The organism is Rhizobium sp. R693 (assembly GCF_002211315.1).
Lineage (GTDB): Bacteria > Pseudomonadota > Alphaproteobacteria > Rhizobiales > Rhizobiaceae > Rhizobium.
This window is the reverse complement of record NZ_LOKY01000046.1, coordinates 57,672-288,357: the sequence shown is the minus strand read 5'-3', so window position 1 is coordinate 288,357 and position 230,686 is coordinate 57,672. Positions and strand designations below refer to the sequence as shown.

Annotated in this window: 202 protein-coding genes and 6 pseudogenes (2 of these 208 only partly in view); 90 read left to right on the top strand and 118 right to left on the bottom strand. The window is 59.2% G+C overall.

The window, feature by feature from the left end; genetic code table 11:
- The 3 genes in view from ATY79_RS26005 to ATY79_RS25995 are tightly spaced (each overlapping or abutting the next) and all read left to right on the top strand, a layout consistent with a single transcriptional unit that may run on beyond the window.
- Positions 1-744, top strand: the 3' portion of a protein-coding gene (locus tag ATY79_RS26005; protein WP_088705371.1) for a U32 family peptidase. It extends 186 nt beyond the left edge of the window; only the last 744 of its 930 coding nucleotides appear in the window; the start codon falls outside the window, past its left edge; its stop codon occupies positions 742-744.
- Positions 741-1,160, top strand: coding sequence for a hypothetical protein (locus ATY79_RS26000; RefSeq protein WP_088705370.1), 420 nt, complete (start codon positions 741-743; stop codon positions 1,158-1,160). The genes ATY79_RS26005 and ATY79_RS26000 overlap by 4 nt, the downstream gene beginning before the upstream one ends.
- Positions 1,160-1,354, top strand: a complete 195-nt coding sequence (locus ATY79_RS25995) for a hypothetical protein (RefSeq protein ID WP_088705369.1) — start codon at positions 1,160-1,162, stop codon at positions 1,352-1,354. Before ATY79_RS26000 ends, ATY79_RS25995 begins: the two co-directional genes overlap by 1 nt.
- A 488-nt stretch (positions 1,355-1,842) precedes the next feature.
- Here the strand turns inward: ATY79_RS25995 and ATY79_RS25985 are convergent, their stop codons facing one another.
- Positions 1,843-2,061, bottom strand: coding sequence for a hypothetical protein (locus ATY79_RS25985; RefSeq protein WP_088694053.1), 219 nt, complete (start codon positions 2,059-2,061; stop codon positions 1,843-1,845).
- Positions 2,062-2,189: 128 nt separating this feature from the next.
- Between ATY79_RS25985 and ATY79_RS25980 the strand changes: the two genes are divergently transcribed.
- Positions 2,190-2,747: a threonine transporter RhtB gene (locus tag ATY79_RS25980; RefSeq protein WP_088705423.1), complete on the top strand. Its 558-nt coding sequence runs from the start codon at positions 2,190-2,192 to the stop codon at positions 2,745-2,747.
- Between the two features lie 228 nt (positions 2,748-2,975).
- On the top strand, positions 2,976-3,686 hold the full coding sequence (locus ATY79_RS25975) for a CBS domain-containing protein (RefSeq protein WP_088705367.1): 711 nt from the start codon (positions 2,976-2,978) through the stop codon (positions 3,684-3,686).
- Between the two features lie 250 nt (positions 3,687-3,936).
- On the opposite strand, the gene ATY79_RS25970 is transcribed toward ATY79_RS25975, so the two are convergent.
- The 10 genes from ATY79_RS25970 to ATY79_RS25925 all read right to left on the bottom strand — a co-directional run bounded on the left by ATY79_RS25970 (position 3,937) and on the right by ATY79_RS25925 (position 11,721).
- Positions 3,937-4,323: a gluconokinase gene (locus tag ATY79_RS25970; RefSeq protein WP_245312453.1), complete on the bottom strand. Its 387-nt coding sequence runs from the start codon at positions 4,321-4,323 to the stop codon at positions 3,937-3,939.
- A gap of 1 nt (position 4,324) precedes the next feature.
- Complete coding sequence (locus ATY79_RS25965; RefSeq protein WP_088705365.1) at positions 4,325-5,080, bottom strand: SDR family oxidoreductase; 756 nt, start codon at positions 5,078-5,080, stop codon at positions 4,325-4,327.
- Between the two features lie 10 nt (positions 5,081-5,090).
- Positions 5,091-6,122: an L-idonate 5-dehydrogenase gene (locus ATY79_RS25960; protein WP_088705364.1), complete on the bottom strand. Its 1,032-nt coding sequence runs from the start codon at positions 6,120-6,122 to the stop codon at positions 5,091-5,093.
- An 8-nt stretch (positions 6,123-6,130) separates the two neighbouring features.
- Positions 6,131-7,078, bottom strand: coding sequence for a 2-hydroxyacid dehydrogenase (locus ATY79_RS25955; RefSeq protein ID WP_088705363.1), 948 nt, complete (start codon positions 7,076-7,078; stop codon positions 6,131-6,133).
- A 34-nt stretch (positions 7,079-7,112) separates the two neighbouring features.
- Positions 7,113-7,787 (bottom strand): 4-carboxy-4-hydroxy-2-oxoadipate aldolase/oxaloacetate decarboxylase, encoded by a 675-nt coding sequence (locus ATY79_RS25950; protein WP_088705362.1) that lies wholly within the window; start codon positions 7,785-7,787, stop codon positions 7,113-7,115.
- A 91-nt stretch (positions 7,788-7,878) separates the two neighbouring features.
- Entirely contained in the window at positions 7,879-8,715 is an 837-nt protein-coding gene (locus ATY79_RS25945; RefSeq protein WP_088705361.1) for an ABC transporter substrate-binding protein, read from the bottom strand.
- A gap of 24 nt (positions 8,716-8,739) precedes the next feature.
- Positions 8,740-9,507 (bottom strand): amino acid ABC transporter ATP-binding protein, encoded by a 768-nt coding sequence (locus tag ATY79_RS25940; RefSeq protein WP_088705360.1) that lies wholly within the window; start codon positions 9,505-9,507, stop codon positions 8,740-8,742.
- Positions 9,504-10,262 carry an amino acid ABC transporter permease gene (locus ATY79_RS25935; protein WP_088705359.1) on the bottom strand — a complete coding sequence of 253 codons (759 nt, stop codon included), beginning with the start codon at positions 10,260-10,262 and terminating at the stop codon, positions 9,504-9,506. Before ATY79_RS25935 ends, ATY79_RS25940 begins: the two co-directional genes overlap by 4 nt.
- On the bottom strand, positions 10,259-10,966 hold the full coding sequence (locus tag ATY79_RS25930) for an amino acid ABC transporter permease (protein WP_088705358.1): 708 nt from the start codon (positions 10,964-10,966) through the stop codon (positions 10,259-10,261). The genes ATY79_RS25935 and ATY79_RS25930 overlap by 4 nt, the downstream gene beginning before the upstream one ends.
- Complete coding sequence (locus ATY79_RS25925) at positions 10,963-11,721, bottom strand: SDR family oxidoreductase (RefSeq protein ID WP_088705357.1); 759 nt, start codon at positions 11,719-11,721, stop codon at positions 10,963-10,965. Before ATY79_RS25925 ends, ATY79_RS25930 begins: the two co-directional genes overlap by 4 nt.
- A gap of 149 nt (positions 11,722-11,870) precedes the next feature.
- On the opposite strand from ATY79_RS25925, the gene nac reads away from it, so the two are divergent.
- On the top strand, positions 11,871-12,782 hold the full coding sequence (gene nac, locus ATY79_RS25920; protein ID WP_088694042.1) for a nitrogen assimilation transcriptional regulator NAC: 912 nt from the start codon (positions 11,871-11,873) through the stop codon (positions 12,780-12,782).
- On the opposite strand, the gene ATY79_RS25915 is transcribed toward nac, so the two are convergent.
- The 10 genes from ATY79_RS25915 to ATY79_RS25870 all read right to left on the bottom strand — a co-directional run bounded on the left by ATY79_RS25915 (position 12,779) and on the right by ATY79_RS25870 (position 22,635).
- Positions 12,779-13,981, bottom strand: coding sequence for a pyridoxal phosphate-dependent aminotransferase (locus ATY79_RS25915; RefSeq protein ID WP_088705356.1), 1,203 nt, complete (start codon positions 13,979-13,981; stop codon positions 12,779-12,781). The genes nac and ATY79_RS25915 overlap by 4 nt on opposite strands.
- 44 nt (positions 13,982-14,025) lie before the next feature.
- Positions 14,026-14,793, bottom strand: a complete 768-nt coding sequence (locus ATY79_RS25910; RefSeq protein ID WP_088705355.1) for a 5-oxoprolinase subunit PxpA — start codon at positions 14,791-14,793, stop codon at positions 14,026-14,028.
- Between the two features lie 9 nt (positions 14,794-14,802).
- On the bottom strand, positions 14,803-15,795 hold the full coding sequence (locus ATY79_RS25905) for a biotin-dependent carboxyltransferase family protein (protein ID WP_088705354.1): 993 nt from the start codon (positions 15,793-15,795) through the stop codon (positions 14,803-14,805).
- Positions 15,792-16,502 carry a 5-oxoprolinase subunit PxpB gene (pxpB, locus tag ATY79_RS25900; RefSeq protein WP_088705353.1) on the bottom strand — a complete coding sequence of 237 codons (711 nt, stop codon included), beginning with the start codon at positions 16,500-16,502 and terminating at the stop codon, positions 15,792-15,794. The genes ATY79_RS25905 and pxpB overlap by 4 nt, the downstream gene beginning before the upstream one ends.
- On the bottom strand, positions 16,499-16,966 hold the full coding sequence (locus tag ATY79_RS25895) for an acetyl-CoA carboxylase biotin carboxyl carrier protein subunit (RefSeq protein ID WP_088705352.1): 468 nt from the start codon (positions 16,964-16,966) through the stop codon (positions 16,499-16,501). The genes pxpB and ATY79_RS25895 overlap by 4 nt, the downstream gene beginning before the upstream one ends.
- Positions 16,953-18,353, bottom strand: coding sequence for an acetyl-CoA carboxylase biotin carboxylase subunit (locus ATY79_RS25890; protein WP_088705351.1), 1,401 nt, complete (start codon positions 18,351-18,353; stop codon positions 16,953-16,955). The genes ATY79_RS25895 and ATY79_RS25890 overlap by 14 nt, the downstream gene beginning before the upstream one ends.
- Positions 18,353-18,775 (bottom strand): acetyl-CoA carboxylase biotin carboxyl carrier protein subunit, encoded by a 423-nt coding sequence (locus tag ATY79_RS25885; protein WP_088705350.1) that lies wholly within the window; start codon positions 18,773-18,775, stop codon positions 18,353-18,355. The genes ATY79_RS25890 and ATY79_RS25885 overlap by 1 nt, the downstream gene beginning before the upstream one ends.
- Before the next feature lie 251 nt (positions 18,776-19,026).
- On the bottom strand, positions 19,027-20,103 hold the full coding sequence (locus ATY79_RS25880) for an alpha/beta hydrolase (protein WP_245312457.1): 1,077 nt from the start codon (positions 20,101-20,103) through the stop codon (positions 19,027-19,029).
- A 146-nt stretch (positions 20,104-20,249) separates the two neighbouring features.
- Positions 20,250-21,080 carry an endonuclease/exonuclease/phosphatase family protein gene (locus ATY79_RS25875; RefSeq protein ID WP_088705348.1) on the bottom strand — a complete coding sequence of 277 codons (831 nt, stop codon included), beginning with the start codon at positions 21,078-21,080 and terminating at the stop codon, positions 20,250-20,252.
- Between the two features lie 91 nt (positions 21,081-21,171).
- Complete coding sequence (locus ATY79_RS25870; RefSeq protein ID WP_088705347.1) at positions 21,172-22,635, bottom strand: phosphatidylserine/phosphatidylglycerophosphate/cardiolipin synthase family protein; 1,464 nt, start codon at positions 22,633-22,635, stop codon at positions 21,172-21,174.
- Between the two features lie 246 nt (positions 22,636-22,881).
- On the opposite strand from ATY79_RS25870, the gene ATY79_RS25865 reads away from it, so the two are divergent.
- From ATY79_RS25865 to ATY79_RS25845, 6 genes are all read left to right on the top strand, one after another.
- Complete coding sequence (locus ATY79_RS25865) at positions 22,882-23,142, top strand: DUF2934 domain-containing protein (RefSeq protein WP_088705346.1); 261 nt, start codon at positions 22,882-22,884, stop codon at positions 23,140-23,142.
- A gap of 112 nt (positions 23,143-23,254) precedes the next feature.
- Positions 23,255-23,437 (top strand): hypothetical protein, encoded by a 183-nt coding sequence (locus tag ATY79_RS31165; protein ID WP_088705345.1) that lies wholly within the window; start codon positions 23,255-23,257, stop codon positions 23,435-23,437.
- The gene (locus tag ATY79_RS31040) at positions 23,434-23,601 is read left to right on the top strand and encodes a hypothetical protein (RefSeq protein WP_189638076.1); all 168 of its coding nucleotides are present in this window, start codon (positions 23,434-23,436) and stop codon (positions 23,599-23,601) included. Before ATY79_RS31165 ends, ATY79_RS31040 begins: the two co-directional genes overlap by 4 nt.
- A 123-nt stretch (positions 23,602-23,724) precedes the next feature.
- Positions 23,725-24,039: a plasmid stabilization protein gene (locus ATY79_RS25855; protein ID WP_088705344.1), complete on the top strand. Its 315-nt coding sequence runs from the start codon at positions 23,725-23,727 to the stop codon at positions 24,037-24,039.
- A gap of 41 nt (positions 24,040-24,080) precedes the next feature.
- Positions 24,081-24,812, top strand: coding sequence for a glutathione S-transferase (locus ATY79_RS25850; protein ID WP_088705343.1), 732 nt, complete (start codon positions 24,081-24,083; stop codon positions 24,810-24,812).
- Between the two features lie 95 nt (positions 24,813-24,907).
- Entirely contained in the window at positions 24,908-25,702 is a 795-nt protein-coding gene (locus tag ATY79_RS25845) for an SDR family oxidoreductase (RefSeq protein ID WP_088705342.1), read from the top strand.
- A gap of 66 nt (positions 25,703-25,768) precedes the next feature.
- Here ATY79_RS25845 and pcaF (ATY79_RS25840) read toward each other — a convergent pair whose 3' ends face one another.
- The 5 genes from pcaF (ATY79_RS25840) to ATY79_RS25810 form a co-directional block, all read right to left on the bottom strand.
- Positions 25,769-26,974 (bottom strand): 3-oxoadipyl-CoA thiolase, encoded by a 1,206-nt coding sequence (pcaF, locus tag ATY79_RS25840; RefSeq protein WP_088705341.1) that lies wholly within the window; start codon positions 26,972-26,974, stop codon positions 25,769-25,771.
- Between the two features lie 15 nt (positions 26,975-26,989).
- Entirely contained in the window at positions 26,990-27,694 is a 705-nt protein-coding gene (locus ATY79_RS25835) for a 3-oxoacid CoA-transferase subunit B (RefSeq protein ID WP_088705340.1), read from the bottom strand.
- Positions 27,691-28,398: a 3-oxoacid CoA-transferase subunit A gene (locus ATY79_RS25830; RefSeq protein ID WP_088705339.1), complete on the bottom strand. Its 708-nt coding sequence runs from the start codon at positions 28,396-28,398 to the stop codon at positions 27,691-27,693. Before ATY79_RS25830 ends, ATY79_RS25835 begins: the two co-directional genes overlap by 4 nt.
- 748 nt (positions 28,399-29,146) lie before the next feature.
- On the bottom strand, positions 29,147-29,569 hold the full coding sequence (locus tag ATY79_RS25815; RefSeq protein ID WP_088705336.1) for a helix-turn-helix domain-containing protein: 423 nt from the start codon (positions 29,567-29,569) through the stop codon (positions 29,147-29,149).
- Between the two features lie 243 nt (positions 29,570-29,812).
- On the bottom strand, positions 29,813-30,088 hold the full coding sequence (locus ATY79_RS25810; RefSeq protein WP_141105769.1) for a hypothetical protein: 276 nt from the start codon (positions 30,086-30,088) through the stop codon (positions 29,813-29,815).
- Between the two features lie 508 nt (positions 30,089-30,596).
- On the opposite strand from ATY79_RS25810, the gene ATY79_RS25805 reads away from it, so the two are divergent.
- A complete protein-coding gene (locus ATY79_RS25805) occupies positions 30,597-32,411 on the top strand; it encodes a chloride channel protein (protein ID WP_088705334.1) in 1,815 nt (604 codons plus the stop codon).
- Between the two features lie 318 nt (positions 32,412-32,729).
- On the opposite strand, the gene ATY79_RS30670 is transcribed toward ATY79_RS25805, so the two are convergent.
- The 4 genes and pseudogenes from ATY79_RS30670 to ATY79_RS30665 form a co-directional block, all read right to left on the bottom strand.
- Positions 32,730-33,014: a hypothetical protein gene (locus ATY79_RS30670; RefSeq protein WP_141105768.1), complete on the bottom strand. Its 285-nt coding sequence runs from the start codon at positions 33,012-33,014 to the stop codon at positions 32,730-32,732.
- 315 nt (positions 33,015-33,329) lie between these two features.
- A complete protein-coding gene (locus ATY79_RS25795; protein ID WP_088705332.1) occupies positions 33,330-33,725 on the bottom strand; it encodes a hypothetical protein in 396 nt (131 codons plus the stop codon).
- 201 nt (positions 33,726-33,926) lie between these two features.
- A pseudogene (locus tag ATY79_RS25790) lies at positions 33,927-34,734 on the bottom strand (NYN domain-containing protein).
- A gap of 18 nt (positions 34,735-34,752) precedes the next feature.
- The gene (locus tag ATY79_RS30665) at positions 34,753-35,091 is read right to left on the bottom strand and encodes a hypothetical protein (protein ID WP_141105767.1); all 339 of its coding nucleotides are present in this window, start codon (positions 35,089-35,091) and stop codon (positions 34,753-34,755) included.
- A 175-nt stretch (positions 35,092-35,266) separates the two neighbouring features.
- Here ATY79_RS30665 and ATY79_RS25780 point away from each other — a divergent pair, with 175 nt between their 5' ends.
- The gene (locus ATY79_RS25780) at positions 35,267-35,449 is read left to right on the top strand and encodes a hypothetical protein (RefSeq protein WP_088705330.1); all 183 of its coding nucleotides are present in this window, start codon (positions 35,267-35,269) and stop codon (positions 35,447-35,449) included.
- 54 nt (positions 35,450-35,503) lie between these two features.
- Positions 35,504-36,259 carry an IclR family transcriptional regulator gene (locus tag ATY79_RS25775; protein ID WP_088705329.1) on the top strand — a complete coding sequence of 252 codons (756 nt, stop codon included), beginning with the start codon at positions 35,504-35,506 and terminating at the stop codon, positions 36,257-36,259.
- Here ATY79_RS25775 and ATY79_RS25770 read toward each other — a convergent pair.
- On the bottom strand, positions 36,256-37,143 hold the full coding sequence (locus ATY79_RS25770) for a helix-turn-helix domain-containing protein (RefSeq protein ID WP_088705328.1): 888 nt from the start codon (positions 37,141-37,143) through the stop codon (positions 36,256-36,258). The two genes, ATY79_RS25775 and ATY79_RS25770, sit on opposite strands and share 4 nt — an antisense overlap.
- Before the next feature lie 110 nt (positions 37,144-37,253).
- Here ATY79_RS25770 and pobA point away from each other — a divergent pair, with 110 nt between their 5' ends.
- Positions 37,254-38,426 carry a 4-hydroxybenzoate 3-monooxygenase gene (gene pobA / locus ATY79_RS25765; protein ID WP_088705327.1) on the top strand — a complete coding sequence of 391 codons (1,173 nt, stop codon included), beginning with the start codon at positions 37,254-37,256 and terminating at the stop codon, positions 38,424-38,426.
- Positions 38,427-38,513: 87 nt separating this feature from the next.
- On the opposite strand, the gene ATY79_RS25760 is transcribed toward pobA, so the two are convergent.
- The 3 genes from ATY79_RS25760 to pcaQ form a co-directional block, all read right to left on the bottom strand.
- Positions 38,514-40,106 (bottom strand): adenylate/guanylate cyclase domain-containing protein, encoded by a 1,593-nt coding sequence (locus ATY79_RS25760; protein WP_088705422.1) that lies wholly within the window; start codon positions 40,104-40,106, stop codon positions 38,514-38,516.
- 221 nt (positions 40,107-40,327) lie between these two features.
- Positions 40,328-40,756, bottom strand: a complete 429-nt coding sequence (locus ATY79_RS25755) for a lipocalin-like domain-containing protein (protein ID WP_088705326.1) — start codon at positions 40,754-40,756, stop codon at positions 40,328-40,330.
- A 68-nt stretch (positions 40,757-40,824) separates the two neighbouring features.
- Positions 40,825-41,751: a pca operon transcription factor PcaQ gene (pcaQ, locus tag ATY79_RS25750; RefSeq protein ID WP_088705325.1), complete on the bottom strand. Its 927-nt coding sequence runs from the start codon at positions 41,749-41,751 to the stop codon at positions 40,825-40,827.
- Between the two features lie 150 nt (positions 41,752-41,901).
- Between pcaQ and pcaD the strand changes: the two genes are divergently transcribed.
- The 11 genes from pcaD to ATY79_RS25695 all read left to right on the top strand — a co-directional run bounded on the left by pcaD (position 41,902) and on the right by ATY79_RS25695 (position 51,524).
- Positions 41,902-42,711, top strand: a complete 810-nt coding sequence (gene pcaD / locus ATY79_RS25745; RefSeq protein WP_088705324.1) for a 3-oxoadipate enol-lactonase — start codon at positions 41,902-41,904, stop codon at positions 42,709-42,711.
- Positions 42,708-43,112, top strand: coding sequence for a 4-carboxymuconolactone decarboxylase (pcaC, locus tag ATY79_RS25740; RefSeq protein WP_088705323.1), 405 nt, complete (start codon positions 42,708-42,710; stop codon positions 43,110-43,112). Before pcaD ends, pcaC begins: the two co-directional genes overlap by 4 nt.
- A gap of 10 nt (positions 43,113-43,122) precedes the next feature.
- The gene (gene pcaH, locus ATY79_RS25735; protein WP_088705322.1) at positions 43,123-43,872 is read left to right on the top strand and encodes a protocatechuate 3,4-dioxygenase subunit beta; all 750 of its coding nucleotides are present in this window, start codon (positions 43,123-43,125) and stop codon (positions 43,870-43,872) included.
- The gene (pcaG, locus tag ATY79_RS25730) at positions 43,872-44,486 is read left to right on the top strand and encodes a protocatechuate 3,4-dioxygenase subunit alpha (protein ID WP_088705321.1); all 615 of its coding nucleotides are present in this window, start codon (positions 43,872-43,874) and stop codon (positions 44,484-44,486) included. Before pcaH ends, pcaG begins: the two co-directional genes overlap by 1 nt.
- Before the next feature lie 73 nt (positions 44,487-44,559).
- Positions 44,560-45,612, top strand: a complete 1,053-nt coding sequence (locus ATY79_RS25725) for a 3-carboxy-cis,cis-muconate cycloisomerase (protein ID WP_088705320.1) — start codon at positions 44,560-44,562, stop codon at positions 45,610-45,612.
- Positions 45,613-45,738: 126 nt separating this feature from the next.
- Positions 45,739-46,911 carry an ABC transporter substrate-binding protein gene (locus ATY79_RS25720; protein ID WP_088705319.1) on the top strand — a complete coding sequence of 391 codons (1,173 nt, stop codon included), beginning with the start codon at positions 45,739-45,741 and terminating at the stop codon, positions 46,909-46,911.
- Positions 46,912-47,010: 99 nt separating this feature from the next.
- A complete protein-coding gene (locus ATY79_RS25715) occupies positions 47,011-47,874 on the top strand; it encodes a branched-chain amino acid ABC transporter permease (RefSeq protein ID WP_088705318.1) in 864 nt (287 codons plus the stop codon).
- Between the two features lies 1 nt (position 47,875).
- Positions 47,876-48,886: a branched-chain amino acid ABC transporter permease gene (locus ATY79_RS25710; protein ID WP_088705317.1), complete on the top strand. Its 1,011-nt coding sequence runs from the start codon at positions 47,876-47,878 to the stop codon at positions 48,884-48,886.
- On the top strand, positions 48,883-49,647 hold the full coding sequence (locus tag ATY79_RS25705) for an ABC transporter ATP-binding protein (protein WP_088705316.1): 765 nt from the start codon (positions 48,883-48,885) through the stop codon (positions 49,645-49,647). The genes ATY79_RS25710 and ATY79_RS25705 overlap by 4 nt, the downstream gene beginning before the upstream one ends.
- On the top strand, positions 49,628-50,344 hold the full coding sequence (locus tag ATY79_RS25700) for an ABC transporter ATP-binding protein (RefSeq protein ID WP_088705315.1): 717 nt from the start codon (positions 49,628-49,630) through the stop codon (positions 50,342-50,344). Before ATY79_RS25705 ends, ATY79_RS25700 begins: the two co-directional genes overlap by 20 nt.
- A gap of 349 nt (positions 50,345-50,693) precedes the next feature.
- Positions 50,694-51,524, top strand: coding sequence for an MBL fold metallo-hydrolase (locus ATY79_RS25695; protein WP_088705314.1), 831 nt, complete (start codon positions 50,694-50,696; stop codon positions 51,522-51,524).
- Here the strand turns inward: ATY79_RS25695 and ATY79_RS25690 are convergent.
- Positions 51,521-52,270, bottom strand: coding sequence for a polysaccharide deacetylase family protein (locus ATY79_RS25690; RefSeq protein ID WP_088705313.1), 750 nt, complete (start codon positions 52,268-52,270; stop codon positions 51,521-51,523). The two genes, ATY79_RS25695 and ATY79_RS25690, sit on opposite strands and share 4 nt — an antisense overlap.
- On the bottom strand, positions 52,267-53,352 hold the full coding sequence (locus tag ATY79_RS25685; protein WP_088705312.1) for a glycosyltransferase family 4 protein: 1,086 nt from the start codon (positions 53,350-53,352) through the stop codon (positions 52,267-52,269). The genes ATY79_RS25690 and ATY79_RS25685 overlap by 4 nt, the downstream gene beginning before the upstream one ends.
- 191 nt (positions 53,353-53,543) lie before the next feature.
- Between ATY79_RS25685 and ATY79_RS25680 the strand changes: the two genes are divergently transcribed.
- Positions 53,544-55,265: an adenylate/guanylate cyclase domain-containing protein gene (locus ATY79_RS25680; protein ID WP_088705311.1), complete on the top strand. Its 1,722-nt coding sequence runs from the start codon at positions 53,544-53,546 to the stop codon at positions 55,263-55,265.
- A complete protein-coding gene (locus ATY79_RS25675; protein WP_088705310.1) occupies positions 55,262-56,140 on the top strand; it encodes an FkbM family methyltransferase in 879 nt (292 codons plus the stop codon). The genes ATY79_RS25680 and ATY79_RS25675 overlap by 4 nt, the downstream gene beginning before the upstream one ends.
- On the opposite strand, the gene ATY79_RS25670 is transcribed toward ATY79_RS25675, so the two are convergent.
- On the bottom strand, positions 56,141-56,620 hold the full coding sequence (locus ATY79_RS25670) for a class I SAM-dependent methyltransferase (RefSeq protein WP_088705309.1): 480 nt from the start codon (positions 56,618-56,620) through the stop codon (positions 56,141-56,143).
- Positions 56,621-56,744: 124 nt separating this feature from the next.
- Here ATY79_RS25670 and ATY79_RS25665 point away from each other — a divergent pair, with 124 nt between their 5' ends.
- Entirely contained in the window at positions 56,745-57,920 is a 1,176-nt protein-coding gene (locus tag ATY79_RS25665; protein WP_088705308.1) for a DUF3095 domain-containing protein, read from the top strand.
- Here ATY79_RS25665 and ATY79_RS25660 read toward each other — a convergent pair.
- A complete protein-coding gene (locus tag ATY79_RS25660; protein WP_189638080.1) occupies positions 57,910-59,262 on the bottom strand; it encodes a nucleotide sugar dehydrogenase in 1,353 nt (450 codons plus the stop codon). The genes ATY79_RS25665 and ATY79_RS25660 overlap by 11 nt on opposite strands.
- A gap of 437 nt (positions 59,263-59,699) precedes the next feature.
- Here ATY79_RS25660 and ATY79_RS25655 point away from each other — a divergent pair, with 437 nt between their 5' ends.
- From ATY79_RS25655 to ATY79_RS25610, 10 genes are all read left to right on the top strand, one after another.
- Positions 59,700-61,046, top strand: coding sequence for an adenylate/guanylate cyclase domain-containing protein (locus ATY79_RS25655; protein WP_088705306.1), 1,347 nt, complete (start codon positions 59,700-59,702; stop codon positions 61,044-61,046).
- Positions 61,047-61,195: 149 nt separating this feature from the next.
- A complete protein-coding gene (locus tag ATY79_RS25650; protein WP_088705305.1) occupies positions 61,196-63,088 on the top strand; it encodes an ABC transporter ATP-binding protein in 1,893 nt (630 codons plus the stop codon).
- Complete coding sequence (locus ATY79_RS25645; protein ID WP_088705304.1) at positions 63,082-64,989, top strand: ABC transporter substrate-binding protein; 1,908 nt, start codon at positions 63,082-63,084, stop codon at positions 64,987-64,989. Before ATY79_RS25650 ends, ATY79_RS25645 begins: the two co-directional genes overlap by 7 nt.
- A 3-nt stretch (positions 64,990-64,992) precedes the next feature.
- Entirely contained in the window at positions 64,993-65,991 is a 999-nt protein-coding gene (locus ATY79_RS25640; protein ID WP_088693997.1) for an ABC transporter permease, read from the top strand.
- A complete protein-coding gene (locus ATY79_RS25635) occupies positions 65,992-67,164 on the top strand; it encodes an ABC transporter permease (RefSeq protein ID WP_088705303.1) in 1,173 nt (390 codons plus the stop codon).
- Between the two features lie 91 nt (positions 67,165-67,255).
- The gene (locus tag ATY79_RS25630; RefSeq protein WP_088705302.1) at positions 67,256-68,464 is read left to right on the top strand and encodes a glycosyltransferase family protein; all 1,209 of its coding nucleotides are present in this window, start codon (positions 67,256-67,258) and stop codon (positions 68,462-68,464) included.
- A 12-nt stretch (positions 68,465-68,476) separates the two neighbouring features.
- Positions 68,477-69,724 carry a glycosyltransferase gene (locus ATY79_RS25625; protein WP_088705301.1) on the top strand — a complete coding sequence of 416 codons (1,248 nt, stop codon included), beginning with the start codon at positions 68,477-68,479 and terminating at the stop codon, positions 69,722-69,724.
- Positions 69,706-70,854: a glycosyltransferase gene (locus ATY79_RS25620; RefSeq protein ID WP_088705300.1), complete on the top strand. Its 1,149-nt coding sequence runs from the start codon at positions 69,706-69,708 to the stop codon at positions 70,852-70,854. The genes ATY79_RS25625 and ATY79_RS25620 overlap by 19 nt, the downstream gene beginning before the upstream one ends.
- 195 nt (positions 70,855-71,049) lie before the next feature.
- Positions 71,050-73,764, top strand: a complete 2,715-nt coding sequence (locus ATY79_RS25615) for an ABC transporter ATP-binding protein (protein WP_088705299.1) — start codon at positions 71,050-71,052, stop codon at positions 73,762-73,764.
- 92 nt (positions 73,765-73,856) lie between these two features.
- Positions 73,857-74,327 (top strand): Crp/Fnr family transcriptional regulator, encoded by a 471-nt coding sequence (locus ATY79_RS25610; protein WP_088705298.1) that lies wholly within the window; start codon positions 73,857-73,859, stop codon positions 74,325-74,327.
- A gap of 75 nt (positions 74,328-74,402) precedes the next feature.
- Here the strand turns inward: ATY79_RS25610 and ATY79_RS25605 are convergent, their stop codons facing one another.
- Entirely contained in the window at positions 74,403-75,734 is a 1,332-nt protein-coding gene (locus tag ATY79_RS25605; protein WP_088705297.1) for an MFS transporter, read from the bottom strand.
- 381 nt (positions 75,735-76,115) lie between these two features.
- Here ATY79_RS25605 and cyoA point away from each other — a divergent pair, with 381 nt between their 5' ends.
- From cyoA to ATY79_RS25575, 5 genes are read left to right on the top strand one after another with little or no spacing between them, the layout of a single operon-like run.
- On the top strand, positions 76,116-77,291 hold the full coding sequence (cyoA, locus tag ATY79_RS25595) for a ubiquinol oxidase subunit II (protein ID WP_088705295.1): 1,176 nt from the start codon (positions 76,116-76,118) through the stop codon (positions 77,289-77,291).
- A gap of 46 nt (positions 77,292-77,337) precedes the next feature.
- Positions 77,338-79,341 (top strand): cytochrome o ubiquinol oxidase subunit I, encoded by a 2,004-nt coding sequence (gene cyoB, locus ATY79_RS25590; RefSeq protein WP_088705294.1) that lies wholly within the window; start codon positions 77,338-77,340, stop codon positions 79,339-79,341.
- Positions 79,342-79,345: 4 nt separating this feature from the next.
- Positions 79,346-79,966 (top strand): cytochrome o ubiquinol oxidase subunit III, encoded by a 621-nt coding sequence (cyoC, locus tag ATY79_RS25585; RefSeq protein ID WP_088705293.1) that lies wholly within the window; start codon positions 79,346-79,348, stop codon positions 79,964-79,966.
- Entirely contained in the window at positions 79,963-80,364 is a 402-nt protein-coding gene (gene cyoD, locus ATY79_RS25580; protein WP_088705292.1) for a cytochrome o ubiquinol oxidase subunit IV, read from the top strand. Before cyoC ends, cyoD begins: the two co-directional genes overlap by 4 nt.
- Positions 80,365-80,410: 46 nt before the next feature.
- Positions 80,411-81,166 carry an SURF1 family protein gene (locus tag ATY79_RS25575; protein ID WP_088705421.1) on the top strand — a complete coding sequence of 252 codons (756 nt, stop codon included), beginning with the start codon at positions 80,411-80,413 and terminating at the stop codon, positions 81,164-81,166.
- On the opposite strand, the gene ATY79_RS25570 is transcribed toward ATY79_RS25575, so the two are convergent.
- Positions 81,167-82,573, bottom strand: coding sequence for an FAD/NAD(P)-binding protein (locus tag ATY79_RS25570; RefSeq protein ID WP_088705291.1), 1,407 nt, complete (start codon positions 82,571-82,573; stop codon positions 81,167-81,169).
- A gap of 450 nt (positions 82,574-83,023) precedes the next feature.
- On the opposite strand from ATY79_RS25570, the gene ATY79_RS25565 reads away from it, so the two are divergent.
- The 3 genes from ATY79_RS25565 to ATY79_RS25555 are packed head-to-tail and all read left to right on the top strand — an operon-like array spanning position 83,024 to position 87,824.
- On the top strand, positions 83,024-84,832 hold the full coding sequence (locus tag ATY79_RS25565; RefSeq protein WP_088705420.1) for an ABC transporter ATP-binding protein: 1,809 nt from the start codon (positions 83,024-83,026) through the stop codon (positions 84,830-84,832).
- Between the two features lie 11 nt (positions 84,833-84,843).
- A complete protein-coding gene (locus ATY79_RS25560; protein ID WP_088705290.1) occupies positions 84,844-86,742 on the top strand; it encodes an ABC transporter ATP-binding protein in 1,899 nt (632 codons plus the stop codon).
- 50 nt (positions 86,743-86,792) lie between these two features.
- Entirely contained in the window at positions 86,793-87,824 is a 1,032-nt protein-coding gene (locus ATY79_RS25555; protein ID WP_088705289.1) for an aldo/keto reductase, read from the top strand.
- Between the two features lie 39 nt (positions 87,825-87,863).
- On the opposite strand, the gene ATY79_RS25550 is transcribed toward ATY79_RS25555, so the two are convergent.
- From ATY79_RS25550 to ATY79_RS25515, 8 genes are all read right to left on the bottom strand, one after another.
- The gene (locus ATY79_RS25550; protein WP_088705288.1) at positions 87,864-88,934 is read right to left on the bottom strand and encodes an ABC transporter ATP-binding protein; all 1,071 of its coding nucleotides are present in this window, start codon (positions 88,932-88,934) and stop codon (positions 87,864-87,866) included.
- Positions 88,931-89,758 carry a carbohydrate ABC transporter permease gene (locus tag ATY79_RS25545; RefSeq protein WP_088705287.1) on the bottom strand — a complete coding sequence of 276 codons (828 nt, stop codon included), beginning with the start codon at positions 89,756-89,758 and terminating at the stop codon, positions 88,931-88,933. The genes ATY79_RS25550 and ATY79_RS25545 overlap by 4 nt, the downstream gene beginning before the upstream one ends.
- Entirely contained in the window at positions 89,755-90,657 is a 903-nt protein-coding gene (locus ATY79_RS25540) for a sugar ABC transporter permease (RefSeq protein ID WP_088693981.1), read from the bottom strand. The genes ATY79_RS25545 and ATY79_RS25540 overlap by 4 nt, the downstream gene beginning before the upstream one ends.
- A 110-nt stretch (positions 90,658-90,767) precedes the next feature.
- Positions 90,768-92,000 (bottom strand): sugar ABC transporter substrate-binding protein, encoded by a 1,233-nt coding sequence (locus ATY79_RS25535; RefSeq protein WP_088705286.1) that lies wholly within the window; start codon positions 91,998-92,000, stop codon positions 90,768-90,770.
- Between the two features lie 61 nt (positions 92,001-92,061).
- Positions 92,062-92,967 (bottom strand): sugar phosphate isomerase/epimerase, encoded by a 906-nt coding sequence (locus tag ATY79_RS25530; RefSeq protein WP_088705285.1) that lies wholly within the window; start codon positions 92,965-92,967, stop codon positions 92,062-92,064.
- 11 nt (positions 92,968-92,978) lie between these two features.
- Positions 92,979-94,013, bottom strand: a complete 1,035-nt coding sequence (locus ATY79_RS25525; protein WP_088705419.1) for a Gfo/Idh/MocA family oxidoreductase — start codon at positions 94,011-94,013, stop codon at positions 92,979-92,981.
- A gap of 295 nt (positions 94,014-94,308) precedes the next feature.
- The gene (locus ATY79_RS25520) at positions 94,309-95,346 is read right to left on the bottom strand and encodes a LacI family DNA-binding transcriptional regulator (protein ID WP_088705284.1); all 1,038 of its coding nucleotides are present in this window, start codon (positions 95,344-95,346) and stop codon (positions 94,309-94,311) included.
- Positions 95,347-95,987: 641 nt separating this feature from the next.
- The gene (locus ATY79_RS25515) at positions 95,988-96,359 is read right to left on the bottom strand and encodes a hypothetical protein (protein ID WP_088705283.1); all 372 of its coding nucleotides are present in this window, start codon (positions 96,357-96,359) and stop codon (positions 95,988-95,990) included.
- Between the two features lie 419 nt (positions 96,360-96,778).
- Here ATY79_RS25515 and ATY79_RS25510 point away from each other — a divergent pair, with 419 nt between their 5' ends.
- Complete coding sequence (locus tag ATY79_RS25510; protein WP_245312452.1) at positions 96,779-97,645, top strand: hypothetical protein; 867 nt, start codon at positions 96,779-96,781, stop codon at positions 97,643-97,645.
- A gap of 36 nt (positions 97,646-97,681) precedes the next feature.
- Here ATY79_RS25510 and ATY79_RS25505 read toward each other — a convergent pair whose 3' ends face one another.
- The 9 genes from ATY79_RS25505 to ATY79_RS25460 form a co-directional block, all read right to left on the bottom strand.
- Complete coding sequence (locus ATY79_RS25505; protein ID WP_088705282.1) at positions 97,682-98,974, bottom strand: tetratricopeptide repeat protein; 1,293 nt, start codon at positions 98,972-98,974, stop codon at positions 97,682-97,684.
- Between the two features lie 24 nt (positions 98,975-98,998).
- Positions 98,999-101,872, bottom strand: a complete 2,874-nt coding sequence (locus ATY79_RS25500) for an SEL1-like repeat protein (protein WP_088705281.1) — start codon at positions 101,870-101,872, stop codon at positions 98,999-99,001.
- Positions 101,873-102,146: 274 nt separating this feature from the next.
- Complete coding sequence (locus tag ATY79_RS25490; RefSeq protein ID WP_088705279.1) at positions 102,147-105,092, bottom strand: SEL1-like repeat protein; 2,946 nt, start codon at positions 105,090-105,092, stop codon at positions 102,147-102,149.
- The gene (locus ATY79_RS25485) at positions 105,089-106,258 is read right to left on the bottom strand and encodes an alginate lyase family protein (RefSeq protein ID WP_088705278.1); all 1,170 of its coding nucleotides are present in this window, start codon (positions 106,256-106,258) and stop codon (positions 105,089-105,091) included. The genes ATY79_RS25490 and ATY79_RS25485 overlap by 4 nt, the downstream gene beginning before the upstream one ends.
- The gene (locus ATY79_RS25480; RefSeq protein ID WP_088705277.1) at positions 106,255-109,998 is read right to left on the bottom strand and encodes a NosD domain-containing protein; all 3,744 of its coding nucleotides are present in this window, start codon (positions 109,996-109,998) and stop codon (positions 106,255-106,257) included. The genes ATY79_RS25485 and ATY79_RS25480 overlap by 4 nt, the downstream gene beginning before the upstream one ends.
- A gap of 95 nt (positions 109,999-110,093) precedes the next feature.
- On the bottom strand, positions 110,094-111,224 hold the full coding sequence (locus ATY79_RS25475) for an alginate biosynthesis protein Alg44 (RefSeq protein ID WP_088705276.1): 1,131 nt from the start codon (positions 111,222-111,224) through the stop codon (positions 110,094-110,096).
- Positions 111,221-112,891 carry a glycosyltransferase gene (locus ATY79_RS25470; RefSeq protein WP_088705275.1) on the bottom strand — a complete coding sequence of 557 codons (1,671 nt, stop codon included), beginning with the start codon at positions 112,889-112,891 and terminating at the stop codon, positions 111,221-111,223. The genes ATY79_RS25475 and ATY79_RS25470 overlap by 4 nt, the downstream gene beginning before the upstream one ends.
- A gap of 112 nt (positions 112,892-113,003) precedes the next feature.
- On the bottom strand, positions 113,004-114,395 hold the full coding sequence (locus ATY79_RS25465) for a nucleotide sugar dehydrogenase (RefSeq protein ID WP_088705274.1): 1,392 nt from the start codon (positions 114,393-114,395) through the stop codon (positions 113,004-113,006).
- A 640-nt stretch (positions 114,396-115,035) separates the two neighbouring features.
- On the bottom strand, positions 115,036-115,320 hold the full coding sequence (locus ATY79_RS25460) for a hypothetical protein (RefSeq protein WP_245312451.1): 285 nt from the start codon (positions 115,318-115,320) through the stop codon (positions 115,036-115,038).
- Positions 115,321-115,598: 278 nt separating this feature from the next.
- Here ATY79_RS25460 and ATY79_RS25455 point away from each other — a divergent pair, with 278 nt between their 5' ends.
- From ATY79_RS25455 to ATY79_RS25445, 3 genes are all read left to right on the top strand, one after another.
- Entirely contained in the window at positions 115,599-116,531 is a 933-nt protein-coding gene (locus tag ATY79_RS25455; RefSeq protein WP_088705273.1) for a hypothetical protein, read from the top strand.
- A gap of 183 nt (positions 116,532-116,714) precedes the next feature.
- A complete protein-coding gene (locus tag ATY79_RS25450) occupies positions 116,715-117,050 on the top strand; it encodes a hypothetical protein (RefSeq protein ID WP_141105766.1) in 336 nt (111 codons plus the stop codon).
- A 416-nt stretch (positions 117,051-117,466) separates the two neighbouring features.
- Positions 117,467-118,474 carry a sterol desaturase family protein gene (locus ATY79_RS25445; protein ID WP_245312450.1) on the top strand — a complete coding sequence of 336 codons (1,008 nt, stop codon included), beginning with the start codon at positions 117,467-117,469 and terminating at the stop codon, positions 118,472-118,474.
- Between the two features lie 608 nt (positions 118,475-119,082).
- On the opposite strand, the gene ATY79_RS25435 is transcribed toward ATY79_RS25445, so the two are convergent.
- Positions 119,083-119,859: a response regulator transcription factor gene (locus tag ATY79_RS25435; RefSeq protein WP_088705270.1), complete on the bottom strand. Its 777-nt coding sequence runs from the start codon at positions 119,857-119,859 to the stop codon at positions 119,083-119,085.
- A gap of 653 nt (positions 119,860-120,512) precedes the next feature.
- Between ATY79_RS25435 and ATY79_RS25430 the strand changes: the two genes are divergently transcribed.
- A complete protein-coding gene (locus tag ATY79_RS25430; RefSeq protein ID WP_088705269.1) occupies positions 120,513-121,325 on the top strand; it encodes a TIM barrel protein in 813 nt (270 codons plus the stop codon).
- 12 nt (positions 121,326-121,337) lie between these two features.
- On the opposite strand, the gene cobM is transcribed toward ATY79_RS25430, so the two are convergent.
- Together cobM and cbiE are read right to left on the bottom strand one after the other, a co-directional pair.
- Positions 121,338-122,099, bottom strand: a complete 762-nt coding sequence (gene cobM / locus ATY79_RS25425; RefSeq protein ID WP_088705268.1) for a precorrin-4 C(11)-methyltransferase — start codon at positions 122,097-122,099, stop codon at positions 121,338-121,340.
- A 10-nt stretch (positions 122,100-122,109) separates the two neighbouring features.
- The gene (cbiE, locus tag ATY79_RS25420) at positions 122,110-123,342 is read right to left on the bottom strand and encodes a precorrin-6y C5,15-methyltransferase (decarboxylating) subunit CbiE (protein WP_088705267.1); all 1,233 of its coding nucleotides are present in this window, start codon (positions 123,340-123,342) and stop codon (positions 122,110-122,112) included.
- On the opposite strand from cbiE, the gene ATY79_RS25415 reads away from it, so the two are divergent.
- Entirely contained in the window at positions 123,341-124,111 is a 771-nt protein-coding gene (locus ATY79_RS25415; protein ID WP_088705266.1) for a cobalt-precorrin-6A reductase, read from the top strand. The genes cbiE and ATY79_RS25415 overlap by 2 nt on opposite strands.
- Here the strand turns inward: ATY79_RS25415 and ATY79_RS25410 are convergent.
- The 5 genes from ATY79_RS25410 to cobF form a co-directional block, all read right to left on the bottom strand.
- On the bottom strand, positions 124,075-124,839 hold the full coding sequence (locus ATY79_RS25410; protein ID WP_088705265.1) for a precorrin-3B C(17)-methyltransferase: 765 nt from the start codon (positions 124,837-124,839) through the stop codon (positions 124,075-124,077). The two genes, ATY79_RS25415 and ATY79_RS25410, sit on opposite strands and share 37 nt — an antisense overlap.
- Positions 124,836-125,567, bottom strand: a complete 732-nt coding sequence (locus ATY79_RS25405; RefSeq protein ID WP_088705264.1) for a precorrin-2 C(20)-methyltransferase — start codon at positions 125,565-125,567, stop codon at positions 124,836-124,838. Before ATY79_RS25405 ends, ATY79_RS25410 begins: the two co-directional genes overlap by 4 nt.
- A complete protein-coding gene (locus ATY79_RS25400) occupies positions 125,564-126,196 on the bottom strand; it encodes a precorrin-8X methylmutase (protein WP_088693959.1) in 633 nt (210 codons plus the stop codon). The genes ATY79_RS25405 and ATY79_RS25400 overlap by 4 nt, the downstream gene beginning before the upstream one ends.
- Positions 126,197-126,198: 2 nt before the next feature.
- On the bottom strand, positions 126,199-127,560 hold the full coding sequence (gene cobG, locus ATY79_RS25395; RefSeq protein WP_088705263.1) for a precorrin-3B synthase: 1,362 nt from the start codon (positions 127,558-127,560) through the stop codon (positions 126,199-126,201).
- A gap of 67 nt (positions 127,561-127,627) precedes the next feature.
- Complete coding sequence (cobF, locus tag ATY79_RS25390) at positions 127,628-128,395, bottom strand: precorrin-6A synthase (deacetylating) (RefSeq protein WP_088705417.1); 768 nt, start codon at positions 128,393-128,395, stop codon at positions 127,628-127,630.
- 196 nt (positions 128,396-128,591) lie between these two features.
- Here cobF and repA point away from each other — a divergent pair, with 196 nt between their 5' ends.
- The 3 genes from repA to ATY79_RS25375 all read left to right on the top strand — a co-directional run bounded on the left by repA (position 128,592) and on the right by ATY79_RS25375 (position 132,050).
- Complete coding sequence (repA, locus tag ATY79_RS25385) at positions 128,592-129,788, top strand: plasmid partitioning protein RepA (protein ID WP_088705262.1); 1,197 nt, start codon at positions 128,592-128,594, stop codon at positions 129,786-129,788.
- Positions 129,785-130,768, top strand: a complete 984-nt coding sequence (gene repB, locus ATY79_RS25380; protein WP_088705416.1) for a plasmid partitioning protein RepB — start codon at positions 129,785-129,787, stop codon at positions 130,766-130,768. Before repA ends, repB begins: the two co-directional genes overlap by 4 nt.
- Positions 130,769-130,925: 157 nt before the next feature.
- Positions 130,926-132,050, top strand: a complete 1,125-nt coding sequence (locus ATY79_RS25375; RefSeq protein ID WP_088705261.1) for an RHE_PE00001 family protein — start codon at positions 130,926-130,928, stop codon at positions 132,048-132,050.
- A 135-nt stretch (positions 132,051-132,185) separates the two neighbouring features.
- On the opposite strand, the gene ATY79_RS25370 is transcribed toward ATY79_RS25375, so the two are convergent.
- From ATY79_RS25370 to ATY79_RS25335, 9 genes and pseudogenes are all read right to left on the bottom strand, one after another.
- Entirely contained in the window at positions 132,186-132,902 is a 717-nt protein-coding gene (locus ATY79_RS25370) for a Bax inhibitor-1/YccA family protein (protein WP_088705260.1), read from the bottom strand.
- 23 nt (positions 132,903-132,925) lie between these two features.
- A complete protein-coding gene (locus ATY79_RS25365; RefSeq protein WP_088705259.1) occupies positions 132,926-133,693 on the bottom strand; it encodes an anti-sigma factor in 768 nt (255 codons plus the stop codon).
- Positions 133,680-134,219 (bottom strand): sigma-70 family RNA polymerase sigma factor, encoded by a 540-nt coding sequence (locus ATY79_RS25360; RefSeq protein ID WP_088705258.1) that lies wholly within the window; start codon positions 134,217-134,219, stop codon positions 133,680-133,682. Before ATY79_RS25360 ends, ATY79_RS25365 begins: the two co-directional genes overlap by 14 nt.
- 118 nt (positions 134,220-134,337) lie before the next feature.
- A pseudogene (locus ATY79_RS25355) lies at positions 134,338-134,484 on the bottom strand (Cu(I)-responsive transcriptional regulator); the annotation flags it as partial.
- A pseudogene (locus ATY79_RS31750) lies at positions 134,475-134,631 on the bottom strand (VapC toxin family PIN domain ribonuclease); the annotation flags it as partial. The pseudogenes ATY79_RS25355 and ATY79_RS31750, both read right to left, overlap by 10 nt.
- A complete protein-coding gene (locus ATY79_RS31035; protein ID WP_189638075.1) occupies positions 134,613-134,750 on the bottom strand; it encodes a hypothetical protein in 138 nt (45 codons plus the stop codon). The pseudogene ATY79_RS31750 and the gene ATY79_RS31035, both read right to left, overlap by 19 nt.
- The gene (locus ATY79_RS25345) at positions 134,747-135,154 is read right to left on the bottom strand and encodes a type II toxin-antitoxin system VapC family toxin (RefSeq protein ID WP_088705257.1); all 408 of its coding nucleotides are present in this window, start codon (positions 135,152-135,154) and stop codon (positions 134,747-134,749) included. Before ATY79_RS25345 ends, ATY79_RS31035 begins: the two co-directional genes overlap by 4 nt.
- Entirely contained in the window at positions 135,154-135,408 is a 255-nt protein-coding gene (locus ATY79_RS25340; protein ID WP_088705256.1) for a type II toxin-antitoxin system Phd/YefM family antitoxin, read from the bottom strand. Before ATY79_RS25340 ends, ATY79_RS25345 begins: the two co-directional genes overlap by 1 nt.
- Before the next feature lie 610 nt (positions 135,409-136,018).
- Positions 136,019-137,527, bottom strand: coding sequence for an arylsulfatase (locus ATY79_RS25335; RefSeq protein WP_088705255.1), 1,509 nt, complete (start codon positions 137,525-137,527; stop codon positions 136,019-136,021).
- A gap of 664 nt (positions 137,528-138,191) precedes the next feature.
- Between ATY79_RS25335 and ATY79_RS25330 the strand changes: the two genes are divergently transcribed.
- Genes ATY79_RS25330 through ATY79_RS25315 form a run of 4 tightly spaced genes read left to right on the top strand, consistent with a single transcriptional unit; the run spans position 138,192 to position 141,566 of the window.
- On the top strand, positions 138,192-139,025 hold the full coding sequence (locus ATY79_RS25330; RefSeq protein ID WP_088705254.1) for a glycosyltransferase family 2 protein: 834 nt from the start codon (positions 138,192-138,194) through the stop codon (positions 139,023-139,025).
- A complete protein-coding gene (locus ATY79_RS25325; protein WP_088705253.1) occupies positions 139,022-139,648 on the top strand; it encodes a YdcF family protein in 627 nt (208 codons plus the stop codon). The genes ATY79_RS25330 and ATY79_RS25325 overlap by 4 nt, the downstream gene beginning before the upstream one ends.
- A 27-nt stretch (positions 139,649-139,675) precedes the next feature.
- Positions 139,676-140,974: a hypothetical protein gene (locus ATY79_RS25320; RefSeq protein ID WP_348627577.1), complete on the top strand. Its 1,299-nt coding sequence runs from the start codon at positions 139,676-139,678 to the stop codon at positions 140,972-140,974.
- Positions 140,964-141,566, top strand: a complete 603-nt coding sequence (locus ATY79_RS25315; protein WP_088705252.1) for a putative colanic acid biosynthesis acetyltransferase — start codon at positions 140,964-140,966, stop codon at positions 141,564-141,566. Before ATY79_RS25320 ends, ATY79_RS25315 begins: the two co-directional genes overlap by 11 nt.
- On the opposite strand, the gene ATY79_RS25310 is transcribed toward ATY79_RS25315, so the two are convergent.
- Genes ATY79_RS25310 through ATY79_RS31925 form a run of 3 tightly spaced genes read right to left on the bottom strand, consistent with a single transcriptional unit; the run spans position 141,548 to position 145,210 of the window.
- A complete protein-coding gene (locus ATY79_RS25310; protein WP_088705251.1) occupies positions 141,548-142,705 on the bottom strand; it encodes a glycosyltransferase in 1,158 nt (385 codons plus the stop codon). The two genes, ATY79_RS25315 and ATY79_RS25310, sit on opposite strands and share 19 nt — an antisense overlap.
- Before the next feature lie 49 nt (positions 142,706-142,754).
- Complete coding sequence (locus ATY79_RS25305) at positions 142,755-144,011, bottom strand: glycosyltransferase family 4 protein (protein WP_088705250.1); 1,257 nt, start codon at positions 144,009-144,011, stop codon at positions 142,755-142,757.
- On the bottom strand, positions 144,008-145,210 hold the full coding sequence (locus tag ATY79_RS31925; RefSeq protein ID WP_280950903.1) for a glycosyltransferase family 4 protein: 1,203 nt from the start codon (positions 145,208-145,210) through the stop codon (positions 144,008-144,010). Before ATY79_RS31925 ends, ATY79_RS25305 begins: the two co-directional genes overlap by 4 nt.
- A 369-nt stretch (positions 145,211-145,579) precedes the next feature.
- Between ATY79_RS31925 and gmd the strand changes: the two genes are divergently transcribed.
- The 6 genes from gmd (at position 145,580) to ATY79_RS25270 (ending at position 153,380) form a co-directional block, all read left to right on the top strand.
- The gene (gene gmd, locus ATY79_RS25295; RefSeq protein WP_088693941.1) at positions 145,580-146,650 is read left to right on the top strand and encodes a GDP-mannose 4,6-dehydratase; all 1,071 of its coding nucleotides are present in this window, start codon (positions 145,580-145,582) and stop codon (positions 146,648-146,650) included.
- Positions 146,634-147,614: a GDP-L-fucose synthase gene (locus tag ATY79_RS25290; RefSeq protein WP_088705248.1), complete on the top strand. Its 981-nt coding sequence runs from the start codon at positions 146,634-146,636 to the stop codon at positions 147,612-147,614. Before gmd ends, ATY79_RS25290 begins: the two co-directional genes overlap by 17 nt.
- A gap of 523 nt (positions 147,615-148,137) precedes the next feature.
- Complete coding sequence (locus ATY79_RS25285) at positions 148,138-149,316, top strand: hypothetical protein (protein WP_189638074.1); 1,179 nt, start codon at positions 148,138-148,140, stop codon at positions 149,314-149,316.
- Positions 149,304-150,764: a lipopolysaccharide biosynthesis protein gene (locus tag ATY79_RS25280; protein ID WP_088705247.1), complete on the top strand. Its 1,461-nt coding sequence runs from the start codon at positions 149,304-149,306 to the stop codon at positions 150,762-150,764. The genes ATY79_RS25285 and ATY79_RS25280 overlap by 13 nt, the downstream gene beginning before the upstream one ends.
- Before the next feature lie 128 nt (positions 150,765-150,892).
- Complete coding sequence (locus ATY79_RS25275) at positions 150,893-151,897, top strand: glycosyltransferase family A protein (protein WP_088705246.1); 1,005 nt, start codon at positions 150,893-150,895, stop codon at positions 151,895-151,897.
- A gap of 475 nt (positions 151,898-152,372) precedes the next feature.
- Positions 152,373-153,380 (top strand): glycosyltransferase family 2 protein, encoded by a 1,008-nt coding sequence (locus ATY79_RS25270; protein WP_088705245.1) that lies wholly within the window; start codon positions 152,373-152,375, stop codon positions 153,378-153,380.
- Between the two features lie 473 nt (positions 153,381-153,853).
- On the opposite strand, the gene ATY79_RS25265 is transcribed toward ATY79_RS25270, so the two are convergent.
- From ATY79_RS25265 to ATY79_RS25240, 6 genes are all read right to left on the bottom strand, one after another.
- Entirely contained in the window at positions 153,854-155,119 is a 1,266-nt protein-coding gene (locus tag ATY79_RS25265) for a polysaccharide biosynthesis/export family protein (protein ID WP_245312446.1), read from the bottom strand.
- A gap of 14 nt (positions 155,120-155,133) precedes the next feature.
- Positions 155,134-157,140, bottom strand: coding sequence for a polysaccharide biosynthesis tyrosine autokinase (locus tag ATY79_RS25260; protein ID WP_189638073.1), 2,007 nt, complete (start codon positions 157,138-157,140; stop codon positions 155,134-155,136).
- Positions 157,141-157,361: 221 nt separating this feature from the next.
- Entirely contained in the window at positions 157,362-158,123 is a 762-nt protein-coding gene (locus ATY79_RS25255; RefSeq protein WP_245312445.1) for a response regulator transcription factor, read from the bottom strand.
- A gap of 75 nt (positions 158,124-158,198) precedes the next feature.
- Complete coding sequence (locus ATY79_RS25250) at positions 158,199-158,852, bottom strand: PIG-L deacetylase family protein (protein ID WP_088705243.1); 654 nt, start codon at positions 158,850-158,852, stop codon at positions 158,199-158,201.
- Positions 158,849-159,652: a glucose-1-phosphate cytidylyltransferase gene (locus tag ATY79_RS25245; RefSeq protein ID WP_088705242.1), complete on the bottom strand. Its 804-nt coding sequence runs from the start codon at positions 159,650-159,652 to the stop codon at positions 158,849-158,851. Before ATY79_RS25245 ends, ATY79_RS25250 begins: the two co-directional genes overlap by 4 nt.
- Complete coding sequence (locus tag ATY79_RS25240; protein ID WP_088705241.1) at positions 159,649-160,944, bottom strand: class I SAM-dependent methyltransferase; 1,296 nt, start codon at positions 160,942-160,944, stop codon at positions 159,649-159,651. Before ATY79_RS25240 ends, ATY79_RS25245 begins: the two co-directional genes overlap by 4 nt.
- A 285-nt stretch (positions 160,945-161,229) precedes the next feature.
- On the opposite strand from ATY79_RS25240, the gene rfbC reads away from it, so the two are divergent.
- A complete protein-coding gene (gene rfbC / locus ATY79_RS25235; RefSeq protein WP_088705240.1) occupies positions 161,230-161,772 on the top strand; it encodes a dTDP-4-dehydrorhamnose 3,5-epimerase in 543 nt (180 codons plus the stop codon).
- On the opposite strand, the gene ATY79_RS25230 is transcribed toward rfbC, so the two are convergent.
- The 4 genes and pseudogenes from ATY79_RS25230 to ATY79_RS25215 form a co-directional block, all read right to left on the bottom strand.
- The gene (locus ATY79_RS25230; protein ID WP_088705239.1) at positions 161,769-163,103 is read right to left on the bottom strand and encodes a DUF4910 domain-containing protein; all 1,335 of its coding nucleotides are present in this window, start codon (positions 163,101-163,103) and stop codon (positions 161,769-161,771) included. The genes rfbC and ATY79_RS25230 overlap by 4 nt on opposite strands.
- A gap of 9 nt (positions 163,104-163,112) precedes the next feature.
- Positions 163,113-164,162 carry an NAD-dependent epimerase/dehydratase family protein gene (locus tag ATY79_RS25225; RefSeq protein WP_088705413.1) on the bottom strand — a complete coding sequence of 350 codons (1,050 nt, stop codon included), beginning with the start codon at positions 164,160-164,162 and terminating at the stop codon, positions 163,113-163,115.
- A 144-nt stretch (positions 164,163-164,306) separates the two neighbouring features.
- Positions 164,307-164,675, bottom strand: a pseudogene (locus tag ATY79_RS25220) (glutamate-1-semialdehyde 2,1-aminomutase); the annotation flags it as partial.
- 249 nt (positions 164,676-164,924) lie between these two features.
- Positions 164,925-165,668 carry a response regulator transcription factor gene (locus ATY79_RS25215; protein ID WP_245312444.1) on the bottom strand — a complete coding sequence of 248 codons (744 nt, stop codon included), beginning with the start codon at positions 165,666-165,668 and terminating at the stop codon, positions 164,925-164,927.
- Between the two features lie 460 nt (positions 165,669-166,128).
- Between ATY79_RS25215 and ATY79_RS25210 the strand changes: the two genes are divergently transcribed.
- From ATY79_RS25210 to ATY79_RS25200, 3 genes and pseudogenes are all read left to right on the top strand, one after another.
- The gene (locus ATY79_RS25210; protein ID WP_088705236.1) at positions 166,129-166,578 is read left to right on the top strand and encodes a transposase; all 450 of its coding nucleotides are present in this window, start codon (positions 166,129-166,131) and stop codon (positions 166,576-166,578) included.
- An 11-nt stretch (positions 166,579-166,589) separates the two neighbouring features.
- On the top strand, positions 166,590-166,928 hold the full coding sequence (gene tnpB / locus ATY79_RS25205; RefSeq protein ID WP_080579326.1) for an IS66 family insertion sequence element accessory protein TnpB: 339 nt from the start codon (positions 166,590-166,592) through the stop codon (positions 166,926-166,928).
- Between the two features lie 45 nt (positions 166,929-166,973).
- Positions 166,974-168,651, top strand: a pseudogene (locus ATY79_RS25200) (IS66 family transposase).
- Here ATY79_RS25200 and ATY79_RS25195 read toward each other — a convergent pair.
- Positions 168,632-168,865 (bottom strand): DUF6429 family protein, encoded by a 234-nt coding sequence (locus ATY79_RS25195; RefSeq protein ID WP_014342035.1) that lies wholly within the window; start codon positions 168,863-168,865, stop codon positions 168,632-168,634. The pseudogene ATY79_RS25200 and the gene ATY79_RS25195 overlap by 20 nt on opposite strands.
- 581 nt (positions 168,866-169,446) lie before the next feature.
- On the opposite strand from ATY79_RS25195, the gene ATY79_RS25190 reads away from it, so the two are divergent.
- Positions 169,447-170,646, top strand: coding sequence for a glycosyltransferase family 4 protein (locus ATY79_RS25190; RefSeq protein ID WP_088705235.1), 1,200 nt, complete (start codon positions 169,447-169,449; stop codon positions 170,644-170,646).
- A gap of 106 nt (positions 170,647-170,752) precedes the next feature.
- On the opposite strand, the gene ATY79_RS25185 is transcribed toward ATY79_RS25190, so the two are convergent.
- Entirely contained in the window at positions 170,753-171,238 is a 486-nt protein-coding gene (locus ATY79_RS25185; protein ID WP_245312456.1) for an alpha-hydroxy-acid oxidizing protein, read from the bottom strand.
- 193 nt (positions 171,239-171,431) lie between these two features.
- Between ATY79_RS25185 and ATY79_RS25180 the strand changes: the two genes are divergently transcribed.
- Together ATY79_RS25180 and ATY79_RS25175 are read left to right on the top strand one after the other, a co-directional pair.
- Complete coding sequence (locus ATY79_RS25180; RefSeq protein WP_088705233.1) at positions 171,432-172,565, top strand: MraY family glycosyltransferase; 1,134 nt, start codon at positions 171,432-171,434, stop codon at positions 172,563-172,565.
- 229 nt (positions 172,566-172,794) lie between these two features.
- Positions 172,795-175,266 (top strand): glycosyl hydrolase family 28-related protein, encoded by a 2,472-nt coding sequence (locus ATY79_RS25175; protein WP_088705232.1) that lies wholly within the window; start codon positions 172,795-172,797, stop codon positions 175,264-175,266.
- Between the two features lie 594 nt (positions 175,267-175,860).
- On the opposite strand, the gene pbpC is transcribed toward ATY79_RS25175, so the two are convergent.
- Together pbpC and ATY79_RS25165 are read right to left on the bottom strand one after the other, a co-directional pair.
- Positions 175,861-177,942 (bottom strand): penicillin-binding protein 1C, encoded by a 2,082-nt coding sequence (gene pbpC / locus ATY79_RS25170; protein WP_088705231.1) that lies wholly within the window; start codon positions 177,940-177,942, stop codon positions 175,861-175,863.
- A complete protein-coding gene (locus ATY79_RS25165; RefSeq protein ID WP_088705230.1) occupies positions 177,939-183,416 on the bottom strand; it encodes an alpha-2-macroglobulin family protein in 5,478 nt (1,825 codons plus the stop codon). Before ATY79_RS25165 ends, pbpC begins: the two co-directional genes overlap by 4 nt.
- 549 nt (positions 183,417-183,965) lie before the next feature.
- On the opposite strand from ATY79_RS25165, the gene ATY79_RS25160 reads away from it, so the two are divergent.
- Positions 183,966-184,376 (top strand): response regulator, encoded by a 411-nt coding sequence (locus ATY79_RS25160; RefSeq protein ID WP_088705229.1) that lies wholly within the window; start codon positions 183,966-183,968, stop codon positions 184,374-184,376.
- A gap of 185 nt (positions 184,377-184,561) precedes the next feature.
- Here ATY79_RS25160 and ATY79_RS25155 read toward each other — a convergent pair whose 3' ends face one another.
- The 5 genes from ATY79_RS25155 to ATY79_RS25130 form a co-directional block, all read right to left on the bottom strand.
- Positions 184,562-185,164, bottom strand: coding sequence for a HupE/UreJ family protein (locus ATY79_RS25155; RefSeq protein WP_088705228.1), 603 nt, complete (start codon positions 185,162-185,164; stop codon positions 184,562-184,564).
- A gap of 118 nt (positions 185,165-185,282) precedes the next feature.
- Positions 185,283-186,161 (bottom strand): copper homeostasis membrane protein CopD, encoded by an 879-nt coding sequence (gene copD / locus ATY79_RS25150; protein ID WP_088705227.1) that lies wholly within the window; start codon positions 186,159-186,161, stop codon positions 185,283-185,285.
- Positions 186,158-186,526 carry a copper homeostasis periplasmic binding protein CopC gene (gene copC / locus ATY79_RS25145; RefSeq protein WP_088705226.1) on the bottom strand — a complete coding sequence of 123 codons (369 nt, stop codon included), beginning with the start codon at positions 186,524-186,526 and terminating at the stop codon, positions 186,158-186,160. The genes copD and copC overlap by 4 nt, the downstream gene beginning before the upstream one ends.
- A 67-nt stretch (positions 186,527-186,593) precedes the next feature.
- A complete protein-coding gene (locus ATY79_RS25140) occupies positions 186,594-187,106 on the bottom strand; it encodes a copper chaperone PCu(A)C (protein WP_088705225.1) in 513 nt (170 codons plus the stop codon).
- Positions 187,107-187,770: 664 nt separating this feature from the next.
- Entirely contained in the window at positions 187,771-188,229 is a 459-nt protein-coding gene (locus ATY79_RS25130; protein ID WP_245312442.1) for a winged helix DNA-binding protein, read from the bottom strand.
- A 152-nt stretch (positions 188,230-188,381) separates the two neighbouring features.
- On the opposite strand from ATY79_RS25130, the gene ATY79_RS25125 reads away from it, so the two are divergent.
- The gene (locus ATY79_RS25125) at positions 188,382-192,020 is read left to right on the top strand and encodes a hydantoinase B/oxoprolinase family protein (RefSeq protein WP_088705223.1); all 3,639 of its coding nucleotides are present in this window, start codon (positions 188,382-188,384) and stop codon (positions 192,018-192,020) included.
- A 235-nt stretch (positions 192,021-192,255) separates the two neighbouring features.
- Here ATY79_RS25125 and ATY79_RS25120 read toward each other — a convergent pair whose 3' ends face one another.
- Together ATY79_RS25120 and paaN are read right to left on the bottom strand one after the other, a co-directional pair.
- Positions 192,256-194,313, bottom strand: coding sequence for a 3-hydroxyacyl-CoA dehydrogenase NAD-binding domain-containing protein (locus ATY79_RS25120; protein ID WP_088705222.1), 2,058 nt, complete (start codon positions 194,311-194,313; stop codon positions 192,256-192,258).
- A 64-nt stretch (positions 194,314-194,377) separates the two neighbouring features.
- On the bottom strand, positions 194,378-196,051 hold the full coding sequence (gene paaN, locus ATY79_RS25115) for a phenylacetic acid degradation protein PaaN (protein ID WP_088705221.1): 1,674 nt from the start codon (positions 196,049-196,051) through the stop codon (positions 194,378-194,380).
- 101 nt (positions 196,052-196,152) lie between these two features.
- Between paaN and paaG the strand changes: the two genes are divergently transcribed.
- The 4 genes from paaG (at position 196,153) to ATY79_RS25095 (ending at position 199,442) form a co-directional block, all read left to right on the top strand.
- On the top strand, positions 196,153-196,947 hold the full coding sequence (paaG, locus tag ATY79_RS25110) for a 2-(1,2-epoxy-1,2-dihydrophenyl)acetyl-CoA isomerase PaaG (protein WP_088705220.1): 795 nt from the start codon (positions 196,153-196,155) through the stop codon (positions 196,945-196,947).
- The gene (gene paaI / locus ATY79_RS25105; protein ID WP_088705219.1) at positions 196,944-197,393 is read left to right on the top strand and encodes a hydroxyphenylacetyl-CoA thioesterase PaaI; all 450 of its coding nucleotides are present in this window, start codon (positions 196,944-196,946) and stop codon (positions 197,391-197,393) included. The genes paaG and paaI overlap by 4 nt, the downstream gene beginning before the upstream one ends.
- 33 nt (positions 197,394-197,426) lie before the next feature.
- Complete coding sequence (gene paaK / locus ATY79_RS25100; protein ID WP_088705218.1) at positions 197,427-198,737, top strand: phenylacetate--CoA ligase PaaK; 1,311 nt, start codon at positions 197,427-197,429, stop codon at positions 198,735-198,737.
- A 108-nt stretch (positions 198,738-198,845) separates the two neighbouring features.
- Positions 198,846-199,442 (top strand): TetR/AcrR family transcriptional regulator, encoded by a 597-nt coding sequence (locus ATY79_RS25095; protein ID WP_088705217.1) that lies wholly within the window; start codon positions 198,846-198,848, stop codon positions 199,440-199,442.
- 77 nt (positions 199,443-199,519) lie between these two features.
- Here ATY79_RS25095 and ATY79_RS25090 read toward each other — a convergent pair whose 3' ends face one another.
- Positions 199,520-200,281: a slipin family protein gene (locus tag ATY79_RS25090; RefSeq protein ID WP_088705216.1), complete on the bottom strand. Its 762-nt coding sequence runs from the start codon at positions 200,279-200,281 to the stop codon at positions 199,520-199,522.
- A 28-nt stretch (positions 200,282-200,309) separates the two neighbouring features.
- Entirely contained in the window at positions 200,310-201,722 is a 1,413-nt protein-coding gene (locus ATY79_RS25085) for a nodulation protein NfeD (RefSeq protein ID WP_088705215.1), read from the bottom strand.
- A 445-nt stretch (positions 201,723-202,167) separates the two neighbouring features.
- Here ATY79_RS25085 and ATY79_RS25080 point away from each other — a divergent pair, with 445 nt between their 5' ends.
- The 7 genes and pseudogenes from ATY79_RS25080 to ATY79_RS31730 form a co-directional block, all read left to right on the top strand.
- The gene (locus ATY79_RS25080; protein ID WP_088705214.1) at positions 202,168-203,433 is read left to right on the top strand and encodes an ABC transporter substrate-binding protein; all 1,266 of its coding nucleotides are present in this window, start codon (positions 202,168-202,170) and stop codon (positions 203,431-203,433) included.
- Between the two features lie 113 nt (positions 203,434-203,546).
- The gene (locus tag ATY79_RS25075) at positions 203,547-204,464 is read left to right on the top strand and encodes a sugar ABC transporter permease (protein WP_088705213.1); all 918 of its coding nucleotides are present in this window, start codon (positions 203,547-203,549) and stop codon (positions 204,462-204,464) included.
- 10 nt (positions 204,465-204,474) lie between these two features.
- Entirely contained in the window at positions 204,475-205,332 is an 858-nt protein-coding gene (locus ATY79_RS25070) for a carbohydrate ABC transporter permease (RefSeq protein ID WP_088705212.1), read from the top strand.
- A 3-nt stretch (positions 205,333-205,335) separates the two neighbouring features.
- Positions 205,336-206,397 (top strand): ABC transporter ATP-binding protein, encoded by a 1,062-nt coding sequence (locus ATY79_RS25065; protein WP_088705211.1) that lies wholly within the window; start codon positions 205,336-205,338, stop codon positions 206,395-206,397.
- Between the two features lie 16 nt (positions 206,398-206,413).
- The gene (locus ATY79_RS25060; RefSeq protein WP_088705411.1) at positions 206,414-207,154 is read left to right on the top strand and encodes an SUMF1/EgtB/PvdO family nonheme iron enzyme; all 741 of its coding nucleotides are present in this window, start codon (positions 206,414-206,416) and stop codon (positions 207,152-207,154) included.
- Positions 207,133-208,140 carry a ScyD/ScyE family protein gene (locus ATY79_RS25055; RefSeq protein ID WP_088705210.1) on the top strand — a complete coding sequence of 336 codons (1,008 nt, stop codon included), beginning with the start codon at positions 207,133-207,135 and terminating at the stop codon, positions 208,138-208,140. Before ATY79_RS25060 ends, ATY79_RS25055 begins: the two co-directional genes overlap by 22 nt.
- 63 nt (positions 208,141-208,203) lie before the next feature.
- Positions 208,204-208,388, top strand: a pseudogene (locus tag ATY79_RS31730) (IS110 family transposase); the annotation flags it as partial.
- A 136-nt stretch (positions 208,389-208,524) separates the two neighbouring features.
- Here ATY79_RS31730 and ATY79_RS25045 read toward each other — a convergent pair.
- The 11 genes from ATY79_RS25045 to ATY79_RS24995 form a co-directional block, all read right to left on the bottom strand.
- A complete protein-coding gene (locus ATY79_RS25045; RefSeq protein WP_088705209.1) occupies positions 208,525-209,799 on the bottom strand; it encodes an ATP-binding protein in 1,275 nt (424 codons plus the stop codon).
- 542 nt (positions 209,800-210,341) lie between these two features.
- A complete protein-coding gene (locus ATY79_RS25040; protein ID WP_088705208.1) occupies positions 210,342-210,956 on the bottom strand; it encodes a transferase hexapeptide repeat family protein in 615 nt (204 codons plus the stop codon).
- Between the two features lie 5 nt (positions 210,957-210,961).
- The gene (gene paaZ, locus ATY79_RS25035; RefSeq protein ID WP_088705207.1) at positions 210,962-213,019 is read right to left on the bottom strand and encodes a phenylacetic acid degradation bifunctional protein PaaZ; all 2,058 of its coding nucleotides are present in this window, start codon (positions 213,017-213,019) and stop codon (positions 210,962-210,964) included.
- A gap of 16 nt (positions 213,020-213,035) precedes the next feature.
- Positions 213,036-213,791 carry a Phenylacetic acid catabolic protein gene (locus tag ATY79_RS25030; RefSeq protein WP_088705206.1) on the bottom strand — a complete coding sequence of 252 codons (756 nt, stop codon included), beginning with the start codon at positions 213,789-213,791 and terminating at the stop codon, positions 213,036-213,038.
- A gap of 27 nt (positions 213,792-213,818) precedes the next feature.
- On the bottom strand, positions 213,819-214,895 hold the full coding sequence (gene paaE / locus ATY79_RS25025) for a 1,2-phenylacetyl-CoA epoxidase subunit PaaE (protein WP_088705205.1): 1,077 nt from the start codon (positions 214,893-214,895) through the stop codon (positions 213,819-213,821).
- Positions 214,896-214,921: 26 nt separating this feature from the next.
- Positions 214,922-215,446 carry a 1,2-phenylacetyl-CoA epoxidase subunit PaaD gene (paaD, locus tag ATY79_RS25020; RefSeq protein ID WP_088705204.1) on the bottom strand — a complete coding sequence of 175 codons (525 nt, stop codon included), beginning with the start codon at positions 215,444-215,446 and terminating at the stop codon, positions 214,922-214,924.
- A gap of 15 nt (positions 215,447-215,461) precedes the next feature.
- On the bottom strand, positions 215,462-216,241 hold the full coding sequence (paaC, locus tag ATY79_RS25015) for a 1,2-phenylacetyl-CoA epoxidase subunit PaaC (RefSeq protein WP_088705203.1): 780 nt from the start codon (positions 216,239-216,241) through the stop codon (positions 215,462-215,464).
- The gene (gene paaB / locus ATY79_RS25010) at positions 216,241-216,525 is read right to left on the bottom strand and encodes a 1,2-phenylacetyl-CoA epoxidase subunit PaaB (protein WP_088705202.1); all 285 of its coding nucleotides are present in this window, start codon (positions 216,523-216,525) and stop codon (positions 216,241-216,243) included. The genes paaC and paaB overlap by 1 nt, the downstream gene beginning before the upstream one ends.
- Positions 216,526-216,625: 100 nt before the next feature.
- Positions 216,626-217,630, bottom strand: a complete 1,005-nt coding sequence (paaA, locus tag ATY79_RS25005) for a 1,2-phenylacetyl-CoA epoxidase subunit PaaA (protein WP_088705201.1) — start codon at positions 217,628-217,630, stop codon at positions 216,626-216,628.
- A gap of 25 nt (positions 217,631-217,655) precedes the next feature.
- A complete protein-coding gene (gene pcaF, locus ATY79_RS25000) occupies positions 217,656-218,861 on the bottom strand; it encodes a 3-oxoadipyl-CoA thiolase (RefSeq protein ID WP_088705200.1) in 1,206 nt (401 codons plus the stop codon).
- 189 nt (positions 218,862-219,050) lie between these two features.
- A complete protein-coding gene (locus tag ATY79_RS24995) occupies positions 219,051-219,944 on the bottom strand; it encodes a PaaX family transcriptional regulator C-terminal domain-containing protein (RefSeq protein ID WP_088705199.1) in 894 nt (297 codons plus the stop codon).
- 560 nt (positions 219,945-220,504) lie between these two features.
- On the opposite strand from ATY79_RS24995, the gene ATY79_RS24985 reads away from it, so the two are divergent.
- From ATY79_RS24985 to ATY79_RS24975, 3 genes are all read left to right on the top strand, one after another.
- Positions 220,505-221,521, top strand: a complete 1,017-nt coding sequence (locus tag ATY79_RS24985) for a LacI family DNA-binding transcriptional regulator (protein ID WP_088705197.1) — start codon at positions 220,505-220,507, stop codon at positions 221,519-221,521.
- Positions 221,522-221,846: 325 nt separating this feature from the next.
- Positions 221,847-222,773: an acyltransferase gene (locus tag ATY79_RS24980; protein ID WP_088705196.1), complete on the top strand. Its 927-nt coding sequence runs from the start codon at positions 221,847-221,849 to the stop codon at positions 222,771-222,773.
- A 20-nt stretch (positions 222,774-222,793) separates the two neighbouring features.
- Complete coding sequence (locus ATY79_RS24975; protein WP_141105764.1) at positions 222,794-223,606, top strand: hypothetical protein; 813 nt, start codon at positions 222,794-222,796, stop codon at positions 223,604-223,606.
- Positions 223,607-223,661: 55 nt separating this feature from the next.
- On the opposite strand, the gene ATY79_RS24970 is transcribed toward ATY79_RS24975, so the two are convergent.
- From ATY79_RS24970 to ATY79_RS24940, 7 genes are all read right to left on the bottom strand, one after another.
- On the bottom strand, positions 223,662-224,189 hold the full coding sequence (locus ATY79_RS24970; RefSeq protein ID WP_088705194.1) for a hypothetical protein: 528 nt from the start codon (positions 224,187-224,189) through the stop codon (positions 223,662-223,664).
- A 102-nt stretch (positions 224,190-224,291) separates the two neighbouring features.
- Positions 224,292-225,689, bottom strand: a complete 1,398-nt coding sequence (lpdA, locus tag ATY79_RS24965; RefSeq protein WP_088705193.1) for a dihydrolipoyl dehydrogenase — start codon at positions 225,687-225,689, stop codon at positions 224,292-224,294.
- A 5-nt stretch (positions 225,690-225,694) separates the two neighbouring features.
- Positions 225,695-226,951: a dihydrolipoamide acetyltransferase family protein gene (locus ATY79_RS24960; RefSeq protein ID WP_088705192.1), complete on the bottom strand. Its 1,257-nt coding sequence runs from the start codon at positions 226,949-226,951 to the stop codon at positions 225,695-225,697.
- A gap of 3 nt (positions 226,952-226,954) precedes the next feature.
- A complete protein-coding gene (locus ATY79_RS24955; protein ID WP_088705191.1) occupies positions 226,955-227,968 on the bottom strand; it encodes an alpha-ketoacid dehydrogenase subunit beta in 1,014 nt (337 codons plus the stop codon).
- Between the two features lies 1 nt (position 227,969).
- Entirely contained in the window at positions 227,970-229,202 is a 1,233-nt protein-coding gene (locus ATY79_RS24950; RefSeq protein ID WP_088705190.1) for a 3-methyl-2-oxobutanoate dehydrogenase (2-methylpropanoyl-transferring) subunit alpha, read from the bottom strand.
- A 61-nt stretch (positions 229,203-229,263) separates the two neighbouring features.
- Positions 229,264-230,391, bottom strand: a complete 1,128-nt coding sequence (locus tag ATY79_RS24945; RefSeq protein WP_088705189.1) for an acyl-CoA dehydrogenase family protein — start codon at positions 230,389-230,391, stop codon at positions 229,264-229,266.
- Between the two features lie 22 nt (positions 230,392-230,413).
- Positions 230,414-230,686, bottom strand: partial view of an acetyl-CoA C-acyltransferase gene (locus tag ATY79_RS24940; protein WP_088705188.1) — the 3' end only. Its footprint extends 915 nt past the window's final position; the window shows 273 of its 1,188 coding nt (coding positions 916-1,188); its start codon lies off the right edge, out of view; its stop codon occupies positions 230,414-230,416.

The following is a 230,686-nucleotide window of genomic DNA, read 5'->3' as shown; positions in this document are numbered from 1 at the left end:
GAAGCCGCCGGAAAAGAGGTAAGGCTCTCGACCCTTGCCTTGGTGACCCTTGATCGGGAAGCGAGCTACCAGCGATCGCTTGTGGACGACGATACCCGACTGGTCGAAGCAAACGACCTATCTGCGCTGCAGATGCTGAAGGGCCGGTCCCATGCAATCGGACCTTTCGTCAACGTCTATAATGGTGCGGCCGCGAAGGTCCTGGCGCGAAACGGGGCCAGAGAAATCTGCCTGCCACCGGAATTGCCGGCGGCGTCGGTCGCCGAGATCACGAAATCCTGCCCCGGGATTGGTTTCGAGCTCTTTGCATTCGGCCGGATCCCGCTCGCGATCTCGGCGCGCTGCGCTCATGCCAGATCGAAGGGCCGCACCAAGGACAACTGTCAGTTTGTCTGCCAAGAGGACCCTGACGGGCTGTTGGTAAACACCCTTTCCGGGCAACCCTTCCTTGCTCTCAACGGAGTGCAGACCGTCTCGCACTCCTGTCAGGCACTCCTCGACGAGCCCGGAGAAACGCTCTCCCTCGGCATCCGGTCGCTGAGACTGTCTCCCCAGAATTGCGACATGAGCGCCGTTGCGAGGGTATACCGCGACCTTCTCGATAGCAGCATCGGATCCGAACAAGCAGCCTTCAGGCTGCGAGATATTCATCCCGACCTCCCGCTCTCCAACGGATTCCACCACGGTCGCGCCGGGGCAGAATGGATAGCGCGGCTTAGAAACGCAGAAGGATTGGCTCGATGACCAAAGGACATCAAAAGGCCGGCGCCGGCGCCGCCGATGCGCGCACGCGTTCCGCCCTGCGCCAGATCAAGGCCTTTGCGAAGAGGCCAGACCTCGACTGTGGCTGCTCGTCGGTCGTCGGGGAGGTCTTGCTCAACTTGCGGCCCAAAGAGCGCGCGGCTGTCGTCGCCGAGCTTTTCTTGTCGGCGGTGCGGCAGCGCACGAAGGTCACCACGCTGATGGAACTGCTGATGGAACTGGACCAGTTCGGTCCGGCAACAGATCAGGGCGAAATCGAAGAGGCAGCAATGATTTTCGACGACATGGCCGAGCAGGCGCGTCTCGGTTCGCAGTTATTGAGGGCGTTCTCCTATAACCGATCGGACTTGCGCGATGCCGCGACCAGGCTGCCTCAAGCATCGGCGAGGTCACTGTAATGGATGACAGGAAGAAGAACCGGCGCATCGACATCCTGGAATTCATTGGTTCCGGCGCGTCTACCGCCGGAGAGCCACAGGCGACGTTGGAAGCTTTTCTTTCCCACGCAGACGCCTGGCCCAGCTACGTTTTCAACAGATCTGCCGTGGAGTATCAATCACCACGGCAAGACGGGGGCTTTGCCGATGAGTGAGTTCATCGCAGGGAGTGTGGGCGTCGTCGCATTCGATCCGCTCAGTCGAAAAGGGTCGTTTGTTCTCAGCGTTGAGGACCGAAAATCCTGGCCAGTGACGGTGACGAGAAGAGGGCTTCTAAGCGTCGCATCGCCTCCCCGTGCCACGGCCGAGCGTTTCTTGGAATGCATCCAGATCTTTCGCGACATTGCGCTCGACAAGTGCCCAGACGCAAACCTTGCTCGCCCCCTGGAACTGACTGCAGAAGACGTACGGCGTTGGCGCCGTCGGCATGCTGCGAGCGCATCGGACTGGGGCAACGGCCAGTAGCCGCACGACGTGAGGCTCGATCACAAACCAGGCGCGATCGCTGTCGTGAGGCGCTCGCGGTTGGGCAGCGGATGACTGCTGCCCCCGGGCTCGCGTCACCGCAAAGCCGATGCATAGCTTGGCGGCTTCAGACTTCGTCGAGCCAGTATGGACAACGGAAATTGCATCTCGCGCCCCCTTAGAGTTCTTCCGTCCAGAGCGCCGTCGCCATGTAGCCTATGCCCATCGTGCTGGCAAACAGATAGGTGAAGAAGACTTGAGCAATCAGGGAACCTGACAACGCCATTCCGTGCTCAGAGCCGCAGATATACATGTTCCAGATCCAAAGACCCGTCGCACAGCCGAGTGCAAATCCTGTCATGAAACGGGTGAGGATAAACCAGATCAAGCGAGGCATTGCAGCACCTTCGGTTCGATCGCATGAAGCGAACAAAAGAGGAAAGGTTCCTCGATAAATGATTTAGGTCAATTACAGCTGGCGGAAAGCGTGCAAGAGAGCGCCGAGAATTGTTCAAGGATTTCCGAGTGGATATTTTCGCGTTTGCAGTTAGTGTTTTCGCACTCCTGGTCTTGCCTGGCCCGACGAACGCGATCCTGGCAATGACCTCGCTCGGGCTGACACTGTCGCGTATGGGCGTGCTGGTGGCCGCGGTTCTTCTGTCCTATCTCGTCGTTATCCTACCCATTTCCTCATTCGCAGGTCCTTTCCTTCAACATCACCCGGCCGTATCCCAAGGCGTCAAGCTAGCGTCAGCCACATGGGTGTTTTACCTCGCATTGAAGCTGTGGGGCATACCGGGCAAGGTCGATCCATCCGGGCTGGGTGTTAGGCAGCTTGTGACGACAACACTCCTCAATCCGAAAGCGATCATCATCGCGCTCACGATGCTTCCACCCCGGAGCATCATCGCTTTCGACGTACTGACCGCGTTCCTGATCGCGGCAACTGGAGCCTCGTGCATTTGGCTGTCGATCGGTCGCGCGGTGCTCGGAGACGCCGACGAAATGCCGCTCGTCGCCAGACGTTGTGGGTCTGCGGCCTTGTTTGGGTTTTGCGTGTTGCTGACTGTCGGCGCCTTCTGACCCCATGGCCGTCCAGCTTGGACTTTCGACTAGTTTGCGCTGCGTCAATGAGCGCCTTTCGTGACGGGCTAATAGTCGTTGCATGCGGACAGGAGGAGCGCGATGATCGCAAATGACGGCGAACTGGCGTTTTGCCTTTCAGCCGAGAACGGACCGCCACTCAAAGCATGTGGGCCGAGTTCATGCCAATCTCAGGGCACAGGCGCCAGATCCTCTAAGGATGAGACAATGCGCATAAGCAACATCATGACAGACAACGTCATCGTTATCGATGAAGCAGCAACCGTGATCGACGCCGCCGAACTGATGCTGACCCACCGCATAAGCGCACTCCCCGTTGTTGATCGCAACGGGGCACTGGTCGGCGTGATCAGCGACACCGATCTTTTGCGACGCGCCGAAGTGCAAACCGAGAAGCGCCGCTCCTGGTGGCTCCAGCTTCTCACGAGCCCCGGCAAGGTCGCCGACGAGTACGTGAGTGCAAACGGCAGGAGGGTCCGCGAAGTCATGTCCCGGCCTCTCGTCACGGTGTCGCCGTATGCCACCTTGGCCGAAGCCGCCGAATTGATGGAGCAAACGCGGGTAAAGCGACTGCCCGTTGTTGTGGGAGGTCACCTCGTCGGGATTGTTACGACGAAGGACTTTCTGAAGCCACTCAGGCAGACCCGCGCGGTCTGCGTGTTTCCGATCGACGACCAGACAATCCGATCGAATGTCGAGGCGGAGCTACGAACCCAGCAGTGGGCTCGTAACGGCCTCATCCATGTCGGTGTCGAGGATGGAGTTGTCACCCTGAGCGGGACGATCGTCGACGAGCGCGTCAGAGCAGCCGCACGGGTGGCTGCAGAGAACATTGCCGGCGTCTCTGAAATCAAGGACGAACTCACATGGATCGATCCCAGTTACGGAATACTGCTGCCCTGCGAAACCATCAACTGAACGGACCATCCTTCTGCCATGAGAGCGCAACGTCGCGTCCTTCTTGCGACCGGCCGTCCAGCTTAAGCACTGTCAAAACCTGCGGACGAATTCCATGATGACCCTTGCACTCCTCGTCGTCCTGCTGGCCTTGCTGGGGGCCGGGGGGATCTATTTCTGCTACTTGAAGCTGCCGTTGCTTCGCTGGCGTCTATTCGAACTTCGATAGAGCCAGGCAATGGTTCGGCCAGCCGATCGGGCAAATTGATCGCTACGACGAAAGATCTTCCAGCCTGGCTGCGATGGCGGCAACAACCGCTTCGATCGTATTGTCGATGTCGACGGTAATTGCGTTTTCGTCCGCTTCTGGCGGCTCGAGAGCTGCGAACTGGCTGTCGATGAGGCTCATCGGCATGAAGTGGCCGGCGCGGGCGCCCATGCGGGCGGCGATCAGCTCTTGTCTGCCGGCGAGGTGGACGAAGATGACAGGTGCATCGTCGTCCGTCAGTGGTTCGCCGCGGCTCATCTTGGCGATGTTTTCGGGCGGATGCAGGTCGTCGCCATCAAGGTAGATCGCACTCAGACGAGCGGCAAGCACCGCACCCACGGCGGACTTTCCCGAGCCCGCGACGCCCATCAGCACGATGCGCCGGAACATCTCAGAGTGAGGCCGTGATGCCGCCGTCGACATAGAGCACATGTCCGTTCACGAAGGAGGAAGCGTCAGACGAGAGGAAGATACAGGCGCCGACCAGCTCCTCCACCTTGCCCCAGCGGCCGGCCGGCGTGCGCTTTTCCAGCCAGGCTGAGAAAGTCGGATCGGCGACCAGGGCAGCGTTCAGCGGCGTGTCGAAATAGCCGGGCGCGATTGCATTGCATTGCAGACCATACTTCGCCCAGTCGGTCGCCATTCCCTTGGTCAGGTTGCCGACGGCGCCCTTGGTCGCCGTATAGGGCGCGATGCCGGGGCGGGCAAGCGCGGTCTGGACGCTGGCGATATTGATGATCTTGCCGGCACCGCGTTTGATCATGTGACGCGCAACCGCCTGGCCGACATTGAACACCGTGGAGATGTTGGTCTTCAACAATCGCTCGAAGGCATCGGGGGGGAAATCTTCAAGCGGTGCGCGGTGCTGCATGCCGGCATTGTTGACAAGGATGTCAATGGCACCGACACCCGCCTCGAAGTCATCGATAGCCTTGCGCACGGCCTCATGATCCGTGGCGTCGAAGGCGAGCGTGTGTTTCACGCCGAGGCTTGCGGCCGCCGCCTTCAGCTTCGCCTCGTCGCGGCCGTTGAGGATGATCTCGGCGCCAGTGTCGGCAAGACCCTTTGCCAGCGCATAGCCGATGCCCTGCGAGGAGCCGGTGACGAGGGCCCGCCTGCCCGTCAGGTCGAAGAGTTGAATGCTCATGTGTCCTTCCTCAAGCAAACGCGATCTGTGTCTTCATCGACTGCCCCTTGTCCGAGGCAATCTCGAAGGCCTTCAGGGCATCGGCAAGCGACAGCGTATGGGTGATCAGCGGTTTGACGTCGATCAGGCCGCCCTGCATCAGCCTGACGGCGACCGAGAACTCCTCGTGGAAGCGGAAGGAGCCGCGCAGGTCCAGTTCCTTCGCCGTGATCGCCATCATCGGAAGGCTCATTTCACCGCCGAGGCCGAGTTGGACGATCACGCCGCGTGGGCGCAGAGCATGGATACCGGCGACGAGCGCCGGCGCGGCGCCGGAGCATTCATAGAGGACGTCGAAATAGCCCTTGTCCTGGCTGTAGCCGGCAAGGCCGTCCCGGTCTTCCGACAGGTCGACCGTACGGTCCGCGCCGACCGTGCGGGCAAAGCCGAGCGCCTTTTTTGAAAGATCGGCCGCGACGATTTCGCCGGCGCCCGCCCGGCGGGCAGCAAGGATCGACAAGGTACCGATCGGCCCGCAGCCGGTCACGAGCACGCGCTTGCCGAGCATCTCGCCGGCGCGACGAGTGGCATGCAGCGCCACCGAGAGCGGTTCGGCCATCGCCGCCTCTCCGGCGCCAAGGCCGTCCGCTTTCACGCACTGGCTGGCCCTGGCAACGAGCCGTTCACAAAAGGCACCCTGGATATGCGGGAAAGGCATGGCAGAGCCATAAAAGCGCATATTGAAGCAATGATTGGGCAGGCCCTTGAGGCAATGGTCGCAGGCGCCGCAGGGGCGCGATGGCGAGACGGCGACGAGGTCGCCGACGGCGAGCTTTGAAACGCCATCGCCGAGCGCTGCGACATGGCCGGCAACTTCATGGCCGAGGATCATGGGCTCCTTGAGGCGCACCGTGCCGAAGCCACCGTGATTGTAGTAGTGCAGGTCGGAGCCGCAGATTCCGCCGGCGGCAAGGCGGATCTCCACCTCGCCAGGGCCGGGCTTTTCCGGCTCCCGGTCCTCGATGCGAAGGTCCTTTGCCGCATGGATGACAATTGCTTTCATCGTGGCCCTCACAGAACCGGGGTTGGCAGCGGCCGGCCCTCGAAATGGGCCGACAGGTTGTCGAAGACGAGCCGGCCCATCGCCTTGCGGGTCTCAACCGTGCCGGATGCCATGTGCGGCTGCAAGAGCACGTTGTCGAGCGCAAGGAAGCGCGGGTTCAGATTCGGCTCGCCCTCGAAGACGTCGAGCGCCGCCGAGCCCAGGGTCTTCTTTTCCAGTGCATCGAGCAGAGCCTCTTCGTCGATGTTAGAGGCGCGTGAGATATTGATCAACATCCCATCCTCGCCAAGCGCCTCGATGACCTTGCGGCCGACGATGTGGCGCGTCTCGGCTGAGGCGGCGAGGGTGACGAAGAGGAAATCGGAGCGGGCGGCAAGTTCCACCGGATCGGCGATAAAGGCCCAGTCCCTTGCGTAATCCTTCGGGCCGGTATCGCTGTAGGCGATGTCGATCTCGAAGCCGGCAAGGCGTTTTGCCACCTCAAAGCCGATGTGGCCAAGGCCCAAAATGCCGACACGTTTGCCGTGCACGCGGGTTTTCAGGGGATAAAGGCCCTTCCTCGCCCAGTCGCCGTTCTTGACCCAACGTTCGCCGCCAATCATGCCGCGTGCCTGCGCAAGCAACATGGCGACGCCGAGATCGGCGACGTCCTTGGTGAGCACGTCAGGCGTATTGGTGACGCGGATGCTGCGCTCGCGCGCCGCTCCAAGGTCCACCGCGTCGAAACCGACGCCGTAGACCGAGATGATCTCCAGCTCCGGCAGCGCTTCGATCATGGCGCGGTTGGCCCCAAGCTCGCCGCGTGTGGCGATGCCGCGAATGCCGGCGCCGTGCGATGCAAGGAACGCCGCCTTGTCCGAAGCCTCGAAATAGCGGTGCATGGTGAAGGTCGTATTCAACCGTTCCTCATCCCACGCAGGATAGGGGCCGACTTGCAACAGCTCGATTTTGCTCATGATTTTGTCCTCTGACAGTCCCAAGGTTCGCCGCCTACACCTCGACGATAAGGCCCTTTGCCTTCAGCACCGCTTGCAGCTTGCTGACTTCGATCACCGATTTGCCTGCCTTGTAAGCGGCGATGTATTCGGCCTCGGCCTCTTCACGCGCCTGGGAGAGCCTGGCCACCTCGCGTGCCTCCTCCTGGCGGACGACGACCAGTCCGTCGGCATCACCGACGATGATGTCGCCGGGATGGATCAGCTCTCCACCGACGACGATCGGTTCGTTGGTGGATGTCAGGGTCTCCTTGACGGTCCCCTTGATGCAGACGCTGAGCGAGAAGACCGGAAAGCCGAGCTCGCGCAGTTGCAGCGTGTCGCGCACGCCACTGTCCGTCACCAGTCCGCCGATACCCTTTGCAAGGCAGGCATTGGCGAGCACGTCGCCGAAGGAGCCGGCCTCCTGATATTCACCCGCCGAGACGACGATAATGTCACCGGGTTGGGCATAATTGATTGCGAGTTGAAGCATGATGTTGTCGCGCGGCGCGCAGCGCACGGTGAATGCCGGGCCGCATAGCTTCATACGGTAGTCGACCGGCTTGATGCGGGAGGAGAGCGCCCCGCGGCGCCCCTGCGCCTCGTGAATGGTTGCCGGCGAGAATTTGGCGAGCGCGTCGATTTCGGCGGCGGGCGGGCGGACGGGCATTTTCTTGATATGCGTCATGATTTTTCCCACGGTTGGACGTCGCGGCGGGCACAAAGCCCGCCGTTTGAGGTGTTCACTCCATTTCGGAAAACGGGCAGCTAGCCGTTCGTCAGGGGATCGGGTTGAATTTCAGCTCTGAGAGCGGCGCGACCTTGTCGGTGCGGGTCATCTTGTATTCGGTGTCCGGGCCGAGCCACTTATCCCAGATCTTGTTGATCTCGCCGCTGTCATCGAGCTTGTGAAGCACCTCGTTGACCTTGGCCGTCAATGCCGGCTGATCCTTTGCCATGCCGATGCCGATCGGCTGGAACAACATCGGTTCGGGGATCATGCGCATCTGCTTGCCCTTGGTCTTCGATTCATTGACCAGCTTGGTCGTCGTCATGGTGTTGGCGACCATGCCGCGCGCCTTGCCCTGCTGGGCGGCCAGATAGGCCGAGGCGGTGTCCTGGAAGGTCAGCGGTTCGGACTTGTTGAGCTTGATGGACATTTCCGAGGTCGAGCCCTTGGTGGATGCGATGCGCTGCCCGACATAGTCGGATTTCGATTTGCCTGGGTCATCTGCCGGAACGATCAGCATTTCCTTGGCGAGGTAATAGGGATCGCTGAACTGGATCTGCTCGGCACGGCTCTTGGTATAGGCGAGGTTTGCCACGGTGATGTCGACGCGACCCAGCTTGACTTCCGGAACGCGTGCTTCGACCGAAACCGGCTTGATCTCGGCTTTCACACCGAGTTCACGGGCGATCGCGCCGCACAGGTCGACGTCGAAGCCGACCATTTCGCGGGTCTTCGCATCGGGTGAAGCGAATGGCGGTACGTCCGCGAAGGTCGCGCAACGCAGCGTCTTGTTCGTCATGATGTCGTTGAGCTGGTCGGCCTTGACCGGGCCGGCGAGCGCGACCGCAGCGACTGTCGCCGAGAGGATGAGATGCCTGCACTTCATAACTGTTCTCCTTCGTGGTTGGTATTAGTGACGCAGGTCTGCGAGGAACCGCTGCGCGCGGGGATGCTTCGGGCTTTTGAAAAATTCGTCTGGGGTCGCCGCTTCGATGATCTGGCCGCTGTCGATGAACCAGATGCGGTCGGCGACATCGCGGGCAAAACCCATTTCATGCGTGACGCACATCATGGTCATGCCTTCGGCCGCCAGCGACTTCATCACGTTCAGGACTTCGCCGACCATTTCCGGGTCGAGCGCGCTGGTCGGCTCGTCGAAGAGCATGACGGGCGGCTCCATCGCGAGCGCCCGGGCAATCGCTACGCGCTGCTGCTGGCCGCCGGACAGTTGCGCCGGATAGGAGTCCGCCTTTTCGCGAAGGCCGACGCGATCGAGGAGCTTCAGCGCCTTTTCATGCGCTTCGCGGGGCGCAACGCCCTTCACGCGGATCGGCGACATGGCGATATTGTCCACCGCGGAAAGATGCGGGAAGAGGTTGAAGCTCTGGAAGACAAAACCGATGCGGCTGCGCAGCTGGTTCAACTCCCGGCCACTCATCGGCGCGTGGATGTCCTGCCCCTCGAAGAAGATCGAGCCGCTGTTGATCTCCTCCAGTCGGTTCACGGTGCGGATCAGCGTTGACTTGCCCGAACCGGACGGTCCGCAGATGACGACCACTTCGCCGCGCGAAACCGCGGCGTCGATTCCTTTCAGCACGTCATAGTCGCCGTAGCTCTTGCGGACATCGGCAAGCCGGATCGTCTGATCCTTCCCGGATGTGGATAGTGAAGCGGTCATGGCTGCTCCGTCGCATTGGGTGTCAGGGAAATCGCAAGTTGGCGGCGCTTCGAGGCAAGCCCTGCGCGTCGGCGCGTGATCCGCCGCTCGATGACGTTGGTGAGCGAGGTGAGCGACCAGCAGATCACGTAGTAGGTCAGCGCCAGGATCAGGAAGACCTGGAAGGGCTGCGTGAGGAGCTGGTTGTTGACCTGGCTGGCAGCAAAGGTCAGGTCCGGCACATTGATGACGTAGCCGAGTGTCGTGTCCTTGATCGTTGCGACGAAGGTCGACAGCATGCTCGGGATCATGTTGTAGAGCGCCTGCGGCAGGATGACGTAGCGCATCGCGCCGAAGTAGCTGTGGCCAAGGGCGCGGGCCGCATCCATTTGCCCCTGCCCCAAAGCGACAATGCCGGCGCGGATGATTTCGCTGAGGAACGCGCCCTCGTAGACGACGAGGGTGGCGAGCATGGTGTAAAAGCTCGGCACGTCGGCACCCGTCAGCAGCGGCACGAGAAAATAGCTCCACAGCACCAGCATCAACAAAGGCACGCCACGCGTCACATAGACCAGCACCGTCACCGGCCAACGCAGCATCCGATATGTCGAAAGGCGCGCGAAGGCGAGCAGGATGGCGAACGGAAAGGCGATTGCGATGCTCAAGGCCGAGAGGATCAGTGTATTGGCAAGGCCGCCGAGTGGTCCGTTCGGATATTGTCCGATGAGGAGCAGCAGCCAGTAGTCGTCGATGATGGCGATCAGGTCGTGGATCATCGTCTGGCTCCGTTCGCGGGATCGGCCCGCCACGTGAGGTAGGCGCCGGCGGCCATGATCATCAGGGAGAAGACGAGGTAGAGGAGCGTGCCGATCAGGTAGATCTCGAACGTACGGAAGCTAAGGTTGTCGATCTCCTTGATGGCATGACTGAGTTCCGGGGCCCCGATCACGATGGCAAGGCTGCTGTTCTTGAAGAGTGACACGCTGTGGTTGACGAGGGCTGGCAGCGCGTTGCGCACGCCCTGCGGGATCAGCACGAAGCGCATGGCCGAGACGTAGCCGTGGCCAAGCGCGCGCGCCGCTTCCATCTGGCCCGGATTGACCGAGCGCAGGCCCGAGCGCAGGTCCTCGCTGAAATAGGCCGCCTGGCAGAGGCCGAGTCCGATAATCGCGAAGATCATCTCCGCAAAATGGGCAGAAAGCCAGTCGGACAGTCCTGAAGGCAAGATCGTGTAGATGCCGAAATACCAGAGCATCAATTGCACAAGAGTCGGCACGTTGCGATGATAGGAAACGTAGGCAGCCACGACCGAATTGCCGATGCGGCCTGGCGCAAAACGGATGGCGAGCAGCAGCAGCGCGAGACCCATTGCCAGCAGCCAGGACGAGATGGCGATGACGAAGGTCATCTCGATGCCATGCACGAGCATGGCAACATAGTCCGGATTGGCGAGGATGTCGGCGAGATCGAAGCCCTTCACGGCCGTGGCTCCTTCGCCCCTGGACGCGCCGTCTGCAGGCCGCCCATCACCTGGAGCGTCGGGGTGATTTCCATGTGACCGATATTGACGGCAATCGGCGCTGCAATCGCGAAGGCGATGGCGTCAGCAATGTCGGAGGCCTGCGGCAGCTCGAAACCGTCGATGAAGCGTTCCCGCACCGACGGATCATTGCCGTGCACGTGGCTGAAGATGTCGGTTGCAACACGACCGGGGCAGATCTCCGTCACCCGAACACGCTTGCCGAACGTATCGATCCGCAACTGGTTCGACAGCATGCTGACACCGGCCTTGGTCGCGTGATAGGTGGAGTTGCCGCCGAAATTGTAGAGTCCGGCAATCGAGGAGATGTTGACGACATGGCCGCGGTCGCGCGCAGCCATGCCCGGCACGATCAGCCGGCAGAGATGGAGGACCGCACGCAGATTGACGTCGACCAGGAGGTCGATGTCTCCGTCCTCTGCTTCGAGGAACGTCTTCGGCCGGTCGACGCCGGCATTGTTTACTAGAATGTCGAATTCCATTTCGCCGGCGAGTTTGGCGAGTGCGGCGCGATCGGTGACGTCGATGGCGTGGGGAATGCAGCCGGTACGTTCGGCCAGTTCCTGGAGCGCGCTTGCGCTGCGGGCCACTGCATGCACTTCGAGGTTCTCGCGCCGGAGCCGTTCGACGACCGCAGCTCCGATCCCCGAGGATGCTCCGGTCACGAGTGCCGTTTTGTAATCGGAAAATGACATTGGAGTTCCCCTGTTGTTGGAAAAGAGAGTAACGAAGCTTTCCGGCTCTGGATAAGACCGTTTGAATCTGGATGGATAAGCAAGGCTTATGGGCTTGCCGCCGCCTCTTCGGCCTGTAACATGCGAGGCCAAACAAGGCAGGCTCGCATATGGATACAAGGCGTCTCAAATCCTTCATCGTCATTGTCGACACCGGCAGCATTACGCGGGCCGCCGACGTTTTGCATATCGCCCAGCCCGCGCTCAGCCAGCAGCTGGCTGCGCTCGAGGAGCATTTCGGACAGAAGCTTCTAATCCGCAGTCAGCAGGGCGTCTCCATGACCGAGGCCGGCAAGGCCGTCTACCGCCACGCCCAGATCGTCCTGCGCCAGATGGAGCAGGCGCAGGCCGACGTGAAGGCTGCCGGCTCGACGCTCGTCGGGCGCGTCTCGGTCGGCCTCGTGCCCTTTTCGAGCGCGGCAACGCTGTCCGTCGATCTCCTCACTGAAACCCGCAAACGCCATCCCGGCATTCTGCTGCACCTGACCGAAAGCGTCGGTCAGACCTACAGCCAGATGATCATGAATGGTCGGCTGGAAATGGCGTTGATCCATGGCACGGGTCCGATCAAGGGTGTGCGCTTCGAACCGGTTTTTGTCGAGGAGTTCCGTCTTGTCGCCCACCGCGATTTCCGTATCGAGCCAGGTGCGGCGCCGCTGCCGGTGAGCGCGCTCAACGACCTGCCGCTTCTCCTGCCGCCGCCCTACAATTTCGTGCGCCGCGCCATCGATCTTTCCTTCACGCGAGCCCGCGTCTCCCTCAACGTCGTGGCGGAGGTGGAAGTTGTCCGCACCTTGGCGCGCGCCGTTTCAAGCGGCGTCGGCGCCACCATCATGCCGCGCGCCATCGTCGAGCGGATCATCGCGGAATCCCCCGAGCCGCTTGTCTCGTGCATGATCGCGCCGAAGATTGAGGAAACTCTGTCGCTCTGCGTTTCCGACCAGAGCGAGCTGTCGGAGCCGGCGCTGGCGGTGCGGTCGATCCTCATGGATCTAACCGCGCGCCTCAAGGGGCAAAGTTAGCGCAGGCCGGAGCAGAACTCGGCAATGCGTCCGCAGGCTTCGTCCAGCTGTTGCATGCTCGTGGCGTAGGAAATACGGAAGAAAGGGCTCATCCCATAGGCCGCGCCCTGCACGGTCGTCACGTGATGCTCGTCGAGCAGCGCCAGGACGAAATCGGTGTCGGTCTCAATCTTCCGCCCGCCGCTGCTCGTCCGGCCGATCAGGTCGGCGATGTTTGGGAAGACGTAGAACGCCCCTTCCGGCTTGTGGCAGCGGATGCCCTCGATCTCGCCAAGTCGGGCGACGACGAAGTCGCGCCTCTCCCGGTAGATCGCCGCCCGTTCCCTGAGCAGGTCCTGTGGCCCGTCAAGCACAGCCGCAACGGCGGCCTGGGTGATGGTCGACGTACCGCCACTGTTCTGGCCGTTGACGTTGCTGATCGCCTTGATGAGGTCCTTTGGCCCGCCACAGAAGCCAAGCCGCCATCCGGTCATGGCATAGGCTTTGGAAGCGCCGTTGACCGTCAGTACGCGATCCTTGAGACGTGGTTCGACCTGCGCGATGGTGCAGAATTCGAAACCGTCATAAATTAGGTGCTCGTACATGTCGTCGGTCATGATCCAGACGTGCGGGTGCTTGAGCATAACCTGTGCGATGGCCCTCATCTCCGTCTGCGTGCAGGCAGCGCCCGTCGGGTTGTTTGGGAAATTGAGGAACAGCCATTTGCTGCGCGGCGTGATCGCCGCATCAAGGTCTTCGGCGCGCAGCTTGAACCCGTTTTGCTGTGGGCAGTCGACCGGCACCGGCACGCCGCCGGCGAACGTCACGATATCGGCATAGCTGATCCAGGAGGGCGTTGGGATGACGATCTCATCGCCGGGATTGCAGGTGGCCATCACGGCATTGAAGATGATCTGCTTGCCGCCGCCGGCAACGACGATCTCCGAGGGATCGTAATCGAGATTATTATCCCGCTTGAACTTGCGGGCGATGGCCTGGCGCAGCGCCGGGGTGCCGTCGAGCGGCGGATATTTCGTATCACCGGCAAGGGCTGCCGCATGGGCCGCCTCGATGGCATTGGCCGGTGTTGTGAAATCGGGTTCGCCAGATGAAAGGCTGATGACCTTGATGCCCCTGGCTGCAAGGTCGCGGGCGCGCTGGGTCATGGCGGCGGAGGCGGAGACGGAAACATTCTTCAGGCGGTCGGCAATGGCGGGCATGATCGTTGCTCTCGATGAAAGGGATGAGGGGGCTGCGACGGGGCTCATCGCAGAAGCTTGGATACCGGCGTCACCGCGCCGCCGGCTGCCTCGATCTCGCTGCGCACGATGCGGGCGAGGTCGAGCGAGCCGGGAGTATCGCTGTGCACGAGGATGGAGCGCGCGCGCATGGGGACGACGGCTCCGTCGATAGCGGTGACGGTGCCGTCAAGGAGGAACTGCCGCACGCGGGAGCGCACTGCGGACTCGTCCTTGACGAGGTCACCCTGCTTGCCGCGCGGCACGAGTTTTCCTTCCGCATCATAGGCTCGGTCGGCAAGGAAAAGGGTCAGCGTCTTCAGGCCGGCCTCGATTGCAGCGCGCTCGATGATGCTGTCGGCCGTGCCAAAAACGATGAGATCGGGATCGACCGCACGGATCGCCGCCATCATTGCAGCGGCCAGCGCCGGGTCACGGTTGACCATGTTTCCCATAGCAGCGTGGAAGCTGACATGCGAAACCGTCACACCCTCGGCCTTGGCGATCGCAATCAGCGCGCCGAGCTGGAACAGCATCTGCTGGCGCAGCTCGTCCGGGCCGAAGGGCAGTTCCCGGCGGCCAAAACCTTGCCTGTCCGGCAGGCCCGGATGGGCGCCGACATCCACCCCTTTTTCCCGGGCAAGGCGCACCATACGCGCCATCGTTTCAGGATCGCCGGCGTGGAAGCCGCAGGCAATGTTGGCGGAGGTGACGATATCCATCATCGCCTCGTCGTCGCAGAGCCGGTACGGACCGAAACCCTCGCCCATGTCCGAATTGAGATCCACCTTCATGAAATGCTCCTATGCCACGGTACTGAGCGCCTGACTGACCAGCCGGGCGGTCCGCCTGACGTCGTCGATATAGGCGCCAAGCGCCCGCTCAATGGCCCTCGCTTGCGCATGTGTCGCCGGTACGAAACGCAGCATCGAACCGATACGTGCCTGCCCCAGCCGCCAGAGATCGGCCTCGATGACGCCCGCGATTTTGGGATAGCCGCCCGCCGTATTGGCGTCGCTCATCTGGACGATCGGCTCGCCTGCCGGCGGGACCTGGACGACGCCGGGAACGACGCCGTGCGAGCGCATCTCCACCGTCTCCAGCGGATGGATCGGATCGCCACTTAGCCGATAACCGGTCCGGTCGCTGCGCGCTGAGATCTTCCAGGGCTGGCTCCAGAAACGCTCCGCATCGGCGCCGAAAAGATCATGCTCACCGGCTGGCAGAGCGCGGATCGTGAGCGCGCCACCCTCACCGGCTGGAAAGACGTCCTTCAATGCCACGGCCGGAGGTACGACGCCGAATCCGCCCTTCGGAAGAAAGGTCGACGTTGCCGCGCCCGTTGCCACTGCGTCGCCTGTCGCAAGCACCCTGCCGTTAAGACCGCCGAAACCGCCGCGCAGCGACGTGCTGCGCGAACCCATCACAGGCGTGACATCCGCACCGCCGGCAAGGCTGAGATAGGCTCTTGCGTCCTTGAGTGGAGGCGATAGTTCCAAAAGCTGGCCGGCCTCGGCCTGCGCAACCCACCAGGGCGGCACGCCGATCCCGTCGAGCGTTGCGCGGCAATCCGCGCCGGTGATCGCGAAGGCAGTTCGCGCCGAAAAACGCACGCGGAAAGGAAAGGTTTGCACCTCGATACCCGCAGCCTGAGGCGTATTGCCGACGAGGATATTGCCGATCGAAAGCGCAAGCGTGTCCATCGCACCGCAGGCCGTGACCCCGATATTGCGATAGCCTGGACGCCCAAGGTCCTGGATGGTGTTCAGCGGCCCTGTTGCCTCAATATCGATCACAGTTCGATCCTTTCTGGACGGAAACGCACGGTGTCGCCAGGAGCCATGACGGCCGGAGCAGCAGCCAACGGATCGAACATCTGGAGTTCGGCAAAGCCGATGGAATTCCAGCCGTTCGGTCCCGTCAGCACCGCAACGCCCGTCTGCATGCCGCCGATCGTGACGCAGCCTCGCGCCATGCTGAGCGAGGGCACTGTCTTGCGCGGCATATGGATGCGCGCATCAAGCCCGAAGAGGTAGCCGAAACCCGGCGCACTGCCGAGGGCAAAGACCCGGTAGGTGCCTTCGTGATGGATGCGCACGACCTCCCGGTCGCTGAGGCCGGAAAGATCGCAGAGCGCCGGCAGATCCGTCGCATGTTCGCCGCCATAGGTGACCGCGATGTCGATGTCCCGGCCGGCAAGATCGACGCCGCGTGCCCGCTTCCATTCCTCCTGGAGCTGGTGAACGATGATGTCTGGCGCCTCCGGCGTCTGCTTGAGGATCACCAACAGGTTCGTCATGCCCGGCACGATTTCGGCGATTTCCTCCTGTGCCTCGAGGGCACGTGACAGCGCCCAGATGCGCCGCTGGTTCGGCAGGTCGAAGGCGCCGGGCGCTTCCACGAGGAAGGCGCGTGTGCCGATAAAGGAAATTTTCGCCAGTGCGTCCGTGTTCGGCACGATTGAGGCGGGCGATGCGAGCGGCGTCGATTGCGGGCGGCTCATCGGCAGGGCTCCGTCGCGAAAACAGCATCACCGTAGCCGATGAGGTCTCCTGCATGGGCATGGACTTCGGCGACGACGGACGCTTCGGGCGCGGTGACGGGCAAGAGCACTGGCCCAACCTCGATGAAGCCGATGATGGCGCCTGCTTCGACCGCCCGACCCTTTTCGGCAAGCGGCGAAGCGTCGGCGCTGCCCGGATGGGCGCTGCGGAAGAGACCGGCCATCGGCGCCTTGACGGACCGGCCCTCGGGCAGGGTTGGGCGCACCTTAGGGGCGGTTTCATGCGCATGCGCCGAGCGCGCGCCCGAACCAAGGACGATCTTCAAAGCCTCGCCAGCCTCTGTGAGAATTTCCAGCTCGCGTGCGCCAGAGGCTTCCAGCCAGTCGGTGAGTGTGGAGATAAGAGCGGGATCGGAAAGGTCGCCGATCGTGTTTTTGCCTGCCGAGCGGTCACGCCTGGACACGGGGTTCCTCCCTCAGCCGTTTTTCAAGATGGTGGATATCGACACAGCCCTGAACGAAATCGGGATCGGCGAAGATCCTCTCGTGCAGCGCAAGGTTGGTGGAAATGCCCTCGATGCGCGTTTCCGACAAGGCGACCTGCATGCGCCGGATCGCCGCCGCACGGGTTGGCGCATGCACGATCAGCTTGGCGATCAGGGAATCGTAGTAGGGAGAGACACGGTATCCGGCCGACACATGCGTATCGATGCGAATTCCCGGTCCACTCGGGAAGCGCACCGCTGTCATGCGCCCGGGTGCTGCGACAAAGGTCGCAGGATCCTCGGCATTGATGCGGCATTCGAAGGCATGGCCGAGCGCCTCGCCACAAAGGCGGGACGGACTGAGCATCTGCCCCTGCGCTACGCGCAACTGCTCGTGCACGAGATCGACACCAGCCGTCATCTCCGTGACGGGATGCTCGACCTGCAAGCGCGTGTTCATCTCGATGAAGTAGAATTCCCCGTGCTCATAGAGGAATTCGAACGTGCCGACGCCGCGATAGCCGATCTGCCGGCACGCCTCCACACAGCGCTCACCGATCCTGTGCGCCAGTTCCGGCGCAATGCCGGGCGCAGGCGCCTCCTCAACAACCTTCTGGTGTCGCCGCTGGATGGAGCAGTCACGATGACCGACCCAGACGGCATTGCCGTGATTGTCACAGAGCACCTGGAACTCGACATGGCGCGGATGCTCCAGAAATTTCTCCATATAGAGCTCCGGCTTGCCGAAGGCACGGCGCGCCTCCTCGCGGGTGATGGCGATCGCGTCGTCGACCTGCGCGCTCTCGCGCACGACGCGCATGCCGCGCCCACCCCCGCCGCCGGCCGCCTTGATGATGACCGGATAGCCGATCTCTTCCGCGATGGCGCGCACAGCCTCGCCATCCCCAGGCAACGGCTCACCCGGTCCCGGCACGCAGGGCACGCCGGCTGCCATCATCGCCCGTTTGGCAGCGATCTTGTCGCCCATGGTGCGGATCGCCGAAGCCGGCGGGCCTATGAAGACCAGTCCCGCCTTCTCGACCGCTTCGGCAAACTCGGCATTTTCCGAGAGGAATCCGTAACCCGGATGGACTGCCTCAGCACCCGTGACGCGCGCCGCAAGCAGGATCGCAGCCTGGTTGAGATAGCTGCGTGCCGGCGCCGATGGTCCGATGGAGAGCGGACCGTCCTTTCGGCAAGCCGCATCTGCAGCCCGGTCGACCTCGGACGCGACAAGGATCGGGCGCAGTCCCAGTTCGAGGCAGGCGCGCCGGATGCGAACGGCGATTTCGCCGCGATTGGCGATCAATACGGATCTGAAGGGATGGTCGCTGCCTTGCAGGGCTGCATCGAGAGGGCCGCGCATCAGCCGATCTCCACAAGGGGATCGCCGAGGCTCACTTCTTGCCCGTCTTCGAAGAAGATGCGCCTGACCACACCGCCGAAAGGTGCGGGAACTGTCGTGAAAACCTTCATGGCTTCGACGATGCAGAGCGCTTGCCCGGCCTCGATAACGTCCCCCATTGCAACGAGCGGCGCCGCGCCGGGGCTGTTGGCCTGGTGCACCACGCCCGACAGCGGCGCGTGGACATGGCTCGGATCAGGCTGCTCCTTCGGCACCGCCGGCGCGATCTGCGCATTTTCCCGAGGCGTCATCGGTGGCGTGGGTAGAAACGGCGAAGGCAAATTGCGCACGATGACAGTCGTGCCTGCTTCGCTGACAGTCAGCTCCGAAACACGTGAACGCCCGACGAAGTCGAGCAGCGTTTTGATCTTTTGCAGATCCATGCGGTTCCCCAAGGCATACATGAAACCGGAGCGCCGCCCGAGCGGGCTGGCATCTTTCTGGTTCGAATGGGGAAATCTTACACAGCATCCCGTTTGATGGGGGCAGACAAACTTTGAATATGGCTCCCCTGCAAGCGCAATAGAGCCGCCGCTCAGCCGACAAAAAGAACGCGTGCCGATGACACATCAAACGTCAGATGACAGACGTTTTGCCGTGGACGCAGGCGAAACCGTCGCCGATACGGGACAAATCACGGCTGTGGTTTGTCAGCGAAATGCCTGATCGCATATTCCGCAACGCGCTGGTTCGATTGCCTTGCATCATCGAGCCAGAAGGGGAAGATCTGCCACTCATGGATCATGCCTGGCCAGATCTCGATCTCGACATCAACGCCGGCCGCGCGGGCCTTGTCGGCCAGCCGTCGGCTGTCGTCCAGAAGCGCTTCACCTTCTCCGACCTGTATGAGCAATGGCGGAAATCCGGTCAGGTCGGCATAGAGGGGCGAGACCATCGGATCTGTCGGCGAACGTGTCCCGAGATAGGCCTTGCGGATGAGATCGAGTTGGGCGGCGTTAATCACGGGATCGGTGCCGGCGTTCGCCGTCAATGAAGCGCCGGTTGCTGCCAGATCGCTGATGGGGCTCATGGCAACCACTGCCGCCGGCAGGGGTTCTTTCACCCGCATCTGCCGCAGCGTTGCTTCAATTGCCAGGTTCGCGCCGGCGGATTCGCCGACAAGCACGATATTGTCGGCCTCATAGCCGGAATCGAGCAGCCAGCGATATGCGGCCAACGTATCGTCGATTTGAGCAGGATACGGGTTGTCCGGCGCAAGCCGGTAGTCGATGAGAAGCACATCGGCTGACGCCGCCTTGGCCAGCGCGCCGGCTATTGCTCGGTGCGTGCGCAATGAACCGCTGTAAAAGCCGCCGCCGTGTACATAGAGAATGGCACGCCGGCCGAGCGGATGATGCAATCTCGCCGGCCAGATGAGCTGCGCATCGATGCCACCGGCATCGACGGACCTGATTTGAATGCGCGTCGGCTCGGGGGTCGATTCCATCAGCTCTTCAAAGGCTTGCCGCCGGTCGCGAAGGCTGTCGGCTTTCTGGAAGTATTGTCCCCATGTTTCGACGAGCTTGTGGATCTGTTGCTTCGAGGCTTGAGTCTGGGGTGGAGGATCCCAGGCCCGGGCGGTTACCGGCAAGAGGGCCGTTACGAGGCCAGCCACCAGCCATGCGACCCTGCCTTTTCTAATCGCGGCGGCAATCGCCGCCGATATATGCCCACGCCACATGTCGGCCCTTTGCCGCAAAGCCCTGGCCATAAGCACCATGCAATCTCCTCGTCCAAGGTGTCTGTCGAGATGAGCAGAAACTGCCATGACCGCAGGCAGTGTCAAGGCTTGGTGAGCGCTATCACGACGATGCTGTGCGATGCGGATACGCACTGCGGCGCACAGCTCGAGGAAACCTAGCCCTTCGTGCTCAGTTCCTCGACCCGCTTGAGATTGACCACGGCCTTGACCGGCAGGTGATCGGAGGCGACGCGTGCGAGTGGCGTATCGTGGGCCTCGACTGCGGTCACGACGCCCTTGCGGTTTGCCATTATTCGATCGAGAGCAAGCACGGGAAGCCGTGCCGGAAAGCTTGGAACTGCCATGGGCTGCGGCCCAAATGCGGATTGGAACGTGTGCAGCGACGAACGGTCGCCAAGCCGCCATTCGTTTAGATCGCCGAGCAGGATGGTGGGGATCTCGCTCTTCCTGGCCATCAGCTCGACCAGCATCTTGGCCTGCTGCGCGCGCGAATGGCGAAGCAGGCCGAAATGGGCGGCGATAATGCGCAAGGCCCCGCCGTTTTCCAGATCGAGTTCGGCGACAAGCGCACCGCGCGGTTCCAGCCCAGGAAGGTTTATCTGGTGGACGTCGCGCACCAGACCCTTCTTGAAGAGCACGACATTGCCATGCCAGCCGTGAGCCTTTGCCATGCCGTTGACCGGCACTGGGATCAGTCCGGTCTCCCGTTCCAATCGGCCAAGATCGAGGATGCCCGTACGCTCGCCAAACCGCGTATCGGCTTCCTGCAACGCGATCACGTCGGCGTCGATTTCGTGGATGACGCGGCTGGTGCGCTCGGGATCGAACCGGCGGTCGTTGCCGACGCATTTATGGACGTTGTAGGAAGCGATCAGAGTGCCATCGGAGCGCGGTTTGTTCTCCGAATGTGCCGCATCCAGCCGCTTTTTGCGATTGCGGATCGAGGCAAGGATGTTGGCCGGCAGGCTTTGTTTTCTGGCATGCATCGGAATTTACTGGCGCTGCGTTGATCGACACGTTCTGACCGGATTATAGACCGGGTGGGCGACGTTGCCATGTCCTAACCCGAGAAATCCGCTACAAGTAAGGCGATCCGAGCCACAGGACCTTCTCGAGCAGCCGGACCGGAAAAGGACGCGCCCGTAATCCCTGCAGCGTGACCGGCGAAGCCGACTTGATGGCCTCGTCGATATGCTCGTCGATCTCGTTGGCAAAGCCTTCGTTCAACACTTCCAGGTCGATCTCGAAATTCAATCGCAGCGATCTCGGATCGAGATTGGACGATCCGACATAGGACCAGACGCCGTCGATCGACAAAAGCTTGGAGTGACTGAAGGCGCCGCTGGAGCGCCAGATGCGGCAATAGTTGCTGAGGATCTGATCGAACTGCGCAGTCATGGCCCGGTCGACGAGGACGAGGTTGTTGGCGGAGGGAACGACGATATCGACCTCGACGCCACGCCGTGCCGATGTCGCCAGCGCACTGATGAGCTCGCGATCCGGCAGGAAGTAGGGGGACATGATGCGGATCGATTTGCGCGCAATGGAAAAGGCGCCCATCAGCATCTTGTGGTTCGTCTCGATGCTTCTGTCGGGTCCGGAGGCCACGACGCGCATGAAGACTGGATCGCCTGGCTGCCGCTCCGGCAGCGCGGTTCGCCATGCCTCCCCTTGCAGGATCTCGCCGGTCGTGAAGCGCCAGTCTTCGGCCGCAACGTTGAAGAGATCGGCAACAACCGGCCCGGTGACGCCGAAATGGGTGTCGCGGGCGAAGTTCTCACCTGCCATTTCGCGCGTAAAGCCGGCCCGGATGTTCATGCCGCCCGTCAGCGCGATGCGGCCATCGACGATGATGATCTTGCGGTGGGTGCGCAGGTTCGCATAGGGCAAACGCAACCCCATGATGACGTTTCCGTTGAAAACAGAGACGGTAACGCCGCCATCGGCGAGGTAGCGCAATATGCTCGGGACGGAATAGCGGGCGCCGACGGCATCAATCAGCACACGCACCTCGACGCCCCGTTTTACTGCTGCAATCAGGGAATCGGCGATCCTCAATCCGATGGGGTCGCGGTCAAAGATATAAGTCTCGAGAAGAACGCTCCGCTTCGCGCTGTCGACGGCGGCCTTCATTGCGGCATAACAGTCGTCGCCCGTTTCCAGCATGTCGATGGTATTGCCGGTTGCAAGCGGACTGCGGGCGACACGATCGCCAAGCGTCTGGAGAGCGGCGAAACGACGGCCGAAGCCGCTGATGACGATATCCGTGTCAGCGTCGAAGCTTTCCAGTTCGTCGAGGTCGGCTTCGGGGATCAGGGCATCGCGCCGAAGGCTCAGCGAAGCGCGACGGATACGATTGATGCCGGCGATCGCGTAGAGGACGGCGCCGATGATCGGTGAGAGGATGATCACCCCGACCCAACCCGTCGCGGCGCGAACCTCCTCCTTGGTCATGGCTGCGTGGATCGCTGCCGCAGCGCCCATGGCGAGCGAAACAACGAATAGAATATGCGGCCAATAGGTCGATATGAGATAAAACATTGCATTGAACTATAACGCTAAAGCTGCGGCGTTCAATTGTGCACCCTTGGGCGTGAAGGCCTCGCTTTTTCTGCCTCAGTACCTTCACCCGGAAGCAAAAAAAGCGGGCACAGCGCAAGGGTTGAATGCTGCGGCGCAGAATTTCTTTTTGCAGTGTGTCATAATTTGCTTGAATCGGCGTGGTTCCTCTGGAACTGTAGCCTCGGTATCGCGTTAGACCACGGGCATTATCTGAGGAGATCGGCGATGACAGAAACTCGTGAAGAGTGGATCAGCAAGCGCGCTTATGCGCTTTGGGAAGAGGAAGGGCATCCAACAGGACGAGATTTCGTACATTGGGAACAAGCCCGGGCCGAGCGCCAGGCGCTTGAAGGATCGGCCGCATCTCCGGATGGCCAGGAGGTGAAGACGCGCAAGCGTGTTACTTCCACTCCAAAAGCAAATGGCGCTGCGAAAGCTACAGCTCCAAAGAAGACAGCCAGCCGAAAATCGGCGGGACCGCTTTAATTTTCCGGATGACGAGGGGCGTTCGCATGGCGCCCTCCGTCACATGATTGCATTGCTTCTGGGCTATGGATTTTCAAGGCGCGCGAAGGGCGCGTCGGGGGAAGAACCATAGATGAGTGCGCATAAGTTTGACCTCGCAGAAAAAGTGCTGCGGCGGCAATCGACGATGGAACCAAACTTCCACTCGAATGTTGATAGCGCCAGTGGGACCATCGCCATGAGCATAAGCGACTTCGACGTTTCATTGGCCGCAGTAGGCCGTTACCTTCTCGTTGCGTTGTCGAGGGTGGAATGACTGCTCTGTTCTTCGCCGCAACAGCCTATCTGGTTTTCGCCCTGATCCTTGTCTACGCGATCGACCATCTGGTCGCACTGTTCTTCCCTGGCGCGCGGTCTGCCCTGCATTTTCCCACCCTCGAAAAGATGATGGCGGTTTCGCGCAAATACTCTCGCAAATAGGCCGATCTCGTCCGAAGGCGTTTCTCAAAGTCGCCAGGCGGCCATCCTTGCGCATGCCGACGCGTCGCCGGAACCTTTTGCCAGGCAGTTAGTTGCCCCTTTTTGTCATAGAGGAGGCAAAAGATGCCAAGAGGCGATAAGTCGGCATACACGGACAAGCAAAAGCGCAAGGCCGAACACATCGAGGAAGGCTACGAAGAGCGCGGCGTTTCGACCAAGGAGGCCGAACGGCGGGCCTGGGCGACGGTCAACAAGGAAAGCGGCGGTGGCAACAAATCCGGTTCCGGCCGGGGCAAGAAGGATACCCACGAGGCATCCGAAAAGGGTGGGCGTAAGGGCGGCGCCGCCTCTGCGGCGCGCCCCGCAGCTGAACGTTCTGCCTCCGCGAAGAAGGCGGCTTTGACCCGCAAGCGCAACGAGCAGCACACGCATCACTGATCTGATGCCAGGATCTGATGCCGGCCACCGGGAGGGAACTCATGGCATATGAATTATATTATTGGGACGGTATTCAAGGCCGCGGCGAGTTCGTACGCCTGGCGCTCGAAGAAGCCCGGGCAGACTATGTCGACGTCGCCAGACAGTCCGGACGAGGAATGGGCACCGGCGCCATGCTGGCGCTGATGAGAAGCAAGCACGAGGCCTACATTCCATTTGCCCCCCCGTTTCTCAAGGATGGCGAGTTTGTTGTCTCGCATGTCGCCAACATTCTTTTCTATCTCGGTCCGAAACTTGGTCTTGCGCCGGAAGACGAAAAGCTGCGTTACGTCGCCAACGGCCTGCAACTGACGATAACCGACCTGGTGGGGGAGGTGCACGATACGCATCACCCGATCGCCACTTCGCTCTACTACGAGGATCAGAAGGAAGCGGCGAAAGCTCGCTCCGCCGCCTTTATCAGCGAGCGCATTCCAAAGTTTCTCGGCTACTTCGAACAGGTGCTGCAACAAAATCCCGGGGGATCGAGCCAGATCGTCGGCAACAGGCTGAGCTATGTCGACCTGTCGCTGTTTCAGGTGATCGAGGGTCTGCGATATGCCTTTCCGAAAGCGATGAAAGCCTACCGCGTCGATTATCCGGCGTTGACGGGGGTGCACGATGCCGTTGCCAAGCGCAAGAACATCGCTGCCTATCTACGCTCGGACCGACGGCTCGCCTTCAACGAGGAAGGTATCTTTCGGCATTATCCGGACCTCGATCTCGCCCCATAGCGGATATGGCATTGTCCCCTACCGTTGGCGGCTGATATGCTTTCTGCAACTTGCCCTTGCCCGGTCACATCACATTCCTGGAGGCTATCGCTGCCATGGCACATCTTGCTCAATTGCTTGCATCCATCAAAATTCCGGATCTCGCCGGAAAAGCCGTTCTGATCACCGGTGCTTCGACCGGTATCGGTGCAGCGCTAGCCCGCGCTTTTATCGCACAGGAGATGAAAGTCGGCATTCATTACAATGCGAGCCGCGAGCCGGCCGAAGCGCTTGCTGACGAAATCCGGGCCGCCGGCGGCACCGTGCATCTCGTTCACGGTGACGTGTCGAAGGAGGGCGAGACGGAACGGGTCGTCGAAGAGACGGCCAGAACCTTCGGGCATCTCGACGGGTTGATCAACAATGCTGGCGGCATGCTTGGTCGCAAGCCAACGGCCGAGTATACAGACGAACATTACGTCAAGGTCATGGATCTCAATGCCCGTTCGGTGCTCGCCGCAACGCGCGCGGCTCATCCATGGCTGAAAAAGCAGGGCGGTTTCATCATCAACACGACCTCGATTGCGGCGCGCAATGGCGGCGGTAACGGTGCCGTGCTCTATGCGGCGTCGAAGGGCTTCGTCTCGACCATTACCCGCGGTCACGCCAAGGAATTCGTTCCCGATCGGATCCGGGTGAACGCCGTTGCGCCTGGCGTCATCGCTACACCGTTTCACGAGCGCTACACAAATGACGAGCAGATGGAACTGCAGCGCAAATCCATCCCGATGGGCTTCGTCGGGACGCCTGAGGACTGTGTCGGCGCCTATCTCTTCCTGGCGTCGCCAACGCTTTCCGGCTACGTCACCGGCCAGATCATCGAGGTCAATGGCGGCCAGCTGATGCCGTAGCCTGCCTGCGCGATGAGGAACGGCGCGGAAGATCGTCCACGCCCGATTTTCATGTTGCGATAGGGATCAGACGCGCTCGAGCGCGACGGCAATCCCCTGTCCTACGCCGATGCACATGGTCGAGAGAGAATAGCGCCCGCCGCTCTCGCGCAGTTCCAGGGCGGCCGTGCCGGTGATGCGCGCGCCGGACATTCCGAGCGGATGGCCAAGCGCGATGGCGCCACCATTCCGGTTCACGCGGCCATCAGCGTCGGCTATTCCAAGTTCGCGCAGAACGGCGAGACCCTGAGAGGCGAAGGCTTCGTTGAGTTCGATGACGTCGAACTGGTTTTGCGTCATGCCAAGACGGGCCATCAGCTTGCGGGATGCCGGAACCGGGCCGATACCCATGATGCGCGGCGGCACGCCGGCCGAGGCGCCACCCAGAATGCGGGCGATAGGGGTCAGGCCATATTTCCTTGCAGCTGGTTCGCTGGCGATGATCAGCGCGGCCGCGCCGTCGTTGACGCCGGAGGCATTGCCGGCCGTCACCGTCCCGCCCTCTTTCTTGAAGGGCGTGGAAAGCTTCGCGAGTGCGTCCATCGTGGTCGCGCGCGGGTGCTCGTCCTTTTCGATAACGACAGGTTCGCCCTTGCGCTGTGGGATGGTGATGGAGGTGATCTCCCTGGCCAGTCGGCCATTGGCCTGTGCGGCCGCAGCCTTTGCCTGACTGCGGACCGCGAAAGCGTCCTGATCTTCACGTGACACCTTATAGTCTTCGGCGACGTTCTCGCCGGTCTCCGGCATCGAATCCACGCCGTACTGCTTCTTCATCAGGGGATTGATGAACCGCCACCCGATTGTCGTGTCGTAGATCTCGGCGTGGCGCGAAAAGGCAGCCTCCGCCTTCGGCATGACGAAGGGCGCGCGCGACATGCTTTCGACGCCGCCTGCAATCATGAGCTCGGCCTCGCCTGCCCGGATGGCCCGCGCTGCCGCGATTACAGCATCCATGCCGGAGCCGCAAAGGCGATTGATCGTGGTGCCCGGTACGGAAACGGGCAGTCCTGCAAGCAGCGAGGACATGCGGGCGACGTTGCGATTGTCTTCGCCGGCCTGGTTGGCGCAGCCAAAGATGACATCATCGATGGCTTCCCAGTCCACGCTGCCGTGGCGCTCGACCAGCGCTTTCAGCGGCACCGCGCCGAGGTCATCGGCGCGGACGGCGGAAAGCGAACCGCCGAAGCGGCCGATGGGGGTGCGGACATAGTCGCAGATAAAAGCTTCGGCCATCAGGCTTCTCCTCCTTTAGAGGTCCGGGACGACGAGATCGGCGACCGGGCCGTTGATAAGGAGCGGCGCGCCGGTCATCGCCTGCAATTCCTCGACCGTCATGGCGGCGAGCTTCTCGCGCAGCACGAAACGGCCCTTAACGATGTCGATGACGGCATGGCTCGTATAGACGCGGGTAATGCAGCCGACGCCGGTCAGCGGGAATGTGCATTTGTCGACCAGCTTCGGTTCCCCGTTCTTGGTGACGTGCTCCGTGATGACGCAGACCTGCTTGGCGCCGTGCACGAGGTCCATGGCGCCGCCGACAGCCGGCACGCCCTTGGCACCGACGCGCCAGTTGGCGAGATCGCCGTTTTGCGCCACCTGGTAGGCGCCGAGGATCGCGACATCGAGATGGCCGCCGCGCACCATGGCGAAGCTGTCGGCATGGTTGAAGAAGGCCGAGCCGGGCTTCAGTGTGACCGGCCGCTTGCCGGCATTGATCAGATCCCAGTCCTCTTCGCCAATGGGCGGTGCCTCGCCGAAATCGAGGATGCCGTTTTCCGTATGGAAGATCGCCTGGCGTCCGGGCGGCTGATAGCGTGCCACCATTTCCGGAAAGCCGATGCCGAGGTTCACATAGGCGCCGTCGGCAATGTCCTGGGCGGCGCGCCAGGCGATGCTGGCGTTGGAGAGCTTGATGTCTTCGCGTGTATTGATGGGGCTGATATCGACGCTCATTGATAGGCCACTCCGGCTCGAACGAGCTCTTCTTCCTGGGCGGGATTGGCGACCTCGACGACACGGTCGACGAATATCCCGGGGGTGACGACATGCTCGGGGTCGATGCCGCCGGCGGGAACGATGCTGGAGACCTGGACGATGGTCTTGCCCGCCGCCATGCACATCAGCGGATTGAAGTTGCGCCCGGCCTTGTTATAGGTGAGATTGCCGTGGGTGTCGCCGACATGCGCCTTGACGATGGCGAAATCGGCCTTCAGCCAGCGCTCCTGCACATAATGCCGGCCGTCGAACTCGGCGATGACCTTGCCTTTTGCAAGCTCGGTGCCGTAGCCGGTCGGCGTATAGAAGGCCGGGATGCCGGCGCCGCCGGCGCGGATGCGCTCGGCAAGCGTTCCCTGCGGCACCAGCTCGAGCTCAATCTGACCGGCCAGATATCTTTCCGTGAAGGCGCGCGGGTCCGACGAGCGCGGGAAGGAACAGATCATCTTCCTGACCATACCCGCGTCGATCATCGCGGCAATGCCGATGCGCCCGTTGCCGGCATTGTTGTTGATCACCGTGAGGTTCTTCGGCCCCTTGTCGATCAGCGCGTGGATCAGTTCGATCGGTGCGCCCGAGCCGCCGAAGCCGCCAATCATGACGGTCGCCCCGTCACCGATTTCAAAGACGGCCTCAGCCGTGCTCGCGATAGTCTTGTCCACGCTGGATCACTCCTTGCCCTGCCGGATGCTTCTCCCCGCCTCTCACCCGATGGAATAAAACGAGGCGGCGATACCGGCAACAAATTTGTGCGATAATTGATATTTGTTCGTATATCGCACATTATGTGACGAGTGAGCCTGGGGCGGGGCTTGTGATCTTGGAAGACAGCGGTCGTTGTAGCTGAAATGCTCGTCGGCGTGGTGGTCGTCCCTTCTTCACGTGACACCGCACGAGTTCCCCTGCATCCTCGCCGTCCTCGCCGTCCTCGCCGTCCTCGCCGTCCTCGGCGCCGGCGATGCGGGTCATAGGCGTTCGACGCCCCGCCCAAACGGCGTCTCCTCGCGCATCGCGAGCGCCGTCGGGCGCTTGAAGTTTTGGTGTCGCGCCTCCCGCTGATCGATGCGGTCCTGCCGGCGGACCTCGTGGCATCGTTCGTGGCCGCACCTGAAGGATAGTGCGTAGGCTTGGGTGGCGTAAAAGGCTTTCCGGAAAAACGGCATTGAAGCGCTTATCGCGGTATAGTCCGGTATGACAGGTCTAATCCGGCATATTCCGGCATTACAAGGCTTTCGGGGAAAGAACCTCCAGGCGGGCTAGGGAGACACGAGGCGTCGGAGAAACTGGGATGGCGGCCAAGAAAATTTTCTGTCGTGGTCTTATGCATTGGGAAAGCGTTTGGTCGTCCGCTCTTGCCTTCAGCATAGGTTCACGACGTTCCACGCCGGTTGTGATTTCGCTCGCCCCAAGTCAGGAGGGTCGGAAATGATCAAGTATCTGGATGAGGTGCGGAGCCAATTCGCGTATCTCGTGCAAGTGGGCGGAACTGAGCTTTTGCAATACCTCCTCAGCGAATGGAGTTAGGTGCAAAGTCTGCCGCCTCCGATCGGTACTGTCGGTTTCTCGGGTGAGATAACCTCCGGACACGAGCCTGCCGACGAGTTCTGTGGCCGTATGGGGGGCTATGAGCAATCGCTCTGCCAGCGCGCCTATTGTCAGAACCTCTCCCTCGTTAACCCCCTTGATCGCCAATAGTGCTTGATGCTGCTGCGGCGGTACGCCTTCCCTCTGCGCCGCGGAGGTGCTGAAATCCAGAAACTTTCGAAGCGCATGTCGGAAATCGGCGAGTGCCTTGTAATCGACGGCGGTCAACCGGTCTTCTGCAGGTTTCATAAATCAATGGTCCCGGAGGGCAAAACGCGGATCGTATGTTACTGAAACGTCGTACACGTTGAAAGGGTTTCAGTCGATACCAAGCGAAACGACCGCACATTTGGGAAGGCAACCAAACTGGGCGTGAACGGATTGCCGGACACACGCAAAAACGGAAGATGCCAATTATTCCACTCTTGCAGTCGCAGATGCGGGCCGGCTGCCCTGGGTCTTTGCGTGGAGGGGTGTGGATCGGGATACTCGCTACTGCTTCTTTTTAAAACCCCGATCCACCCGGCCCAGCCAACGACGAAAGTCCTCGGCCAGCAGCGAAATGTCGTACTGCCATTCCAACCACAAGAGCTTGGCGTCTACCCGGTGCATGTCGAGACGCCTACGAAGGCGCTCATGGCGCTCCGATAGCGGGTCGGACAGAGTGGAAGCGCTCCAAGCGGGACGGCCTTGGCGGCGTCCGAAGCTCTCGAGCCGGTTCTGAAACTCATTTAGGTCCACTCTGAGTGTTTCAAGATCTGCTGCCATCTGGGCCTACCATAGAATGGGATCGAGATTAAGATATATATCGTAATGCGATATTGTTCAAGTAGGCAACAAAGCGGAGCGCTAAATACTGGCACTCACACACGTGACGCGGCTTCAGGCGCAAGCACTGCCGCGAAAAGTGCTGGATAAGTGCCGCGCAGAGGAAATCATCATGGAACCGATAACTCCCCACGATCGAACTATTTCTGACGTTGTCGCATGGAGAACGAACGCGCGCGGCTCATCGAGGAGCGTAAGAACCTTTCATCCGTAGACTGGGACATTGCGTCCCATTCTCTCGCTAACCATCTTGACGGGATACTCGGCGAAATCCGGGGTAAGATTGTCAGCCTGTATTGGCCCTTCCTGGGTGAGCCTGACTTACGCGGCTGCACGTTACGGATGCCGCCTAAGGGAGCCGGCCGCTTACGCCAAAATCCGAGTTGATTTATATCGTGCCACGATATATGTCGCCACCAGCTCAGCTTGCGCCCTGGTGGAGAGGAAATTGTCCAAAACGACTTTCGCATCGAAAAACCGACCTCACGACTTCACCGGCGGCTTGGCTCGTAGGGAAGCCGGGGATTTCACCACCGACAGAAGGGTCGTCCTTCTGGTCGCCATGGCCGTCATAGTGGGAACGGGCGGAGCAATTGCCGCCTGGCTGCTGGTCAATCTGATCTCCCTGGTTACCAATATTGTCTGGTTCGGAAATCTCAGCGTGGAACCGACGTCTCTCGCGAACGCTTCACGGTCCGCCTGGATGGTCACGGCTCCTGTCATCGGCGGGCTGGTTATCGGGTTGATGGCGCGCTTTGGCTCGGAAAAAATTCGCGGCCACGGTATTCCCGAGGCGATCGAGGCCATTCTGATCGGCGGCAGCAGGATGTCGCCGAAGGTCGCCCTCCTCAAGCCGCTATCATCGGCCATTTCGATCGGAACCGGGGGACCGTTCGGCGCGGAGGGCCCGATCATCATGACGGGCGGAGCCATCGGATCGCTTTTCGCTCAGTTCTTCCATATGAGTGCGGCGGAGCGCAAAACGCTTCTGGTGGCGGGCGCGGCGGCGGGCATGACCGCGATATTCGGCTCGCCGATCGCTGCGGTGATGTTGGCTGTTGAGCTACTGCTGTTCGAGTGGAAACCCCGCAGTTTCATTCCTGTTGCCGTTGCGGCGGCTGTCTCCATCTGTTGGAGACCTTTTCTCTTCGGCAGCGGTCCGCTCTTTCCGGCGAATTTCCATATCAACTTCCCCTGGTGGGGCGTCCTGCTGTGCGCGCTGATGGGCCTCGTCTCCGGTCTGCAATCTGGGCTGCTCACGACGTTGCTTTACAAGATCGAAGATGCCTTCGAGGAGCTTCCCATCCACTGGATGTGGTGGCCTGCATTGGGCGGTATCTTCATCGGGCTCGGCGGACTGATCGAGCCGCGCGCCCTCGGAGTCGGCTACGATATCATTTCTGATCTCTTGGCAGGCCACATTATGGCGAAAGCCGTCCTGACAATTCTCATTGTGAAGGCTGCCATCTGGTTGATCGCGCTTTCGTCGGGAACCTCGGGCGGTGTTCTTGCGCCTCTCCTCATTCTCGGCGGAGCGCTTGGCTGGCTTGTCGGTCTCGCTTTTCCGGGAGAGCCGGGTTTTTGGGCTCTCCTGGGAATGGCTGCCATGATGGGTGGCACCATGCGAGCGCCTTTGACCGGCACATTTTTCGCCTTTGAGATCACAGGCGACTCAAGCACTCTGGTGCCGCTGCTCGTCGCCACCGTCTCCGCGTATGCCGTTACCGTCCTGCTCCTCAAGCGGTCGATCCTGACGGAAAAAATCGCGCGCCGCGGCCAACACATTACCCGGGAATATGGAGTGGATCCGTTCGAACTGACCAGAGCGCGGGACATCATGATCGCGAAAGTCGATACCCTGTCCGTATCGATGACGGTCGGCGATACATGCTCGTTCTTCTCGCGGGACGAGCATGTCCACCGTGTCTATCCTGTCGTGAACGAGAATGGCGCTATCGCGGGCATCGTAACCCGCGCGGATGTCCTGCGTTGGCAGGACGACAGCGAACTCGCGCTTCAAACGCTCGGCGAGAGCGTGTCGGATGACTCGATCCCTGTTGGCCACCCCGACGATACTGTCGGTTTCATAGCCGACCTCATGCTTTCATCCGACATGGGTCGAGTCCCGATTGTGGACCCTCAATCCGGAGAGCTCGTCGGCCTGATCGCGCGCAAGGACCTTTTGCGACTGAGGAGTTCGTTCAGAACGACCGAACTCGATCGGCGCCCGTTCCTTTTGGCAAATAGCAAACCTGCGAAATAATCCACCATCACTGCTGGATTGGCCGTGCTAACTGGTGACCCGGGCGCTTACCGCCCGGACGGCGTTGTCTCGCGTTCTCCCTCGTGCTTAACGTCTGCCTGCAGAACACCAGAGCTGTTCTTCCTCGGCGATCACGAAATCGGGGCCGAGGACAGCGCGCCATGTCCGGTTACCCAGGCGAAGAGACAAGCCAACGCTCACGATCGCGCCCCTCTTCATGTGGTCTTGCATTGCACCCGGCGTCATTCCAAATTTCGAAACGACCTGTTCGGCCGGCTCGCAAGGAACTCAACGACTGCGTTCCGATTTGCCTCAATCCTAATGGAACGCCTGTCTCTGGTTCCAGGTCTCTACGTCGCTCCCGGAGATTTCGATACGCTCGAACGGGCCAAGCTTGCGCTGCGTCAGCTTCGCAGCGGCAATTTCGCAGATCTGTCCAACGCTTTGCTGAAGTCGGCATTCATCCGCCCTGGGCGGTGTCGCAAGATTCAGCAACGCTTGCCGGTCGACGATGACGGTGCGTTGTTCACCATCGCTTTCCAGCACTACGATACCGCAATCGCCTGAAGACTTCAGAAATGCCGTAATGAATCTGACAGACATTTTCGCACTCCCTGATCGGGGACTGACCCGCCTAACTTGACAAAGGCGGGCCAGGCTCTCTGGCATGCTCGGGAACGGGTCGTAACCGAACCGCCTCACACTAGCGCGCTTATCGCGATCGTCTTTGACCGAAATCAAAGAGCAGCTCAATGCGCGTTGCTGTCGAGGTCGTGAAACAGGGGGAGCAAGTGGTGAGACCGCTGGCTCAGGCGCGTGAAGTCGTGCGCGAGGGGCGGCCTGCGCATTTGGAACGACCCGACCAAATCCAGTTCGGCAGGGGAAGCGAGTGTGATTGCCACGACCCTCAGGGAAGATTCACCCTACCGTCGAAACAGCATGCACCTTCATGTCGTCGCGGACCTCATAGAACTTGTTGCCGTCAATATAGATCGAGTGGCAACTTGGCTTCTCGCCTTTTCCGTTCGAGCATGCTTTGCCGTCCTTGAAGGTAAGTTTGGTCCTCACGTCCATCATTTTGCCGTCCACGTTGGCCCTGCCGGTGATCGTGCCCTTCCTCCAACTCCATACCAGATCAGCGGTCACGGGCTTCTCCAGGTCGAAAATCTCGACCTTCACATGCTTGCCGTCAGCAAAGGCTTTGAACTCTTCCATCGTGACCTTCTTGGCACCTGCTGGAAGGTCCACGGCGTATGCGCTGATGCCTGATAGAAAGAACGCCAATGCACCAAAACTTGAAAGAAATTTTCTCATGGTAATGTCCCCCACCGAAACATTCCGGTTGGCTAAATTATCATCCCATGGGTTGACGCCACAACGCGGGGCACCACCATCATTTTGATGGAGGCGAAGTCTTCATGCCTGCTTGTAAGCCAATGTGCCTTGGCGTGGGACCGGAAGAGACAATTGCCGTCGGCCAACGCTGACTCTGGTGAGCCGATGACCGCAGCGGACCTATCGTTTCTTGAGCCGCACCATGACCACCTTCGGGTGCTCTCCCATGCGCTCGACGGTCAAGTATGCCCGACGCCTTTGCGAGATCGAACAGTCGCGCAAATCCGTAGTTGCGGGCATCGAAGTCAGGGGATTGCTTGGCCAAGTGGTCACCGACACGCGCGAGATTGGCGCGACCGTCTTCATCCGCCGAAGCTTCCACGGCCTTTTGAAGCATGCTTAGTGCAACGCCATCAAGTTTGCCACTTGCCGCGCCGCCCTGCGCAGGTGGAAGCCTGTCCGGCTCGACTTTCGGTGGGGCCAGGACGGATTTGCTGGATGTGTCCGCAACCTTCGTCTGCGCGGACGACTTTTCTTTCGAAGGCTCTGCGGTCGCGCCACCGAGGACGTCCACGTACACGAACTTGTCGCAGGCCGTGATGAAGGGTCGGGGGGTTTTCCGCTCTCCAAAACCATAGACCGTTATTCCCTGTTCGCGGATACGCGCCGCGAGCCGCGCGAAGTCACTGTCGCTGGATACAATGCAGAAGCCGGAAAACCGCCCTGTGTAGAGCAGGTCCATGGCGTCGATAATCATCGCCCCGTCTGTCGCGTTCTTACCCGTCGTGTAGGCGAACTGTTGCACGGGCTGGATGGAATGCTCGAGCAGGCACTCTTTCCAGCCATTGAGGTTCGGCTTCGTCCAATCGCCGTAAATGCGCTTGACGCTCGCGATGCCATAATCGGCGATCTCAGCGAGAAGGCCGGTGATGATCTTGGGAGAAGCGTTATCCCCGTCAATCAGAAGGGCCAGTGTATCGGTCTTCATTATGGATATTTCCTCCGCCTAGCGATCGACAAACCGGATTTCCCCTCGGCAAATTACTGAATGCTCATTCGGATTGTCGACCTGTTCAGCCAAATGTTTAGAATTTTTCGGCGTAGACCGCCCGCGCACGTAGGCGATGAAGGCGCTTATATTAGCTCCTTGATTGAGCCGTTCGGCTTCATTGACGATAGCCGCCGCAAGCCGTTCAAGATCGAGCGACAGGATTGGAGGCGCCTTGCCGCGGGCACCTGGGATCGCGATCGTGCCGCTGTTGCAGATGCGGCAACGGCCGATATCTGCTATTTGGACAGAAAGCCTATCTCGGGAAGAATCAGATGTATCGCTTTCTTGGCGCAATGATCATCGTGTGCTCACCTGTATCCGTTGCGCATGGGGATTCGCCGCGCTTTTGTAGAACAAGCTTTGGTCCCGGCGAGCAGATTGAGACTCATTTCATGGGGCTGGGCGCCCAAAGTTCCTCGATTATCTGAAGGGCGAAGGTTGCGGCCCTGAAACGGAAGTTCATCGGGAGGTGGAAATCTCGATCGGCAAGATGGAAGGAACCAGTTTGAAGGCGTTGGCGCAAGGCGGCGATTCAAACCTGTCTTTGTCTAAGCAGCAGGTAAAGGAATGGGCGACGAGCACAACACGGGAGCTGGGTGGCTGCGAGAATCTTCGAAAACTTCACAATGCGGAACTGAAAGCCTGGCAATAGGCTTGACCAGAGGATGCAAATGCAAGGCAGCCTGGCGGAGCAGATCGGAGAAACATGCGCGAGACTGATTTCGTCAGCGGATTTGCTAGAGGACTGAAGGTCATCGAAGCCTTCGAGGAGACGCGCCAGCGCCTTTCGATCGCGCAAGCTGCAAAGTTGACCGGGCTCGACCGGGCCACAGTACGCCGGTCGCTGCTGACGCTCGCCGAGCTTGGCTATGCAGATTACGACGGCAAGTTCTTCGCCCTGACGCCCAAGATCCTGCGGCTCGGGCATGCCTACCTCTCGGCAACGCCCCTGCCCGTTCTCATTCAGCCGCATCTCGATCAGCTGTCGGAAAAAGCAGGGCAGAGCGCATCTGCCTCGGTGCTCGACAGCACCGAGATCGTCTACATCGCCCGCGCCTCGCAGCGCCGAGTCATGTCGATCAACCTGACACCTGGTAGCCGTCTTCCCGCCTTCTGTGCCTCGATGGGGCGTGTCCTGCTGGCCGCGCTTCCGGAGGCTGACGCCAGAGCGATCCTCGCCCGCACGGACCTCAAGCCGAAAACACCGAACACCAAGACGGATGTCGAGGAACTGGTGGTGGAATTTCGCCGCGTGCGCGAGCAGGGGTACGCGGTGATCGACCAGGAACTGGAGATCGGCCTTTGTTCTATTGCAGTTCCCGTTGTGAATGATCGCGGGCAGACGGTGGCGGCAATCAACATCGGCGCACCGGCTGCACACGCGCCGGCTTCCGAAATGCCGGATCGCTACCTGCCGCTGCTTAAGGAGACGCAAAAGGCGCTGCGTCTGGTGCTGCGCTAGACGCCGAGCTTGGCACGCTCCGCCATGCGCCATGACCGGGGCGTTTGGCCAGCCTGCTTGAGGAAGAAGCGCGAGAAATAGGCGGGATCCGAAAAACCGAGGCGATAGGCAATTTCCTGAACGCTGCCAAAGGTGAAGACCAGCTCGCGCTTTGCCTCATCGAGAAGCTTGCGAGCGATGAGTTCGTGAGCGCCGAAGCCGGTGGTGGCGCGCACGATCCGGTTCAGATGTGTTGGCGAGATGCCGAGCGCGTTGGCATAGAAAGCTGCCTGCTGATGTGACTTGAAATGCCGCTGGATCAAGCCGTGCAGCAGTTCCATGCGGCGCTCGTTTTCATCGACAGCCGCCTGGTCTTCCTGTCTTTCGCAAGAGAGGCGCGCTGTCAGCAGCAAAGCCGAGGTCAGATAAGACTCCAGCAGATCATTGCGTCCCGCCCGCCGTTGTGAAAACTCGTGTCCGAGCCGCTTCAGGCAAGCCGCGACGTAACGTGCGTCCTCGTTTTCCATGTCGAGTTTCGTCAGATGCGGCGATGCCATCCACTCCCCAAGGCGGCTGCGATCGCCGGGAATTGCCTTCAGGTGCGAGCTCAATACCGTAATGACGAAGCCGTCGATGTCCTTGGAGAAACGAAAACCGTGATCGAGGGCCGGAGGAACAGTGATCACCGACTGCGCTTTGATCGCACGCCAGGCATTTGAGAACATCGCCTCGCCGGATCCGCTATCTATGTACAATATCTGAAAGAAACTGTCATGGCGATGCGGCCGGATCTCAAAGTGGTGCAGGCTGCTGCGGGATGGAATCGTTTCGCAATGCAGCCAAAAATCCGGCCTTCTACCGGTATTCTCGCCGTACAGCTCGTATGTCGGAACACTTCTCGTCATTTCCGCCTCTGCCCGTCGTGTGTTCGATTAGTGCAATTTCATGACGGAATTGTCCATTGTTGATTGCTCCCCGCCTCGTCACAATTTGACAAAAGACAAGGGAGGACACCATGCGCACCAAGGTAGCCATCATCGGCTCTGGTCCATCGGGGCTTTTGCTTGGCCAGTTGCTGACAGAGGCCGGTATCGACAACATCATCCTGGACCGTGTTGGAAAGGACTACATTCTTGGCCGCGTTCGCGCCGGTGTGCTGGAGGAAGGCACCGTCGGCCTGATCGACGAAGCAAAGGCGGGCACGCGCATGCATGCCGAAGGCCTGCCCCATGACGGTTTCTCACTTGCCTTCGACGGGCGCGATCACCGCATCGACCTTTTCGGCCTGACCGGCGGCAAGCGCGTCATGGTCTACGGCCAAACGGAAGTCACCCGCGACCTGATGGAGCGACGCAAAATCAGCGGCGCGCTGACGATCTACGAGGCGGCGACCGTCCAGCCGCACGATTTTTATGGAGCGACCCCTTACGTCACCTACGAGAAGGACGGCACAACCCAGCGCATCGATTGCGATTTCATTGCCGGCTGCGATGGTTTTCACGGCACCAGCCGCAAGGCGGTACCGGAAAAAGCGCTGAAAACATTCGAGAAGGTCTACCCTTTCGGGTGGCTTGGAATTCTGGCTGACGTTGCTCCTGTCAATCATGAGCTGATCTATGCCAACCACCCGCGGGGATTTGCGCTCTGTTCCATGCGTTCCGAGCACCGCAGCCGTTACTACATCCAGTGTCCGCTGGACGAAAGGATCGAGGATTGGAGCGACGACCGCTTCTGGGACGAATTGCGCCGACGTCTGCCTGCACACCACGCCGAGGCGCTGATTACCGCGCCATCCTTCGAGAAGTCGATCGCGCCGCTTCGCTCCTTCGTTGCCGAACCGATGCGCTTCGGCCGCATGTTCCTTGTTGGCGACGCCGCCCATATCGTTCCGCCGACCGGTGCCAAAGGTCTCAATCTCGCCGCGAGCGATGTCCATTATCTGTTTTCTGGCCTCATCGAACACTACCAGGATCGTTCGAACGCCGGCATCGACGCCTATTCCCAAAGGGCGCTCGCCCGGGTCTGGAAGGCGGTTCGTTTCTCCTGGTGGATGACCACAATGATGCACCGGTTTCCTGATACCGGTGACTTCGACCAAAAGATCCAGGAAGCCGAACTCGACTATCTCACGCATTCACGCGCAGCTTCGACGTCGCTTGCGGAAAATTACGTCGGCCTTCCCTACTAGGTCTCTTCCGCTATCCACGGAAGGGCACATGGAGAGCGGCGGTGGTTAATGCGTCCCACCGCTTCTCGCCCCATTTTTTGCAAGGTATCAGGAGGTGCGGGGCGGCTGGGCGTCGATCGCGGCCATCGCTTCAGCAAGCGCGGCACGCACGCGTTCACGCTCATCCGGGTCAAGCTGCGCCAGATCGAGGTGCAGGTCGAGGCCAGCAAAGTGCTCGCTCAGCACACGCAGGTTCCGGTCGCCACCCAGCAATCCGTTGACGGCGTAAGGCACCACCTCGCGGTGAATGCCCTTCATGGTGATCGGCGGCAAGGGCGTTGCATCGACGATGTCCTTCACGAGCGCGTAGGTTTCGTAACTGATCACGATCTTTCCGCCTTCGGCGATGGATTGCAGCCGCGCGGCCAGATTGGCTTCTGCGCCGATGATCGTGTAGTCCATGCGATCGTTGCTGCCGAAGTTGCCGACGTTGCAATATCCCGAATTGATCCCCATTCGTACGACGAACGGTTCCTCGGTGCCGTCAAGGCGCCACTTCTCCTTCAGCTCTCCGAGGCGACGCTGCATGTCGACAGCCATCCGCAGACAGGCCTTCGCGTCGTCAACAGCGCCATTCGTTTCCGGATCGCCGAAAAACACCAGCATGGCGTCGCCGATGAACTTATCGACCGTGCCGCCATGCTTCAGCGCAATAGCCGACATCTCGGTCAGATATTCGTTCAGCATTTCCGTCAGCGCCTCCGGTTGCAACCGCTCGGTGGTCGCCGTGAAATCCTTGATATCCGAAAAGAAAATCGTCAGCCGCTTGCGCTCGGTCTGGATAACGACGTCCTTTTGGCCACTGAAGATGCTCTTGTAGACCTGAGGCGACAAATAGCGCGAGATTTTCATGGAAACGCTGGCCAGAAATTCGTTCGCCGATTCCAGCTCGCGGTTGACGCCCTGGATCAAGACCCTCTGGCGCTGCTGGAAGACGATGAAGCCGATGCCAAGTCCCGCCATGCAAAGGAAATACAGCAGCAGGTATTTGAACGCGAAGACGTTGCGCGCGAAGGGTTGCCTGATGATCACTTCCTGAATGCCGCGGACATCGCCTACCTTCCAGTTTGTCTTCGGGCTTTCCGGATGGGTGTTGTGGCAGGTGACGCATGCCGCGCCCATCACGACCGGGGTCACAAGCCGAAACGTGTTCGTAAAGCCGCTACGGCTGATTTCCGTCGGCATCTGCTTGGGATCGGCGCGAAGGGCCGCCAGAGCGCTCGTTTCGAAAGCGTCTAGAGGGTGCGGCGCGCGCCGCTTGAAGGGTAGGTCGGAGAGGAAGCGATAGGTGATGTTTGCCTGCTGCTGCCGGATGACATCGCCGAGTTCGAGCGAAAGCGTCGCTGGGATCGGGATTGCGCCCGGTATGTCCGCATAATCATGCGTTACGACCGTGCCGACGTCGCCGCCGGCGGCATGTGCCGCCAAAACGCGCCCGACCACATTGCTTGCATAGTAGGAACGGATGCTCGTGATCAGCGAACTCATGTCCTGCGCCTGGCGTTTCACGGTGTTTTGCGAGAGTGTGCTGACATCCATCCAGACCGCGATCGGCAAGCCGGCCAGCAAAGCCAGAATCAGGAAACTGATGAAATATCCGGTCTTTTGCGCGGTACGGTCGCGATCAGCCTGGTAGGTCACTGCAAGCCTCGACGAAAATTGAGTTGGCCAGGCGTAAAGCTGCGTTGCGCAAGCCGGGCCGCGATTCGCCTCCACCGCTCGCCACAAAATCTCTCAAGAATCTGGACATGAAGCTCTCTTCGCAGACGACCATGTCGAAAGAAGGAGCATGCGTCGCTTATGCCGTCAACCGCCCGCAGCTAGCCAATTTTGGAGGCATTGGGCGGCGCTCGGCGGACCGCTCAGATCTTGCGGAATTCGAGTTCGTAAACGACTTCCTCACCAGTCGTGGGATCCACGCCCGGCGCGCCGCTGATCAACAGCCTGCTGCCGTCGATGGAGAACGGCCTAATCAGGTCAGTCACGCCCCATGCCGGATTCCAGCTGGCATCGACATGATGGATAACGCGGCCGTTATCGAAGGTGTAGGTACCGGCATAGGCGAGCATGCTATCAAAGAGGGCAACCTTTTCGGAATCTGTTGGCATCTTGCCGTTGGAGACTGGCCGTTCGCTGCTGACGACCAATGCCATCATTCTGCCGTCGGGTTGGTACGACAAGAAACCGACCGGGTCTGGTCCCATCGCGTCTGAAACGGTGCCGGACGCTAAGATCCTGCGTTTCCAAGACACCATTCGCCAGGTTCCGTGTAATGCGGCTGCACTTCCCATAGTGTGGCTCCCACGCGCAGTTGCACGTGCTTGACGATACCACGCAGGCCGTATCGGGAACAGGGTCGCTAGGCTTTCGCGCCAACCTCCGTTGCCGCTTCCCGCAACGTCTGCATGAGGATCGCGAGCGGCAGCGAGGGGATTGCGTCAGTGCGCATCGTCAACCCGACCGGCCCTTTTGTCTCGCTGGTGTCGATCGGCAGGACTTCAAGCAAACCATCTTCAATGTCGGTGGCGACGACGCCCGTGGAGATGATCCAGATGGCGTTGCTCGAACGTACGAAGGCGCGACCGAAGGAATCCGAAACCGTCTCGATCTGGTTTGGCAGGCTCGCCACGCCGTTGGCAATCAAAAAGCTTTCGACGAACGGGCGAATGATCGAGGCGCGTGTGGGCATCAGCACTGTGTATTCGCTGAGGTTCGCAAACAGGGACTGGCGCGACTTCAGGAGCGGATGTCCGGTACGCACGGCAAAGACGACCTGTTCCGAATAGAGATGCTCGAAGGAGAAGCCCGCCATCTTTTCGGCGCCGGCCAGACGCCCGACGACGAGATCGAGATCTCCCACACGCAACTGCTCCAGAAGCACTGCATTCTCGCCTGTTACGATCTTGATGCGGCTCCAGGTGTTCTCCTTCAAGAAAAGCTCCATCGCTCGCGGCATGATCCTCGTCGATACCGTCGGCAATGCGCCGATGCGAATCGGCGGTGCCTCGCCGAAGCGTTCCTGCGAAACCGAATCGAGCCCCTGGCGCAGTGCTGTCAGCGCCGCCCCCGCGTGACGGAGAAAGACGTCGCCATACCGGGTGATCTTGATACCGCGTCCATCGCGCTCGAATACGGCAACACCCAGCACGTCTTCCAGCTCGCGGATCGTCTTCGTCACCGCCGGCTGGCTGACATTGAGCAGTTCGGCTGCTTTCATCACGCTTTTCTGGCGAGCGACCTCGACAAATGTCTGCAGATGACGAAACTTGACGCGATTGTCGATCATGGTTTTCATAACTCCGGAGTTATTGAAATGCCACGAAATATCATTTTACCTAACCAGACGAAACATCCAATTTGAACTTGGGTCTGTGCAGACTCCTTTGTCCAGTCGATTGCGGCTTGGGTGAGGATCGGTGCAGAGAGGAGATCCGCCGTGCAGTTTGCTCGTATCAACGACATCGCGATCCATTATCAGCTGATCGGCGGTCCCGCCGACAAGCCGGTCATTGTCTTTGCCAATTCGCTTGGCACCGATTTCCGCATCTGGCGCGACGTGATTATGCGACTGGCCGGGGATTACGCGATCGTAGTCTACGACAAGCGTGGCCACGGGCTCTCCGATGTCGGTCAGGTTCCCTATTCGATCGAAGATCATGCTTCCGATCTTGCTGGACTGCTCGATCTTCTGGCGGTCAAGCAGGCCATCATCTGCGGGCTTTCGGTGGGCGGGTTGATTGCTCAGGCGCTTTACAAGGCCCGTCCCGACATGGTCCAGGGACTGATCCTTTGCGATACTGCCCACAAGATCGGTACCAATGAAAGCTGGAATACGCGGATTGCAACCGTGGCCGGCAAGGGTATCGGCGGCATTGTCGATGGCGTCATGAAGCTGTGGTTCACGCCGGCTTTCCGGCGACCCGAGAATACGGCTTATCACGGCTACGCCAATATGCTCGTTCGCCAGCCGGTGGAAGGCTATCTCGCCACCTGCGAGGCAATCCGGGATGCCGACTACACGGAGGCCGCCGCCAAGATAAGCGTTCCGACGATCTGCGTCGTTGGCGATCAGGACGGTTCGACGCCGCCTGACCTGGTGAAGTCGACTGCCAAGCTCATTCCCAACGCCCGCTTCGAGATCATTCGCGACGCAGGCCATATCCCTTGCGTGGAGCAGCCCGAAGCGCTGACGGCAATCATCCGCGCATTCATCGATTTTGCATTGCATGGAGAAAAGAGCCCATGAGTGAACTCCACGAGCCATCGGAGCGTTTTGAGCAAGGGATGGCGACACGTCGAGCCGTGCTGGGCGATGCCCATGTCGATCGTGCCGAAGCAAGTTCGACTCCATTCGACCGGCCCTTTCAGGATCTGATCACGGAAGCTGCCTGGGGCCATGTCTGGTCGCGCCCGACGCTGACGCGCCGCGAGCGCTCGATCGTCACCATCGCGCTCCTTGCTGCACTCGGGCAGGATGACGAGGTGGCGATGCATGTGCGCGCCACCGCCAATACCGGCGCCTCACGAGACGACATCTGCGAGGCACTGCTGCACGTGGCAATTTACGCCGGCGTTCCCGCCGCCAACCACGCCATCAAGATCGCCAAGCACGTTTTCGAACAGATGGACGCCGGAAAGGCGGCCTGAAAGGCACATTATGTCCGACCTCACCAACAACAAGCCTGAAATGGGTGCCTTCTTTGCCCGCGACCGCGCGTGGCACGCGCCTGCGCTTACCCCAGGCTACAAGACCTCGGTTTTGCGCTCGCCGCAGCGAGCCTTATTATCACTCGACGGGACGATCTCGGAGATCACAGGGCCGGTCTTCGGCCATTCTGTCATCGGCGAGCTCGACAATGATCTCATTCACAACTTTGCCAAGCCAGGCGAGAGTGCGATCGGCGAACGCATCGTCGTTCATGGTCGCGTGCTCGATGAACGCGGACGTCCGGTACCGGGTGCCCTTGTCGAGTTCTGGCAGGCCAATGCCGGCGGCCGCTACCGCCATAAGAAAGAAACCTATCTCGCCGCCATCGATCCGAATTTCGGCGGCTGCGGGCGCTCAATAACCGACGACGACGGCCGGTATGCGTTTCGTACTGTTCGTCCGGGTGCCTATCCCTGGCCGAATGGCGTCAACGACTGGCGGCCGGCCCATATCCACTTCTCGATCTTCGGCCACGGCTTTGCACAGCGCCTGATTACCCAGATGTATTTCGAGGGGGATCCAATGATCTGGAAATGCCCGATCGTCGGCACGATCCCGGACAAGCGGGCCATCGAGCAATTGATTGCACCACTCGACTGGGGCAACACGATTCCAATGGATGCGCGCGCCTACAAGTTCGACATTGTGCTGCGCGGGCGCCGTTCGACCATGTTCGAAAACCGCAAGGAGGGGAACTGATGGTACAGGAACTCGGCTACCTCAGGGAAACGCCGTCGCAGACGGCGGGCCCCTATGTCCATATCGGATTGACACCGAATTACTGCGATATCGGCGGCGTCTATGAGACCGATCTCGGCTCGGCGATGGTCAACGACAAGACACTCGGCGAGCGCATTACGGTGACGGGCCGCGTTTTTGATGGTGCCGGCGCATTGGTGCGTGATGCGGTCATCGAAATCTGGCAGGCCGACAGCGCCGGCCTTTATAATAGCCCATCTGAAATGCGTGGCACGGCAGATCCGAACTTTGCCGGCTGGGGCCGTTGCCCGACAAGGGCCGAAGACGGCGTTTTCAGCTTCGACACCGTCAAGCCAGGTCGCGTTCCGTTCAAGGACGGCCGCAAGATGGCACCGCACATCACCTTTTGGATCGTCGCTCGCGGCATCAATATCGGCCTGCATACGCGCATGTATTTTCCCGAGGAGGCCGAGGCCAACAAGGCCGACCCGCTGCTCCTGCGGATCGAGCACCGGGAGCGCGTCGACACGCTGATTGCCGTTCGGGAGGGCTCGACCTACACCTTCGACATCAGGCTGCAAGGCGACAGGGAGACCGTGTTCCTGGATATCTGACCGCTGGCAGCGCGGGGACCTTGCAACGCGACGATTCCAGTCGCAGTTATCGGCTCCTGCAAGAAAGACACCGATGACAATCTCAGCCTTCGATCATCCCTTTCTCTCCGGTCTTGTCGGCGACGACGAGACGGCGCCATATTTCTCCGCGCAGGCGGATATTCGCGCCATGCTCGGCTTTGAAGCAGCGCTCGCGAGGGCCGAGGCTGTCCATGGTGTGATTTCGCACGAGGCCGCACGCCATATCGGCACTGTCTGCGCGACGTTCGAGCCGGATCGCGCGCAACTGAGGGCCGCTACGGCTCGCGATGGAGTTGTCGTTGCCGATCTCGTCAAACAACTTCGCAAGGCAGTCGGAAGTCCGCATTCCGATTGCGTTCACCTCGGCGCCACCAGCCAGGATGTCATCGACACCAGTCTGATGGTCCGGCTCAAGGCAATCGCGTTCCTGTTTTCAAATCGGCTCTCGCAGCTTGCCAGCGCGTTCGACAATCTTGACGCGCAGTTTGGAATAAACGTCCTGATGGGACGGACCCGCATGCAGGCGGCGATCGCGATCACCGTGTCCGATCGTCTTCATGCCTGGCAGGCACCACTTGGCGGCTATCGCGACCGGCTCACCGAACAGCGGTTCCCCGTGCAGTTTGGCGGCGCGGCTGGCACGCTCGACAAGCTTCAGGACCAGGCGCCGGCCATTCGTGCTGCCCTTGCCCAGGAGCTCGGCCTTTCCGATACGCGCCAATGGCAAAGCCAACGCGGCATGATCGCAGACTTCGCCAATCTGCTGTCGCTCATCAGTGGCAGCCTCGGCAAAGTCGGTCAGGATATTGCACTTCTGGCGCAGGCCGGCGACGAGATCGAGCTTGCCGGCGGCGGCGGTTCGTCGGCCATGGCGCACAAGCACAATCCGGTCGCGGCTGAAACACTGGTTGCCCTTGCGCGCTTTAACGCAACCCAGCTTTCGGGTTGCCATCAGGCGCTGGTACATGAACAGGAGCGATCGGGCGCCGCCTGGATGCTCGAATGGCTTATCCTCCCGCAAATGGTTATGGCGACCGCCGCTTCGCTTCGTCTGGCGCTTGAACTGGCCGGCAATATCAAGCGCATCGGGCAGCGCAACTCATAACCCCAGATGTATGATATTCGCCTTTTATTTCATTTTACATTACCGTTTTGAATGAGACACTATCGCCGAGATTTTAGCTCTTTGCTAATCCGGCGTAGGAGTGCGCCGTCGTCAATGGGAGGTTTTATGAAACGGTTTGTCCTGGCCGCCGTTGCGGCAATTGTCATGAGCACAGCGGCCTACGCCGATACCATCAAGGTTGGTGTCGTCGGGCCGTTCTCCGGTCCATTCGCCCTGCAAGGTAAGAACTTCAAGGCTGGCATCGACGCCTACATGGCGCTCAACGGCAGCAAAGTCGGCGACAATACCGTGGAGGTGATCTACCGCGATCTTCCAGCGGCCGATCCGGCGAAGTCCAAGGCACTGGCGCAGGAACTGGTCGTCAAGGAAAAGGTCCAGTACCTGGCTGGCTTTTATTTCACGCCCGACGCCATGGCCGTGACACCGATTTTGAAGCAGGCGAATACGCCGCTCGTCATCATGAACGCTGCTACATCGGCGATAGTGACGAAGAGCCCGCTCGTGGTGCGCACCTCGTTTACGACGTGGCAGACCTCGACGCCGATCGCCAAGGTTGCCCACGATGCCGGCGTCAGCAAGGTCATTTCGGTTGTCAGCGATTACGGTCCGGGCGTCGACGCGGAAAATGCCTTCAAGGCAGCCTTCGGGAAGGAAGGCGGCCAGGTCGTCGAGGCGATCCGCATGCCGCTGTCGACAAACGATTTCAGCCCGATCATGCAGCGCATCAAGGATTCCGGGGCGCAGGGCGTTTTTGCTTTCCTGCCGTCCGGTCCGACCACGCTCGGCTTCGTCAAGGCCTACAACGAAAACGGCCTCAAGGCTGCCGGCATCAAGTTCTTCGCGCCGGGCGACCTGACGCAGGAATCCGACCTTCCCGCACTTGGCGATGCAGCGCTCGGCATAAAGACGAGCTTCCATTACGCGGTCTCGCATGACTCTCCTGAAAACAAGGCGTTCGTCGAAGCTGCAGCCAAGGCAATCGGCAACAAGGCGGAGCTGTCTTTCCCGGCCGTCGGCGCCTATGACGGCATGCATGTTATCTACAAGATGATCGAAGCAACCGGCGGCAAGCAGGACGCGGCAAAGGCCGTCGACGCCGTCAAGGGTTTGACGTGGATCAGCCCGCGCGGTCCGGTTTCGATCGATCCGGAAAGCCGCCACATCACGCAGAACATCTATCTGCGTGAAGTGACAAAGGCCGATGATGGCACTTATTACAACAAGGAGGTCCAGACATTCGAGAAGCAGGGCGACCCTGGCCTTGCGGCTGCGAAGTAACGGCCTCTGATATCTGCAGCGGACCAGAAAATGCTTGTAGCGCCGAGCGCGCTGCAAGCACCGCAATGCCGGCCGCTCCAACAGCATCGGGATAGCCTCATGCAAACAGTCTTCAGCATAGCCGTCGATGCGCTTGCCTATGGCATGGTGCTGTTCGTCATCTCGATCGGGCTGTCGGTGACGATGGGATTGATGCGCGTCGTCAATCTCGCGCACGGCGCTTTTGCCATGATCGGCGGCTACATTGCGTCCTATGCGGCACGCGATCTCGGGCTCGGCTACGGCGTTGCAGTGATCGCCGCGGTCATTGGAACGGTCATCATCGCGATTCCGCTCGAACGTTTTCTCTACAGACGCATCTACGGAGCGCCGGAGCTGACGCAGGTGCTGATGACGATTGGCATCACCTTCTGCATTATCGGCATTGCCAATTACGTTTTTGGTCCGACGCTGAAGACAATCCCCCTGCCGCAAGGCCTTCAGGGTTCCGCTGATCTCGGTTTCCGCACGATCCCCGTCCATCGCCTCTTTGCCATCCTGTGTGGTCTTGCCGTTGCCGGCGGCCTTTGGTACGCGATCGAAAGGACGAGCTTCGGGGTCAAGCTGCGCGCCTCAGTCGACAATGCCGCCATGGCGGCAGCGCTCGGCGTACGCACCGAAGTCATCTATGCGCTGAGCTTTGCCGTAGCTGTCGGGCTTGCTGCCTTTGGCGGCGTTGTCGGCGCGGAGATGTTGCCCGTCGAACCCTACTATGCGCTTCGATATATGGTGACCTTCCTCGTCGTTGTTTCGGTGGGCGGCGCAGGGTCCATCCCGGGAGCCCTGGTGGCCTGTCTCCTGCTTGGTGGCATTGACACGACCGGACGCTACCTGATGCCGGAGTTCGGCGAATTCTTCTTCTACCTCGCGGTCATTGCCATCATTTGCATCTTTCCGCGTGGCCTTGCGGGAAGGACGAAATAGAATGGCTGTCGTTATGAATACCGAAGCAGCAGTGTCCACCTCAGCCCGCCCGCGCCGCTCAATGGGGCGCGATGTGGCAGGCGTCGCAGCCATATTAGGCATTGCCACAATCGGTTACCTGTTGTTTCCGGACAACCTTGCGCTGCTCACGCGCATCGTTGCGGTCGCCTTGCTTGTCCTGTCGCTCGATCTCGTCACCGGCTATTGCGGCGTTGCAACACTCGGCCATGCGGCCCTGTTCGGATCGGGTGCCTATGCGGCAGGCATCATCTCGGCCCATTACGGCATCAACGATCCGCTGCTGATGACACTTGCAGGCATCGTCGGCGGGGCAGCAGCTGGATTGGTCAGTGGTGCCGTTATCCTGCGTGGCCATGGGCTGCCGCAGCTCGTCCTGTCGATCGCGCTCATCAATCTCTTCCACGAATTCGCCAACAAGGCGTCCAGCTGGACCGGCGGCAGCGATGGCCTCTCGGGCATCTCGGCCGATCCGATCTTCGGCTACTTCGAATTCGATCTCTATGGCCATACCGCCTATGTCTTCGCGATTATCCTGTTGCTGATCGTCTTCGTCATCCTGCGCCTGCTGGTTCGCTCGCCCTTCGGCATGCTGTGTCGCGGCATCAAGGAGGATCCGGTGCGTATCCGCGCGATGGGTGCCTCGCCAAAGGCTGCGCTGATCAAGATGTACGTGATCTCGGGCGCTGTTGCCGGCGTCGGTGGAGCGCTTAACGCCATCACCACACAGGTCGTTGGCCTCGACAGTCTGTCGTTCACGCTGTCGGCCGAATCGCTGGTCATGCTCGTCCTTGGGGGTACAGGCTCTCTATTTGGCGCGCTCTCGGGCACCGTCATCTTCATGCTGTTTGAGGATTATGTCTCGGCGGCAAACCCGTTCCACTGGCTGACCATGGTCGGCGCGCTGCTGATCGCTGTCGTCCTGTTTGCGCCGAAGGGGCTCTATGGCTCCGCTGCCGCCTTCCTGAACCGCAAGAAGGAGGCGGGACAATGAGCGCCGTCTTCGAAGTCATCAGCCTGAGGAAATCCTTCGGCGGCCTTGCCGTTACAAATGACGTCTCACTGTCGATGGCGCCAGGCGACCGCGTGGCGCTGATCGGGCCGAACGGTGCGGGCAAGACGACATTCGTCAATCTGGTGACCGGCAACTTGCAGCCCGATTTTGGCGAAGTCCGGCTTGCGGGCGAGACTGTCACAAGGGTTGGGGCCAACGGCCGCGTCAAGCGCGGCCTGGTTCGGTCTTTCCAGGTTACCCGGCTCTTCCTCGAGATGACGCCGGCCGAGCATGTGGCCCTTGCCATCCTCCAGCGTCAGGGACGCACGGGTCGCATGTTCGGAAATTTTCTTGCCATGCCCCCCCTCATGGATGAGGTCAGCGATCTGCTGGCTACGCTGGGGATAGCCCACCTCATGCATCGCAGGGTGAACGAGATCGCCTACGGCCAGCAGCGCCTCCTGGAGATCGCCGTTGCCATGGCGCTGCGGCCGAAGGTGCTCCTGCTTGATGAGCCAGCCGCCGGTGTTCCACAGAGCGATACCGGCCGCATCGAGCAGGCGCTTGCCGACCTGCCCGCCGATCTTGCTGTCCTGATGATCGAGCACGATATGGATCTTGTGTTCCGTTTCGCCAAGCGCGTCGTCGTTCTCGCTGCGGGCGCGATCATCTTCGATGGATCGCCCGCCGACGTCACCAAGGATGCCCGCGTTCGCGAGGCCTATCTCGGGAGCTATGTCAATGCCAGCCACGCCGCTTGAGGTCGAAAACCTGTCCGCCGGCTACGGGCCGACACGCGTTCTCGAAGGCATTTCGTTCTCCGTTCCAGCCGGCGCGCGCCTCGCCGTTCTCGGTCGCAACGGCATGGGCAAGACTACGCTGCTTGCGACGCTCGCCGGGCAGACCAAACGCTATGGTGGCGCGATACGCATGGGTGGCGCCGATGTAACGGCAATGCCGAGTGCAGCGCGCGCGCGCAAGGGATTGGGTTATGTGCCGCAGGCGCGATGCGTCTTTCCGACATTGACCGTGGAGGAGAACCTTTTCGTCGGACTGAAGGATCGGCCAAGGAGCGCGCTTGAGGAAGCCTACGGGATGTTTCCGCGGCTGAAGGAGCGACGCCGCAATCTCGGCAACCAGCTCTCTGGCGGCGAACAACAGATGCTGTCGACCGCGCGGTCGATCCTTGGCCGCCCGTCGGTGCTTCTCCTTGACGAACCGCTCGAAGGATTGGCGCCTGTTATCTGCGAGGAACTGATGGCCGCCTTTGCTGAACTTGCAAGGACCGGTGACATGACCATTCTTCTTGTCGAGCAACGCATTCAGAGCGCTCTGGACTTTGCCGACCTCGTCATCGTGCTCGAGCGCGGGCGTCTTGCATGGGCGGGTACGCCGAAGGCGTTGTCAGACGATCACGACGCAGTAGAGCGTCTGCTCGGCGTCGGAGGACTTCACTAGCTCGGGCAATGCGATCGTTGCATTGCCGGCACAACCCAAGCATCCTCATACTATTGGCGAAGGAGCCGACAATTGTATTCGAAGGGCCGAGCAACCATCTAATAGACAGAAAATGCGGAACAGGCCGCTACTGTCCTGCCCAAGCGTTCTGCTCCGTTTACCGAAAACAAACCATAGGCAGTTGCTTTCCGAGGCAAAAATCGATTGCTTAGGAAAATCTACCGGTTGAACTGATAGCCGGTAGAAACGATACCAACGATACGGGGTTGCCCATGGAATTCCACGCTTCGCTTGCTAATCATGATATGATTACGATAGCGTTGTGGGGTTGACCCATTTTGAAGACGCGATGAGTAAAGATCTGTTTCAGGTAAAGTTTTGGGGCGTTCGCGGCAGCATCCCGGTCTCGGGCCCCGAATTCGATCGCTATGGCGGCAACACCTCGTGCATCGAAATCCGCTGCGGTGAACACCGGATGGTCTTCGACGCCGGATCAGGCGTACGCGAAGCCGGGCTTGCCATGCTCAGCGAAGACGTCAGGGATGTCGATCTGTTCTTCAGCCACTGTCACTACGATCACATCATCGGCCTGCCCTTCTTCAAGGCGATCTACTATCCCACCATCGACCTGACGATCTGGTCCGGGCATCTCGACGGAAAGATGAGCACGCGCGAGATGATCGAGCAGTTCATCAGCCCGCCATGGTTCCCCGTCAAAACCGACATATGTCAGGCGACGATGAGTTTCCGCGACTTTCACGCGGGCCAGACGCTGGAGCCGCGGCCCGGGATCAAAATCAAGACCTTCATGCTGAACCATCCAGGCGGCGCGATCGGCTACCGTATTGAATGGAAGGGACGCTCGGTAGCCCTGATCTACGACATAGAACATACCCCCGGCGTCTACGATCCGGTTGCGCTTGAAATGATGAAGGACGTTGATCTCGCCGTCTACGACTGCACCTATAACGAAGACGAGATGCAGCGTTTCAAGGGCTTCGGCCACTCCACCTGGCAGCATGGCGTCGAACTCGCGAAGATGGCCGGCACCAGGCAGTTCGCCTTGTTCCACCATGCGCCGTCGCGAACCGATACACAGCTGGAGCAGATGGAGCAGGAGGCCAAGGCGGCATTCCCAGGAGCGTTTGCCGCAAGGGACAATCAGGTCCTGGAGATCTAGCGCAATAGATCGCGCGCCGACATCCAGACGGCGCCCGGATGATGCCAGGTTTCCTCGAAAAGACGGGTGAGGAATTCCCACTCCGATGCGCCATGCACCAGATGGTGGGTCAGCATGCCGACAGGCTCATCATCCCCACCAAAGCGTGCCTTTAGCTCCGCCACCAATTCTGCGACCAGATCCGCATGCGGGCGGTCCCCACGTTGTCGGCGGGTATTGACGACATCGACATGCGTATTCAGCAGACGGATGGGGCCGCCGGCCTTGGCCCTGCCGAATACCGACAGCACATCGAAACCCTGCGCGCTGAGCTGCGGGACGAGCTCTTCGCTTATCCTGTTCCAAGGCGGCACAATGATCGGGACAAGCGTCGGGCCGTAAAGCTCTTCAAGAGTGACAAGCCCATCGCGCAACTCGGCAAGCACGACTTGTGCCGGCCGATGGCGTCCAAGCTCCTGTTTCTTCTCGTCCGGGCCGGCATGGTTTGCGTGCGACCAGCCATGAACGGCGACAAGAGCGTGATCTTCCCGGGACAGTCGTGTTGCTAACGCCTCGCCGGTTAAGGCCGGGATGACCGCAATGGTCAGCGGGACAGAAGACTGACGTGTGATCCTGAGCAGGCTCTCGAGCGCGTCAGTCGGCTCGATCGCGTCGTCGTCCCGCAACCAAAGTCGGGCCTGTCGATCTGCCAACCGCCAGCGGTCCAGTTCCTGCCGGAGGGGTGCCCAGATTTCATCGTCGGTCATGCTTTTTGTCTCACATGGGTATGCAGGATGGCATCGAGCGCTTTTGCTGCGACCTTGAGCGAACGCTCCTCCAGTACAAAATGACGCGCGCTGGCGCCCATCGTCGAGCGCCTGACGGGATCGTCTAGCAAAGCCGCGATTGCGGCTGCGAACGCCTGTACATCGCCCGACGGTGTCAGGTGGCCGGTCACCCCGTCGATAACGACCTCGGGAACGCCCGCAGTCTTCAGGGCGACCACCGGCAATCCCGCCGCTTGCGCCTCCAGATAGGCAAGCCCGTAGGCTTCCCCGCAACCTGGCCACACATAGATGCCGGAGCGGCCAAGCTCATGGGCGATTTCTCCGGCATTGAGCTCTCCGAGCCATTCGATGCGATGCGCGTCAACGGCGCTGAACAATCGCTCCACGTCGGCCCGCATTGGTCCACCCCCGGCAATTGCGAGCGTCCAGGGACGATCGCCAATGAGCCGGAGCGCCTCCGCGAGCATCGTGTAGCTCTGCATCTTGTCGCCGTTGCGCATCATCGCGACGGTGATTAGCCGTTCCGGCTTCGCCTGCGGCGGGGTCTCGAAAACTGTTGTGTCGATGAAGGGCTTCAGGGTGGCGAATGAACCTGTCGGCAGGGCTTGTGCAAGCCCCGCCCGGTCACGCTCGGTGAAAACGATGTTGACGGCGGCCTCCCCGGCGCCATCGACAACCAGTCTTTGTTGCTCGCCCCATTCCGTCGCATCTCTTTTGGCGGAATAGGATGCCTCGGCCGTGACGTATGGGATTGCGAATTCCCGGCAAAGTGCCGGCCCGAAAATGTCAGGCGATTTGTAGTAGGGATGATAACAGAACCAGAGATCCGGGTGCGGCTTTCTTGTCCAGTCGTCCCGCAGGCGCTTCAGCTCTGCTTCCGCGGCAAAGCGCCGGCCGGCCGCCTCTTTTGGGGTCGCCGCAAAACTGCGAAACTCCGATATTATGTCGACCGAATGTCCGGCAAGCTCGAGAGCCCGCATGAGCAGACGTGCCATCAGCCGGTCGCCCGATGGCACGGGGTGGTTTGGCGATTTCAATGGCGCGTAGAACGCAACCCGCATTAGACCACCTCCGCCGACACACTCTTCACAATCGATGTCTGGGCTTGCCACGAGAAATTCCGCTATCGTTGGCCTTCTTAAGTTCTGTTGATAAACATGTGAAAGGCAATCGCAATCGCAGTGGCGGCAATTCCACCTTAATTCCGTCCTCTCTATTGTATTTGTCTTTTGGTATTCAAGAACGGGAATGAATGGCGACGGTCGCAGCCAGCAGTATTTTTTCAGAGCGCTCGATCAGAAGAGCCAGGCTTGGTTCCGGCCTCGTCATGTTTCTGTTTGTTCTGCTGCATCTCTCCAACCATGCGCTCGGCCTGATTTCGGTCGCGGCAGCCGACGATGGACGAAGGATTTTCCTGGCGATCTGGCGCCACCCTGCGGGAACGGCGGTGTTCTACGGGGCGGTCCTTGTTCACATCACGCTGGTTTTGCGTTCTGTCTACAGGCGCCGGAGCCTGGTGATGCCAGCCGCAGAGATGACCCAGATTGTGCTCGGGATCGCGATTCCGTTTTTGTTGATCGACCATGTCGTCGGCACGCGGATTGCCCACGCGCTCTTCCAGCATCGGGATGACTACGAGACGATCGTTCGCCTGCTCTGGATTACCTCGCCGGGCAATGGATGGCGTCAGGTCATTGCACTCCTTGCCGTCTGGATCCACGGCTGCATCGGCCTGCATTTCTGGCTGCGCTACCGACCCTGGTACGACAGCATCGCCGCAACGCTGCTCGCCGTTGCGATCCTGTTGCCGGTGCTTGGCATACTCGGCTTTATCGAAATGGGTCGGACGATTGCTGAACCTGCTTACGAGGGCATGGTCAATACGCAGCGCTATCAGCAAAATCTCAATATCCGCTATTACTCGGACCCGGAAGCGCAGCGGCAGATCGCGATGATCCGGGCCGGCCTATACGGGTCGTTTTCGGCCGCGCTACTGATTGTCGTCGGTGCAAGGAACTGGCGGCGGTGGAGGGAGCGGGTCAATCAAATCACCGTGCGGTATCCAGGCGGCGAAGCGATCAGCGTGCCGCGCGGTTTCACGGTTCTGGAGGCAAGCAGGCTCGGCGGTTTGCCGCACTATTCCGTCTGCGGCGGTAAGGGGCAATGTTCGACTTGCCGTGTCCAGATCCTTGGTCGCTATGACGATCTGCCGCCAGCCGACAAGCTGGAGCAATCGACGCTCAAAAGGATCAAGGCCGCGCCCGACGTGCGCCTTGCCTGCCAGCTTCGACCGACGCATGACGTGACGGTCGCGCCGCTGCTCGTTGCGGCCCCGGAGACGACATTGCCGCCCAACAGCCAGGAGACGAGCCCCGGACGTGAACGCGAGATCACGGTCCTCTTTTGCGATATCCGTCATTTCACTTCACTGACCGAAACGCGGCTCCCCTTCGACATCGTATTTCTGCTCAACCGCTATTTTGCGCTGGTCGGCAATGCCGTCGAGAAAGCCGGCGGACGCGTAGACAAGTTCATCGGCGACGGCGCCATGGCGCTCTTTGGCATTGGCAGCTCGCCGGAAGTGGCCTGTCGCCAGGCGCTTGCCGCGGCGGCGACAATCGTGCGCGACATCGAGAAGCTTGGAGCCGAGCTTTCGGGCGAACTCTCCATGCCGCTTCACATCGCCATTGGCATTCACGCAGGTCCCGCGGTTGTGGGAACGCTCGGCTATGGCCGTGTACGCAGCGTGACCGCGATCGGCGACACGGTCAACGTTGCAAGCCGATTGGAGACAGCGGCCAAGGAATTCGATGCAGCCATCGTCATTTCCGAAACGGTCGCGAGCCTTTCAGGCGCTGATACGGCGGGCGTGGAAAGCCGTGAAATCAGTGTGCGCGGTCGTGCTTTGCCCTTGAAAGTCTATGTCATTCCGAGTGACAAAGCCGTCGAACTGGTCGAAGGAAAAGACGCATGACGAGCCGCGGTTGGCTCAAGGCCAAATTCTGGCAGAAACGCCTGCGCAAGGCGCGCAATGCGGTCGCAAGCAGGTTCTTCAACACCCGCACCGGCAGGCGGCTTTTGATCGAGAACATCGGGCCACGGGTCGTATCGATGACGGTCGATGCGGGTGATCATCTGATGACCTTTTCGCCGTCCGACTACATCGGTCGCAAGGTCTTTCGAAAGGGGCACTTCGAGCGCGAGCAGGTTGACCGGCTGATCACGGTGCTGCGTGAGCGCGGCCTGATGCGCAAGCATAGCTATCTCCTGGAGATTGGTGGCAACATTGGAACGCAGACCGTCTACTTCGCGCTGAGCGGCGCCTACGCCCGCATTGTCAGCATCGAACCCGATCCGCGCAACTTCCCGCTGCTGCAGAAAAATATTCGCCAGAACAAGCTCGATGGAGTGGTGACGCTGGTCAATTGCGCTGCCGGGGCAACCGCTGGCGAGATCGATTTCTTCATGAACGCCGACAATCACGGAAAAAGCAGCGCGTACCGAAAGAGTGCCAGCGATGAGAAGACGAGCGTTCCGGTCAAGCCGGTGACGCAGCTTCTCGATGAGCTTTCTATCGATCCTGCCGATATAGGCCTCGTCTGGATGGACATCGAAGGCTATGAGCCGGTCGCCTGCCGCTCGATGCTGCCGCTTTTGTCGCGCCGCGTTCCTCTCTACATGGAGTTCACGCCGCTTTTCTACGGTCCTGAACAGACCCGTGAATTCATCAAGACCCTTGGCTCATTCTATGAGAATTGCCTGGTCTTCTTCGAGGGGCAAGAGCAGCAGATGAAGGTGGTCAACCTGCCGGGCAGCATCGAACAGTACGACGTGCTGCTTCTTCCCTGATTATTTCCGCCGATAAAGAAAGTAGCGGCCTTCCTTCACACCTGCAGGAAGCGCCAATGGCTGAAGCTCCGGGCGATCCAGCGGCAGACCGCTGACCGCAATTCCGTCTTTTGCAAGGACGCCGACCATCAGTTGCGGCAGCCATGTCAGTGTGACGACGTCAATCTCGTCATGACCGGTGCCGATATCGGCATGCGCAAGCGCTGCCCCGATACCGACGAAAGATTGGCCGGATTCGCGGATATCGCCTGTTACCATATTTTCCGTCGGCGGCGTTGAGGACGAATACGAGCGGACCTCGCGGTCGAAGGCAATAATGCGACGCTGCGGAAAGAGCTCGCGCAGATGATCGTAGGTGCGGCCGTTGCCAAGGCCAAATTCCAGCACCGGGCCTTCGGTGCCGTTCACAAGCTCGACGATTGCATTGAGGATATCGCGCTGGGCCGCCAAACGGCGGATGAAGCTGTCCAGACGGCTCATCTATGTTCTTGTCCATTCAATCGTTTTTCGACAGCGGTGCTAGCACACGAAACTATATGAAGTCGATTGCCGTAGTTGCAAAATGGCGTTGCAGTCACAGCATGGGTGTGTCTAGGCTCCTCAAATGAACGACGTTTCGAACGAAAGATTCTTTGCTGACGTCCCTGTCTTCACCGACTTCGAGCGGGTGACGGATACGAGCAACTATCACCCGCTCCCAGACGGCTGGTTCCTGGCGCTGGCTGACATCGTCAGTTCGACACAGGCGATCGCTGCCGGCCGTTACAAAGACGTGAACATGGCGGGCGTCAGTGTCATTTCAGCAATCCTGAACGCAGTTGACAAAGGCGATTACCCGTTTGTGTTCGGTGGCGATGGCGCCGTGGTCGCACTGCCCGGGAATCTGGAAAATGCCGCGCGCGGAGCCCTGGCAGCGGCGCAGCGCTGGGTTGAGGAGGAAATGGGCCTGCGGCTGCGTATTGCGGTCGTACCGATCGCCGATATTCGCAAGGAAGGTCTCGACGTTCGCGTCGCGCGTCATGCTGCCAGCCCGTTCGTCAGCTACGCAATGTTTGCCGGGGGAGGAGCGAGTTGGGCCGAGCGCCAGATGAAAAATGGACGCTACAGTGTCGAGCCGGCGTCGCCGGGCACGCGGCCGGATCTGACCGGTCTGTCATGCCGCTGGAGCCCGATCGCGGCACACAACGGCGAAATTGTCTCCATCATCGCGGTACCCGCCGAAGGCGGCCGCCCGACCGCCGAGTTTCGCAAGCTCGTGATGGACGTCGTGGCAATCTCCGCCGAACAGGGGCGTGGCGGCCACCCGATCCCCCCGGATGGCCCCGACTTTGCTTTTTCGATGAAGGGTGTCGACCGCGAAGCGCGAGCGATCGCGCCGGAAAAGCGGTTGAGACAGAAGCTGTTCATCCTCCTTCAGATCGTCCTTGTGGTCGTCCTGCATAAGCTTGGCGCGAAGCTTGGCCGCTTTGACGCCCGGCGTTACACGCAGGACGTTTCCGGCAATTCCGATTTCCGCAAGTTCGACGATGGCCTGAAGATGACGATCGATGTCGACGCGGACCATCTCGGCCGCATTCAGGCGCTCCTTGAAGAGGCGAAAGCGAAGGGCATTGCCCGTTACGGCCTGCATCGGCAGTCCTCAGCGCTAATGACCTGTTTCGTTCCGACGCCGCTTTCGCGCGATCACGTGCACTTCATCGACGGCGCCAGCGGCGGCTATGCCGTCGCGGCCGGCCAGATCACGGGAAAACATCTGTCGGACGTGGAGATCACGCCTTGACGATGTGGTCGGCGAATAGTCCGAGACGGGTAAAGACATTACGGGTGTCGACGATCAGCGGTGCACTGGTTGCGATCAGCGCGTAGTCGAGGCGATCGTGATCAGTCGCCACCAGAACGGCGTCGCAGGCTTCCAACACCTCCTTTGTGAGGTCGACCGATTTGCGGCCTTTCAAGTGCTGGTACTCGCGCGTCGACGGAATCTCGCTGACGTGGGGATCGTGGTAGTCGGCCTTGCCGCCCCGCTCCTCGATGATCTCCATGAGACGCAGCGAAGGGCTCTCGCGAATGTCGGCGACATTCTTCTTGTAGGCCAGGCCAAGAACCAGCACGCGTGAGCGACTGAGGGCCTTGCCGGAGCGCATGTCGAGTGCTTCGGCAAGTTTGCCGACGACGTAGCGCGGCATTGCCGAGTTGATCTCGCCGGCGAGCTCGATGAAGCGCGTCGGCAGCTCGTATTCGCGGGATTTCCAAGTCAGGTAGAAGGGATCGATCGGGATGCAGTGGCCGCCCAGTCCTGGCCCGGGATAGAAAGGCATGTAGCCGAACGGCTTGGTCTTTGCCGCCTCGATCACCTCCCAGACATCAACGCCCATGGCGGCATAGACGGTCTTCAACTCGTTGACGAGCGCGATGTTGACCGACCGGAAGATGTTCTCCGTCAGCTTCACGGCCTCTGCCGTCGCGTTTGACGACACAGGAACCACGGTCTTGACCGCGGCGCCGTAGAAGCCCTTCATGAGCGCCAGTGCCTGCGGGCCGTCGCCAGCGACAACCTTCGGGATTGTCGCCGTGTGGTAATGCTGGTTGCCTGGATCCTCTCGCTCGGGGGAAAAGCCGACGAAGAAATCCGTACCCGACTTGAGGCCGGTTCTTTCCAAGATGACCTTGACGACATCATCCGTGGTGCCCGGATAGGTCGTCGACTCCAGAACCACAAGCTGGCCAGCGCGCAGATGCTCGCCGATCGATCGCGACGTTGCTTCCACAAAGGAGAGATCGGGATCGCGATGTTTGGTGAGCGGTGTCGGAACGCAGATGATGATGACGTCGCAAGCCGAAAGCTCCGCAAAATCCGTAGTGGCAGAAAAGCGTCCACTGTCGATTTCGGCAGCGAGATCATCGCTTGCGACGGCATCGATATAGGAGCGCCGCGCATCCAGGGAGACGATTTTCTTGGGGTCGATGTCGAAGCCGGTGACGGCATAACCGCTGCGGGCAATAGCGATTGCCAAGGGCAAGCCGACATAGCCGAGCCCTATTACGCCGGCGCGGGCGCTTCTTGTTTCGATCTTGCCGGAAAGGATGTCATAGGCGGAGGAACTGGCCAAGGCAGGTCTCATCTCAGTCATGAAAGGTACCTTGATCTAATGGAAGACCGAGCCAATTGAAACCCACGCGCAGGCTACGCAGTACTGACGAGATCGTGAAAACGCGCGCCATCGAATGTGCCTCAATCTTCCCGCGTTCCGCCGGGTGTGACCAAAATGACTCGGATGCGCCAAGAGATTGCATTGCAACGTCAGAAAATGTGCAGAAGCCATTGTTTGGGGTCGGCCCCATGCCTATTTACAACGAATAACGAACCACGAGAAAGGATTGCCTGTTCCGCCCACTATAATAAGGGTTTGACAGGTGCCGCTGCCGGGCTCCCGGCAGATCGTTGACACAATATTACCGCTCGTCCATCCTCCTTCCCCGCCCTGCGCACGGCGTTGCTGCAGGCAGGGGTGCCGACGTTTTTCGGGAATGGACGTGCTTTATGAGGATACTACCGAGAATGGGCACGATCGAATCCACCGTTTCCACCATTTTGCTGGATCGGGTCGCTGAATGGCTGACGAATTCTTCGTTGGCTGGCGATGATCTCGAGAACATCGTTCGCGGATTTTGCGAGCGCATTGCGGCAGCAGGCTTGCCGATCGTGCGCGTGCATCTGACGTTTTCCATGCTCCACCCGCTTTACGACGCGTTGAGCTTTACATGGCGACGGGCAAGCGGCGTCACGATCGAGGGGTTTCGTCATACCGCGGCGGGACAGAAGCCCGACCGCTTCTTGCAGAGCCCCTACTACTACCTGTTGGACAACAATCTGCAACACATTCGCCGCCGGATTCCGGCCGATGGGCCGGCTGAGTTCCCGGTCTTCATCGATCTGCGGCAGGAGCGCATCACCGACTATCTGGCTTTCGTTCAGCCGTTTGGCGATGGTTCCGTGCAGGGCATGATGGGATCGTGGTCGACGGATAGCCATGCCGGTTTTACCGACGACATGATCGATGCCCTGCTGCGCATGCAAAACCACCTTGCCGTTGCGGCCAAGATGGCGGTTCTCGGCAAGCTCGCCAACAACATGCTGACCACCTATCTGGGCGGCGACGCCGGCAAGCGGGTGTTGAACGGGCAGATCCGTCGTGGTGATGGCGAGACAATCCGTGCCGCCCTCGTCATGGGCGACATGCGCCAGTCGACCATGTACGCCGAAAAGGAGGGCCGGCAGGCCTATATCGATACGCTGAACCAGTTCTTCGATGCGATCGCTGCGCCGTTCAACAAAAATGGTGGCGAGATCCTGAGTTTCCTTGGAGACGGCTTCCTGGCGGTCTATCCCTGTGGCCGACACAAGGACCCATCCAAGATTGCCTGTCAGGCCGCTCTTTCCGCCGTCCATCAGGCGCAAGCGCGTGTTGCGGAATTGAACCGGGAACGAATCGATGCGGGATTGAGCAAGGTTTCCTATGGGATCGGCCTGCACGTCGGCAACGTCATGTTCGGCAATGTCGGTCTGAAAGACCGGCTGACCTTTTCGGCGTTCGGCTCGGCTGTCAATGAGGTCCAGCGCCTGCAATCGCTGACGAAGAAATATTCGAGCGAGGTGGTCGCAAGCCAGGCATTTGCCGGCTACTGCGGTGGCGAGTGGCGCACCTTGGGAGAGGAAAAGCTGCGCGGCGTTCGCCAAAAGGTCACGGTTCTGCAGCCACATGTGCCAACACCCGTCCTGCATGTCGAAGAGAAATTCCGCGATGTCGCCCCGACCGGCCTTTCAGAGGCGGAGCAGGTCATCCTGCTTCATCGCGATGCTCGCAAGCAGGCCAGCAAACCTTCGGTCGAGAAGTTCATGCAGTAGCGGCGCGCCCACCTTACAGTGCGAGATTCACCTCGCGCTGCACAAGAAATGCGCCGGTTTTTCCGTGTCCGTCATCAACTGGACACCCCGATTGCGGTACGATAGTGTGCCTTAACGGGAACATAGAAAAACTGGGGAATTTCATTGGTATGGCGTCCGCCTCGGATCTGTTGCGCATCGAGAACCTCGACGTTTCCTTCTCGGTTTTCGGCGATCGCCTGCGCGTCGTAAAGAACGCGAACATCCGTATTTTGCCGGGCAAGGTCACTGCGCTCGTCGGAGAATCCGGCTCAGGTAAATCCGTGATTAGCCAGAGCATCATGGGTATCCTCCCGAATCCGGCCGCGGCAAAGGGGCGTATTCTTTTTACCGACCCCCTGGACGGCAAGACGACGGACATTCTGCATTACTCGCGCGACAGCGAGGAAATGCGTGACCTGCGTGGCCGCCGCATGGCGACGATTTTTCAGGAGCCGATGACCTCGCTGTCGCCGATCCACACGGTCGGCAATCAGATCGCCGAAGCGCTCCTTATCCACACCGACGCCGACAAGAAAAAAGCGCGCGAGAAGACCGAGGAGATGCTGGGTCTCGTCGGCTTTGCCAATCCGAAGCGCACGTTCGATATGTACCCGTTCGAGCTGTCGGGCGGCATGCGCCAGCGCGCGATGATCGCGATGGCACTGATCTGCAATCCGGCGCTCTTGATCGCCGACGAGCCGACAACTGCGCTCGACGTGACAATCCAGGCGCAGATCCTCGAACTGCTGCGCGATCTCCAGCACAAGCTCGGAATGGCGATGCTGTTGATCACACATGATCTCGGCGTCGTCGCCAACATGGCGGACGAGGTCGTGGTGATTTATCACGGCGAGATCATGGAGGCGGGGCCGGTCGAGTCGATCTTCCGCAACCCTCAGCATCCATATCTCAAGGCCCTGATGGCGGCAGTCCCGCACTTCGACATGAAGCCTGGCGAGCGCCTCAAGGCGCTGCGCGACGTGCCTGTCAACCTGGAATCCCTGATTGGTAAGAAGAAGGTGAAGGCGGAGGGGCCGGAGATCCTGCTTTCCGTCAACAACCTGTCGAAGACGTTCAAGACCCGCAACCGCGGACTGTTTGGAACCCGCGAGGCCGCGCTGGTTCACGCCGTCGATGATGTCAGTTTCGATATCCGGCGCGGCGAGTGTCTTGGGCTTGTCGGTGAATCCGGATGTGGCAAGACGACCGTCAGCAAGATATTGATGCGTGCCGTAACCCCGGACGGCGGCTCTGTGATCTTCAACGACGGCAAGGATGTCATCGACGTCTTGTGCGTTTCGGGTGACGATCTGCAGGAATTGCGCACCAAGATACAAATGGTCTTCCAGGATCCGGTTTCCTCGCTGTCACCGCGCATGACGGTGCGCAACATCCTCAGCGAGCCTCTGGAGATTCACGACCGCGGGGACGGCGCGGAGCGTAAACAGCGCGTGGAGGCGCTGATGGGCGCCATTGGTCTCGACCGACGCTATCTGAACCGTTATCCGCACAGTTTTTCGGGTGGCCAACGTCAGCGCATCGGCATCGCGCGGGCTTTGGCACTTGGGCCGAAGCTCATCATTCTCGACGAGCCGGTGTCGGCGCTCGACGTTTCCGTTCAGGCTCAGATTCTCAACCTGCTCAAGGACCTGCAGAAGGATCTAGGGCTCACCTATCTTTTCATTTCGCACAATCTGGCGGTCGTCGACTACATGGCCGACCGCATCGCCGTCATGTGCAAGGGGCGCATCGTCGAGATCGCGCCACGCGAGATCATTCTACGTGATCCCGTGCATCCCTACACGAAATCGCTGTTGGCGGCGGTCCCCTTCCCCGACCTTAACCGGCCCCTCGATTTCGAGGCGCTGAGAAGGAATGGCGCCGCAGACAAGCAGAATTGGGGTATCACCTTTACGGCGGAGCATGATGACGCTTCCGAACTGGCCTATGCAGATCTCGGCAACGGCCACTTCGTGCGGGCCCGCAAGGGTGCGGACGCAAAGGAGCTTCGCTCATGGTAACGCGACGCACGTTTCTCGGTGGTCTTGTTGGCTCGGCGGTGCTGCCTGCTCTCGCCAAGGCGGCGGATCGCGACATCGAGCCCGAATTCCTCAGGGATTGGCTACGCGCGGGGCGTATTCCCGCCATGGTGGATCGCCTGCCGACCCATCCACGGATCGTCAACATGAAGGAGGCGGGGCGGCAGCCCGGCGTCTATGGCGGCACGGTGCGCACGATCATCGGCAGCCAGAAGGACATTCGCTACATGACCGTCTATGGCTATTCGCGCCTGGTCGGTTATGACAAGCACCTGATGTTCCAACCGGATATTCTGCTTGGTTTCGAATCCAAGGACGACACGGTCTTCACCTTCCAACTGCGCGAGGGACACCGCTGGTCCGACGGCGCGCCCTTCACGGTCGACGACTTCCGTTACTGGTGGGAAGATGTGATCCTCAACAAGGAACTGACGCCAGGTGGCGGGGCGCTCGAGCTCAGACCGCATGGCAGTCTGCCGAAATTCGAAGTCGTCGACGCTTTGACGGTTCGCTATACCTGGGAGCGGCCCAATCCGATGTTCATGCCGGCGCTCGCCGGTCCGCTACCGCTTGTGATCTTCGGACCAGGACACTACCTCAAGCAGTTCCACAAGAAATACCAGGACGATTTCCGTCTTTCGGCGCTGATGAAGGAAAACCGCGTCAAGAAGTGGGCGGACTTGCACATCAAGATGTCGCGCGCCTCGCGCCCCGAAAACCCGGATCTGCCGACGCTCGATCCGTGGCGCAACACCACGCCGCTGCCGGCCGAACAATTCGTATTCGTCCGCAACCCGTTTTTCCATCGCGTCGACGAGAACGGGGTGCAGCTCCCCTATATCGACCAGTTCATCCTCAACGTCAGCTCGTCCTCGATCATTGCCGCCAAGGCGGGTGCGGGTGAAAGCGATCTGCAGGCAACTGGCGTTGACTTTAGCGACTACACGTTCCTGAAGGACGCAGAAAAGCGGTTTCCGGTGAAGGTCAACCTGTGGAAGCAGGTACGCGGATCGCGTGTTGCGCTGCTGCCAAACCTCAATTGCGCCGATGAGGTCTGGCGCAACCTCTTTCGCGAGGTCCGGTTCCGTCGCGCGTTGTCGATGGCGATCGATCGGCACGAAATCAACATGGTGGCCTTCTATGGCCTTGGCAAGGCAAGCGCTGATACCGTTTTACCCGATAGTCCCCTCTTCAGGCCCGAATATGCGGAGGCCTTCACTGCCCATGATCCAAATCAGGCAAACAAGCTCCTCGACGAGCTCGGTTTGACGGGCCGGGGCGCCGACGGCATTCGTCTGTTGCCGGACGGTCGGCGTGCCGAAATCACAGTGGAAACCGCCGGCGAGAGCAACCTCGACACCGACGTTTTGGAACTGGTGCGGGATCATTGGCTTGAAGTCGGTCTTGCGCTCTACACCCGCACCTCGCAGCGTGACGTGTTCCGCAGCCGCGCCATGAGTGGCACGATCATGATGTCGATCTGGTACGGCATAGAGAACGGTGTCGCGACCGCCGACATGTCTCCCGGCCAGCTTGCCCCAACCCTCGACGATCAGCTGCAATGGCCGCTTTGGGGGATGTACCACCTGTCGGCCGGGCAGGAAGGCAGCGCGCCCGACCTCAAGGAAGTGCAGCAGCTGGTCGATCTTCTCGAGCAGTGGGGCGATACCACGAGATTCGAGGAGCGCGAGGTCATCTGGCATCAGATGCTTGGGCTCTACACGCAACAGGTCTTTTCGATCGGCCTCATCAACAGCACGCTGCAGCCGATCCTCAGATCCGCCAAATTGCAGAATGTGCCGGAACAGGCTCTCTATGGTTTTGACCCAACATCCTATCTCGGCCTCTACATGCCGGATGCCTTCTGGTTCAAGGAGGCTTGAGGGATGCTGAAATACATCCTTTGGCGCATTGCAGCGATGGTGCCGACCCTGTTCATCATCTCGGCGCTGGTCTTCACCATCATCGAGCTCCCGCCAGGCGATTTCTTCGAGAGCCAGATCGCCGAGCTGCGAGCCCAGGGCGAGAGCGCCAATCTTCAGGAAATCGAGGAGTTGCGAAAGCAATACGGTTTCGACAAGCCTGAGATCGTCCGCTACTTCTTCTGGGTCGGCGGCATGCTTCATGGAGATTTCGGCTATTCGTTCGAATATCAGCTGCCGGTCTCGGAAGTCGTTGGCGATCGCCTCTGGCTGACGATCCTCGTCTCCTTTTCCACGATCCTGCTGACGTGGTTGATCGCGTTTCCGATCGGCATCTATTCCGCCACCCACCAGTACAGCTGGGGCGATTATGGGCTGACTTTTCTCGGGCTGCTCGGCATCGCCATCCCGAACTTCATGCTGGCCTTGATCCTGATGTACTTTGCAAACATCTGGTTCGGCGTCTCCATCGGGCATTTGATGGACCAGAAGTTCCTCAACGAGCCGATGAGCTGGGAAAAGGCCCGGTCGATTCTCTCGCATCTGTGGATTCCGGTCATTATCGTCGGCACGGCGGGAACGGCTGGCATGATCCGGCGACTGCGGGCCAATCTGCTCGACGAGATGCAGAAGCAATATGTCGTGACGGCGCGCGCCAAGGGGCTTCACCCGCTTCGCGCGCTCGTGAAATATCCCTTGCGCATGGCCCTTAACTTTTTTGTCGCCGATATCGGCTCGATCCTGCCTTCGATCATCTCGGGCGCCGAAATCGTCGCGATCGTGCTGTCGCTCGAAACGACGGGTCCGATGCTCATCAAGGCTCTGCAGAGCCAGGACATGTATCTCGCCGGCTCATTCCTGATGTTCCTCGCCTTCCTCAACGTGATCGGGGTGCTCGTCTCCGATATCGCGCTGGGCTTCCTCGACCCGCGTATCCGCCTCCAAGGCAGGAGCACCAAATAAATGTCGCCCTTGCCTCCGCCCGGCGCGCCGATGGCGCACTACGTTTCGACCGCACCCTTCGATCCGATGGCGACGGAAGGGATGACAGCTGCGCAATCGCGTATCCACCTTGCCTCGCAGAAGCAGTTGATGTGGTGGAAGTTCAAGCAGCACCGGCTGGCGCTTGTCTCCGCGGTTTTCCTGCTTGCCCTTTATTTCATGATCATCATCGTCGAATTCGTTGCGCCCTATGGGCTGCATACCAAGAATGTCGACTTCATCCACTCGCCACCACAGCGGGTCCACTTCTTCGACAACGGCAAGTTCATCGGTCCCTTCGTTTATGGACGCAGCATGACGCTTGACCTCGATACGCTGCATCGCATCTACACCGACAGGCCAAACGATGTGCAGCCGATCCGCTTTTTCTGCCGCGGGGATCCCTACAAGTTCTGGGGGCTGGTCAGTTCCGACCTGCACCTCGTCTGCCCAGCAGTCGGCGGACAGATGTTCCTGCTTGGCACCGACCGCCTCGGCCGCGATGTGCTTTCCCGCATTCTCTATGGCGCGCGCATTTCGCTGACGATTGGCCTGATCGGTATCACCATCAGCTTCTGCCTCGGCATCGTTATCGGTGGTCTCGCCGGCTACTGGGGGGGCGTCTTCGACCTGATTGTCCAGCGCCTCATCGAAGTTCTGCAGTCGCTGCCGAGCCTGCCGCTCTGGATGGCGCTGGCGGCGATCATGCCGGTGACGTGGAGTCCGATTGTCATTTATTTCGGAATCACGGTGATCCTCGGGATCATCGATTGGACAGGTCTTGCGCGAGCCGTGCGCTCGAAACTCTTGGCGTTGCGCGAGGAGGATTATGTCCAGGCCGCCCAGCTAATGGGTGCCAGCACGCCGCGCATTATCGGCCGGCATCTTGTGCCCGGCTTCATGTCCCACCTGATCGCTTCGGCCACAATCTCGATCCCCGGCATGATTCTCGGCGAAACGGCACTCAGCTTTCTCGGCCTGGGTCTGCGTCCGCCGATCACCAGTTGGGGCATTTTGCTGACGGAGGCCAAGAGCGTAAGCGTCATCGCGTTCTATCCATGGTTGCTTTTTCCGATTATACCTGTCGTTCTGGTAATTTTGGCGTTCAACTTTCTGGGAGACGGCTTGCGCGATGCGGCAGATCCCTACAAATAGCGGCCAGCCCCGGCGGAGCTTTGCTCTGTCTTCTGGACGGCCAGCGGAAACCGGCGGTGCTAGTGTGAACGACAGCGCAGAAGGAGTGCCCATGGCACGGCGCCTGGAAGATGCCCGCATCCTCATGTACAGCCACGACACGTTCGGCCTCGGTCATCTGCGCCGCTGTCGCGCGATCGCACATGCCTTGGTCGAGGACTATCGCGGGCTTAACATTCTGATCATCTCCGGTGCGACGATCGCCGGCGCGTTCGATTATCGTGCGCGCGTCGACTTCGTGAAAATTCCGAGCGTGATCAAGCTTCGCAACGGCGAATACACGTCGATGGCGAGCCATATCGATCTGCATGAAACGCTGAAGATGCGAGAGGCAAGTATCCGCCACACTGCAGAAACCTTCCAGCCCGACATCTTCATCGTCGACAAGGAGCCGATGGGACTGAAGGGCGAGGTCGAGGACACGCTGGCTTATCTCAAGGCGCGTGGCACCGTCCTCGTGCTTGGCCTACGCGAGATCATGGACGCGCCCCACCTGCTTGATGCCGAATGGAAGCGCAACGGCGTCATGCAGAAGATCGACCAGTACTACGATTCTGTCTGGGTCTATGGCCCGCCGGATTTTTACGATCCGCTGATCGGCCTTGATGTTCCGGCAAGCGTGCGCCGGAAAATGGATTTCGTCGGCTTCCTGCAACGCAGCGTCTCCACGAGCAAGACCTCGATCAACGCGCGATCGGACAACTACATTCTGGTCACGACCGGTGGCGGTGGCGATGGCTCCGATCTCGTGCACGACGTCATGAACGCCTATGAGCATGATGCGACGCTGCAACAAAAGGCACTTGTGGTCCTCGGCCCGTACATGCCCGCAGCCGAACGCGCCAAGCTCGTCGCCAAGGGGGCCCGCATTCCCTACATCGAGGTGATCGAGTTCGACAATCACATGGAAGAGTTGATTGTGGGCGCCACGGGTGTCGTGGCTATGGGTGGTTACAACACTTATTGCGAAATTCTGTCGTTCGACAAACCTGCCCTCATCGTGCCGCGAGTAAAGCCGCGTGAAGAGCAATTGCTGCGTGCCCAGCGGGCGAGCGAGCTTGGCCTCGTTGACATGTTGCTGCCAGATCAGTCCGCAAATCCGACAGTAATGTCCGAAGCCCTGAAGCGACTGCCCGATCGTGCGCCGCCGTCCCAAAGTGGCTGTACCTTGCAACTGCGGGGCCTCGATCATATCTCGCAAACCGTCGGTCATTGGTTGGACGGCCGCAGCCGTCATCTGTCCGTCGTCGGAGCCGAGTGAAGGCCAAGACCCTTGTTGCATCGTCGTAAGATTCTCGTTGTGCTGAAAGGCTATCCGCGCCTTTCGGAAACCTTTATCGCTCAGGAACTGCTTGGCCTGGAGAAGGCCGGCTTCGATCTGACCTTGATCTCGATGCGCCGGCCGACCGACAAGAAACGGCATCCGGTACATGACGAGATCAGGGCCCGTGTCATCTATCTGCCGGAGTACCTGCACGAGGAGCCGATTCGCGTCCTCAAGGGCTTTCTTGCGAGCTTCCGCAAGCCGGGGATCAAGGCGCTGTGGAAACGCTTCCTGAAGGACCTGCCGCGTGACGTCTCCCGTAACCGCTTCAGACGCTTAGGTCAGGCGCTGGTGCTTGGCCGTGAGTGGCCTGATGGGGGTGAATGGTTGCACGCGCACTTTATCCACACGCCTGCATCGGTGACCGAATATGCAAGCATCCTGACGGGCGTCCCCTGGACCTGCTCTGCCCATGCCAAGGATATCTGGACTTCGCCCGATTGGGACCTGCACGAAAAACTCGGCAGTGCACGCTGGACGGTGACCTGCACACGAAGCGGTTATGAACACATGCTTGCACTGACACCGCGCAAGGAAGCGGTGCATCTGAGCTATCATGGCCTCGACCTTGCGCGCTTCGCCCATTTCGGCGGTGAGCGTTCTCACCGTGACGGCAGCGATCCGGCCGACCCCGCGCTCATTCTCAGCGTCGGGCGGGCAGTGGAGAAGAAGGGCTACGAAACGCTTTTGAGGGCACTCGCTCTCCTGCCGCGCGATCTGAACTGGCGGTTTGAACACATCGGCGGCGGCGACAAACTACCGAAGCTGGAGGCCCTTGCCGCAGATCTCGCGCTGACGGATCGCATCAGCTGGAAGGGCCCTCTTGCTCAGGAAGACGTGCTCGACCACTATCGTCGCGCCGATGTTTTCGCGCTTGCGTGTCGGATTGCGTCCAACGGCGATCGCGATGGCCTGCCGAACGTCCTGGTCGAGGCGTCCAGTCAGCGCCTGCCTTGCGTCTCGACCTCGGTATCGGGCGTACCTGAACTCCTTGTCGACGGTGAGAACGGGATGGTGGTGCCACCGCAAGATCCCGTCGCGTTCGCGGGGGCACTTGAGAAAATGATCCGGGATCCCGGCTTGCGGTTGCGGCTCGGCGACGCGGCAGAACGGCGCGTGCGCGAGCATTTCGATCACCAGGCAAGTATCGATCAGCTCGGTCGGCTGTTTGAACAGGAATGGCAGAAAGCCTCATGAGAATGCCGCGCGTTTTCTTCTACGTTCAGCATTTGCTTGGCATCGGGCATATCGCCCGGGCAAGCCGCATCGCTGGCGCGCTCGTCCGCGACGGGTTCGACGTCACCGTTGTGACCGGCGGTCTACCGGTGCCGGGCTTTCCCGCAGACGGCATCAAGACCGTGGCGCTGCCGCCGGTCGTCGCCAGCAATGCAGGTTTCTTGGGACTTGCCGACAGCAATGGCGTTGCCGTGGACGAGGCGTTCTTGAGCCGGCGGCGCGATCTCTTGCTTTCGGCCTTTCGCGATTGTGCGCCCGATGTCGTCGTCATTGAAGCCTTTCCCTTTGGCCGCCGGCAGATGCGATTCGAGCTGCTTCCGCTTCTCGAGGCGGTCGGGAAAGCTTATCCAAGGCCGAAACTTTTCAGCTCCGTGCGCGATATCCTGCAGCAAAACCGCAAGCCCGGACGCGACGAAGAGACGGTCGCACTGGTTCGAAAGCATTTCGATGGCGTTCTCGTCCACGGGGATCCGAACTTCGTTCGCTTGGAAGATACGTTTCCCCTGACATCAGATATCGCATCCAAAATTCGCTATACCGGAATGGTGGCAGCAGCGCGCGCGGCTCAGCCCGAGGAGACCTTCGACATCATAGCCTCTGCAGGCGGCGGCGCCGTCGGCCTCGACCTGCTTAGGGCCGCCAATGCAGCCGCTGCCATGCTGCCGGCGAAGCTGCGGTGGCTGCTTATCAGTGGACCGAACCTTCCGGAGGCTGATTTCATCGGCCTGGCGAACACAAGGCCCGGAAATGTCACGCTCGCCCGCTTCCGGAAAGACTTCCCCTCGCTGCTGCGCGGCGCCCGCGCTTCGATTTCGCAGGCCGGTTACAATACCGTTGGCGACCTGTTGCAGACTGACTGCAGGGCGATCCTCATTCCGTTTGTTGCCGGCGGGGAGACGGAGCAGACGGTTCGTGCGGAGCGGCTGAAGGCCCTCGGGCTTGCAGACATTCTGCCAGAAGCCGGCCTGACGCCGGAAATTGTTGCCGACGCCGTGCGCACCGCACTTGCGAGGCCGCGCGAAGCCCCGGTGTCGCTGGATCTCGCCGGTGCGCAAAAGACAGCGGCAATCATTCGTTCGATGACTGGCTGAAACCCTCGCACTTTGCGAAAGTCATGTGATATAAACAACGTCCCGGCGAGAATCGGCATGACGACGGCAGGCCGATTCGCCTTGTTTTCATTATGAGATCCGGCGGTCCGGTTGCATGGTCCTGTTTTCGGCATTCCTCTTTGTCTTGCCGCAGGTACCCTGCTCCCAGATTTCCCTGGCAACTGACGGTTAGCAATGGAAAAAAGCCTCGCGCGTTACATCTGGTCGAACACGCGGCTGCAGCAGCTCTGGATCCTAACAGTCGTTGCAGTCTCGATGATCCCCTACTTTCTGTCCTTCGACTTGCCAAAGCGGATCGTCAACGGACCGATTCAGGGCTCGGGTTTCGAGGGCGAAGGCGCAACGCAGACCTTCATGCGCCTCGCCTATACGTTCCCCGTTATTGGCGAGGTCGAGTTCTTCAAGGGGCTTCAGCTCGACCGGCTGCAGATGCTGATGGGGCTGAGCCTCGTCTTCCTTGCGCTGGTCGTTCTCAACGGCCTCTTCAAATTTTACATCAACACCTACAAGGGACGGCTTGGCGAGCGGATGCTGCGGCGCATCCGCTTCGAGTTGATCGACCGGGTCCTGCGGTTCCCGCCAGCGCATTTCAAGCGCGTCAAGTCGGCTGAAATCGCGACGATGATCAAGGATGAAGTCGAACCGATGGGCGGCTTTACCGGCGATGCCTTCGTTTCGCCTGCCCTGCTCGGCGGTCAGGCGCTGACGGCACTTGCCTTCATCATCATTCAAAATTTCTGGCTTGGAATGATTGCCGCGGCCATTGTCGGCGTACAGGCGGTGGTGATCCCGCGCATGAGAAAGCGCCTGCTCGAGCTTGGCCGCCAACGACAGCTGACAGCTCGCGAGCTGTCCGGTCGCGTCGGTGAAATCGTCGATGGCATCGGCACGATCCACGGCAACGACACATCGAATTTCGAGCGCGCCGACATTGCAACCCGGCTCGGGCTGATTTTCTCGATCCGTTATGATCTCTATCAGTGGAAGTTCCTGGTCAAGTTCCTCAACAATTTCCTTGCGCAGGTCACACCTTTCCTCTTCTACGCGATCGGCGGCTATCTCGCACTTCAGGGCCGACTGGATATCGGCCAGCTCGTCGCCGTCATCAGCGCCTACAAGGATCTGCCAGGTCCGCTCAAGGAACTGATCGACTGGGACCAGATGCGCCAGGACGTGCAGGTCAAATACCAGCAGGTTTACGAGCAGTTCAATGTCGAGCCGTTGATCGACGGCAAGATCCAGAACCTGTCTCCAGAGGCGATCGGTGCTCTGACAGCTCCGCTGGTGGTTACCAACCTGACGGTGAGCGACGATAGCGGTGCGCGGCTCGTCGATCACGTCTCGGTCGAGATCAAGCCGAACGAAACGGTCGCCGTGGTAGGCCCGAATTCCAGTGGCGCCGAAGCCTTCGCAGAAGCGCTCGGGCGGCTGGTATGGCCCGATTCCGGCCGTGTCACCATCGATGGCAAGGACCTTCTTGATCTGCCTGAATCCATTACCGGCCGGCGCATTTCCTACGCGTCTGCCGACGCCTATTTCTTCCACGGAACGTTGCAGGACAATCTGCTTTACGGCTTGAAACACGCTCCCCTGCGGGAGCCGTTATATGACGGCAAGGAGGCTCAAGAGGCCAAGTGGCACGCCGAGGAGGCACTCAAGGCCGGCAATCCGACGATGGATATCAACAGCGACTGGGTGGATTACCAGGCCGCCGGCGCAACTGGCCCCGAGGATATCCTGACGGCGATCCGTCCGGTTCTCGATGCGGTCCTCATTTCGCAGGATATTCTCGATCTGGCATTGCGATCGACGGTCAACACCAGCGTGCATGTCGCGCTCGCCGACCACATCGTCGATCTGCGCGCGGCGCTGCGCCAGCGCATGCAGGAGTCCGAGCTTGGCAACATCGTCGTTCCGTTCGATTTCGACGCCTACAATCCGCAGGCCACAGTTGGTGAAAACCTGCTCTTCGGTTCGATGAGGCGGCCGATGATGAACAATCGTCGGCTGGCGGCGCATCCATATTTTCAGGCGCTCTTCAGGCAGACCGGCCTCAGCAACGATCTTTACGCCATGGGCCTGGAGATTGCGGAAAACGCGGTCGAACTCTTCCACGATCTGCCGCCAGACCATCCGTTCTTCCAGCAGCTCACCTTCATGACGGCGGATGACATTCCGACCTATCAGGCGCTGCTGCAAAAGCTGCAGAGCCGACGCTTCGATGACGCAGCCCCCGAGGAGCGCTCGGCCATCATCCGCTTGAGCTTTGCCTATATCGAACCTCGGCATCGCTTTGGTCTCTTGACTGACGAGCTGATGGACAAGATTGTCAGCGCCCGCAAGCAGTTCCATGAGAACATACCGGACGATCTCGCAGCAGTGATCGAGCGTTACGATCCGGAGGATTTCATTTCTTCGGCAAGCTTGATGGACAATGTCCTGTTCGGGCGCATTGCCTATCAGCAGGCCGACGCCTCAGACCGTATTCGGGCGATCATGGGGGAACTCTTCGAAGCGCTCGAGCTCATCGACGACGTCTTGTCGATCGGCCTCGAATTCGATGTCGGTTCTGGCGGCAAGCGCCTGACCATGGTGCAGCGGCAGAAGCTGAACCTTGCTCGCGCGCTTCTCAAGCGCTCGGACTATTTCGTTTTCAACAGGCCGCTATCGGCCCTTGACCAGCGTGTGCAGGATCAGATTACCCACAACATCGTCGAAGGACTGCACAAGGAGGGCGAAAGGCCGGCCATCATCTGGGTGTTGTCGAACGCGAAACTGGCCGAAATCTTTGATCGAATCCTGCTCTTCGACAGAGGCGCCTTGGCCGAAGCCGGCAACTTTCCGGAGCTTTCCGAACAAAACGGTATGTTCAAGGAACTGTTATCGTAATACTCTATGGGGGGACAATAAGATGGCGCCCCTTGAGAGGTGCCACGGTCTAGCGCCGCGCACCGTACAGTGCGGCAGGGGGTAGTACGCATATGCTACTGAGAGACGAAGTCGAAATGCTGCGGCGCGTGCCGATCTTTGCGAGGATTGCGCCTGCGAAACTCAAGCTGTTGGCCTTCACTTCCGATCGAATGACATACAATATCGGTCAGGACCTCTTCCATCAGGGCGATCCAGGGGACGCCGCCTATGTCGTCTTGTCCGGTACCGCCGACATTCTTGTCCACTCCTCCGCCGGTGATATCAAGGTGGCCGATGTGGAGCCCAACTCAATTGTCGGTGAGATCGCCATTCTGTGCGATGTCTCCCGTACCGCGACAGTTCGCGCGACATCGCCCCTGGAAGTTCTGCGCATCAGCAAGGAACATTTCCTGAAATTGCTGAGCGATTTCCCTGAAATGGCCGTTGAGATCATGCGTGTGCTTGCAGATCGCCTCAACCACACGACGGCTGAGCTGACGGCAGCGCGTGCGGCCAAGCAGCCGCAGGTAGCGGCAATGTAACCTTCCACCTTTCTCTAAATGCAAAAAAAGGCCCGCCTCGTGATCGTAAGGCGGGCCTTGTTGTCGTTTGCACGATCAGTCTCGCTGCTCGAGTGCCCTGCTGAATGCCAGTGCAGCAAGGGTACACAACGCGCCAGACAGCAGATAGTAGCCGACGAACGGCAGGCCGAAACGGCTGGACAGAGTGAGCGCGACGAGCGGCGCAAAGCCGGCGCCGACGAGCCAGGCAAGGTCGGACGTGAAAGCCGCGCCGGTGTAACGGTAGCCCCTGCCGAAGCGCGACGAAATCGAGCCGGTCGCCTGGCCGAACGACAGGCCAAGTACGCCGAAGCCGATGATGACAAAGGCATCCTGCCCGTCAGAGCCCGAGCCCATCAGGATCGGACCAATGAAGCTGAAGATCGCGATGAGGACCGCGCAGATGGCAAGGTGGGCACGCCGGCCGATGCGATCTGCGATCACTCCGGAGACGACGACGGCGACCAGACCGACCATGGCGCCAATGATCTGCACCACCATGAAGGCGCCGACAGGCTGGGTTCCGTAGAGGTACATCCAGCCAAGCGGGAAGATGGTCACCAGGTGGAACATGGCAAAGGTTGCGAGCGGCACGAACGCGCCAAGCAGGATATCACGTCCATGAACGCGCAATACGCTGCGGATCGGTGCTGCCTCCAGCTCATGTTGTTCCAGTGCTGAGCCGAATTCCGGTGTCATGACGAGACGCAAGCGGGCAAAAAGCGCAACAACGTTGATCGCAAAGGCGACAAAGAACGGATAACGCCAGCCCCAGCTCAGGAAATCCTCATTCGACAGGTTGGCGATGAAATATCCAAACAGCACGCTTGCCAGCGCAAAGCCGATGGGGGCGCCGATCTGCGGGATCATCGCGTACCAGCCGCGGTGGTTTGGCGGCGTGTTGAGTGCAAGCAGCGAGGCCAGGCCATCCCATGCGCCACCGAGCGCAAAGCCCTGGCCGAGCCGGAACAGGGCCAGCAACGCGATCGACCAGGCGCCGATCTCGTCATAGCCGGGCAGGAACGCGATTGACGCCGTGGAGCCGCCGAGCAGGAACAGTGCGATCGTCAGCTTGGCGCCGCGGCCGTAGATGCGGTCGATGGTCATGAACACGACAGATCCGACCGGGCGCGCCAGAAATGCGAGCGAAAAGATCGCAAAGGAATAGAGCGTTGCCGTCAGGCGGTCGGGCGCGAACGGAAAGACAAGCTGAGGGAAAACCAGCACGGATGCCAGGCCGTAGACGAAGAAATCGAAGAATTCGGACATGCGCCCGATAACGACGCCGATCGCGATGCTGCCAGGTGACACCGGCTTGTCGGCATGAATCCGCCTTGCATCCTGTTCCATCGATGTCGACGATGGTCCGTAGTGTGTAGTAGTCGCCATTCAAATGCCTCCCTCGTTGAGGCACTCTGTGGCAAAGCGCCTCACCAGCGATCTTGATCAAACCACTGAGCTTATCAAGTCCGATCGACGTAAATAGTTCATCCTCCGCCACGAAAATTGGATGTGGACGAAAAATCGGAGTTCACGCCGCGAAATCGGGCCGCAAAAGGCTGGCATCATCGGCCTTCGCGGATATATTAGCCCCTCAAAAAGGGTGGCGCGCGAAAATCCTTCGAATTGCTTTCAGGATTTTGACATCCTGCGCCATGTGCCTTATCCCGCAGTGCGGCATTTCTGCTGCGCTGCGACCAAACACCTCATGTTGCTATCCGGTACAGTGCTTTAGTCGCGGTTTGGACGAAACAAGAAGAGCATAGAGACGTGCAAAAACTGCCAAAGTTTTCCCGCCATCTCCTCGTTCTGCCACTGCTTTTGGCGCTGGCAGGATGCAATTTGGTGGTCATGTCGCCTTCGGGCGATATCGCCATGCAGCAACGCGACCTGATTATCGTGTCGACGGTTTTGATGCTGCTGATCATCGTACCGGTGATCTTTCTGACACTGCTGTTTGCCTGGCGTTATCGCCGTTCCAACACGGCCGCCACCTATGATCCGGAATGGCATCATTCAACACGTCTCGAGGTGGTCATCTGGTCAGCGCCGCTGGCGATCATCATCGCGCTCGGGGCGATCACCTGGATCAGCACGCACAAGCTCGACCCCTTTCGTCCTCTCGATCGGATTGACGCTGAGCGTGCCATTCCGGCCGATACCAAATCGCTGACTGTCGAAGTCGTCGCACTCGACTGGAAATGGCTGTTCTTCTATCCCGAACTCGGCATTGCGACCGTCAATGAAATGGCGGCGCCGGTCGACATTCCGATCAGTTTCAGGATTACCTCCTCGTCGGTAATGAACTCGTTCTATATTCCCGCGCTCGCCGGCCAGATCTATGCAATGCCCGGCATGGAGACCAGGCTGCATGCCGTCATCAACGAGGAAGGCGTCTTCGACGGCTTTTCGGCCAACTACAGCGGTGCGGGCTTCTCGCACATGCGCTTCAAGTTCCATGGCGTAGACCAAAAGGGCTTCGATCAGTGGGTGGCGCAGGTAAGGGAAAAGGGCACCGCCTTGAACCGGGACACCTATCTGAAGCTAGAGCGTCCGAGTGAGAGGGAGCCGGTGCGTTACTTCTCGTCGGTCGACAAGGATCTCTTCAATGCAATCCTCAACATGTGCGCGGCGCCCGGCAAGATGTGCATGAACGAGATGATGCACATCGACAAGATGGGCGGCGGCGGCAAGGAAAGCGCCGAAAATCGCGAGAAGCTGCGCTATGACGACCGTCATGCCGATCAAACCAGTGGCGAACATGGGGCTGTTTCAGGCGAAAGCCATGATGCCAACGAAGTCAAGCCGTCAGACGCCACGAGCGGCACTGAGAATACCAACGACATGCAAGACATGCCGGGAATGCAACATGACGGTCACGCGATGCCTGGCATGGACAGCAAAAGCGGCGGCGAGACGACGCCTGCGCAATCCAACAGCAACTAAGACCTGGCGCTTTGCGTCGATACGACATCAATGAACGGGTTAATCCATGTTTTCCAATCCTGACCTCCTGAAGTTCATCTTCGGTCGGTTGACCCTAGAATCGATCCCCTATCACGAGCCGATCCTGGTCGTGACCTTCGCCGTCGTAGCCCTTGGCGGCATCGCGCTTCTGGGTGTTGTTACCTACTTCAAGCTCTGGGGCTATCTCTGGCGTGAATGGCTGACGAGCGTCGATCACAAGAAGATCGGCATCATGTACGTCATCCTGGCGCTGATCATGCTGCTGCGCGGCTTCTCAGATGCCATCATGATGCGCTTGCAGCAGGCGCTTGCCTTCAATGGATCGGCCGGTTACCTGCCGCCGCATCACTACGACCAGGTCTTCACCGCCCATGGCGTCATCATGATCTTCTTCATGGCGATGCCGTTTGTTACCGGCCTGATGAATCTTGTGGTGCCGCTACAGATCGGCGCACGCGACGTTTCCTTCCCGTTCCTGAACAACTTCTCGTTCTGGATGACGACCGCAGGTGCGATCATCGTCATGATCTCGCTTTTTGTCGGCGAATTCGCCCAAACCGGCTGGCTTGCCTATCCGCCGCTGTCGGGATCCGACTATAGTCCGGGCGTCGGCGTCGACTACTACATCTGGGGCTTGCAGGTCGCCGGTGTCGGCACGACCCTGTCAGGGATCAATCTGATTGCGACCATCGTGAAGATGCGTGCACCCGGCATGAGCTTCATGAAGATGCCGGTCTTCACCTGGACGGCGCTCTGCACCAATATCCTGATCGTTGCGACCTTCCCGATTCTGACTGCGACCCTGGCGCTGCTGTCGCTCGACCGCTATGCGGGAACGAACTTCTTCACCAACGACCTCGGCGGCAATCCGATGATGTATGTCAACCTCATCTGGATCTGGGGCCACCCGGAGGTCTACATCCTTGTGCTGCCGGCGTTTGGCATCTTCTCGGAGGTCGTTGCCACCTTCTGCGGCAAGCGCCTCTTCGGTTACGCCTCGATGGTCTACGCCACCTGTGTAATCATGATCCTGTCCTACCTCGTCTGGCTGCACCACTTCTTCACGATGGGTTCGGGCGCCAGCGTCAACTCCTTCTTTGGCATCACCACGATGATCATCTCGATCCCAACGGGAGCAAAGATGTTCAACTGGCTGTTTACGATGTACCGGGGACGCATCCGCTACGAAGTACCGATGCTGTGGACGATCGGCTTCATGGTGACATTCGTGATTGGTGGCATGACCGGCGTCCTGCTGGCTGTTCCGCCCGCAGACTTCGTGCTGCATAACTCGCTCTTCCTGATCGCCCACTTCCACAACGTCATCATCGGCGGCGTCGTGTTCGGCCTGATGGCTGGAGTCACCTACTGGTTTCCGAAGGCATTCGGCTACAAGCTCGATCCTTTCTGGGGCAAGATGTCCTTCTGGTTCTGGTTGATTGGCTTCTACTTCGCCTTCATGCCGCTCTACGTGCTCGGCCTGATGGGCGTGACCCGCCGTGTGTCGCAGTTCGAGGATCCGTCCTTGCAGATCTGGTTCATCATCGCCGCCTTTGGCGCTGTCCTGATCGCGATCGGCATTGCCTCCTTCATCATCCAGCTGGTCGTCAGCTACTTCAAGCGCGAAGAGCTGCGCGACACGACTGGCGATCCGTGGGATGGGCGTACGCTGGAATGGTCGACTTCCTCGCCGCCGCCGGACTACAACTTCGCCTTCACGCCCGTCGTCCACGACCATGATTCCTGGTACGACATGAAAGCGCGCGGCTATGCTCGCCCGCTGGAAGGCTTCAAGCCGATCCACATGCCGAAGAACACCGGGACCGGTGTGATCCTCGGCGCACTCAGCATCGGGCTGGCTTTCGGGCTCATCTGGTACATGTGGTGGCTCGCCTTCCTGTCGTTCTTCGCCATGATTGCGGTCGCGATCGGCCATACCTTCAACTACAAACGCGACTTCTACATCCCAGCCGAGCAAGTCACGGAAACCGAAGGCAAGCGCACGGCGCTGCTTGCCGAGCAGGTGTAAGACCATGAGCGATACTATGATCGACAAGGCCAATAAGCCTGAATTCTACCTGACCGAGGAGCACCATCCGGAAGGCAGCACGATGCTGGGCTTCTGGCTCTACCTGATGAGCGACTGCCTCATCTTCGCAGTGCTCTTTGCCACCTACGCCGTTCTCGGCCGCAACTACGCGGCTGGTCCCTCGCCGGCCGATCTCTTCGATCTGCCGCTGGTGGCGATTAACACGTCGATGCTGCTTCTGTCGTCCATCACCTACGGCTTTGCGATGCTGCAGATGGAGCGGAAGGAGAAGAGTGCGACGCTCTTCTGGCTTGCCATTACCGGCCTCTTCGGTCTGGCCTTCCTTGGGATTGAACTCTATGAGTTCGGGCACATGGTCCACGAGGGCGCGGGTCCGACCCGCAGCGCCTTCCTGTCCGGCTTCTTCACGTTGGTCGGCACGCACGGTCTGCATGTCACCTTCGGCATTGTCTGGCTGATAACCTTGATGGTGCAGGTACAGCTGCGCGGTCTGATCCCGGAAAATCGCCGCCGCCTGATGTGCCTGTCGATGTTCTGGCACTTCCTCGACGTCGTGTGGATCGGCGTCTTCTCCTTCGTCTACCTTATGGGAGTTCTCGGATGACCTCCAACGCACCCGCAACCGAAGACGCTCACGAAGCCCATCACGGCCACAGCCACGGACACGAGGCGGCCCACGGCACCTTCAAGAGTTATATGATCGGCTTCGTGCTGTCGGTTATCCTGACGGCGATCCCGTTCTGGCTGGTCATGGCCGGCGTGTTCGAAAATCCGTCGATAACGGCCGTCTGGGTCATGGGGCTCGCTGCCGTGCAGATCGTCGTTCATATGATCTTCTTCCTTCATATGAACCCGCGCTCGGAAGGCGGCTGGACGATGATGGCGCTGATCTTCACGCTACTGCTCGTCGCCATTGCGCTCGCCGGCTCCCTCTGGGTCATGCATCATCTGAATACCAACATGATGCCGATGAGCCCGGACATGATGAAGGCTATGCCGTAAAGGCAGGAGCGGGCGGCGGTCACGCCGCCCGCCAAGGTACTTGGCAATGGCCGACGTTCCCTCCAAAAATGCGCGAAGACAAAACGGTGCCGCCAGGCTCACCATATTCTGCGGCCTCATGGCGGTGCTGATTGCCGCCCTGGTTTCGCTCGGTGTCTGGCAGGTCGAACGGCTGTCGTGGAAGGAGGATCTGATTGCCCGCGTTGATCAGCGCGTGCATGCCGATCCGGTTCCTGCTCCGGCACGCGCCGAATGGGGGCAGGTCACTCGCGGCGCTGACGAGTATCGTCATGTGACAGCCGAAGGCATCCTGCAAAACGACAAGGAAACGCTGATCTATGCGTCGACGACGCTCGGTGCCGGCTATTGGGTGATCACGCCTCTCAAGCTGGCCGATGGAACCTCAATCCTGATCAACCGCGGTTTCGTGCCGACAGACCGGCGCGATCCGGCGACACGCAGCGAAGGGCAGATTGCAACGCCGGTGAAAATCGCCGGACTGCTGCGGATCACGGAGCCGAAGGGCACCCTGATGAAATCCAACGATCCGGCCAATGATCGCTGGTATTCACGCGATGTGGCCGCGATCGCCGATCGCCGTCATGTCGGCGATGTCGCCCCCTACTTTGTCGACGCTGACGCGACGCCCAATCCGGGCGGCCTTCCGGTCGGCGGGCTGACGCAGATCGCCTTCCCCAACAACCATCTGGTTTACGCGATTACCTGGTTCGCGCTGGCGATCATGGCTGCGGGACTGCTTGCCGTCGTCGTTCACGGAGAAATGCGGGCCCGTCGGGCCTGATCAGATCGCCCTGCTCCGGGGATAAAAACGCTGGGCGATATGATCCCCCACAGCGTAAGCCTGGCTGACGATTTCGGGAACAAGGTCGATGTCAGGCAGGCTGCCAAGGCCGAGCGGGCCGACGGCAAACAGGCCCTCAACCACGGAGCCATCATCCAGGCAAGGCTGGCCGCGCTGATTGACGGCGAGGCCGAGGGATAGTTCATCCGGCAGCGCCAGTCCTGCGCTGAGCAGGCTGGCAAGGAGAGGTGACGTCAATTGTGGCCCGCGGCAGCGGCAATCCAGGATACGCTCGGCGTGCACGATCTCGTCCGACTGCGAGCCGGCTGGTCGGAAAAAAAGACCGCCTAAGCCTTGTCGCCCCGCGATGCCACGGCGAAGAACCGTATTGCCGCCGGTCAATTCGCTCTGAAGGCGCGCATAGATGGCCTCCGGCAGTCGGTTTCGGTGACTGTCGTAGATGGCCCGAAGATGGCGGTTGAACTGGCGTTTTTGACGGGCTGGCAGCGCACGCCACAAAGACCGGGCGTGTTTGCGCAATCCGTTCATGACCGATTGCCAGCTTCGGCCCTCCTCCTCTGCCTGAAAGCAGGCAGTGCGGATGAAGCGCAGGATGTCGGGTAGACTTGACGGCAGAGCGTCCGCTGGAAAAACCGGATCAGCGGCGTTCGGTGTGTGGCTCTGCGGCAGGAAGCCGTGCTTCGAAAGAATGGTGACCTGACCCGCATAGCCGGCATCGCGCAATTGGAAGAGCTGATCGACGACCCTGATGCCGCTGCCGAGGAGCACCGTGTGGGGGCGCGCAATCAGACGCTGGCTTCTGACGGGAGACGGATCCTGCTCTGGCTCCTCTTCTTCCGGCAGGCCATAGCCGGTGGCAAGAATGACCGTGTCGAAGAGGGGATTGGCTGGATTGGTGCTCTCAAGCAAAAACCTGTTGCCGTGGCTTCTTCGGATCGCAGCAACCGGTTCGGCGCAAACCTGGACGGTAATGTCCTTGCGAGAGGACAGGGCCTCGGAAAACCGTTGGTAGACGTAGTCGCTGAAAATCTCCTTGGGCACGAAGATCTGGCGGAACCCCGGGATTGCCGCAGGTACGGCGGCGCGGAATTCCGCGTTGCTACAGAGCCAATCGTTGAAGTCGTCCGTATCGCCAGCGGAAACAGAAAGATCGCGTACGCGCGTGTTCAGGATCGTCGAGGCACGTGCCGACGAGAGCGCCTGCCCACCACTCACCGAAGAATTGGGGTCGAATAACTGCAGATGAAAAGGCCTACGCACCGTCTTCATCAGCGCGATCGCCGTCATCATCCCGGAAAAGCCGCGTCCGACGATGGCAAAACGCGGCGTGGCGGAGATCTGTGCCGCCGCAGCTGACTTCGAGGAAAACAGGCCTTGAACCGTCATCTCAACTCCCCTGCGACCTGTCGCATCGTGTCTCGATTGGTTTCAACGCGGCAAAGATTGGTCGCGCGTCTTGCTGGTTCACGCGGTTTTGAACCGCTGATTAGTCTATCAAACTGGTCGTGTATCAAAGCTCCAAAAGACGATTTAGGCAAGCCTTTTGTTCCAGTCCCTGCAGTCTGTTGAGGATAACCCATGGAAATTGCTTGGATCTTTCGATCGAGAAGGCCGCCGTATCGACGCCGCTTCCTATATTCGCCAGGCTCACGATAAAATAACCAATTGGTGAATTCTTGACTTGAAGGGCCGAAGGGAATCGGCAAAAGTAAGGGCGCTAATCAATCCTTTCATGGATTCGCCGTCTTTCCGGACCAGCGTCCGACCACACTTCTGTCTTGGAACATTACCGTGGGCAGCGATGCTTTAACACGTGCGACGACGCCGTCGGCTTCGATGGCGAAAGTGACCGCGGCAGGCTGGGGCAAAGGCCTCTTTACGCTCGTTCGCATTACGGTCATGGCGTTTCGTCATCCCTGGCAATCCGGTTGCGCCATTGGCGCAACCCTTGTCGCGTCCACGTTCCAGCTGATGATCCCTCGCCTGCTCGGCCGGGCTGTCGATCATACGCAGGTGGCAATGGAAGGCGGACAGGCGGGACAGATCGCGCAGGATGCGCTGCTGACGACGGCGCTGATGCTGCTCGGTGCGAGTGTCCTGCGTGGCATCTTCACGATGATCCAGAACTACTACAGCGAGAGCGTCGGCCACCATATTGGCTATGAGCTGCGCCTTGCCTGCTACGAGAAAATCCAGCGGCTCTCCTTCAGCTTCCATGACAGCGTTCACTCGGGCGATTTGATTACTGTCGGTCTGCTCGATCTAGAGGGCGTGCGCATGTATTTCTCAACGGCGCTGGTGCGCATGGTGTTGTTGACCATGCTGATTGGTATCGGCGCCTATATGCTGCTTTCCACCGACCTTGTCCTTGGTCTGCTTGCCCTGAGCTTCGTGCCCTTCGTTGCCTGGCGTTCCTCGGTCACGCAATTGCGGCTGCGCGCGACCTGGCTCGATCTGCAGGAGCGGCTATCGGTGCTGACACGCATCATGGAGGAAAATCTCGGTGGTATCCGCGTGGTGCGGGCCTTTGCCGCGCAGGCGCACGAGATGACGAAGTTCGAGACGGCCTCGAAGAACGCCCTTTCGCTTGCTCACCAGCGCGTCGGTATCCGCGTCGTCAATACCAGCGCCATGACCTTCTCCTTCTTCGCAGCCATGGGTCTCGTGCTGTGGATCGGCGGCGGCAAGGTGATGTCCGGCCAAATGACCGTTGGCACGCTCGCATCGTTTCTGACCTTCATGACGATCCTGCAGATGCCGGTCCGTCAGCTGGGCCTCATGGTCAATGCCTTTGCACGCGCCTCGACCTGCGGCACGCGCCTGTTCAACCTGCTCGACCTGGAAATTGCCGTGCGTGATGCACCCGACGCCAAGGATCTGGTGCTGACCGACGGCACGCTTCGCTTCGAAAATGTAAGCTTTTCCTATCCGAGCTCGCCGATGCATGAGGTGCTGCGCAATGTCTCCTTCGAGGCCAAATGCGGCGAGACGATCGGCATTGTCGGGCCCCCGGGCAGCGGCAAGTCGACGCTTGCCCATCTGATCCCGCGTTTTTACGACGTCACCAAGGGCAAGATCACCATTGATGGCCAGGATATCCGCAAGACGACGCTGCAGTCGCTTCGCCGGGCGGTGGCCGTTGTCCAGCAGGATTCCTTCCTGTTCACCACCTCGATCGAAAACAACATCGCTTACGGAGACCCTTGGGCAAAGGAAAGCCGCATCGAGCGCGCGAGCGAAAGTGCCCAATTGCACAACTACGTGCTTGGTCTGCCAACCGGCTACGGCACGGTGGTGGGCGAACGCGGCGTGTCGCTGTCTGGAGGGCAGCGCCAGCGTCTGTCGATCGCCCGTGCGCTGATGCTGAAACCCGCCGTCATGGTCTTTGATGATTCGACGGCGGCGATCGATGCGGCGACCGAACAGCGCATCCGCGCGGCGATGCGCAAATATGCGGCCGATCGCGTGACGATCATCGTTGCACACCGCTTGAGCTCGCTGATGCATGCCGACCAGATCCTGTTCGTCGAGAACGGCGAAATCGTCGAACGTGGCACACACGCGCAATTGCTGGCTCAGGGTGCACGCTACAAGGCGCTCTACGATCTGCAGCTGCGGCCGGGCGACGATGCGCTTCGCGCCTAGGGAGGAATGATATGGCCGAGGAACTGGAAACCGAACGCTCCGACGTTCGCGAGGATGGACGCCGGCCACCACGCGCGGTCGTCGGCTCCCACCGCGTCGAGGAGGAGATGTTCGGCAAGGCCTTCGACGGCAATATCATCAAGCGCATCTGGGCGTTCGTGAAGCCCTATCGCCGGCAGGTTCTATTGTCGGTGGCTGCGGTTTTGACGTTCACGGCCATGCAACTGCTGATCCCGCTGATCATCCGTTACGCGATCGATCACGGCATGCAGCCGGGCGGACGTCATTCAGCGCTGACATGGGCGATGATCGCCTTTCTCGTCGCGATCGTGATTAACTACTGCGCCAGCTACTGGCAGGAAACGCTGGTGGGCAACGTCGCGGAGGAGGTCCTTTTCGACATTCGCAGGGCGATGTTTTCGCACCTGCAGCGCGTGTCGCTCTCCTTCATGGACAAGACCGAGGTCGGGCGTCTCATGTCGCGTCTGCAGGGTGACGTCAATTCAATGCAGGAGTTTCTGGAAACCTCGGTCCTGTCGGTTGGTGATATCGCGCTGCTGTTTGGTATCGTCTTCGTCATGCTCTGTCTCGACTTCAAGCTCGGTCTTCTGACGCTCTCGGTCTTGCCGATCCTGTTTGTCGTCCGTCTCTTCTGGCTGCCGCTGGCCCGCAAGTCCTTCATGGCGGCGCACGAGACCAACTCGGTGGCCAACGGCGCATTGGCCGAAGCCATTCATGGTGTGCGCGCCGTCCAGAGCATGGACCGCCAGGGCGTCAACTTCATGCTCTATGACGACAAGGCCAAGGCAAACCTGAAGACGCACCTGACCGCAGCGCGCTACGCCCAGGTGATGGTGCCAATCGTGGACTCCTTGACCGGCGTTGCCATGGCGCTTGTCATTGTCGTGGGTGGTGCACGCGTCCTCAACCAGGCCCTCGACGTCGGCGTGCTCGTCGCCTTCCTGTTTTACATCCAGCGCTTCTTCGATCCAATCCGCTCGCTGACGCTGCAATATTCGGTGATGCAGCGCGCCATGGCCTCCGGTCAGCGGCTGACAGAGGTTCTCGACGTCCCCGTCGAGATCAGGGACGCGCCGAATGCGAAGGAGCTTTCCGCCGATATGGATGGCTCGGTGGAGTTTCGCGATGTGGTCTTCGGCTATCATCCCCAGCACCCGGTTTTGAAGCATGTGAGCTTCAAGGTGAACCCCGGCGAAACGGTCGCCCTTGTCGGGCCGACGGGCTCCGGCAAGTCAAGCTGCATGTCGCTCATCCACCGTTTTTATGATGTGCAGCAGGGACAAGTCCTGGTCGGCGGGCACGATGTGCGCGAGCTGACACAGGATTCGCTCGGCAACCAGATCGCCATGGTCCTTCAGGAGCCTTTCCTGTTCACAGGCACGGTTTTCGAGAACATCCGCTATCATAAGACGGAAGCGACCCGCGAACGGGTCATCGACGCGGCAAGGGCCGTCGGCGCTCATGACTTCATCATGCGCCTGCCACAGGGCTACGACAGCATGCTTGGCGAGCGCGGAGGCAATCTGTCGCTCGGCCAGCGCCAGCTTTTGAGCTTCGCCCGCGCGCTGGTCGCCGACGCGAAGATCCTCGTGCTCGACGAGGCAACCGCCAATATCGACAGCTATACGGAGATGCTGATCCAGAAGGCGCTCGTCAAGTTGCTTGAAAACCGCACCGGGCTGGTCATCGCCCATCGTCTAGCCACCATCAGAGAGGCCGATCGCATCATCGTCCTGCAGAACGGTGAGCTGATCGAGAGCGGCAACCACCAGCAGCTGATGAAGAACCGCAAGCTCTATTCGCGGCTCTATAACCTGAACTACGCGTCCTTCGACGACATTCCGGACGCCGTACTCGAAGAAACGACGGCGAACGGTTCAGCGACTTAAAATCCAGCCTTCCAAGCACCACCGCCACTATTCGAAGAGGAGGATCTTCCATGGATTACCGCAAGCTTGGCCATAGCGGGGCAGTTGTGACCGCTTACTGCCTTGGCACCATGACATTCGGTGCGGAAGCCGACGAAGCTGCATCGCACAAGCTGCTCGACGATTATTTTGCCTGGGGCGGAAACTTCATCGACACCGCCGACGTCTATAGTGCCGGCACGTCCGAAGAGATCATCGGACGCTGGCTCAAGGCGCGCCCGACCGAAGCAAAGCAGGCCGTGATCGCGACCAAGGGAAGGTTCCCGATGGGGCCTGGTCCGAACGACATCGGCCTTTCGCGCCGCCACTTGAATCAGGCGCTCGACGCCTCGCTTGCGCGGCTCGGCGTCGAGCATATCGATCTTTATCAGATGCATGCCTGGGACGCGCTGACACCGATCGAGGAGACGCTGCGCTTTCTCGATGATGCCGTCTCTGCCGGCAAGATCGCCTATTACGGCTTTTCCAACTATGTCGGATGGCAGATCGCCAAGGCTGTCGAGGTCGCCAAGGCGCGCGGCTACAGTCGGCCAGTAACGCTGCAGCCGCAATATAATTTGCTGGTACGCGACATCGAACTGGAGATCGTCGCTGCATGCCAGGATGCCGGCATGGGCCTGTTGCCATGGTCACCGCTGGGTGGCGGTTGGCTGACGGGCAAGTATCAGCGCGACCGCATGCCGGCGGGTGCTACCCGGCTCGGGGAGAACCCGAGCCGCGGTATGGAATCGTATGCGCAACGAAATGCGCAGGAACGGACATGGGCGATCATCGAGACGGTGGAAGCCATCGCCAGGGCCCGTGGCGTCACGATGGCGCAGGTGGCACTTGCCTGGACGGCGGCACGACCTGCCGTGACGTCGGTCATTCTTGGAGCGCGAACGAGCGAGCAGCTCGCGGACAATCTCGCTGCGGCAAGGCTCTCGCTTTCCGAAGACGAGATGGCGACGTTGAACGACGTCAGCCAGCCGCAAGTGGCCGACTACCCTTACGGCGCCGGCGGCACCAACCAGCGGCATCGCAAGATCGAAGGCGGACGATAGGGATCAATAGGGCGGCCGGATTTCCGGCCGCCCTATTGATCAGAGACGCACGCCGCTTGTCTCGTCGAAAAGATGCAGCTGTGACGGATCGATGATCACGCCGATCGCCTCGCCAGCCCGTGCGGTTCCGCGGCCCGTCTCGACGATCGTCAGCTCGGGTGTCGTCTCTGCCGTGACGAAGGTGGATGAGCCGGTCGATTCCACCACTGCCACCGGCACATCGAACGTGCCCTGCCCCGGCGCCGTTACGCCGATATGCTCGGGGCGAATTCCGGCAGTCACCTTGCTGCCCGGTTGAATCTGGTGGTCGATCGCGATCTTGTGCTTCACGCTGCCGAGATTAACCGTCAGGCTCTTGCCGTCTTCGCTGACAACAGCCGGGACGAAGTTCATGGCGGGAGAGCCGATGAAGCCTGCAACGAACTTGTTGGCAGGCTTGTCGTAGAGATCGAGCGGCTTGCCCTGCTGCTCGATCACACCGTCGCGCATGACGACAACATGATCGGCCATCGTCATTGCCTCGATCTGGTCGTGGGTGACATAGACGGACGTAGCACCCAGGCGATCATGAAGCGCGCGGATTTCCTTGCGCATGTGAACACGCAGTGCCGCATCAAGGTTGGAGAGCGGCTCGTCGAACAGGAATGCTTTCGGATGGCGGATGATGGCGCGGCTCATCGCGACACGCTGGCGTTGGCCACCTGAAAGCTCGCGCGGATAACGCTTCAAGAGATGCGACAGGCCTGTGGTCGCCGCAACCTCTTCGGCGGCTTTCCTGGCGTCAGCCTTGGCGACACCGCGAATGCGCAGGCTGTATGTCAGGTTCTCCTCGACAGTCATGTGCGGATAAAGCGCATATGACTGGAAAACCATGGCGACGTCGCGCTTGCGCGGCGGCACGTTGTTCATCAGTTCACCGGCGATCTTCAATTCGCCTTCGGAAATGCTTTCAAGGCCCGCGAGCGAACGAAGCAGGGTGGACTTGCCGCAGCCGGACGGACCGACGAGCGCGACGAACGTGCCTTTTGCGATCGACAGATTGATATTCTTCAGCGCATGGAATGCGCCGTAGTGCTTGTTGACGCCGCTGAGCTCGATCTGATTGGTCATTTGAGGGCTCCAGAGGTGAGGCCGGATACGATGCGGCGCTGCAAGAGAACAAAGATGGCAAGGATCGGCGTCACATACATCGTCGCATAGGCCATGATGTTGTTCCACTCGTTGGTGTTCGGTCCCATGAAGGAGTTGAGACCGACGCTCGCCGGCTGAAGATCGACCGCCTGGATCATCGACTTCGAATAGACGAATTCGCCGAAAGCCTGCATGAAGATCAGGATGGCGCTGATCAGAATGCCGTTGCGGGCAAGTGGCAACACGATGTTGAAGAAGGCACCGACGCGGCTGTTGCCATCGACAAGCGCGGCCTCCTCGAGTTCCATCGGTACCGCCATGAAGGTGGCGCGCACCAGAACGACGAAGAAGGGCATGCTTTTGGCGGCAATCGCAATGATGACGGCAAGGCGCGGATAGTTGAGCATGCCAAATTGCGAGAAGCCAACGAAGATCGGCGTCACCATCAGCGATGCCGGCAGCACCTGCAGCATCAGGATCAGGAAGAGGCCGACATCCACCCAGACGTTGCGGTAGCGCGCCAGAACATAGGCGCAGCCGACGCCGAGGACGGTGATCAACGTGACGGCTCCGACGGCGATGACCAGCGAATTCCAGAGATACCGGCCCATGCCGCGGCTTTCCCAGACATAGCCGAAGGTGCCCCATTGCGGATCGCCCGGCCAGAAGCTCGGCGGCGTCGCAAACATCTCCGATCCGCCCTTAAGGGCCGTGATGTACATCCAGTAGAGCGGGAACAGGTAGATCGCCGCCATGACGATGGCGATCACCAGCATAAGGCGGTTGCGTGTCGTCTCACTCATCCGCGCACCTCATGGCGTGTGGAGCGGACATAAACGACCGATGCGAACATGACGAAGATGATCATGATGACGGAAATGGTCGCGCCCTTGGCGAAATCATACTGGCGGAAGGACAAATCCCAGGCCCAGTATTGCGTGACGTTGGATGAGTTGTTCGGACCGCCCGAGGTGATTGCGGCAAAGAGGTCGAACTGCTGCAGCGTGAAGATCAGGCCAAGCGCGATGATTGCGCCGATCGTGGAACGCATCATCGGCAGCGTGATCGTCCAGAAGCGTTGCCAGGCGTTGGCGCCATCAAGTTCAGCGGCCTCATAGAGGTCGCCGGGGATGCCCGACAGGCCGACCGACAGCAAGATCATGTTGAAGGCAGTCCCCAACCAGACATTGGCGATGATGACAGCATAGAGCGAAAAGTGTGGATCGGAGCGCCAGAAGATGTTGCCGCCGATGATGCCGCTCTCCTTCAGGATGAAGTTGAGGACACCGAAATCGCCCGAGAGGATCCAGTTCCAGATCGCGCCGACGACGAGCCCGGGCATGACCCAGGAAACGAGGAACAGGCCGCGCAGCCACGAGGCGCCGGGGAAATTGACCCAGAAGAACAAGGCGAGACCGAAACCGATCAGAAACTGCCCGGCGATCGAGCCGATGACGAAGATCACGGTATTGCCGAGGATCGGCCAGGTCTCCGGCTGGGCAAAGAGATCGGTATAGTTCTTGAAACCGACGAAGGGACGCGAGAAGGTTCCGAGGCTGAACATGTCAACCTCCTGGAAGCTCATCACCACATTGTAGATGAGCGGCAGTCCCGCCATCAAAAACAGGAACGCCAGTGGAAGGGCGACGAGCGTGATGTCGAAGCCGCGGCCGTCCCTGACGCTTGAGAAAATCCGTTTCATCGATCCTCCGATACTCCGAACGGGGCTGCCTTAAGCTCGCGCTGCAAGACAGCCCCTGCCGGGAGGAAATGGTAGGGATGGCCCGAAAGCCATCCGGTTACGCGCAGTGATTAGCCGAGTACTGCCTTGATCTTGTCGGCAGCCTGATCGAGCGCATCCTTCGGGCTCATCTGACCGGTCAGGGCAGCCTGGATGGCGTCCTGAATCGCCTTTGAGATCTTCGGCCATTGCGGGTTCGGGCCGCGCGGCTTGGCATATTTCAGTTGCTCGATGAAGACCTTGAGCGCCTCATCCTTGAGCTTTTCGCCGGTTTCCGGGATGGTGATGTCGGAACGGGCCGGAAGCTGGCCGTAGTTCTTGAACATCTTGTCGTCCTGGGAGGCGAAGTACTCGAGTGCCTTGAAGGCTTCTGCCGGGTGCTTCGTGCTGGAGAAGATAGCCCAGTTGAAGTCGCCCATGGCCGAAGAGCGTTCGGCCCCTTCCTTCGGAACCGGAAGCAGGGCAACGCCCCAGTCGAACTTCGCTTCCTTCATCATGCGATCGAGTTCCCAGGGACCGGAGATCGCCATGGCGGCATTGCCGGAATTGAAGGTACCGGTCGAATCCCACTGGCCGCGCGTCAGCGTGTCGGGAGAAGCAAGCTTCTCGTCCATGATCGTCTTCCAGGTCTCAAGCGCCTTGACTGCGCCTTCGGCATTGATGTTCTGGTAGCCGCCGCCTCCCATCTGGGCCCAGGGAAGGAACTGGAAGGTGCCCTCCTCGTTTGCCTTGGCGGAGAAGGCCAGACCATAGACATTCTTGGCCGGGTCGGTCAGCTTGCGCGCGTCCTCGACGAGCTCATCCCAGGTCTGCGGCGGCTTGTTCGGGTCGAGGCCCTTCGCCTTGAACATATCCTTGTTGTAGTAGAGCGCGATCGTGTTGGTTGCCTTTGGCACGCCGTAGTATTTGCCGTCCCATTCGACCGACTTCAGCGGACCAGGGAAGTAGCTTTCCGGCTTGATGACCGATGATTTCTTGATCATGTCGGAAATATCGAGGAAGGCGCCGCGCGAGGCGAACATCGCATGCTCGGGATTGTCGACCGCGATGATGTCGGGAGCCTGACCTGTCGCATAGGCGCGCATCGCTTCGGTGACGACGTCATCAAACTGGATCAGACGATACTCGATCTTGATGCCGTTGTTCTGTGCGTTGAATTCCTTGATGAGGTTTGGTGCCGGCTGGATATCCTTGTCCAGCGACCAGAGGGTCAAGGTGACATCTTCGGCCTTGGCGGCAAGGCCGAAGAGAGAAGCGCCTGCAAGCGCCAGGGCGCCGATCATTGCAAACTTGCGGATAGCCATAGTTCTCCTCCTTTGTGGTTATCCTGTCGGAAGCCGGCGATGCCTCCTCGCCGGCCACGATTCATCCGGCCGGATCGACGACGAAATCGCCGCCCCGGGCATGCTTGAGATGGTTGAGCGCATAGACCTGGCCGGTCATTTCCAGCGCGTCGCGATAGACCGGGTCATGCCAGCCTTCGATGTCGATCGAACCGGACCAGCCGGCAAGGCGCAGTTCCGAAATGATGTCGGTCCAGTTGCTGTCGCCAAAGCCCGGGGTGCGCATGAAGACGAACTTCTCCTTGCCGAAAATGCCGTGCTCCTTGATGACGTCCCAGCGGATCGTCGCGTCCTTGCCGTGCACGTGGAAAATCTTCTTGGCCCACTTGCGGATCTGCGGCAGCGGCTCGATCAGATAGACCATCTGGTGGCAGGGCTCCCACTCAAGGCCGATATGATCGTCGGGGGTTTCGTTGAAGATCAGTTCCCAGGCATCGGGGTTGTGCGCGATGTTCCAGTCGCCGGTCGCCCAGTTGCCGTCCATGGCGCAGTTTTCGAAGGCGATCTTGACGCCCTTGTCGGCGGCGCGCTTTGACAGCTCGCTCCAGATTTCCTTGTAGCGTGGCAGGCTTTCTGTCAGCGGCTTGTTGCGAATGCGACCGGTAAAGCCGGCAATGCAGGTCGCGCCAAAATGGTGCGCATTGTCGATGCAGTCCTTCCAGCCCTTGAGCGTCTGCAGGTCGATCTCGGTCGTTTCCAGCGGATTACCGAACATGCCAAGCGTCGAGATCGTGATGTCGCGATCACCGATCGCGTCAACGCAGCGCTTGCCGAGTTCGGCCAGGTTCTGGCCGTTGGTCGTCTGCCAGAAGAAGGGTTCGAAGCTTTCGAAACCCATATCGGCAATCTGGCCGATGCGCTTGTCGGCGTCGCCCTTGGAGGCGCTGACCATGGTACCGATACGAATGGACTTGGCGGGGTTGCTCACGTCATTAATCCTTATGCTGAAATTTCAATGCGCTTGCCGGTCCTGGCGCTTTCGATCGCGCCGAAGACCATGGCGAGGCTTCTGATGTTGTCTGCGCTCGCCGTTTCTGGCCGCTTGCCTGTCATGATCGCCTCGACGAAGCTTGCAATGACGCTTGCATGACCGTGCGTTTCTTCCTCGTGCGCGGGCTCGGGAACGGTTACAGGCGTAAAGCCATGCAGCAGGCCGGGCTGATTGCCGGCAACCGCTGCGTTGAACGTATCGGCTCCATCCCAGGTCAGCATGCCCTTGGAACCGACGAGACGCCACTCGCTTTCCCAGCTCGTGCGCTCGCCTTCCGCGCACCACGAGCCACGATAGGTGAAGATGACGTCATCGGCGAATTCGAAGGTAGCATTGGCGCAGGCGCCATGCTTGTACCAGGAGCCCTTCGGATTGCGCTCGATGCAATAGACCGCAAGCGGCTTCTTGTCGGCGACGTAGCGGGCGGCGTCGAAGGTATGGATTGCCATGTCGAGCAACAGAACATTGTCCATTTCCTCGCGAAAACCGCCGAAATGCGGGCCGAGGAAGAAGTCGCAATGGATGGCGGTCAGCTCGCCAATCGCTCCGCCCTCGACGAAGCGGCGCATCCGGCGCACGCCGGAGATGAAGCGACGGTTCTGGATGATGGCGTGGATCTTGCCGGTCTCGGCAGCGAGATCGATCAGCGCGGCCCCTTCGGCAAGCGAGGTCGCCATCGGCTTTTCGCTGAGAACGTGGCAACCGGCGTTCAACGCAGTGGAGACGACGTTGAAACGGGCCGCTGGGATAACGACGTCGAACACGATGTCGGCCTTGGATCTGGCGATGACGTCGGCGAGATCGGTTCCGATCACCGCGCCCTCAAGGCCAAACTCGGCAGCGAGTGCGCCGGCCGCCGCCGGATTGACATCGACAAGGCCCTTGACCTCGATGGCGGCTGCAAGAGCCGGGGTTTCCTTGATGGCGCGCAACCAGCCTTTGGACATGGCTCCGCACCCGCATAGAACGGCATTCAAAATCACGATTTCCTCCGGTGGATCGTTTCTGGTTTTCCTCCCGAAACGCATCTCGTAAACGTTTACGATACTAAGCGGAAACGTTTCCTGCTGTCAATAGTGGCCGAACTGGAACAAAATGCTGCGAAAAACACCTGCGAATGCCGGGCGTTAGGCATATTCCTATCGCACTGCAGCATGAAAAATCTCCTGCAAAATCCCTGTCGCGATAGCCGAGCACATTCCGGGTAGAGACAGGCGATAGCTGATCGCTCAGCGAGCCTGCATCTCGAGGTAAAAAAAGAACGAAGCGCTCTCCTGGCTAGACGTTCAGCGAAAAAGCATCACTCTCGCCGGGGGCCAGTTCGAGTGGCCAGATCGTATTGCGTGCGCCTTTGGGATAGTGCTCGGCATAGGCCGGCATTGTCGCCAGCAAGGTTTCGGCAAGCTCGACACCGAGATCGCGCAGCGACATGCGAAAACAGGTCAGCGATGGTTGCAGGAACTTGCCGCGTGGCTCCTCGCGAAAGCCGATGACAGCGAGATCCCGGCCAGGAACAATGCCTGCCTCGTTGAGACGGCGATAAAGGCCGATCGCCATGAGCTCATAGATCAGGATGATCGCGGTCGGTTTGCTGTCGAGCCGCAGCATTTCATGACCGGCCTGATAGCCGCCCTGCTCGCTCGATTTGACGCGAATGACGAGCGACGGATCATAAGCAATGCCGTGCCGCTCGAGCGCCCGGCGATAAGCGTCGACAAAGATATAGCCCAGATTGATGTCGTTGGATGGCGCAGCGATCGCGATACGGCGATGCCCCTTCGACACGAGGCGGTCGACAGCACAGGCCGCGACGCCCTCGAAATCAAGGTCGATCCAGGTATGGTTGCCGCCGGACGTGCTGCGCCCGAGCGCGACGAAAGGGATCTTGGCCTTGACCAGAAGGTCGATACGCTTGTCGACCCGTTGGGTGGCCGAAATGATCATCGCATCGACGATCCGCCGCGCAACCATCCGCTTCAAATACTCGTGGGGGTCTTCGTCATTCGGGCATGGCAGCATCAAAAGGTCAAGCTTGTGACGGGAAAGTACACTCTGGAGGCCGCCGGTGACACCAAGGAAGAAGTTATCGCTGTTTTCGACCGTTTCCTTGCTGGATTCGATCATCAGGCCGATGACGTTTGTCGTTCCCTGACGGAGACTGCGTCCGGACTGGTTCGCCACATAGCCCAGTTCTTCGGCCGCGGCCAGAACGCGCTTGCGGGTCTCTTCATTGACGTCCGGCCTGCCGTTCAGCGCGCGTGAAACCGTCCCGATCGAAATGTCGAGATGTTTGGCGAGTTGGCGAATTCCCTTCATCTGCGGCAATCTTCCTCCCGGATTGAACGCCTTGCCTTCCTATCTGCCATACTAAAACGTTTCCGGAAAGCGTCGTTGATGCCGCCTCTTCTTAATTCGCCGCCAAGGCGAAGGTGGACAGCGCGGCAATTGCAGTGAAGGCGCCGGCGGCGGCTATTTCGCCATGGCATCGGCAAGTCACGCGTCGCGCAACGGCGACAACAGCTGCAACAATTGCAAAAGACCAGCCTGGGCCAGCCCATCGGGGCGACGGATGTACGGCGTTAATGAAGTTGACGCCCCACAGCTCGGCAGGTCCCGGGAACGCTTCAAAGTGCGGGTGTCCGCGGGGTCGGTATGACAAGTCTGTCCCGGACTTGGGCGTTCCCGCGCCAAGCGAAGGTGAATGGCCCCGTCGGTGTCATGCCCTTGTAGGTATTTTTTTGAATTTACGATCGGCGGGCTCAGGATCCTGGCCGCATTTTGTAGTACACGCTCAAATGTGCACGTCAAAGTGTTGTTGTATGCGGTCCCAACAGTTCTCGCTTCACAGAAGATCCACTGTTATGTGGACAACTTAATAGACCTCGCCGCAACGCTCGGCGGGGTGTTGCCACAAAAAAATGCGCAAGCCGTGGTGATATCGGTCCTGCCGGTCGCGGCTATCTCGGTACATCGAGCCTGTTTATTGCAAACGTATAGTTGTTGCCCGTCCCTCCGCGGGTGACCACCAGCTTGCGTGTCTTGGTTGTGATGCGCGCGAAATTTCCGTCGGTCGTAATCGAACGCGCAGTCGAAATCGTAGCATAGTTGTTTCCCGGGAATTTTTCCGGGCATGCCTTGCCACCGATGGCATAGATGCGCGCGCCGCCTTTTTCGTAATGCTGTTGAATAGGCCGGCCGCCAGCGTCGGCAAGAACCTTACAGCCGGGCGCATTTGGTACCGGAACAATTCGGTACCAGGGGCTGTCGGCGAAAACGCTGAGCACGGATAATGACAGCAGGGCGGAGGCAACGAGGAATAGTCTCAACATGGTCCAGATCCTTCATCATCGCGAATATAAAGCTATATTAGCTCATGTTGATCGACAAGATTTTTTCTGGTTACAAGAAGAAATCGAGATTGGATTCGGTTCTTCATCAATGATTTGCCACAGTCGCGTGAGAAATTCTTAATATACATTAAGGGAAATGCGCATTTATTTGCCGTGTCATGGAGAAGCACTGATTCCATTGCCAGTTGGATCCTTTGAAGATTGCGAAGAGGTTCACAATGACTCACGGATCCTTGGCGTCTCTTCTTATGGCTCGCTTATCGGTTTTCTGCAGTTGCGCGGCGTTCGCCAGTGCGAGTTTCGCGGCCACAATTGATGTTTCTTCGTCGCCACCGCAAAGTATCCAGGCTGCTCTTAACAGAGCAGAGCCCGGTGACGTCATCCGGCTGAGACCTGGGGTGTACTATCAAGATTTCAAGACGGTCCGAAACGGCAAGCCCGGAAGGCCGATCGTGATCACCGGTCCGCAGTCGGCAATCGTCAAGGGAGCCGGTGCGCCGCGCGTGATCGAAATCAACCACGACTATACGCAACTGCGCGGCTTCACCGTGGACGGCAAGTTCGGCGCTGGCAATACCAAGGGGAGCTACCGCGACAAGCTGATCTACGTGATCGGCAAGACGCGTGGGGATGGCGTAACAGGCCTGCGGATATTGAGCATGTCCGTCAAGAATGCCGGGGGCGAGTGCATCAGGCTTCGCTACCAGACGCGCCGCAACGAGATTGCCTATTCGCAGATCAGCAATTGTGGACGTTATGACTTCGCCTTCGGAGACGGCGGTAAGAATGGCGAGGGCATCTACATCGGTACCGCCCCGGAGCAGCGGGGCACCCACGGGGCTCCGGACCGATCTGTCGATGCCTCGGATGCCAACCATGTTCATCACAATATCATCGACACCAAAGGCAACGAGTGCGTGGATATCAAGGAAGGATCAAGCCGCAATGTCGTCGAGCATAATCAATGCTCCGGTCAGAAGGACAAGAACTCCGGTGGCTTCGATTCTCGCGGTAGCAACAACGTTTTCCGCTACAACACAGTCAGCAACGTGCGCGGGGCGGGGGTGCGCCTCGGCGGGGACAGCGACAAGGATGGCATCAACAACGATGTTTACGGCAATACGTTTCGCAAGGTCGGTGTAGCGGTCGTGCGCGCAGAACGTGGGCCGCAAGGAAAGGTGTGTGGCAACACCTCACAGAGCAATGCCGAAAAAAGGCAAAAGAAGAAGGGCAAGGTTCAACTCGAGCCGCTAGCTGGCTGCTGAGCGTTGCTTTCGGCGGGTAGCCGGGCATATCCGGGCTCAGTTGGACGACAGCTTTTCGAGCGCGGCGCGCGCCAGCGGATATCCACCCGCCGCCGACTTCTCCAACCATTGCCGACCGGTGACCTCATCCTGCGGTTTGTCGGTCGACTGAAGCATCATCATGCCCAATAGGTATTGGGCCTCCGGATCATTCTGTTTGGCTGCGCTTTCGCGATAGGTCTGCGCTGCTTCAAGCGAGGCGGTAACGCCGGTCCCGTAATAGTAGGCATTGCCCAGTACCTTTGATGCGGACACGTATCCGCTGGCTGCAGCCGATTGGAGACTTGCGACGATCAGATCCTTCCTGCTCTTGTCTACATCTGAGCGCGCGAGAGCCTTTGAGAGGTAATCGATGGCATCGGCATTGCCGCGTTCCGCCAGGGTCTGGAATATCGAAATCGCCTCGTTGACGGCCTCCGGCCCATCCCTCTTCCACAAGACCTGCGCCATGATCTTGAGTGCATTTGGGTCGGCTGCACGCCCCTGCGCCCGGATGGCGGCCATTGCTTCGTCTTGTGTGGACTGCGGGTAGTCGAGATTGAGCAATTGTTTCGCGGGCCTGCCTGCGTCCAGCGGATTGAGCGCCATCGACTGCAACAGCAACTCGGAGCTTGCCGCCACATCCTCGGGCGTCTTGCTGAGCACGATGCGCTTGGCTATCTCGGTATAGAGCTTTGCTCGCCGCGCCGGCTCAAGGCGAGCGGCCCATTTCTTCGCCTCGGGGAGGTTCTTGCGGGTACCACGACCTTCGGCGAGAGCAAGCGACGTCGCCTCGATACCCTTGGCGTTTCCGACAACGGCTGCCCATCGGTACCATTTGTAGGCAACCGCGTCATTTTGTGGGACATCCAGCCCGGCGTACTGAATCAATCCGTAGGCCGCCACACAGCTCTTGCACCCTCGCATCGCCTCTGCCGCAAGTGAGCGCAGGACGGCAGGCGTCCTCTCCCCAAAGACATAGTCGTTCATGAGAACGCCTTTGGCGAGAAGCCGTGTGGCGTCTCTTGACGTTGGACCAGCCAGCAGAAGAGCGAAGCCGTAGTTGGGATCGCGCAGCCTTCGGTCGGGTGCGGTCAACGCCGCTGTGGCGATCAACAGGCGCTTGGGCAAGGGCAGCTTGACCGCCGCATCGACCTCGGGCCAGCGCTTTGCGATCCGCAGTTCTTCCCAATTCGCGTATGTTTCGATCACGGGTCGCGGCGTCGGTTTTGCGATCTTCGCCGCCTCAGCGGTCATTATCGTTGCCGTTGTCATCAGAGCGGTCAGCGATATGCGTAGGATGGCCTTCATGACTCCTACTCCCGTATTGACTGTTCAGTTTGCCACCTCAGTCGACTTGCTCAGCCAGCGTCGTGCCTCGGCAGTGTCGGCTTTTGTGCCGAAGCCGATCTGCAACGCGATTGCATATTTCTCGAAGGCGCCGCGGTAGCCGGCATGTGCCGCCTTTGAGAGCCATTCAGTGCTCTTGGTATCGGAGTGTTCGAACCCGTGGGTGCCAGCTGCGTAAAAGTCGGACACCTTGAGCATGGCGGCGCCATTGCCGAGCGTTGCTGCCTTCAGCGTCCAAGTCTTTGCTGCTTGCGCGAACGCAGGGCTGCCTTCGGAGAGCCGCAGATAGAGCCTTGAGAGCAGCGTTGCGACCTGCGGGGAATTCTGCGCCGCCAGATCATGGAGCAGCGTTTCCACCTTCTCGTCGCCGCTTGACGGGTCGTCGAGCCTGGTCTGCTGCGACAGGATTTCTGTCACCAGGCTTTGTAAGGCTCCTTCGTCGCCGAGCCGCGCACTTTTCAAAAGCCACATGTAGCTGTTCTTCGCATCCACCGGCAGACCCTCGCCGGTACTGTATAAGCGGCCGATCTCGCGCATGGCCTCCCGCTTCCCACCCTCGGCGGCCGCCTTCATGAGTTCGATTGCCTTTGCCTTTTCAATCGGTCGTTCGTCCAAAAGGAAACGGGCAACCTGGTATTCCGTGCCTGGATCTTTCATTGGCTCGGCCATCACCTGATCGAAGAGACCGAGATAGTCCTGCCTAAACTGCGGCACGGTTCGTATCGCTAACGCGACCTGTATCTTCTCCTTCTCCTGGCAGAGCGGCCGGCTGAGGGCAGTTTTGAAAATGGCCGCTTGCCGTTCGGCATCGCTTTCGACTTCGGCCTGCTTGAGGAGCGCGCGCAAATCGCCTGTCGCGTTCGCGCGGATGAGCCATCTGTGCCAATCCGCCCCGCCACCGTCAGCGGCGGCAACCTTCATGTCGACCAGCCGCAGCATTGCCGAGATGCTGCCTTTCGACGCTGCCTCGACGAAAAGGGCTGTGGCCTTCCTGGGATCCGGCTCGAGCGTCGGATCCGGATCGATGTAAAGCCTGGCCAACTCGAAGAGCAGGTCCGGATTTCCGGTCTGGGCTGATGCCTCCAGCATCGCTCTCGCCTTCATAGCATCGCGCTCCTCAGGGGTATCAGGCGACAGTACCGCGCGCGCCTGCGTCAGTGTGGCAACGCCAGGGTCAGCGGTCATTGCGCGCTGGTACCATGTGTCGGCCGCAGCAGCATCCTTCGCGGTTCCGCGGCCGTCACGGTAAGACAGGCTGACCCGCATCATGGCTTCGACATCGCCTTGCTCGGCTGCCTGCATCAGAAACTTGAGGGCTGCCGCGCTGCCGTCAGATGTGTGCTTGGCAGTTGCCTCGTCTGCAAGGGTCAAAAGGCTGGCTGCGTTGCCCGCCGCTGCGGCCTTCTCGAGCCAGGCACGCGCCTCGGCACGGTCCCTTACGATGCCCGTTCCACAGAAGTAGAGCGATGACAGTTCGCTCATCGCCACACCGAGGCCATGGTCGGCTGCTGCCTTCAGATATATCAAAGGATCCTTGTCGAGTCGTATCGACGGCCTTTTACCCGACGCAAGATTGTAGAGTTCGAAGGCGGAGCGAGACGAGCCAAGATCGGCAGCCTTCACCAGTGTCTGCTTGGCGAGTTCGAAATTCGGTGCGCCGGCGCTGCCGCGCGCGTAGATGATGCCGAGTTGCTCCAGTGTGCGGAGGCTGACGTCCGGCAGCGCGCCCGCCTTTTGCAGGCTCTGCAACTCGAGACCAGGATCGGCTCCGGCTCCATAGGCTCCGCGATAGTAGGCGGCCTTCAATTCATAGGCGCGCGCGTTGCCGCGCTCCGCTTCCTGAGCCAACAGTTTGAATGCTTCGTTCTTGCCGCTTCCTTGTGGTGGGGTTGAAAGCAGGAGGTCAGCAAGGGTCAAGCGGCTTGCCGAATGCCCAAGCGCCGATGCCTGCCTCAAGAGTGCGATCGCCTGTTGCTGATTGGCGCCAACGCCCCTGTCTTGCAGATACCGGCGTGCGAGCGTTGACATTGCCCTGACATCGCCGAGCTTCACGGCAGCCTGCAACCATTGTGCCGAGGTCTGTTGGTCGTCGAGCCCCAGATCGGGGTCGATCAGTATGTCGGCAAAGCCGGTCAGGACGCTGCAATCGCCGGTGCCCAATCTCTCGGACATCTTCGAGATCGCACGGTTCAGATAGAGGCGGCTGGCGTCGATGGTCTCCGCAAGTTGCGGATTCCGGTAGTAAAGACGTGCAAGCTCGAGTTCGGCGTTCGGATCGCCGGCATTTGCTGCCGCATTGAGATATGCCAGTGATTTCTTGAGGTCGGCCGGCACGACCTCCCCTTGGCGATAAAGCCTGGCGAGAAAGGTTCCCGCCTCGATCGTCCCGCGTTTGATTGCCTCCGTCTCGACCCTGATGATTTCATCGGCGCGCAGAGACGCATTGTCGTCGTCCGCAAGAATGCGGCCGTAGAGATGGAGCGCGCGACCCGCTCCGGCAAAAGGTACCTGGCTCAGGTAAAGGGCAAGGCGTTCAGCGGTCGCCGGGCTTCTCTGATAAGGACTGTAGGGGTTGAAGAGCGTTTGCGCGTCCTGCAGCATGTCGTCAGGCGAGAACGTGCCCTGGCTCTTGCCGTCCCAGCCGCTCCAGTTCCGCGGCGCAGGCACCGGCGGCGGCGTTAGGCAGATGCGCGCATAGTCGAAATCCGGGCTAAGGGGGATCAAGGCCTGAGTGGCGGCGATGGCGTTCGCTGCCAGAACCTGCGCCCAGAAGGCAAGCGTTGCAGCGAGCACGGTTCCTCGGAAACTTCGCAGCCGGCGACCGACTGCCGCGCTCCAAATCTCGTTTCCGTTGGACATTGAAATGCTACCTCATTGCTTCGAACCATCGTCACGCTCGTCTTGCGCCGATCTCATTTTGTCGAGCATGTGCTGGCGCGCCCGCGCGATAATCTCGTCTCTGACGAGGACAACCCAGTTATGGTTCGGCCCGAGTTCACAATCGTTTCGAGCTGGCACGATCAGCGCCGTACATGCGAGGACGCGTGGTTCGCTTTCGCGGTTTCCCCGCAAGTTCAGACCTCCCAGCGGCTGGCGGGGTATTCGCTTGCGAAATGTGACGCTACGCTGGCGCTCACTCTTCCACACCATCATCTTCGACCCCTTGCAGTGATCCGGAAGACATATCCTCCGCACCCATTCTTTTGAGCTTCTTTGCAGCTTGAACATGCTGTAGAGCGCGGGCGCTCTGCAGCCACTTGATCGCTTCGGCCTTGCTCGCGTCGGTATTATCGGCTTCGAGTTCCAAGGCGAGATGGAACATTGCAGTCGTGCTGCCTGCATTCGCGGCACGCAACTCCCATTCGCGTGCCTTCTTCGGATCCTTCTCGACACCGATGCCGTGCTTGTAGACCTCGGCCAGCCTGTACATGGCATCTGGCGCGTCCCAGCCTGTGCTGGCCGATGCCCGTTCCAGCCAGAGGATCCCTGCCTCGGGATCGCGCTGGGTGCCGAAGCCCGACAGCAGCGCGACACCGGCTCCGATCATCGCGGATACATGACCTTCCCTGGCTCCCCGCATATTCAGCCGGAAATTCTGCGACGCATCGACTTCAGGCCCGATCGCTGCACCATACGTCTCCGCAAGGTCGTGCCAGGCAAATGCATAGCCATGCTCGGCTGCGGCGCGCAGCAATTGCACGGCCTTGTCTTCATCCCGTTTGACGCCACTGCCCCACATATAGGCAAGGCCAAGGTCGCGCGTTGCCATGCGGCTCCCCGCATCGGAGGAAATCTTCAGGTGGGTCGCCGCAATAGCGAGATCGCGTTCGACACCGCGCCCTTCACGATATGCGCGGGCCATTCGCACGTTGGCGGCCGGGTCATCGGGATGGAGTGCAATCACCGCGCGGTAGTAACCAATGGCCTTGTCGCCATCGCCTTCCACATACTTGCCGTCCATGTAGAGGTCGCCAAGTTTCAGGAGTGCATCGACGTCCCCTTTTTGGGATGCCTGCTCCAAGAGTTCGAGGCCAGCCGGGACATCTTTGGCATCCCCCTTACCCTCGATGTAGATATTTGAAAGCGCAACGGCAGCGCCGGGAATCTTGGCGCCGGCGAGTTCGCGCAGCATCGACGCTGCTTGAAGGTTCAGGCGAATATCCGATGGCATCAGCATGGCGCTTGCCAGGTGCACCTTCTCGCGCGGAACGTCGCTCACCGTCTTTAGGGCCAGACGCAACCATTCCGTCCCGACATTGGGATTTTGCGCTCGTTCGGACACATATTCGTAAAGCTCAACGGCGGCCTGGCTGTTGTTCTTGCGCGCGGCAATCGTCAATCGCGCGATCGCTTCGTCCAGCTTGCCGTTTGCCTTGAGGAACCGCGCCATTTCAACCGCCGCTTCCCGGTTCCCGGCTGCTATCGCATCGGAAAAAGCCTCGTGCGCGTCGCGAAATGCTGTTTCTCCACCACGCGAGAGGTAGAGGTTGGCCAGGGCGACGAGCGCGTCGGTTGCGCCAAGCGAGATTGCTTGCTTGTACAGCGTGACGGCGCGGTCGAAATCCTGGCCGACGATTTCGCCGTCGGCATAGGCCTTGGCCTCTTTCAGCATTGCACTCTCGCTGCCGGCGCGCGACGCGCGTTCGATATAAGGAAAGGCTTCCTTGCGCTTGCCGATATCGGCCGATGAGAGATAGACATCGGCCAGGCGGTTGAGCACCTCGACCGACTCGGCCGCTGCAAGGGCTCGACGATAGAGGTCAATGGCCTTCGTCTGGTCGATCTCTCCAAGGACGCCCCTGGCGTACATGTCGCCGAGCAACAACTGGCCGGTGACGCTTCCTTTCGCTGCCAGCTCGTTCAGCTTTTCGACTGCAAGCTGAACGTTTTCCCTGCTTCTCAGCGCTGGGGCCTCAATGAGCAGATGGGCAAATCTGGTGAGGGCGGAATTGGATCCGTTCTTGACCCCGAGCCGGAAAATGTTTGCAGCGCGGGTCTGGTCGATCACGACGTTTGCCCCGTCGCGATAGCTTTCGCCAATCCGGATCAGATCTTCATTGGCGACATCGCCGGCCATTGTCGCTTCGTAGAGCTGGTCCGACGACCGCTGGCGCTGCTCGGCCGTTTCGTGCAATGCCTGGGAATAATAAAGGACCGCCGTCGCGTCCTTGGCGTCGATCAGCCTGGTAATCCAGATGTCATAGACGTGTGGTGGGACTTTCAACGGACCGGCGTCGACAAAGTCGCGCACCAGTTCCTGCGCTGCCTCGATCGATCCGGCGTTGGCGGCTGCCTGGTATTGTTCGACAGCGGCGACACGATCGAAGAGTGGCGTTTCAGGTTCGCCGAGCAGACGTGCGACCCAGACAACTGCCGTGATCTGGCCGAGCTGCGCGGACTTTCGATACCAGGCCAGCGCCTCTTTCTGATCCTCAGGCTTGTCCGACAGTCTTCGATAATATCCGCCGAGATCGAAGGCCGCACCTGCATCGCCCTTTGCTGCGCGTTGACGCAGCAGGTCGAGGCCGAAGTCCGTCATCGCCGCGGCCTCAGCCGGTGTGGCGCCGGTCAACTTCGCCAGTTCGAATGCCGCCGCGCCGTCACCGAGGCGAAGAGCAAGATTGAGGTTGTCGCGCGCTTCTTGAACGCGGTTCGGAAAGAGCGCCAGCTTCTGACCGAGGATGAAGGCTGCTTCGGCATTGCCTGTCTTGATAACGTCAGCCAAAAGGGTCAGCGCGCGGTCGCCGTCAACCGGACCTCCCTCGCCCGCCAGCATCATCTTGGCGAGCAGCAGCTTTGCTTCCGCCTGCCTGGCACCGGGAAGGGTCACAGCGCTCTCAAGCGCCTGGCGCGCTTTCGCGAAGTTTGGAACCCTCAGCGAATTGTCGGCCGAGACTGCCACGCCGCCCCGCAGCTGCCTGGCGATTTTCAGAAGACCTTCACCATCGTTCTGCTGGGTCAGCAAATCAACCTGTTCGGCCGGGGTCGGCGTCAGTTCTGCGCGTACCACAATCGGCAGTGAAAGGGCCAGACAGGCGGTCGCAAGCAAAACCGAAAGGTGCTTCTGGAATGTTGTCATCCCGACCTCCAGAAACATGTGGCGTTGCCGCCGGCGAATTCATCGATGAGAGGACGCTCGTTTGCGCCTTCTCTTTCGAGGAGGGCTTCTGCACGCCGCTGCGTGAAGTTTGCCGGCTCATGAACGGCGAGCGCCTCGAGGAACGCCAGATAGTGTCGTCCGTTGCCCCGGTTTTCCAGGAAGCCGAAGTCCGGCCGCATGAAATCCTGTTCCGGTCCGGGAATGTAGTTTTCGGCGGAGTAGGCTTTGACCAGGATTGGGTTGGTCATGCCATTCATCCAGTAGGACAGAACCGTCCACATGGATTTCTTCTTTCCGTCGGCCGTGGCGGTGGCGTCGAACAGATCGTTTTGCCCGCCGGTGGCGATTTCGGCCATGACGGTCATGCTGGTCAGCGATTGGCGCATGTACCAGAGTGCGCGGGCGCCGCGACGGGTTTCGAGAGGCAGGCTGCCGTCGGCCCGCGCATCGTCCAGGATGATGTGGAAGCGGTCGATCCCCTTCCGGTAGAGCTCCTGGTCGCCGGTCAGGCTGCCCCAGGCCATCAGGACACTGTCGGCAAGATAGCGGTGGTTATTATAGTCGACGCTTCCCTCAAAGATCTGATCGGTACGTCGAACCAGCGGATCGATCCAGGCGATTAGTTTCTGCTTCTCTTCATCGCTAAGCCCGTCGCGGATAATCGAGAAGGCCACCACAGTCGGCAGCATCAAGCGCTTCAGGGCATAGTAGGCATCGTGAATTTTCTCGGTTTCGGAGAATGCGCCGGCGTCAGCCCATTTCAGAAGAAAGGTCTTGAGCATTTCCTCGGCGCCTTTATCTCCAGCGAGCGCTCGGCCGGACAGGACCATAACCGCCCATGCGTACTGGTTGCCGGATCGATCCGTGCCGTATCCTTCCGTGGTCGTCAGGCCCTTGATGACCTCGATGCTCAGCCACTTGGCGTCGGCGTCGACCGCAAGGCAGGCCTTTCGCGCATCGGATGATGGATTTTGTGCGAGAAAGGCCTTGCGTGCCTTCACGTCAAACAGGCCTTGATAGCCGCCGTTCGCCGTCTGAGCTGCTGATGCCTGTATCAAGTCCGGCAACATTGTTGCGCTGACAATGACAGCGGCAAGGACGATGCCGTTACGTGCCGTGATGATGGAAGGAGCCGCATTTATCAACTGTTGTCTCCTTTTCCATGGAAACTTTCGAACTGCACGGAGCCGCGAGCGTCCGTGCAGTTGCCGGAGGTTTTGGTGTCAAAGAAGAGTGCGTCGTTTTCCCCGAGGAATCCCGCCTGCCGGAAAACACATTCGTAGTTTGCCGGCCGCTGCGGACGGCAAGTCGATGCGATTGATACGTTCTGATGTTCGTTGAACCGCAGCATGTGTCCCTCGAACGGGCGTGTGTCGCCGTCCAGCAGTCGGCCTTCCTGGTTGCGGAATTCATTCTTTGCCAATGTGAGACCCGAGACTCCGGCAGCTTTTATTCCCTTGCCATTCCCGGAGATCACATTGTCCGACGCCGCAAAGGTCGTCAGCGGCACATAGGGGTCCATGACGAGGTCGCGCTTGTGCTCACCGTCTGCGAGCGACAGGTCGCTGATGTAGCCGCTGATCGCCTCAAGCTTATTGCGCACGATGGCGTTGTCGTAAACGGCGATGTCCCAGCTATTGCGCATGCGCACGCCGGAGCGGCCGTTCTCGATGAAGGCGTTGGCAACGGCGAGATTGCAGCTACTCTCGAAGAATGTCAGGCCATCCTGGTCATTTTCGAAGGAAAGATTGCCATAGACAAGATTGTCCACGCTGTCGCGGTCGAGCATCAGGCCGGAGCCTTTGTTGTGAAACACCACGTTGCCGACCTTCCAACTGGCATCGACGCTGCGAGAAATGATGATGCCGTGCTTCACCATCGTGTCATGCGCGGTGTTGAGCGCGATCAGGAGTCGATGCGAGCGGTCGTGCGGATCGACGCCGTAAAGGACGTTGTCTGCGTATTCGTTGCCAATGAGCGAGATGTCATCGGCTTCGTAGGAATAGAAGCCGTACTCGAAGTTGTGAAAATAGTTCTCGACGACAATGCCCGTTGGATTTCGCAATTGCTCGCGAGCCTTGGCGATCGTCTTCGGGCCGGCCGAGAAGGTCAGTCCGAATGATTTCGATGCTGCGTATCCAAGCGAATCCAGAACCGATCCGCCAATGTACATTTCGGAATTGCTCCAGCCAACAATGAAGGGCCGGAAGACCTCGCGCGTGTCTTTGGTCGAATTGCGCGGCTTCTGCAGCACTTCATCCCAGGACGTTATCGTTGTGTCCTGTATGAAGAGCTTGCCGCCAACCGCGACAAAGGCACCAGCGGTGGCCGACAAGCGATAGACGGATGCCTCCTGGCCGGACAGGATCAGCGCTGCTCCCTCGCCAACGAGCAGCGGCGCGCGAAGCGTGACGATGTCGCCCTCGCGTTCGACCAATGGCTCGCCAGTGGCACTGTCCAGCTGCATCGCAAGACTACCCAGTGTATAGATGCCGCTTTGAATGACGATAAGTCGCGGATAAAGAAGCCCTTGCGCGCGTGCGGCATGGGAAAGACCGGTAGATCCGCCGGCAAGGTCCTCCATGAATTTGCTTTCATAAGGAGTGAGGTTTCCCAATGTTATTGATATCCGCCCCGGTGTCGGCAGCGGTAGCATCGAGCGCGTCGTTGCAGCCGACTTGCTTATGTCGGGATATCCATATTTGCTGAGCGGAGCGCTCAGTATCGCTGTCGTACGAAGCGACATAAGGCCATCGCTGAAGAGGGCCTTTGAGGATTGGGGCAGGTTCTCGTTGGCCGCCTGCAATGAAACCTTGTTCGGCCAGTCTCCGTAGTCTGACGGCTCACCCTTCCCTACCCCCCAACCGAGCCGATCGAGGTGGCGCAACTGCGCCTCTGCGATGGCCCGAAATGTGCGCACTCGCAGCATCGGATCGTGAATATCCCGGGTGGCGAGAATGGCCGTCCTGACATAGTCCGGATCGCTGGCAGCGGCGATCATCACCTCGGCTTTCAGTTGCTCGTCACCGGTGGCCGCCTGGCTGTCGAAATAGGCGATGGCGCTTTTGGCGTCACCCGACAACGCAGCCCGGCTCGCGATCCGGCCTGCTGCTTTCGCTTTCAGCTTCTCGTCGGAAATCTTCGTCACAAGCTTCTTCGCAAGCTCGATCTGGTTGGATTTCGATAAATAGTCGATGATGTCGAAGAACAGGTCATCACGCTGGTCTGGCTTGTTCACTCCCCCTGCATAGGCGATCGCCTGGTCGATGACATCGGCCGCCTTTTGCGCTTCATCTTTCCCAGATATCTCCTTGGCAAGCCGAAGAAGCGCCTCGACACGATATTCCGGTTCCTTGATGGAGCCTGCCAGACCCATTGCATCGTCGATCTTGCCATTGCGCGCCAATAGACGGACAATTTCCGACTGCACACGGCCTTGGTCTTCGTCGTTTGTTATCTCGCCGGCGATCTTCGTTGCGGCATCGATATCCCCGTCTCGCGCCTTGGCGCGGCCTATCCCTGAGAGCGCCTGCTCGCGGTCTTTGAGGGCGGTGATCTTCGAAAGAAGTGCTTCGGCCTTCTTCAAATCGTCGCTGTCTGCCAACGCCTTGGCAAGGTTGCCAAGGGCATTGGATGCGCCCTTCACGTCGGTCAGCTGATCTGCGAAGGCTTGGGCGTCATCGAAGCGTTTGAGGTCAGTTGCTCCGTTGATCGCGGCAATCAGCGCTGCTTCCCTGGCGTCGCCGTCGAGCGTTTTGATAATCTTCAGGCCAAGGTCATATTGCTGGGACGCCATCTTCGCCAGGCCGCGATCGCTGAGTTCGGCGGCAAGGGTAAAGTCGATTTCAGCAAGCGCCGGCCCGGGTTCCATCACGTCGGTCATTGCGGTCGCGTCGATCAGGCGGTCCGCGTCGACACGGTTCTTGACGATGCGCACGATGAGATCTTCCTGATCGCTTCGATCGGCAAGGCTTGTGGCAAAAACCGGAAACAGGTTCACTGCATTTGCCTTGAGCGCTTCGCTCAAGACGTCGTTGATGGCAGCTGCGCGGTGTTCGGAAGACTCCGGATCGATGGCGAGCGCCAAAAGCAAGGCTTGCTCGATCCCGCCAGCTTTGAGTTCGGCTTTTATCGCAGCCGAGATGTCGTCGAACTTGGCGTCCTTGATGTCCTTCTTGCCGAATTTCTTGTCCCCAAGCAGCCTGAGGGCGATATCATAGCGGGCAAATCCACGCATGCGGGCGGGCCACATGCCGCCGACGGCCTTATTGACGATGTTCGACGTCAGCTTCGGTTCGACGTAGGCACCGACCTGGGCGATGTTATTGAGCGCGGCATTCTTCTCTTCAGCCGAGGCGATCTTTGTGCCGACATCGAGCGCCCTTTCCAAAAGGGTCAAAGCGGCGTCATGGTCGCTCGCGATCTGTCGTGCATAGTCGGCCAGCGCCGATACTTTGAGTTCTGGCGCCGACACGGCATCGATGAGGTCATCGATCCTCAGCCTCGCCGTCACCCGAGCGTCTGGATCGGCGCCCTTGTCTGTGAGGCTGAAGAGAGTGGCACTGAGCGTTCCTGTTGTGACGACGTCGACCGTAATTCCGTCTGCTTCAAGGTCGGTAATGCTCGCTTTGGCGGCCTCATCTCCTCCTTTCGCGCTCACAGAAAGTGCGGCGAGCTGGTCGCGGGCGCGATTATATGCCTTCATCCGCTCGGCAGGTGTCCTGGCCTTGTCGACATCCAGGACAGATTGCCGGATTTTCTCGACGATCTGCTGAACGCTATCCGATGCCTGAGCCAATGTACAATACGTCCCGACTGTGCCGAAGAGCGCGGTCGCGGTCAAAGCCGAGACAGTCAGTCCGGCGAGGTATTGTCTTGTGCTCATTCGAGTTAACTCCTTCAACTGCCTCGTCCTTTGCGGGTTGTCGAACGTTTCGGACGCCGTTCGCTCTCAGCCGCCTCACCGACAGGAGCTCTCCCTCATCCGTTCGTTTCGCCAACCGGATGGCTCTCTGTGCCGGTTGTGCCGATGACGGTCTTCAGCATTTTCGAAAGGCTTGCGTTCGCCCATGGCGACTGCACAAATCGCACTGATACAGGCGTTCCCACGATCGAGGAGAGATTGGCCTCACCCACGTCGATGTTGATCGGGATCTTGTTTCCAGACGTCAGATCGGTGCTTGTAAGTTTCGGCAACTCCCGGATGGTCGCATTCGAGATTTTATCGCCATGCGGCAATTCGACCAGAACGCGCGCGCCTTTATAGAGGCGCAGCGCTTGAGAATAATCGACCATGGCCACGATGTGCGGCTTGGCATTTTGCATGCTGAGAGAAAGAAGCCGTTGTCCAGCTCGGACCTGGCTGTCCAATCCGACCTGAACGTCCTGAATGACGCAGTCGCAGCGGGCCAGCACCGTAACGCTGCGGTTGCTGGCGGTCGGCAGGATCGTCGCCAACGGATCACCCGCCTTCACGGCCCCTTGTGTCACGATATTTGTCACGACACCGTCCGACGGCGCGATCATGGCCGCCGAATCGATCGTCACGAGCGATTCGTCGGCGCGGAAGGTCCAGAGCTTTTGATAAAGCGCACCCCACAGGAAAAGCAGGACTGCGAGGCCGAGTACCACCGGCAACGCGATGCGCAACGACCGCTTCGCAGCCACCTTGTACGTCTGGCTAGCAGCTTGATCCTGCGGGCTGTCATCCTTTTTACGACTGCGAGGGTCGATGGACCGGCTCGACAGGTCGAGGACATCGTCGAGCGTGACCACTTCGCCGGTCAGATGAGCATCGCGCACATAGCGCAAAAAGCGGAGTTGTTCCTCCGTCAGGGACATGTACTGGAAGCCGGTGCGTCCCTTCGTGGGGTCACAATAGCGAACCTGCGCATCGACCCTCAGCGTGAAGACAAAGCCATCGAAAGGGAATTCAAGATCGATCGGGAAGGTTTTGAATTCGGGCAGGAGCGTCTTTCCGGTCGCGACGCCTATGCCTCCGACGGACCAGTCGAGGCAGTTGTACCGGTACCCGTCGATGACGCATTTCAACGGGAGTTTGTAGCGTGCGTGTTGGCGTTGTACATCCGCTTCGAATTTTACGACGTTCATATCCACTCCCTCAATTTCTCGGGGTCCAGCCCGTAGGCCATTGCAAGTATGGATGCGTCTGGAATTTCCAATTGCCCCAGGACGAGCGCGACAATGGTTATGAAAAGCGTGATCGCGAGGACATGAACAAGCGCGGACGAAACCTCGCGCACTCGGCTTTCGAAACCTGTCCTGCCATCTGCAAGTGTCGTCTTCTGGCGCGTCCACCTTTGCTTGTTCAGGTGGAAGAAGATGTAGGTTTTGATGATCGATCCGTAGATCTGATTGAAATAGATGAAGAAGGGATAGAAGGCCGAAACGCGGCGGCGCGAATTGAGCAGCATCAGCGTCAACAGGTAACGCGTGGCAAGGACCCAAAGAAGGTAGATCAGAAAGGCAAATGGTGTCTCGAACAGCCCGACGAGAAGCACCATTGCCAGCCCAGCCAGCGAGGTCCACATCGAAACGCGTTGATCGAAGATCGTCCACCATGTAAAGAAGCCGACCTTTGACGAGCCCAACGCAAGCGCCCGTGAATTCGTGCGCAGCATATTGCCGAACCAGCGCACCATCAGTTGCGTCGCCGCCGGCAGGAAGTATTTGGACGGAGGCTCCTCGACGGTCGCAACGACGACGTCAGGAATATAGAGCATCCTGTAACCATTTCGCAGCAACCAGAACCAGCTCGACTTGTCGTCTCCGGTCAGGAACTTCAGGCGGCCGAACCGCCAGTGATCGACGTAATCGGATTCGACCTGCCTGACAAAATCGGGATTGCAGATGATCGATGCCCTAAACATCGACATGCGGCCGGTCAGTGTCAGTACCTTTCGCGACAACCCGTTCGACGACATGAGAATGTGGCGTTGGGCGAAGCGCAGGCTATACCAGATATGGAACTTTGCCTTGCCGTGCACATGTGAGACCTCATCCGTCGTGAGCGCGCCAACATTGTTGTCTGCCCGAAAAAAGCCCACGCATTTTTTGACAAGATCAGGCGGAACGATCGAGTCGCCGTCGATGACAGCCACCACGTCGTCGGCCTTCGGCTCCTGTCGCGAAATCGCGCGGAAGCCATAAGCCAATGCATCGCGTTTTCCGGTGCCGGCGATGCGCGTGATGACGAGGCAAACTTTGGTGTCTTCGCCGCAGATCAGCTTGTAGAGCAACTTGATGAGGCGCTGATCTCCCATCTCGACAATGGAAGCCACCACGGTCGCGCCACCTGGCGCGCGTTTTGCGGCTTCGAATGCAGCGCGGTAAACGGCAGCCGTCGTATCGCTGTCGATGCGAAAGCTGGTGACAAGGAAAAAGACGTGCTGATCGCCAAGCGTGTCGGCGCTCTTGCGCATTGCATCCTCGGCCTTGGCGCGCATCTTCGGAAAGACGACCGAGCGGTAGATGTTGGAGCGCACAAAATGCGTGAGACCCCAACCGTAGCGCCAGACGGCCAGGAGACCGAGGCCGAAGAGGGCGCCGGAATGAGCACTGACAAGACTGTCGAGCGTCGTGATGCAGGCGATGCTTAAGACCAGAGCAATGTAAGCGAGATGTGCTTCGAACGTTTCGCTCCAGGCGACGAATCCCGAAGCGGTTGTGGCATCCCGTGCGTCGGACGGCGACGCCAGCAGACGATCTACTGGTGCGGCAACCGGCCCATAGCCATCGGCATATTGCATTCCTGCCATCGGTTCCTGCCTCGATGTTCCTGCAAACCATGCGGCGAGAAGCGCTCCAACTCCTCTTTTTTGTCTGTTTGAATAGGAGTGCCGGCCGCGCCGGGCGGCCAGCGTCAACACGTCACCAGCACAGGCCGTGGTAGATGACGTTTTTGTTTTCCGGCTCTTCGATGCGCGCCAGATCGATGACTGTCACCGGTTTGCCGGCGGTCTCGATTGCATCCTTGAGACCGGGGTACTTGTTGCCGACCACAATGACTTCGGATCGCGCGATGACATCCTTGATGGTGTCCTGGAGCAGCGGCGCGATGTGTTTGAGAAAGTTGCGGCCCTGGCTTGCTTCCCTGGCAACATTGGGATCGTAGATCGACACGTCCTTGCCTTTGCCAAGAAAGCCTTCGACGAGTTCGAGCAGCGGGCTTTCCCTGAGATCATCCGTATCGGCCTTAAAGGTCACACCGATGAAGCCGATTGCCTCATGCGAGGCGCCATCGATGAGTGAACGGGCGTGATCGATTTGCATGGTATTGGCGAGCCGTGCGGCGTCCAATACCGGTGTCGGCACGTTCATCGAACGGCCAAGTGCCGTCAAAGCCCTGAGATCTTTAGGGAGGCAGGAGCCGCCATAGGCGAAGCCCGGCTTCATATAGGCCCGGGATATGTTGAGACGCGTGTCCGAGCAAAGCACATCCATGACCACATGGCTGTCGATGTTCTTGGCCTTGCAGATATTGCCGATCTCATTCGAGAAGCTGATCTTGACGGCATGCCAGCAGTTGTTCGCATATTTGACGATTTCCGCGCTGCGCATTGGAATGACATGCGGTGTGACCCCGCTGTGGCTGACAAGAACCTTGAGGACCTCAATGGAGCGCGCGTCGTCTCCGTATTGTCCGAAGACGATGGCCCCGGGCTTGTCATGATCGGCGATTGCCGTGCTCTCGCGAAGGAATTCGGGGTAGTAGGCAATGCCGAAATCACGTCCGGCAATCTTCCTCGACGCTTTTTCCAACGTTGGAATGACAAGCTCTTCCATTGTCCCGGGAAGGATCGTCGAGCGCATCACAACGATATGAAACTCGGCTTTATGTCGCAGGGCCTTGCCAATGTCTTCGCAGACCTGACGAACATGATTGGTGTTCAAAGTGCCGTCCGGCAGGCTTGGCGTTCCGACACAGCAGAATGAGATGTCGGTGTCGTTGATGGCGTCGGCTGCGGAGTGGGTTGCACTCAACAGGTCGTTTGCATGGGCGCTCTGCAGCAATTCATTCAAGCCCGGCTCGACGATCGGGGCCTCGCCTCCGGCAAGACGCTCGATTTTGAACCGGTCCGGATCAACAGCGATGACGGCAAAGCCATCCCTGCTGAGGCATGCGCAGGAAACGCAACCGACGTAGCCGGCGCCAAACACGCTTACTCGATATCGACGAGTGTCGGCGTTCGGATAGTAATTGTCTGGAACAGCAGCTTTTTGTTTGCCGGCAAGGTGGACTGAATTCAGTTCAATTTCCATGTGGAACCTCGTCTGCGCACAGTTAATGTCCCCAACGAATTCTTTCGTCGGGACACATGCTTACAGTTAAGGAAACCCCCACCAGACGTAGTTTGTTAAACGTCTTTGTTGTCGCGGTAAAAAGCGATGCTAGGCGCAAATAACCTTGTATGCAATAGATAAAAATTAGCTAACACTAATATAAATCTTTGATGTGTATGTTGTCGCGCAAAATAGGCAAGCTAAATCAACTGATTACGATGTTGTATTGATAGATATTACATGGGGATGCTCAAGCCAAAGTCTATGACGTTGACGGATTAGACATCGGTTGGTTTGCAGTTAAATCGGCAGATATGAAGTTATTTTGCCCTGCGACCTTTTAAGATCGTTGTCATGCCTGCCGATACTATGCAGGCAAAGTATTACGGCAGGTCGTGCTCTGGGCGCCAAGAGCTTGCCGTGGATCATCATCCTTTCACGGCACCGACGGGTCATTGAGCCGGAAATTTTTGGGATACACGACAAGTCCAGCACCGCAGGTGGTGGAGCGCCGGGCATCATGACGGGCGATGCGGTGCCCCACTTTACGCCGCCGCTGGTGGTTCGGCATCGCTACGCCCTCCTGCGTCTGGCAAGCCAATTGAGTTCGAAGAGCACCTTAAGAAACGCGGCGAACAGTAGGATGGCAACAGCCTTGCCACGCGCCTCCTTTGCAAAGCGCTTGGCAAATGGAGATCGACAGCGACGTTGTTGATCCTCCCCCGCCGCTCCTGGTCAGCGCATAGACATTGTCGAACACGCGAAAGCCTTCAATGAAACGGATGAAGAAGGTGATTGCGAGGATGGGCAGCATCAGCGGTGGTTCGATCCGCCAGAGGATCTTGAACCAGGCTGCGCCGTCGAACGCGGCCGCTTGCACATCCGAACTGAGAACGGCGTCCACTGAAGCGTTTCGACGACGACGAGCGTGAGAAAGGCAGACAGTAGAGCGCCGGACCGACGAACTCGTGCAGCACAAGCCGAGACCTCAGGCCAATCATGGCAGGAGAACCATCATGGACCAGGAAATGCGAACGAAGCGTCCGAAAGATGTACGCGAAGCCTCGCCCCTCCTCCCTCTGGTGAAATGTCTCTCTTGCGCCTCGTGGAGTAGATTGGAACATGGGACATCGTTGCGACGGTCGACTGGAGGAAAATTCATCAGGCAAACAGGGGGGTCCGATGTCTGCAGTCTATATCGATGCAAAAATAAGTGATGAGGAACGGCGCCAGCGGCTCTATGAAGGCGATATCTTCATCATATCCGCTTCGGCAAATACCCAAGCGTTGACAGCGCTTGCAAAAGCGATGCTCGACGAAGCCTTTGCGCCCTACGACCCATTGACCGTGCATAAGCACCTTTCACCGGAAGAGGTCGCAGCGATCCTTGGCAAGATGAAACCCGCCTTCATCCATCATCCGGAGTGCAAGCGCCTCATTCCGCTTATCATGCAGGAAAACGGCATCGATCTGGAAAAGCTTTATTTCGACGTGCCGCGCATGCGCTCGGCCTATCCATCGCATTTCCTGTCGTCCGGTATTGCCTATGCCTTCCATCCCCATCGCGATACCTGGTATTCCGCGCCGCTGTGCCAGGTCAACTGGTGGCTGCCGATCTACGCGCTGGATCCGGAAAACGCGATGGGCTTTTATCCGGACTATTGGGACCAGCCGGTGAAGAACAATTCCGAAATCTATAACTATTATGAGTGGAACACCAAGAATCGTGCTTCGGCAGCACAACATGTCCGCTCTGACACGCGCGAGCAGCCGAAGCCGCAGCAGGACCTAAACTCCAAGTCGCTGCGCTATCTGCCGCCGCCCGGCGGCATTATCCTGTTCTCGGGTGCACAGTTGCACGAGACCGTACCCAACACCACAGACGTTGCGCGCTATAGTATCGACTTCCGCACGGTGCATTTCGACGACGTCGTAACGAGACATGGCGCCGCCAACATCGATACCAGAGCAACTGGAACGACAATGCGTGACTATATCAACGCCGCCAACGGACAAATGCTGCCCGAAGACGTCGTCAAGCTCTATGACGATGGCACGGCAACGGTCGACAAGGTCCTTCGGTTCGGCGATCGTCTGGTCACTGCGACAGCTTGAGTCTTTCGTCCTATCGGTCGAGGAGCAGTGTGTCTTTGCTTCGCCGGCCGCCGTGCCTATTTGGCGCTTGAGAACACGACGATTCCATCACCGCCACCGCTTCGAGCCGGCAGCAGCGTATTCATCCTTGGGCGCAGCCTGGGGCGACCTAGGTTGGTCGGTTTGGCCGACGAGAGAGCCAAGTTGACTCTGTTGCAGCTGGTCTTGCACACCTCTTTTGCGATGACCCAGTTTGAAGCCGACATCGGCCGTGTCGGTAAGCTGGATACGCTCATACTGAGTTCGGATGCCGTCACGGGCTCTCAGGACTTCCGCCGACAGATCGATGCCAAACTCATTGGCACGTCTGCGTTGCTCCAGGCGACATTATCCATGCTGATCGAAGGCAAGGGCCAGATCGTGTTTGTCAATTCCAGCCAGGCTCGACGCGAGTCCTCACGGGTGGCAATCACCGAGAACGGTCGAAGCCGTGGACATATGCTGAAGGATGCCGCAGCCGCCAGACCGTGGTGTCGGTGATAACGGTGATCATGATGCTTGGCATGAAGAGGATCTGCAAGGACCGCGTAGTCGGTCACGAGCCACTTCACTATCCGAGTCCTGGATGCAAACAGCAGATAGCCGGACCAAACGAGCGCGATTGCGACGCGCAGGCTTGCGGCGTAGTCACGGGCTGGTCAGTGCATGTGGTTTGCGCGGGCTGTGTCGTGCGAGTGACGCCTGTCAGCAGGCTTGTCTTGCGGCAATCACGAGAAATCGATATCGCAAAGCCGCTGTCGGCGGCCAAGGACGTCCTCCCACTCTTTCGTCCTGCAGCGGCATTGCCTCTGCTTCATGTATGCTGCCTTATGGCAGATTGTCGCTTCGGGCCTTGCCTTGCGGACGCAACTACGGTGTATCATCAGCGGTGTCGGGAAGAGCAAAGGGCGTGCGTAATGAACGAGGGTAAGTCGGCGCTTTACATGGCGACATCGTGGGCGCTATGGCCAACCATCTTCGCGGCCGGGTTGATCGGGGCGGGCTGGGCTTTTCACACAGGCGCGCCACTGCTGTCGTTCAACGTCGTCTATCTGTCGATCGTCGCCGTGATCGCGGGCTTCGAGCGGTTAATGCCCTATGAGCACGAATGGCTGAAGCATGATGGCGAAACTTTCAACGATATCGCGCATACGCTCCTGACCAAGGGTGGTGTACAACTTGCCGCCGCCGTTGGAGCGTCTGCCCCAATGGCGTTCGCGACCGTCGCTCAACCTGTTCTCACATCGCCAATGGCAACGTGGCCGGATCACTGGCCTCTTGTCGTCCAAGTCGGACTGGGTTTGATCATTGCCGAGTTTGGTCTCTATCTTGCGCACCGCGCCGCCCACGAAATCATCTCGCTGTGGCGGTTCCACGCCCTGCACCACAGTGTCGAGCGCCTTTGGGTCGTCAACACCGGTCGCTTCCATGTGGTCGACTCGCTCTTCAAGATCGCGCTCAGTCAGGTCCCCCTCTATCTTCTCGGAGCGCCCCTGGCTGTCTTTCTCTGGATCAGCGCGGTAACGGCCTTCATCGGGCTTCTCACCCACTGCAACATGGATGTCAGGACCGGCCCGCTGGATTTGATCTTCAGCACACCTCGCTTGCATCGATGGCATCACTCAAAGGTGCTTGCGGAAGGAAACACCAATTATGGCGAGAATCTCGTGCTATGGGACCAGTTATTTGGCACTTATTTCAATCCCGCGCGTCGGCCGCCAGCAGAGATCGGCATCAGCGGGCGAATTGCCGAGGGCTTCGTGGCACAGCTTGTGCAGCCCTTTTCGGCCAAAGGGTTCAGGCAGATCCTTGGTCGCAAGCCCGCTTCTGTTACCAAGGCCACGATTAGCGCTAATCTTTACCTGGACCATGCGTCGCGAACCGAACCCGAACTGGACGAAGACCGGTCTTTCACGCGAAGTTAAGAAACAACAATCTGACGGACCGGGCGCAACGCCGCCCCGAGGGCAGCCCGATGGCCTTGATGAAGAACGGATCGAATAGCCTCGCCTGTTGCCACACGCGCGACGAAGAGTGCTCGACTTGCAGGACGCTGCGGGCGTCACGAAAGCGACTGGTCGCCTGCGCTGCGGACAAAATGGACTGCAGACGCCGATCGGGCTTGTTTCAGCAAGCCGACACCAAGGACGGTGGCAGGATATTCGAGGCGGAAATCCACTTAGCGTAAGACCCGGACCTGTTCAGACAAACCGAGCCAACTCTGACTTCCGAGGCAATGCCTCCAAGGAACAGTCGTCTACGATGACAACGTCGATGTCCCCGACAGGGCTGCGCTGGTAGCCTCGCGACCGCAGCCGGAAGACTACCCCTCCTGTTGCAGGTCGGGACCATGACGGACACGGCTGGGTTCATTGGAAATTCGTCGTTTCTGCAGGCAAGCTGTATCGGTATGGCATTCGCCTCTGCCTGCGTGTCTCGCTCCCACAAGAGCACTCTTGCCGCAGGTCCAATAGCCAGCCGCAGCTAATGCCGCGGCTCACTATTGATCGCCAAGCTGCCTCTCGGCCTGCCCTTAATGAAACATTTCATTCAGCTTGTAAGCAACTTCCGTCCGGTTCGTTGCTTTCAGCTTCTTCATAATGTTCCGGATATGGACCTTGACCGTGCTTTCGCGCAGATTGAGTTCATAGGCGATGATTTTGTTCGCCTTTCCCTTGCGAAGCGCCTGTACGACCTCGGCTTGCCTCAGCGTAAAGATGCGCGTGAGCTCCTTCGGTCGTTGCTGCTGCTGGCTGCTCTCGACCGTTGCTGCTGCGGTCGGGGAAAAGCTGTTGCCCGCGAGAATAAAGGTGCCGCCTGCAACTGCCAGGGCAATTGCCTCGACGCACACCTCAATTCCGACAGATGTCGGAATGAAACCACGAGCACCGTATTGGAGCATCTTCAGCGTTTGGCCGAGGTCGTCGCCATCGGCCAGAATAACAACCGGAGCCGGTGCAAGTTCCGAGGTGATCGTCGCGATTTCTTCTGACAGGGCGGCTTCATCGGCCTTCCGGCCGGCGATGTTGAGAAGTACCGCGCCAACGGGGCGGCAAGTATCCCTCTTTCGCTGCCATTCTGCGATCGAGCCGACGGCGTGAGCAGCCATGCCGAGACCATTCGCTTTCAAAGTCGTTGCAAGGCATTCGCGTTCGAGGGTTCTGGCGTCGACAATCAGCACGCAGCGATCATCGTCTTGGACGCCGTCAGAATGCTCGAAGTCCGTTTTTGCCCCCGATGTACCGATCTCACGCCGAAGCGTGCCCAGTGGTATTCGCCCGCTTTCAAATTCCGAAGGTACGTAATTCATACTAGCCTCATACCTCTATGGTTCTGGAGAATAGTCGTGCGTAATGAGCGCAATACCTTGCGACTTCTCTAGAACGATTTGATGATCCCCTTTAGTATGCCTCCAAAGTAGAAGTACTGCATACGTCCAATCAAAAGTCTGCTGAGCGGATGGTTTCTACTTTATTAAGAAACTACATACATGATTGCTAATAAGCAATACAAAAATATTTCAGACAGTTAATGCGAAAGCTTATAGTATATAAAAACATGCTTCGTTTTTGCGAAACTCGGAATGTATTTTCTCTCCACAATAAGTATATCGGTACCTAGCGAGTAAAAATGAGGCAAGTCGGAATAAAATTCCTTACAGATGTTATTGAAATTAGGCTTTTTCGATGAAATCGCGCCTAATGGGCGCATTTCATTTTAGTCAATGCTGTAAGTTGTGCCGCTTTCAGCGTCGACATCTAGGGTGCCGTTACTGTCGCAACGGTTCCGCTTTTTGCGTTCCGTTTCGTCGCAATGAGGTCGTTACATCATCAGGAGATGATTTTCTCTCAAGGATGAAGGTGTGGGCTATATGCAAAGGGTGGATCGCAGCCGGAGGTCGGGTAAAGAAACTAAGGCAAGAGCACCCTTTCGAGATGTTCAAGGCTTAGGAGGATACCTGAAATGCCGTCGCTTCGTTTTGCCCTCAACCATATGGCGGCGCCGGCGCTGCCGATTGAAGACTTCTTTGCGTTGGCCGCCTCGCTTGGCATCGACGCAGTCGAGATACGCAACGATCTCACGAGCAATGCGATCCTTGATGGAACCGCGCCGGAGGCGGTCGCGCGGGCCGCCCGGTATCACGGGTTGACCATTCTCTCGATCAACGCGCTGCAACGCTTCAATGAATGGAACGCCGCCCGTGCCGAGGAGGCGCAGGCGTTGATCAGCTATGCGAAAGCGTGTGGCGCCAAGGCGCTCGTCCTTGTTCCCAAGAACGACGGCACCGGCCGAGCCGATGGTGAGCGCCAGGAGAAGCTACGCCAGTCTTTGGCTCTACTAAAGCCGATGCTCGACGCCGCCGGGATCATAGGGCTTGTCGAGCCGTTGGGCTTCGAGATTTGCTCGCTACGGTCGAAGGCGGAGGCTGTCGAAGCAATCGAGGCTGTGGAGGGCCGATCGACATTCAAGCTGGTCCATGACACCTTCCATCATCATCTTGCCGGCGAAGCCCAACTCTATCCCGACCTCACCGGGCTGGCCCACATTTCGGGTGTCGCAGATCCAGCAGTTTCCGTTGCGGATATGCGCGATCCCCACCGCGTGCTGGTGGCGGCGGATGATCGTCTGGACAATGCCGGGCAGATGCGTGCCCTTATAGAGGCGGGTTATGCCGGACCGTTCTCCTTTGAACCGTTCGCAGCCGAGGTGCACGAGCTCAAGGATCCTGCAAGCGCGCTGCGTGCCAGCATGGACTACCTTTCGGCGCAGGTCTGAACCACCTAGCCCCTATTCCCGGCCACGAAAACGACGCTGGTAGGCCGCATCATAGAGCGAACTATCACGAAAATCGCTGGCCGAAAGCGATGGGCCGACGAAGATGATTGCCGTTCTTTCGATGGGCTCGGCAATCAGCTTTGCCTCGATATCGCCAAGCGTCCCCCGGATGATCCGTTCATCCGGCCAGGACGCCTTAGCGACGATCGCGACGGGGCAGTCGGTGCCATAGAGCGGCGTCAATTCCGCAACAACCTGTTCCAGCGCATGAATGGCGAGATGGATGGCCAGTGTTGAGCCCGTCGCGCCAAATTTTGCCAATTCTTCATCGTTCGGCATCGGTGATGCACGGCCCGAAACGCGTGTGAGAACCAGGCTTTGCGCGACGGCCGGAATGGTCAGTTCCCTGCCAAGGGTCGCCGCCGCTGCCGCAAAAGCAGGTACGCCGGGCGTCATCGTATAGTCAATGTTATGCTTTTTGAGCCGGCGGATTTGCTCGGCAACGGCGCTCCAGATGGAAAGGTCGCCCGAATGCAATCGCGCAACGTCATCGCCGGCTGCGGCGGCACGCAGGTACTCGACCTCGATCTCGTCCAGCGACATTGGTGCCGTATCGACAATGCGCGCATCGGGCGGGCAGTATTGCAAAAGTTCCAGGGACACGATCGAGCCCGCATACAGACACACGGGGCACTTGGCGATGAGATCGCGGCCGCGCACCGTGATCAGATCGGCCGCACCCGGCCCCGCGCCGATGAAATGCACTGTCGTCATCTGCTTTGTCTCACTTCTTTATATAGCACCACTGCGTGACGGGCATGGCCGGACGCCAGCCATTCATGCCGCCAAGGGGGGCTGCGCGTGTGATGTCAATCCGTGTCAACGTGCCGCCATGCTGCCGATACAGAAAAAGCAACATTGCCTCCATCTCAAGCGTGACGGCGTTGGCAACGATGCGCCCTCCCCTCTTCAGGGCCTGGAGCGCTTCATCAAGCACCCCTGCGTCGCTGCCGCCACCGCCGACAAAGATCGCGTCGGGCTCGGGCAGGTTCAAAAGCGCTTCCGGGGCCTGGCCCGCCACGATTGCGAGTCCGGGGACACCGAAGGCAAGCGCATTTCCTGCAATGCGCGCGGCCCGCTCGCTCGATTGCTCGATGGCGATTGCACGCAAAGATGGGTCGGCCAACATCCACTCGATGCCGATCGAGCCGGAGCCCGCGCCGATGTCCCAGAGCAATTCGCCATGGCGCGGGGCCAATGCGGCAAGCGTCACCGCACGGACCTCCTGCTTGGTGATCTGGCCATCATGTTCGAAGAGGGCGTCATCGAGCCCCGGCGTGAAGGCAATCGTTCGCGCCCCCTTTCCTGCCACGACCTCGATCGCGCAGACATTCAGCGGGTCTATCTGTACAAGGTCAAAGCGATCGGCCAAGGCATGACGCTTTCGTTCGCGCTCCCCGCCAAGCGCCTCAAGGACGTGCAATCGGGATTGACCGAAGCCGGCAATGCAAAGGAGCTCCGCGAGCTGGCCCGGTGTCTCGCCGTCCGACGTCAATGCGATGATGCGCCGGCCATGATGCAGGTGCGGCCGGATCAGGTCCAACGGGCGGCCGTGCAGCGACATGCTGATCGCCTCTTGCAGCGGCCAGCAAAGACGCGATGCGGCCAGGCTGAACGAGGATGGGGCAGGGATGACATGCATTTCGGTCGCGTCAATATGCCGGGACAGTGTTGCGCCGACGCCGTAGAGAAACGGATCGCCTGAGGCGAGGACGACGACCGGAGAGCCCCGGTGCGCGACGACCGCTTCGACCGACTTCTCGAAAGGGCTTTCCCAGGCGAGCCTCTTGGCCGTGGTGATCATTGCTGCAAGCTCATGATGCCGCCGGCCGCCGAAGACGACAGTCGCGGCTGCAATTAGCCGTTTCGCCTCGTCACCCAACCCGTCTGGACCGTCTTCGCCGATGCCGATAATAGTCAGCCAGCGTTGGCTGGGAGCAAAGGGCGTATCAGACATGGGCAAAATCCGCATCCTGATACTGGGTGGCACTGGCGAAGCGCGCGCCCTTGCTGAAGCGCTTGCTGACAACGACCGGTACGACGTCTTGTACTCGCTCGCCGGACGAACGGAAATACCGTCCGACCAGCCGGTTCCTGTTCGCATCGGCGGCTTTGGCGGTGCCGAGGGACTGGCCGCGTTTCTGCGTGACGGTCGCTTCGACCTTATGATCGACGCAACACATCCGTTTGCATCTCGCATCTCCAGAAATGCATGCGAGGCCTCGGCGGCGGTCGGCATTCCCACATTCGCGCTGCGCCGGCCAGAATGGCTCGCCGAACCAGGCGATCGGTGGACGCGTGTTACGACCATCACGGAAGCGATCGAGACGCTCGGCCCCTCCCCTCGCCGGGTTTTCCTGGCGATTGGTCGGCAGGAAGCGCATCGCGCTGAAGTCGCTCCCCAGCACTTCTATCTCGTGCGCAGCATCGATCCTGTCGAGCCGCCGCTTGACCTCCCCGAGGTTCACATGGTCCTCGATCGCGGCCCTTACGATGTCGAAAGCGAAGCCTCGCTGTTTCGCGCCTATCGCATCGACGCCCTGGTGACCAAGAACAGCGGCGGCTCGGCGACCTATGCGAAGATCCAAGCGGCACGCCGGCTGGGTATCGAGGTGATCATGGTCGCTCGGGCGCCTGCCGCTGCCATGCAGACGGTCACAACGATCGAAGCGATGCTGGTGGCGATCGATCACCTGTTTCCCCCTGCGATGAACCGGGGCGTGTAGACGAGGTCCGGCTTGCCGTCTCGGGCGATCACTCTTGTCTCGGGCGAGCCAATGATGACGCAGGTTGCCATATCCGCAGTCGCGGCGTCGGCTTTTCCGAGCGATTGGATCTCGATGCGCTCGTCCGGGCGTCCTGCCGCTCTGCCGAATATTACGGGCGTTGTTGCAGGCAGGTCCGAGCGCAGCAATTCGAAGGCTTTACCCAATTGCCAGGGGCGCGCCTTGCTGATCGGGTTGTAGAGCGCGATGACGAAGCCCGCGCGTGCAGCCATGGATAGTCTATTTTCTATGATATTCCAAGGCTTTAGGTTGTCAGAAAGAGAAATGGCGCAGAAGTCGTGGCCAAGTGGCGCGCCGATGCGGGCGGCGACTGCAAGCATGGCCGTAATCCCCGGCAGCACCGCCAGATCAACTTCGCGCCATTCTTGTGGACCGTTATCAATGGCCTCGCAAACGGCTGCTGCCATCGCAAAGACGCCGGGGTCCCCACCCGAAACGACGCACACGGTCGCACCGGTTGCTGCAGCACGCAGAGCAGCCGATGCTCGATCGAGTTCCTCTCGGTTGTCGGAAGCCTGTCGCCGCTGATCAGATCTGAGGTTCAGCCGATCGAGATAGGGTCCATACCCATAAAACTCTGTTGCCAGGGAGACAGCGGCAGCAGCCTCCGGTGTCATCTGTTCCGGTTTGCCCGGTCCCGTCCCGATCACGAACAGCTTCCCGCTCATCGGGCAGCCTCCCAACCAGGCACGAGCACCAGCGAAAAGTATGGTGCCTCACCCTCGGGGCGGTCGGAAAGTTTTGTCGTCACCGCATTGGCCATTGTGCCGCGCTCCACGTAGACGGCCTCGGCGAGGCGCCCGGATGCCTCCAGCGCGCGGCGGATCTTCGGAAGATTGCGCCCCACCTTCATAATCACAGCCGCCTGGGTGTCCGATAGTCGGCGTTGCAGCTCAGCCTCGGCCATCGTACCGGGCAGTACGCTGAGGACATCATCTCCCTGGACGATTGGAATGCCGGCGAGCGACCAACATCCAGACATGGCGCTGATTCCGGGGATGACCTCGGTTGGATAGCGGTTCGCCAGGCGGACATGCAGATGCATGTAGGAGCCGTAAAACAGCGGGTCGCCCTCGCTCAGCACAGCCACGCTACGACCGTTCTCCAACTGTGCGGCCACTGCGGCCGCCGATTGATCGTAGAAGGCGGTAATCTGGCTCCGGTAGGCCTCGTCCGTTTTTTCAATCTCGGTTGTCACCGGATAATATAGTGGCAACAGGGTCTTTTCTGCGTTCAACAGATGCTCGACGATCGCCTTGCCGTTTCCGCCCCTGCCCTGCTTGGCAAAGTAGGCAATGACTTGTGCTGTCTCGATCGCCTTGACGGCCTTGACCGTCAGAAGTTCGGGGTCGCCGGGACCCGTGCCAACGCCAATAAGACGGCCGGAATTCTTCATAGGCCTGGCCTTGCAAGAGCGTTGAGGGCGGCTGCCGTCATGGCGCTGCCGCCGAGGCGGCCGCGCACGATAGCAAACGGCACGCCGTAGGGGTTTTCCGCCAGCGCATCTTTCGATTCCGCTGCGCCTACGAAGCCAACGGGCATGCCGATGATCGCTGCCGGTTTCGCAGCGCCGTCTCGCAGCAGTTCAAGCAGATGGAAGAGGGCTGTCGGAGCATTGCCGATGGCAACGACGCTGCCTGCGATCCGCTCCAGCCAAAGGTGGAGCGCTGCTGCCGAGCGAGTGTTGCCACTCTGCTTTGCAAGCTCGGCCGTGCGCGGATCGTGCAATGTGCAGAGCACGTCGTTGTGCGCCGGCAAGCGCGTGCGCGTGACACCGTGCGCCACCATTTCCGCGTCGCAAAAGATCGGCGCACCATCGCTTAAGGCTGCGCGCGCAGCGCTGACGAAGCCGGGCGAAAACACGAAATGCTCTGCCGCTTCAACAAGCCCGCATGCGTGGATCATACGCACGGCAATATCGGCCTCTTCAACGGAAAACCGTGAAAGGTCGGCTTCGCTGCGGATGATCGCAAAGGATCGCTCGTATATTGCGTCCCCGCTGTGAATATAGTCGTAGTCAGGCATTCCTATTCCTGTCGCATCGCCTTTATGACGTCGTCTTTGCCGAACCGTCTAAGGCAGGCAGCAGTCGATTCGCCAGCTTGTCTCTCGTTTTTGATGAAGCGAGCGAGCTTCTCTATAGCGGAATTGATGCCGCCGCTAGCAAACTGTGCATCGGGAGTGTCCGACGCGACCCCGTCCAGTATGAGATTGTAGCCCTCGTCAGTACCGACAATGGAAAGGGTGCGTCTCGAATGGGCGCAGCCCTTGGCGCAGCCTGACAGGTGAACAACCATCGATCCGTCCAGCAACTCGCCAGCAATGGCGACCAACCTCTCGGCGCGAGCCTTGGTCTGAAATTGACCTGAAGCGCAGGCACCGGCGCCGGCACAGGCAGCGATATGCGCCGCAGCATCATCGATGTCGGCGGACAGACCGTATCCGGCTGCTATGTCCGTAAGGCTCGCGGCTGATTGAGAATGGAGCCCCGCCAGAAAGAAAATACGTCCGGGGCTTGGCCTGACTTGCGTTGCACCGAGCGCTTCGGCTGCGGCCAAAAATGCGATAAGCTCGGCGGCCTGTAGTTGCCCGAAGCGAGGCCTTACGCCAAGAATCGCGGAACCGTTGGCCAGGGCGAGGGTGCCGACCAAGGGACCTTTGCGCTCGGGCGCTGTTGCAAGCACCCCCTCCATCGACGGGAAAACAGCCAGCAGACGCCTGCGTTCGATATCGCGGCAGCGCTTGTGTTGGCCAAGCGAAACAAGCAGATGAAGCAGATCTCCTATTGCGTGAACCGCCGCATCTGCGCTTCCCGTCAGCAAGGGCAAGGCCGTTTGTTCATCGCCGTTAACAGCGACCCGCCAGACGCCACGGGAGACTGCGGTCACACGGATGTCGCCGGTGACAGCAGCAAGGCCGTAGCTGTCGCCGCCATCGATCAGAATTGACAACTTCGGGGCCAGCAGGGGTGAAAGAAGCTCCGCGGCGAACTTTTCGCGCAGCCGCGCTTCAATCTCAAGAGGATTTCCGATCTCGTCAGGTGTGATGCCATGCAGCGGCGAAAGTTCGATGATAGGGCCCGCGGGAACCGAGATGCCGGCAGCGTCGAGATCTGCAGCAAGCGGTTGGACGGTCTCTCCCTGGAGGCCGCGGATCTGCAGGCTGCCGCGCGCCGTGATCTCGAGGGTTCCATTTCCGTGTCTTTGCGCGGCTTCGGCCAGCTGGATGAATTGCCGGATGGAAAAAATACCACCAGTGGGCCGCAGCCGTGCCAAAAGACCGTCGCCTGTTCGCATGGGTTGAACGAGCGTTGGACAGGCGCCACGACGCATAAAGGCTGAGCGTGCCTCCTCCCTTGCGCTGCGCCCCGTCTGCTCACCAAATGCCATCGTTACCGCTTCCCTTTGATCACGTCATTACAGGATCGGCGCGATCAGCGCAAAACCATGATCCAAGTCAAAGATCGTCGAAATCATGCCCTTTGCGCAGGAGATAGATGTCCATGATCCAGCCGTGACGTGCCCGTGCCTCAGCCCGGAGCCTGACAATCTCGTCCGCAACGTCAGCCAGCCGTCCGGCGCGCGTGATCTCGTCCGGGGTTCCGAGGTAAGCACCCCAGAAGATCTCCGCGTCAGGGTCATGGATCTTCGAAAAAGCGGTCTCGCCATCAAGCATCACGATCGTGCTTGTCGCCTGATTGCCTTTCGCGAGGAGGCGTCGACCGGTCGTGATTTCAAGGGGCTTTCCAACGAGGTTGATGGGAATACGGTGGCTTGCGGCAAGCGCTTGAACGCTCGTAATGCCCGGAATGACACTGAACTCGAAGTCAAGTCCGCTAGCTTGTCGGGCGCGCTCGAGAACGCGGATGGTGCTGTCATAGAGGCTGGGATCGCCCCAGACGAGGAAAGCAGCCGCACCGGCATCCGGCAGATCTGCGATGAGATTGGCGTAGGTCCTGGCAATGGCGGCATGCCATTCATCCACGCTCTCCAGATAGGTCCGCTCAGCGGCGGCGCGCTTCGGAACCGCAAACTCGATGATCTTGGTGGTGTTGTTTGCAACGTAGCGGCTGCAGATTTCTCGGCGGACAGCTGCAAGTCCGTCTTTCTCGGTTCCTTTGGTCGGAATGAAAATGGCATCCACGGCGTTCATTGCGTTGATCGCCTGGACAGTCAGTTGCTCGGGATTGCCCGTCCCGATGCCGATGATGTGGATATGACGCACGTCTTTTCCTCTGCTGCTCTGATCGTTTCTGGCGTAGCCGGGCGATCTCTGCAAGGGCCAAGGCAAGATGTTGGCCGCGGCCAACTTTGCCAATGCGAGCATGGCTGTTGTTGTCGCGATTCGCGAATCATGGCATCTTCGATACGCTTTTTAGCGTGAAGTTGACAGAAAAGCGCATTGATGAGGGTCGGGTGTTTTGGACAACATTAGCGTATCGACGACGGACGTGCGCATCGAGCGGCACGCCCACCAACTATCGCGTCAGCTGAAGCTTCTTCGCGAGAAGCTCTTTCCGCCACTGTCACAGAAGACATTGCGGACGTTCACATCCGGGGAAGCCGCGCAGATGATCGGCGTATCCGACGGATACCTGCGCCAGCTGTCGCTCGATGGCAAGGGACCGCAGCCGGAGGTTTCGCTGAATGGCCGGCGTTCCTATACGCTCGGTCAGATCAACGAGTTGCGGCACCATATGGCGCGGATAAAGCCGAAGGATGCACTTTCCTACCTTCCACGGCGCAGGCCAGGCGAAAAACTGCAAACGGTCGCGGTGACGAATTTCAAGGGCGGCTCGGCAAAGACCACGACAACGCTCTACCTCGCTCAGTATCTGGCGCTGAACGGCTACCGTGTCCTGGCAATCGATCTCGATCCGCAGGCCTCGCTGTCGTCGATGCTCGGCGTTCAGCCCGAGTTCGATCTGGGCGACGGGGATACGCTTTACGGGGCGATCCGCTACGATACGAGCCGCCGCTCGCTGAAGGACGTGGTACGCAAGACCTATTTCGACGGACTCGACCTCGTGCCGGGAAATCTCGAACTGATGGAATTCGAACACGAGACGCCGCGCGCACTTTCAGATCGCCAGCGGACGGGGGAGGTGTTCTTCCGGCGCGTTGGGGTTGCCATCTCCGAGGTCGAGGCCAACTACGATATTGTCGTTATCGATTGTCCGCCGCAACTCGGATATCTGACACTCGGCGCCGTTTGTGCGGCGACATCGCTTCTGATTACGATTCACCCGCAGATGGTTGACGTCGCATCAATGTCGCAGTTCCTGCTGATGACTTCCGATTTGCTATCGGTCGTGCGCAAGGCTGGCGGTGACCTGCAGCACGATTTCATCAAGTATGTCGTCACGCGCCACGAACCGTTCGACGCGCCGCAGTCGCAGATCGTTGCCCTCCTGCGCAACCTTTTCAGCGACGACGTCCTGACGGCGACCATCCTCAAGTCCACGGCGATCGCCGATGCCGGCCTGACGAAACAGTCACTCTACGAGATTGAAAGAGGCCAGGTTCGGCGTTCGACCTACGACCGCGCGTTGGAATCGGTCAACGCCGCGAATGGCGAGGTGCTGGCAGGGATTCACAAGGCATGGGGCCGGACATGAGCAGACGGGATCGATTGAAGGGGCTGTTCGACGATACCGCGCAGGAGTTGGCCGCGGCCAACTCGGAAGATGGCGCCCCGGTGCGCGGCCCGGCCGGTCCGGTCCGTTCGATGGCGCTGACGCTCGGGCGCATGGAAGAAGAGAGCAGGGCGATGCAGGAGGCGCTGCTGTCCGGCGAGCGCATTGTTGAACTCGATCCTGATCTCATAGACATGTCCTTCGTCAGGGATCGGCTGGCCGAGTTGCCGCAGGATCTTGCCGACGAGCTGGTGCGGTCAATCGAGGAGAATGGGCAGGAGGTCCCTATTCTCGTTCGGCAGCATCCGATGGACGCCACGCGCTACCAGGTCGTCTATGGGCACCGGCGGCTTCAGGCACTGCGGCTGCTTGGGCGCAAGGTCCAGGCGATCATCCGGAAGCTTGATGATGTCGACGTCGTCATTGCGCAAGGCATCGAGAATTCTGCAAGGCGCAACTTGTCGTATATTGAACGGGCCGTGTTTGCCTTCAATCTCGAGAGCAAGGGTTTCGAGCGAACCGTTATCATGAAGGCGCTTTCGACGGACAAGACTGAATTGTCGAAGCTGATTTCGGTTGCCAGAAGCATACCGATGGACGCGATTACGGCGATCGGTGCGGCGCCTTCCGCTGGACGCCGCAAGTGGATTGCGCTCGCGCAGGACTGGACAAACGCGACTGCGTCCCGCCTGCGGGATCTGCTTGGCTCGGCTGACTTCATCGCCCAGGACAGCGATCGGCGCTTCGAACTCGTTGTCGCCGAACTGGCGAGGAAGCCGGACAGGCAGGCGGCGAGCGAGTATGAATGGGTTCCGAAGGGAGCCGGTAAGGTCAGAGGCCGCATCCGCAACAAAGGCGGCTCTTTCACCATCGCACTAAAAACGGGTGATGCAGCGGAGTTTGGAGACTACATCTCGCGCCGCCTCGACGACCTCTACGACGCGTTCAAGGCTGGGAGATAGTGTCTGCAGCCAACTGAGATTCGCTTTCGACTGACAGGTCTATGGTGCCATTTGATTTTTAGCCACCGGCGTTTGAATGCGCAGACCAATCATGCCATACATGGCGGAAGTTAAGCGTGATTTGAGTTCCGTTGCTGGGAAATCGAAATAGCTAACAATGCGCTATGAAATCGACAGTCCATTGCTGGTCAGCCTGTTGCCGACGATTGTCGAGGCCGAAGATGGCTTGGCAAGGCTGGATGAGCGGGCGGCACGCATAGCGGTCGCGGAAGGCTTTGCCGAGCGCAGGCATTTCTTCGATGCGATCGGAGCCCTCTGGGTCGCCGGTGAGTTGGTCCACGTCGAAGACCTCGTTCTGCATGACGCCCGCATGGATAGCCGCACGCCAAGCCACGAACTGACGATAGCCCATTTAATCCTGCGGGTGCGACGGCGCATCTGGGCGGCGGCGCCGGACTGGGCACTCGCTCCCTCAGGGCTGTCAGCTCTGGCAGGCGGCATGGAAGGGGAGGGGGCAGCCCTCGAGATCAAAAGCGCAAAGATTATGGTCGATGAGGATGCAGACGATGGTCCTCTGTCGGCTGAGCTGGCCGAGATCGATGCGATCCTGGAGAGGTCGCAGCGGCTGTTGGATAGCCATAGCCGTCTCGATGTGCTGGAGTTGCATGAGACGACAGACCCGGTTCGCGAAAAACGGAGCGAGGATCCTCTCGGCCTGTTCGATGACGAGGAATGGGACGAGCCGTCGCGCTTGCGCGCATGGCGCAAGACTGTTGTGATCGCCGACGGCTTGCCCGCCACGCTTGGCGCAGCTCTGATCTTTGATGCCTGGGAGAGGATCGAGCCCCTTCGTCGACAGCATTGGCTCGGAGGTCTCCTCGTTGCCAGCTATCTGCGCGCGCGTGGCAAGGTCACGTCACATCTTTTTGCCTTCTATGCCGGCCTCAAGACAATACGTCATGAGCGGCGGCGTGCGCGCGACCGGCTGACGCGGTTGCAGGCGTTTCTTGAGGCCATGGTCGAAAGCGCGGCCGCCGGACTGAAGGAAATGGACCGTCTTTCGCTGGCGCGCACGCAAATGGAAATCCGCTTCAGGGATCGCCGCTCGAACAGCAGCCTGCCGCAGCTTGCGGACTTTGTTCTGTCGCGGCCGATGGTGTCTTCGGCAATGGTGGCCCGCGAGTTGCGGGTAACGAGCCGCGGCGCGCTCAATCTGCTGAACGACATCGGCATCCGGGAAATCACCGGGCGAGGGCGCTACCGCGCCTGGGGTATCATCTGATGGGGATCTAAACGAAAGCGGCCGGGTGTGGTGACCCAGCCGCTTTCGTTGAGTGGGCACCCGATCTGCGCATCCTGTCACAGAGTGCCGACCGGGCGCCCTCAGCGCTTCCATTGCCCCCAGAAGCGCTTGTTCCTATTCCCGCTCGCCCGTGAAATTGAGCAGAAGCTGGAAGATGTTGACGAAGTTCAGGTAGAGCGACAGCGCGCCGAAGACGGCAAGCTTCTGGTTCGATTCCTGATCGTAATTCTCCGAATATTGTTCCTTGATGTTTTGCGTGTCATAGGCCGTCAGGCCGACGAAGACGAGGATACCGATCACCGAAATCGCGAACTGCAGCGCGCTCGAGCCAAGGAAGATGTTGACGATGCTCGCGATGACGACGCCAATCAGACCCATCATCAGAAACGAGCCGAAGCGCGAGAGATCCTGCTTGGTCACATAGCCGTAGAGGCTGGTCGAGCCGAACATGGTCGCGGCGATGAAGAAGGTGCGTGCAATGCTCGTGCCCGTAAACACCAGGAAGACGGATGCGAGCGACAGGCCCATGACCGCGCAGAAGGCCCAGAAGGTCATCTGTGCAGCGCTAGCCGACATTGTCTGGATCTTGAATGAGAAGAAGAAGACGAAGGCGAGCGGCGCCAGCATCACCACCCACTTCAGCGGGGACTGGAAGATCGGCACGTAGAGCGCCGGCGTGCTACCGACGACAAATGCGACGATGCCCGTGATGACGAGGCCAAGGCCCATGTAGTTATAGACGCGCAGCATATGCTGACGCAGGCCCTCGTCGAAAAGCGCCTGGGCGCCGGCGGCCGAGCCGTAGCCAAAACGCGGATTGGTCGGGTTCATACTGATCTCCTCGGTTGAACGAACTAGTAGAGCGTGCGGGCAAGCCGATCGGCTTGCGTATCCAGATTTATGTCGCGATCGCCGGCCACAAGCGCATAGGCTACATCGCCGATCTGCCAGTAGGCTGCCTCAGCCCTGTCGAGCGCGACATGCTTGACGGACTGCACGGCGAATGCACCCGGGCGTACGGCAAACAGCGAGATTTGCTTGTCCTGCGACGTCTTGATGGCCATCTCGACGCTCGGGCCGAACTCGGACGGGAAAATCTGCACATCGGAAATCTTCCAGTCTTCAGGCAGTTGCGGCATGACAATTGCCGTCGCTGCGCGAATGTCCTCCGCCTTGTAGGTTGCAACTGGCTGGGACGGCACGGACTGGCGCAGCATTGCCGTGTGATAAGCGCGCACCGCATCTTCGACATAGGGCGGCGCCGGCACCGAAGCGGCAACCTCGGTTGCCGTAAATGCGCCGAAGGAAGTATGCGCGACCCAGCCTGCAGCGATAAGAACGCCGACAGCCGCAATCCGCTGCATCGAATGGAAGATGCTTCCGTAGGTGAGACCACGCTCGAGGCGTCGAGCTGCGTCACGCGCCTCCGGGCGACCAAATGCGCTTTCGCTGGCAAGTGCAAGGCGCAACTCACCCCTGATACTGAGGTCGGCCATGACCTTTGCGGCAATCGCTGGGTTCTCTGAAAGGAAGGATTCGACCTCAATGCGGCGCGCCACGTCGAGTTCGCCGTCGACGTAAGCATCGAGATCAGCGTCTATGATAGGATCAATTGCCTTCATTGCCGTTCCCTCCGACTAGCCTCAGCTGCGCAGCGCGCGGTGCCTTCTCTTCGAAGTCGCGAAGCTGGACGCGGGCGCGCGAAATGCGCGACATCAAGGTGCCGATCGGGATCCCGAGAGCCGATGCCGCCTCCTGATAGGAGAGATCCTCGATTGCGACGAGATGCAGCGCCTCGCGCTGTTCCTCCGGGAGACGGAAGAATGCATCTCGCACTTGCTGGAGACGAACGGCGTGTTCCTGGCCAGCCTGCAGCGACTGTTCCGTCTGAACGGCTGCGTCGTCGTGCCGGCGCGCCAAGGATCGGTCGTGGCGGAGGCGATCGATGTGCGTATTGTGCATGATCGATAAAAGCCAGGTGCGCAGGTTGCCGCCACGGCGGAAGCTCTGCTTTTTCTCGTAGGCCCGCAGCAATGCGTCGTGAACGAGGTCTTCCGCATCATCCGCATTGCGCACGAGCGAGCGCGCATAACGCCGGAGCGCTGCGAGCTGGCTGATGACATCGAATGAGCGTTCTTTCCGTTCCATGACTTAGTATACGGATGTGCGCGTGTATTTATTCCAGCCATCTCGAAAAAACCGATCGAACCTCGGTCCCGACAGTCGGCGAAGGCCAAAGGCAAGCCCTGCCGAAATTTGCCGATGCCTATTCGGCCCGACCGTCCGACAGTTCCTCGAGGATCGGACAATCCGGCCTGTTATTGCCGTGGCACGCGCGGACCAGATTTTCCAATGTTCGGCGCAGCCCCGTGAGTTCGCGGATCTTGCGGTCGATCCTTGTCAATTTTGCTTGGCGAGCGCCATGAGGTCGCCCAGCCAGGGCGACAGGCTCTTTGCCCGGAATGACCCGGCTCTCGAAGCGTCGTGGCAAATTATGGGCTAGCCATTCCGCCAAGGCGCCACGTTGACGTCCGGTGTCCATCAAAGCCGCACCGCGGCGGTTGCCTCCGGAAGGGGCAAGGGGAGGGCAGCGCCAACAGGATTCGCGTCGACCGCAGCATCGAGCGGATGGGCGAGATCGCCATTTGGCGGCTCCGGGTCCGTCACAAGACGGCTCATGCCGGCGTCTCCCAAGGATTGATCACGGAGGCGCCCGTGTCCTCAAAATCCCTGACGTTGCGGGTCACGAGGATCAGGTCGTGGACGATCGCGGTGGCCGCGATCAGTCCGTCGATATCGCCGCGTGGCCGAATCGCGGCAAGATGGCCCCATTCGACGGCGATCTGGTCGGTCACCGGCAGGATGCGGTCGCCATGGTCGTGGCGCAGCTTGCGCAGCCACTCGGCGAGGTGGGCCGCGGCCTTCGGATCCGTCTTCTGCTTGAGGGCAATGCCGCGCATGATTTCGCCCAGGGTCAGCGCACTCAGATGGATGCTCAACGGGTCGACCGAGCGCAGCCAGGCGACCGCTTGCGGCGTGCCGCGTCGTGCCTCCGAGACGATGTTGGTGTCGACCAGATACATCAGAACGCAACGCCGCGGCTTGGGCTCTTGGGGCGCACTTCAACCGCATCGGCGAGCTCATCGTCCCAGGCGGGACCGCCGAGCAGATCGTCGACCAGCGTCGGTCGGCCGGCGCGCAAAGCGTCGTAGTCGCGGGCGGACAGCACGACGGCCGCACGCTCGCCGCGCAGCGTGACGATCTGCGGTCCCTCGTGGCGCGCCTTCTGCACCACTTTCGAGAATTGGTTCTTAGCGTCCTGCAGCTGCCATTCCATGCATTTGCTCCAAACTAGCTAGCCTGTCTAGCTTTATAGCGCAGTTTGCCGGCGGATAAAAGCCGCAAATGGCCCGAGGGAGCGATTTTGCCTCAATCAGCGGACCATTTCCTATTAAAGAGCAACACGTTCAATAATCCAACGTTATCGGGCACCATATGCAATCGACAAGCTGTGCGGTTTGTGTCGAATTTGATGCGGCGCGCGTGATGGCGTTTGCCTGGGACCACCGTCGTCAAGAATCCTTTCCAATTAACGGGCGATGCGCAGCGCCGTCGACCACTGCTCGTCCGAAATCGCACGAGCCGGTATGGATGTTCGGTCATGAAGGGGGGTGAGCAAGGAGAGATGTTCAGTGAAATCGTTAGCGGAAGATTGTTTCGAACCCATCGGCTAATCCCAACGAGCAAATGACATTTGCCGGTTTGAAACGACAAACGAAAGTCACACGTGTCATCACGACCAGGATGTTGACCCGAAAGGCCGAGCCCCTTCGCCACAGCGACCGGTATCATTTGCGCGTCAGACAATGGCAGGGAAGCTTGCTCACGCATACCAGGAACGAACGGCCCGCCACACCGCTCGTCTTTGGAATGAACCGCCCAATCACTCAATCTCCGACATTGAACATTTCGGCCGCGTCGGGCAGCACGGCGTCCGAGTGCAAGAGCAATCGCACGGCGTCCTGCAGGATAAGAGGAGGAGACATCTGCGAGGCGAGCTCGATTACCCGCGCTTGCAGTTTCTGCAGCATTTCGGGGTTCTGATCGGCAAGGTTTGTGGTCTCGGACGTATCCTTCGAAAGATCGAAGAGTTCGACTTTCGGCGGCAACGTCGTCTTCCACACAAGCTTCCAATCGCCCTGGCGCACGGCGGCCGTCATTGGTTCGATGTTGTAGACGATCTCGGTTCGTGGCGATGGCTTTCCTTCGCCAAGCATCGGCCACATGTCCATCCCGTCCAGCGGCTTGTTCTTGCCGAGTTCAGCGCCGGCCAGAGCTGCCAAGGTCGGGTACATGTCAACGACATGCATCATTCCGTCGGCCGTGCCAGGCTCGATCTTTCCCGGCCAGTTGACCAGGCCAAGGACGCGCGTGCCTCCTTCATAGGTCGTCCCCTTGCCCTCCCGGTAAGGACCGTTGTCGGCCGGAAGCTTGCCCTTGACGTCGCTTTCCCCGGCAAAAAAAGCATTGACCACGCCGCCGTTGTCGCTGTGAAAGACAATGAGCGTATTCTCGCGCATGCCACGCGTTTCGAGAGCTTCCACGACTCTGCCGATGCCATCGTCCATCACCGAGATCATCGCTGCATAGCTTCGCCGGCCCTCATCGGCGATGTGGCTGTTGCGCTCAAGAAATTCCTTCGGTGCCTGGAACGGCGTATGCGGCGACGTAAAGGCCAGATAGAGGAACAAAGGTTTCGACTCGTCGTGCTCGTTGATCACTCGCACGGCTTCGGTAGCGAAGAGGACATTGTCGAACCCTTCCTCCTCGATGGCGTCGTTGTTCCGGTACCAATCCGCATTGCCGTTTGCAGACTTATGCGTGAAGTGATCGATCTCGCCAAGCAGAGCGCCATAGAATGAATCGAATCCGCGCTGGCGCGGCCAGTATGCCGCCTTTGCGTGACCGAGGTGCCACTTGCCACTCGCGGCGGTGGCATAGCCTGCCTCTTTCAGCATTTCCGGCAAGAGATAGTCATCAAGCGCCAGGCCATAGGTGCCGCCCTGGGGAATGACGGCGGTCTGCATGCCGTAGCGGAACGGGTAGCGGCCCGTCATGAACGCCGCCCGGGTGGGCGTGCACATGGGCTGGGCGTAGTATTGCTCGAGCCGGGCGCCTTTCTCCGCCAGTTCGTCGATGTTTGGCGTCTTTATGTCAGAGCCGTGAAACCCGACATCGTTCCAGCCCAAATCGTCGGCGAGGATGAAAACAATATTGGGCTTGGCCGACTGTGACAACGCGGCCGTTCCGGAAGCAAGCGCGGCGGCCAATCCGCGCACACCAATCCTGCCGGCGAGTTGCGCCGCCGCCAGCGAACCGCCAGTCGTGAGCATTGCCCGGCGCGTAAGCCTTTTTTGGCCGATATGACCGCCCTTGTTATCAGCGTTCTTTTCCATCAGTTCGGTCTCCCCCTTTGTCCGGCATTCCGCCCAGGAACAGTTCGTTGATGATCATCACCATTCAACCTATGGCTGCACCAACACCCAAGCAGAAATTCTGGGCTTTCGAGCATCCAAAGGCCCTCACCCCTCTCCCTGTATCAAATGCCCCCTCTCCTGCCCGGCATATGCGCCCGACCCTCCGCAGGACTGGTATGTTGCGAGCGGCGCCTGAAAAAAGCGAGGGCCGGTAATCTTCCTCATGTACTTGATCTACATCGGAGGCAAACGGGCATCAGCATCTTGGCATTGTCTATCCGATTTGTACAAAAGGCGAGTGGACGAGCTGTCAGGTACCTGGATTTTCGGATAGACGGCGACGGCAGGTGCAAGTGGGGGTCTCCTCTCGCAGTGTCGTGGCGATGATTGCCTCGATCTCTGATGCAGGGCGGTGACAATCCGGTCGCTGCGATATCGGCAAGCAGATTGTAGAATGCCTCCTCCCAAAGGTGGTGGTGGCCATCACAAAATGCGACCAATTCCCCCCATTTAGCGGATGCTTTGCTCCATTTTTCCACGTGTCCAGACGGCTCGCCCGATCTTAACCTATCGTCGGAACTGCGCCCGTCACCAGCGACAACTGGTGAACTGTAACGGCAAGGGTTAGCTGAGGAGTAGGCACGTGATCTCGGTATGCATTCTTACTTTGAACGAGGAGCGCAATCTTCCGGCCTGCCTTGCAGCTCTACGCTGGTGCGACGACATCGTCGTCCTCGACTCTTTCAGTACCGATAGAACAGTCGATATCGCCAAGGAGGCGGGTGCACGCGTCTATCAGCGCGCGTATGATGGAGAAGATCGCCAGCGCATGTTTGCCCTCAAGGAAATTGAGTACAAGCATAAATGGGTTTTTACGCCCGACGCCGACGAGATCACAACAGATGAGTTGCGAGACGAGATGCTGGCAATCGCTGCCGACCCAACACGACCCGAAGCGCTCTTCCGGATCCGCTACAAGAATATGTTCATGGGCCGCTGGATCAAACACAGTAGTCTTTATCCGAGCTGGATACCGAGATTTTACCGCCCAGACCGCATGATCGGCTTCGAGCGCGAGGTGCATCTCCGCCCGGTCGGAGAGGGGCCTGAGGGAAAGCTGAAAAGCCACTTTATCCATTACAGCTTCAACAAGGGACTTGGGGCTTGGTACGAGAAGCACAACCGCTATTCGTCCTCGGAAGCCCGCGAAACAGCAGAAAGTCTTCGCAATGGACGCATTCCCTGGAGCGCGATCTTGAGTTCGCGATCGGAAGTTCGCCGACGCGGCTTGAAGGAATTGTCCATGCACATTCCGTTCCGCGCAACCGCCCGGTTCGTATACATGTACTTCCTTCGCGGCGGATTCCTTGATGGCATTCAGGGCTACCACTACTGCCGGCTGATCGCGGCATATGAATATATGATCGTGATCAAAACGAAGGAACTGCAGCGGCGCGAGCGCGGATTGCCTGTATGACGAGTGTCCGAAAGCTGTCGACCAGTTCAGATTCGTCGCAGATTGCACGTTTCCGTGGCCGACCTCTCAGAAGGCTCTTTTGCCTCACGGCAATCCTGCTTGCCTGTTTCTATGTCCTTGCGGTCGTCGCATCAGATGAGCTTCTTGCTGTTCACGATCCTCTCGCGAGAACCGATATCATCGTTGTACTGGGTGGCGATGGCCCTCCACGCGCCGCCCGTGCCGCCGAGCTTTGGCGCGAGGGGTTCGCGCCCCGTATTCTCGTCAGCGGTGACGGAGACTGCCTATCGATCAGGGACACGATGATCGCTCAAGGTGTCAGCGCAGAGGCGATCAGCGTCGAATGCCAATCCGGCAATACCTGGGAAAACGCAGAATTTTCGGCACCGCTGCTGAAAGCGATGAATGTCCGCCGTGGTGCCCTGGTCACGAGCTGGTTTCATTCCCGAAGGGCGCTCGATTGTTTTGCACTGAACGCAAAAGAGATTGCCTGGGTATCCTGGCCTGCGGAGCGAAGCATGTCCTATCCGAGGCTGATCTTCGATGGGCTGGGGTTTCAGATCGCCAAGGAATATCTGAAACTTCCCTTGTACAAGTCATGGTTTTTCTTCTCGCCGGTTTGATGGGCGGGAGACATATGGGTAAAAGCGATGAACTGGTTGTTGACCTGTGTACTTTTCTTCGTCGTTCTCTGTTTATTGGGCGTTGGTATGGTCCGACGCGTGAACCTCTATCAATTTCCGTTTTTGACCGGCGTTATTACCTTCTCTTTTCTCTTGCCCCAGATTCCGGCGCTCGCCAACGATCGCTTCCTGCCGGAAAATGCATTCGCGAAAGCCATCGGCTTCACCATTCTTTGTCTCCTGATGACTTGGTTGGGCTACATATCCCGCGTCAGGCCCTTCGCCCTGTTCCGTCACGACTTTTCCGAAAAGCGTCTTCTCATTGCTGCCTTCGTCATGTCGCTTCTTGGCGCCTATTTCTACTACGAGCTCAGTCGTATCCCGGCGGACCTTGTTGTGGGTGTGCAGATGTCGGGCGCCTCGGTCATGTATGTCTTTTTCTCGAGACTACTCTGCTACGGACTAGCCATAGCGGCACTCTGCTTTGCAAGACGCATGTCGGCTGCGGCGATGTGTATCATCGCCTTCGACCTCGTCTTTTATCTCGATCGAATTCTGGTGACAGGCAAGCGTGCCGAGGCTGTGGAACTCTGCATGATCTTCCTGCTGGCATTCTGGTTTTACCGGGGCTGGATGATCTCCCGCATATTGGCGATTGCTGCCTTGCTGCTCGGTACGGTTGGCATGGCCAGCATGGGTGACTACCGGAATATCACTCGCGTGAATGCTGCGCCTGTCTGGAGCGATATCGCCAACATCGATGTCGTCGGCAACATCACTGAGCTCTTGAGCGAAGGTGGACCGGAAATGCGCAACGCGGTGATCCGGATAAATAGCACTGATACCACATTGGACCTCGACTTTGGCAAGGTTCACTGGAATCACCTGATCTTTGCCTATGTGCCCGCTCAGTTGCTTGGCAACAATTTCAAGAATGCACTGATGTTGCCAATGCCTATTCCTGGACGGGACTATAATCCGGCGACCGGGAGCACCGAAACAGGGATGGCAGATGCCTTCCAGTCCTTTTGGTATTTTGGCGCGCTGAAGTTTTTTCTGCTGGCCTATTTGATGCATCGACTCTGGGTTTCGGCGAATGCAGGAGAGGCGTCGGCGCAAGTGGTCTACATGCTCTCCATTGTTCCCGCCATGCACGCAGTTTCTCATCAGACGGACTGGGTATTGACGGTTTGGGTGCACATGCTGATGTTTCTGCTGCCGGCCTTGGCTTATGCCCGCGTTGAGCCGCGGGCGACAGCGCGGAGCGATTATGGGAAGTCGAACGTCCCGTTTGTTTCAAAGGAGGCCGCAGATTATGGCTCGTGAACAGATCTCCCTCAATGATCCCGAAGTCATTCTCCCGAGGTTCGGTGGCGCAACATTTTCGTTGAAGTTTCGCGCCATGCGCCTGTTGTGGACCGTCTGCTGGGCTTTGCTGGCCGCATGGACGCCTTCTCTAATGAACAAATGGCGGCTCTGGCTGCTGCGGCGTTTTGGCGCGCGGATTCATTCTACGGCCTGCGTCAACGGAAGGGCAAGAATCTGGTGGCCTGGAAATCTCATCATGGGGGAGTTCGCGTCGATCGGGCCAGACGCAATCTGCTACAACATTGCCAGAGTGACGATCGGTGATCACGCAATCGTTTCGCAACGGGCACATCTGTGCACCGGTACTCACGACATCCAGGACAGCCGATTTCCGCTGGTTAGCAGGCCGATCACGCTTCAGGCCAATTGCTGGATCGCAGCGGAAGCCTTCGTTGGGCCGAATGTCATTGTCGGCGAGGGGGCAGTGCTGGGCGCCAGAGGCGTCACCGCAAAATCGCTGGAAGCCTGGACCGTTTATGTCGGCAATCCGGCCAGGCCGGTCGGCAGGCGCAACCACGAAGCCGCCGCCTGCTACGCATACAAGCGATAGCTGCTTATGGTCTTTCCGGCAATGATCGGCCAGGTGAAATTCTCCATCACCAGTCGGCGCCCGTTTTCGCCCATTTTTCTGGCCAGACGATCATTCTCCAACACTGCTACCAGCGCGTTCGCGATTGCGGCGGGCGCAAGAGGTGTTACAGATCCCGCCTCGGCCGTATCGACTTCGGGGAAATGGCAGGCATCGCTTATCACAACCGGCGCGCCGCAGGCCATTGCTTCGGTAATTGCAAGACTGAAGCCTTCCTGTCTGCTTGGCAGGCAAAAGCAGGCAGCTGCGGAGAGCGCCTGCAGCTTCGATGCGCCATAGAGCGGTCCCGTCAGCCGGACGCGATGCTCGATGCCAAGTTCCCGGACGATCGCCAAAAATTCGTCTTGAGCACCGTCATCCGGTCCTGCAACAACGAGATCAACTTCCGGACATCTGGAAGCCACCGAATGAAAGGCATGGGCAAGCAGATCCAGTCCTTTCTTGAAGTGCAGGCGAGAAAGAAACAGAACAAAGCGGCGCTCGGCGGGCATTCCGATTTGCTCACGGAAGGGCGCTTGCGAGCCGTGCTGCTCGAATTCCTGCGGAAACACGCCGTTGGGAATGACGACCATCGGCACCTTGAGGCCTAGCGGCCGCATCAGTTGCGCCTCATCGCTGTTCAGCGCGTGTATGAACTTCGCATCACACAGCATACGGCGATAGCCGAGTGACAGGGCAAGGCGTTTTTTCCAGGCTTTCTGGCGCAGGCTCCAGACATCAAGCATGCCATGGGGAGTGACGCAATACGGAATCCCCGCAACTCTTGCCTTGGAGGCAGATCGCAGCAGGATCGGTTCCCATATGCCATGAAGATGAACGAAATCGGCAAACCGCAGCACCTTGCTGATCAGTTTCGCTCCCTTTATGCACGTGACGCGCTCGAGGCGATCCGCGTCGGGCAGCAGATGCCATCGGATCTTTTCGAACTCCGGTATGCCCGCAGCCGTTCGGAATGCCTTTTCCTGTACCGTGGCACCGGCATAGCTGATGACGTGCACGTCGTGCCCGAGCATACATTGGGCGGCTGCAATGCGCGCTACCACAGCCTGTGGACCTCCCTTTACCGGATCTAATGTCGAAATGACGTGAACGATCTTCATGCGCGAAGTCTCCGCGTCAAACGGAATACGAGGACCAACATTCTGTAGTTCATAATTTCGGCCTCGGGCGATCCGCTACCTGTTTGGAGGAAAGGGGGGCGATCGCTGCGAGCAGGCGAGTGCCATATTTTTCGACCGTGAAATCCGCCGCCTGGCGAAAGGCGTTTACCGACATCTCGGCTCTTAGCTCTTCGTCCTTCGCCAGTCTTTCGATCGCCTGCGCAATGGCCTGGCTGTCGCGAAGCGGAACGACGAATCCCTCTTTGCCGTCGCGCACCACGCTTCCCGTATTTTCTGTCGTGATAACCGGCAGGCCTGCCGCAAGCGCTTCGTAGATGACGGTCGCCGAGCCTTCGCAAATGGAGGGCAACAGGAAAATGTCCGCCCATCGGTACTGCTCGGCCATAGCCGCGCGTGGAATGATGCCGGCCAGTTCCACGGAGCTGGCGAGCTTGTTTAGCAGCGTCTCGGGAAGATTGCAGGGGCCGACCATGCGGAACGTTGCTGAACCACCGAGGAGCTGGGCGGCCTGAACGACGTAGGGAGAACCCTTTCGCAGACCCACCGCACCCGCGGTCAGAACGCGTAACGGCCCCGGCAAGCGCCGCGGCCGGGTCACTGGCGATCTGACGTCGACCCCATAGGGAACGACGACGCAACGGCTCTCGTCGCCGCCGGAGGCAACGACGTGGCGTCGAACGAATTCGGACGGACATATGATCAGATCCGCGATATTCCATTCCGCCTTTTCACGGTCGGCAAAGATGCGCGCGAAGGCGTTTTTTGGAAGCGGGCCTGTCCAGTCGGGAAAGGATTGAGCTTCCTCCTGCAAGAGCTGCTCGAGCACATCGCGGGGAGCAATCATCTGTTCGAGTGCTGTCCAAAGGCCCTGCTGCTTGGCGGCGCGCATCTGTTCGAGCGCGTCGCCGCTGAAGGCGTAGATTCCATCAGCGCCGTGGAAGCCGCTTTGGGCGACGAGACGCGAAAAATATGCGCCGGCCCACAGCGCATGCGAGGTCTCGTCGACGACGTCCTTCCCGCGCATGCGTCGCAAAGCCGAGCGGATGCCGAAAGCAGGAAAGATCGTAATCAGGTTTGGAGAGACGTTCTTCGGCTGCCGTCCGGCGAAACGCCGCACGGCAGCCGGTGTAAGCGACGCAGGCAGGGCGGTCGCAAAGCGATACCAGCCCTTCGTTGCACAGATATCCGTATAAAAATGTGCAAGGCGGTCCTGAGACGCGAATATGGCCGGCACCGCATAATGCATGCGGGCGCCGAGCTGGCTGACGATGACCTTTCCACTCATGAGAACCGCTTCTGCATCTCGCCATGGGCAGGGGCCGGCGCCCGTTCCCCCAACTGCTCGAATAACGTGCACCAGGTTTCTATTGCGGCAAGGCGGGAGTAAGCGGTTTCGACCAGATGCCGGGCTGCGGTACCCATTTCCAAACGGTGGATTGGAGTTTCCTTCAGCTCGCTGATGGTGAGGGCAAGCTGTTCGGCATCTCCGATCGCAACCGTCTTTCCACATGCTCCCGAAGCCAATATGCGCGCAACTTCACCGTCCCTGTCGCCGATGAAGATTGTCGGCCTGCCCGCTGCCAGGATGCCGTAAACCTTGCTCGGTAGAATGCAGTGCTCGAGGCGCGGCAGCAGCGAAACAAGATGGACATCGGCCGCGCCGAGACTGTCAGCCAGGTGCTCAGCCGGCTGCAATGGCTTGAAGATCACGTTTTTGAGGCTACGCTCTAAGACTGCTTCCTGAACTGCGGCATGCTGATGGCCACTGCCGATCAGAAGGAAGCGGATATCCTTGCGATCCTTGAGGAGTTCAGCGGCTTCAATGATGGTCGTAAATTCGTGCGCTCTACCGAAATTACCCGAATATCCGACCACAAAAACATCGCCGAGGCCCCATTCCTGACGAAGGCGGTTATGTATTGGCTCTACAGGATAGATTTCATCCTCATTGGACCAATGGTATTGAACGGCAATTCTGTCTTGCGGGAGAGCCTGCTCGATCATGTAGTCCGCCATGGTGTTCGTTGGGCAGATGATAAGAGTGGACTTCTTGATCGACCAATCTCGAATGGCTCTTGCGAGCCGGCCGAGGGATCGACGATTTCTCATATATCCGAGCTCGATCGCTGTCTCTGGAAACAGGTCCATGATCCAGTTGATCATTCGAGCCCCTCGCAGCTTCAGCGCAATGGCGCTGCTGACCGAAAGGAATGGCGGATCCGTGCATATGACTGCCACATCATTCTTGGACACGTTTCTGAGGAACCACCAGAGCGCGAGTGCATGAAAGGAGAGATAGTCGATCGATCTGCCGACGACCGATTGCCGGCCGAAACGAGATGTGGTCACGCGGCACACCCTCACGCCTGAGATCGTTTCTTCCGCGGGCAAGAGGGTATCCTGTCTGTTGTGCAGACTTCGACCGGCCAGCGCAGTGACGTCGAAGCCACGCTGCGCAAGGGCGAACGCCATGGAGGATACCATCCGACTGGTGGCGGATTGATCAGGGTAGAAGTAACGATTGGCGAAAACAATCCTCATACCGATTTCCTAAGCATCCGGGCGGGAGAGATGTCCGGCGGGCTGGCCGATAGCCGTGTGCTCATTGTGGCAGGCGGCCCACTGCTCGCAAGTTCGCCAAAGGCGATAGGCGGATGCACCCAAGAGGGCCTTTGCTACCCCTTATGCGGGATGTCTGCGACTTTCGGAGTTCCTTCGGCGATGCACAATCCCACCCCCGCGGGCTAACTACTGGCGAACTACACCTTTTTGGCAAAGTGCCACGCCTGCGGTGACTTTATATTGTCCAAGGGAAGGCTGGACGGATGCGCGGGCCGGAAGAGGGGAATATCGATGTCAGAGAAAGTTGCTTTGATTGTTGGCGTCACCGGCCAGGACGGTGCGTATCTGAGCGAATTGCTTCTTTCCAAGGGCTACCATGTGCATGGCCTGAAAAGACGCTCCTCGTCATTTAATACGGCGCGCGTCGATCATCTCTTTCACGATCGCTACGAACACAGCTCGCGATTCCATCTGCATTTTGGCGACCTGACGGATGGCACCAATCTGTGCCGCGTCATACAGGACGTCCAGCCTGACGAAATATACAATCTTGGCGCCCAGAGCCATGTGAAGGTCAGCTTCGAAACACCCGAATATACAGCCAATGCCGACGCGGTCGGCGTCCTGCGTCTGCTTGAGGCGATGCGGATACTGAAGCTGGAAAGAACCTGCAGGTTCTACCAGGCTTCGACGTCCGAGCTTTTTGGCGGATTGGGCGAGGTACCGCAACATGAGGGAACGCCGTTTTATCCTCGTAGTCCCTATGCGGCTGCAAAGCTCTATGCCTACTGGATCACCGTCAATTATCGCGAGGCTTACGGCATTCATGCCTCAAACGGAATCCTCTTCAACCATGAAAGCCCCCTGCGCGGCGAAACCTTCGTCACGCGCAAGATTACGCGCGGTGTCGCGGCCATCGAGCGCGGATTGCAGAAGAAACTGCGGCTGGGCAACCTCAACGCCAAGCGCGACTGGGGGCATGCGCGCGACTACGTCGATGGTATGTGGCGTATCCTGCAACAGGAGACACCGGATGATTACGTACTCGCGACAGGCGAGACGCATACCGTGCGAGAATTTGTCGAGCGCGCCTTCAAGGCTGTGGACAGAGACATTGCGTGGGAAGGCGACGGCGTTGATGAGGTCGGTTTCGACCGTCGAAGCGGCGATCCTATCATCGAGATCGATCCTGTCTATTTCCGGCCGACAGAGGTCGATATTCTTCTCGGGAATCCGGAAAAGGCCAGGAAAAAATTAAATTGGCAGCACTCGGTTTCGTTCGATGCCCTTGTCTCTGAAATGGTCGAGGCGGATCTCAGAACAATCATGAAGGAGGAGGGCCGCAATGATTTTTACGGCTGAGGCAAACAGGCCTGCTTACAATCTACGGGGTAAGCGAATCTGGGTTGCAGGTCACTCCGGAATGGTTGGCTCCGCACTCGTGAGGCGGTTGCAGCAGGAAGACTGCGCAATCCTGACGGTTTCGCACCGTGAACTCGACCTCACCCGACAAAGCGAGACCGAAAACTGGATGCGGCGTAACTGTCCGGACGCAATTTTTGTCGCTGCCGCGCTTGCCGGCGGCATCAAAGCAAATGCGCAATATCCGGTCGATTTTCTCTATATCAATACGATGATCGCGATGAACGTGATCAAGACGGCGGCCGATATAAAAGTGGAAAAGCTTCTATGGTTGGGTTCGAGCTGCATCTACCCGAAATTCGCCAGCCAGCCGATCACCGAGGATTCGCTGCTGACAGGGAGCCTGGAGCCGACCAACGAGCCTTATGCGATTGCGAAGATCGCCGGGCTGAAGCTGGCCGAGGCATGTGCGAAGCAATATGGCATGAAGGCGATCTCCGCCATGCCGACCAACTTGTATGGACCGAACGATAATTTCGATCTCGAAAGTTCGCACGTCCTGCCCGCTCTTATCAGAAAGATCCATGACGCCAAGGCTGGCGGCGCGAGCACCGTCGAGGTCTGGGGTACTGGAGCGCCTCAACGCGAATTTCTTCATGTCGACGATCTTGCAGATGCCTGTGTTCACCTGATGGTGAGATATGCCGGTCCAAGGATAGTCAATATCGGATCCGGTAGGGAAATAAGCATCGGCGACCTGGCTGTGCTTGTTGCGGACGTTCTTGGTTACGAAGGACGCATCGTATTCAACTCCGCCATGCCTGACGGAACGCCCCGTAAGCTTCTTGACAGTTCCTGTATCCGGTCAATGGGATGGCAACCGAAGATCGAGCTCGAGGCTGGTATCGGCGCTGTTTATGCAGCATGGCGGCAGCAACTGGATAATATCTCACAAGTTGCGTGACTTACAACTCGATAGGCAGCCTGCTGCGCCGCGCAGAATAGATGGCTTCCCGCAAATTGACTTGCGGGAGGCCTTGCCTTCAGTCGCGGCAGAGTTGGCGACCTGATCCGATCCCGAAAGCAGAGCAGAGCGTTTAAGCCTTGATGGAAACGCTAAGCCGTTGGAGCTTTTTGAGTTTATGACCACTCGGCCGGAAAACCGCTCAACACTTTTCATGGGATCCCATCTCAATTGCGTTGCGATCTCGTTTTCGGTTCCGCTCGGTTCGCGATGGCCCGCACCGCGGGAAACAGCTCGACGCGAAAGATTGTCAATGCTCCACCTTGTCATAATGCCCCAACGGCACGCTAGCCCATCGACACGAAAACGCGACTCCCTGCCCGAAGTTTAGTTCGTTCGCTATTTTAACTACCACCAATTTGGCATCGACTGTCCAAAAGGGGCTGTTGTCATTTTCACATACGCGCGTCACCTTTGGTTACATGCGTTTCGTAGATGCGCTTCTAAACGGGGGAAAACGGTAATGTCACTGCGTGCGGGTGACTGGGTAGAGGTTCGTAGCAAAGAAGAAATTCTTTGCTCGCTCGACGCCAATGGCCGACTGAATGGCCTGCCTTTTATGCCGCAAATGTTCAATTATTGCGGCCGTAGATTTCGAGTGTACAAAAGCGCGCACAAGACATGCGACACCGTTAATTGGACCGGTGGACGTAGACTCCCTGACGGGGTTCACCTGGAGAATTTGCGCTGCGACGGCCAGGCCTATGGCGAATGTCATGCCGCCTGCTTGCTGTTCTGGAATGCAGCTTGGCTAAAGCCAGCTTCGGAAAATCCCTCATCTTCCGAAACCGCGGACGCAAGCAACGCAAGGTTGCATCCATCCGAGCTGGCAACTGGATGCTCGGAAGAAGCCGTGTGGGCTGGCAGATTGGCAAAGGATCAAGATGCAGGGAAGGAACCGAAATACGCGTGCCAAGCGACCGATCTCCCGCTCTTTACAACGCTTCTTCCTTGGTGGGACGCCCGTCAATATGTCAAGGACTATACGTCCGGAAACGCCTCGCTTGGCCGCCTGATGCGCGGTGCCGTCTATGCCTGCTGTTATTACTTTATTAAGCCGATGGGAAGAGCAAGCAGAATCCGAGAAACGCTTCGCGTGCTCTACGACCCGATTGTGAGCCTGTGGGGCGGCGTTCCGTTTCCAAGGCGGAGGGGCACGCTCGCCCATGGATGGTCGGCGCCCCTGGTGTCCCTCAATCTGCAACCGGGCGAACTTGTTCGGGTGAAATCCTATAAGGAAATTCTCGATACGATGGGAAGCGACAACAAAAATCGCGGTCTCTATTTCGATGCAGAAATGGTTCCCTTCTGCGGAAAGACGTTCAGGGTGAGATCGCGAGTGTCGCAGTTTATTCGCGAGGATAACGGCAGAATGGCAACACTCAAGACGCCAGCGGTCATTTTAGAGAACGCCTGGTGCCAGGCGTGCTACAGCGACCGGCGCATGCACTGCCCGAGAAGTATTTTTCCCTGGTGGCGGGAGGTTTGGTTGGAAAGAATAGCCGATCCTCAACAGAGCTCAACTGATTACGCCGAGACTAGCGATACCGATGGCACAGCGCATGTTTGCAGTAAGCCGATCCCTCCGGGCCGAAAAGCAGCTTACGTGTCCTCCCCTGAGGATCAGAAATGCGCCAACTAAAAGGAAAAGCCGTACGTAGTGGAGTGGCTAAGTTGCTAGGCCAGCTCGCAACGACGGGCATCCGCCTCCTGTATCTAGCGGTCCTTGCCCGTTTGCTGAACGCGAGTGATTTTGGTTTGGTAGCCATGGTGACGGTCGTTACAGGCTTCCTGGAGCGTTTCACCCATGCTGGGTTGTCATCCGCAACCATCCAGAAAGCCGAAATAAGCGATCAGCAGATATCACAACTGTTCTGGGTCAATCTACTCGTGGGCCTATTCCTCGCAGTAACATGCGTGAGCTTGGCGCCATTCGTCGCGCGGTTCTACGATGACCCTCGCCTCAGATTGATCATGATAGTAATGGCGTCGGGGTTTGTCTTCGCAGCTTTAGGGGTGCAGCACAGCGCATTGTTGGAGCGTGATTTGCGTTACGGCGCTTTAAGCGCCATTGATGCAATCTCACAATTTGCAAGCGCCGTTCTGGGGATTTGTCTAGCCCTTGCAGGATGGAGCTATTGGGCACTCGTCGCGGCGTCGATCTCGAGTCCAGGAATATATACCCTAAGCTGTTGGATCGCCTCTGGATGGATACCGAAAAGACCGCGTTCGGGGGTAGAGGTTCGGCCAATGCTCTCCTTTGGCGGCACCCTCATGCTCAATAGCGTCGTCGTCTACGCCGGCTACAACATGGAAAAGATCGTCCTCGGACGGTTCTGGGGAGCTGACGCCCTTGGAATCTACACAAGGGCGTCCCAACTGGTGAGCATTCCTGTTACCAGCATAAATGCAATGATCGGCGGCGTCTTTTTTTCCGTTCTTTCAAGGCTGCAGGATGACCCTGCACAATTTCGCAGTTGCTTCCTTAAAGGCTACAGCATCATCCTCGCGTTCAGTATCCCCTCGACGCTATTCTGTGCGTTTTTCGCTGATGACATCATATTGCTGGCACTTGGGCCAAATTGGTCGTCAGCCATCCCTGTTTTTCGATTGATGACACCAACCATCCTGGTGCTTGCCATCATCAATCCCACCTATTGGCTCCTAGTGTCCACGGGGCGGCAGAAGCGTAGTCTCTACCTCGGCCTTGTGTTGTCACCGTGGGTGATTTTGGCTACGACCCTGGGCCTTCCCTACGGGCCGAACGGTGTTGCGTTCAGCTACTCGGCTGCGATGGTCCTATGGCTGTTTCCAAGCATCGTCTGGGGCCTACACGGCACACCTATTTCGATTAGAGCCTTAGTTAATGCCAGCTGTGGGCCGTTCATAGCTAGTATTGCGGCGGTGGTCTGTGCGTTCGCCATCACTCATTACCTCGGCCCGGACCTTTCTAGTTTAGCGCGACTCTTGCTGGGAGGAACCGCTATGACAGTGACCTACGGATGGATCTCGCTCTTCCTGATCGAGGAACGATCGCTCTACCGAAGTGTCCTCGCTTCGCTGCGAATGCCTTTCAAACTCAGCGCTTGATATCTATCGCAGCAATAGCGCAACGCGCTTGGTGCTAGCTCGAGGGATAAGTGAAATGCAACATAAATGGATGCCGATCGCAAGCGACCCACGTGCTTGGATCCGGCCTGGGAGCGGAGGAGCGTGAGATGTACGCGCGAAATGGTCCATTGGTCAGCGTATTGACACCTGTATACAACGGCGATGAGTTCTTAAGAGAATGCATTGAGAGCGTTTTGTCTCAGACCTACCAAAACTGGGAATACACGATCGCAAACAATGCTAGCACAGATGGGACCCTCGATATTGCTGAGGAGTATTGCCGACGGGACAGCCGCATTCGCGTCATCAGTAGTGATACGTGGGTGCCGATTGTCGCCAGCCACAACAGAGCTTTTGGCCTTATTTCCAAGGATAGCAAATATTGCAAAGTGGTTTCGGCCGATGATTGGATCTACCCTGAGTGTCTTGAAAAGATGGTCGGCCTTGCCGAACCGAGGCCGTCTGTGGGTATTGTTGGGGCGTATCAACTCACTGGAGGTGGAGATAGATGGTTCGTTCGGAATGTTGGGCTGCCGTATTGGCAAACCGTCGTTTCGGGGCGAGATATTTGTCGCGCTCACCTGCTCGGCACGGTGAAAGTGTTGGGAAATCCGACCTCGGTTCTGTATCGGTCAGATCTAGTGCGGAAAACTGACGAGTTCTTTCCAAATCCAACTCAGGAATCGGATATCAGCGCGTGCTTGAAACACTTGCAATGCTCAGATTTTGGCTTTGTGCACCAGATATTGGCCCACGAACGAATTCATAACCAAAGAGCAACGAGAGTTTCGCTTGCAAAGAATGCGTATGTGTCGGCAGATATCAGTGATCTTCAGGAGTATGGCGAGTGGTATCTGACCGAGCGCGAGCGTGATGCGCGCATTGGTGAACTGTTAGACCGGTACTATGCGTACCTATCCCGCAATGCGTTCAAATTTAGAGGCAGGACGTTCTGGAGTTATCATGCGGGGCGGCTGCGCGATCTTGGATATCGGTTCAATGGGCGGAAGCTATGCATGGGCATCGCCGCGGAAGCACTCGATTTAGTCTTGAATCCGAAGGGAACTGTTGAGACGCTAAGTGACCGACTTCGTTCTTATTATATGTTCTGAGGGGGCGTGCACGACCGCACAGTGAGGATCGCTGACTCTATCGGCATCCGGCAAAGCCTTCGAGCGGAGCGCCCATCGCGCTCAGACGTTCAGCGTGCTTCCACCAGCCGCCGAGAGCAGTCGAGGTCACGTACATTATGATGTGGCCGATGTGAGTATAACGGAACCGATTATGCTTTAAGCCAAAAAGCCAGATTTTCGCCTGCTGTTAAGAAGAGAGATATACGGCTCCGCACATGATCGATTTAGCTATGGCAGAAGAAGTTGCTGGACGCGGCGCGATTACAGACGAGAAGTCCAAATTGACAAACGTGGACGTTGTGAGGAAGCGTGCGGGAAAACTCCGTGATTAGCTTCATTCAATGTCGGCTGCTGCCCATCGGCCGACTTGCGGGCTAGAGAGCGAGCGGTGCCCGATTCCAAGCCGACGCGCCTGGCGCGTTGAGATGGTGCCGCGGACTGGAAAAATGAACGATTGGAGCTCAACAAAATGCCTTCGCCCACTTTTTCGGTCGTGATCCCTGCCTACAACGCTGCGGGCACAATAGCTGAAACAATAGATTCCCTCCTTGGGCAGAATTGTACTTTCCCTGGGGAAATCATTGTCGTGAATGACGGATCGACAGACTCGACCGTTGCGGTAGTCGAGAAATATGGACAAAGGGTAAGCCTGTTGACCAAACCCCACGGAGGCGGGCCTGGGGCAGCCAGAAATACTGGAGTCCTTGCTGCAAATGCCGATCTTATCCTGTTCTTGGATGCGGATGATATAGCGCTTCCCGGCCGGCTGCAAAGGCAAGTTCAATACATGCTTGCTAACAGAAACGGTGTCGACGTGAGCTTTGGAAACTGGATCGTTGAAGGCGAACAAGACAACTATCTAGCGCGTTACGGCTTGCTGTCTAACTCCGACACGTTTGTGGGCATAGATGACGCCTTCGCTCGATTGTTGTTGTGCGGCAGTTTCATTCCAACTTCCACTTCCGCCGTCTGGCGCGCACTCTACATTTCGATTGGTATGCAGCCTGAAGATCGTTTTTACGCGGAAGACTATATGCTTTGGTGCAAGATTGCGGCGGCTGGTGGTCGTTTCGCTTACAGCGGTCAGCCCCTGTCGTGGTATCGGACCCAAAGGGCAGGGCGGCTGACGCTTTCAAAGCACACTTATGCGGGCGATGTGTGGGTTCTCCATGATATGCTTCTTCAGCACGGCGCACTCATCTCATCGGAAGACTATCGTCTCGCATCAGGTCGGTTCGCGAAAGCAGTTGATACCTTGCTTCGCCATGAGTGGGCCAGCGAAGGTAGGAATAAGGTACTCGCGCGGTTGGACAGCCTCGCGGCACTCGTTTCACCCCGTTCGCGCCTGAAATGGGAGATGCTTACGCTGATTCCCAGCACTGTACCAAGAGCAGCGCGCTGGGTGATGCACAGTCTTCCTAGCAATGTCACCAGAACGTCGTTCGGCCGCCGTGAAAATTAGCCTCTGCGCCACGAAGCCGTCGCAGCCGCGACGACTGGTCGATCATGGCGGCGCGGCCGCTTTTGGGGTCGTTTGACCCAGCGGGCGGCGATCCTAGTAGCAGCCTGCACCGTCGTTACGAGCAGCCTGCCCCGCTGTCGCGTAGAAAGGAGTTCACGCAACAGACTTTAGCCTATTTCGTTCGTGCAAGTCGCCGCCGCAACGTTCGTTGGGCAGTTTTGTGCGACATGCGTCAGCCGAAGACACGGCGGGAGGTCGTATCCACATGCTTCGTGTGGTAACCGGCGTCGAACTCTACGCCGATGTCTTCTTCTGAAAGCGCCGCGGCACGATGTATGGCGGATCTCAGCGGGCGGTCTGGCGTCGTTATCCAGATCAATAGAGGAGTAGATGCGTTCCATTGCGTCTTCCTTCGCGAGTGATAACCCATTGGTATCATTCGCAAGTCGCACTTCATCCTTCAACCCACCCACCTAGTTTTCGGTTCCGCTTTGGCTCGCGATGGCCTGCACCGCGGGAACAAGTTCAACGCGAATAATGTCGCCTGCGCCGACTGCTGCGTGTTCATCGATCGGTATTTCCTTGTAACCGCCATCAACCGTGCGAACGACGGAGAACTTCATTCTCACGGTTTCCTCGAGCCTGCTGACACGCTGTGCGGCGGCGCCTATTTCGGCCATCGTCTGAACGATAGCGGTCATCTTCTTTTTCAGGCGAAGCGTATCGACGGTGATTTTTACCAATTCACCCGCGGCGTCATTCTTACGCCTGTCGTCGAGTTCTCGAATCCTGCGCTCGACTTCATTCTTGTTCTGCCGAGCGCGCGCAAGAAACGATCCCGCTTCGAGGACTTGTTGATTCATTGCCAGCAGATCCCGCTTTTTCTCGCGCAAGGCAGCTTCAGGGGCCGCTCCCCTGCTGACCAGGCCTTGTGATGCCTCCACGTCGAGCTGCGTCAGATTGAACTGTTCGTTTCTCAAACCCGAGCTCTTTTCAAGCATCGTGATTTCTTCTTCATAGTTGTGGCCCTGTGCTTCGAGATTTCTCCTGTCGTTTTCCAGAGTGGAAAGTCGCAGCTCAAAAAGGTTGCGTTCGGCAGCGATAACGCTTTGGATCGTAGCGGCATCGCGCACGCCGGTACTGGCCGCATCTGCCGCGTATTCAAACGGTTTACCGTCAATTTCTGCTTCCAGCCTCACGCGCCTGACATCCTGCGACAGTAGTTGAAGCGCAGTATCGTCATAGTCTTGCTGCGCAGCCACCAGTTGAACCCCGGATGCGTCGAGCGCCCGTTCGGACTGACGTAAACCACCGCCAAGGGCGAAAACCTCCAACGCGATCATTCCCGGTCGGAACTCGTACTTGCCGGGGTTCTTAACGTCGCCAAGAATAAAAACCGGCGCGTATTCCTTGACCGACACCGCAACGGAGAGATTGGCAACATGCTCTCGCAGCGATGCATTGATCGCGGCCCCAATCTCCTCCGTCGTTTTGTTCGTAACCTCTATATTGCCGAGAATCGGATATCCGATCGTGCCGTCCGGGCTTACGGGAAAGAGGCCAGTCAATTGCGGGTCGCCATAGGCGACAACAGACAAGACGTCGCCGGAAGTGACCTTGTATTGCTGTGGTTGCGCTATCACCGAGGTGGATGACAGAAGCATTGCCAGCATCGGGATGATGCATATCGCCGACTTGAGCGGCCTGGACTGGATTTGATTTTGAGCTGCAAGAAACACTTTCCGCTCCCGTGTCATACCCTGGCTGCGAGGGGCTTCACTTGATTGCCACTCCGCTTTTGCTTGACGCCGCTGAGATCCTGTTGGTGAGGAGACATCCCTAGTTGCGACACTGTGGCCGCTTTTGAACGGAAGGCACTGTCGAACACGATCCCGGCTATGTTGCGATTTGCTGCCCGCAGTTTCTTGATGCATGCTTCCAGATCCAGGATCTTCGTAAATTTCGGACGAACGACGAGAATGACGTCTTCGCAGAAGGAAGCGACGCGCATCAGGTCGAAGCCATTGGAAGCACAAGGCATATCGATGAGCACCAGGTCGTAGCGTCGCTTCATCTCCTGGATCAACTGAGCAAATCGTTGATTGGCCAGAATCGGCTCTGGCGCCTTGCTTTGCTCGGCCAGGATGAAATCGACCATCGATTTCGGATCGCGTTGGATGGCGTCGCCGAAAGGAAGCTCCTGGGTAACGATTTGATTGAGATGGGCAGCGTTGGACGCCTCAAACTGGTCTGCAAGGGTTGGATTTCGCAGGTTTGCCTCGATGACGATGGTCTTCAATCCTGTCGCGGCGACCAGCCGAGCAAGATTGGCGACGATATGAGACTTTCCCTTACTGCTTGAAACCGGCGTTATCGCGATTGCACGCGTCATCCTTTCCGACGCCGCTTCGGCATCGGCGAACAACCGCAGCTCCGATTGAATCTCGGCCATGGCTTGGCCGAGGGACGAGTTGTGATCGTGAACAAGAGCAGAAGCATCCGCATTGTGCCCCAGCCTGATCCGCGGCACCTTCGCGATAACGGCAAGGCCGGTCTTTGTCTCCACCGACTCCACCGAACGCACCTTCCTGTCCGTAAAATGTCGGACAAAGGCGGCTGCAATGCCCCCGGTGAGACCGAAGGCGACGCCAGCCAACGCCCACAGGAAAGGATTTGGGGCAGTCGGCTTCGGTGATGGCGTCGCTCGTGAAATCATCCGTGCTTCAGCGGTCGCGATGCCATCCTGTTCGATCGTCTGCTTGTACCTGGCCAGATAGCTCTCATATATCGCGCGATTGGCGCTGGCTTCGCGATCAAGCTGATCGGCATGGACGAGACTCTGACTGTTGGTCGTCATTGCGGCGCGCATCTCTTTGATGCTTTCCTGCAGACCTGCCTGCTGCCGTCGGTTGACCTCAATTTCATTGCGCAGACTTTCGATCACCCGCGATATTTCTGTCTTGATTTGTCCCTGCAGGGAAATCAGCTGCGAGTTCAATTGCACAAGCTGAACGTTCTTTATCGCGCCACTTTGATCGATTTCGGTAATTGCGCGTTTGACACGAGCCTCCTCCGTCCTGAGTTGCTGGATCATCGACGAGGAGAGCACTTCAGAAAGTTCGAGATCGCTGCCGTTGCGCAGCCCGTCTACGGCTGTCGACAGTCGTGCCTCTGCGGCTGCTGCCTTGCTGCGGAGTGCCGTCAGCTCGTTGTTCAACCCCGCGATTTGTTGTGATTGAAGCGTCGTGCCGTTAGTGCTGACGATGCCGGCGGTCTCACGAAAATCTGTTGCCAGCCGCTCGGATTCTTCCAGCTTGGTTCTAAGGTCGACGAGCTTCTCGCCGAGCCACTCGCTAACGCGCCGGGTTGCTGATGTCTGGACGTCGATCTGATAATCTATGTACGCTTCGCCATAGGCATTCGCAGCCACCGCTGCAAAATTGGGATCGGGAGCAATGAAGGAGATATAGATCGTGTATGAGCGGCCGTCATTTGCGACGCGAACGTTCGAAATCAGCTCATCGACTAATGCCTCGTTTTCCGGAGATGTGTCGTCGGCTTGTACGGAAGCGCTTGGGCCCTGCCTGGGGCTGTCGTTACTCTTCAACCCGATGCCAGAGGCCTTAAACCGGTTTGCGACACGCTCTGCCATGGTGCGCGAGCCGATGATATCGAGTTCCGTACGAAGGACGGGGCTTTCCTGAGGAAGCGCAGAGACGACGGCCTCGATGGGAAGAGCCTGAAGTTTTCTTCCGTCCAAGGCCAGGATCGCTTCTGACCTATACAGCGGCTTTGTCCTGAAATAGCCGATAGCGCAGATAGCCAGACTGAAGATTACGCAGGCCAGTACGGTTTGTCTTCGATCCCTCAATATCGAAAGGACGCGATACATACTCATTTCGCCGCCATCTGGCGGATCATGGGACAAGATCATGGACGTACACCGATGCGACTAATTGAATTGTGGTTTTCCGCGAGGATTCAAGTCGGTCGGCCGCCATCTGCGACACCACCTATCTTGCAAGCAACCTCTGTCCGGTTGCTCGCTCCCAGCTTCTTCATGATATTTCGGATGTGAACCTTCACAGTACTTTCGGACAGATCGAGTTCCAAAGCGATGTCCTTGTTCGCCATGCCACGCTGGATGGCTTTCGCGACCGCCCATTGACGCTCGGTTAATCTAGAATTGGTGGCGACGGTTGAATTGACGTCCAGCAAAGCGCGCATATGCATGACGCTGCTTGCCGGGACGAATGTTCCGCCCACCATTGCCAGCCCGATTGCCTGTACGCATACGCCGATGCCGACGGAACTGGGGATGTATCCCTGAACTCCGAGTGCGATGGTATTGAGGACATCCGAAAGGTTTTGGTTGTCAGACACAACGACAACCGGCGTAGGTCTCGTTGCTGCCACCAGCTCGCGGATTTCGGTTTCCAGCCAATTGTCTTCCAGCCTGCCATTCCCGACATTGAATAGGATCGCCCGCGGCATTCCCGCGCCGCCTTGGGCCTCCTGCAATGCCGTGAGATCGGCAAATGTCATGACTTTCATCCCCAGGCGATACACATTCAGCGCGTGAGCCAGGCACTCCCGCTCCAGCATGCGTTGATCGATAAGAGCAAGGTAATCTCCGCCGGCAGATGTCGTCCGAGGCAAAGGAACCTTTTCCTCGGCGGAAGTGGAAAGCATCTTCGATGCCCTCCGCTTGTTCTGCCTATAATCAATGATTTCTTCGCCCATCTTGCTCCAAACCCCTCGATTTGCCGTAGTGACCGATGACTCGCTGCTACTGCATTTCGCGCGACCGCGATCCCCTCAGGCCAGGAGAACTTTTCGGATCGTGAATGCCTCCGCAAACCGTGCCGGAGCACGGCATTCCATTCCCCTCAGTCGCGCAAGGCTTCGAAATGTGTCACCGTCGAACCAATCTTTCGATCTTTGCGTGGCGAAGTGCCGGAGAAGCAAAGCGACCTTCCTTTCCATGATGTCTGCGGTGAGCGGAACGTAGGCGTTTCGCTGGATCAGATCGCCATCCCACTTTGGGATCTCGTATTCGAGAATGAAATGATTTCGAAACACGTTGGTCGTCAGCCGGTTGATCTCGCGGTGGTCCTGATGCTCGTCGTCGCGGCTATGTGTAAAAATGACATCCGGAACGACCTTGTCACGGATGGCCAGCAACCAGTTCTTGATTTCGCGGGTCTGGCTGGGAAAGAAGCTGTCCTCGAAGCTGGCCAGTTCTATCGACTGCGACTCTGCCGGCTCAAGGAATGCGCGCGCCGAACTCAGTGCTTCCTCGCCTCGATGTCCCGCGGCACTCAGGACGCACCAATGCACATCCAGCTTGACGCCTTCCGCCAGCAGCCGCAGGATCGTACCGCCCACGCCAATTTCGATATCGTCGGAGTGGGCACCAATGCACAGGACGGATAACCGTTCTCCGGATTTGGCGAATGACAGGTTTTTCATGACAGCTTCGCTATCCTGCTTCGATCGATCGACCTCCCGTGATGTGTCCAGGGCATGTCTCCCCTCTCGACCATTTCCTCGAGGGATTGCCAATCACGAAGCGTGTCCATCGACCGCCAGAAGCCTTCATGCTTGTAGGCTATCAATTGATCGTCCTCGATCAGGCGCGAGAAAGGCTCCACAACCAGTTCTTCGCCTTCGCGCATGTAATCGAAGATCTCGGGGCGCAGCAGGAAATAGCCGCCGTTGATCCAGATCTCGGATCTGTTCGATGAGCGAAATTCGCGGACTCGTCCGCTATCCTCAATGTCCGCAAGATGATAGGTCAGCGGTGGCCGCACGGCCAGGAAGCAAGCGATCTTCCCGCTGGCCTCGAAGCGAGCGATCATGTCGTCGAGATCGACATTGGTCAGGCCGTCGCTGTAGTTTGCCAGGAACATCCGTTCATTTTTAACGTAATCACGCACGGCCCAAAGCCGCTCCCCGATGTTGCGCCAGATGCCGGTATCGATCAGCGAAATGCGCCAACTCTTCTGAATATCGCCGAGCAATTCGACTTCGCCGCCCGACACGACGCAATCGGAATAGTTCTGAGGCTTACTATTGAGGAAGAAATCCTTGATCGTGTTAGCCTTGTAGCCGAGGCAAAGAACGAAGTCGTCATGTCCGTAGTCTGCGTAATATTGCATTACATGGCGCATGATCGGCTGCGAGCCCAGCGGGATAAGAGGCTTCGGCACGCTCTCCGAATACTCGCGGATCCGGGTTCCCATGCCACCGCAAAAAAGGACGACTTTCATTGCTGGCTCTCCGTTGGATCGATGACGGCCACGTGGGGGATTGGAACGATGAACTTCCCGCCCCAGTCGCCGATGTGTCTCATCTGCTTGACGATCTCATCCTTGAGGTTCCACGGCAGGATGAGGACGTAATCTGGCTTGTGCGCGTCGATTTCATTGACTGGTCTGATCGGTATGTGCATGCCAGGCGTGAAACGACCGTGCTTGTAGGGATTGCGGTCGACCGTGAAGTCGAGGAAATCGGTGCCTATTGCGCAATAGTTGAGAAGCGTATTGCCCTTGCCGGGCGCGCCGTAGCCGCAAATGGTTCTGCCCGCGTCCTTCAACTGGATAAGGTAGGAAAGCAGATTGCGTTTCTTCATGCGCACCGCTTCGCCAAAAGACGTATAGGTCTCGACCATGTCCAAACCTGCCTTGAACTCGGACCTTCGCAGCGCATCGACCCGTGCTTCCCGACGCATGTTTTCTTCACTGTGGCATAGGTAAATGCGCAGCGAGCCGCCGTGTGTCGGCAACTCCTCGACATCGAACACCTTGAGCTCGTGACGTCGCGCCATCTTCTCGATTGTAATCAAGGAGAAGTACGAGAAGTGCTCGTGGTAGATCGTATCGAATTGGCTTTCCGCAATTAGCGTCGAAATATGGGGGAATTCGAGAGTGATCACGCCCTGGTGTTTCAGGAGAATTTTCATCCCGGCAACGAAGTCATTGAGATCCGGGACCTGTGCCAGGACATTGTTGCCGACAATGAGATCTGCCATTTTGCCTTCGGCAACCATTTCGCGGGCGAGCGATGTTCCGAAGAAGCGTGCTACCGTGGGTACGCCCTTTTCGATGGCAACCTTAGCGACGTTGATTGCAGGCTCTATTCCGATCACCGGTATCGCTTTGCGCACAAAGTGCTGCAGGAGATAGCCATCATTGCTGGCAAGCTCGACGATAAGGCTTCCCGAGTTGAGACCGAAACGATCGGTTGCCATGTCGCAGTAGCGACGGGCATGGTCTACCCAACTGTCCGAATAGGAGGAAAAATATGCATACTCCTCGAATATGTTTTGCGGGCTGATGTGCTCCTCGAGTTGGACCAGTAGGCACTCGCGGCAGACAAAGGCATGGAGGGGATAGTAGGCTTCCATGTTGCCTATTTCCGCCGCCGGTACGAAACTTTCGCACGGTGGCGACATTCCGAGATCTACGAAAGTATCGTGCAGAGCCGCGCCGCAGAGCCGGCAAAGCCGGGCGCTGCGAATGGCAGCCGTCGTCGATGAACTCTGGCTGGCCTGAAGATTCATGCCTCGTCCCCTATTTGATCCAAGATGAATCGCGGACCTGGAGAGCCCGTCATCGTTGGCAAAGTATCTGCGGGGAATAATTAAAACGATACCGCAATACGGATATCGTCCAAAAGCCGTATGAATTATTATCTTGTTTTTCTCAATTTATACTATTGTTTCTTTAATATAGCCTCAAATAATTGTTCTCATTTGATTGATATTGAAGTACTGTCCGGTTGATATCCTGCAGTGTTGGGATATTGCCAATGATCGGTTGCGTTTCAGCAATTGGCGAAGGATCGGATGCGTTTTAACAAGATGAGAATCGAGGGCCTTTGGATCGTCGAGCCCATTCCATCGACGGACAGTCGTGGTTCGTTTGCGCGAACCTTCTGCAAGCAGGAGTTCGCTCAACACGGGCTCATCGAGGACTTTGTCCAGCACAGCTATTCGCATTCGCGCCAGAAGCATACGATCCGCGGCCTTCATTTCCAGAAGAGGCCGCATGAAGAAGACAAGCTTGTCTCCTGCACGCAGGGCGCAATATGGGATGTCGCAGTGGATCTAAGGCCAGGGTCTCCAACCTACCTCGAGTGGGCAGGTGCAGTGCTTTCCAGCGAAAACCGCGCGCAGTTCTATATTCCGAAGGGTTTTGCCCACGGCTTCCAATCACTCACCGATGATGCCGTTGTGTCTTATCTGATATCGACGCCATATGAGCCCACTGCCGCCAGCGGCATACGCTTCGACGACCCGGCCGTGGGCGTCAGTTGGCCTGCAGATCCCACCGTCATGTCTGACAAGGATAAAAGCTGGCCGCTCCTGCCTATAGGCGATCCGGTCTAATTTTCGGCGGGACCGAGGTCAGCAAGCAACCCCGCATCCCTCAGCCTCACAGCTGCCTCCGAAATCTTCGAAAACGCCATGCTCGCACGCTCGGCGATATGCAACAGCGAATGCTTGCCATCGGCGAGGTTCAGAACCCATAGGTAAGCCATTGTTTGCGCAGTGTTGGTCTTGTGGCCGCCAACCGTCGCAAAGAGCCCGCGCTTGCCAAGCTGTGGTTCGCCTTTGGGGGACAGATTGAGAGGAATCCAATTGCCCTCGAGCGCATCGATTACATCGATCAGCATCTGGAATGATGAGGCAAGATGTTCAGGGCGAATGAAATCAAGATTGTCCGCTGATGTATGGTATTCCGCAAAGGTTCCGAAAGCGCTTCTTTGCAAAAGCCCGACCGGCATATTGAAGCCGGGCGAACAAAACTGTCTCTCATCGTAGCCGTAAGGGCTAAAGTCCTGAACGGTCATCGGCTTTTCAGCACAGGATATCCGTGCCATCAGGCGATCTATGATTGCGTTTCCCCGTCGGCTTTTCTTGTAGATCGGTCCGCCTCCGTCGCCAATGCAGGATACAACCAGGCCATGGTCGATGCTGCCGAGGCGATCTTCGTTCCGGGAAAGCCAGGTGAGCGATCCGATCGTGCCTGGAGCAAAGAGAAAGCGGTAGCTGTAGCGCGTGTTCCTGCCCCGCAGCAGCTGAGCCAAGTGGGTCAATACCGCCAGCCCCGAGCAATTGTCGTTGGCAAGCGATGGATGGCAAACATGGGCGGATAGCAGAACCTCCCTGCCACTCGTTCCTCGATGGAGATACTCCCCATAAGACAGATGCCCATCGGCTTTCGTCGACTCGATGGCGACTTCGTAATCGCCATCAGCCAATTCAAGGAACTGGTTGTGCGACATGCAAAACGCCCAGTCGTCGATATAGTAGGCCGTCTTGTAGGGAACGAGGTCAGGTTGCGCCGGCAGCGTGTAGATATGGTCCTTCAGCTCACCGAGTGGCATAACCTTCCGAACATTCCGGCTGTAGCTCATGACGTGAAGGTTTGAACGAGCGAAATCGACGACTTTTCGGCCGGCTGCATCCTTTATATATGCATCCCTGATGTTCCATTCGGGTGGAACGACCCAGTCAAACACTTGGGTGCCTGTCGCGACCTCGTGGAGTTCGATATCGACATATTCGCGCAGAATGTTGATGGTCTCACGAACACCACTGCCGGTAATGCTGCGGCAGATCGGAAAAAGGCGGCTGGCGAGAGCGTAGATCGCCGGACCTATGCTCTCGTTGCTGTCTGCTGGGTAGTTGGGTCGGGGTGGCAGAGCAGAGTCCATTCCGCAGACCTATTCTGCCGCAGCGGCGGAAACAGATGGGCGCAGATTTTCATCCAATTCGTGATTGGCAAGGAGCTGTTTGAGCTGGGCGATCCGCTGATAACGGGGGCCTTCAAATTCAGCAAGTGTCAGGCCGGCGCTGGTGTAGGCGTTGTAAAGTTGAGCGGCACCGGCAGCCGCATCCCAGGTCGGCTTGAAGGCCGGAAGAAGGCGGTTGATCTTGCTGAAATCGACCCGGTAGGAGCGTGTATCCGGACTGGCGTCGGCGGCGAGCGCCAAATGGCAGTCAGGGACGGTCTTGGCGACGATTTCTGCAATCTCCCGGATCTGGTAATTGTGCGCTGCCTGGCCGACGTTGAAAGCCTGATTGTGAACGACAGCAGTAGGTGCCTCCAGGGCGGCCAGGAAAGCCCGCGAAATGTCCTCGATATGAATGATGGGCCGCCAGGGTGTGCCGTCAGATTTGAGCAAGATCTGGCCTTCGGTTACGGCCCAGGCCACCAGATTGTTCAGTACGATGTCGAAGCGCAGCATCGGCGAAAGGCCATAGGCGGTTGCGGGGCGCATATAGGTCGGACAGAAATCATTGTCGGCGAGATGCGCAATGTCGCGTTCGGCAAAAACCTTCGATGTTCCATAGGCGGAAACGGGTTTGAGTTCCGTGGTTTCGTCGACGAGACCTTCTCCTGCAGCACCGTAGTTGCTGCAGGACGAAGCGAAGAGAAAGCGCTTCACTCCTGCCTGCTTGGCCGCTTTGGCAACGCTCACGCTGCCGCGGTGATTGATTTCATAGGTGATCTCCGGATTGAGGTCGCTCAACGGATCATTCGAAAGGGCGGCAAGATGGATGACGGCGTCGAAGCCCCTCAGATCCGACGCCTTTATGTCCCGCACATCCTTTTTCACACCGGGCACGGCGGGCAGATCGCCGCCGGGTGCATAGTGGCAGCGATGGTACAATTCGCAATCGTAACCATGAACCTCATGGCCTGCCTTGCGCAGGATTGTGACCATGACAGATCCGATGTAGCCTCGATGTCCGGTGACCAATACCTTCATTGTCTTTGCCTTTCTGAGTTCGAGCCCTGTGCCCGGGCACATAGCCGTTTCGTCTTGGTGGCGCTCATCGCGCGGATTGGTATCGACCGCAGTATGAATGGGCTAAATGCGGCGTCACCCAAACCTGCAGCATCAGCCGCTCCGACCGTCCTTTGCAAATTTAATCATGTCCGCGGTTGCGACGGTTTGAAGGGACGCCGTCGCGCATTCGACCTCTATCTTCGACGGGCGTGTGAAATTGCAGCCGAATTCAAGTTCGCGTCGTACCGTGTCCAGCACCGGCGTATAGGCATACCCGAGCCCTACAGCGCGATTGCCCATGCCATATTCGATGTATTCGTTGTCATCGACGTCCCATACATGGCAGCCGCTGCCGCCGGCCATAATGCCAGGGGAGAGGATGGTATATTGATCGTAGCCTTTCGCAGAGGTATGGGCGGCGTCGGGGATAGGCGCTTTGGCGCGTTTGCGAAGATGGTCGGATATTTCGAAATTACGAATGAAGCAGTTCACCTGCGCCCTCGGTCCGCTCAATTGACGTCGGGCTAGTATGGCAAGATTGGCGCATCGGATCATTCCCGCCGTTCGGGGGCTAGCCGAAAGGCTTAGAAAGGCGAAAGCAAATGCCCCGAAAATCGCAGATCGTATCATTTGCGGGGGGCTGAGCTTTGCCCCTCGGCCATCCTTTCACTCACAGAGCACAAGTGTAAGGGCAAGCCCGTCCGGGGCCGCCATGCTAGGCGGACAATCAATCCTCAGCAATCAGTTGAAAAGGTCGCCCAGTTTGAACATGACCTCGGTCCGGTTGCTGGCATTAAGCTTCTTCATAATGTTGCGGACATGAACCTTCACTGTGCTTTCGCGCAGATTGAGTTCATAGGCGATGATCTTATTGGGCCTGCCTCGGCGAAGTGCATCGATCACCTCCTCTTCGCGAGGTGTGAAGAGTTGGGCGCGTTGACGCTCCTTGTGCTCAACGTTCGCAACAAGTTTATGCAGATCCGTCAGACTTTCCGCCGAGATAAAGACCCCTCCCGCCAAAGCTAGTCCGATCGCCTCGACGTAAACGGGCAGCGCGACTGTCGACGGTATATAGCCTTTGACGCCGGCTTCAAGGGCCAGCAGCACCTGTCTCAAATCGTGATTTTTCGAAAGGATGACGACCGGGATATTCGGAAACCGGTCGGCCAGTTGCCGGATCTCGTCGACCATCTTCCGCTCAGATAATTCGCTGTGGCCAATGTTGATCAAGATGCCTGCGAAGTCGTGCTCCGGCAATTTGACCCAGTCATTGATCGAGGCGAAGAGCCTTACATCCAAATCGAGCCCGTGGGCAATCAGACTCTTGGCCAAACATTCGCGGTCCAGGGGGCGATCGTCGATTATCGCGAGCGTATTCGCGTGGGTCTCCGCCGAAAGCGATTCTTTGATTGTGCGCGATATAACATGGTATCGACCCGTTTTGTGAAGTTGCAATGGGTTATTTCCGTTAACCACCACAGACACTAGCGTCTCCTCTACTTTTACGCCGCCACCCTTGATGCGATTGGCAACACACTTCCCATTTTCCCGACACGCAGTTGCAAATGCGATCGGTCAGGCACTAACGGGTTCCGTCGACCCGCATCCGTATGGTTTCATCATGAAGCCGGTTTCGGATCTCCCTTGCGATGCCTACATTATCCGCGTTTTTGGAACTTCTGAGGGTGTATTACAGTGAGATCGTATCCCTATAACACCATTCTGCGTGATTATTTAATATAATATTTAATATACGTGAAATATATTTCGCAAATTCAGTCAAAAATCTGGAAATTTGCCCCATTATATTTGAGTTAAGCTCGTTTGTGCCATGTATTATACTAGTACTGACGCGAATTAAAACGATTGTAAATGAGCGTGAATCGTACGCCTCCGAGGAGGGCCGCCTTGCTGAGAAGTGAGGCGAACTGGATGTTCTGTCTATATGGACGTCAATATAGACAGTGTGAGAATCGTGGATTTAACGATAGAGAAGCGGCCACAAGTCAGCCGTATGGAGATTGTCGATAGCGGTCGGCGTCGCCGTTTCAGCAACGAGGCCAAACTTGCGATCGTAGCGGAGAGCTATTCCGCCCCGCGTCAGGTCGCGGCAACAGCTCGCCGACATGGGATCACACGCTTTCAGTTGAACGGTTGGCGTAAAGCAGCTCGCGAGGGACGGCTCGGCAATGGCCGGGGGAGTGAAGGGTTTGTTCCTGCACTGTTGGTCCCGGGGCCAGGCATGCCGGTCGCTGCAAGGGCGACCAAGCCTTCAATGGCACAAGGTGGGCTTATGGAGGTTGTCAGCGCCAATGGCCGCCGTGTGATCGTGGACTGCGATGTCGACGTTGAAGCGCTGCTCCGGATTGTCCAAGGCCTGGAGACATTGCGGTGAACCCGTTTCCGATGGGAACAGGCGTCAAGGTCTGGCTTTCGACGGGGTATACGGACATGCGCTGTGGCTTTCCCTCCCTGGCGCTTCGGGTGCAGGAGGTTCTGAAACATGATCCCTTGTCAGGGCATCTCTTCGTCTTCAGGGGTCGCAGATCGGATATTTTGAAGATCATCTGGCATGATGGTCTGGGCGCCTGCCTTTTTACCCGGCGGCTGGAGAAGGGCCGGTTTATCTGGCCGAATATGGAGGGCGGCGCGGTAGCGATCTCACCGGCGCAATTGTCTTATTTGTTGTCCGGGATCGACTGGCGCAATCCGCAGGAAACCTGGCGTCCGACGCGGGTCGGATAGCATTATTGCATTGAAAATATTGAGTGAATCTGATCGAATAGCTTCATGACTTCGAAGCCTGTGGATCTTCCTGCGGACCTTGCGAGCGCCTATCTAGCGCTGCTTTCCGAGCGTGAGATGTTACAGGCTGAACGTGATGTCGTTGTCGGCGAGCGGGACGTTGCGGTGGCGCAAGCCGCCAATGCGCAGGCCATGCTGTCGGACAGTGAGGCCTTGATTGCCAGTCTGGAACTGGCGATCGAAAAGCTGAGGCGTGAACTGCGCGGAAAGCGTTCCGAGCGCACGTCGCGCCTGATCGACCAGATGGAATTGCAGCTCGAAGAGCTGGTGATGGCGGCGACGGAGGATGAGCTTGCGGCGCAGGCGGCTGCCGCCAAGACCGCGAACGTGCGTTCGTTCACGCGCAAACGGCCGGTCCGAAAGCCGTGGCCGGAGGATATCGAGCGTGAGCGCGTGGTGATCGATTCGCCAGTCGCCTGCGCATGCTGCGGCGGGTCGCGCCTGTCGAAACTGGGCGAGGACGTCACGGAGACGCTCGAGGAGGTTCCGCGCCGGTTCAAGGTGATCGAGACGGTGCGGGAGAAATTTACCTGCCGTGACTGCGAGGCGATCAGCCAGTCGCCGGCGCCGTTCCATGCCACGCCGCGCGGCTTCATCGGTCCTCATCTGCTGGCGACGATCCTCTTCGACAAGTTCGGCATGCATAGCCCTCTCAACCGCCAGAGCACCCCGGTTCATGTGAGGGCATCGAGCTTTCGACCTCGACGCTGGCCGACCAGGTCGGGTATGGAACGGCCGCGCTCCTGCCGATCTTTGATCTGATCGAGGCGCATGTCTTCGCGGCCGGGCGCCTTTTTGGCGATGACACCACCATTCCCATCCAGGCCAAAGACAAATGCACGACCGGGCGAATATGGACCTACGTGTGCGATGACCGGCCCTACGGCGGCGCGGCAGCGCCGGCGGCCATATACTATGCGTCGAGCGACCGCCGCGGCGAGCACCCGCAGAAGCACCTGGCCGGGTATGGCGGCATTCTGCAGAGTGATTGCTACAATGGCTTCGAGCCGCTCAGTGTCGCCGAAAAGAAAGCGGTACCGATCACCTTCGCCTTTTGTCACGCGCACGCGCGGCGCAAATTCTTTGAGCTTGCCGACATCCAGAAAAATGCCCGCGAGCGCAAACGCAAAGGCAAGCCGATCTCGCCGATCGCCCTGGAGGCCGTCCAGCGGTACGAGGCGAGTTTGAGATCGAACGCGAGATCAATGGATTGAGCGCCGCAGAACGGTTGGCCGCGCGGCAGGAAAAGAGTAAGCCGCTGTTTGATGACATGCACGAGTGGCTGAAACGGGAGCGCGCCACGCTCAGCAAATCGTCCGAGGTGATCGAGCCGATCGATTACATGCTGAAGCGTTGGGATGGGTTTGCCCGTTTCCTCGACGATGGCCGGATTTGTCTCACGAACAATGCGGCGGAGCGCGCGCTGAGAGGAATTGCACTCGGGCGGCGAAACTGGACCTTCGCCGGTTCCCAGCGTGGGGCCGATCGTGCCGCCATCATGCTCTCCGTCATCACGACTTGCCGTCTCAACGACGTCGACCCAAAGGCATGGCTCGCCGATGTGTTCGCCCGCATCGCCGATCTTCCCATCTCTCGCCTGCACGAACTACTGCCTTGGCAATGGAAGGCACACAAAGCGACGGCTATCGCGGCGGCCGCGTAAACAGCTCCCGGAACAATGCTTCCGAACGCTCCAAGCCTTCATCGGTCAGGATCAATGACTTCGACTTGTTGACCGGGTCGCCGATCATGCCCTTCTTGTGAAGCCGATCCGTCGTTGCCCAGTCGAAGCCCTTCCAGGCACAACGCTCGTTATGCAGCGTCAGCCATAACAGCGCCAAAACGGCGTCGTCGATCTTGTCCTCATCGATCTCCATGAACCGACGTTACCACGCGCAGCGCCCAAAATCCCGCGGCCCTGCTCGGATGGATACCGTGAATCCCTCATTTCACAAAGAGCAAAACGCTCAGTATTGATCTGCATTTTGGATAGGTTTTTGCGCAAACTTCGTCGTTCAAGACTGTCAAATCCACTTCCGCAGGTTCTGTGGCGTCCATTCTACGCAGCGCCAGACCATAATCGTTCCGTCATCGCCTCGTTCGCAAAAATGGGGTTCGCTCAAAACTCAGGCAACTCGGGGATAATCAAGTGATCGTAGAGGGCCGGTATAGACTGCTCGTGCAAGACACAGGACATCAATCTTGCCCCGGCAGGCGCAGGACCTAGGCCGGCAGCCCCTCTTCACGACATGGAAATGCGATCGAAGACAAGATGGGGAAGGTCGCCTTTCGTATAGTTGTCTAGCCCGTATGGACGGCATCTGCATTCTGCTTCCCTCAAAGGGGGGAAGCTCTTCGCCGACGATCCAGCTGTCGCCCAAAGATAATGCGGCTATTGTTTCTGACATCGCAATCGATTGCGCGGTGAATGATAGCGCGATTTTCGAAAGAGAATGCAGTGAGGTTTGCATATTTCGCTCTGCCACACATCGGCGGCACATACACTGTCTTCAAGCAACTGAGGCATGGCCTGGCCGGATTTGGCATCGATGTCTGTTGGCTGGCGCAGAGCAACGGGCAACAGACGCTGACGTCTGACTTGCGCGACGAGATGGCGTTTGGGACACTTCTCAATATGCCCGATACGCTTGACGAGCGGACCCGCGCTCGATGCCTTGCTGCGGCGATTGAAAGCCGGGGCTATGACGGCGTTTTCATTAATGTACTCGGCGATCGCATGGAGATGAATATCGCGCGCTATCTTCGCGAGGACATTCTGCGCGTCATGATCGTACACAACATTACCCCCGGCACCTATGCCGCTGCCACTTCCATCCGCAATTATGTCCACGCGACCGTCGGCGTGTCGGAGCGTTGTCGCAGTGATCTCATTGCCCGCCACGGCTTTTCGCCCAAGTCCACGTTCACAATTCCGAACGCGCTCGACAGGTCGAAGTTTGCCCGCGTCAAGAGCAAGCTGTCAGCGCAATCTCCTTTGCGCTTGCTCTTCCTCGGCAGGATCGAAGACGCTTCCAAAGGAGTGCTGTGGCTCCCATCCATCCTCCAGGGCTTGCCCAATACTGTTACGCTGACCATAGCTGGCGACGGGCCGGACCTTGCAAAATTGAAGGCGAGATTCAGCACCGCACACAATGCGCGCGTCTTCTATGAGGGGGCCGTCAGCCCACACAAGGTTCCCGAACTGGCCGCGCACCACGACGTGCTCATTATGCCCTCGCGTTTCGAGGGGTTTGGGATGACCATTATCGAAGCGATGGCCGCGGGATGCGTCCCGGTCGTATCGAATATTCGTGGCGTTACGGATACGATCGTCGATGACGGTCAGGATGGCCTGCTTTTCCCGGTCGGCAGTTATGGGCAGGCGATTCGGCTCATTGCCGCTCTCGAGCGCGATCGCAGCGTGCTGGCTCGGATGTCGGCCGCGGCGAGCCGAAAAGTTGCCGAGAGGTTTTCATCTGATGAGATGGCACGTCGATATTACGAGGTCATCGGATCGATCAGGGCCGATAACCTCAGCCTTTCACCCCCCCTTGATCTTGATGGCTGGTCTTTGCCACCAGGTATGCGCCCTGGACTGAGGACCTATATTCCGGGTCCATTGAAGAATTGGCTGCGCGTCATGCGGGAGAGGCTGTAGACCGTCTTGCTGCGGTCCTGTTCGGCAAGATGCGCTCATCGAAACCGGTGACATCCAACTGCGTTATCGCGGCTTATCTGCTCGCCGAGTATCGATGCGACTTTTATCACAGCCGCATGCCACCGATTGTCGCAGAATAGCGAAAAGTGCGACCGACGAAGACGAACTCGGCTCCGAGTGCAAGTGCTTTCAAGACGTAAATTCCGCGGCGGATTCTACCGTCGACCATAACAGTCATCCTGCCGCCGACCGGCTCGGCAATCCTTTGGCAGCACGCGCAGGGGCGATATCGTACCATCCGGCTGCCGGCTCCCATATTCGGAATCGATGATGCTATCGCCGCCGGCAAGCGCCGCCGGTGCAGCATCGTCACCACGCACGATGCTTTTGCCAGTAAGCGGGTCCCTTCCAGCGGCTTGATCTGCTTAAGATGCTCCCAGTTGTGTTGGTCACGCTTCTCTGAGATCGCGCGTGACGGCGCTTGAGAACAATTGGCACACGTGTCGCGTGTGGGTGCCCGCGTTTTAGGATTGTTTGCCCCAATGTTCCGATCGACCGTGGGATGGCTGATGCCCTGCCATGCAAGGCGCATATTCGGGCGGGCAGCTCCCTTCTCCTTATGCATGAGCCAGCTAAGCCCAAACCTAACTCCTCACCCATAAGGTGAAGGCTGGAGACCGATTTTGCGAATATGCCGGTGCAGGGTCCCTCTTATATCGTCGTCAAAACATTGTGCACCGTCCAAGTGCCTTGGGCGTGTGTTCGGCGTGGTTGAGGGATCTGATATGGAAGTAGTGATAAGCAATATCTCAATCTTCGTATTATGCGTTTCCCTTATCGTCGTCTTGCGTAGAGCTTCAGTCGTCTTCGCTCTGGTGGATCTTCCCGATGCCCGCAAACGGCACATCGGTGCGGTTCCGTTGTGCGGCGGTATCGCGGTCTTTACGACGTTTGCTTTGGTCAACTTTCTAGGCGGTCATCTGCATGCATTCGGTCTGAATTTCTGGGTCGGACTGTTTGTCGTCGTCGTGGTTGGTGCTCTTGACGATCGTCACCCGCTACCGGCCTCGCTGCGCCTCATTATGCAGTTTGTCGTCGCGGCGATTTTGATCGGAGGACTGAATATCGGGCAGATTTCGTCTGCCGAATTTGCACCGGGCGTGGCAGCCTCGGCCGGGGTTCTCATCGTTGTCGTCGGGCTTTGCTTCATCGCCGGTCTCATGAATTCGTGGAATATGATAGACGGCGTCGATGGACTGGCGGGCGGAGCGGCGGTTGTCGCATTGATATGGCTCATGCTGGTCGCTGAAGTGAAGGATATGGGCGAGCTGATACTGCCATTCGAGCTCTTGCTAACTGGCCTTTGTGGTTTTCTGATCTTCAATATGCGCAGCCCGTGGCGCGCGCGCGCGAGCATCTTTCTCGGTGACGCTGGCAGCATGGCACTTGGGGCGACAATCGCTTACGGTATTCTCTTGCTCGCATCCGACAAATCTCCGGCTCCTTTTATGGCGCTCTTGTGGATCGTTATCGTTCCGGTGACAGATACGCTAAGCTTGATGATCCGGCGTGTCCTGGCAGGTCGCAGCCCAATGTCAGCCGATCGCTGGCACCTGCACCATCTCCTTCTCGATGCCGGCTATACGCCGATGGCGACCACCAATATCATACTGGTGGCATCTGCTGTTTGCGGAGGCATCGGCTATCTCGGCGTTCGCACCGATGTGCCGGAAATCGTCATGATGGCCGGTCTTGTGATCCCGGTTGGAGTTCATGTGCTTTTCGTTGCGGTCACCAGTCGCTCGATTGCCAGACCGCGAATTGCCCTGTCGAAAAGCCATGGTTCAGTCGGAGATGCTGCCGCGAGCGACAAGCCACAAGCCGTCATTATGCCACGCAAGACGAATGTGAAGGTTTGAGCTTGCGGGTGTTCGATGGATTGGTTCGTCGCATTGGCGCGAGAGGGTTACGCTGTCGGTGTACCCATTGCCGAGCTGCCGCTCTTCAATGATGCTTTGAAGATATAAGCGCTTCAGCCTTTTGGGGTGCGCATTGGCTAGGTAGCGCCTCACGCTTGTGAACCGAACGCAAGCGACTTTGCGCCTCTCCCGCACAGGGAAAATGTGCCAGCTCGCCGGAGGGATGATAATGAAAGCGTTGACGCCTGTTGTGCTTGCGGCGCTTGTCGCCGCTTCGACGCTGATCGGGGTGGCAGTTGCCCAACGTGGAACCGGCGATACGATCGCTTTGCACGACGCGGCGTTACGCGGCGCCTCCTCGGCGGAAGAAGCCGAGGGGCCGGGTGACTTCGGCATGCCTGTTCCAACTCCTGAACCACCCTTGCCCGAGGGAGCAGATCCTTTCAATCCTCCATTGTTTCGCCTCAGCAGACCGTCGCCCGCGATTGCAGAGTTCTCGAGGACCGCAGACCGCAATGAGATCGTTTCGATGACCGGCGTGGAGTTGGATCGTTCGTCGAATTTTGAGATCTTCTCCCAGGCGCCGTCCGAGGTTAAAGGGGAAATCACCGCCGTCAGCTCGCTGCGCGCCGATGAGACTGCCGCGACAGTTCTTTTGCCCGTCTCTCTGCCAGAATGGTCGATGTATCTCATCTGGCCCAACAGGAATGGGTACCGCGGCCAGCCTATTGCCATCAATCGCACTGAGGCGTGGTGGCTTGGGCCGAACAAGGGAACGCCTGGGACTCTCATTTCCGTCTATGGGCGCAACCTTACCCGCGGCAACGGAACGTCGCTATCCTATCTATATATCAAGCCGCCGGGTGGCAGCGGCAGCTATGTCAAGCCGGTCGCGGTCAACCCCTTTAAGGTCGACTTCCCGATTCCGAACATGCCGCCCGGCTCCTATGAGATTTGGATACACAATAGCCATGGCGGTCGCTTCGGCTGGAGCGGTCCACTGAAGCTTGATATTCTCACGCGATCGCCGTGGGCGGACCAGAAAAGCAATTTGCTCAACGTGAAAAATTTCGGCGCTGCCGGCGACGGGACCACTGACGATACGGCGGCATTGCAGCGCGCTCTGGAGGCGGCAAAGACTGCTGCGCCCGCGACCGTTTATTTTCCCGCAGGAACCTACGTTGTAACCTCTTTCCTGACGGTACCCGGTAATGTTGGATGGGCTGGCAATGGCATGAACATGACGGAGATCCGTCTTGATCATAGCATTGACCACAGCATGATTGAGATCGCCGGCGAAAACGTACAATTCGACGGGCTAACACTTAACGCAAATCGCAAGACCGGTAACCACGTCTTGATGCAGGTATATTCGGCCAAGGATCTTCGGATCGCCTCCGTCAGGCTCAATGCGTGGGGTGTGGCGGCGCTGGAGGCCAACGGCGCCTCAGGTCTTTACATAAGCGACTCCGAGTTGGTGGAAAATGGCTCGTTCTACGGAAGCAGCAGGCAGGTCTTCTTGTCCGGCAATAAGTTCCGGATGACGGGCTATGGTGAATCCGTGGCGGCTTTGTGGGGAGGGCGCGATTTTTCCATGGTTGGCAACGAGCTTTCAAATGCCGATGAGAGCCAGGACGACGGCCACGGGATTGGCCGCTTTTTTGTCGGCCAAGCGCATTTTGGAAGTATGCGCAATCTCTACTGGGGCAACAACACGTCGCGAAACGCCGCGCCGCATGATTGCGACAAGGTCGATTGCAACAAGGGTGAACAGATCTGCTTTGAAATGGTCGGCAGCAAGATCAAAAGCGATTTTGTGACGGCAACAGCAGATACCGTATTCTTCAGATCGCTCTCGGATTTGGGTGAGGTAATGCCAGGCGGCCAGGACCTCGTCGTGGTCGGGGGCAGGGGCGCCGGTCAGCATCGGCATATCGTTGCCTCCGCCGATTCAACCGTAACGCTCGATGCTCCGTGGAATGTCATTCCTGATGGGACAAGCCGCTTTGCACTGGCGGCAACCGCGTCAAGGGTCGCAATCTACGACAACAATTTTGACGGGCGCTCGACCTACAACGAACATGATTCCGATTCCACGAGCGTTCTGCTTTATGGGAACGTTTATGACGCAATCGTCGATAACAATCGCATTTCCAGGATGCGGCATGGGATGATGACGATCGCACTCGACTCGATGCGCGGTCTTGCCCCGTATTTCCTGCAATATTCAAACAATACTGTCAGCGACAGCAACAGCGGTCTCTATGTGGGGACGACGTTCGCGGAAACAGGTCAGTCAGGTATTTGGGGTGGCCTTGGCAATGTCTATCGCAACAACCGATTTGAAAACCTCACCCATATCGGCGTCGAGTACGAGACCTGGGCGCACGACGGTTCTGACTACAACGGCACCGTATTCGAACGAAACAGCTTCAAGAGCGTCCCTTATGGCTTCGTGGACGCCTACCAGCTGATATGGACCTATGATGGTCGGTTCAAATCTGCACCGGGCAGTCATTCAATGAAGGTGAACACCATTCTCCATGGGAACGATTTTGATCGAGGCTCTGCCGCTGTTGACGGGAGTATCGGCTTTGTCACCCTCCACCCTTCGAATAGTTGGCTGAATATCGGCTCGACATGGAAGGATTTCGCGTCAGGCAATGACGGACCAATAGTTACCAAGTCTCTTCCCAATTGATCGTGTGGAAGCTTTGCCGGACCCTCAGCCTCCGGCATGTCGTGGACCTGCTGCACTGAGGTCTCATTCCAAACCGTCTCGGAGCGGGCCGCCAAGTTTGGTCGCAAATATGCCGGTCAAATTCGGTGACGATGGCGAGTCAGCTTTGCCGACAATTGGCATCTCGACTGGATGGTCGGTTCCATCTAAGGCAAGAAATACTGGCGAGCCGTGGACGCCCAGGGCCATGTTCGAGATGCCCTCTACAAAGGCGCCGAAATAAGAAGGCGGCGGTTCTTCAGCTGATCCGTAAGCTGTTGAAAGCTCAAACTGTCACGCCGTGCCGCTGCCATAACAATCTGGCGCGACATCACCCTATCGGCTGCCGATTAACGATCGCTGCCCGTCCACACCGTACCATGTTCAGATTAAGGCGACACCACCATCGCAACCGATAAACGATCCGCGCACGAAATCTGTTCCCGGTAGCTGGTTGACATGTTCGGGATTGAGCCTGACTTAGTTCCTTTGAGCGGCTCGGAGCAGCCTGAGCGGCCACGGGTCTCGACCAGGCGACAAGCGGCGACCTTTGTGCTTAGTTTTCCTTGTACGTGGTCACTCGACAAAAATGCCGACACTTGTGGCCCGGCCTATGGCGTCAATCACGGTGAGTTTCGAGTAGCCGCCGCCATCCGGCATCCACTGGTTGGTGCGACGCCGAGATATGTCGGGCAATGGCTTGCCATTGGCAAGCCAGCGGAAGGGGGCGCGTCCGCCCTGCAGTTTCAGCGTCAACGGCGAAAGATCGCCGCTCTTGGCGCCAAGATCGACATGCGCGCCCTCGGGGGGATAGACGATCTGCGGCGCCGGTTCGCGGCCGGAGGTCGCCAAAAGGCCACTTGAATTGACGGCAAAACGACGTTGACTGATTGGTAGCGCGGCCTGGGCGATCCGTATTGCTCCCGATGGCGGAGGGGGTAGCGGCGTCGTCGCGATCCCTGATTTTGCAAACCCTTCAAAAAGGATAGGTGCCGCGGTGCCATAACCCGTCAGTCCCGGCACAGCGCCGTTGTCGGGACGCCCTACCCAGACGCCGAGCACATGGCGCCCATCGTAGCCGACGGACCAGGCATCACGATAGCCGTAGCTCGTGCCGGTCTTGTAGGCGATCCCTTGCCTGGGAGCGCCGGCGGGTGGCATGACGCCCGAGAGGATATCGGCGACATTCCAGACAGCCACTGGATCAAGCATGCCCTCGCCATCGATCTTGCCAGGCTGGTCGTTGACGCCATCACCGATGCGCACCGGCTGGCCCCGATTGGCGAGCGCTGTGTAGAGTTGCACCAGATCCCTCAGCGTAACGCCGAGGCCACCCAAGCCGATTGCCAGCCCCGGTGTTTCGTTCGGGGGCAAAAGTGGACGCACTTGCGCACGGCGAAAGCGGATGAGCAGCTTGGCCGGATTGACGGCATCGAGCAGCTTGACGGCCGGCACGTTCAGGGACAGTTGCAGAGCTTCCCGCACGGTAACGTCGCCCTGATAGCTCATGTCGAAATTTCGTGGCCGGTATCCGAAGAAATCGGCCGGACGATCTTCGATGATCGTCTCCTGGCTCACCAGGCCTTCCTCAAATGCAAGGCCATAAATGAACGGCTTCAGCGTCGAGCCAGGCGAACGCCTGGCACGCGTCATGTCGATCCAGCCTGAACGGCTGGCGTCGAAGTAGTCGGCCGAGCCAACTTCGCCGACGATCTCACCGGTCTGTGCATCGGCCATGACCATGGCGATCGACAGCTTCGGGCCGAGTTTCAGGGCGGAGGCGCGGGCAACGGCTTCCAACCCTTCCTGCACCTGCTTCTTTAAGGTCGTCTGGGATTGCAGCGCTTTTAAATCCTTGCGTCGCGCCGCTTCGGCCACGTGCGCGGCGAGCGCCGGAAGCTGCATGCGCCGAGACGGCACCGGCACGATTTCGGCACGTGCCGCCTCACCCTCACCGACAGTCTCGGCGACGGCTGCGCGTTCCAGCACACGTTTGCGCGCTGCCTCGGCCGTCGCGAGATTGCGGTCCGGGCGCCGCTTTTCCGGTAGCTGCGGTAGCGCCACAAGGAGAGCGGCCTCAGCGACAGTCAACCGCCGCGGCTCTTTTCCGAAATAGGCAAGGCTTGCAGCCCGCACACCTTCGAGATTGCCGCCATAGGGCGCGTGCGTCAGGTATAGATCAAGGATTTGCTCCTTGGAGAGCCGTCGTTCAATCTGGAGGGCGCGCGCCATCTGCAGGAGCTTGGCCGACAGCGAGCGGCCCTGGCGCGGTTCGATCAGCCGCGCGACCTGCATCGACAGCGTCGATGCGCCAGAAACGATGTGGCCGTTGGTGACGAGTTGGATGGCGGCACGGCCTATCGCCTGCAGATCGACGCCGGCATGGGTGTAGAACCGCCGGTCCTCGTAAGCGACAAGCATCCTGAGGAATTGTGGATCGACATCGGCCGCTGTGGTCTTCAGACGCCAGAGACCCTCAGGCGTTGCAAAGGCGCGCAGCAACTGGCCGTCCGTGTCGCGCACCTCCGCAGAGACGGTGTCCGCCCTGTCGAGTGGCGGCGGATAGGCCCGGTCGGCAGCGTCGACCAAGACAAGCCCGACGCCGGCAATGAGGATGCCGGCGAGGCCTGCGATCGCGAGCGTCTTCTTGGCTGTCATTTCGGCGCTGCGGTGACCTCCATCTTGCCGGTCGCCGTGCGCGCAGAAAGCTGCGGTCGATACATGTCCTCGACGACGGCTGCCGGATGATCATAGGTGCCCGGTGTGACGGCGCGTACGACATAGGCGACGTTGATTTCGCGATTGTCGTCCGCCGAGCGGTTGAATGCGGCCACGAAGCGGTCATTGCGAAATTCGGTGTGGGCGGCGGTCACCTCGCCGATCCAATCGAAGTTGGTCAGCTGCGCGCTGTCGACCAGACTTGGATTGTCGATCTGGAAGCCGGCCGGCAGCAGATCCGTCACAACGATGCGCGATGGCCAGTTGTTGCTTTCGGTGATGTGCAGGACGACGACATAGCGTTCGTTCTGCATGGCCTCGGTCACATTCGCCTCTTCGCCATCCAGGGTGTAGTAGGTGCGCTCGATGGCAAAGCCGTCCCCACCGGCGGGCAGTGGCACGACGGGGGCGGCAACCGTCGTGACGACTGCCGAGACGGGCTCGCTCGTCTGGTTGGTGAGCGTCAGCGCATTGCCCATCAAGGCATCCCCGGTCATCTTGGCCATATAAGCACCGTTGTGCAGCGCGCCGTTGATGTCGATCTTGATCGAATCGTCGCCGCCCTGGATGGCTCGCGCAGCAAGCAGCATCCAGGCCTGTTCCTGCGTACTCGTGTATTTGCTGTGGTTCCATTCCTTGGCGACAGCTTTTGCGAGTTCAGAAACCACGGGCGGGACGGGGCGGCTTTCTGCGGCAAGAGCAAGGATTGCGGCACCGTCGCGCAGGATCGAGCCGTAGTCCGTTCTCGAAAGATTGACGCGCGTCACCATCGACTGTTCCGACATCTGCAAGGCATCGACGAAGATGTTCTTCGACCGCGTCGCATCGCCGTAAAGCGCCAGTGCCGCCGCGATATGGGCCTTGGCAAGCGGCGTCGGGAAGTCGTTGATCATCGTATCGGCATAGTAGCGAAGGTCGCTGATCGCCGCTTTCTTGTTGCGGGCGAGAACGTAGAGCGCATAGGCGATCTGGTCGCCCTGATCCTTGACATTGACGTCGTAGCTCAGCGCATTTTGAAGGTTTTCCAACGCCTGCGCAAAAGCGCGATCCGGTACGTCATATTTCTGTTCGCGGGCACGCGTCAGGAAATCGGTGACATAGGAATCGAGCCAGAGATCTCCGCTATCAGGCCCCCAGAGGCCAAAACTTCCCGCCGAGGCCTGATAGGAGAGCACCCGGTAGATTGCGTCCTGAATGCGTTTCTTGACGTCGGCGTCATCTTCCAGGCCAGCCTGCCTGGCAAGCTCGCTCAGATAGAGCAGAGGCAGGGCACGGCTCGTCGTCTGCTCGGCGCAGCCAAACGGGTAGCGATCAAGTGACATCAGCAGAGCTGGAATGTCGAAGGCGGCCGAACGCGTGACGCTGACGCTGACGGAGGCGCCTGGCAGTATGCTGTCTGCCAGCAATGCCTTGTCGACAGTAAGCTTGGTTGCTGGATTGAGAGCCAGCACGCGGCGTTCGGTCATCGGCAAAACCGCCGGTCGGACAGGGACGTCGACCGTCTGATCGAGCGACAGGCCAGCCGCATCAGAAAGCTTGATCGAAACGCTGCCATTGCCCGGCTGCTTGCCGGTGACGGCGAGCCTCAGGGCAGTTTTCGCGCCGGCCTCAAGACGGATCGTCTGCGACGTGTGGTTGACCCCCACCGCCTCGTTGCCGGCAACGGTCAGCATAAAGTCGCCAGCTGGCGCGTCGGTATTGGCGATATCGAGGCGAAGCTCGGACCTGTCTCCAGGTGTGAGGAAGCGCGGCAGGCTCGCCGTCACGACGACCGGATCGCGTATGATGACATCCTTCGTCGCATGGCCAACTCCGGCCTTCGACCAGGCGAACGCCATGACGCGGGCTGTCCCGTTGAACTGCGGGATGTCGAAGCTGACGTTTGCCTTGCCCTCAGCGTCAAGTTTCACGGGGCCGGAGAAGAAGGCGACGAGCTTTTGCGTCGGCGGGCTTGCCTGAAGCGCCACGGCACCGCCGTCACCGCCGGTCCTAAGCTTGCCGGTGGCGCCGAGCGAACCGTCGATCAGCCGTCCGTAAAGGTCTCGAATTTCGAGACCGAGCTGGCGCTGGCCGAAATACCAGTCTTCCGGGCTTGGCGTTTCATAGCGGGTCAGGTTGAGAATGCCGACGTCGACCGCAGCAACGGTCACAAAAGCGTCCTCGTTGGCGCCCGCACCGGCAACGGCAAGCGTTATCGGCAGCGGTGCGCGCGGCAGCATCTTCTCCGGCGCGTTGATCGCAACGCGCAATGCACGCTCTGCCGGGTCGACTTTCAGCCATTTCACGCCGATGGCACGCATCGGCATGTGGCTGTCCTGCGCGTCACCGGGGCGAAACAAGGTGGCAGTAACGTAGGCACCGGCACCCCAGTCGGAGGTGACGGGAATTTCGACTTCACCGCCGTTCTCGCCAATGGACGCGTTCTGGACGGCGACGAGATTTTCCGTGCCGGCTGCGATCATCAATTCACCTGCATAGCGCGACGAGACCTTCAGCTTGGCTGTCTCGCCGATCTTGTAGCTGTCCTTGTCCAGCGCGACCTCAAGCCCGTCAGGGGTCTCGGTCGATTTTGCCTGGACGAACCAACCCGCATCGAATTCCACGCTCGAAGCAGGGCCGTCGGTCTCCGTGCTTTCGACTTCGAGGCGGTAGCGTCCCCACGCGACGGGAGATGATATCTTCGCTCCATCGAGGGACGCGTCGACATTGCCATTGGCAACCTGCTTGGCGGTGTAGATCGGCTCGTATTTCCAGGCGGTGCCGTCGCGATACCATTGGTAATCGCGGTCCAGTTTAGAGAGCTTCCAGCGAAGGCCGCCCATCACCTGCTTTTCCCCGCCAGCATCAACGCCGATGACAGTGAAGTTGGCGATCGAATTCTCGCCAAGGTCGCCAGAGAATTCCGGCTTGATACCGATCATCGGACCCTGGTTCTTGACGGGAAGGACGAGCGAACGCTCGATGGCGCGACCGCCGGCTTCCTGCATGCGGATATAGACGGTGGCATTGAGAAGCTGCGTCGTCGCCGGCAGATCACCGACAGTCAACTCCGTGACAGCTTCGCCATTCTCGTCAAGTTCGGGGAGGCCTTCGATCGTCTGGCGTGTGTCTTCGCTTGCTTCCTCGTCGGCGAGGCCGAAAACATAGCCGGGGAAGGCGTCTGCCTGGCGCGTCGGCTTGATGACGACATCGCCCTCAAGTGACAGTCCGGCCGCCGGCGCCCCATAAAGATACTTGCCGCTGATGTTGATTGTCGCGGCCGTTTCAGGGCCGATGACCTTGGCTTCCGTCTTGATCTCCATGTCGGTGCGATCGGGCACGAAGTCATCGACGAGGAAGGTCTTGGTCGCGATTGGCGAACCCTTAGGATCTGTGTGGATGTTCATCGTCCAGGTGCCGCGCATGGCGTTTTCCTGAACGGGCAGGTCGATGGCATAGCCCCCGACATTGCTGGTCTGACTGACGATCCGACGGTCCTCGACACCATCGGGACGCAGGAAGATGAAGGTCAGCGGCAGGTTCTCGATGGCCTTGCCATCGCTATCGCGGGCAAGGGCAGCCGCATGAACCGTTTCGCCGGCGCGGTAGATGCCACGCTCCGTCCAGCTCAAAACATCGATGGCACCAGGCGAGGCACGACCGGTGACGCCGCGATCGGACAGATCAAAGCCAGCGCGCGTCATATCGAGGAACACGTAGTCAGCATCGCCTTTCCTGGCGGTCATTACAGCGGGCGCCAGGGCAGCCGTTGCACGCATCAGGCCGGCGGTGAACGTCGCCCGCCCGTTCTCATCCGTCGTTGCAGTTGCAAGCACTTCATTGTTTTTCGCCAGAAGCTGCAGCTCAATGCCAGCAATCGGCTTTGCCGAGGCAAGCGAGCGGGTGAACACGTTGAGGCCATCGGTACCCGCATACGTCGTAATCCCGATATCAGAAACGACAAACCATTGCGTTGCCTGGGCGTTCCAGTCCTGGTCCGGGGCGTTCTGTGCCGTTGCCGTCAATACATAGACGCCCGGTTTACGCTCTGGCAGTGCCTCGTCCACCGGGAAGCTCGTGACGACGTCCTTGTTCAGATCGTTGGCGATATCGATTGCGCCTTGCCAGACCAGTTCGCCACTCTCGTCTTCAATCCGCTGTGCGCTGTAGCCATCGAGCTGGGTCAGGAACTGCGAGCTCGTCAAAAGCGGTGCGATGCCACGGTCACCGATACGGTAAAGCTTGAGGTTGGCCGATGTCATGTTGACGGAAACGATCGGGATCCCGCGTCGCGCGGTCGAAGGCAACACGAAGCTGTCGCCGGTGAAGCGCACGCTGGCCGTACGATCCTTGACGTAGATGTCAAGGTTGACCGGAGCCTCGAGGACCTCGTCGACCGAGGAGGGCAGGCCGGTGCGGAAGCTGATCTTGTAATTTTCGCCGTGGGTCAGTCCTTCGATGCAGACCTGCTTGTCCTTGGTTTCGAGCGCTTTGGGCGCAGCACCGTTCAGCGTCACGAAAGGCGTATAGTCCAGGGTCTTGATGAGAGGTTCGGAGAACGTCGCGCAGGCGCGCGGACTTGCATTGTCAGCGTCGACAGTATGCTCGGTGACGCGAAACCCTTGCGTCGATTTCAGCTGCAGGAAGGCCGCCTGGACCTCCTTGGAATTCACCAGCGCCAGGCTTGCCTTGTAGGCGTTGAGGGCAGCGCGATAGTTGGTGTTCTTGTCGAGTGCGGCGGCAAGTACGGAAAGCGCCTCGGCACGGGCAGAGGTTGTCCGTGTCAAGTCATAGCCATTGACGGCGGCCAGTACCGCCTGTCCGTAGATCTCGCTGCCATTATTGTCGTCGGTCTTGGCGAAGCTGTCGCCGGCGCGCGCCGTTTCCAGCCAAAGGTCGGCATTGTCGGGGGAAAGCGCCAGTGCACTGCGCAAAGACTTCACCGCGTCGATCGCATTGCCTGCCGTCAGGTCGAGGCGGCCGTTGGCAATCAGGCTGTCGGCGCTCTGGCCCTGCTGATCGTCGGCCACTTCGAGATTGGCTTTGTCGTCGCGCGCCTGTTGGATCACATCGCCCGACAGGAAGCTCAAGCGGGGAGCGGCGCCGATATCCGGCTCCTGCTTTTGGGCGGCGGTCTCGACGATCTTTCCAGCGATGGCGCCCGGGAATGCGTTCATCGTCCTGAAGTCGGACTTCAGGAAGCACCACTTCACCTTCGGATTGTAGGTGAAGGCCTTGCAGGACCTGTCGCCGATGCAGGAAGCTTTGCACTGATCCAACGTAAGGTTCTGTTCGGTCCGCAAATCGAAGCCGAAGTAGTCCGCGTCCTGGATTGTCTGGATTTCGCGTTTCGTGTCCGCCGCAAATGCCGGAAGGCTTGCGGTGATCGACGCGAGAGCAACTGCAGCGATGGCAAAAAACGCGCGTACAGACATTAAGTCCCCCAAAGGTGCTGGCGCTGGTCCGGGGGTGCACTCTCCGCACTCCACAACCGGTTGTCAACTCGACCAAAGCGCTGTTTCGGAATGAGCCAAAGGGCGGCCGCGGCGGGCCTACATGGGCGTGAGGTGCCGGCTTTTGATTTGTTTGGTGGAGGAGCGTGTACAATCGTTACCATGATCAATCCGGGAGACCTCGACATGGCCACCGGCTTTCCCTGAAAAAGCCGGTCTGCCCGGCCCCCTGTCCTCGCATTGCTGTCAAAAACCGCCGAAAATAGAGAGCCTGAGGTTGGTATTTCTGCGCAATTTTCGCAGAAAATCCGTTCTCGCCTTCAAGGCAACCGGTTGATATTCCGGCAAGATCAGCTGGGATCTTACGTGAAGTGCGCTTTGCCATTAACGATTTGTCAATGTTAACAGTGATTTGCCCCCGAGCTATTTTGCTCCAACCCGGAACATATCGACCCAAACGCCGTTATCCCTCGGTCAACATGCAGTTGAGTGTAATCAGTGTTGTGAAAAGAGTAGAACAAGGGACGATTTATGGGCAGCGATGTCGAAAGCAAACCACGGACAAACGGGGTTGCCAGTCAACGCGTCTTGATCGTTGAGGACGAGTTCCTCATTGCCATTGACCTTGAATCGACTGTCAAGGAGATGGGGCTCGACGTGATCGGTTTTGCAACCGACAAGGAGCAAGCGTTGACGCTTGCCCCCATGGCCGATATCGCGTTTGTCGATGTCAACCTTGCTGACGGGGCGACGGGCCCCGAAATCGGGCGGCGTCTCGTTGAGGAATTCGGTGTAACGGTGGTTTTCATGACCGGCAACCCGGAGGCGGTCGTCGGACGAGTTCAAGGGGCGATGGGCGTTGTCAGCAAGCCGACAACGCCCTCGATCGTACAGCGTTCGCTCAGGCATGCACTCGCGGCGCGCTCCGCAGCGGGGCGGTAGTTGTGATCGCTCGATGCGGTGGCGCGGCGCTTACGCCGCCTGAACGTCCAACTGATCCCGCGCGGCAATCACGCCTGTAAGCTCCGCCAGTCCTTTGAGCCACCCGATGCAGGAATAGCCTGGATTCACCTTCTTCGTCCGGTCGCTGAGGGCCGGCGCCCGGTGCTTGACCGGCAGCCAGAAGACTAGATTAAGCCGGTGAGGAGGCCCACGCCAGCCAGTGCAGCAATGCCGCCGGCCGAGCGCATGACAATTGCGCCATGCTGGTCGCTCGCCTTGCCGGTCAGATAACCGAGCGCAATGCCGGCAATGTGCAGCGCCGCCGTCGCCAGCATGAAGCCCGCCGCATAGGCAATGCCGCCGGCCGCTTCAGGCATTTCGGAGCCGTGCGTGTGTCCATGGAAGATTGCAAAGAGGCCGACGCTCCCTGCGGCGATGGCAACGGGAGCACGGATACCGAGCGCGACAATGGCTCCGAGAATGATGACGGAGAAAGCGATACCGGCTTCGACAAAGGGTAACGAAATTCCCACCATACCCAGCGCGCCGCCGACAGCCATCACCAAGACAAAAGTCGTCGGAACGAGCCAGAGCGCACGGCCGCCAAGCTGCCAGGCGAGAACGCCGACAAGAACCATCGCGAGGACGTGATCGAGCCCTGAGACAGGGTGAGTGAAACCGTGAACGAAACCAACCGTTTGTACAATGCTGGTGTGGGCGAAGGCGAGTGACGGAGCAAGGACGCAAGCCGCGAGGGCGGCGTTAAATTTTGAGAGTTTTGAGAACATGGGCGGCTCCTACTTTGTGCGGTCGGCATCGAAAATGGCACGCCGGATCAAGAGGATAAAGAAAAAAAGCGGCGACACCGTCATTTGACGTAGGTCACGTTCCAAACGTCGAGTCGGTTCAAGTTGGCTGCAGCACGCCGAACACAGAAACCAGGCCAAGGACGGCGAACCCCAGCACGATTTCGGTGCCAGTCGCCCACATGAGCGGCTGCAATGACGGGTTGCGGGCAAGCCTCGGAACAAGAACGTAGCGATTGCCTATCGCAAGCGCGACCAAAACGAACACGATCAGGATCTTGATGCTGAGCAGAAACTGATACTCGAGCTGCCAATCCAGCGGAGCGGATCCGACGATCAGGGCCGTATTGATGACGCCGGTTGTGATGACGAGTGTCACCGCGAAATGGCCCACAGTGGAAAACCGCATGAGCGCGGTTCGTGCATCGTTCTGCCATCGCACGTCTGTCAGCATCGGCAAGGTGACGACGATAGGCGCCAAAGCCCCGAGCCAGGCGCCTCCTGACAGGAGATGAAGGCCATCGTTGACGTGGTGTATCACGCGTAACCAGCCGCTGTTCATCGCCGCATGGCCGGCGATCGCCAGGCTGATGAGGAGTAATCCGGCGCCGACCGCGCTGGCGCGATATCTAAACCGGCCTGTTGTCAGGTACGATGCGATGAGGAGACTGGTGGCACCAGCTTGGGCAATCCAGGCCTGCCCCACACTGGTTCCTGTAAGGACGGAGAGCAGCATTTGTGGTGCAAACGCGTCGGTCCAGCCCTCGCCGATCATTGCCGTTTGCACCGGGAGTAGTGATACGGTCGCACCGATGATCAGAAGCGTTGCGAGGGCATAGCAATGGCGGAGCCGCAGGCTCACCCGTGCCGCCAGGTCTGCAGGCGCAATCCAGCAGATATAGGCTGATGCGCCCCACAGAAACACGGCTGAGCCGTAGCTCAGGAAGCGGCACAGGATGAGCGCAGCGTCTGGGGTCACGGATTGACCGTGAAGTCGTAAGCACCCGTGCTCTTATGACCGTCCGTCGACAGGACGTGCCATTGCACTTTGTAAGCGCCGGGGGCGAGCTTTACCGGAAGGGGAACCGTCAGGGTCTGGCCTTCATCCGTCAGCATAGCATCACCTGTCTTCACCAAAGCCTTGTCCGGCCCGATGATTTTCACGCCGGAGAACTTGACATCGAGCCCTTCGGAAAAGTGCAGATCGAGTTCGTCTGGGGAGGTTGCGACCGTTGCCTTATCGGCAGGCACGCTCTCAGTAAGATGAGCGTGTGCGAAAGCCTGCCCGGCAAAGCCGACGAGTGCAAGGGCGGACAGAGCGGTAAAGCGTGAACGTAGGGACATGTTCCTATCTCATATTTTTGTCATGGTTCCGATGCGATAGTGCGCGCCAGCCTGCTGGTCGCGGCATCTACTGCGGTTTGGACATATCCATCCCGCCCATGTCGGAGTGGTGATCCTTGGAGCCGGCGCCACCGGCGCTTTCCACATCAAACTCTATATCGACGGAGCCCGCCTTTTCGAATGTCAGGGTTGCCTTGATCATCTCGCCCTCCTTGAAGGGCTTTTTCACGCCCATGAACATGACGTGGAAGCCGCCAGGTTTCAGCTCGACGGTCTGACCGGCTGGAATGACGAGCCCGCCGGCAACGGGGCGCATGGTCATCACGCCATTATTGACGCTCATCTGATGGACTTCGGTTGTCGCGGCCCGATCCGACGTGATGCTGACCAGCTTGTCGTCGACAGAACCCGTGTTGGTCAGCTTCAGGTAGCCGCCGCCGACCTTAGCGCCTGGCACCATGGCCCGCGCGTGTGGGTGGCCGATGTCGATGTCGCCGACCTTGATGTCATTGGCCGCGGCAAATGTAACAAAAAGACCGGCAAACAGGAGGCTCGCGATGAAGGTTCTAAGGTTTTTCATGAGGCTATTCTCGGTTTTGGCCGTCGCGTGGGTGAGCGGATCATGCCAACCTCTTTGACGGCCTGTGTGAATGAAAACGAAACGACGGGATCCGCCACGCGGTCGACCGGCGCACCGGCGAATGACGATTGGCAATGGACTGATGTCACGGTGTCGACCGCGGCTCAGGTCTACCCGAAAACCGGGATCTGTGGTGGAGCTCTCGGCCCTCTGTTGGGCGGAAACGGCTCCTCGTTCCTCGCCTCCCTCATCGAGGGTAGAGTGACGTCGGTGTCGATCCGAAGCCTTACGACGTCGGCCAAATCGGGCAACGGCAGGAGCGTCGAGGCAGCAATGCGGCATGCCTCACAGCCATGGCCATGCACTTTTCCATGGTGGTCGACAGTGCGCTTGCTGCCGTCAGTGCAGATGACAGGCAATGTGCCATCCGGCAGAACGTACTCGGTCAACTCTGCGGAAGCTAATGCGCCACGCGCGACGCCTGGGACTTGATGGGAGAAGCCCAGCGACAGAAGTGCTATCGCGCAGATGACCCGCACGAACCACCCTGTAAATCTCGGATTCACGACCGACCTCAGCCTTTGCTCCTCCAGTTGGCAAGAAGCTCTACGGCAGATTCTTGCAAACCTCAATGCGGCAATTGCCGCGCCACCCATCTTATTGGCTACAGACTGACCGCGCCTCGCGCAGCCTGGTCGTATTGACCGGATAGAAGCCGCATAAGGGCCGCAAACTGGCTCATAGCCTCTTCATCAATTGCCAGCGACTTCATTCCGGAGACCAGAAGAGCTTCGCGCACCTCATGATAGTGACGGCAGACCTTCTCGCCCTCGCTGGTAACCCGTATCGTCTTTTCCTTGCCGCGTCTGCCGCTTTCGACCAGGCCAAGTGATTGCAGCTTCTTCACTGCATAGGTCACGATATGCGTGTCCTCGATGTTGAACATGACAGCGATGTCAGCGAGGGTTTTTTCGCGGCTGCGATGATTGGCAGCATGCAGGATGAGCACGTCTGTGGGCTGAAGGCCAGGCGCGCCTGCTGCCGCCATGCATCGGATGATCCATCGCTGAAATGCATTGCCAGCAACCGTCAATGCAAATTCCATCTCTGATAGCGCCGGCATCGCGCCTTCTGCGAGGTGAGACGCCGACACGACCGGCCCGATGGAATGCTCGCCACTTTTCATATTTGCGTCACTCACAATTTGTCGATATTTTATCGGCAAATTACAGCAATTGAAGCTTTTTAGGAAGGGCTACCAAGGGTGGGCGGCAAATGACGGATGGTGCTTGGGATTTCTGGATCGATCGTGGCGGTACCTTTACGGATGTGATCGGGCGCGCTCCTGACGGCAGCCTCCACCCACGCAAGCTTCTGTCGGAAAATCCCGAAGCTTATCGCGACGCCGCCATCCAAGGTATCCGTGACCTTCTCGGTGTCCCAGATGGAGAAGCCATCTCGTTCCGGCTGATAGGCGATGTCCGCATGGGGACGACGGTAGCCACCAACGCGCTTCTCGAACGTAAAGGTGACAGGGTCCTGCTTCTCATCACCAAGGGCTTTCGGGACGCTCTGCGTATCGCCTATCAGGCGCGGCCGGATATTTTCGCGAAGGAGATCGTTCTTCCGGAGCAGCTCTATGAACGTGTTATCGAAGTGGATGAACGCGTTCGCGCGGACGGCTCGATCGAAGTCCAGCTCGACCTTTTGGCAGTGAAGGATAAGATCGAGGCGGCCAAATCCGACGGTATCGATGCCGTGGCCATCGTCTTCATGCATTCCTGGACGTATCCGCAACACGAGGATGCGGTTGCCGAACTTTGCAGGTCAATTGGATTTCGGCAGGTCTCCGTCAGCCATCAAGTTTCGCCTTTGATCAAACTCGTGGGACGGGGAGATACGACGGTTGTTGATGCGTACCTCTCTCCGATTCTATCGCGCTACGTACAGCAGGTCGCTGCGGAGCTCGGCATCGACAAATCCACGGACCGTGCGCCGCGACTGAAGTTCATGATGTCATCCGGCGGATTGACTGCTGCTGACCTGTTTCAGGGCAAAGACGCGCTTTTGTCTGGTCCAGCGGGCGGCGTGGTCGGCATGGTGGAAACCGCAAAACTTGCCGGTTTCCACAAAGTAATCGGTTTCGATATGGGCGGCACGTCAACTGACGTAGCCCACTACGATGGCGAATACGAGCGCGCGTTTGACACCGAAGTTGCGGGCGTGCGGGTGCGCGCGCCGATGATGCGGATCCACACGGTTGCAGCCGGCGGCGGCTCGATCCTCCACTTCGACGCCGGTCGCTTTCGCGTCGGCCCGGACTCTGCTGGCGCCAATCCGGGGCCGGCCTGCTATCGCCGGGGCGGCGGATTGGCGGTGACCGACGCAAATGTCATGTTAGGCAAGCTGCAGCCGGATCTATTTCCGCCAATTTTTGGTCCGAACCAGGATCAGCCGCTCGACGCCGCTGTCGTCCACGAGAAATTTCAGACACTTGCCGCCGAGGCCGGCGGCGGACATACCCCTGAAAGCGTGGCTGCAGGCTTCATCAGGATCGCCGTCGAGAACATGGCCAATGCAATCAAGAAGATCTCCGTGCAGCGTGGCTATGACGTCACCGGCTACTTGCTGAATTGTTTCGGCGGTGCCGGTGGCCAACATGCCTGCCTCGTTGCCGATGCGCTTGGCATGTCGGCCGTCCTCATCCATCCATACTCGGGGTTATTGTCGGCTTATGGCATGGGTCTGTCATCGGTCTTTGCCTCCCGCCAGCAGGCGCTGCTGAAGCCCGTATCCGATCAGGCCAAGCCGGCGATTGATGAACTGATCGCTTCGCTGAGCAGTGAAGTCGCTGGGGACCTCGCGGCCCAAGGGATCGCGAGAGATGCAATCGATTTCAGGCCTGTTTTGCACATCCGCTATGACGGAACGGATACGACGCTGCCGGTGAATTTCGAAGATGGATCCATCGATGGCGCAAGAAGCAATTTCGAACGCGCGCATAAGGCGCAATTCGGATTCATCTATGATGGAAAGACAATCATCGTCGATTCTGTGGGTGTTGAAGGCACGGATGGAAGCAGCGCCACGCATGAGGAAAGCGACCAAGTGATGGATCGCAGGCTTGTAGTTGCAGACGAGAGCCGTCGTATCTTCGTCGATGGCTCATGGCAGGATGCGGGCGTCTTCCGGCGCGCCAATCAGGCGCCAGGAGCTATGATTGCCGGCCCAGCGCTGATCATTGAAGCCAATCAGACGATTGTCGTGGAGCCAGGCTGGCAAGCGGCGATCACCGCCAAAGACCATGTGTTGCTGCGCAGGACCGAGAAGAAGCGAAATCCCGCAGCGTTGGGAACGGAGGCGGATCCAATCATGCTGGAGGTCTTCAACAATCTTTTCATGTCAATTGCAGAGCAGATGGGCGTGACGCTCCAAAACACCGCCTACTCCGTTAACATAAAGGAGCGTCTCGATTTTTCCTGTGCAGTTTTTGATCGTACCGGGGCTTTGGTTGCCAATGCTCCACACATGCCGGTGCATCTTGGGTCAATGGACCGATCGGTGGAAGCCATCATCCACTTGAACCAAGGCACTATTCGACCCGGCGACGTTTTCGCATTGAACGCACCTTACAATGGTGGCACGCACTTGCCCGACATTACCGTTGTGACGCCTGTCTTCGATGATATAGGGCACGACATATTGTTTTATGTCGCGTCTCGCGGTCATCATGCCGATATCGGGGGAACCGCGCCTGGGTCCATGACGCCACTTGCGACGACGGTCGACGAGGAGGGAATTCTCTTCGACAACTTCAAGCTCGTCGATCGCGGTGAGTTTCGCGAGAGGCAGTTACACGATCTCTTGACCAGACATCCCTATCCTGCCCGCAATCCGCAACAGAACATCGGTGATATCAAGGCGCAGATCGCCTCGAACGAGAAGGGTGTGGCAGAACTGCGCAAGATGGTCGCTCATTTCGGGCTTTCCGTCGTTGAGGCATATATGGGCCATGTCCAGGATAATGCGGCAGAGAGTGTGCGCCGCGTCCTCGAACGCCTTCCTGATGCTTCTGAATACAGCTATCCGACCGACAGCGGCCAGACTATCAAGGTGAGGATTACGATCGACCGAGATAAGCGCGAGGCGACGGTCGATTTCACCGGCACATCGAAAGTTGAGAAGAATAATTTCAATGCTCCGGAACCCGTAACACGAGCTGCTGTGCTTTACGCTTTTCGCGTGATGGTCGAGGATAATATCCCGATGAACGCCGGCTGCCTCAGGCCGATCAGGATCGTCATTCCGGACGGCTGCATGTTGAAGCCCGCTTATCCCGCCGCTGTCGTGGCCGGCAACGTGGAGACCTCGCAGCACGTTACGAACGCGCTTTTCGGGGCGATGGGAGCGATGGCCAACGCCCAGGGGACAATGAACAATCTGACCTTCGGCAATGATCTCTATCAATATTACGAAACGATCTGCTCTGGATCGCCGGCGGGCCATATGAACAGCGGTCGAGCCTTTGCCGGGACGTCCGGCGTTCATACCCACATGACCAATTCCCGGCTAACGGATCCCGAAGTACTTGAGCTTCGCTTTCCGGTCCTGCTCGAAGACTTTCATATTCGGGAAGGCTCTGGGGGCAGGGGAAACTGGAACGCTGGCGACGGCACAAAACGGACGATCCGTTTTCTCGAACGGATGGAATGCGCAATCCTGTCGTCCCACCGCAACCGGCCGCCCAAGGGCTGCAATGGTGGTCACGACGGGGAAGCCGGATCCACGACGGTTCGACGTCTGGATGGTCGTGTTGATACATTGAGGGCGAGCGATCAGACAGTCTTGGAAGCGGGCGAAGCCGTAACCGTTACGACGCCGACCGCCGGTGGCTTCGGCACGTTGTTGCCATGATAGGCCAACGGACTCAAGCGTGTCCTTGCCTTCATGGCAATAGTTCACCAGCCGTCTGAAAACCGGCCGGGCTCATACATCTTAAAGGCGGTCAGCCGGAAAGCTTGTGCTTCGTTGCAAGAGGTGCACTTCTCAACGGAACTTGCCTGCTGCATCCTGTCGCTATCAAGAAAGGGCTTCAATGCAAACGGGGATATTGCGCTAAGGAAAGCATATCAACGCGCTGGGCATTAAATTAGTCCCTGGACACGAATCGACCACCTTCTGCGCTCCGGCGCAGCAGATCAGACGGCGGTTCGGCGAGGTCTTCGGCGGCCAATGTTTCAAGTGCGGCAACAACGCCAGCAAGTCCGCGCTCTTCAGCGTAATGCATGAGACCACCACGCCAGCGCGGGAAGCCATATCCATGGATTTCCACGAGGTCGATGTCCCCAGCTCTTAGCGCGACCTTTTCGTGCAGGATCTTCGCGGCCTCGTTGACCATCGGTAAGGCGATGCAGTCGATGATGCGGGCTTCATCCCACTCTTGCTGCGACGTTTCCCGGGCTTCCTCGGCAATAATGCTGGCGACGATTTCCGAGGGCTGAGGAGTGCGCTCGCCTTTCGCGTAGTCGTACCAGCCGCCGCCGCTTTTCTGCCCGAAGCGTTCCAGCGTGCAAAGCCGGTCCGCGATCGGCGCGAAGGGGGTCTCGCCGCGGGCGCGCGCCGCCCTGCGTTGGAAAGCGGCAATGTCAAGGCCGCCGAGGTCCTGCGCCTCGAATGGGCCCATCGGAAGGCCAAAGGCACGCATGGCCGTATCGACCGCCTGTGGTGTCGCGCCTGATAGCAACAGGCGCTCGGCCTGGGCGCGGGTGACTTTCAGGATCCTGTTCCCGATAAAGCCATTGCAGATGCCGGCTCGCACCGGGATCTTCTTCAGCATGCGGGCGAGCGCGAAACCCGTCGCAAGTGTTGCGGGAGTGGTTTGAGCTGTCGGCACGATCTCCAGCAGCTTCATGACGTGTGCCGGGCTGAAGAAATGCAGCCCGACAAAGCGCTCGGGGTGCTTGATGCCGGCCGCTATCTGCTCGGGATCGAGGTAGGAGGTGTTCGTTGCGAGCACGGCATCGCAATGGCAGGCTGTCGAAAGCTTGCCGAAGACCTCACGCTTCACGTCGAGATCTTCAAACACCGCTTCGATGACGATGTCGGTCCGAGCAAGGAGCCCGTAGTCGGTCGTACCGATGATACCGGAGAGACGTTCAGCCGCCGTTTCAAACGTGATTCTGCCGCGCTTGACGGAGCTTTCAAAAATCGAGCGTAGGTTAGATAGCCCCCGCTCGACCGCCACTTCGTCGCGTTCTACGAGCGTGACGGGCAGACCCGCATCGCGAAGGGCCGCGGCAATCCCTGCTCCCATGGTGCCGCCGCCGATGACCGCGGCAGAACGGATCGGGCGCGGTTCAATACCAGCAAGCTCTGGGGGACGTGGCGCGCTGCGCTCTGCGAAGAAAACATGGCGCAGGGCGGCAGCCTGGGGCGAGCCGCGCAGTTCGAGAAACGTCTGGCGCTCGAAGGCCATGGCGGTGTCAAAATCGGCCTCTGCCGCCTTGCGCACGCAGGCAAGAGCACGAAGCGGCGCATCTTCGCGCTTGGCGCGGCTGGCGACAGCTTTTGAGGTTGTTTCCCAGAAGCTTGGGTCAACGACTGGCACGCTTCGTTGGCGCAGTGGAAGTGGAAGCGATTGATCCGCAGCCGCGCGCGCAAAATCGATCGCGCCCTTTTCCAGATCACCCTCAACGACGGCGTCGATCAACCCCTGTGATCTGGCCTTCGGCGCTGCCACCGATGTGCCTGTTGTGACCATCTCCGTTGCGAGCGCCGGTCCAATCAGCCGCGGCAGGCGCACGCTACCCCCAGCACCCGGAACGATGCCGAGCAGGACTTCGGGTAGACCGACGCTTGCCGATGGCACGGCTACGCGAAAACGGCAGCCGAGCGCCACCTCGAGCCCGCCACCGAGCGCACTGCCATGAATTGCAGCTATCCATGGTTTTGTCGCTGTTTCGATACGAGCGACGAGATCAGGAAGGTGAGGGGGCATCGGCGGCTTGCCGAATTCGTTGACATCAGCACCGGCAATGAACGTTCTGCCCTCGCAGATCAGCACCACTGCTCGCACCGAGGGATCGGTATCCAGCGTCTCGGCAGCATTCCACAGATCCTGCCGCACCGCATGCGACAGAGCGTTGACGGGCGGGTTGTCAATGGCGATGACGGCAATGTCGCTGTTGCGTTCGATGGTGACGGTCATGATGTCATCTCCCCAGGTAAGCTACGCGAATGCCTTAGTCGGCGATCAGGTCCTGCGCTGGCCCCTACATTGTAATCCGGCCAGCCGCCTTTGGGCGGCGCCACATGACGGTGCGGAATCGGTTCGCCACGAAGGCGGTATCGGTCAGGCTGGCATTGCCTGCCGGGTTGGCGCCGGTGACGTGAAAATCGCTAAACGCAGCACTCTGGTTGACAAAGATGCCGCCGGTCAGATTGATCGAAAGGTTGACGCCGGCTTTGGCAAAGGCGTCCACGGCAGTATCGATTCGGCCTTCGTCGGTGTCGTAGAGCGCCGCCGTGATGGCACCCTTGCGACGGGCAAGGCTTGCCGCCTTTTCGATGCCATCGGTGGCATCCGCAACGCCGACGATAAAGGCGATCGGGCCGAACCGCTCTTCCTCGTGCACATCCGTCCTGTCGGCATCGACCGCAAGGATCAGGGGCGTTGCCGTGTGCTGATCTCCTGCGTTGATCGAGGCAGAATCGCGAACGATCCTTCCGAGGCCACGAGCGGCCTCGATCCGGGCCATGGTTGCCGGATTGGCGATCGCGCCGCAGATGCCGGCGGCGCGCGCCGTATCGACAAGCAACTTGTCGATCGCCGCAACCATGCCCACCAAAACCTCGTCAAAGCTCTTGTGACCGTCGTTCGTCTCGATGCCGTTCCTGGGGACGTAGATGTTCTGCGGCGCGGTGCACATCTGGCCGCTGTAGAGCGAGAGCGAGAAGGCGATGTTGGCGCACATGCCTGTGAAATCGTCGGTGGCAGCGACGACGATCGAATTGACGCCCGCCTCTTCCGTGTAGACCTGAGCTTTTCCAGCATGTCGGCGCACCCAATCGCCGAAGCTGTTCGAGCCCGTGTAATCAATGATCGACACCGCATCGTTCTCAACGAGATCGCGGGTGATTTCGGCCCCCGGCGCATCGGCTGCAAGAAGCGCGATATTGGCGTCAAATCGCTCTTCGGCAAGCACCTGCCGGATAACCGAAACGGTGATCGCCAGCGGCAGGATCGCGCCCGGATGTGGTTTGACGATGACCGTATTGCCCGTTGCCAGGCTGGCAAACAGGCCGGGATAGCTGTTCCATGTCGGAAAAGTCTGGCAGCCGATCACCAGCGACACGCCGCGCGGCACGATCCGCCAGTGCTTTTCGAGAACGATCGGCTCGGCTTTTCCCTGTGGTTTGGTCCAGATGGCCTGCGTCGGCGTGCGGGTCATTTCCGAAAAGGCATAGGCAACGGCCTCAAGGCCACGGTCCTGAGCATGCGGTCCGCCAGCCTGAAAAGCCATGGCAAAAGCCTGTCCCGTCGTGTGCATCACGGCATTGGCGATTTCGAAGCTGATGCGATTAAGGCGGGCCAGAACTTCAAGGCAGATACCGACGCGTGTCTTAACCGAGGTATCCGCCCATGCGGGTGCCGCAGCCTGCGAGGCGGCAATCAGGGTTTCGACATCGGTAGCCGGATAGGTGATGCAGAGCGGCGGGCCGAATGGCGAAACCTCCGCGCCGATCTGCGCCGTCTCAGGATGACCCGACAAAGCAAAAGGCTTGCCGAGCCGAGCATTGTAGGATGCGAGGCCATCGTCCTTAGCGGCTTCGCCATAAATCTTGCCGCTTGGGGTTTCAGGATAGGCCGACCAGTAGCCGCGGTCTTGCGTCGCCTGCAAAGCTGCGGCAAGTGTCGGCTGGTGGCGGTCGAAAAGGGCATCCATCACATGTTCCTCTCATGCTGTGGATTTATAATTGACCGGCCGGTCGGTTTATGCAAGAGTTTTTTCATGAGCCGCCCGATCCTGGCGGAACTGGAGGAAACATGTCCGAATCCGACACCGTCCTATCGGCGTTTGCCGATGGCGTCCTTACGCTGACGCTCAACCGGCCCGACAAGCTCAATGCGTTCAACGAGGGGATGCATCTGGCGCTGCGGGCAGGCTTCGAACGCGCGCATCAGGATGCGTCCGTGCGGGCTGTGCTTCTGACCGGTGCCGGTCGCGGCTTCTGCGCAGGGCAGGATCTTGGCGATCGCGATCCGCGCAAGGGTGGGGCGGCACCGGACCTTGGACGCACGATCGAGCTTTTCTACAACCCGCTGATCCGTCTGATCAGGACGCTGGAAAAGCCGGTCATCTGTGCCGTGAACGGCGTTGCCGCAGGTGCCGGCGCCAATATCGCGCTTGCTTGCGACATCACATTGGCCGCCCGCTCGGCGCGTTTCATTCAGGCCTTTGCCAAGATCGGTCTGGTGCCGGATTCCGGCGGCACCTGGAGCCTGCCCAGGCTGCTTGGTGAAGCGCGCGCCAAGGCGCTGGCACTAACAGCTGAACCTCTGGACGCGGAAACGGCGGCGAGCTGGGGCATGATCTGGAAGGCGGTCGACGATGCGGCACTTCTTGCCGAGGCCGAGGCTCTTGCGACGAAACTCGCGGCTGGACCGACACTCGGCCTCGGCATGACCAAGCGTGCCATTCAGGCCGCGGCAAAGAATTCGCTGGATGAGCAGCTCGAGCTCGAACGCGACCTGCAGCGCGAGGCCGGACGCAGCGCGGACTACGCCGAGGGCGTGGCCGCGTTCCTGGAAAAGCGCAAGCCGGAGTACAAGGGACAATGACCGACAGGATCGTCGCGACGGCGCAGGAGCTTGCCGATGCTTGCGCGGATGCCATGTGGCGCGAGGATAACGCCACCCGTCATCTCGGCATGGTCATGGAACGCGTGGCGCCCGGGATGGCTGTGATCTCCATGGTCATCAAGCCGGAGATGACCAACGGCCACGGAATTTGCCATGGCGGCTATATCTTTACGCTGGCCGATTCCGCCTTCGCCTTTGCCTGCAACACCTACAACCAGCGGACGGTCGGGCAGCACTGCTCGGTTACCTATATCGCGCCGGCCCTTGCCGGCGACCGGTTGACAGCTTGTGCGCGTGAGGTTTCGCGGCGCGGCCGTGGCGGCATTTACGACATCAACGTGACCAATCAGAACGGCGAGAACATAGCCGAATTTCGCGGCCACTCGCGCACCGTCAAGGGCACCCTTTTGCCGGAAAAGGCGTGAAGCCGCCGGCCGCTCATCTCGGAGGAGACAGACATGGAAGACCTATCACCCCGCCCCGGCGATCTCGACGCAATCGAGACTGCCTCGCGCGACGAGATCGCTGCGCTTCAGCTTGAGCGGATGAAATGGTCGCTGAGCCATGCCTACGAGAACTCGTCCTTCTACCGTGCGCGATTTGACGAGGCAGGCGTCCGTCCCTCGGATTTGAAGTCGCTGGCCGATCTGGCGAAATTCCCCTTCACGACGAAGAAGGATCTTCGTGACACCTATCCATTCGGCATGTTTGCCGTGCCGCGGGAAAAACTGGTTCGCATTCATGGGTCTTCGGGCACGACAGGCAAGCCGACCGTCGTCGGTTACACCCAAAAGGATATCGACACCTGGGCCGATATGGTGGCGCGCTCGATCCGGGCCGCCGGCGGCCGTCCTGGCGATATGGTGCATGTTGCCTATGGCTATGGGCTCTTTACCGGTGGCCTTGGCGCTCATTACGGCGCCGAGCGGCTTGGCTGTACTGTCGTGCCGATGTCGGGTGGCATGACGGAGCGGCAGGTCACTTTGATTGAGGATTTCAGGCCGCGCATCATCATGGTGACCCCCTCCTACATGCTCTCGATCCTCGACGAGTTCCGCAGGCAGGGGATCGATCCGCGCGAAAGCTCGCTGGCGGTCGGTATCTTCGGCGCCGAGCCTTGGACAAATGCGATGCGCCAGGAAATCGAGCAGTCGTTCGACATGCATGCGGTCGATATCTATGGCCTCTCGGAAGTGATGGGCCCAGGCGTTGCCAGTGAGTGCGTCGAGACCAAGGACGGACTGCACATCTGGGAAGACCACTTTTATCCGGAGATCATCGATCCGGCGACGGGTGCGGTTCTTCCCGATGGCGAAATGGGCGAACTGGTCTTTACCACACTGACCAAGGAAGGCCTGCCGATCATCCGTTACCGGACCCGCGATCTGACGCGCCTGCTGCCTGGCACGGCGCGCTCCATGAGGCGCATCGAAAAGATCACCGGCCGCTGCGACGACATGATGATCCTTCGCGGCGTCAACGTCTTCCCAACGCAGATCGAAGAGCAGATCCTGAAGTGTCAGGGGCTCGCCCCGCATTTCCAGATCGAGCTCAGCCGGTCCGGCCGCATGGACCAGATGACCGTCCATGTCGAATGTACGCCTGAGGCCGCCGACGAAATTGCCCGCGCTTCCTCGGCAAAATCCCTTGCCCACTACATCAAGAGTGTCGTTGGTGTTACCACAAAGATCGAGATTCGCGACCCGGGTGGAGTCGCTCGGTCCGAGGGCAAGGCAAAACGGGTCGTCGACAACCGACCAAAGGAATAAAAGCGATCGCTTCCCGGCATGGCGATCATTCCGGGAAGCACGGATTCAAGAGCCGTCACGAGCTCGTCGCGTGGAGGGCGCGGAGGAAGAACAGGAACACAGGATCACATGGCACGAACGCGCGCGATCGACTTTGAAGAGAAACAACGCAGCCTCCTTAGCAGCGCCGCTGCCGTCTTTGCCGAGATGGGGATGGAGAAAGCCTCCATGGCTCATATCGCCTCGCGCAGCAACGTTTCCAAAGCCCTGCTTTACCATTATTATCCGAGCAAGGATGCGCTGATCTTCGATATCATTCGCAACCATCTCGAGGAACTGGAAGCTGCCGTTGCTGCAGCAGATAAACCCACAATCTCTCCTCAGGAGCGATTGCGGGTCCTCGTTCGCCAGGTGCTGGAAAACTATCGTGGCGCCGACAATGAGCACAAGGTGCAACTGAACGGCACCAGCGCGCTTTCCCCCGAACAGCTCGACGAGCTGCGGGCCATCGAACGCCGGATCGTCAAGCGCTTCTCCAATGCCATCATCGAGATCAACCCGGATCTCAATGCGAACAAGCCGCTGCTGATGCCAGTGACCATGTCGCTCTTCGGCATGATGAACTGGGTCTATATGTGGTTTCGTCCCGGCGGTCCGGTCAGCCGAGACGAATATGCCGACATCGCCACCACCCTGATCCTCGAGGGTGTCAAGGCGGTGCGCTGAGCGCATGGCGTTATCACACTTGGTGCCGAGGGGCGCTATCCGGCAGAATCACGAACGGGTCGAACCTAAACGATTGGCTATTTCGGTTTGGCGGACATGAGATTGCCGAGCTCCATCGGAAAGGGAAACAAGATCGTTGAGCTCTTCTCGCTGGCAATGACGTTTAAGGTGCTTAAGTAACGAAGTTGCATGGCCTCTGGCTGTTTGGCGAGTATTTCGGCCGCTTCAAGCAGCTTTGCAGCTGCCTGCTGCTCACCCTCGGCATTGATTACCTTGGCGCGGCGCTCGCGTTCGGCTTCCGCTTGGCGGGCAATGGCGCGGATCATCGATTCGTTGATGTCGACATGCTTGATCTCGACTGTGGCGACCTTGATGCCCCAGGCATCCGTTTGAGCGTCAAGGATTTCCTGAATGTCCAGGTTGAGCCTGTCACGTTCTGCCAGCATCTCGTCGAGGTCGTGCTTGCCGAGCACCGAGCGCAACGTCGTCTGCGCAAGCTGGCTCGTCGCCATCATGAAGTCCTCGACCTGTATCGTCGACTTCTCGGGATCGATGACCCTGAAGTAGATCACGGCGCTGACGCGGACCGAGACATTGTCATGAGAGATAACGTCCTGGCTGGGGACGTCGAGTACGCGCGTGCGCAAGTCGACCCGTATCATTTGCTGGACGTAGGGGACGAGAAGTATCAAGCCGGGTCCCTTGACGCCGGTGAAGCGGCCAAGCGTGAAAACAACGCCGCGTTCGTATTCCCGCAGGATCTTGACTGCGGATGCAATGATGACGAGCAAGATAAGGATCGCCACAAGATAAAAGGCAAGATCTGCAAACATGGCCATAACGTCTTCTCCTGCTTTCTAAAGGCCGCTAGGTCTCGTTGGGGCGCCTCTCGACCTCGAGCGTCAGCCCCTTGCGGGCTATCACGCTGACAGCGTCCCCGGTGGCAAGCGCATCGGTGGAAATCGCCTTCCAGCGCTCACCATGCGCGATGACGTAACCCGCGGCTCCAGCCCAACTCTCGACCTCGCCCGAAATACCGATCATCTGCTCAGCGCCAGTCGCGACGTTGCGCCACCGGGAGGTAAATGCGAGGCGAGCAACGAGAAGGCTGAAGGTGAGGCATGAAAGAGCGATGGCGCCCAATACGGGGCGCGAAACCTGAAGGCCTGGCATATCCGTATCAAACAGAATGGTTGCGCCCAGGATCACGGCGACCCCGCCGCCAATGCCCAGGGCGCCGAAGCTTGGCGAATGTATCTCTGCCACCGTCAATCCTACGCCGAGGACAATAAGCCCAATGCCGGCAAAACTCACCGGGAGCAATGCCAAGGCATAGAGACCAAGAAGGAGGCAGATGCCGCCGATCGTGCCGGGAAGCATCGTCCCAGGCGCAAGAAATTCGAAGATCAGACCATAGATGCCGACCATCATCAGGATGATTGCAATGTTCGGATCGGTAATCACCGAAAGCAGGCGTGTGCGCCAGTCCGGTTCGAATTCCTGCACGGCTAAACCGGTCGTAGCGAGCGGGATGTCCGTCTGACCGACCCGCACCACGCGCGCCTGTGTCTGCGCAAGTAAATCGTTGACATCAACTGCCGTGAAATCAATGACATGTTCACGCACGGCAGCAGTTGATGATAGGCTTGCGCCTTCCCGCACGGCCCGCTCTGCCCAGTCGGCGTTGCGATTGCGCAGTTCCGCAAGCCCGCGAATATAGGCCACCGCGTCGTTAATGATTTTTTTGTCGCTGGCGCTGCCTGGAGCCTCGGCTTGCTTGTCATCTTGCTTGCCCGGTTCCTTTTCGGGTTTCGTATCGCCGCCAAAAGGGTTTACGCCGAGCGCGATCGGTGTCGCCGCTCCCAGGTTGGTGCCTGGCGCCATCGCCGCAATGTGGCATGCGTAGACAATATAGGTGCCGGCGCTGGCAGCGCGTGCACCGCTCGGTGCGACGAAGCAGGCGACAGGCACGGGCGAGGCAAGGATCGCGCGAATGATGTTCCGCATGGAGGTGTCAAGGCCACCGGGTGTGTCGATCTCAAGGATAATCAGGCCCGCTCCATGTGCACCGGCACGCTGAAGGCCCCGCGTCACATAATCTGCTGTTGCAGGCCCGATGGCGCCGTTTACCTTGAGAACGACCGCTACGCGATTGGATTGCGCCGCCGCCGATAGTGTCAAGATGCCAAGAGCTGAGAGCAGCGAGAACAACAAGACCAGGATTGGCGGCAGCCACCGCCAACGCTTCAAACTCAGCGCTACCACCTGCGGAACGCTCATGATTTCTAATATATGGCAGAAATCACAAAGAGAAAGAAAAGCGTCGCAGGCGTGCGCCACAAGAATACGAACGCAAAGTGAACTTTCGCTCGTGCGGTCCGCTCAGCTTGCGAGAGCGACGCCTCAAGTCACAGATGGTCTCTTGAGCACAGTGTCTGATGTTGCCGCTATTCCTTCATCAGACAGCGTCGGACGTCGGAAAGCCGATCCTGGAACTGCGGTGACGACCGGGAAAAATCCAAAAAAAGCTGATGCAAACACTCTAAATAAAGCCTCTGATGTGGTAAAATTTGCAACTCGCTCGAGGATGAGATGCCGAGCGACGTTTCGACTTTTCGCAGAGTGGTTTGCTTGGGTTTCGAGGTCGCGTTTCCGCTGTGTCGGAAAGGGTGAAGCCCCCCGATAAAGAGTCCTCGGGATAACATCTCGGAATGGGAGGTGTACAATGCTCCGCAGATTGTTTCTCACCTTGGCTATTGCGACGTCCGCGCTGGCGATCAATGGCGTCGCGTGGGCCGACATCACGGTCCTGGTGCCGTCGGGCAGCGAAGGCAACGGCCTTACCGCCGCTGCCGGGGACTACTCGAAATTGAAAGGCTCGAAGGTTGAAATCGTCCAGGCGCCCTATGCCAATGTCTTCGAGAAGGCGGCGAATGCCGGCCAGACAAAATCGGGCGCTTTCGACATCGTACTGATGGACGACCCGTGGATTCCATTCTTTGCCGAAAATGGTCATCTCGAGGATCTGAGCCCCTATTTCGCCAAGCTTGGGGTCCCGGGCCCCGACAACGACTTCCTTGCAAAGTCGCTGGCGGTCTGCCGCAACCCATACAACACCGGTCCGTTTGTCTGTATCCCCTATGTCGGCAATGCGCAGATGTTCTTCTATGATGGTGCCAGGTTCGCCCAGGCTGGCGTTTCGGGCGCACCCGCGACGTGGGACGATGTCTACAAGGCGGCCAAGGTGATCACCGACGCAGGCAAAGGCCGCTTCTATGGCTACGTGTTCCGCGGTGGACAGGGTAACAACGTGGTCGCCGATTTCATGCCGCTTCTGTGGTCCTACGGCGGCAACCTTTTCAACGCCGACCGCACCAAGGTGACGCTTGACACCAAGGAGGCCAAAGACGCGATGACGATGTTCATGCAGCTGAAGGGCATCTCGCCGAAGGGTGTTGAGAGTTTTGCCCCCGAGGACGTCGGTCGCTCAATGACGTCGGGCATCGCTGCCTCGTCGATCAACTGGCCGAATTGGGTCGCGACGTTTGAGGACCCGAGCCAGAGCCAGGTGGTCGGCAAGATCTCCTATGCGCCGATGCCGGCAGGCACGCACGCCGGGTCATCGGAGATAGGCCATTGGACCATGGGCATCATGTCGGCGTCCAAGAACAAGCAGGAGGCCTTCGACTTCATGATCTGGGCGACGTCACCGGAACAGATCAAGATTTCCGCCACGCGCGGCAATCCGCCGGTCCGCTTCTCGGTTTTCACGGACCCCGAACTCACCTCGCAGGCGCAGTTCCGACACTACCCGACGCTGATGCAGGCGATTGACTTTTCGACCCCACGGCCGCGCCATCCGAAGTGGCCCGAGATCGAGAACGCACTTGGCATCGAGCTTTCCAAGGCAGTTGCTGGCAGTGAAGACGCGGACAAGGCGCTTGCCAATGCGCAGGTGGCCATCGAGAAGATTACCGGTATCGGCAAATAGCACGCCGGTTTTCCCATCGTCAGCGAAGCGGGGTTCGCCCCCGCTTCGCACTCTGATTGGCGAGGCGTCGGGCAATTCTCCGACGCGAGGGGCGTCCCGAGATGCAAGAGCGGATGAATGATCCAACGATGACCGGCACGGTTAGGGGCATCGGTTCAGCTTTCGAGCGCTGGCGCGAGCGGCACCTGCGCGTCCTCATGTTGGCGCCGACGCTCCTGATCCTTGCAGGGCTGACGCTGTTTCCGACCGTCTACATGTTCACTGCGGCCGTCCAGAAGGTCAGCCCAGACCCGGATGTGCCTCGTGAGTTCATCGGTCTCGGCAATTTCGCGCGGATATTCGCCGACCCGGAACTCCATGTCGCCGTCAAGAACACGGTGGTGTTCACCAGCATTGCGGTGACGCTTGAGTTCCTGCTTGGCCTCGGCCTTGCATTGCTTTTCGACAAGTACATTCGCCGGCTGAATTTCCTCAAGACGATCCTTTTGGTGCCGATGATGATCCCGCCGATCGCCGTCGCGCTGACGTGGAAGCTCATCTATCAACCCCAATTCGGCGTCCTCAACGAATTGATGTTTCGCCTCGGATTGCCATCGCAGGCCTGGGCCGGCGATGTCAACCTCGCCATGGGAACAATCATCGCCGCGGACGTTTGGGAGTGGACGCCATTCATCTTCCTCCTGATGCTGGCCGGGCTGGCGAGCCTGCCAAGCGAGCCCTACGAGGCGGCGCAGGTCGATGGCGCCTCTGCCTGGCGCCAGTTCTGGGACCTGACGGTCCCCTTCCTCAAGCCGGTGATCGCCATTGCCCTGATTCTCAGGATCATGGATGCGCTCAGATTGTTCGACCTGGTGTTTATCCTGACGGTGGGCGGTCCGGCGGGGGCAACCGAGACGCTCAGCCTTTATGTCTTCAAGGTCGCGTTCACATTCGTTGATATCGGCTATGCCGCCGCCATCTCGCTGGTGATCCTGTTCGTGACAGTCGGCTTTAGCACCTGGTTCATCAAGCGAATGCGGCTGGCGGATTGAGGAGGTTTGGATGACAACCCGCGTCCAGCATCGAGCTACAGAAGTGATCTCCCGTCTGCTGGCTTATCTGGTGATGGCCTTCGCCCTGTTCATCACCATCTTCCCGATCTATTGGCTCGCCGTGAATTCGTTCAAGCTCGACATCGACATCTTCGCGGTGCCCCCGGTGTGGTTCGAATTCTCGCCGACCCTCAAGCATTATGACGCCGCCTTCATTGGCCAGCCGTTCCTGATCTATGCCTTAAACAGCCTGATCATCGCAGTCACGACGACGATTGTGTCGCTAGTTTTTGGGACTATGGCCGGCTACGCCTTGGCCCGCTTCGACTATCCCGGTCGGTGGCGGTACCAGATCTCGTTTTGGATCCTGTCAACGCGCATGATGCCGCCGATCGTGACGATCATTCCGCTGTTCATATTCTTCAACTTCTTCGGCCTGCTGAATACGAAGCTTGCCGTCGTCGTTGCTTACACCGCCTTCAACCTTCCCTTCGTGACCTGGATGATGAAGAGCTACTTCCAGGATCTTCCCCCCGAGCTTGAGGAGGCGGCAATGGTCGACGGAGACACGCGGTGGGGCGCATTCTTGCATGTGGCATTGCCCTTGGCCCGGCCCGGTCTCGCCGCGACGGCGATCTTCAGCCTGATCCTTGCCTGGAACGAGTTCCTGCTGGCGCTGATCCTTACCCAGACGGAGCGGGCGATGACGCTGCCGGTCGGTATCTCCGGCCGGGTCACCCAATACACGACCCATTGGGGCGAGATCAGCGCGGCCGGCTTCCTTGCCAGTGTCCCGATCATAATCTTCGCGCTGATCGTGCAGCGCCATCTCGTGCGCGGCCTTTCGTTCGGCGCGGTGAAGGGGTGACGCATGGCTTCCGTGACCTTCAGGAACGTCGTCAAGAAATTCGGCAAGTTCACGGCCGTCATGAACCTCAACCTCGAGGTTCGCGACAACGAGTTTCTCGTTCTGCTCGGACCTTCCGGTTGTGGCAAGACAACGACGATGCGCATGGTCGCGGGTCTCGAGGAAGCCACGTCGGGCGATATCTACATCGACGCCGATCGGATCAATGGTGTCCTGCCCAAGTATCGCGACGTGGCGATGGTGTTCCAGTCCTATGCCTTGTATCCGCACCTCAGCGTCGCCGATAATATCGGTTACCCGCTGAAGATCCGCAAAGTGCCGCCCGCCGAATGCAAACGGCGAATAATGGAGGTCGCGCGTAGGGTCGAACTGGACACGCTGTTGTCCCGTCTGCCGAAGGAGCTATCGGGCGGGCAGCGTCAGCGCGTCGCACTCGCGCGCGCCATTGTCCGCACCCCCCGGGTCTTTCTCATGGACGAGCCGCTGTCCAACCTCGACGCCAAGCTTCGCACCCAAATGCGCGCGGAACTGAAGCACCTCCAGCATGAGCTTCAGGTGACGACGATCTACGTGACCCACGACCAGATCGAGGCGATGACGCTTGCGCACCGCGTCGCAGTGATGAACAACGGCGTGATCGAGCAGCTTGGCACGCCGCGGGAGATCTACAACGATCCACGCACGCTCTTCGTTGCCGGCTTTATTGGCTCGCCGCCAATGAACCTGATCCCCGGGGAAGTGAAGAACGGCGTGTTCGCCAGTGCCGGCCTCAGGGTAGGCGGCATCGGCCGGGCCGACGTCTCTCGCGCCGTACTCGGCGTCCGCCCGGAGGATGTCCACGTCGCGGGTGCCGGCGACGCCGACGTCAATCTGCTTGCCCCGATCTATTCGGTGGAACTCACGGGCGAGAGCACGCTGGTCAGCTTGCGGTTGGGCAATCAACTCATGACCTTGCGCGCTGACAAGAATTTCGCCGGTCAGATCGACCAGCAGATCGGCGTCAAGCTTGCGGCCGATCGCGTGTTTCTGTTCAACGAGGAGTCTCGAGATCGTGTGGACGTCTGACATCCGCGCAGCTGTGATGGTGATCGCCATGACATCCCGCGCCGTTGCTGCCGACGTCGGCCCCGTTGTTGGCAATCCGCTGATCGAGGTTCCCGCCGGGAGGTTCATCTTCGGGCGCGTCGACGGCCCTGAAAACGAACGCCCACGGCGCGAACTGGAGGGGCAGGCCTTCGCGATCAATCGGACCGAGATCACGAACCGGCAATATGGGCTCTTCGTCAAGGAGACCGGCCATCGTACTGCCTTTTACGCCAATCATCCAATCCTGGGATTGGACGACCATCCGGTCGTCGGGGTGAGTTGGGGAGACGCGGATGCCTTCTGTCGCAACTACGGGTTGGTTCTACCGACGGAACAGCAATACGAGAGGGCGGCGCGAGGAACTCAGGGCAGCGCGTTTCCATGGGGCGACGTCCCACCAGGCAATACGCGGGCAAATTCGGGAGCGGATGTCTGTTGTTCCGGCGACGCGCGCGATGGGTATCCGATGACCGCACCGGCGGCGTCCTTCGCCGATGGTGCAAGCAAAGAGGGCGTCCTCAATCTTGTCGGCAATGTCTGGGAGTGGACCCGTGATGTCTACGCGCCGTACGAAGGCGGGACCGCGGCGAGGAGCGCCGGGCTTTACCGCGTGCTTCGTGGTGGCTCCTGGAACAGCGACAAAAACCACCTGACGACGACCTATCGGCTCGCCTATGATCCGGAATTCCGGTTCTCAGCCAATGGTGGCTTCAGATGCGTCCGTTCTACACCTTGATTGTCATCACCGGTTTTCTGCTCCTAGCCGCCGGCGCCGGTGCTGAACCGACGGCGCCGCCCGGCTACAGGCTCGAGACCTTCAACACGCCGGGTGCCGCCTTCGCCGGCCTGTCTCGCGACGCAGGAGACTTGCTCGTCAGCGATCTCGCCAGCGGCCGGCTCTACCGGCGTGGCGCGGACGGCAAGCTTGTCGCATTCGGTCCGATATTTCCCCATGGCCTCGACGTGATCGGCGACCCGACCGGTCCATATCATGTCGTGCGCGCCGGTGATGGCCTTGTCATCGCTCAAGGTTGGACGCCAGTCGGCTCCAAGGAAGGGCCATTTGACCACGCGCTCGTTGCGCTCGACGCCGCCGGTCAGCTCCGTGTCATCAGCAGCGATTTCTGGAATCCATTCGACTTCATTGTGGAGCGCGGAAGCTACTACGTGGTCGACTCAGCACGAAACAGCGTCGAACGCGTGGAGCCCGACGGCCGGAAAAGCACGCTTTTGACATTCCAGCGCATGGGCCAGGCGGCCACGGCGCTCCGTAGCCTTTCGCCAACGGAGTTCGCCGAAGGCAACAGCTACGAAGCCGATGCGGTGCCGGTTGGTATCGCCCTTCATGGCGGGCGCCTGTATGTAGCGCTGTTTGGCGGCTTTCCCTTCCTTGCCGGAGCTGGAAAGATCGTTTCCATTCCAGAGGCTGGCGATCGGTCAGCGCCGCAGGTTGACGTGGAAGCGCTCAATGCGCCCGTGAGTATTGCTTTCGACAAGGGTGGAGAGATGCTCGTTCTCGAACATGGCACCTACGACCAGAAGGATGGTTTTCGCAAGGCGAGCGGAAGATTGCTCAAGCTCAATAAAGTGGGGCGGGAACGGAAGACTATTCTCGAGGGCCTGACCCGCCCAGTGTCTGTGCTTGTCTGGGATGAACGGCGGATCGTCGTTTCCGAGCTGGGCGGCAACCTTTATGTGTTGACCCGCGTATCTGCTCGCTGACCGTGGCTTTGCGGAATTGGTTGGATCCCATGAGGAGGGTATAGCGCTACCACACAGGTCGTCTCGCCAGCACCGGCGATGCAGCTCACCCTGCAAGGCGTCGAGTTTGCCGCCGTGCTCTGGTCGGAGGGGCCGTCGCGTCACTTCGACAATCGATGACAGGTTGGCGCCTATGCCGGCCTTCCGCCGACTTGGCAAAGTGGCTCGGTCGATCTCGCCCAAGGGGTCTCGGAAATCCGGCAATACGAGACTGAACGACGTTGATCCAGATGGCCTGACTATGGTGCGTCATCAACCGCACGGCGCTCACCGTAAAGGCGCAAAAGACTGCCTTGCCTCTTTCAGCATGTTAAAAATCGGCGGACGTTTCTTCCAGTCGATTGCTTATCTTGCAGGAAACGACTGGAAGATCGATGCCGGCAGGGCGAAAAGCTTGTCTCCAAACACCAAGATTTGGTCGCCCGTATAGATCACTAAGCCGATAATGTCCCAGTGTTTTCCTGGTCCATTCTTGAAACTGTGGAAATTTTTGAAATCGCTGAACGACACCGCCGATGAGGCCTTCATTTCGAAGCCTACCAGTAGATTTCCATTCTCCGCGAGAATGTCGATTTCTGGTCCGTTGCGATCTCGCCAATGGAATAGACGCCACTCTTGGCGCTGAAGCGGAAGAGATTTCAAGAGTTCCGCGAGGATGTAGTTTTCGAACAATGAACCCAATGATGTCTGGTCTTTTCCGAGCGTATAGTCGTTGGCGGTTATTCCACGCAAAGCCGCCGCAACCCCTGTATCGATAAGGTGGTATTTAGGGTGTCGGACGTCTCGGCCAGCTTCGCCCGATGTCCAAGCGGGCAATCGATACACAATCGACAGGCGCTCGAGAATATCGAGATACTCGCTGACTGTCTGTCGCTGAATTCGCACCTTCTCACCAAGTTCAACCGTGTTCAGCTCGTTGCTGGTCCTGGCGGCCAATTGATTGATCAGTCGCCGCATAGAATCCGGACGTCTGATCTTCGTGACATCAGCGACATCTTTGTCGACGATCGCATCGACATATTCCCTATAGCGCCGTTGCCGTGGTCTTTCGGCCAACGGCCGAATTTCCGGAAAGCCACCCCGAATGATCCGATCGATCGTTTCTTCCCTGGAAACCGAAACACACTCGGGCAGTGCTTTCACTTCGCCGCTCTCTTTCGCCCAATCAAGCAGACGACAAGGCCCTGACGAGCCGATTTCCGCAGAACTTAGTGGAAGCATTCTTAATGTTTGAACTCTTCCAGCAAGCGAATCCATAACGTCTGCCGACGCGAAGATATTCGAGGAGCCAGTCAAGATGAATTGTCCCATCTGCCGATTTGTGTCGACAATCCTCTTTATAGCGAGGGCGATCTGTTTCGATCGCTGAACGTCGTCAATGACAACCGGTTTTCCCGCGGCTTTGTCGAACAGGAGTTGGACTTGACCTTGTGCCTCGGTTTCGAATGCCTGAAGAACCTTGTCGTCGTCCAACGTTACGAATACGCCGTGCTCCAACATATCTCGCACCAGCGTCGTCTTGCCGACCTGCCTTGGTCCAATGAAGTTGACAACGCGGGCACTCTCCAATGCCTCATTCAGTTCTGACTTTAAATGGCGTTGATATAGGGTTTGAGGCATCGCATGATCGTGAACGATTCGAAAATAGTTAGTATGTACAATAGCTTAGTCCGTTGACAGGTCAGTCTAAATTCAGCGAAATGTCTGCTAAAGTTTAAGCGAAATGTCTGTTAAGATTGCCGCAAAATGTTCGTTTGAGGTAAAGCGTTTTGCTCGTTTGATATCTAGCGAAACGTATGTTGGTAATCATAGGAATGTTGGAAGCGCTGCAAAAAGTCCGTTACCACACCGCGGAGCCGATGGCCGGAAGTCAGAACGGCAGACGAACTCGGAATTTGGTAGATCCTATGAGGAGGCTATAGCGACCAGCCCTGTGGCAGGGCGAGGTGCTTAACCACCACAAACACCCCACCTCGGAGGCAAGCATGCCTATTTCAGCGCACCGATCCGGAACGCCGGCCGCTTCCACCCTCCTCATAGGATCTACCTAATTCCCGGTCTTTTGTCGTAAATTAATGCTATCGAAACATTGCCGGTAGCGACGCGCTCGGCACTAAATCGCGATCGATCAGATCTCGCTTGCTGGGTGGAACAGGCCCGGCTCAGTCACCGAATTTCAGCCGTTCCAGGATCAACGGATCATATTTCGGAGCTAGGATCGGCTGACGGTCTGCCTCCGGTTCGTTCAGCGGTTCAACGGGTCTAAGCTTATCTTTGGCCTCCAGGGCAAGGCGCTGATAGATGCCGGTTCCCTGGCGCTTCCAGGCGATCTCTTTTTCGCTGAGCTCGCGAATGACCCTGACTGGCGATCCGACCGCAAGTCTGTTTGGCGGGATATCGGCCCCGGCCTTGACGAAAGCCATGGCCGCAACGATCGAATTTTCGCCGATCACTGCTTCGTCCATAACGACCGCGTTCATCCCGACCATGGCATTGCGACCAATCCGGCAGCCGTGCAGAACCGCTCCGTGGCCGATATGGCCGTCTTCGCCAATCACCACCTCGATGTCAGGAAAGCTGTGAACGACGCAGGTCTCCTGGACGTTTGAGCCGCGTTCCATGACGATCCGTCCGAAATCGCCGCGCAGCACCGCACAGGCACCGACATAGCAGGCTGGGCCGATAATGACGTCGCCGATCACAACCGCCGCCGGATGGACGAAGGCTGTCGGATGGATGACGGGCACGACGCCGTCATAGGAGTAGACCTGCGCCATCTCGTTCAGTTCCTTGTCCTGGCGACCATCGTCAACACGTCGTATTGCGCGACCGTCGCCCCGTTCTGGTTGGTCACCCTGCAATCCCAGCGCACCTCGCCATGTTCGGCGCCGATGCGCGGATTGATTTCCTTGCAGGTCAGTTGCACCTGCAACGTATCGCCCGGATTGACGGGCGTGAGGAAGCGCAAATTGTCAATGCCGTAATTGGCGAGGACCGGACCGGGGGCCGGATCGACGAACAGACCGGCAGCGAAAGAGACGATCAAATAGCCATGGGCAACGCGCCCATCGAAGAAGGGATTGGCGCGGGCGGCTTCCTCGTCCATATGGGCGTAGAAGGTGTCACCGGTGAAGTTGGCGAAGTGCTCGATATCCTCAAGCGTGACCGTGCGGGTGCCGGTGACGAGCTGGTCGCCGATGCGCAATTCGGCCAGCGACTTGCGGAACGGATGTTCGCCATCCTTACGCACCTCGCCATCCGGAACCCAGCGGCCGGTGACAGCCGACAAAAGTGTGGGCGAACCCTGCACGGCGGTTCGCTGCATATAATGCTTTACCCCGCGCAGCCCACCGAGCTCCTCGCCGCCGCCGGCGCGTCCGGGACCGCCATGCACGAGACCCGGCAGTGGCGAGCCATGGCCGGTCGACGTCTTGGCGCTCACGCGGTTGCCGATCAGCACGCGGCCGTGGAACGGCGCTATGCCAAGGACGACCTCTTCGGCAAAGGCCGGGTCGTTCGTGAAGACCGAGGAGACCAGGCTTCCCTTGCCACGACGGGCAAGGTCGACGGCTTCTTCGGCGCTCTCATAGGGCATGACCGTGCTAACTGGGCCGAAGGCCTCGACGTCGTGAACGGCCTTGGCCTCCCATGGCTTGTCGCAAAAAAGGAGAACCGGATTGAGGAAGGCGCCGGCATCGGCGTCGCCCGACACGATACGCGGATTGTCAGGGTCGCCGGCGACGATCTCGGCGTCGGCCAGGAGATCGCGAATGCGGGAACGGACCTCGTCGCGCTGGGCAAGGCTTGCAAGCGGACCCATGCGGACGTTGTCATCGGCCGCGTTGCCAAGTGCTGTCTTGCCAAGGCGTTCCTTAAGTGCGGAGATCAGCGCATCGCAATAGGCACGGGGTGCGATAACACGGCGGATCGCGGTGCACTTCTGGCCGGCCTTTGCCGTCATTTCACGAGAGACTTCCTTGACGAAAAGGTCGAATTCCTCGGTGCCCGGTCCGGCGTCGAGGCCGAGGATTGAGGCATTGAGGCTGTCTGCCTCCATCGTGAAGCGCACGGAATTTTCGATGATCGCCGGATGCGTTTTCAGTTTGCGACCAGTCCGCGCCGAACCCGTGAATGTGACAACATCCTGTCCGTCGACGTGGTCCAGGAGGTCGCCGACAGAACCGCAGACGAGTTGCACGGCGCCTTCGGGTAGTAGACCGGTTTCGACCATACGGCGGACAACCAGCTCAGTAAGATATGCCGTCTGGCTTGCCGGCTTGACGATCGCCGGCATGCCGGCAAGCAGGGTCGGCGCCAGCTTCTCCAACATGCCCCAGACCGGAAAATTGAACGCATTGATGTGAATTGCGACGCCCTGAAGCGGCGACAGGATGTGCCGGGCCGAAAACGTACCGTCGCGCGACAGCGTTTCCACGTCGCCATCGACGAGCACGCGCGTATTGGGCAGCTCGCGCCGGCCCTTTGAGGCATAGGACAGCAACGTGGCGATGCCACCGTCGATATCGATCCAGCTGTCAGCCTTCGTCGCACCGGTTGCCGAGGAAAGGGCGTAGAACTCCTCCTTGCGCTCCATCAGCGCCTGGCCAAGTGCTTTCAGCGCGGCGGCACGTTCATGAAACGACATGCGGCGCAGGGCCGGGCCCGCCTTCTCGCGCCCGTAGGCCACAGACGCGGCGAAGTCGACGCCGGTGGAATCAATCCATGCCACCGGTACGCCCGTGGAGGCATCAAGCAACTGGGTGCCGTCCTTCGTGCCGGGAACCCAGCGGCCATAGACGTAGCTTTCGAGGCGATACGGCGGGTTTACCAGAACGTTCATCGTTTTATCCTTCAAGTCAGTTCAGATTACGCGCAGCAAGCTGCGCATCAACGGCCCCCTGCCATTCGCACAGCAGCGCCTCATTGGGTGTGTGGCGCAGGCCGAAGCGAGCCAGCGTTTCGTAACGGGCAGAGGCAGACAGACCGAAGCTTGCGGCAACGCGCGGGCGCCAATATGCGATCGCTACACGCGCCGCCCTCGCACCATTTTCGCCTTCGGCAATCCGTTTCAGCGCTTCGATGCCAAGGTCGGTGTGATGCGCCTCTCGCGGCAGGATTGCGCGGAACACGTCGGCAAGCGGTTGATAGGAAACGTGGGTGAGTTCGCGCAGCTGGATAGTGCTTGCGGTGCCCATCAGCACGTTCATGACGACCGCATCGATCCAGCCTTGCAGCGGATAGTGGAAAACGGAAAGGCGCATGTCACCGCCCTGACGCGCTGCACCGATGTCGGCCTCGCGTGACAGGCGCGCATCCCACGGATGATGAACGGCATAGCGGCCGGTATCGGCGCCGAAGCTTCCCATGATCTCAAGCACGCGACCCGCATGATCGGTCTTTTCGAGTACGATCTTCGCTGATGCGATGCGCTCCTTTATCCCGGGCGCATCGTTGATTGTGTCGGCAAAGCCGGCAGCGCCGGCAAGCTCGCTATCGACAAAGCTCGCCATCAGGCGCAGAAGCTCGCCGCGATAGCGCGGGGGGACATTGTCAGGCGACGTCAGCACGCCACCCTTGAGCAGGTATTCCTCGATCGGCATCGTATCGGACATCGGCAATTCCTCCCTCGCTTTGGCGCCTCACTGGTCGTAGCTGACCACGACACGGTCGCTCAGCGGATAGCACTGGCAAGTCAAGACGTAGCCCTGGCGGACCTCATAGTCCTCGAGTGCATGGTTGACCTCCATCTCGGTCTCGCCCTCGAGCACCTTGGCCCGGCAAGTCGAACAGACGCCTGCCTTACAGGCGTAGGGGGCGTCCATGCTGTTTTCGAGAGCCGCTTCGAGCAGCGTTTGCCTCTGCTTCGGCATCTTGAAGACGCGGGTGGCGCCGTCGAGGGTTACGCTCGCCTCGCATGCAGCCTCTCTGTCGGCGGCCGAAGCGCTTTCGTCCTTGCGGCGTGCGCGGCCGGGCTGCGAGGAGGCGAAGAGCTCGAATTTGATCTGCTCGTCGCGCATGCCGTGATCGCGAAGTTCAGTTGCGATCGTCAGCATCATGGGTTCTGGACCGCAGATAAAGGCGGTATCGACCGACGTCGGATCGATCCAGTGCTTGAAGAGCGCTTTGCACTTCTCGGCGTCGATCCGGCCGGTGAAAAGGTCGATATCCTGGGCTTCGCTTTCCAGCACATGCAGAATCGACAGGCGGCCAAGATAGGTATTCTTCAGGTCGTCCAGCTCCTCACGGAACATGATCGAACTGATCTGTCGGTTTGCGTAGACGAGCGTGAAGCGCGAACGGGGCTCGCGCGCAAGCGTGGTCTTGATGATGGAGAGCACCGGGGTGATGCCGCTGCCGCCGGCAAAGCCGAGATAGCTCTTGGAAATCTCAGGTTCGATCGCGGTGAAGAACGCGCCCATCGGCGGCATCGCTTCCAGCGTATCACCGATCCGCAACTCTTCATTTGCCCAGGTCGAAAAACAGCCGCCATCCACCCGCTTGATGCCGACCCTCAAAACACCTTCGTCGCGCCCGGCACAGATCGAATAAGATCGGCGCAGCTCCTCGCCGTCGAACTTGCGGCGGAACGTCAGGTACTGACCCTGCGTGAAATCGAAGGCACCACGGTCCTCGTCTTGCGGTGCGAGGGTGACGACCACGGCATCGCGCGTTTCGCGCCTGACGTCGGTGACCTGAAGGGAATGGAAACGCGCCATATTGCGGACCTCACTTAAGCAAAGGGTCAGATGCACTTGAAATAATCGAATGGTTCCAGACAGTCGGCACAGCGATAGCTCGCCTTGCAGGGCGTCGAGCCGAACTGGCTGATCTTTTCCGTGTTCGTCGATCCGCAGCGGGGACAGGCGATCCTCAGATTGGTGCGGCCGGACAGCCGGTCAGTGCGCTGGCGCAGAGCGCCGTCTGTCGCGCTGCCGTCGACCGGCGGGGCGATGCCGTAGGCGCGCAGCTTGTCGCGCCCGGTCGGGCTGATCCAGTCGGTCGTCCAGGCGGGCGAAAGCTGGCGCTGCAGCCGCAGCTTTTCGATCCCTTTCTCCTTGAGCGCCCGCTGGATATCGAGGCTGATGATTGCCGTTGCCGGACAGCCGGAATAGGTCGGCGTCACCGTCACAACCAGCGTGTCGCCCTCAAAGGCGACATCGCGGATGATGCCGAGATCGACAAGCGAGATCACCGGGATTTCCGGATCCGGGACCTCCTCAAGCCACTGCCAGACATCGGCCGTAGATGGCAAAGTTGCGGTCGTCATAACCGCCTCCTTCCGTTACCAGGTCGCGCCTGGATAGGCTCGCTGCAGAAACTGCAGGTCAGCCAGAATGAAGCCCATGTGCTCGGTGTGAACACCGCGCTTGCCGCCTTTATGCATAAAATCATCGGCTGGCTTTTTGAGCGTCGCTTCGTTAAGGGCCTCGCCAACAAGCTCGTCCCATTTTACCTTCATACTTTCAGGCTGCGGTGCAATGCCTGCTGAAGAAAGCTCGACATCGATCGCGTCGCCGATGAAGAGTTCGCCGGTATAGGCCCACAGCTCGTCAAGTGCCTCCTGCATTCGCCGGTGGCTTTCGGCGGTGCCATCGCCAAGACGGATGATCAGATCGCGGCTGCGATCAAGATGGTAGGCCACTTCCTTAAAAGCCTTTTCCGCGATGTCGGCGATGCGCTTGTCTGTCGATGACGACAGTGCCTTCAACATCAGGAAATGCCAGGCGTCAAACAGGAACTGACGCATCAGCGTCTTGCCGAAATCGCCGTTCGGACGTTCGACAAGCAGGACGTTGTGGAAGTCGCGGGTATCGCGCAGATAGGCGAGATTGTCGGCGCTGCGACCCCGACCTTCAATCTCGCCGGCAAGGCCGAGCCAGAGCTGGGTCTGGCCGATCAGGTCAAGGGCCGTGTTGGAAAGCGCAATGTCCTCTTCAAGTGCCGGCGAATGCCCGCACCATTCGGACACGCGATGGCCGAGGATCAGCGTATTGTCGCCGAGGCGGGTCAGGAACTCGAAAAGCGCCGTGTCGCTGACCGACACATTGGGGATCGCGCTCATCACATATGCCCCACTTCTTCGGGAATGTCGAAGAACGTCGGATGGCGATAGACCTTCGAATTTGACGGATCGAACAGCGGACCCTTTTCCGACGGTGCGCTGGCCGTGATGTCGCTGGAACGAACCACCCAGATGCTCACACCCTCGTTTCGACGGGTATAGACGTCGCGGGCGTTGTTGACGGCCATCTCGGCATCGGGTGCATGAAGGCTGCCAACATGTCGGTGATTGAGGCCGTGCTGGCCGCGGATGAAGACTTCCCAGAGGGGCCATTCACTGGACATCGGTGTTTCTCCCTGCTTGCGACTCCTCGGTCGAAGGCCGAAAAATCGCGTAGTTGTTACGATGGTAACTGCTCATGCGGCGCCTACCGGCGCCTTGACGCTATTCGGCAGCGATCCCAGCGGCGTCGCGTCGTGATTTCATCTTTTCGGCATGGGCAATGAGACCATCACGGAACCACGCACCGTCGTTCCACGCCTTCTGGCGGGCACCGAGGCGCTCGGCATTGCACGGGCCGTTGCCCGCGATGACGGCGAAGAACTCGGTCCAGTCGGGCTCGCCGAAGTCATAGCCGCCCTTTTCCTCGTTCCACTTCAAATCGGGATCGGGCACCGTCAGGCCAAGAAATTCAGCTTGTGGGACTGTCTGGTCGACGAACTTCTGGCGCAGCTCGTCGTTCGAGTTCTGCTTGATCTTCCAGGACATCGACTGGGCCGAGTGCACTGATGCATCGTCAGAGGGGCCAAACATCATCAGCGATGGCCACCACCAGCGGTTCAAGGCGTCCTGGACCATTTCCTTCTGGGCGGGCGTGCCCTTGACCATTTTCATCAGGATGTCGAAGCCCTGCCGCTGATGGAAACTTTCTTCCTTGCAGATGCGAACCATGGCGCGGGCGTAAGGCCCGTAGGAACAACGTTGCAGTGGCACCTGGTTCATGATCGCCGCACCATCGACCAGCCAGCCGATCGCGCCGATATCGGCCCAGCTGAGCGTCGGATAGTTGAAGATCGAGGAGTACTTCGCCTTGCCACTGTGCAGCTGTTCGTACATCTCGTCCCGGCTGATGCCGAGTGTCTCGGCGGCGCAATAAAGGTAGAGACCGTGACCGGCCTCATCCTGCACCTTGGCGAGCAATATTGCCTTGCGCTCGAGTGTTGGGGCGCGGGTGATCCAGTTGCCCTCCGGCAGTTGGCCGACGATCTCGGAATGCGCATGCTGGCTGATCTGGCGCATCAGCGTCTTGCGATAACCTTCCGGCATCCATTCCTTCGGCTCGATCTTCTGGCCGGCGTCGATGCGTTCCTGGAAGGCACGTTCGACCGGATCCATCTCATCGAGCGTCTTGACGCGGGCGCTGTCGGTCTTGACCATCTGTGCGTACATGGTTCGTCTCCTTTGCCGTCGCGCGTCAGACGCGCTCGAGGATGATTGCGATGCCTTGGCCGACACCAATGCACATGGTGCAAAGCGCATAGCGACCGCCCTGGCGGTGCAATTGATAGGTTGCCGTCGTCACCAGTCGGGCGCCGCTCATGCCCAGCGGATGGCCCATCGCAATGGCGCCACCATTCGGATTGACATGGGGCGCATCATCGGGGAGGTCCAGATCGCGCAGCACGGCGAGCGCCTGGGCGGAAAATGCCTCGTTCAGCTCGATCACGTCCATTTGGCCGAGCGAAAGACCAGCACGCTCTAGGACGCGTCGGGCAGCGGGTGCCGGAGCGACCCCCATGATGCGCGGTTCGACGCCGGCTGCCGCCATCGCGACGATGCGCGCCTTCGCCGTCAGGCCTTGTGCCTTTGCGGCCGCCTCGCTTGCAATGATAAGGGCGGCCGCACCGTCATTGACGCCCGACGCATTGCCGGCCGTGACGGTAAGATCAGGGCCATTGACGCCCTTCAATTTTGAAAGTTGGTCGATCGTCGTGCCCGGGCGCGGGTGTTCGTCGCGATCGACGACGACGGGATCTCCCTTTTTCTGCGCGACCTTGACGGCAACCAGTTCGTCCGCAAACAAGCCCGCTTCCTGGGCAGCCGCCCAACGCGCATGGCTGCGGGCCGCGAATGCATCCTGGTCGGCGCGACTGACGCCAAAATCGGCCGCCACATTGTCGGCTGTCTGAGGCATGGAATCGACACCGAACTCAGCCTTCATCTTCGGATTGACGAAGCGCCAGCCGATCGTGGTGTCGTAGACGGCGTTGGCGCGGGAAAAGGCGCTGTCTGCTTTCGGCATGACAAAGGGCGCTCGGCTCATGCTTTCAACGCCGCCGGCAATGACGAAGTCACAATCGCCGGCGCGGATGGCTCTTGCAGCCATTCCGACGGCATCCATGCCGGATCCGCACAGGCGGTTGACGGTGGTTGCTGGAACGGTGATCGGCATGCCCGATAGCAGCACCGCCATGCGGGCTACGTTGCGATTGTCTTCGCCCGCCTGATTGGCGCAGCCATAAATGAGATCATCGACCTTGTTCCAGTCGACATCAGGATTGCGTTCAATCAGCGCCGCAAGGGGCAGGGCTGCCAGATCGTCTGCGCGCACCGTCGCCAACGCCCCGCCATAGCGACCGATGGGTGTGCGAACGGCATCACAGATGAACGCTTCCGACATGCACGATTTCCTCCTGCTCCCAAAGGTGATCAATCTCATATTGATTAACCGACCGATCGGTCATGTATTTAGCATGTCATATGTCACAGATCAATGGCGTATTTGCGTAGATGTGTGATGTTTAATGTTGCTGGGAAAATTCTAGCACAAAAGCCGCGTACCGACCTGAAAAGCATTGGGAACGGAGCGTTAGCTGGTCTTGCTGGTAAGTGTCTCAACGCGACGACTGGTTGCAGGCGTTGAGGCCGGCAGGGGGCCGGAAGCCGTCAGGAATGTTCGGGCTACGAACGCATCCGCCGCGGGCGAGAGCCGTCGATAGACCCGTGAGAATAGCTGCCGCGCCGCTTTGCCCGGCCACTCGTCGGGCAGGGCACAGGCTGGCAGCCTTGGATCGTGAAGATGGACGGTGCGAAACCGATGCACCAGGAGAAGCCGAATGATAAGCGCCGTCGCCGGTGAAATCCCGGCAGTCTCGGCCGAATCGGACATCGAACCGAACTGCTCCAGGAATGTTTCATAAGCGCGGGCATGGGCCGGTAGGTCCCAATATTCCAAGGCAAAGGCCTGAAGGGCGTCGTGGTCCTGCGGGACGTCTGCGCGAAATACCAAGCCGGGAATTGCTTCGGCCGAAAGCCTTGCGGGTCCAACCGTCAGGCGGTTGGCAAGACGGGCATGGCCTGCACGCTTGAGCGTTTGCATGGCCTCTTCGACGGAGGGCCCCAAGACATGGACGAACTGCCAGCTGTCCTCCTCAGGAGTGCCAAACAGCACATGCGCTGCGGCAGCAAACTCGCTGCCCGCCGACCGCGACAGCCGGTAATAGCTGCGCCGGCCCTGTCGCTCACCGCAAAGCTGTCCTGCAGCAACAAGCCGCGAGACGGCAGTGCGCACGAGCGTCTCGCTGATGCCGACGTCTGCACAGGTCTCGATCAGGTTGCCAATCCATGCGATGCCGCCACGCGGTTCGACGACGTCGCCGTAGATCGTCACGATAAAACCCGCTGCCTTAAGTGGGTTTTCGGCAAGAATCCGTCGGATCAGTTCGCTAGCCCGGGCATCTGCCTGATTGGTCGCTGCCGTCACCGGTTCCTCCTTGGATGATGGCTGTGCGATCTATCATATCAAGCAGGCCTCCGCACCCCCACCACGAGATGCGGTGCCTTTGGCGAAATCGCGATGAACGGTTCTTGAGAGCCGCCGATAGTGGCTGCCGTCGTCTCCGAGGGCATTGTGGGCGGGCACCGAGCAGGAACATCTCCCGGTCAGCAAGCCGGGACAGCAGTGCATCTGGCGAGCCTGGTCGGGGCATGGTTCTTCGCCAAGCTGTTTGCGATCGGCGTCGATCGAAGATAGCGCCCAAAGCTCCCGGCCTGCCGTTCTTCGTTACCGCCCTGCTGATGCTCGGCGGGTTGGTCGTCGCTTCGAGGAAATCGATCGCAAACCTTCTCCGCGTTCCCGTTGCCAAGCGCGCAGGCCTGCGCGGATCAGAGCTTATGCAGTTTTCTGTTCCGTTGCTACTCAAACCCCGGATCTCGGCGGATACGGCCGCTTGTCCATAAATGTTTCATGCGTTCGGGGTGAAGCACATGCTTGCACGCTCTTGCAGCAATGTGCAGAGTCGTTGCAAACGGAGATTGAATCGCGTGTCTGAGAAGGTATTTGTGAGCGCCCAGGAGGTCGCCGACAGGGCGGGGGTTTCACGATCCGCCGTGTCGCGGACGTTCACGCCGGGCGCCAGCGTTTCAGCAGAGACGCGACGGCGCGTCCTCGAAGCTGCCGAAGAGCTTGGCTACCATGTCAACGAGCTTGCGCGCGGTCTCATGCGCAATGAGAGCGGCATCGTCTGTCTGATCGTGTCCGACGTCGCGACACCTTACCGGTCTGCGCTGCTGCGCGAACTGACGTTGCTGCTGCAAAACACCGGCAAGGTCGCGATGCTGATCAATACGGATCGCTCGGACGGCAGTATTGATCGTGCTCTTCGTCAAGCGATCCGCTACCGCGCCGATGCATCGATCATTCTTTCAGGCATGCCGGATAACTCGATCGTGCAACTCTGCCTGCGCAGCGGACAGCGGCTTGTTCTCATTAATCGCGACGACGAACAGCCCGGTCCTTTGCGGATTAACCTCGACGATTACGAGGCGGCCGGACGTGTGGTCACGGCCTTCGTCAGAGCAGGATGCCGAAAGCTGGCCTTTGCCAATTCGGAAGCAGGAACGCCGAGCCTGATGGCGAGAGAACGTGGTTTTGTTGCAGCGGCAGCAGCTCTCGGGACGGAAGTTACCGTCGATCGCTATGGCTGGACGGGCTATGAGGCGGGAAAAGTCTTGGCACAGCGAATGTTGACGCGCACCGAGCGCCCGGATGCCGTCTTCTGTGCAACCGATCTCTTGGCTTGCGGCTTCATGGACGCTGCCCGCCACCAGTTCTCGATCTCGGTGCCGGGCCAACTCTGCATTGCAGGTTTCGATGATATTGAGCAAGCCTCGTGGTCTTCGTATAACCTGACGACTTTCGCCCAGCCGGTTTCGGCGATCGCTGTCAAAGCGGTCGAGTGGCTTTCGCTTCCGCGGGCGGAGAACGATGGCACCACTCGCGGACAGTCGATCAGACTTCATGCCGAACTGGTTTGGCGTGGGTCGATTCGAGGTGGCTAGAACCTTTCCGCTTTTCTCGGAAGCTCTATCTGCTCTGCCGATGGATGCTCCGCACTTTTCCTAGAATCTCTTACCGGACAACGCCCCAAAAGTTTAGGCCGCTGGCTTATGCTAGCTGACTTTTCGGCTGAGCGGACCTGCGCCACTACCGCATTCGGCAGCGCCCGATCGGCCCGGTACGCCGTTTGTTCATATTATCCGCTGGATGTGCCCGTGATACGGATTTTGGGTACGCGCGGACAGGCCCGCCGGCCTCGGCAATAGCTGGCCGTGTACCGAGGCAATCCGGGGCATAGGCGAAAGATTTGCAGTTAGGGCCAGGTCTATGGAACATCGCCGGGAGATTGATGGGCTTCGCGCTATCGCCGTGGTGCCGGTCGTTCTGTGGCACGCGGGTTTTGCTCCTTTCAGCGGGGGGTTTGTCGGCGTCGACATCTTCTTCGTCATCTCGGGATTTCTTATCACGGGAATCATTATTCACGAACTTGACGAGGGACGCTTCTCGCTCACGCGGTTCTACGAACGCCGCGCCCGGCGCATCCTTCCGGCCCTTTTCGTCGTTGTCGTCGCGTGCGTCCCCTTCGCATGGTTCTGGATGCTGCCGGACATGTTGGAGAACTTTGGGCAAAGCGTCGTCGCAACCTTGCTCTTTGCCAACAACCTGCTGCTTGCCAAGACGAGCGGCTACTGGGATCTGGAAGCGGAGTTCAAGCCGCTGCTGCATACCTGGAGCCTCGGCGTCGAGGAGCAATATTATGTGCTTTTCCCATTGCTGTTGCTGATCCTGTGGCGTTGGGGGCGCAAATTCGCTGTGGTAGCCACGGCGGTCATCCTGCTGGCAAGTTTCGCCATGTGTGAGATCGGCGGTCATCTCTCTCCGCAAGTAAATTTCTACCTGACTACCTCGCGCGCATGGGAAATCCTCGTCGGCTCGATCTGCGCATTTGTCGGCTTGCGTCTATCGAGGACAAGCAACGAAGCGCTCTCCGCTGCCGGCCTGCTTCTGATAGCCGTCTCGATTTTCCTCTACGACAAGAACGTTCCCTTTCCCTCGCTATTCACGGTTGTGCCGGTCGTCGGCACTGCGCTGGTACTGCTGTTTGCGCGTCAAGGGACCATCGCTTGCAGCGTGCTTTCACTGCCGCCACTGGTTGGCATTGGGCTGATAAGCTACAGCGTCTATCTCTGGCACCAGCCGTTGTTTGCCTTTGCACGGACCTACAGCCTCGAACCCCTCACCCCCCTATCTTGACTGCCCTCGTAGCAGCAACCTTGATACTTGCCTGGTTAACATGGAAGTTTGTCGAGACTCCCTTTCGAGATCGCTCCGTTACGCCCATCCGGCTCGTTGGGACGACACTCGCTACGGCCGCGACAGTACTGCTTTCAGTCGGGCTAGGAGCGCACTTCAGCCATGGCTTTCCCGGTCGCGTCTTCAACGGCACCGACGAGCGTGGGATGGTCATCGCTTACAATGCGGCTGTGTTCCGCTTCAAGGAGGACGATTTTCCGAACAATGGAAGACGGAACGTACTGGTGATGGGCGACAGCACAGGGCGCGATTTCGTCAACATCATTGAGGAGGCCAGGCGCCAAAGGGACTACAACCTGATCTATCGGGACGACTATGAATGCCCAAGCAAGGCACCGCCCTCTGCCAAACTCACCCGGCTTTTCGACGAGGCCGATGTCTTCATCATCGTCTATATCGCCGCCCCTTGTGCCGGCCAACTGGTCGCGGATATCGGCGCAGAAAATGCAAAGAAGCTAATCGTCGTCGGGCCGAAACACTTCGGTTACAATCTCAATCCCTTCCTGCGAACGCCGTCTGATGAACGCGCGGCCGCGCGGGCCAAAGTGCTTCCGTCCGTCGTCGATGAAAATAACATCCAGCGCGCGACGCTTCCGCCGGGGGGCAAGTTCATCGATCTTCTGCACCTTGTCGGCAGGGACGGCACGACGCTGCCAGTGTTCGATGAAAACGGTCATTTCCTATCGCAGGACAGGGTCCACCTGACAAAGCCAGGGGCCATCTACTTCGCGCAACGCATATTCACGGATCCGGCGTTAGCGGCCCTTCATTAGATCTTTGCGCAACTGTGACGCACGCGAACCGACCTCGACTACTAGGCCCAACCCGTTACTTCCATTCCCAGAACACAGCAGATGAAAATGGCCGCTGCTGCACCACGCTGTCTGCTCGGATCGCCTTCCGCTCGTAGGCTGCTGCATCGGCCTCCCCGTTCAACCCGACAACGTGCATCCTGGTTGATGCCGTCTTTGGCTGACCTTTCTTGCGGTAGATGAAGTATATGGCGCACGTCGGATACTGCCAGTTGTCGGTCAAAAGCTCGGCAAACTGCTTCGCGTCCTTTTCGCGTCCCTGTCCGGTAAAGGCCAGAAACTGCCCGAGATTGAAAAATCCGCTGAACAGGGCATAGGCGTCTTGCTGCTGCATCTGGACCGCTCGGCCCGTCGTGAAGTCGCGACGGTAAGACAGGCCCTCTGCCTGCCCCTTCAGCTTCTTCTCGGAATAGCTGACGAGGTTCTTCTGTGCCAGCAGTTCCATCGTCAGCTCATAGGTCTGATAGCGCTCAGTGCTGGCGTGAAGGTCGTCGATCCTGGCTTTCAAATCAGCGATATAGTCTCGGCAAAATGCTGCGGCCATTCCCAATTGCTCCGGTCTTGATTGGAGCGCTAGCTAGCAGATAAAGCGGCGTGTCCAAACAGGTATCGTGCTTCCGGTGCCGATCATGCGCCAAAACGGCGTTCAGATGTGCAACGCGTGCCCCAGCGCCTTCAACGCTGCTTCCTGGATAGCCTCGCTACGCGTCGGATGCGCGTGGATGGTACCCGCGAGGTCTTCCAGCCGCGCGCCCATCTCGATTGCCAGCGCAAAGTCAGCCGAGAGTTCGGATACGCCGGCACCGACGGCCTGCAGGCCAAGGACAAGACCGGTATCGGCACGCGCGACGACCCGCACGAAGCCTTCCTCAGACAGCATCGTCATGGCGCGGCCATTTGCGCTGAACGGAAATTGTCCGACACGGATCGCGTAGCCTTGAGCACGAGCCTCATCCGGTGAAAGCCCCGCCGTTACGATTTCCGGATCGGTAAAGCAGATTGCCGGGATGCAGCGTTTGTCCCAGGCGCGCTTTTTTCCGGCAACAATCTCTGCGACCATTTCCCCCTGTGCCATGGCACGATGGGCGAGCATCGGTTCACCGGTGATATCGCCGATCGCGTAGACGCCCCGCATCGAGGTGCGGCAACGATCGTCGATGCGCAGATATGGTCCGGTGCGATCGAGATCGAGTTCGTCGATCCCCGATCCGGCGATCTTCGGACGGCGACCGACGGTCACCAGCACGCGATCGGCGGGAAGCAACTGTTGCTGGCCGTCCGGCATTCCGACGGCCAGCGCATCGCCGTCGTGCGACAGGCCCTTAGCTTGTGCGCCTGTCAGAACGCGAACACCGAGCTCGCCAAGGCGTCGTGCAACCGGCCGTACGAGATCGGCATCATATTGCGGCAGTATCTGCTGCATGGCTTCAACGACTGTTACGTCCGAGCCCAGCTTGGCGAATGCGGTGCCAAGCTCGAGGCCGATATAGCCTCCACCCACGACAACGAGTTGCTTTGGCAATTCGACGAGTGAAAGCGCTTCCGTCGACGAAATGACCCTCCCTGCGAAGGGCAGGGCAGCGAGTTCGACGGGTTCGGAACCTGTAGCAATCACCACCGTCTCGGCGCGAATGACCTGCACGCCCACTTCGGTGTCGACCTCCACCGTTTTGCCGTCACGGAAGGTCGCCCGGCCGTGAACGATCTTGACCCTTGCCTTCTGCAGGAGGGCAGAAACGCCTCCATTCAACCGCCCGACGATACCGTCCTTCCAGGCGATCGTCTTTGCAAGGTCGATCGATGCAGCCTCGACACGAATGCCCATGGCGTTCCTGCCGGCAAGCATTTGTCTCGTTACGCCAAACTCTCCGGCTGCGTGAATGAGGGCCTTTGAGGGAATGCAGCCGACATTCAGGCAGGTGCCGCCGGGTTTGTCGGCTTCAACGATGACGGTGTCGAGGCCGAGTTGTCCGGCCCGGATAGCGCAGACATAGCCCCCCGGTCCGGCGCCGATGACAAGAAGCTTGCAGACGATCTCTTTCATGGATCCTAGCTTTCGATGAAGATAAGGGCAGGGGTTTCAAGAAGGAGCCGGACACGTTGGACGAAGGTGGCTGCATCCCATCCGTCGATGATGCGATGGTCGAAACTCGAGGACAGGTTCATCATCTTGCGCGGGACAAACTGGGTTCCATCCCAGGCCGGTCGCACGGCGATCTTGTTGACCCCGACGATCGCGACTTCCGGATGGTTGATGACAGGCGTCGAGACGATGCCGCCGAGAGCACCGAGTGAACTGATGGTGATGGTCGAGCCACCAAGTTCGTCGCGGGTCGCAGTGCCGGCGCGTGCAGCTTCCGCAAGGCGCCCGATCTCACTGGCGCAATCCCAGATGCCGCGCGCCTCGGCGTTCTTGACCACCGGGACGACAAGCCCGGCCGGTGTCTGCGCGGCAATACCGATATTGACGGCGCCATGGCGGATCAGAATGCCCTTCTCGTCGTCGAAGGTCGCGTTGACGTTCGGTTGCTCGGCGACCGCCTTTACGATAGCCCGCATCAAGAACGGCAGCACCGTGAGTTTCGGCTGCTCGCGCTTGCGGTCGCGGTTCATCGTCGCCCGCAACTCCTCAAGCGCGGTCATGTCGACTTCCTCGACATAGGTGATGTGAGGAATGCGGGAGGTCGACAACGACATTTTCTCGGCGATCCGCCGCCTGAGGCCAGTAAGCTTGACCTCTTCGGTCGACGTCTTCTTCGCCATGGCCGGCTGGATGGAAGACGGCTCGCCACGGGCAATGAATTGTTCGACGTCCTCGCGAAGGACGCGCCCGGCGGGACCCGACCCCTTGAGTTGGCGCAGGTCGACGCCGCTTTCCCTGGCAAACAGCCGCACCGATGGTGATGCCAGGGGCTTTTCTGCCAGAGCCGCAGCCTCGGGGCGTGGCGCACTTGCGGCCTTCGGTTGAGGCGGCGGGGCTGGCGCAACAGCCGGGGGTGGGCTTGCGGTCGCTTTGGCGGGAACTTCGGCAGGACGCGCTTCGACGTGGTCGCTCGCCTCGCCGCCACTCGTCTCGATCCTGACGAGCGGAGCCTTGACGGCGATCTTGTCGCCGATTTCAGCGCCCAGCCATACGACGGTTCCGGTGACTGGCGATGGGATCTCGACCGTCGCCTTGTCGGTCATGACGGCAGCGATGACCATATCCTCCTTGACGGGGTCACCTGCCTTGACATGCCATTCCACAAGCTCGGCCTCGGCCACGCCTTCGCCGACATCGGGCATCTTGATGATAAACTCGCCCATGTGTCAGGCCTCCATGACTTCGGCAAGGGCGCGTCCGACGCGCCCGGGGCCGGGAAAGTAGTCCCATTCCTGGGCGTGTGGATAGGGCGTATCCCAACCGGCGACGCGCACGACCGGTGCTTCGAGGTGGTAGAAGCAATGCTCCTGCACGAGGGAGACGATCTCCGCGCCGAACCCCGAAGTCAGTGTCGCCTCGTGAACGACCACGCAACGTCCTGTCTTGTTGACCGATTGCACGATCGCATCGAGATCGAGCGGCAGCAGGCTGCGCAGGTCGATCACTTCGGCGTCGATGCCCGTGTCTTCGGCAGCGGCGAGCGCGACGTGCACCATCGTGCCGTAAGTGATCACCGTCACGGCCGAACCCGACCGGCGCACGTCCGCCTTGCCGATGGGAATAGAGTAGTGTCCCTCTGGCACTTCGCCGAGTTCATGCTTCGACCAGGGTGTCACAGGCCGCTCGTGATGGCCATCGAACGGCCCATTATAGAGCCGTTTCGGCTCCAGGAACATTACCGGATCCGGATCCTCGATCGCCGCGATCAGCAGTCCCTTCGCGTCATAGGGATTAGAGGGAACGACGACCTTCAAGCCGCAGACATGCGTAAACAACGCTTCCGGACTCTGACTGTGCGTCTGGCCGCCGAAGATGCCGCCGCCGGTCGGCATGCGCAGCACGATCGGGCATGTGAAGTCGCCGTTCGAGCGATAGCGGATGCGCGCTGCCTCCTGGGTGATCTGGTCATAGGCCGGATACATGTAATCGGCGAACTGGATCTCGACGCAGGGTTTCAGCCCGTAGGCGGCCATGCCGATGGCGGTCCCGACAATGCCGGATTCGCTGATCGGCGTGTCGAAACAGCGTGTCTTGCCATACTTCGCCTGCAGCCCTTGGGTACAGCGAAAGACGCCCCCGAAATATCCGACATCCTCGCCGAACACGACGACGTTGTCGTCGCGGCCCATTGAGACGTCCATGGCGCTGCGTACCGCTTCAATCATCGTCATTCTGGCCATGTCAGAAACCTGCCTTCTGCCGTTGGCGACGAATGTGCGGCGGCATTTCTGCATAAACGCCTTCGAAGATGTCGCGCACGGAAGGTTTGCCGCCAGCATGTAGCGTGCCGTGATGCTCGGCCTGCTTCTGGGCTTCGATGACCTCGTCCATGATTTCGGCTTCGGCCTGCACGTGGCGCTCTTGCGACCACACTCCCCTGACGATCAGATGCTTCTTCAGGCGCAGGACCGGGTCGCCAAGCGGCCAGGCTTCGGACTCCGTCTTCGGTCGATAGGCGCTCGGGTCATCCGATGTCGAATGCGCGCCGACGCGATAGGTGACATATTCGATCAATGTCGGGCCGAGATTCCGCCTGGCACGCTCGGCCGCCCAGCAGGCGACGGCGTAGACGGCGAGGTAATCGTTGCCGTCTACGCGCAACGCCGGAATGCCAAAGCCAAGTCCACGTGCGGCAAACGTCCCGGAGCCGCCACGCGCAATGCCCTGGAAAGTGGAAATTGCCCATTGATTGTTGACGATGTTGAGGATCACCGGTGCTTTGTAGGTGGAGGCAAAAACCAGTGCGGAGTGGAAGTCGGATTCGGCAGTGGAACCATCTCCGATCCAGCCCGCCGCAATCCTTCTGTCGTTCTTGATGGCAGACGCCATGGCCCAGCCGACAGCCTGTACGTATTGCGTCGCAAGGTTTCCGGAGATCGTGAAGAAACCGTGCTGCTTCGACGAATACATGATTGGCAGCTGGCGGCCGTGCAGCGGATCGCTCTCATTCGAGAAGATCTGGTTCATCATCTCGACCATCGGGTAGCCGTCGGCGATCAGGAGACCCGCCTGCCGGTAGGTCGGAAAATTCATGTCACCCTTTTGGAGTGCCTTGCGGAAGGCGCAGCTGACGGCCTCCTCGCCGAGATGCTGCATGTAGAAGGACGTCTTGCCCTGGCGTTGCGCCATCAGCATGCGGGCGTCAAAGGCGCGAAGCTTCATCATGTTGCGCAGGCCGGTCAGTAACTGGTCGTCGGAAAGCATGCCTGACCAGGGGCCGACTGCTTCGCCTTCGCGATTGAGCACGCGGATGATCGAATAGGCGAGATCGCGGATTTCCTCTGGCGCAACGTCTATCTCGGGGCGCGGCACAAGGCCGGCCTTGGCAATCTTCACGTTGGAAAAATCGGGTTGGCCGCCCGGTCGCACGGCAGGTTCCGGAACATGGAGGCTCAGTTGAGCAGCGTCCGTCATATCGTGTTTCCCTCCACTGCGCTTGTCCTTCTCGCCTCAGAAACGGCACAGCGCATTTTTGTTATAGATTGCGTGCGATCACCATTTTCTGCACGTCGCTCGTTCCTTCATAGATCTGGCAGATGCGGACATCCCGATAGATTCGCTCGACGGGATAATCGGACATATAGCCATAGCCCCCATGGATCTGGATCGCATCCGAGCAGACCCGCTCTGCCATCTCGGACGCGAAAAGCTTGGCCATCGATGCCTGCGAAAGGCAGGGCAGACCATTGTCGCGCAACGCCGCAGCGTGAAAGACGAGCTGGCGGGCTGCTTCGATCTGGGTCGCCATGTCGGCAAGCCGGAAGGCTACAGCCTGATGTTCGATAATCGCCTTGCCGAAGGCCGTGCGTTCACGCGCATAGTCGCGTGCCGATTCAAAAGCAGCACGCGCCATGCCAACGGCCTGAGCGCCAATGCCGATCCGTCCGCCTTCGAGGTTTGCCAATGCGATCCGATATCCCTCGCCGTCGGCGCCCAACCTCAAATCAGCGGGGATCCGCATGCCGTTGAAGGCAATCTGGCAGGTGTCAGTCGAATGCAGCCCAAGCTTTTCCTCGACGCGGATCACTTCATAGCCTGACGTATCGGTCGGCACGATGAAGGCGGTGATCCCCTTCTTGCCGGCGTCCGGATCGGTCACCGCAAAGACGATGACCATCTGGCCGTTCTTGCCCGAGGTGATGAACTGCTTGGCACCGTCGAGGACGTAGTGATCGCCATCGCGGCGCGCGCGGCTGCGCAGATTGGATGCGTCTGAACCCGCTTGAGGTTCCGTCAGCGCAAAGCCGCCAATCCATTCGCCACTGGCAAGCCTGGGAAGGAAACGCTGCTTCTGCTCGTCGGTGCCGAACTTCAGGATCGGCACGCAGGCGACGGAACTATGAACGCTCATGATGGTGGAGCACGGCCCGTCGCCCGCGGCGATCTCCTCCAGCGCGGCTGCGTAGGCAAGTGTGCCGGTGTCGGAGCCACCATACTGTTCCGGGACCAGCATGCCGAGCAGGCCGAGTTCGCCCATCTCATCAAGCTCCTCGCGCGGGAACCTGTGTTCCCTGTCACGGGCGGCCGCTCCGGGCCAAAGCCGCTCGCGGGCGAAATCTCTGGCGAGATCGCGGATTTGCTGCTGCAGTTCGGAAAGGATCATGCTGGTCTCCTCCCGGCCCTTCCTAGTGACGCTCGATCGCCAAGGCGGTTGCCTCGCCACCGCCAATGCACAAAGCTGCCATGCCGCGTTTCAGATCATAACGCTCGAGGGCGGCAAGCAGAGTGACGAGAATGCGTGCGCCCGACGCACCGATCGGGTGGCCAAGCGCGCAGGCCCCACCATGGACGTTTACCTTTTCGTCCGGCAACCGGAGGTCGCGCATTGCAGCCATGGCGACGACGGCAAATGCTTCGTTGATCTCGAAGAGATCGACGGTGTCAAGCGGCCAGCCGGT

Excerpts from the sequence above, each read along its gene's own strand:
- ATY79_RS25560 (WP_088705290.1), top strand. The coding sequence starts at position 84,844 with ATGGCCGAGGAACTGGAAACCGAACGCTCCGACGTTCGCGAGGATGGA.
- ATY79_RS25950 (WP_088705362.1), bottom strand. The coding sequence starts at position 7,787 with ATGACGCATATCAAGAAAATGCCCGTCCGCCCGCCCGCCGCCGAAATC.
- paaG (WP_088705220.1), top strand. The coding sequence starts at position 196,153 with ATGTCCGAATCCGACACCGTCCTATCGGCGTTTGCCGATGGCGTCCTT.
- paaN (WP_088705221.1), bottom strand. The coding sequence starts at position 196,051 with ATGGATGCCCTTTTCGACCGCCACCAGCCGACACTTGCCGCAGCTTTG.
- ATY79_RS25455 (WP_088705273.1), top strand. The coding sequence starts at position 115,599 with ATGTCTGCAGTCTATATCGATGCAAAAATAAGTGATGAGGAACGGCGC.
- cyoD (WP_088705292.1), top strand. The coding sequence starts at position 79,963 with ATGACCTCCAACGCACCCGCAACCGAAGACGCTCACGAAGCCCATCAC.
- ATY79_RS25365 (WP_088705259.1), bottom strand. The coding sequence starts at position 133,693 with ATGAAGGCAATTGATCCTATCATAGACGCTGATCTCGATGCTTACGTC.
- ATY79_RS25245 (WP_088705242.1), bottom strand. The coding sequence starts at position 159,652 with ATGAAAGTCGTCCTTTTTTGCGGTGGCATGGGAACCCGGATCCGCGAG.
- ATY79_RS25060 (WP_088705411.1), top strand. The coding sequence starts at position 206,414 with ATGGTGATCGCCATGACATCCCGCGCCGTTGCTGCCGACGTCGGCCCC.
- gmd (WP_088693941.1), top strand. The coding sequence starts at position 145,580 with ATGTCAGAGAAAGTTGCTTTGATTGTTGGCGTCACCGGCCAGGACGGT.
- pcaC (WP_088705323.1), top strand. The coding sequence starts at position 42,708 with ATGAGTGAACTCCACGAGCCATCGGAGCGTTTTGAGCAAGGGATGGCG.
- ATY79_RS25155 (WP_088705228.1), bottom strand. The coding sequence starts at position 185,164 with ATGTTCTCAAAACTCTCAAAATTTAACGCCGCCCTCGCGGCTTGCGTC.
- ATY79_RS25535 (WP_088705286.1), bottom strand. The coding sequence starts at position 92,000 with ATGGCTATCCGCAAGTTTGCAATGATCGGCGCCCTGGCGCTTGCAGGC.
- ATY79_RS25430 (WP_088705269.1), top strand. The coding sequence starts at position 120,513 with ATGCCGTCGCTTCGTTTTGCCCTCAACCATATGGCGGCGCCGGCGCTG.
- pcaH (WP_088705322.1), top strand. The coding sequence starts at position 43,123 with ATGTCCGACCTCACCAACAACAAGCCTGAAATGGGTGCCTTCTTTGCC.
- ATY79_RS25320 (WP_348627577.1), top strand. The coding sequence starts at position 139,676 with ATGAACTGGTTGTTGACCTGTGTACTTTTCTTCGTCGTTCTCTGTTTA.
- ATY79_RS25945 (WP_088705361.1), bottom strand. The coding sequence starts at position 8,715 with ATGAAGTGCAGGCATCTCATCCTCTCGGCGACAGTCGCTGCGGTCGCG.
- ATY79_RS25635 (WP_088705303.1), top strand. The coding sequence starts at position 65,992 with ATGTCGCCCTTGCCTCCGCCCGGCGCGCCGATGGCGCACTACGTTTCG.
- ATY79_RS25040 (WP_088705208.1), bottom strand. The coding sequence starts at position 210,956 with ATGGCGCAGGTCTACTCCTATGACGGCGTCGTGCCCGTCATCCATCCG.
- ATY79_RS25870 (WP_088705347.1), bottom strand. The coding sequence starts at position 22,635 with ATGTTTTATCTCATATCGACCTATTGGCCGCATATTCTATTCGTTGTT.
- ATY79_RS25875 (WP_088705348.1), bottom strand. The coding sequence starts at position 21,080 with ATGCATGCCAGAAAACAAAGCCTGCCGGCCAACATCCTTGCCTCGATC.
- ATY79_RS25275 (WP_088705246.1), top strand. The coding sequence starts at position 150,893 with ATGTACGCGCGAAATGGTCCATTGGTCAGCGTATTGACACCTGTATAC.
- ATY79_RS25855 (WP_088705344.1), top strand. The coding sequence starts at position 23,725 with ATGCCAAGAGGCGATAAGTCGGCATACACGGACAAGCAAAAGCGCAAG.
- paaB (WP_088705202.1), bottom strand. The coding sequence starts at position 216,525 with ATGTCCAGTGAATGGCCCCTCTGGGAAGTCTTCATCCGCGGCCAGCAC.
- ATY79_RS25620 (WP_088705300.1), top strand. The coding sequence starts at position 69,706 with ATGGCAGAAAGCCTCATGAGAATGCCGCGCGTTTTCTTCTACGTTCAG.
- paaI (WP_088705219.1), top strand. The coding sequence starts at position 196,944 with ATGACCGACAGGATCGTCGCGACGGCGCAGGAGCTTGCCGATGCTTGC.
- ATY79_RS25720 (WP_088705319.1), top strand. The coding sequence starts at position 45,739 with ATGAAACGGTTTGTCCTGGCCGCCGTTGCGGCAATTGTCATGAGCACA.
- ATY79_RS25345 (WP_088705257.1), bottom strand. The coding sequence starts at position 135,154 with ATGTATCTGGTCGACACCAACATCGTCTCGGAGGCACGACGCGGCACG.
- repB (WP_088705416.1), top strand. The coding sequence starts at position 129,785 with ATGAGCAGACGGGATCGATTGAAGGGGCTGTTCGACGATACCGCGCAG.
- ATY79_RS25570 (WP_088705291.1), bottom strand. The coding sequence starts at position 82,573 with ATGACGGTTCAAGGCCTGTTTTCCTCGAAGTCAGCTGCGGCGGCACAG.
- ATY79_RS25685 (WP_088705312.1), bottom strand. The coding sequence starts at position 53,352 with ATGCGGGTTGCGTTCTACGCGCCATTGAAATCGCCAAACCACCCCGTG.
- ATY79_RS25305 (WP_088705250.1), bottom strand. The coding sequence starts at position 144,011 with ATGAGTGGAAAGGTCATCGTCAGCCAGCTCGGCGCCCGCATGCATTAT.
- ATY79_RS25975 (WP_088705367.1), top strand. The coding sequence starts at position 2,976 with ATGCGCATAAGCAACATCATGACAGACAACGTCATCGTTATCGATGAA.
- ATY79_RS25605 (WP_088705297.1), bottom strand. The coding sequence starts at position 75,734 with ATGGCGACTACTACACACTACGGACCATCGTCGACATCGATGGAACAG.
- ATY79_RS25540 (WP_088693981.1), bottom strand. The coding sequence starts at position 90,657 with ATGAAACGGATTTTCTCAAGCGTCAGGGACGGCCGCGGCTTCGACATC.
- ATY79_RS25615 (WP_088705299.1), top strand. The coding sequence starts at position 71,050 with ATGGAAAAAAGCCTCGCGCGTTACATCTGGTCGAACACGCGGCTGCAG.
- pcaF (WP_088705341.1), bottom strand. The coding sequence starts at position 26,974 with ATGGCCGAAGCTTTTATCTGCGACTATGTCCGCACCCCCATCGGCCGC.
- ATY79_RS25660 (WP_189638080.1), bottom strand. The coding sequence starts at position 59,262 with ATGAGACCTGCCTTGGCCAGTTCCTCCGCCTATGACATCCTTTCCGGC.
- ATY79_RS25755 (WP_088705326.1), bottom strand. The coding sequence starts at position 40,756 with ATGGGAAGTGCAGCCGCATTACACGGAACCTGGCGAATGGTGTCTTGG.
- ATY79_RS25565 (WP_088705420.1), top strand. The coding sequence starts at position 83,024 with ATGGCGAAAGTGACCGCGGCAGGCTGGGGCAAAGGCCTCTTTACGCTC.
- ATY79_RS25400 (WP_088693959.1), bottom strand. The coding sequence starts at position 126,196 with ATGCCTGACTACGACTATATTCACAGCGGGGACGCAATATACGAGCGA.
- ATY79_RS25130 (WP_245312442.1), bottom strand. The coding sequence starts at position 188,229 with ATGCCGGCGCTATCAGAGATGGAATTTGCATTGACGGTTGCTGGCAAT.
- ATY79_RS31040 (WP_189638076.1), top strand. The coding sequence starts at position 23,434 with ATGACTGCTCTGTTCTTCGCCGCAACAGCCTATCTGGTTTTCGCCCTG.
- ATY79_RS25445 (WP_245312450.1), top strand. The coding sequence starts at position 117,467 with ATGAACGAGGGTAAGTCGGCGCTTTACATGGCGACATCGTGGGCGCTA.
- ATY79_RS25810 (WP_141105769.1), bottom strand. The coding sequence starts at position 30,088 with ATGGCAGCAGATCTTGAAACACTCAGAGTGGACCTAAATGAGTTTCAG.
- ATY79_RS25210 (WP_088705236.1), top strand. The coding sequence starts at position 166,129 with ATGGACGTCAATATAGACAGTGTGAGAATCGTGGATTTAACGATAGAG.
- ATY79_RS25715 (WP_088705318.1), top strand. The coding sequence starts at position 47,011 with ATGCAAACAGTCTTCAGCATAGCCGTCGATGCGCTTGCCTATGGCATG.
- ATY79_RS25690 (WP_088705313.1), bottom strand. The coding sequence starts at position 52,270 with ATGACCGACGATGAAATCTGGGCACCCCTCCGGCAGGAACTGGACCGC.
- cyoB (WP_088705294.1), top strand. The coding sequence starts at position 77,338 with ATGTTTTCCAATCCTGACCTCCTGAAGTTCATCTTCGGTCGGTTGACC.
- ATY79_RS25675 (WP_088705310.1), top strand. The coding sequence starts at position 55,262 with ATGACGAGCCGCGGTTGGCTCAAGGCCAAATTCTGGCAGAAACGCCTG.
- paaC (WP_088705203.1), bottom strand. The coding sequence starts at position 216,241 with ATGAGCGCGATCCCCAATGTGTCGGTCAGCGACACGGCGCTTTTCGAG.
- ATY79_RS25315 (WP_088705252.1), top strand. The coding sequence starts at position 140,964 with ATGGCTCGTGAACAGATCTCCCTCAATGATCCCGAAGTCATTCTCCCG.
- ATY79_RS25995 (WP_088705369.1), top strand. The coding sequence starts at position 1,160 with ATGGATGACAGGAAGAAGAACCGGCGCATCGACATCCTGGAATTCATT.
- ATY79_RS31925 (WP_280950903.1), bottom strand. The coding sequence starts at position 145,210 with ATGGTATCCTCCATGGCGTTCGCCCTTGCGCAGCGTGGCTTCGACGTC.
- ATY79_RS25575 (WP_088705421.1), top strand. The coding sequence starts at position 80,411 with ATGGCCGACGTTCCCTCCAAAAATGCGCGAAGACAAAACGGTGCCGCC.
- ATY79_RS25325 (WP_088705253.1), top strand. The coding sequence starts at position 139,022 with ATGACGAGTGTCCGAAAGCTGTCGACCAGTTCAGATTCGTCGCAGATT.
- ATY79_RS30670 (WP_141105768.1), bottom strand. The coding sequence starts at position 33,014 with ATGTCTGTCAGATTCATTACGGCATTTCTGAAGTCTTCAGGCGATTGC.
- ATY79_RS25095 (WP_088705217.1), top strand. The coding sequence starts at position 198,846 with ATGGCACGAACGCGCGCGATCGACTTTGAAGAGAAACAACGCAGCCTC.
- pcaG (WP_088705321.1), top strand. The coding sequence starts at position 43,872 with ATGGTACAGGAACTCGGCTACCTCAGGGAAACGCCGTCGCAGACGGCG.
- ATY79_RS25965 (WP_088705365.1), bottom strand. The coding sequence starts at position 5,080 with ATGAGCATTCAACTCTTCGACCTGACGGGCAGGCGGGCCCTCGTCACC.
- ATY79_RS25925 (WP_088705357.1), bottom strand. The coding sequence starts at position 11,721 with ATGTCATTTTCCGATTACAAAACGGCACTCGTGACCGGAGCATCCTCG.
- tnpB (WP_080579326.1), top strand. The coding sequence starts at position 166,590 with ATGGGAACAGGCGTCAAGGTCTGGCTTTCGACGGGGTATACGGACATG.
- ATY79_RS25665 (WP_088705308.1), top strand. The coding sequence starts at position 56,745 with ATGAACGACGTTTCGAACGAAAGATTCTTTGCTGACGTCCCTGTCTTC.
- ATY79_RS25375 (WP_088705261.1), top strand. The coding sequence starts at position 130,926 with ATGCGCTATGAAATCGACAGTCCATTGCTGGTCAGCCTGTTGCCGACG.
- ATY79_RS31165 (WP_088705345.1), top strand. The coding sequence starts at position 23,255 with ATGAGTGCGCATAAGTTTGACCTCGCAGAAAAAGTGCTGCGGCGGCAA.
- ATY79_RS25090 (WP_088705216.1), bottom strand. The coding sequence starts at position 200,281 with ATGGCCATGTTTGCAGATCTTGCCTTTTATCTTGTGGCGATCCTTATC.
- ATY79_RS25910 (WP_088705355.1), bottom strand. The coding sequence starts at position 14,793 with ATGAAGGTGGATCTCAATTCGGACATGGGCGAGGGTTTCGGTCCGTAC.
- ATY79_RS25700 (WP_088705315.1), top strand. The coding sequence starts at position 49,628 with ATGCCAGCCACGCCGCTTGAGGTCGAAAACCTGTCCGCCGGCTACGGG.
- ATY79_RS25175 (WP_088705232.1), top strand. The coding sequence starts at position 172,795 with ATGAAAGCGTTGACGCCTGTTGTGCTTGCGGCGCTTGTCGCCGCTTCG.
- paaE (WP_088705205.1), bottom strand. The coding sequence starts at position 214,895 with ATGGCGCGTTTCCATTCCCTTCAGGTCACCGACGTCAGGCGCGAAACG.
- ATY79_RS25555 (WP_088705289.1), top strand. The coding sequence starts at position 86,793 with ATGGATTACCGCAAGCTTGGCCATAGCGGGGCAGTTGTGACCGCTTAC.
- ATY79_RS25775 (WP_088705329.1), top strand. The coding sequence starts at position 35,504 with ATGCGCGAGACTGATTTCGTCAGCGGATTTGCTAGAGGACTGAAGGTC.
- ATY79_RS25480 (WP_088705277.1), bottom strand. The coding sequence starts at position 109,998 with ATGAGCACAAGACAATACCTCGCCGGACTGACTGTCTCGGCTTTGACC.
- ATY79_RS25435 (WP_088705270.1), bottom strand. The coding sequence starts at position 119,859 with ATGAATTACGTACCTTCGGAATTTGAAAGCGGGCGAATACCACTGGGC.
- ATY79_RS25125 (WP_088705223.1), top strand. The coding sequence starts at position 188,382 with ATGACGGATGGTGCTTGGGATTTCTGGATCGATCGTGGCGGTACCTTT.
- ATY79_RS25710 (WP_088705317.1), top strand. The coding sequence starts at position 47,876 with ATGGCTGTCGTTATGAATACCGAAGCAGCAGTGTCCACCTCAGCCCGC.
- ATY79_RS25475 (WP_088705276.1), bottom strand. The coding sequence starts at position 111,224 with ATGAACGTCGTAAAATTCGAAGCGGATGTACAACGCCAACACGCACGC.
- ATY79_RS25340 (WP_088705256.1), bottom strand. The coding sequence starts at position 135,408 with ATGGAATGGCAGCTGCAGGACGCTAAGAACCAATTCTCGAAAGTGGTG.
- ATY79_RS26000 (WP_088705370.1), top strand. The coding sequence starts at position 741 with ATGACCAAAGGACATCAAAAGGCCGGCGCCGGCGCCGCCGATGCGCGC.
- ATY79_RS25655 (WP_088705306.1), top strand. The coding sequence starts at position 59,700 with ATGGGCACGATCGAATCCACCGTTTCCACCATTTTGCTGGATCGGGTC.
- ATY79_RS25630 (WP_088705302.1), top strand. The coding sequence starts at position 67,256 with ATGGCACGGCGCCTGGAAGATGCCCGCATCCTCATGTACAGCCACGAC.
- ATY79_RS25310 (WP_088705251.1), bottom strand. The coding sequence starts at position 142,705 with ATGAAGATCGTTCACGTCATTTCGACATTAGATCCGGTAAAGGGAGGT.
- ATY79_RS25045 (WP_088705209.1), bottom strand. The coding sequence starts at position 209,799 with ATGCCTCAAACCCTATATCAACGCCATTTAAAGTCAGAACTGAATGAG.
- ATY79_RS25160 (WP_088705229.1), top strand. The coding sequence starts at position 183,966 with ATGGGCAGCGATGTCGAAAGCAAACCACGGACAAACGGGGTTGCCAGT.
- cobG (WP_088705263.1), bottom strand. The coding sequence starts at position 127,560 with ATGGCATTTGGTGAGCAGACGGGGCGCAGCGCAAGGGAGGAGGCACGC.
- ATY79_RS25885 (WP_088705350.1), bottom strand. The coding sequence starts at position 18,775 with ATGGATCTGCAAAAGATCAAAACGCTGCTCGACTTCGTCGGGCGTTCA.
- ATY79_RS25280 (WP_088705247.1), top strand. The coding sequence starts at position 149,304 with ATGCGCCAACTAAAAGGAAAAGCCGTACGTAGTGGAGTGGCTAAGTTG.
- paaZ (WP_088705207.1), bottom strand. The coding sequence starts at position 213,019 with ATGAACGTTCTGGTAAACCCGCCGTATCGCCTCGAAAGCTACGTCTAT.
- ATY79_RS25070 (WP_088705212.1), top strand. The coding sequence starts at position 204,475 with ATGACAACCCGCGTCCAGCATCGAGCTACAGAAGTGATCTCCCGTCTG.
- ATY79_RS25845 (WP_088705342.1), top strand. The coding sequence starts at position 24,908 with ATGGCACATCTTGCTCAATTGCTTGCATCCATCAAAATTCCGGATCTC.
- ATY79_RS25185 (WP_245312456.1), bottom strand. The coding sequence starts at position 171,238 with ATGCGCCTTGCATGGCAGGGCATCAGCCATCCCACGGTCGATCGGAAC.
- ATY79_RS24945 (WP_088705189.1), bottom strand. The coding sequence starts at position 230,391 with ATGATCCTTTCCGAACTGCAGCAGCAAATCCGCGATCTCGCCAGAGAT.
- ATY79_RS25360 (WP_088705258.1), bottom strand. The coding sequence starts at position 134,219 with ATGGAACGGAAAGAACGCTCATTCGATGTCATCAGCCAGCTCGCAGCG.
- ATY79_RS25640 (WP_088693997.1), top strand. The coding sequence starts at position 64,993 with ATGCTGAAATACATCCTTTGGCGCATTGCAGCGATGGTGCCGACCCTG.
- paaA (WP_088705201.1), bottom strand. The coding sequence starts at position 217,630 with ATGTACGCACAGATGGTCAAGACCGACAGCGCCCGCGTCAAGACGCTC.
- pbpC (WP_088705231.1), bottom strand. The coding sequence starts at position 177,942 with ATGACAGCCAAGAAGACGCTCGCGATCGCAGGCCTCGCCGGCATCCTC.
- ATY79_RS24970 (WP_088705194.1), bottom strand. The coding sequence starts at position 224,189 with ATGGCCGCAGCATTTTGCCGAGACTATATCGCTGATTTGAAAGCCAGG.
- ATY79_RS25410 (WP_088705265.1), bottom strand. The coding sequence starts at position 124,839 with ATGAGCGGGAAGCTGTTCGTGATCGGGACGGGACCGGGCAAACCGGAA.
- ATY79_RS25770 (WP_088705328.1), bottom strand. The coding sequence starts at position 37,143 with ATGACGAGAAGTGTTCCGACATACGAGCTGTACGGCGAGAATACCGGT.
- ATY79_RS25880 (WP_245312457.1), bottom strand. The coding sequence starts at position 20,103 with ATGGCCAGGGCTTTGCGGCAAAGGGCCGACATGTGGCGTGGGCATATA.
- ATY79_RS25915 (WP_088705356.1), bottom strand. The coding sequence starts at position 13,981 with ATGCCCGCCATTGCCGACCGCCTGAAGAATGTTTCCGTCTCCGCCTCC.
- ATY79_RS25960 (WP_088705364.1), bottom strand. The coding sequence starts at position 6,122 with ATGAAAGCAATTGTCATCCATGCGGCAAAGGACCTTCGCATCGAGGAC.
- ATY79_RS25080 (WP_088705214.1), top strand. The coding sequence starts at position 202,168 with ATGCTCCGCAGATTGTTTCTCACCTTGGCTATTGCGACGTCCGCGCTG.
- ATY79_RS25940 (WP_088705360.1), bottom strand. The coding sequence starts at position 9,507 with ATGACCGCTTCACTATCCACATCCGGGAAGGATCAGACGATCCGGCTT.
- rfbC (WP_088705240.1), top strand. The coding sequence starts at position 161,230 with ATGCGTTTTAACAAGATGAGAATCGAGGGCCTTTGGATCGTCGAGCCC.
- ATY79_RS24960 (WP_088705192.1), bottom strand. The coding sequence starts at position 226,951 with ATGGGCGAGTTTATCATCAAGATGCCCGATGTCGGCGAAGGCGTGGCC.
- ATY79_RS25505 (WP_088705282.1), bottom strand. The coding sequence starts at position 98,974 with ATGAAGGCCATCCTACGCATATCGCTGACCGCTCTGATGACAACGGCA.
- paaD (WP_088705204.1), bottom strand. The coding sequence starts at position 215,446 with ATGACGACCGCAACTTTGCCATCTACGGCCGATGTCTGGCAGTGGCTT.
- ATY79_RS25120 (WP_088705222.1), bottom strand. The coding sequence starts at position 194,313 with ATGACCGTCACCATCGAACGCAACAGCGACATTGCCGTCATCGCCATT.
- ATY79_RS25290 (WP_088705248.1), top strand. The coding sequence starts at position 146,634 with ATGATTTTTACGGCTGAGGCAAACAGGCCTGCTTACAATCTACGGGGT.
- ATY79_RS25285 (WP_189638074.1), top strand. The coding sequence starts at position 148,138 with ATGTCACTGCGTGCGGGTGACTGGGTAGAGGTTCGTAGCAAAGAAGAA.
- ATY79_RS25515 (WP_088705283.1), bottom strand. The coding sequence starts at position 96,359 with ATGTTGAGACTATTCCTCGTTGCCTCCGCCCTGCTGTCATTATCCGTG.
- ATY79_RS25955 (WP_088705363.1), bottom strand. The coding sequence starts at position 7,078 with ATGAGCAAAATCGAGCTGTTGCAAGTCGGCCCCTATCCTGCGTGGGAT.
- pobA (WP_088705327.1), top strand. The coding sequence starts at position 37,254 with ATGCGCACCAAGGTAGCCATCATCGGCTCTGGTCCATCGGGGCTTTTG.
- lpdA (WP_088705193.1), bottom strand. The coding sequence starts at position 225,689 with ATGAAAGAGATCGTCTGCAAGCTTCTTGTCATCGGCGCCGGACCGGGG.
- ATY79_RS25985 (WP_088694053.1), bottom strand. The coding sequence starts at position 2,061 with ATGCCTCGCTTGATCTGGTTTATCCTCACCCGTTTCATGACAGGATTT.
- ATY79_RS25030 (WP_088705206.1), bottom strand. The coding sequence starts at position 213,791 with ATGTCCGATACGATGCCGATCGAGGAATACCTGCTCAAGGGTGGCGTG.
- ATY79_RS25465 (WP_088705274.1), bottom strand. The coding sequence starts at position 114,395 with ATGGAAATTGAACTGAATTCAGTCCACCTTGCCGGCAAACAAAAAGCT.
- ATY79_RS25680 (WP_088705311.1), top strand. The coding sequence starts at position 53,544 with ATGGCGACGGTCGCAGCCAGCAGTATTTTTTCAGAGCGCTCGATCAGA.
- cbiE (WP_088705267.1), bottom strand. The coding sequence starts at position 123,342 with ATGTCTGATACGCCCTTTGCTCCCAGCCAACGCTGGCTGACTATTATC.
- ATY79_RS31035 (WP_189638075.1), bottom strand. The coding sequence starts at position 134,750 with ATGAGCCGTCTTGTGACGGACCCGGAGCCGCCAAATGGCGATCTCGCC.
- ATY79_RS25250 (WP_088705243.1), bottom strand. The coding sequence starts at position 158,852 with ATGAAAAACCTGTCATTCGCCAAATCCGGAGAACGGTTATCCGTCCTG.
- ATY79_RS25795 (WP_088705332.1), bottom strand. The coding sequence starts at position 33,725 with ATGAGAAAATTTCTTTCAAGTTTTGGTGCATTGGCGTTCTTTCTATCA.
- paaK (WP_088705218.1), top strand. The coding sequence starts at position 197,427 with ATGGAAGACCTATCACCCCGCCCCGGCGATCTCGACGCAATCGAGACT.
- ATY79_RS25225 (WP_088705413.1), bottom strand. The coding sequence starts at position 164,162 with ATGAAGGTATTGGTCACCGGACATCGAGGCTACATCGGATCTGTCATG.
- ATY79_RS25610 (WP_088705298.1), top strand. The coding sequence starts at position 73,857 with ATGCTACTGAGAGACGAAGTCGAAATGCTGCGGCGCGTGCCGATCTTT.
- ATY79_RS25865 (WP_088705346.1), top strand. The coding sequence starts at position 22,882 with ATGACAGAAACTCGTGAAGAGTGGATCAGCAAGCGCGCTTATGCGCTT.
- ATY79_RS25470 (WP_088705275.1), bottom strand. The coding sequence starts at position 112,891 with ATGGCAGGAATGCAATATGCCGATGGCTATGGGCCGGTTGCCGCACCA.
- ATY79_RS25520 (WP_088705284.1), bottom strand. The coding sequence starts at position 95,346 with ATGAAGGGAATTCGCCAACTCGCCAAACATCTCGACATTTCGATCGGG.
- ATY79_RS25195 (WP_014342035.1), bottom strand. The coding sequence starts at position 168,865 with ATGGAGATCGATGAGGACAAGATCGACGACGCCGTTTTGGCGCTGTTA.
- ATY79_RS24950 (WP_088705190.1), bottom strand. The coding sequence starts at position 229,202 with ATGACGGACGCTGCTCAACTGAGCCTCCATGTTCCGGAACCTGCCGTG.
- ATY79_RS25370 (WP_088705260.1), bottom strand. The coding sequence starts at position 132,902 with ATGAACCCGACCAATCCGCGTTTTGGCTACGGCTCGGCCGCCGGCGCC.
- ATY79_RS25180 (WP_088705233.1), top strand. The coding sequence starts at position 171,432 with ATGGAAGTAGTGATAAGCAATATCTCAATCTTCGTATTATGCGTTTCC.
- ATY79_RS25500 (WP_088705281.1), bottom strand. The coding sequence starts at position 101,872 with ATGTCCAACGGAAACGAGATTTGGAGCGCGGCAGTCGGTCGCCGGCTG.
- ATY79_RS25550 (WP_088705288.1), bottom strand. The coding sequence starts at position 88,934 with ATGACCAATCAGATCGAGCTCAGCGGCGTCAACAAGCACTACGGCGCA.
- ATY79_RS25935 (WP_088705359.1), bottom strand. The coding sequence starts at position 10,262 with ATGATCCACGACCTGATCGCCATCATCGACGACTACTGGCTGCTGCTC.
- copC (WP_088705226.1), bottom strand. The coding sequence starts at position 186,526 with ATGTCCCTACGTTCACGCTTTACCGCTCTGTCCGCCCTTGCACTCGTC.
- ATY79_RS25255 (WP_245312445.1), bottom strand. The coding sequence starts at position 158,123 with ATGGGCGAAGAAATCATTGATTATAGGCAGAACAAGCGGAGGGCATCG.
- pcaQ (WP_088705325.1), bottom strand. The coding sequence starts at position 41,751 with ATGATCGACAATCGCGTCAAGTTTCGTCATCTGCAGACATTTGTCGAG.
- ATY79_RS25645 (WP_088705304.1), top strand. The coding sequence starts at position 63,082 with ATGGTAACGCGACGCACGTTTCTCGGTGGTCTTGTTGGCTCGGCGGTG.
- pxpB (WP_088705353.1), bottom strand. The coding sequence starts at position 16,502 with ATGAGCCGCCCGCAATCGACGCCGCTCGCATCGCCCGCCTCAATCGTG.
- ATY79_RS25335 (WP_088705255.1), bottom strand. The coding sequence starts at position 137,527 with ATGGAAAAGAACGCTGATAACAAGGGCGGTCATATCGGCCAAAAAAGG.
- ATY79_RS25705 (WP_088705316.1), top strand. The coding sequence starts at position 48,883 with ATGAGCGCCGTCTTCGAAGTCATCAGCCTGAGGAAATCCTTCGGCGGC.
- ATY79_RS25545 (WP_088705287.1), bottom strand. The coding sequence starts at position 89,758 with ATGAGTGAGACGACACGCAACCGCCTTATGCTGGTGATCGCCATCGTC.
- ATY79_RS25165 (WP_088705230.1), bottom strand. The coding sequence starts at position 183,416 with ATGTCTGTACGCGCGTTTTTTGCCATCGCTGCAGTTGCTCTCGCGTCG.
- pcaF (WP_088705200.1), bottom strand. The coding sequence starts at position 218,861 with ATGTCGGAAGCGTTCATCTGTGATGCCGTTCGCACACCCATCGGTCGC.
- ATY79_RS25695 (WP_088705314.1), top strand. The coding sequence starts at position 50,694 with ATGAGTAAAGATCTGTTTCAGGTAAAGTTTTGGGGCGTTCGCGGCAGC.
- ATY79_RS25085 (WP_088705215.1), bottom strand. The coding sequence starts at position 201,722 with ATGAGCGTTCCGCAGGTGGTAGCGCTGAGTTTGAAGCGTTGGCGGTGG.
- ATY79_RS25075 (WP_088705213.1), top strand. The coding sequence starts at position 203,547 with ATGAATGATCCAACGATGACCGGCACGGTTAGGGGCATCGGTTCAGCT.
- cyoC (WP_088705293.1), top strand. The coding sequence starts at position 79,346 with ATGAGCGATACTATGATCGACAAGGCCAATAAGCCTGAATTCTACCTG.
- ATY79_RS25890 (WP_088705351.1), bottom strand. The coding sequence starts at position 18,353 with ATGCGCGGCCCTCTCGATGCAGCCCTGCAAGGCAGCGACCATCCCTTC.
- nac (WP_088694042.1), top strand. The coding sequence starts at position 11,871 with ATGGATACAAGGCGTCTCAAATCCTTCATCGTCATTGTCGACACCGGC.
- ATY79_RS25055 (WP_088705210.1), top strand. The coding sequence starts at position 207,133 with ATGCGTCCGTTCTACACCTTGATTGTCATCACCGGTTTTCTGCTCCTA.
- ATY79_RS25230 (WP_088705239.1), bottom strand. The coding sequence starts at position 163,103 with ATGGACTCTGCTCTGCCACCCCGACCCAACTACCCAGCAGACAGCAAC.
- ATY79_RS24980 (WP_088705196.1), top strand. The coding sequence starts at position 221,847 with ATGGAACATCGCCGGGAGATTGATGGGCTTCGCGCTATCGCCGTGGTG.
- ATY79_RS25670 (WP_088705309.1), bottom strand. The coding sequence starts at position 56,620 with ATGAGCCGTCTGGACAGCTTCATCCGCCGTTTGGCGGCCCAGCGCGAT.
- ATY79_RS25415 (WP_088705266.1), top strand. The coding sequence starts at position 123,341 with ATGGGCAAAATCCGCATCCTGATACTGGGTGGCACTGGCGAAGCGCGC.
- ATY79_RS25065 (WP_088705211.1), top strand. The coding sequence starts at position 205,336 with ATGGCTTCCGTGACCTTCAGGAACGTCGTCAAGAAATTCGGCAAGTTC.
- ATY79_RS25835 (WP_088705340.1), bottom strand. The coding sequence starts at position 27,694 with ATGAGCGTCGATATCAGCCCCATCAATACACGCGAAGACATCAAGCTC.
- ATY79_RS25240 (WP_088705241.1), bottom strand. The coding sequence starts at position 160,944 with ATGAATCTTCAGGCCAGCCAGAGTTCATCGACGACGGCTGCCATTCGC.
- ATY79_RS25140 (WP_088705225.1), bottom strand. The coding sequence starts at position 187,106 with ATGAAAAACCTTAGAACCTTCATCGCGAGCCTCCTGTTTGCCGGTCTT.
- ATY79_RS25490 (WP_088705279.1), bottom strand. The coding sequence starts at position 105,092 with ATGACAACATTCCAGAAGCACCTTTCGGTTTTGCTTGCGACCGCCTGT.
- ATY79_RS25725 (WP_088705320.1), top strand. The coding sequence starts at position 44,560 with ATGACAATCTCAGCCTTCGATCATCCCTTTCTCTCCGGTCTTGTCGGC.
- cobM (WP_088705268.1), bottom strand. The coding sequence starts at position 122,099 with ATGACGACAGTGCATTTCATCGGCGCGGGGCCGGGTGCGGCCGATCTG.
- ATY79_RS25405 (WP_088705264.1), bottom strand. The coding sequence starts at position 125,567 with ATGAAGAATTCCGGCCGTCTTATTGGCGTTGGCACGGGTCCCGGCGAC.
- ATY79_RS25850 (WP_088705343.1), top strand. The coding sequence starts at position 24,081 with ATGGCATATGAATTATATTATTGGGACGGTATTCAAGGCCGCGGCGAG.
- ATY79_RS24955 (WP_088705191.1), bottom strand. The coding sequence starts at position 227,968 with ATGGCCAGAATGACGATGATTGAAGCGGTACGCAGCGCCATGGACGTC.
- ATY79_RS25650 (WP_088705305.1), top strand. The coding sequence starts at position 61,196 with ATGGCGTCCGCCTCGGATCTGTTGCGCATCGAGAACCTCGACGTTTCC.
- ATY79_RS25815 (WP_088705336.1), bottom strand. The coding sequence starts at position 29,569 with ATGAAACCTGCAGAAGACCGGTTGACCGCCGTCGATTACAAGGCACTC.
- ATY79_RS25970 (WP_245312453.1), bottom strand. The coding sequence starts at position 4,323 with ATGTTCCGGCGCATCGTGCTGATGGGCGTCGCGGGCTCGGGAAAGTCC.